Consider the following 226,782-nt stretch of genomic DNA (forward strand, 5'->3'; position numbering starts at 1 on the left):
TTACCGATGTACAGGTCCCAGGGATTGTCCTTCTTCTTGATCTCGTCGAGCTTCGAGTCGTCCGGGATGTTCCGGACGGTGATCTTGAAGCCGGCGCGCTCCAGGTTGCCCTTGAGCTGGGCGGCCATCTGCTGCTCGGTGGTGTTGTCGGCGACACCGAGGACCAGCTCCGGCGTCTGGCCGCCGAGCAGCTCCTTGGCCTTCTCGAGGTCGCCGTTGGCGCCGGCCGGGTACGCGTCGTACGCCTTGTGGCCGATCGTCGACGACGGCATGAGGGTGGTCATCGGGGCGGCGACGGTCTGCCCGCCGAGCGCCTTGACCAGGCCCTCCCGGTCGATGGCGTAGTTCAGCGCCTGCCGGATCTTCAGGTCCGTGACCCGCTGGTTGTTGATGACCAGCTGGTTGGCGCTCGGCGTCGGGGACAGGATGGTCCGGGACTTGAGCGCCTGGTCGCCGGCGACCCGCGCGACCAGCGAGGCGGGCACGAAGTTCCAGGCCACCGCGCTCTGGTCGGCGCCGTTGTCGGCGATCACCCGGTTGTTGGCGGCGTCGGCGGTCGGGCCGAAGCTCCACACGAACTTGTCCGGGTACTGGTGCCGGACCGGGTCGGTGTTCGCGTCCCAGTGCTCGTTGCGCTCCAGGACGATCTCGGTGCCGACGGTGTGCTTGGTGATCTTGTACGGACCGGACGAGAACGGCTGGTTGTCGAGGTTGACGCCGGTGTCCTTGTCGGGCGGCAGCGGCGCGGTGGTCGGCAGCGAGACCGCGAACGGCAGGTCACAGCGGGGCTTGGCGAACTCGAAGCGCAGCGTCTTCTCGTCCGGCGTGGTCAGGCCCGGCGGCAGCGCGGCCTGGTTCGCCTTGAAGTCCCACTTGGTGTCGTACTGCGGGGAGTCGGCCAGCCACTCCTGGATGTAGGTGGGACCGCTGGTCAGGTCCGGGTTGAAGGAGCGGGCGATGCCGTAGGCGATCTCCTTGGACGTGATCGGGCGGCCGTCCTCGAACTTGACGCCGTCCTTGATCTTGAATTCCCAGACCTTGCAGTCGTCGTTGACGTTGGTTCCCGGCGTCTCGGCCAGGTCACCGACGAGGACCAGCCCGCCCTTGCCGTCGTCCTTCCACGTGGTCAGGTAGCGGGCGAAGAGCGGCGACGCCATCAGGCCCGCGAACGAGTACGTCCGCTGCGGGTCCAGGTGGGAGATCGGGGTCTCCCGGATGATCGTGAGGGTGCCGCCCTTCTGGGCGCCGGGCACCTCCGCCGCCGGGCCCATCGAGTCCTTCGGGTCGGTGGCGATGACCCCGGTCTGCTGCCGGTCGGTGTCCACCGTGGTGCCCTCGCCCGTGTTCTCCGAGCACGCACCCAGGGCCACCACCAGTGCGATCGCGCCGCCTGCGGCGGCCGCCACGCGTGGTCGCATTCCTACCTCCTCCACCCCGGTCGCGCCGGCGGACCACCGGCGTCCCGAGGATCGTAAAGAAGAAAACCTTCGAGTTGTGTAACAGTTGTCGATAAATTTCGCCGCCGGCCGGCGAGCGGTCGCCGCGGCCCGCGACACCGGCGGGTCACCCCAGGCGTACGCGGGGGTCGATGGCCGCGTACAGGAGGTCCACCAGGACGTTGGCCACCACCACGAACACCGCCGCGATCAGGACGGTGGCCATGATGGTCGGCAGGTCGCCGGCCCGGACCGCGTCCACCGCGGCGCGCCCCAGACCCTGCAGACCGAAGGTGGTCTCGGTGATGACCGTGCCGCCCAGGGCGGCCCCGACGTCGAGACCGGCGATGGTGACCACCGGCGTGATCGCCGCGCGCAGCGCGTGCCGGCCGTACACCTTCGGCTTGGCCAGCCCCTTCGCCCGCGCGGTCCGGACGAAGTCCTCCGACAGTGTCTCCAGCATCTGCGCCCGGGACAGCCGGGCGTAGATGGCCGAGAAGAGGAACGCCAGGGCGAGCCACGCGAGCACCAGCCCGCTCGCCCACTTCGCCGGACTCTCGAAGATCGACGTGTAGCCCGGCACCGGCAGCACCCGCAGGTTGTAGACGAAGATCAGCAGCAGGACCGCACCGACGAAGTAGAGCTGGAGGGAGGCGCCGGTCAGTGAGAAGCCGATCGCCGCCCGGTCCAGCCAGGTGCCCTGGCGCAGGGCGGAGACCATGCCCAGCCCGACGCCCAGCAGCAGCCAGAGGATCGCGGCCGGGATCACGATGCTCAGCGTCACCGGCAGCACCCGGGTGATGGTGTCCAGCACCGCCTCGTTGTTGACGTACGACCAGCCCAGGCAGGGCGCGTCGCACTGGCCGCCCTGCGCGCTGCCCAGGTCCCGGCCGGTGAAGATGCCCTTCATGTAGCCGGTGTACTGGGTGAGCAGCGGGTCGCGGAGGCCCAGCTCCTGGCGGACCCGCTCCAGCCGCTCGGGGTTGCAGTTCTTCGGGCACATGCCGCTGACCGGGTCGCGCGGCAGCGCGAAGAACATGAGGAAGGTCAGCACGCTCACCGCCCAGAGGGTGAGCACCGCGGAGAGGATCCGCTTGATCAGGAAGCGCGCCATCTCAGCACCTACCGGGACGATTTCGGGTCGAGCGCGTCGCGCAGCGCGTCGCCGAAGAGGTTGAACGCGAATACGAGCGCGAAGATCATGATGCCGGGGAAGAAGACGAACGCCGGGTCGGTCTGGAGGTAGTCCAGGCTCTGGTAGATCATCCGACCAAAGCTCGGCGTCTCCTCGGTGAGCCCGACCCCGATGAACGACAGGGCCGCCTCGCTGGTGATGAACTGCGGCACGGCCAGCGAGAACGACACCAGGATCGGCGCCCAGATGTTCGGCAGCAACTGCCGGAAGAGCATGTGCCCAAGCCCGGCGCCGCTGGCCCGCGCCGCCTCCACGAACTCCCGCTCGCGCAGCGCGATCACCTGGCCGCGGACCAGCCGGGCGGTGCTGGTCCAGCCGAAGACGGCGAAGATGGCGATCAGCACCCCGACGCCGAAGGCCGGCGGCACCGCGTCCCGCGCGCCGTAGAAGCGCAGGGTCAGGGTGGGGGTCAGCGCCAGCGCGATGATCAGGAACGGCATCGCGAGGGTCAGGTCGGTGATCCAGTTGATCACCGCGTCCAGCCAGCCGCCCAGGTAACCGGCGAGCGCGCCGAGCACGATGCCGAGCACCGTGGTGATCACGGCCGCCGCGAACGCGATGAACAGCGAGGTACGCAGCCCGTAGACCAGCCGGATGAAGATGTCCCGGCCGAGGCCCGGCTCCAGCCCGAAGAAGTGGTCGCCGGAGACGCCGCCGGCGTAGCCGAGGGGCATGCCGAAGCCGTCCAGCTTGTTCTGGAACTGGTCGCGCGGCCCGACCCCGTACAGCGCCTCGATCAGCGGCGCGGCGAGCGCCACCAGCACGAACACGACCAGCAGCGCACCGCTGACCACCGCCGTACGGTCGCGGCGCAGCCGCAGCCAGGCGAGCTGGCCGGGCGAGCGGCCGACGAATCCCTTCTCCCGTGGCGCCTCGCCGTCCCCGCCGGATTCGATCTCGGCGAGCGCCGCGCCGTCCACCGACGACAGGCTCATCGCGACACCTCCCCGGCGGGTTCGCCGTTGGCGGTGAGGGGTCCGGTTTCGGGGAAGTGGCAGGCGGTGGCCTGCCGGCCGCCGTCGCGGGAGGTCAGGGCGGGTTCCTGGGTGGCGCAGATGTCCTGGGCCTTCCAGCAGCGGGTCCGGAACCGGCAGCCCGCGGGCGGGTCCAGCGGGGTCGGCACGTCCCCGGACAGCCGGATCCGCCCGGCCGGACCCAGCCGGGTCACGTCCGGGATCGCCGACAACAACGCCCGCGTGTACGGATGCTGCGGCCGGGTGTAGATATCGGCCCGGTCCCCGATCTCCACCACCCGACCCAGATACATCACCGCCACCCGGTGACAGAAGTGCCGCACCACCGCCAGATCGTGGGCGATGAACACGAACGCCAACCCCAGATCCCGCTGCAACCGCCGCAACAGGTTGACCACCTGCGCCTGAATCGACACATCCAGCGCCGACACCGGCTCATCGGCCACGATCAACCTCGGCTGCAACGCCAGGGCCCGCGCGATCCCGATCCGCTGCCGCTGCCCACCGGAGAACTCGTGCGGATACCGGTTGTAATGCTCCGGATTCAACCCCACCAGCTCCAGCAGCTCCTGCACCCGCGCCTTCACCCCACCCGCCGGCCGGATCCCGTTGACCTGCAACGGCATCGCCACGATCCGCCCCACCGTGTGCCGCGGATTCAACGACGCGTACGGATCCTGAAAAATGATCTGCAGATCCTGCCGCAACGGCCGCAACCCCCGCCGCCGCACATGCGTGATGTCCCGCCCCGCGAACTCGATACTGCCCGCCGTCGGCTCCAACAACCGCACCAACATCCGCCCGGTCGTGGTCTTCCCACACCCGGACTCCCCCACCAACCCCAGCGTCTCCCCCGCCCGCACCTCGAAATCCACCCCGTCGACCGCCCGCACCACACCCCGGGCACGCAACCCCGTACCCACCGGAAAATGCTTCGTCAACCCCCGCACCCGCAACAACGGCTCAGCGGCGGGCCGCCCGTCCGGGGCGGCCTCGGCCGGGCCCCCGGGGGTGGGTCCACCCGGCAGGGCGACGGTTTCGGTGCTCATCGGGCCACCCCCACGTGTGCGATGTCCTCGGCGTACAGGCGGGTGCGGTCGTCGGCGGAGAGGTGGCAGGCCACCAGGTGGCCGGGCGCGCCGGCCGGGCGCAGCTCGGGCACCTCGGTGCGGGAGCGGTTGCCGTTGTGGTCGGCGTAGCGGCACCGCGGGTGGAACGCGCACCCCGACGGCAGGTTGATCAACGACGGCGGGTTGCCCGGGATCGGCACCAGCTCCGCGTCCGCGTCACCGTGCAACGACGGCACGCTCGACAACAACCCCCAGGTGTACGGATGCTGCGGCCGCCGCAGCACCTGCTCCACACTCCCGTGCTCCACCGCCCGGCCGCCGTACATCACCAACACCTCGTCGGCGACCTGACTGATCACACCGAGGTCATGCGTGATCATGATGATCGCCGAGTGGAACTCGGCCTGCAGATCGGCGAGCAGATCCAGGATCTGCGCCTGCACGGTGACGTCCAGCGCGGTGGTCGGCTCGTCCGCGATCAGCAGACCCGGGTCGTTGACCAACGCCATCGCGATCATCGCCCGCTGCCGCATCCCACCCGAGAACTCGTGCGGATACTGCTCGAACCGCCGCCCCGGCTGCGGAATCCCCACCCGGCCCAACATGTCCACCGCCCGCTGCCGCGCCTCCCGCGCACCCGCGTCCGGATGGTGCACCCGGTACGCCTCGGCGATCTGCCGCCCCACCGTGTAGTACGGATGCAACGCCGACAACGGATCCTGGAAGATCATCGCCAGATCCCGACCCCGCAGCCGCCGTACCTCCTCCTCCGGCAGCCCGACGAGCTGCCGGCCGCCGACGGTGATCTCGCCGGAGATGCTGCTGCGCTTCGGGTCGTGCAGGCCGAGGATCGCCAGGGACGTCACGCTCTTGCCGGAGCCGGACTCGCCGACGATGCCGAGGGTGCGGCCGCGCTCCACCGCGAAGGACACCCCGTCGACCGCGCGGACCACGCCGTCGGTCGTGTCGAACCGCACCCGCAGGTCACTCACGCGCAGGTACGGTCCGTCGCCGGACCGCGGCTCCGGCACGCCGGGACGGCCCCCGGCCTGCGCCGACTCCGGACTGCCCACGACCGCCTCCCTCGGTTTGATGTAGGGAACCTACAGCAGAACTCAGAGGGTGAAAATAAGCTACAAAGCCCGGACTGTCAGCCGGCCCCAGCGTAACGACTGGACAACGTCCCGGGACAGCCCCACGTCCCCGGAGCCGCGTGGCCGACCCGGGATGCGGCAGCTCGGGACCGCGTCCGACGGTGACACCCCGAGATGCCGCATGTCGTAGCAGAGGAAGCGCGGATGTCGGCCGGCTCGCCTAGGGTCGGCCCATGACCGAGTTCGACGCGGCGTCCGCCGCCGTCCAGGCCGCTCTCGACGCGGGCGCCCGGTACGCCGACGCCCGGGTGATGCACCGGCGCTACGAGTCGATGTCGGCCCGCAACGGCGACATCGAGGAGCTGACCCAGGACGAGAGCGTCGGGCTGGGAGTCCGGGCGCTGGTCGGGTCGAGCTGGGGCTTCCACGCCGTACCGGAGCTGGCCGACGCCGCCGCCCGCGACGCCGGCCGACGCGCCGCGGCGATCGCCAGCGCGAGCGCCCGGGTCCCCGGCCCGCCGATCGACCTGGTGTCCGGCGACCCCGTGACGGCGAGCTGGGTTTCGGCCTGCGAGGTGGATCCGCTCGGCGTGCCGCTGTCCAGCAAGGGCGACCTGCTGGTCGAGGCCACCAAGCTGATGGCCGACCACGGCGCCGACGTCGCCGAGGGGCTCTACCAGATCTGGGACACGGCCAAATGGTTCGTCTCCAGTGAGGGTCACCGGATCGACCAGCGCATCCGCGAGTGCGGCGGCGGCATCTCGGCGACCTCGATCGGCGACGGGGAGACCCAGCGCCGGTCGTACCCGAGCTACCGGGGCCAGTACGGCACGACCGGCTGGGAACTGGTCGACTCGCTCGACCTGACCGCGCACGCGGCCCGGATGGCCGAGGAGTCGCGGGCGCTGCTCACCGCGCCGCTCTGCCCGGCCGGCGAGACCGACCTGATCCTCGGCGGCGAGCAGCTCGCCCTGCAGATCCACGAGTCGGTCGGGCACGCCATCGAGCTGGACCGGATCCTCGGCTGGGAGGCCGCCTTCGCCGGCACGTCCTGGCTGGACCTGGCCCAGCTCGGTTCGCTGCGGTACGGCTCGGACCTGATGACGATCACCATCGACCCGACGATCCCCGGCGCGCTCGGCAGTTTCGGGTACGACGACGAGGGCTCGCCCGCCGTCAAGCGCGACGCGGTCCGCGAGGGGCGCTGGGTGGGCGTGCTCGCGGGACGCGACTCGGCGGCCGTGGCGGGCCTCGACCACGGCGGCAGCGTCCGCGCCGACGGTTGGGCGCGACTGCCGATGGTGCGGATGACCAACGTGGGGCTGGAGCCCGGGCCGCACACCCTGGAGGAGATCGTCGCGGCCACCGACGAGGGGGTGCTGATGGACGTCAACCGCTCCTGGTCGATCGACGACAAGCGGCTCAACTTCCAGTTCGGCTGCGAGATCGGCTGGGAGATCAGGAACGGGAAGCGGGGGCGGATGCTGCGCAACCCCACGTACACCGGCATCGGCCCGCTCTTCTGGCGCTCGATGGACATGCTGTCCAGCGAGACCGTCGCCTGGGGCACGCCCAACTGCGGCAAGGGGCAGCCGGGCCAGATCGGGCACACCGGCCACCCGGCCGCGCCGGCCCGCTTCCGCAACGTCCGGGTGGGGGTACGCGCATGACCGAGCTGGATCTCGCCGGCCAGGTGATCGAGCTGGTCCGCCGCCTCGGCGGACCGGCCGCCGAGGCCGAGGCGGTGGTGACGCGGGCCGATCTGGCGCTGACCCGGTTCGCCAACTCCTTCATCCACCAGAACGTCGCCGAGTCCGGCGTCGGGGTGCGGCTGCGACTGCACGTCGACGGGCGGACCGCCGCCGGTAGTGGCAGCGTCGTCACGCCCGACGGGCTGCGCGCGCTCGTCGAGCGCACGCTGGCGGCCGCGCGGCTCTGCCCGCCCGATCCGGGGTGGCCGGGCCTGGCCCCGCCCGCGCCGGTCCCGGCCGGCCCGCCGCTCGACGAGGCGACGGCGTACGCGGAGCCGGCCGAGCGGGCCGAACGGGTCCGTGCGTTCGTGGCGGCGGCCGGCGGGCTGGAGACGGCGGGCTACTGCCGCACCGCCCACCGCTCGTCGGCGTTCGCCAACTCGGCCGGCCACTCGGCGCGCGGGCGCACGGCCGAGGCGGCGATGGACGGCATCGCCCGCACCGGCGCCTCGGACGGGGTGGCCCGGCTGGCCGCCGACCGCCTGGCCGATCTCGACGGCTCGGTCCTCGGCGCCCGGGCCGCCGCCAAGGCCCGCGCGGCGGCCGACCCGGTCGAGCTGCCGCCGGGCCGGTACGAGGTGGTGCTGGAACCGGCCGCGGTCGGCGACCTGCTCCAGAACCTCTCCTTCTACGGCTTCAACGGCAAGCGGTACGCCGAACGGCAGTCCTTCGCCGAGCCGGGGGCCGCCCAGTTCGATGCCGCGGTGACCCTGGTGGACGACCCGCTCGGCGGTTCCGGCCTACCGTTCGACGTGGAGGGCACGCGCCGCGAGACGCTGGTCCTGGTCGACGCGGGCGTCACCCGTGCCGTCGCCCACGACCGGCGCACGGCGGCGGAGGTCGGCGCGACCTCGACCGGGCACGCCGTCGCCGGCGCCGCCACCTGGGGCCCGATGCCCCGCAACCTGCGCCTGGTCACCGCCCCCGTCGGGCCGCCCCACGGCCGGGCCGACGACGCGGCGGGGCGGTCGGAGTGGGCGGGCGACGGTGACCTCTCCGGCGCGGTGGTCGACCCGGACACCGCCGGGCTGGTCGCCGGCGTCCGCCGCGGCCTGCTGGTGAGCGACCTCTGGTACACCCGGGTCCTCGACCCGAAGAGCCTGGTCGTCACGGGCCTGACCCGCAACGGCGTGTGGCTCGTGGAGGACGGCGCGGTCACCCGGGCGGTCCGCGACTTCCGCTTCACCGAGGCGTACGTCCGCGCGCTCGGCCCGGGCGCGGTGCTCGGCTCCGGCCCACGGCCGGTTCGCCAACCGGACCGGGTGGACGGGGTCTGGTGGGAGGCGCCCGCGCTGCGGCTGGCCTCGTGGAACTTCACCGGCGGTGCTTCTGGCTGAAATTCGTCGATCTTCGGTGAAGTTCCTAACATCCGGACATCGATCTTCAGTTGAGGGGTTTCCTGGGACGGGGACACACGGGACACTGCCTTGCGCGGACGGCCCGCGAAGATCGGCGTAACGTGTGTCACTTAGCTGCGCCGCATCGCCGGCGTGGCCGTTGGTGTGCGCATGACGTTGGCAAACGGGTGCCGCTCAGCCGGTCCGGTTGCCCGGAACTTTGATCCGCCGCCCGTGAGGGGCCCGTCAGGGAGAGAAGAATGACAACTACGGCAACGAGGCCGGGAGGGCCGGGGGCGCGGCCCCGCGCCGCCATCTCGGCGCGGACGTTGCGTACGGACCGCTGGTGGGTGCAGCCCGCGATCATCGCCGCGATCCTGCTCTTCTTCATCGTCTACTCGACGATCCGCATCTTCATGGCGAAGTGGTACTACGTCGAGGACTACCACTACCTCACGCCGCTGTACTCGCCCTGCGTGTCGACCGAGTGCGTGCCGGGCTCGTCGCACTTCGGCACCCCGTTCGGCGACTTCCCGTTCTTCCTCCCGCTGGGCATCATCGCCTTCCCGATCGTGGCCGGGTTCCGGGTGACCTGCTACTACTACCGCAAGGCGGGCTACCGCTCACTGTGGGCGTCGCCGCCGGCCTGCGCGGTCACCGAGCCGCACAAGAAGTACACCGGCGAGACGCGGTTGCCGCTGTTCGCCATGAACTGGCACCGGTACTTCTTCTACTTCGCGTTCCTGATCCTGCTGGTCAACATCTACGACGCGATCCTGGCGTTCCGCGGCCCGGACGGCGGCTTCGGCATCGGCCTGGGCACGCTGATCATCCTGGTCAACATCGTCGCCCTGGCCGGCTACACGCTCTCCTGCCACGCCTGCCGGCACGTCATGGGCGGGCGGCTCAAGCACTTCTCCAAGCACCCGGTGCGGTACCAGTTCTGGACGTTCGTGTCCAAGCTGAACGTCCGCCACGGCACGTTCGCCATGGTGTCGCTGTTCACGGTGATCTTCACCGACCTCTACATCATGGCCGTCTCCGCCGGCTGGTTCACCGACCTGCGGTTCATCAACTGAGGGCCCCTGACATGACCACTACCACGCGAATCGAACGACACCACTACGACGTCGTCGTCATCGGGGCCGGCGGCGCCGGCCTGCGGGCGGCGATCGAGGCCCGCCTGGCCGGCAAGAAGACCGCCATCATCTCGAAGTCGCTCTTCGGCAAGGCGCACACGGTGATGGCCGAGGGCGGCGCCGCCGCCGCGATGGGCAACGTGAACAGCCGGGACAGCTGGCAGGTGCACTTCCGCGACACCATGCGCGGCGGCAAGTTCCTCAACAACTTCCGGATGGCCGAGCTGCACGCGAAGGAGTCGCCGCAGCGGATCTGGGAGCTGGAGACGTACGGCGCGCTCTTCGACCGCACCAAGGACGGGAAGATCTCGCAGCGCAACTTCGGCGGCCACGAGTACCCGCGCCTGGCGCACGTTGGCGACCGGACCGGCCTGGAGCTGATCCGCACCCTCCAGCAGAAGATCGTCTCCCTGCAGCAGGAGGACAAGCGCGAGCACGGCTCGTACGACGCCCGGATCCGGGTCTTCGCCGAGACCACCATCACCGAGCTGCTGCTCGACGGCGACCGGGTCGCCGGGGCGTTCGGCTACTACCGGGAGTCCGGCGAGTTCGTCCTCTTCGAGGCGCCGGCCGTGGTGCTGGCGACCGGTGGTGTCGGCCGGTCGTACAAGGTCACCTCGAACTCGTGGGAGTACACCGGGGACGGCCACGCGCTGGCGCTGCGCGCCGGGGCGAACCTGATCAACATGGAGTTCCTCCAGTTCCACCCGACCGGCATGGTCTGGCCGCCGTCGGTGAAGGGCATCCTGGTCACCGAGTCGGTCCGTGGCGACGGCGGTGTCCTGAAGAACTCCGAGGGCAAGCGGTTCATGTTCGACTACGTGCCGGACGTGTTCCGCAAGCAGTACGCGGACAACGAGGCCGAGGCGGACCGCTGGTACGACGACCCGGACAACAACCGGCGCCCGCCGGAGCTGCTGCCCCGCGACGAGGTCGCCCGGGCGATCAACAGCGAGGTCAAGGCCGGCCGGGGTACGCCCGCCGGGGGCGTCTACCTGGACATCGCCACCCGGCTGCCGGCCGAGGAGGTCCGCCGCCGCCTGCCGTCGATGTACCACCAGTTCAAGGAGCTGGCCGACGTCGACATCACCAAGGAGGCGATGGAGGTCGGCCCGACCTGCCACTACGTCATGGGTGGCGTGGAGGTCGACCCGGACTCGGGCGCGGCGATCGGGCACGTGCGCGGCCTGTTCGCCGCCGGTGAGGTCTCCGGCGGGATGCACGGGTCGAACCGGCTCGGCGGCAACTCGCTCTCCGACCTGCTGGTCTTCGGCAAGCGGGCGGGCGGGCACGCGGCCTCGTACGCCGACGGCCTGGCCTCGCGGCCCCGGGTGCCGGTGACGGCCGTGGAGGCCGCGGTGGAGACGGCCCTCGCGCCGCTGCAGCGGGACACCGGCGAGAACCCGTACACCCTCCAGCAGGATCTCCAGGCGGTGATGGGCGACCTGGTCGGCATCATCCGCCGGGAGGGCGAGCTGGTCGACGCGCTGAGCCGGCTGGCTGAGCTGCGCGAGCGGGTGGCCAAGGTGAGCGCCGCCGGCGGTCGCCACTACAACCCGGGCTGGCACCTGGCGCTGGACCTGCGCAACATGCTGGTCGTCTCGGAGTGCACCGCGAAGGCGGCGCTGGAGCGGCGGGAGTCGCGGGGCGGGCACACCCGGGAGGACCACCCGGCGATGGACCCGGCGTGGCGCCAGGTCAACCTGGTCTGCTCGCTGGAGGGCGACACCGTACGCCTGGACCGCAAGCCGCTGCCGAAGATGCGCCCGGAGCTGGTCGCGCTCTTCGACCGCGCGGAGCTGGCCAAGTACCTGACCGACGAGGAGCTGGCGGAGTTCGACGCCCTCGCTGAGGAGGCGGGCAAGTAGATGGGCACCAAGAGGCAATTCCGCATCTGGCGGGGCGACGAGAACGGCGGCGACCTGGAGGACTACACGGTCGAGGTGAACGAGGGCGAGGTCGTCCTCGACGTCATCCACCGGCTCCAGGCCACCGACGCGCCGGACCTCGCCTGCCGCTGGAACTGCAAGGCCGGCAAGTGCGGCTCCTGCTCGATGGAGATCAACGGCAAGCCGAAGCTGGCCTGCATGACCCGGATGTCGACGTTCACCGAGGACGAGACGATCTCGGTCACGCCGCTGCGGACCTTTCCGGTCATCCGGGACCTGGTCACCGACGTCTCGTTCAACTACGAGAAGGCCCGGGAGACGCCGGCCTTCGCCCCGCCGCCGGGCGTGGCGCCCGGCGACTACCGGATGCAGCAGGTCGACGTCGAGCGCTCGCAGGAGTTCCGCAAGTGCATCGAGTGCTTCCTGTGCCAGACGGTCTGCCACGTCATCCGGGACCACGAGGAGAACAAGCCCGCCTTCTCCGGGCCGCGGTACTTCATCCGGGCGGCCGAGCTGGACATGCACCCGCTGGACGCCCGCACCGACCGCAAGGAGTACGCGCAGGCCGAACAGGGGCTGGGCTACTGCAACATCACCAAGTGCTGCACCGAGGTCTGCCCGGAGCACATCAAGATCACTGACAACGGGATCATCCCCATGAAGGAGCGGGTCGTCGACCGCAGGTACGATCCACTCGTGTGGCTTGGTAGCAAGATCTTCCGGAGGGGCCAGGTGCCTCAGACCAGCGTGACCAGTGAGTACTCCCCGGGCGCGGTGCACGCGCACGCGACGGGCCCGGCCGGGTTCCACTCGCACGCGGGCGGCTCGCACGACCCGCGCTCGGAGGTGCAGGCGCAGCAGGGTGTCAACTGGCACCGCGAGGTGCCGAAGCCGACCGCCCCGGCGGTCGACGCGTCCGGCAAGCTGCCGCTGACCGAGCTCACCTTCGACCGCGCGGCCGCGCCGTCCCCGTTCGGCGACGACGTGACGTTCCCGCTGCCTCCGGAGCACCTGAACTTCGCCCACCCGGAGCAGGACAAGCACTGAGAGCACCGACGATGACGGGGGCCACGGCACACGCCGGCGGCCCCCGTCCGCTTTCCGACCGGGTCTCCGCTTCGGGGGCGGGTCAGTGGGCGGTCAGGAGGGGGCGGAGTGCGGCGACGATCGGCGCGTCGGCGGGCAGCCAGGTGACGCTGTCCAACTCGGCTGCGGACAGCCAGCGCAGCGCCGAGTGTTCCAGGGCCTGCGGCTGGTCGCCGTGCAGCAGGCGGGCCGCGTACACCTTGAGCACGGACCGGCCGTGTGCCATCCGGACGTTGCGACCGACGCGGTCGCCGATCTCCACCCGGACGGCCAGCTCCTCGGCGCACTCGCGGGCCAGCGCGGCGGTCTCGCTCTCCCCCGGCTCGACCTTGCCGCCCGGGAACTCCCACATGCCGGCCACCTCGGGCGGCGCGGAGCGGGCACAGGCCAGCACCCGCCCGTTCTGGATGATCGCCGCGCCGACGATCACCTTCAGCTCCCGTCGCTCGACCCGCCCACCGTCGTTAGCCCGTTCGGTCCGCACGGGCGTCCAGCGTGCCAGATCAATCGGCGGTTTGGGTACCGTGGCCGACCGTCAGGCCAGGAAGACACGGAAGTGTGGCCGTGGACACACTCACCGTACGGCGAAAGACTAGGGCCACCGGCAAGACACGGGATGGCGACGGTTTGGCCACAAGCCGGCAACGGCGCCTGGGAGGTGTGGTGATGCGCGTGCTGTTCGGGCGGGGGAAGCACGACTATCTCAGCGACGCGTTGACCCTGCTTCCGGGGTGGACGCGGGAGGGCGAGCAGATCCGGCGCACTCTCGTGATCGACGACTCGCAGCACGCGGCCCTCACCGAGCGGGTCAAGGTGGTCGCCGACGCGCTGCACCTGCGACCGGAGATCAACCGCCGCGCCGACCACACGCAGATCCGGGTCGGGCACGGCAACGCGCCGCTGACCGAGGGCGAGGTCCTGCTGGCCGCCCGCATCGAGGACGCGTACCGCGCCGTCACCGAGTCCTGAGCACCCGCCGCCGACCGCCCCGCCCGGTCAGGCCCGCACGTCCTGCGGGTACCACCGCAGCTCGACGGAGTTGCCGTCCGGGTCCCGCACGTACACCGAGGTGGCGCTTCCCCGGGCGCCGAAGCGGCCGACCGGCCCCGCCAGGACGGTGAAGGCGCCGGAGGCGACGACCTCCGCCCAGTCCAACGGCTCGACCACGAGGCAGAAGTGGTCGACGTTCGTCCCGCCCCGCTCCCCCTGGACCAGGTCGATGATCGTCTCGGGGCTCACCCGGACCGACGGAAACGGGACCCGCCCGGCCCGCCACTCGGCCACCCGGACCGGCGCCAGACCGAGCCGGTCGCAGTAGAAGCCGAGTGCGCGCTCGACGTCGGCGACGGTGAGCACCAGATGGTCGAAGCCGGTCACCCGCACGGCACTCACCGCGTCTCCAGCTCGTACGCCCGGCGCAGCCACCCCGTGAAGAGCGCCGCGTCGACGTCATCGGCCGCCCGGAGCTTGACCGAGGCCATCCGCCGCGCGCCGGGGACCAGCCGGCCGGACGGGTCGGCCACGTCCTGCCCCCGCCACAGCCCGAAGGTGACGTGCGAGGCGTACGGCTTGAGCAGGCAGATCGGCTGCGCGCCGGGCCGGCCTCCGAGACCCCAGACCGGGTGCCCGTGCCAGACCGCGCCGGTCGCCTCGGGCAGCGCCGCCTCGATGACGCCGCGGAGCCGGTCGGCGGTCTCCCACAACGGGCCGTCGAGGGCGGCGAGGTGATCGGTGATCGTCATGATGTTCCCTTCCGGATCGGTGCCTGCCCTCACCCTCCGCCGGTGGCGCGCCGCGACCAAGACGAGATCGCACCACTATCGTTGAGCAGGACTCAACGATGGGATGTGACGTGCTGGAACGCCACGAGCTGGAGACCTTCCTGGCCCTCGCCGAGGAGCTGCACTTCGGCCGGACCGCCGAGCGCCTTCGGATCAGCACCGGCCGGGTCAGCCAGGTGATCCGCACCCTCGAACGCCGCGTCGGCGCCCCGCTGTTCGCCCGGACCAGCCGGGTCGTCCAGCTCACCCCGATCGGCCGGCAGCTCGCCGACGACCTGGCGCCGCTGGTCGCCGGGATCGACGAGGCGGTCCGTCGGGCCACCGAGGCGGGACGTGGCGTGACCGGGCGGCTGCGCGTCGCCTTCCTCGGCGAGTGGACCGCGCCGGTGCTGCTCAAGGCCGTCGCGCTGTTCACCGAGCGGCACCCGGAGTGCCAGGTGGAGGTACGCGAGGTCCAGCTCTTCAACTCTCGGCGCAGCCTGGAGGACGGGTCCATCGACCTGCTCCTGGCCGCGTACCCCTTCGACGGCATGGCCTGCGGCCCGGCGCTGTTGGAGGAGGCCCGGGTCCTCGCGGTGCCGGCCGGCCACCCGCTGGCCCGGCGGGCGTCGGTTTCGCTGGAGGTGCTCGGCGACCACCCGGTGGTGCAGTACCCGGCGGCCACCTCGGCCGGGTTCAAACGCGACCGCACGCCCGAGCACACCCCGTCCGGCCGCCCGGTGCCGGCGGGGCCGGTGGGCGAGACCTTCTCCGAGATGCTCACGCTGGTCGCCCTGGGCCGGGGTGTGCTGCCCGTCGGGGAGCACACCCGCCGCTACTACCCGCGCCCGGACGTGGCGTACGTACCGATCAACGACGCGCCACCGATCCGGCGCGGCCTGGTGTGGCGGGAGAGCGGCACGACGGCGCGGATCCGCGCGTTCGTACGTGCGGCGAGCGACGCCTACCCGCCGCCGACCACTTGATCTTGAAGGTGGCCCGGCCGGCCTACCCTGGGGGTCATGGCGAACGCGACGTACGACCGCAAGGAGCAGTTCCAGCAGATCCAGAGCGGCCTGCTGGAGGGCGAGCAGATCATCGCCGTCTACGACGCCGTCGGCACCGGCACCGGTTTCATCGGCCTCACCGACCGGCGCGTGATCATCCAGGACCGCTCGTTCATCGGCAAGCGGTACGCGATCACCAGCATCCCGTACTCGAAGATCACCAGCGTGAGCGTGGTCAGCAACAAGTCGTGGGGCGGCTCGTTCTTCTCCACCGGCGCGATCGCGATCCACGTCGGTACGCACACCTACGAGGTCGAGTTCCGCGGCGCCCAGAAGAGCCACCACGTCCACAACGTGATCCTGCACTACATCAGCTGATCCGTGGCGAGCCGAGGCCACCTGTCCCGGCATCGGTACGGCGGATCGACACCGCGGCGGCGGGAAGGAAGGTCGCCGGTACGCGGGGGGTGCGGTTGGTCAGACCAGGCCGGCGTCGTGTGCCAGCAGTGCGACCTGGGTGCGGTTGGCCAGGTCGAGCTTGGTCAGGACGTGGGAGACGTGGGCCTTGACCGTCGTGAGGCTCATCGTCAGCTCGGTGGCGATCTCGGCGTTCGAGCGCCCTTGGGCGATGGCGACGACGACATCGCGTTCGCGCGGCGTGAGAGCGGCCAGCGTCGCCCGGGCCCGCTCGTAGGCGGCGGCGCCGGAGGCGACGTGTCGCATCAGCCGCCGCGTCACCGCCGGGGACAGGGATCGGTCGTCGTGTTTCAGCGGACCACGCGGTACCAGTGCGCGCCCTCGCCGGGGATCGGCGCCAGCCGCACGGTGGTCCCGCCCGCGTGTTCGAACATGCGGACCCCGTCGCCGAGCAGCACCGGAGCGAAGAACATCAGGACCTCGTCGAGCAGGCCGGCCTCGATGCACTGCCGGGCAACGTCCGCGCCGAGGATGTTCACGTACCTGTCGCCGGCGGCCTCCTTGGCCTGCGCGACCGCGCTGTGCAGGTCGCCGACGAACGTGACGCCCGCGGGTGGGTCGGCCGACGGCCGGTGCGTGAGGACGAACACCGGTCCGTGGTACTGGCCGCCGAACGCCCCCTCCTGGTCGGTGCCCCGGTTCGGGTCGTCGCCCCCGAAGGTGCGGTTGCCGACCAGGAGCGCGCCGACGTTGGCGAGCAGGCGCTCCGCCGTCGGGTTCTCGCCGGCGAGGTGTTCGGTCAGCCAGGACATGTCACCGCCCGGCCCCGCGATGTAGCCGTCGAGCGAGGCCGTCGCCGAGTACAGCACCTTGGCCATGGTTCTCCTTCCGCCGATGAGGTCAGTCATACCGACGGCCGACCGCGGGCGAAATCATCGGCACGACTTGCTGGATGTCGGGGCGTCACCGGCGCCGGGACACGTCGAGGTAGCCGGTGTCGGGGTCGATCATCGCGAGGAAGGCACGGATGTGCGCCTCCATTTCGGCCAGCGTCATCGGCGGGTCGGCGGGCCCGGAGATGCCGAACCCGTAGTCGTGCGGCCCGCTGAGCCAGTCGAAGTCGTACGAGCCGGGGTGATCGGCCCGTACCCGGACGCGGAAGTCCTGCCCGTCCACCGTCAGCAGGACCGGCTCGCCCTGGTGGCGGGGCGACAGGTGCGCGGGCGCCAGGCCCGGTTCCGGCTCGCTCGACATGCCAGCTCCTCCCCCCGCCAGCGTAGGGGTCGAGCCCGCCGGCCCGAACAGCCCTGGGCAGGGCCTGCTGACCAGGCCGGATTCAGACGTTGAAGCGGAACTCCACGACGTCGCCGTCCTGCATGACGTACTCCTTGCCCTCGATGCGGACCTTGCCCGCCGCCTTGGCCGCCGCCATGCTGCCGGCCGCGACCAGGTCGTCGAACGAGACGACCTCGGCCTTGATGAAGCCGCGCTGGAAGTCCGAGTGGATGACGCCCGCGGCCTCCGGCGCGGTCGCGCCGACCGGGACGGTCCAGGCCCGCGCCTCCTTGGGGCCGGCGGTGAGGTACGTCTGGAGCCCGAGCGTGCGGAAGCCGACGCGGACCAGTTGGTCGAGCCCCGGCTCGGACTGCCCGATCGACTCCAGCAGCTCGCGGGCCTCCTCCTCGGGCAGGTCCACCAGCTCGGACTCGATCTTGGCGTCCATGAAGACGGCCTCGGCGGGCGCGACCAGGGCGCGCAGTTCGTCGAGGAACTCGGCGTTCGCCAGCTCGGCCTCGTCGACGTTGAAGACGTACAGGAACGGCTTGGTGGTGAGCAGGTGCAGCTCACGCAGGTGTTCCAGCTCGACGCCGGCGGCGGCCGCCCCCGCGTACAGGGTGGTGCCGCCGTCGAGGACGTCGACCGCCGCCTTCGCGGCGGCCAGCGCGGCGGCCCGGTCCTTGCGGAGCTTGGCCTCCTTCTCCAGCCGCGGCACGGCGCGGTCCAGGGTCTGGAGGTCGGCGAGGATCAGCTCGGTGTTGATCGTCTCGATGTCGTCGGCCGGGGAGACCTTGCCGTCGACGTGCACCACGTTCGGGTCGGAGAAGGCACGGACCACCTGGCAGATCGCGGAGGCGTCGCGGATGTTCGCGAGGAAGGCGTTGCCCCGCCCCTGGCCCTTGGAGGCGCCGCGCACCAGCCCGGCGATGTCGACGAACGACACCGGCGCGGGGATCACCTTCTGCGAGCCGAAGATCTCGGCCAGCTTGTGCAGCCGCTCGTCCGGCAGGCCGACGACCCCGACGTTGGGCTCGATCGTGGCGAAGGGGTAGTTCGCGGCGAGCACGTCGTTCTTGGTCAGGGCGTTGAACAGCGTGCTCTTGCCGACGTTGGGCAGGCCGACGATGCCGATGGTGAGACTCACGACGGGCCAGCTTACGCCGCCGCCCGGCAGCCACCCGCACCTGCCTCGGGTTCCCGTCGACGCCCCGCCGGGCCGAGCGCTCAGTCGAGCAGGCGCGGCCCGATCGGCGTCTCCCGGACGCTGCCGTCCGGGCCGCGGCTGACCTCGTACGCCGACACCCCCGGCCGGTCCGCGACCGCCTCGACCAGCCGCTCGCCGCGGTAGAGCAGGCCGGTGCCGTCGTCGGTGCAGTGCGACGTCGGCAGCGTCCCCTCGCCCACCAGCCGGTGCATGAGCGGCCGGCGCTGCTCCTCGCTGTCGTAGTGCACGCCGTTGCCGTACGGCAGCCAGCCCAGCCCGTCGGTGAAGCCGCGCAGGGTGCGCCCGAAGCTGTCGGTGGCGCCGCCGGCGTGCCAACAGATCGAGCCGGCGGAGACCCCACCCAGCACGACACCGGCCTCCCAGCACTCGCGCAGGATGTCGCCGAGGCCGTGCACCCGCCAGACGGCGACCAGGTTCGCGACGCTGCCGCCGCCGACCCAGAGGATGTCCTGCGCCCGCAGGTGCGCCCGGACGTCCTCGACGTTCGGCATGGGGAACAGCGCCAGGTGGCTCATCCGGAACCGGGTGCCGGCGAACGCCTCGTACACCCGGGTCAGCGTGCTCGGCTGGTCCCCCTCGGCCTGGTTGAGGAAGCAGATCCTCGGCTCGGGCCCGGCCCCGGCCAGGTCGGCGGCCAGGTCGAAGACGGGATTGATCCGCCGGGCCGCGCCGTCCCCGCGCGGCGCGTAGATGCCCATGCTGGTGGCGAGGATGGTCGGGTCGCTGGCGGCCACGCTGGTCCTTCCGTCGGGTGCGTCGCCCATCCTGCCGCACGTCCGCGGGCCGCCGGATCGGGGCCGGCGCCGCCGCGCCGGTCACCGTTCGCGGTCGGTCACCGCGTCGAGGAGGGTACGCAGCAGGTCACCCAAGCGCTGCTGGTCCTCGGGGGGCAGCGCATCGAGCAGGCGGCGCTGGACGGCCAGCCCGGCCTCCGCCGCCTCCTCGACCAGGGCGCGGCCCGCCTCGGTCAGCGTGACCTGGAGGCCCCGGCGGTCGGCGGGATCGGGCGACCGGCGTACCAGGCCGGCCCGTTCCAGCCGGTCGAGCCGCCCGGTCATCCCGCCGGAGGTGAGCATCAGCGACGCGGCGAGCGCCTTCGGCGCCAGGGTGTACGGCGAGCCGGACCGGCGCAGCGCGGCGAGCACGTCGAACTCGCCCCGGCCGATCGACCACCGGGCGTACGTACGCTCCTGCTCGTCGCCGACGAGCCGGGCGATCCGGTAGATCCGGCCGAAGACGGCCATCGGCTCCGGTCGCATTCCCGGCCGTTCCCGCCGCCACTGCTCGACGATGCCGTCGACGTCGTCCTGCTGCGCCACACGTGGATTGTGCCGCACCTCGCACCTCCCATTTTAGCTTGCCTGTAACTAGCTTAGCGCTAAGCTGCTTATCCGGAAGCTTTAGGAGGAGCGATGGACCGCCGCCACCTCGACCCCCTGATCACGGCCGTCACGCCGGTCACCTGGGGGACGACGTACCTCGTCACCAGCGAGTTGCTGCCCCCGGACCGGCCGCTCTGGTCCGGCGTGATCCGGGCCCTCCCCGCCGGCCTGCTGCTGCTCGCCGCCACCCGGCACCGGCCGCGCGGATCCTGGTGGTGGCGGTCGGCCGTGCTCGGCGCGCTGAACATCGGTGCGTTCTTCCCGCTGCTCTTCCTCGCCGCCTACCGACTGCCCGGCGGGACGGCCGCCGTCCTCGGCGCCACCCAGCCGCTGCTGGTCGCCGGCCTGACCATGCTGTTGCTGCGCGAGCGACCGCACCCGCGAGCGCTCGCCGCCGCCCTCGCCGCGCTGGCCGGTGTCACCCTGGTCGTGCTCCGGCCGGGCGCCGGGCTGGACGCCCTCGGCGTGGCCGCCGGCCTCGCCGGCACCGCGGCGATGGGCACCGGTCTGGTGCTCACCCGGCGCTGGGGACGCCCGCCCGGGGTGGGCACGCTGACCGCGACCGGTTGGCAGCTCACCGCGGGCGGCCTGTTGATCGTGCCCGCCGCCCTACTGGTCGAGGGGACGCCACCGGTGCCCGGCCCGCCGGCGCTGGCCGGGTACGCCTGGCTGGCCCTGGTCGGCACGGCGCTCGGGTACGCCCTCTGGTTCCGCGGCGCGGCACGGCTGCCGGTCACCCAGGTCTCCCTGCTCGGCGCGCTGAGCCCGCTGACCGCGGCCGCGCTCGGCTGGGCGGTGCTGGGCCAGGCGATGACCGGACCGCAGCTGGCCGGGTTCGCGTTGGCGGTCGGTGCCACCGTGGCCGGCCAGGTGCCCCCGCGTCGCGCGCCCGGTGAACCCCCGCGCCGACCGGCGGGGCCCGCTGAGCCGCCGCGCCGGCCGACCGGGGCCGGTGAACCGCCGAGCCGGACGGCGGCGCCCGGCGCGCCCCGCCGGGCCGCGGCCTCCGGTCAATCGCGCGGGCCCGGCTGGCCGGCGATGACCGGCTCGATCGGCACTGCCCCCGGGGCCAGCTCGGCCGCCGCCGCGAACGGCAGCGTGAAGCGCGCCTCGGCGGCCGGGCCGGCCGGATATGACTCGCGGAGCATCCAGCGGACCTCGTCGGCCGTCCAGCCCAGCCCCGGCCGGGCGGCGATCTCGCGGAGCAGGCGCAACGCGGCCCGGGTGTCGTCGTCGTAGAAGCGCACGCACCAGTGGTGCACCCACATGCCGAGGGCGCGCAGCCCGTCGGCGTCGAGGGAGCGCACGAGCCGGCCGCAGGCGGTGTCACCGAACGCCTGCGCCGGATCAGCGGCGCGATCGCGGTCGAGGGCGCCGACCGCCGCCGGAGCCACCGCGCGCATGCGGGCGTAGAAGCCCTGCGTGACCGCCCGGTCCGGCGGAGGGTGCCCGCCCCCTGTCGACGCCGCCTGCCGACCCGCCCCGCTCGCCATCGCCGCACCCTTCTCTTGAGTTGGTGGCGGGACGGTACCGACCACAACCGACACTTTCCGCTCGGCCCCGCCCTCCGCCGCGGGCGTCGACCCGGGCCCGCCACACCCAGGTCCGATTCCCGCCAGCCGTTCCCTCCCGCGCGGGGGCATCATCGGTGCGTGGACCTGGACTTCGAACGGTGCTACCGAGCCGTCGACAGCCGCGACCAGCGGTTCGACGGCTGGTTCTACACCGGTGTGACCTCGACCGGCATCTACTGCCGGCCGTCCTGCCCCGCGATCACGCCGAAACGGCAGAACGTCCGGTTCTTCCCGTCCGCCGCCGCGGCGCAGGGGGCCGGCCTGCGCGCCTGCCGCCGGTGCCGGCCGGACGCCGCCCCCGGCTCCCCGCAGTGGGACGTCCGGGCCGACGTGGTGGGCCGCGCCATGCGGCTGATCGCCGACGGCGTGGTCGACCGGGCCGGCGTGCCCGGGCTGGCGGCGCGGCTCGGCTACACGGAGCGGCACCTGCACCGGATGCTCCGCGCCGAGCTGGGCGCCGGTCCGCTCGCGCTGGCCCGGGCGCAGCGCGCGCAGACCGCCCGCACGCTGGTCGAGACCACCGACCTCGGGATGGCGGACATCGCGTTCGCCGCCGGGTTCGGCAGCGTCCGGCAGTTCAACGACACCGTCCGCGAGGTGTACGGCGGGTCGCCGTCCGAGCTGCGGAACATCCGGGGCCGGCGGACGGCGCCGGGCGGCGCGGGCACGATCACGCTGCGGCTGGCGTACCGGCCGCCGCTGCACGCCCGTTCCCTGCTGGGCTTCCTGGCGCTGCGGGCGCTGCCCGGGGTCGACGCGGTACGCGACGGCGCGTACCACCGGGGCCTGGGGCTGCCGCACGGCACCGGCGAGGCGGCGCTGACCCCGGCGGACGGGCACGTGCTGGCGACGCTGCGGCTGACCGACATGCGCGACCTGGCACCGGCGGTGGCGCGCTGCCGCCGGCTGCTCGACCTGGACGCCGACCCGACCGCGGTGGACCAGACCCTCGCCGCCGACCCCGCCCTCGCCCCGACGGTCGTGGCGGAGCCCGGCGTCCGCGTACCCCGCGCGGTCGACGGCTTCGAGATGGCCGTCCGCGCGATCATCGGCCAACAGGTCTCGGTCACCTCCGCCCGGACCACCCTGACCCGCCTCCTCGCCCACCTCTCCACCCCGACCACTCCCGTTGATCATGAAGTTGTCGGCGGCCCGGACGGCGTGTCGCGACTACAACCTCTTGATCAACACGAGCTGCGGGGGTTTCCCTCGGCCGAGGAGGTGTTGCGGGTGCCGGATGGCGGGTTCCGGATGCCCGCGGCGCGGCGGGAGACCGTCCGGACGCTGGCCCGGGCCGTCGCCGACGGGTCGCTCGACCTGGAACCGGGCGGGGACCGGGAGGAGACCCGGCGGCAACTGCTGGCACTGCCCGGGATCGGGGCGTGGACGGCGGACTACGTCGCGCTGCGCGCGCTCGGCGACCCCGACGTCCTCCTCGCCACCGACCTCGCCGTCCGCCGGGGCGCCGCCGCCCTCGGCCTTCCCGACGACCCGAAGACCCTGAACAGCTACGCCGACCGCTGGCGCCCCTGGCGCTCGTACGCGGTGATCCGACTCTGGAGAGCAGCATGAACACCATCGACAGCACCGTCATCGACACCCCGGCCGGCCCGCTCAGCGTTCTCGCCGGCCCCGACGGGGCGGTCCGGGCCGCCGGCTTCACCGCCGATCCGCAGGTCCTCCTCCCCCTCGTCCACCCCAGCCTGCGGGCACCCGTACGGGCCCGGCCCGACCTCGGCCCGGTCACCGCGGCCGTCGCGTCCTACCTGGCGGGCGACCTGACCGCGATCGACGCGGTGCCGGTCGAGCAGCGCACCGGCGGGGCCTTCCTGGCGCACGCCTGGACCGTGCTGCGGGACGTCAAGCCGGGCGAGCCGGTCACCTACACCGGCTTCGCCGAGCTGGCCGGACGCCCGGCGGCGGTACGGGCCGCCGCGGCGGCCTGCGCCCGCAACGCCGCCGCGCTCTTCGTCCCCTGCCACCGGGTGCTGCGCACCGACGGGATGCTCGGCGGCTACCGCTGGGGGCTGGACGTGAAGAAGTGGCTTCTCGGTCATGAGCGGCGGTTGACGGCAAGCTGACAGCGGCACCCCTCCCATTTGCCGCTACCGTCGGGTAGTGCCTGCGGAGAGCGACGGCGACCCGGCCCCCACCACGGGCCGACATCCGCTGCGGAGCCTCTGGCGCCTACGGCACTACCTGCGCCCGTACGCCGGGGAGTTCGCCTGGCTGCTCCTCGCCGGGCTGGCGGCCACCGCGGCCGGGATCGCCGTACCGCTGGTCGCCCAGCGCGTGGTGGACGGTCCGGTCGCCCGGCAGGATCCGGCCGGGCTGGTCCGCCTCGCGGCCCTGGCGCTGCTCTTCGGCCTCGCCGAGGCCCTGCTGATCTTCATCCGGCGCTGGGTGCAGTCGTCCTCCTCGGTGGGGATGGAGGCGGCCATCCGGGCCGACGTCTACGCCCACCTGCAACGGTTGCCGCCCAGCTTCCACGACCGGTGGCAGTCCGGCCAGCTCCTCTCCCGGCTCACCACCGACCTGTCGGTGATCCGCCGGTTCCTCTCCTTCGGCCTGTTCTTCCTGATCCTCAACGTCGTCACGTACGTCGTCGTGGTGGCGCTGCTGATCCGGCTGCACACCGTGCTGGGCCTGGTGGTGGCGGCCAGCGCCGTTCCGCTGTTCCACATCACCCGGCGGTTCGCGCACGCCTACCACGCCGCCTCCCGCCGGATGCAGGACCAGCAGGGCGACCTCGCGACCCTGGTCGAGGAGACGGCTCAGGGCCTGCGCACGATGAAGGCGTACGGACGGGCGCCGGAGCTCGCCGCCCGGTTCGCCGCCGGCGCCCGCGCGCTGCACGACACCGGGGTCGGCAAGGGACGCCTGCTCGCCACCACCTCCGCCCGGCTGGACCTGGTGCCGAACCTGACCCTGGGCGTCGTGCTGGTCGCCGGCGCGGCCGCCACCGCGAACGGCGCCCTCACCATCGGGGAGCTGGTGGCGTTCGTCAGCCTCCAGCTCATGCTGATCTGGCCGGTGCAGGGGCTGGGCTGGATCATCGCCGGCGGGCAGGAGGCGGCGACGGCGGCCGACCGGGTCCGGGAGGTGCTGGACACCCCGCCCGCCATCGTGGACGCCCCCGACGCGGTCGTCCTGAAGCGGGCCGAGGTACGCGGGCGGCTGGCGTTCGAGGGGGTCTCGTTCCGCTACCCGGGCAGCGGGCGGCCGGTGCTCCGGGAGGTCGACCTGACCGTCGAACCGGGCGAGACGCTGGCGCTCGTGGGCGCGACCGGCTCCGGCAAGAGCACCCTGCTGTCGCTGGTGCCCCGGCTGCGCGAGGCGAGCGGCGGACGGGTGACGCTGGACGGGCGGGACGTACGCGACCTGCGACTGGCCTCGCTGCGCCGGCTGGTCGGGGTGGCCTTCGAGGAACCCACGCTGTTCTCGATGTCGGTGTGGGAGAACCTGACGCTGGGCCGGCCGGACGCCGGCGAGGGCGAGGTACGCGCGGCGCTCGCCCTGGCCCAGGCCGACTTCGCGTACGACCTGCCGTGGGGGTTGGCCACCCGGGTGGGCGAGCAGGGCCTGTCACTCTCCGGCGGCCAACGGCAGCGGCTGGCGCTGGCCCGCGCCGTGCTGGGCCGGCCGGCGCTGCTCGTGCTCGACGATCCGCTGTCCGCGCTCGACGTGCACACCGAGGCGCTGGTCGAGGCGGCCCTGCGCCGGGTGCTGCGGGACACGACGGCGTTGGTCGTCGCGCACCGGCCGTCCACGATCGCGCTCGCCGACCGGGTCGCCCTGCTGGAGGACGGGCGGATCACGGCGGTGGGCCGCCACTCCGAGCTGCTCGCCGCCGTACCCGCGTACCGGGCCCTGCTCTCGGCCGACCCACCACCGCGCCCGCCGGCGGGTGACCCGACGCCCGGCGGGCGGGGCCTGGTGCGGTCGTGACGGAGGGCGACGACGACACCGTTGTGCCGCCGTCGCCGGTGCCGTCGCCCCGGCGACCGTCCGAGCTGGAGAGCTGGCGCGGCATCGCCACCGACCCGGACGCCGACCGGAGCCACGCCGAGGACACCGATCCGGCGGCGGTGGCCCGGTTGCGCGCCCGCAGCCGGGTGCTGCTGCGGGACCTGCTGCGCCCGCACCGGGGCCGGCTCGCGGTGGCGGTCGCGCTGCTGCTCAGCCAGAACGCCGCCGGCATGGCCGGGCCGTACCTGGTGATGCTCGGCATCGATCGGGCCATCGCGCCGCTGCGGGCCGGTGACGCCGGACCGCTGGTCGGCATCGCCGCCGCGTTCGCGGTGGCCGCCGCCGTGGAGTACGCGGCGCGCCGCGGCTTCCTCGCCCTGTCCGCGCGGATCGGCCAGGCCGTCCTGCTCGACCTCCGGCAGCGGGTGTACGGCCAGTTCCTGCGCCTGTCGGTGGCGTTCCACGAGCGGTACACCTCCGGCCGGATGGTCTCCCGGCTCACCAGCGACCTCGACTCGATCGGCGAACTGGTCGGCGGCGGCATCGACAGCCTGGTGCTCGCCGCCCTGTCCATCCTGTCGGTGGCCGCGATCCTGCTCTGGCTGGACCTGCCGCTGGCCGCCGTGACCCTGCTGGCCTTCCCGTTCCTGTACCTGCTGTCGCGCTGGTTCGCCCGGGCCTCGGCCGTCGCGTACCGGCGGACCCGGGAGACGATCGCCCTGGTCATCGTGCACGTCGTCGAGTCGCTGCGGGGCATCCGGGCGGTGCAGGCGTTCCGCCGCGAGCCGCGCAACCAGCGGATCTTCGCGGCGGTCAGCGACGACTACCGGCGGGCCAGCCGGTACGCGTTCCGGCTGATCGCCACGTACTCGCCGGGGATCAAGCTGATCGGCAACGTCACCATCGCGGTGGTCCTCTGCTACGGGGGATGGCGGGTGCTGGGCGGTCACACCGAGATCGGGGTGCTCGCCGCCTTCCTGCTCTACCTGCGGCGGTTCTTCGAGCCGATGCAGGAGTTGAGCCAGTTCTACAACTCCCTGCAGTCGGCCACGGCGGCGCTGGAGAAGCTCGCCGGGGTGCTCGACGAACGGCCGGCGGTGCCCGAGCCGGCCTCACCGGTGCCGCTGCCGGCCGGACCCGGCCGCGGCGCGGTGACCTTCCGGTCGGTCACGTTCGGGTACCGCCCCGACGCACCGATCCTCACCGGGCTGGACCTGGCCATCCCGGCCGGGCAGACGGTCGCGCTGATCGGGCCGACCGGCGCCGGCAAGTCGACGGTCGCGAAGCTGCTCGCCCGCTTCCACGACCCGCTCGACGGCGCGGTGCTGCTGGACGGCGTGGACCTGCGGGACGTCGCGGACGCCGACCTGCGCCGTGCCGTCGTGCTGGTCACCCAGGAGACCCACCTCTTCGGGGGCACGGTCGCCGAGAACATCCGGTTCGGCCGTCCCGACGCCGACGACGCCGCCGTCGAGGCCGCCGCACGGGCGATCGGCGCGCACGACTTCATCGCCGCGCTCTCCGAGGGGTACGCGACGCAGGTGCACCGCCGCGGCAGCCGGCTCTCGGCCGGCCAGCGCCAGCTCGTCGCGTTCGCGCGCGCGTTCCTGGCCGACCCGGCGGTGCTGATCCTCGACGAGGCGACGTCGTCCCTCGACGTGCCCACCGAACGGACCGTCCAGCACGCCCTCGGCACCATCCTGCGGGAGCGCACCGCGCTCGTCATCGCGCACCGGCTCTCCACCGTGGAGATCGCCGACCGGGTGCTGGTGCTGGAGGCCGGCCGGATCGTCGAGGACGGACCGCCGGCCGAACTGCTCGCCGCGCGCGGCCGGTACGCGGCCCTGCACCAGCGGTGGCGTGACTCGCTGGTGTAGGCACGCCCGCTACGACCTGGTCGCCGGCTCCTCGGCCGGCCGGTCCCGGCCGAACCCCTCGACCGCCCGCACGAAAGCGAAGAGGAGCACCAGCAGCACGGCCCCGGCCGCGACGTAGAGCGACGCGGTGAAGGACCGGTCCACCTCCCGCAGGGCGCCGAGCCGGAAGCGCAGCACCACCGGTGCGAGGGCCGTCGCGCAGAGCATCGCCGTGGCCATCCCGAGGGCCAGTACGCCGGAGCGGCCGGCGTCCCGGGCCGGGCCGGTCACCAGCACGATGCCGGATCCCACGGCGAAGCCCAGGCCGACGGCGAGCAGCAGCGCCCCGAGCCGGTCGGCCGACCTGGCTCCCTCGGTGGGCCAGGTGAACGCCATCGCGGCGGCGACGACGAGCAGCCCGAACGCGTCCCAGGGCAGCAGCCGTGCCGCGTACCGGGCCGCGAGTGCGCCGCCGGCCACCGCCAGCAGGCCGAGCAGCAGGATCGACACCGTCCGGGACGCCGGGGGAAAGCCGGAGTTCGGGAAGCCGATCGCCAGGACCGGCCCCGCCGCGCCGCCGAGCAACACCCAGCGGACGGCACCCACCCCGCCGACCCGATAGGCGTAGTGGGCCAGCACGAGCACCAGCACGACGGCGAGCACGACGGAGGACAGCAGGGCGAACGACGCGTCGCCCCGCTGGCCGCGGACCGCGCCGAACACGTGGAAACTCGCGGCGGGATCGAGGCGGAACTCCCGAAGGGCCCACATCCTGGCGGCGAGACCGGCCAGGAGCAGCGCGGCACCACCGAGCACCGCCACCGGCACGCCGGGACGGAGTCGCGTGGGGTCGTCCGGGTCGTCGCGCCGCCGCCGGAAGCGGACGACGACGGCCGCGGCCACGACCAGCGCCAGGGCGAGCCAGAGCTGCACGTCGCTGGCGCGCGCCCAGCTGCCCGCCGCGACGGACGCCGACGCCGGCTGCCCGGTGCCACCGGCCAGCACCGCGCGGATCAGCTCGACGCTCGGCTCGTGCAGCACCAACCCGCCGGCCAGGCCGGCCGCCAGCAGCCACGAGACGGACGGCGACGCCTGCGCGAGCGCGAGCAGCACCCCGCCGAGGGCGAGCCCGAGGCCGACGACGCCGGCGAGCGCGACGGCGACCTGCTGCGTGCTGCCGGCGCCGACCGGAAGCAGCACCGCCGCGAGGTCGGGGACCAACAGGTCGCCCACCAGAAAGGCCGCCAGACCGGCGACGGCGACCGGCCACCCCGGCAGGCGGGGAAGCAGCGCCGGTACGGCGATCGCCACGGCCAGCAGTGCCGCCGCGTACACGCCCGACCCCACGGACCCGGACACGAGCACGTCGGTGAAGGTGGCGTACAGCGCCAGGGTGAACCCGTTGGCCGCGACGACCGCCCCGACCGACGCGGCCGCCACCACACCGACCAGCTCCGGCCAGACCACCTGCGGCCGCGTCCCGTCGTCCAAGGTGGCCTCCCCGTTGACCGAGCCGACGCGGAGATGCTGTCACAGCGGCTCGCGCCGCACCGTCCCCTGAACGGGCGGGGGACGCGCCCGCGCCGTCGCACCGCCGCCACCCCGCCGGTTTCCCCTCCCTGTGATGGGGCGGCCGGTGTGACCCGGCGCTCCGGCCGGGCCGGTCATGGCTAAGATCACGGGACGCCGATCGGCCCGTGGCGACCGATACCCACCGCCGATCGGGCACCGCCGGACACACGGGGAGGTTACGGCGTGCGGATCAGGACACGTGTCGTCGTCGCGGGACTGGCCGCGGCGGGTGTGATCGCGGCGGCCGGCGTCGTGCTGGCGGCCGGCGACCAGGTCGGCCCGGAACCGGCGGTCGCGACCGGCGCCCGCGAGGCGCTCGGCACCGCCGACAGCCCGGCGGACCCGACGCCCGGCGCGGGGACCACCACGGGTGCGCCGCCGCCGTCCGGGTCGGCCGGCACGACCGCCGTGACCGCGGCCGGCCGGCCGGCCGCGGAGCTCGGCCGGGCGGCGCCCGCGTCGGTCGCCTACCTGCGGGACCGCTACCGCGTCTCGGCGGCCGAGGCCGCCCGGCGGCTCGCCCTGCAGGACCGGTCCGCCGCCCTCGCCGGGCAACTGGCCGACCGGTTCCCCGCCGAGTACGGCGGCATGTGGCTGGACCAGGCCGGCGGCGGGGTGCTGACGATCGGGGCGACGGAGACCGGGCCGCTGCGGGCGGCGATCGCCGGCCTGCCGGACCGGGAGCACGTCCGCGTGGTGCCGGTCCGGGCGTCGCTGGCGCGACTCACCGCCGCCGCGACCCGGCTCGCCACCGCGCTCGACGCGACCGCCGGCACGGACGTGGTGGTGGACCAGCCGGCCAACGAGGTCGTGGTGCTGACCGGCGACCGGGTGGCGGCCGACCACCCACGGCTCGCCGGCGCCCTCGACGCCGCCGGCGTGCCCGCCCGCGCCCAGGTCCGGGTGGCCGCGACGAGCGTGCCGAAGGCCTGCGACCCGCGGTACTGCCACGAACGGCCGATGCGCGGCGGTATCCGGCTGGACGTGCCGCGTGACGACGGCACGGTCGGTGGCTGCACGACCGGTTTCAACATCGTCGACCGGAGCGGCAAGCCGTACGTGCTGACCGCCGGCCACTGCGTCGTGGGTGGCCGGCACCAGCACGTGGACCGGACGTGGCACCAGTTCCTCGGCCCGAAGGTGCCGGTCGGCGTCGAGTCGACCGCGCCGGTGCTCGCCGAGAACGCCTTCCCCTACGACTACGCGATCATGCCGTACGCCTCGAACACGGCCGAGCTGTGGTCGTACCCGCCCCGCAAGACCGGTGCCCAGCCCAGCCTCATCAACTACTGGTGCGTGCCGGACAATCCGCGCTGCACGCGCAGCAGGGACGTCCCGGTCACCGGGCTGGTGCCGGTGAGCGGCGTCCAGGTCGGCTGGGTGGTCTGCGCGACCGGCTCGGCCTACACGCCGAAGGCCGGTGAGCCGTACGTCGACTCCGGTGCCGGTACGGGCTACCTGCCGGGCACCCGCTGCGGCGAGATCACCGGCAAGACGAACGGCGGCATCCAGGCACGGATCTGCGCCCGGCCGGGCGACAGCGGCGGCCCGCTGTTCACCGAGGCCGACGGCCGGGCACTGGGGATCCTCTCCTACGGCGACCCGGGCAGCGGCCGGTGCACCAACGCCAACGAGCAGAACGTCTACGCGCCGGTCTCCACGATCCTGGACCGGGCCAACGCGCGCACCGGGCTCGGCCTCCAGCTGGCCACCCGTGGCCCGCTGTTCGTCCGGCACCCGTCGGTCCCCCAGTCCTCGTCCGACCCGGACGTGCTGCCGCGGTAGGGGCCTGGGTCCGAGTCGTCGTCCGGGCCCCGCCGCAGGCCGGCCAGGGCCTCGACACCGGCCCCGAATCCGGTGCCGGGGCGGACGGGCGCTGTCTACGATCGACGGATGACTGATACGGCGAGGACGGCCCGCGCCGGCGTCCCCGAACGTCCGACCCTGGACGGGCTCGAGGAGACCTGGGCGCGCCGCTGGCAGGAGGAGGGCACGTACGCGTTCGACCGCTCGAAGCAGCGGGCGGACGTATACGCGATCGACACGCCTCCGCCGACCGTATCCGGCGAACTGCACATGGGGCACGTCTTCTCGTACACGCACACCGACCTGGTCGCCCGGTTCCAGCGGATGCGCGGGCGGACCGTGTTCTACCCGATGGGCTGGGACGACAACGGGCTGCCGACCGAGCGCCGGGTGCAGAACGTGTACGGGGTGCGCTGCGACCCGGAGCTGCCGTACGACCCGACCTGGGTGCCGCCGGCGGCGCCGGTGGACGACGCCGCGCGGAAGAACCCGACGCCGATCTCGCGGCGCAACTTCATCGAACTGTGCGAGCGGCTGACCGTCGCCGACGAGCAGGTGTTCGAGGCGCTGTGGCGGCGGCTCGGGCTGTCCGTCGACTGGTCGCTGACGTACACCACGATCGGGCGGGTCGCGCGGGCGACCAGCCAGCGGGCGTTCCTGCGGAACCTGGCAAGGGGCGAGGCGTACCAGGCGGAGGCGCCGACGCTGTGGGACGTGGGTTTCGCCACCGCCGTCGCCCAGGCCGAGCTGGAGGACCGGGAGCGGCCCGGCGCGTACCACCGGCTGCGCTTCCACGTGCCCGGCGGGCGGGAGGTGCTGATCGACACCACCCGGCCCGAGCTGCTGCCGGCCTGCGTGGCGCTGGTCTGCCACCCCGACGACGAACGGTACGCGGACCTGGTCGGCACGGCCGTGCGTACCCCGGTCTTCGGGGTCGAGGTGCGGGTGCGCGCGCACCCGCTGGCGGACCCGGCCAAGGGCACTGGCATCGCGATGGTCTGCACCTTCGGTGACCTGGCCGACGTGACCTGGTGGCGCGAACTCCAGTTGGCCACCCGCGTGGTGATCGGCCGGGACGGCCGGCTGCTGCCCGAGCCGCCGGCCGGCGTGCCGGCGGAGCCGTACGCCGCGCTGGCCGGGCAGACCGTCAACGGCGCCCGGCGAACGGTGGTGGAGCTGCTGGCCGACGCGGGCGACCTGGTCGGCGAGCCGCGGCCGATCACCCACCCGGTGAAGTTCTACGAGCGGGGCGACCGGCCGCTGGAGATCGTCTCGACCCGGCAGTGGTACCTGCGCAACGGCGGCCGGGACGCCGGCCTGCGCGAGGAGCTGCTGGCCCGGGGCCGGGAGCTGCGCTGGGTGCCGGAGCACATGCGGCACCGCTACGAGCACTGGGTGGGCGGCCTGACCGGTGACTGGCTGGTCAGCCGGCAGCGCTTCTTCGGCGTGCCGGTGCCGGTGTGGTACCGGCTCGACGGCGCCGGCGAGCCGGACTGGGCCCACCCGCTCACACCGGAGGAATCCGCGTTGCCGGTGGACCCGTCCACCGACGCGCCGCCCGGGTACGACGAGTCCCGGCGCGGCGTTCCCGGTGGCTTCGTCGGCGACCCGGACGTGCTCGACACGTGGGCCACCTCGTCGCTGACCCCGCAGATCGTCGGCGGGTGGGAGACCGACCCGGACCTGTTCCGGCGGGTGTTCCCGATGGACCTGCGCCCGCAGGGGCAGGAGATCATCCGGACCTGGCTGTTCGCCACGGTGGTCCGGTCCCACCTGGAGCACGGGATGCTGCCCTGGCGGGACGCGGAGCTGTCCGGGTGGATCCTCGACCCGGACCGCAAGAAGATGTCCAAGTCCAAGGGGAACGTGGTCACCCCGATGGCGCTGCTCGAGCAGCACGGCTCGGACGCGGTGCGGTACTGGGCGGCGAACGGCCGGCCGGGCACCGACCTCGCCTTCGATCCGGCCCAGATCAAGGTGGGCCGGCGGCTCGCCACCAAGCTGCTGAACGCCTCGAAGTTCGCGCTGGGGCTGGGCGCCGCCGATGCCCTGCGCACCCCGGCCAGCGAGCCGCTGGACCGGTCGATGCTCGCCGAACTGTCCGGCGTGGTGGCGGCGGCGACGGCGGCGTTCGAGGCGTACGACCACACCGCCGCGTTGCAGGCCGCCGAGGCGTTCTTCTGGCGGTTCTGCGACGACTACATCGAGCTGGTGAAGGAGCGCGCCTACGGCACCGGGCCGGGGGCGGACTCGGCCCGGGCGGCGCTGGCCACGGCGCTCTCGGTGCAGCTGCGGCTGTTCGCCCCGGTGCTGCCGTACGCGACCGAGGAGGTGTGGTCCTGGTGGCGGTACGGCTCGGTGCACCGGGCGCCCTGGCCGACCACGTACGAGGTGGGGCGCGCGATCGTCGGGGAGGGTGACCCGGAGCTGCTGCGGCTCGCCGGGGACGCGCTCGGCCAGGTGCGCCGCGCCAAGTCGGAGCGGAAGCTGTCGATGAAGGCGGAGGTGCCGCTGGCCGAGGCGCTCGGCCCGGCCGCGTTGCTCGACCGGCTCGCGCTGGTCGCCGACGACCTGAAGGCGGCGGGCCGGATCGGCAAGCTCGACCTGCTCCCCGACCGCACCCCGGAGCTGGTCATCGCCTGCGCCTTCTGAAGTGCGAGGAAGGGCCCCCTGTCAACACGTGCCGTCGGCGCGGCTGGTACGCGTGTCGACAAGGGGCCCTTCCGCTACCGGAAGTTGAAAGATGCCCTTCCGTTCACCTCAGCTGGTTTCGCCGGCCACCGAGAACGAACGGAGGCGGTCGATCGCCAGGACCGTGAAGCCGACCGCGATCAGCGCCGTCATCACCGTCGCCACCGGCACCGACACGTCGGCGGCGAGCAGCTCCGTCGGGGCGAACCGGTCGGCGAGCGCGATCACGTACTGCTGGATGGAGAGCACCTTCGTGCCACTCACGAAGTTGGCGAGCAGCCCCTCCCAGATGAGCACGTACACCAGCCCGAGCAGCACCGGACGCCGGGTCACCAGGCTGAGCGCGAGGAACAGCGCGCAGTACGCGAGCGCCCCGATCGAGGCGGCGGCGGCGAGCGCCAGGCCGAGGCGGACCGAGTCGGCCAGCACGCCCGCCACGTAGAGCGGCACGGCGACGGTGACCGCGGTGACGCCGGCGGCCACCCCCAGCTTCGGCAGGATGATCTGCCAGCGCGGCAGCGGCTTGGTGAGGATGTGCACCACCGTGCCGTCGTCGATCTCGGCGCCGAGCACCCCGGTGCCGACGATCAGGGCGATCACCGGCAGCACCACGGCCAGCCCCAGGCCGACCAGCACCGCCGGGGCCCACTCGCCCGGGTCGACGCCGAGGGAGCGGGACAGCACGGCGAGCAGCACCAGCAGCGCCGGCAGCGGGAACAGCAGCAGGAAGCGGCGCCGTCCGAACAGCCCCCGCGCGGTGATCCAGGAAACGGTCGACATGCTCAGGCCTCCACCAGGTAGGAGAACACGCTCTCCAGGGACTCGTCCTCGGGCACGAGCTGCCGGACCCGGATGCCCCGGGCCAGGGCGACCTTGGGCAGCACCCGGGTGAAGGCGCCGTAGTCGCCGGCCCGCACGGTCAGCCCGGTGCGGCCCAGCTCCACGCCGGTCACCGAGGGTTCGGCCATCAGCGCCACGGCGAGAGCCCGGTCGTCGGTGGACCGGATGGCGAAGACGTGCGGCCGGTTGGTCATCAAGCGGCGGATCGTCCGGAAGTCGCCCGAGGCGGCGAGCCGGCCGGCCACCATCACCTGCACCGTCCCGGAGACCTGCTCGACCTCCTCGAGGATGTGCGAGCTGAACAGGATGGTCCGGCCGGCGGCGCCGAGGCGGTGCAGCAGCTCCATCATGTGCAGCCGCTGCCGCGGGTCCATCCCGTTGAACGGCTCGTCGAGCAGCAGCACCTGCGGGTCGTGGACCAGCGCGGCGGCCACCCGTGCGCGCTGCCGCATGCCCTTGGAGTACGTGCCGATCCGGCGCGACTGCGCGCTCTCCATCTCGACCAGGGCGATCGCCCGCCGGGTCGCCTCCTCCGGGTCCGGCAACCGGTGCATCTTGGCGCTGGCCAGCACGAACTCGTACGCGCTGAGGAACGTGTGCACCGCCTCCCGCTCGCTGACCAGACCCAGCCGGCGGTAGACCTCCGGGTTGCGCCAGGTCGGCGAGCCGTCCAGGGTGACCGTGCCCCGGGACGGCGCCAGGAAGCCGGCCATCATGTGCAGCAGCGTGGTCTTGCCGGCGCCGTTGGGCCCGAGCAGCCCGGTGACGCCCGGCCCGAGGTCCATGCTGACGTCGTTGACGGCGACCACGTTGCCGTACCAGCGGGAGACTCCCGCCAGGCTCAGCGTGCTCGTCGTGCGGGTGGCGGCCGGCCTCGGCTCGGCACTGATCGCGGTCATCGGGTGGCCACCTTCCGGTACCGGGCCAGCAGCAGGGTCACGCAGGCGGCGACGAGCAGCACGGCGGCGAGGGCGTAGACCGGGCCGAAGTCGCCGATCAGGGAACCGAACGGGGCCGCGTCCTCGGTGACCAGCAGGTCGCCGAGGGACCAGACCCCGACCCCCTGCACCAGGGTGGACGGCGAGGCGAGGTAGGCCAGCTCGTTGACCGTACGCGAGGGCAGGATGGAGAAGATGCCGACGATCGGCGTGGTCATCAGGAAGACCGCCACGATTCCACCGGCCGCGAACGCCCGCTTGCCGGTGAGTGACGCGATCAGCAGGCCGATCGAGGCGAAGACCACCGCCCAGAGACCGGCGTAGAGCAGGCCCGGCAGCAGGTCGAGCAGCTCGTTCCAGACGCCCCGCATCCCGTCCTGGGTGGTGAAGGCGGCGCCGAGGAACATCACCAGTTGCGGCCCGCCGAGCAGCAGCCAGAGCGCGGTCACCAGGGCGAGCAGCTTGGCCAGCGGGTAGTCGGACCGGGGCAGCGGCCGGGAGAAGTACAGCGGCAGCACGCCGCTGCGCAGGTCCCGGCTGACCAGCTCGGGAGCGGCCACCGCGACGAAGAAGATGACCAGCCAGCTCATGTTGTCGGCGAACTGCGCGTACGTCATCACGACCTCGCCGATCTGGCTGCGTACGGCCGTGGCCCCCGCCGCGACCAGGGTCACGATGCCCACGACCAGCCAGGGGAAGATCTTCGCCTTGGCGCTGCGGCCGAAGCCGAAGACGGTGCGCACGCCGTGCAGGTACAGGGCGCCGAACACGGCACCGCGGCCCAGCCGGGGACCGGTGTAGCGCTGGTATCCGATGTCGTGGATGACACCGGTCGGCTCAGACATGGCTGGGCTCCCTCGTGGCGAACAGCTCGGCCACCCGGTGCCGGCGCTGGTCCAGCCGGTGCAACGGCAGGTCCAGCTCGGCGACCGCGCCGAGGATCAGGTCGTAGGTGGCGTCGTCGGCGAGCTCGACGAGCAGCAGGCGCCCGTCGCGGCGGATCGGCAGCCGCAGCTCGGCCAGTCGTCCGGCCAACTCCTCGGTGCCCTCGCTGACCTCGACGGCGAGCACGTCGGTCGCCGAGGTCATCGCGTCGATGCGGTCCGCGCGCAGGAGCCGCCCGCCGTCGATGGCGACCAGCGTGTCGCAGATGCGCTCGACCTCGCCGAGCAGGTGCGAGCAGACCAGCACCGAGATGCCGAACTCGGTGCCGATCCGGTGGATGAGGGCGAGCATGGCGTCCCGCCCGGCCGGGTCGAGGCCGTTGGTGGGCTCGTCGAGCAGCAGCAGGTCGGGGTCGTGCACCAGCGCCTGGGCGAGCTTGACCCGCTGCTTCATGCCGGTCGAGTAGCCGCCCACCGGGCGGTAGCGCTCCTCGTAGAGGCCGACGTGCCGGAGCGCCTCGCTGGCCCGCTCGCGGGCCACCGTGCGTGGCAGGCCGCTCATCCGGCCGAGGTGGGTGACCAGCTCGGCGGCGGAGAGGTCGGGCGGGAGGGCGTCGTGCTCGGGCATGTAGCCGACCCGGGCGCGCACCTGGTCGGACTGGGTGGTCGGGTCCAGCTCGAGAACCCGGACCCGCCCGCTGGTGGGCGGCAGCAGGCCGAGCAGGATCTTGATCAACGTGGATTTGCCGGCGCCGTTCGCGCCGACGAGGCCGATGATGCCGGGCTCGACCGCGACGGTCAGGTCGGCCAGCGCGGTGACCCCACCCCCGTACGTCTTGGTCAGCGACTCGGTCGCGATGAGTGTCACGTCGCACAGCCTAGGCAGGTCGGGCACCTCCGCGGCATCCGGCGCGCCCCTGATCCCACCACTAGGGGCCGCCGCGCGTCTTCCGCCGGGAGTGGCACTCGACCGATCCCGGGGTGGGCTGCGAAACTGTGTGCCGGTCAGTGGGTTGGGGGGTCGATGAGCAACGGCTGGGTACTGCCCGACGAGGTGCTGCGTGACGCACCGGCGTACACACCGCGCCCTGGCGAGCTGGCCGACCTGGAGCTGCTGCTGACCGGGGCGTACACGCCGTTGACCGGCTTCCTGACCCGTGCCGACCTGGTGTCGGTGAGCCGGCGTGGCCGCCTCGCCGACGGGGCGCCCTGGCCGGTGCCGGTGACCCTCCAGGTGCCCGCGGCGCTCGCCCAGGGGCTCGACGTACGGGACCCGGCACGCCGCACGCTGGTGCTGACCGACGGCGAGGGCGCCCCCGTGGCGGCGCTCGAGGTGACCGACACCTGGCCGGTGCGGGACGGGGTGGCGGGTGTCGGCGGGCCGGTGCGCCGGCTCGGCGACGGGGGCCACGGGCCGTTCCAGCGGTTGCGCCGCACCCCTGAGGAGGTGCGCGCGCTGCTGCCGCCGGGCCGGGTGCTCGGGGTGATCGCCGACCGCCCGCTGCACCGGCCGCAGCTCGCGCAGATCGCGCACGCCGCCCGTACCCTCGGCGCCCACCTGCTGGTCCTGATCCCGGTCGGTGAGGACAGCGGCAGCGGGCTGCCGCCGGAGGCGCTGGTCCGCAGCATTTTCGCCGCCCGCGACCGGATGCCCCCGGCGACCCTGGTCGCCGTTCCGCTGTCCCGCCGGCCTGAGGAGATCAGCGACGCGCTGCTGCGGGCGCGGGTGTCGGCGGCGTACGGGGTGACCCACCTGCTCTCCACCGGCGAGATGCTCTCCGGGGCGGGGCTGCGGGTGCTGGTCCCCCGCGAGCTGGCCTACGACAACCGGGACGGGCAGTGGCGCTGGCGGGAGGACATCCCGCCGCGCAACCGGCGGCTGGCGCTGACCCAGGCCGAGATCGACGACCTGCTGGACCGGGGCTTCCCGCTGCCGGAGTGGCACACGCCGCCGGCGGTGGCGAAGGAACTGGTCCGGGCCCGCCCGCCGCGGCGCTACCGGGGGTTGGTGATCTTCCTGACCGGCCTGTCCGGCTCCGGCAAGTCCACCATCGCCCGCGGCCTGGCTGATGTCCTGCGCGAGCAGGGCGAGCGGACGATCACGCTGCTCGACGGGGACGTGGTCCGGCGCGAACTGTCGGCGGGGCTGGGCTTCAGCAAGGCCGACCGGGACGCGAACGTCCGCCGGATCGGCTGGGTGGCCGCCGAGATCGCGCGGCACCGGGGCGTGGCGATCTGCTGCCCGATCGCCCCGTACGCGCAGGCCCGGGCCACCGCCCGGGAGATGGCGCTGTCCGCCGGCGCGGGCTTCCTGCTGATCCACGTCGCCACCCCGCTGGAGACCTGCGAACAGCGGGACCGCAAGGGCCTGTACGCGCGTGCCCGCGCCGGCCTGCTCACCGGGATGACCGGCATCGACGACCCGTACGAGGAGCCGACCGACGCCGACCTGGTGATCGACACGACCGACCTGCCCATCGACGAGGCGGTGCAGGCGGTGCTGCACCATCTGACCGAGACCGGCTGGGTCGAGCCGCGTCACCCGGCGGTGTAGACCGCCCCCTCCCTTTCCGGGTTGACGCTCGCGCGCTAGTGTTCATTATTGTTGGAACACGTTCGACCGCGTGGGAGTGCGCGGTTACCTGCTCGGAGGTGCGGCGCATGCTGGCGCAGCAGCGGCAGGCGGCCATCCTCGAACGGGTCCGGGCGGCCGGCGGGGTACGGGTCACCGAGCTGGCGGCGGAGTTCGGCGTGTCGGACATGACCATCCGGCGCGACCTGGACCTGCTGCACGAGCGCGGACTGCTCGCCAAGGTGCACGGCGGCGCCACGGTCGCCGGGCCCGGCTCGACCGACGAGCCGGGCTTCCGGGCCAAGTCCGTCCGGCAACTGCCGGAGAAGGCCGCCATCGCGGTGCGGGCCGCGGAGCTGGTCCGGCCGGGGGCGGCGGTCGCCCTCTCCGCGGGCACCACCACCGCCGAGCTGGCCCGCCGGCTGACCGACGTCCCCGGCCTCACCGTGGTGACCAACTCCCTGCCGGTGACCGAGATCCTGCACGCCGGCGGGCGGCCGGACCAGACCGTGGTGCTCACCGGCGGTGTCCGTACGCCCTCGGACGCGCTGGTCGGGCCGCTCGCCGTCAACGCGATCCGCTCGCTGCACCTGGACCTGCTGTTCCTCGGCGTGCACGGGATCAGCGAACGGGCCGGCTTCACCACGCCCAACCTGATGGAGGCGGAGACCGACCGGGCCCTGGTGGCCGCCTCCGACCGCCTGGTGGTGCTCGCCGACCACAGCAAGTGGGGCACGGTCGGGCTCTCCTCGATCGTGGAGCTCTCGGCCGCCGACGTCCTGGTCACCGACGACCGGTTGCCCGCCGACGCCCGACGGGTACTCGACGAGAAGGTGGGCGAGCTGGTGGTGGTCAGCGCCGCGGGCCGGGCCACGCCGGCGGGTGGAGGGTTGGCGGAGTGAAGCGCAGCGCCATGGAACTGGCCGACGGCCGTGAGCTGATCTACTTCGACGAGCGCGACGACGCCGTCCGCGACCAGCCGGACCGCCGGGAGTTGCCGCCGCCCCCGCCGGCGTCCCAGCTGCGGTACGACCCGCTGACCGACGAGTGGGTGGCGGTGGCCGTGCACCGGCAGACCCGTACCTTCCTCCCCCCGCCCGACCAGTGCCCGCTCTGTCCGTCCACTGCCGGCCGGCTCAGCGAGATCCCCGCACCCGACTACGACGTGGTGGTCTTCGAGAACCGCTTCCCTTCGCTGAGCGGCCGGATCGCCGAGGAGCCGGCGGAGATCACCCCGTTCACCCCGGTCAAGCCGGGCCGGGGCCGGTGCGAGGTGGTCTGCTTCACCGACGACCACAACGCCTCGTTCACGAGCCTCTCCCCCCGGCGGGTGCGAACCGTGCTGGACGCGCTCGCCGACCGGACCACCGCTCTCGCCGAACTGCCCGGCGTGGAGCAGGTGTTCCCGTTCGAGAACCGGGGCGTGGAGATCGGCGTGACACTGCACCACCCGCACGGCCAGATCTACGCGTACCCCTTCGTGACCCCGCGGACCCGGGCGCTGCTGGCCGCCGCCCGCCGGCACGCCGAACGCACCGGCGGCCGCAACCTGTACGCGGACGTGCTCGCCGCCGAGCGCGCCGCCGGTGACCGGGTGGTCGCCGGCAACGAGCACTGGACGGCGTACGTCCCGGCGGCGGCCCGCTGGCCGTTCGAGGTACACGTGGCACCGCACCGGGCGGTGCCCGACATCCCGGCGCTCAGCGACGCCGAGCGGGCGGCGTTCGGGCCGCTCTACCTGGACCTGCTGCGCCGCTTCGACGGTCTGTTCGACCTGCCGATGCCGTACATCGCGGCCTGGCACCAGGCCCCGGTACGCGTCGACCGGGAGTTGGGCCACCTGCACCTTCAGCTGTTCAGCATCCGGCGGGCGAAGGACAAGCTGAAGTACCTGGCCGGGTCGGAGTCCGGGATGGGCGTGTTCATCAACGACATCGCCCCCGAGCGGGCCGCCGAACTGCTCCGCGCCGGGTGAACCGGTCAGTCGGACCGCTGCCGGGGTACCGGATCCACGGTCAGCTCCCCGGCCGGGCGCGGCGTCCACGCGGCCAGCGCCGGACTCCAGTCCGTCAGCCGGCCCGCGTCGCCAGCCCGGTAGGTGACCAGGAACGCGAGGTGGGACAGGGAGTGGTCGAGGACGTCGACGGGCCGGACCGAGGTGGCCCTCCGCCGCCGGCCGGCGGCCCGGACGACCGGCCAGTCGTCGGGCCGGTCGACGGTGCCGACCAGGGCGACGTAGGTGAGCAGCACCGCCCGCCCGGCCAATCGCCACGAGGTCGAGTGGACGTACCAGGGCGGGTGGCCGAGGGTCTCGGCGACGGCCACGGCGACGACCTCATCGGGCAGTTCTCCGGCGGCGAGCGGGCGACGCACCGGCCCGTCCCGCCAGCGGCGCGGCGCGTCGTCACCCGCCGTCAGCGGCCAGATCTCCAGGACCACCGGTGGGCTGGCCGGCGCGGCGTCGGCATCGGCGCTGGTGTCGACGCCAACGCTGGTGTCGGCTCCGCTGCTGGTGTCGGTGTAGCCGTCAGTGCCGGTGTTGGCATCGGCCGCCAGCGGGACTCGGCGAACTCGGACCAACCCGGCCGGCCGTCGACGTCGAAGAGCCGCGCCTCCACCCGGTGGTCGGGTCGGGGCGCGGCCGATCCGTCGGCCGGACGCGACCCGGCCAGCGCGATGACCGTGATCAGCCGAGCGGTCACCTGTTCCCCGGCGTCCATCCCACCCCTCCCTGCCGCGACCTCGGCCCGCCCGGACGGTACCGCGCCCGGGCCAGCGCCGGGGGGTACGGACAGGGCGCGGGGGGCCCGGGACAGGGCCCCCCGCAGGGAAGGGACGGCTGGCTGCGCACGACAGCCGGGAAGGCTGGCTGATCGGCACGCATGTCGCGGGGCGACCGCGGTCAACCTTCCTGGACTCGACTGGCATCTCGTCCACCCAGGTCAACGAGGCGCGCCGGACAAAGTGATGCAATCCGGCGTGTCACCTGCCCGACACGCCGGCCGCTCAACACCGCGGTGTCGAGAAGGGTCCCTTCTACGACGCGAGGCGTTGCGAAGGGACCCCTCCTTGCATCAGGGTCAGGCGAGCTTGCGGGCCAGGTTCTCGTCCAGGGCGTTCATGAACTCGTCGGTGGTCAGCCACGGGGCGTCCCGCGAGATAAGCAGCGCGAGGTCCTTGGTCATCTGACCGCCCTCGACGGTCTCGACGATGACCTGCTCCAGCGTGTTGGCGAACTCGGTGACCGCCGGGGTGTTGTCCAGCTTGCCCCGGTGGGCCAGGCCCCGGGTCCAGGCGTAGATCGAGGCGATCGGGTTGGTCGAGGTCTTCTCGCCCTTCTGCCACTGCCGGTAGTGCCGGGTGACGGTGCCGTGCGCGGCCTCGGCCTCGACGGTCCGGCCGTCCGGGGTCATCAGCACGGAGGTCATCAGGCCGAGCGAGCCGAAGCCCTGCGCGACCGTGTCCGACTGGACGTCGCCGTCGTAGTTCTTGCAGGCCCAGACGAAGCCACCCTCCCACTTCAGGGCGGCGGCGACCATGTCGTCGATCAGCCGGTGCTCGTACGTGATGCCGGCAGCCTCGAACTCGGACCGGAACTCGTTCTCGAAGACCTCGGCGAAGATGTCCTTGAACCGGCCGTCGTACGCCTTGAGGATCGTGTTCTTGGTGGAGAGGTAGACCGGGTAGCCACGGTCCAGGCCGTAGCGGAGCGAGGCCCGGGCGAAGTCCCGGATCGAGTCGTCGAAGTTGTACATGCCCATGGCGACGCCGCCGCCGGGGAACTTGGCGACCTCCATCTCCATCGGGGCACCACCGTCGGCCGGGGTGTAGGTGATGGTCACCGTGCCCGGGCCGGGAACGACGAAGTCGGTGGCCTTGTACTGGTCGCCGTGCGCGTGCCGGCCGATGATGATCGGCTTCGTCCAGCCCGGCACCAGCCGCGGCACGTTGGACATGATGATCGGCTCACGGAAGACGACGCCGCCGAGAATGTTGCGGATGGTGCCGTTCGGCGACCGCCACATCTTCTTCAGGCCGAACTCCTCGACCCGAGCCTCGTCCGGGGTGATCGTGGCGCACTTGACGCCGACGCCGTGCTCCTTGATGGCGTTGGCGGCGTCCACGGTGACCTGGTCGTCGGTCTCGTCACGGTGCTGGATCGACAGGTCGTAGTAGTGCAGGTCGACGTCGAGGTAGGGCAGGATCAGCTGCTCCCGGATCTGCTTCCAGATGATCCGGGTCATCTCGTCGCCGTCGAGCTCTACGACCGGGTTGTTTACCTTGATCTTCGCCATCGGCCGGCGCTCCTCTCGGGGGACACGTGCTCAAGCAGTACGAGCGTACTGGAAAGTGACCCGGGCTCCCCAGCCGGCCTCACCCCGGGTGCGGGATCGCTCGCGAACCGGCCGCGGTGGCATCCTTCCCGGATGCCACCGACTCACACGCTCGGGTCTGTCACGGCCACCGCCCTCGCGGGCCGGCCTCCGCCGGCCCGCCCTCCGGCGGAGTCCCAGGGTCACATGTTGGCCACGTCGGCCTGCTTGGCGCGGACGGCCTCGGCGGCCTCCTTCAGGGCGGCCAGCTCGTCGGCGTCCAGGTCGGTCTCGACGACCCGCTTCACACCCTCGGCGCCGATCTCGGCCTCGACACCCAGGTAGACACCGGAGATGCCGTACTGGCCGTCGACCCAGGCGCAGACCGGCATGACGTCGCCGGAGTCCTCGGCCACCGCCTTCGCCATCCGGGCGGCGGCGGCCGACGGGGCGTAGTACGCGGAGCCGGTCTTCAGCAGCGCGACCACCTCGGCGCCGCCGTTGCGGGTCTTGACGACCAGCTCCTCGATCTGCTCGGCGGGCATGACGTCGCGCAGCGGCTTGCCGTTCACGGTGCTCTTCGACGGCACGGGGACCATGGTGTCGCCGTGCGAGCCCAGGGTCAGGGTCCGGACCGACTTCACCGGCACGCTCAGCGCCTCGGCGACGAAGTTGGAGAACCGGGCCGTGTCCAGCATGCCGGCCTGGCCGAGCACCCGGTTCTTGGGGAACTGCGTGGCGATCTGGGCCAGCGCGGTCATCTCGTCGAGTGGGTTGGAGACGACGATGACGACGGCGTTCGGGGCGTACTTGGCGACGTTCTCGGCGACCTGACGGACGATCTTGGCGTTCGTCTCCAGCAGGTCCATCCGGCTCATGCCCGGCTTGCGGGGCAGGCCGGCGGTGATGACGACGACGTCGGAGCCCTCGATGGCCTCGTACCCCTCGCCGTTCGGGCCGGTGGTGACGCCGACGAGCTTGGTCTCGAAGCCCTCGATGGCGCGCGACTGGTTCAGGTCCAGCGCGAGACCCGCCGGCTTGCCCTCCACGATGTCGGTGATCACGACGGTGTCGAAGATGTCGTACTCGGCCAGGCGCTGCGCGGTGGTGGAGCCGTAGAAGCCGGCTCCGACGACAGTGACCTTCTTACCCATGGTCGTCCCACTCCCTGATACCAGTCGGTTTTCCGGACCGTATCAGCCATCCTGGCACCGATCCGGCCAGGGGCGGACGGTTATGACCCCGATGGGTGGCCGGCGTCAGTCGCGCTCGGCGCGCTCCACGACGTTCGTCAGCAGCATCGCCCGGGTCATCGGGCCGACCCCGCCGGGCATCGGCACCAGGGCTCCGGCCACCTCGGTGACCTCCGGGTCCACGTCGCCGGTGTAGCGGCCCTTGCCGTCCGGACCGATGACCCGGGTGATGCCGACGTCGACCACGACGGCGCCGGGCGTGACCATGTCGGCGGTGAGCAGCCCGGGTACGCCGGCCGCGACGATGACGATGTCGGCGGCGCGGGTGTGCGAGGCGAGGTCGAGGGTGCCGGTGTGGCAGAGGGTCACCGTCGCGTTCTCGCTGCGCCGGGTGAGCAGCAGGCCGAGCGGGCGGCCGACCGTGTTGCCCCGACCGACCACCGCCACCTTCGCGCCGCGGAGCGCCACGTCGTACCGGCGGAGCAGCTCGACGATGCCACGCGGGGTGCAGGGCAGCGGACCCGGGTAGCCGAGGACCAGTCGGCCCAGGTTGACCGGGTGCAGGCCGTCGGCGTCCTTGTCCGGGTCGATCAGCTCGAGGACCCGCTGCGTGTCGAGGTGGCCGGGCAGCGGCAGCTGGACGATGTAGCCGTGGCACGCCGGGTCGGCGTTCAGCTCGGCCAGTACGGCCTCGACCTGCTCCTGCGTGGCATCGGCCGGCAGCTCACGCCGGATCGAGGCGATGCCGACCTCGGCGCAGTCGCGGTGCTTGCCGTTGACGTACGCCTGGGAGCCGGGATCGGTGCCCACCAGGACGGTGCCGAGGCCGGGCGTGACGCCCCGCTCCGCCAGTGCCTTCACCCGGGTCCGAAGCTCGTCCTTGATCTCGGCCGCGGTCGCCTTGCCGTCCAGAAGCGTCGCCGTCACGCTCAGATCGTCTCACGGCCGGGACCCTGCGGGACCGACGACCCGCGCAGGGACCCGCCGGCGTCCACCCCGCACCCACCCTCGCGTCCAACGAACACGGTGAGTGAGGTGTCCTTAGTCACTGTGAGTAGCTCTCCATCGATGTGAATGAGGCGGAACCGGACGGGTCGACCGACTCCGGGCGAGACCGCCCAGGGATGCAGTCGGCGCGCGACGGCGGCATCTCGGCTCGCCCGGTCGAGGAGTTACTCGACCCCGATCCGCTGGTGGAACCGTCGAACCCGATGCCGCCTCTACCAGGGAGTCCGACCGGACGCAACCCCCGACCTCACGCTCCGTTATCGCATCGCAACGCGAACGTTGCCGATCACGAATCCGCGACCTACCGTTGCCCGTCGTTGCGCAGCGTAACCCAACGTCGGGCCCGACTGCGCAGCGTGAGGAGATGAGGAGGCTTCATGCGCGTTCGTAGGCTCGCCGCCTGGACCGCCCTCCCGCTCGCGGTGACGTTGGGCCTCGTGGCCTGCGGCTCGGGCGGCGACGGCGGATCCGGCGGAAGCAACCCCGACGCGGCCGTGCGGATCGAAATCGCCGAGCCGCAGCACCTGGTGCCGGTCAACACCACCGAGACGAGCGGCTCGCAGGTGCTCGCCGCCCTGTTCAGCCCGCTGGTCGACTACGACGAGGCCAACAAGCCGTACGAGGTCGCGGCCGAGTCGGTGACGTCCGAGGACCACAAGACCTGGACGATCAAGCTCAAGGACGGCTACACCTTCCACAACGGCGAGAAGGTCACCGCCGAGAACTACATCGACGCCTGGAACTACGGCGCGTACGCGCCGAACGGCCAGAACGCCAGCTACTTCTTCGAGAAGATCGCCGGGTACGAGGACCTGCAGGGGGAGGCCCCGAAGGCCACGACGATGTCCGGCCTGAAGAAGGTCGACGACCTGACCTTCACGGTGACGCTGTCGCAGCCGTACACCGAGTTCAAGGCCATGCTCGGCTACACCGCCTTCTACCCGATGCCGAAGGCCGCCTTCTCCGCACCCGGCGTGCTGGCCGAGGACTACGAGCAGGCCCCGGTCGGCCAGGGCCCGTTCAAGATGAAGGGCACCTGGCAGCACGACGCCAAGGTCGAGGTCGAGCGCTACGACGCCTTCCCCGGCGAGAAGCCGAAGGTGCCCGGCGTCGAGTTCCGGATCTACCAGCAGCAGACCGCCGCGTACGCGGACGTGCTGTCGGACAACCTCGACGTGATCAAGACGATCCCGACCGAGAACCTGTCGACCGCCTCGACCGACCTCGGCGACCGGTTCAAGACCAGCCCCGCGTCGACGTTCCAGTTCCTGGCCTTCCCGACCTTCGAGAAGGAATACAGCAACCCGGACGTCCGCAAGGCGATCTCGATGGCGATCGACCGGGACGAGATCACCAAGTCGATCTTCAAGGACTCGCAGACGCCGGCCCGTTCGTTCGTCTCTCCGGTCGTGGCGGGCTACCGCGACAACACCATCGGCGCGGCGGGCACCTTCGACCCGGCCAAGGCCAAGGCGCTGTACCAGGCCGCGGGTGGCCCGAGCAAGATCGAGCTGTCGTACAACGGCGACGGTGGCCACAAGGACTGGATCGACGCCACCTGCAACCAGCTCAAGGCGAACCTGGGCGTGGACTGCGTCGGCACCGCCGAGCCGAAGTTCGCGGACCTGCTGACCAAGGTCAAGGCGAAGGAGCCGGTCGGCCTGTTCCGGATGGGCTGGGTCATGGACTTCCCGTCCATGGAGAACTACCTCGGCCCGCTGTACAGCAGCACCGGCTCGTCGAACTACTACGGCTACCGCAACCCGGAGTTCGACAAGCTGGTCGCCGAGGGCTCGGCGGCCGCCACCGAGGAAGCGGCGATCAAGAAGTACCAGCAGGCCGAGGACCTTCTGGCCAAGGACATGCCGGTGATCCCGCTCCGGTTCGGCCAGAACAACTTCGGGCACTCGACCAAGGTCACGAACGTCGAGGTGGACCTCTTCGACCGGGTCGACCTGGTGAAGATCGAGCTCGTCCAGTAACACCCGGCACGACGGGTCGGGTCACCGGAGGACGGTGACCCGACCCGCCTTCCTCTTCGCCCTTTTTCAGAGAGACTCCCTAGTATGTTCCGGTTCATCCTGCGGCGACTGCTCCAGATGGTCCTCGCGTTCTTCGGGACCACGCTGATCGTCTACGCGCTGATGTTCGCCGGGCAGGGCGACCCGATCCAGGCGCTCGCCGGCGAGCGCCCGGTCACCGCCGCGCAGCGGGCCTACCTGACGGAGAAGTTCCACCTGGACAAGACCGGAATCGACGGCTTCTTCTACCGCTACTTCGACTACGTCACGAATCTCCTCCAGGGCGACCTGGGCCAGTCCCTCACCGGACGGCAGATCGGCGACATCCTGGCCGCCGCATGGCCGGTCACGATCAAGCTGGCACTGATCGCCATGGCGGTCGCCGTGCTCTTCGGGGTGACCGCCGGCGTCCTCGCCGGCATCCGGCGGGCCAGCGTCTTCGACAACTCGACACTGCTGCTGACCCTGCTGGTGCTCGGCATCCCGACGATCGTGCTGGCGCCGCTCGCGCAGTACTTCCTCGGCGTGAAGTGGCAGCTCTTCCCGCCCACCGCCGGCGCCGACCCGGACCTGTACGCGCTGCTGCTGCCCGGCATCGTGCTCGGCTCGCTCTCCCTGGCCACCGCGCTGCGGCTGACCCGGACGTCGGTGGCGGAGAACCTGCGCGCCGACTACGTCCGGACCGCCCGGTCGAAGGGCCTGGTCAAGCGGCGGATCGTCGGGATCCACGTGCTGCGCAACTCGCTCATCCCGGTGGTCACCTTCCTCGGCGTCGAACTCGGCAACCTGATGAGCGGCGCGATCATCACCGAGGGCGTGTTCAACATCCCCGGCGTCGGCTTCAACCTCTTCCGTGGCATCCGCACCGAGGACGGCCCGCTGGTGGTGGGCATCGTCAGCGTGCTCGTCGTGGTCTACCTCGTCTCCAACCTGGTGGTGGACGTCCTGTACGCCGTACTCGACCCGAGGATCCGCTATGAGTGATTTCGAGACCGTGGCGGCGTCGGAGGACCACAGTGCCCGGCGGGGACCCTCGGGCGAGCCCGGCGCGCCCAACCAGGTCGGCGGCACCTCCGCGGCCCCGGGCCGGCCGCGCAGCCTCGCCGGCGACGCGTGGCGCGACCTGCGCCGCAAGCCGATCTTCTGGATCAGCCTCACGCTGGTCCTGCTGGTCACCGCGATGGCCGCCGTGCCGGCCCTGTTCACCAGCAACGACCCCACCGACTGCGTGCTCGCCCGGCAGCACGCCGCGCCGTCCGGCGGGGCCCTCTTCGGGTACGACTTCCAGGGCTGCGACACGTACGCCCGGGCGGTGTACGGCGCCCGCGCCTCACTCCTGGTCGGCGCGCTCTCGGCGCTGCTCACCGGGCTGATCGCGCTCACCGTCGGGATGCTCGCCGGCTACTTCGGCCGGTGGGTCGACGCGATCCTCTCCCGGGTGATCGACATCGTGCTCGGCATCCCGCTGCTGCTCGCCGCGATCGTGCTGCTCAAGCGGGTGGCCAGTGACAGCGCGACGATCCGGATCGCCGCGGTGATCTCCGTCCTGGCGGTGCTCGGCTGGACCACGGCCGCCCGGGTCGTCCGCTCGTCGGTGATCACCGCGAAGGAGCAGGACTACGTCGCCGCCGCCCGGATGCTCGGCGCCAGCAACGGCCGCATCATGTGGCGGCACATCCTGCCCAACGCCCTCGCCCCGGCCATCGTGGTGCTGACCATCGCGCTCGGGTCGTTCATCGCCGCCGAGGCGACGCTGTCCTTCCTCGGCATCGGCCTGCGGGAACCGACGATCTCGTGGGGCATCGACATCAACAACGGCCGGGTGCACATGCGGGAGTCGGCGACCCCGCTGGTCGTCCCGTCGACCTTCCTCGCGCTGACCGTGCTCGCGTTCATCATGCTCGGCGACGCGATCCGTGACGCCTTCGACCCGAAGCTCCGGTGATGTTCATGACCCAGCCCGCGGTCCATCCCACCCCCGCCTCCCCCACGCCCGAGGGCGGCCACCTGCTGGAGGTGCGGGACCTGCACGTCGAGTTCCGCACCAGCGAGGGCGTGGCGAAGGTGATCAACGGCGTCTCGTACCACCTGGACGCCGGTGAGACCCTCGCCGTGCTCGGCGAGTCCGGCTCGGGCAAGTCGGTCACCGCCCAGGCGATCATGGGCATCCTCGACACGCCGCCCGCCGTGATCCGCTCCGGCCAGATCCTCTACCAGGGGCGGGACCTGCTCAGGCAGTCGGAGGAGCAGCGCCGGCAGGTACGCGGCAAGGAGATCGCGATGATCTTCCAGGACGCGCTCTCCGCACTGAACCCGACGTTCCCGGTGGGTTGGCAGATCGGCGAGACGCTGCGCCAGCGCGCGGGGATGTCCCGGGCGGACGCCCGCCGCCGCGCCGTCGAGCTGATGGACCTGGTGAAGATCCCGGCCGCGGCCGACCGGCTCGGCGACTACCCGCACCAGTTCTCCGGCGGCATGCGGCAGCGCGTCATGATCGCCATGGCGCTGGCCATGAACCCGAAGGTGCTCATCGCCGACGAGCCCACCACGGCGCTGGACGTCACCGTGCAGGCCCAGATCATGGACCTGCTGGACGACCTGCGCCGCGAGCTCGACATGGCGATGATCCTGATCACCCACGACCTCGGCGTGGTCGCCGGTGTCGCGGACCGGATCGCCGTCATGTACGCCGGCCGGATCGTCGAGCACGCCGACGTCCGGTCGCTGTACCGGGCGCCCGCGCACCCGTACACGAAGGGTTTGCTGGAGTCGATCCCGCGGCTGGACGTCCGCGGCCAGCAACTGTCGACGATCCGGGGTCTGCCGCCGAACCTGATGCGGATCCCCGCCGGCTGCCCCTTCCACCCCCGGTGCCCGTACGTCCAGCAGGTCTGCCTGGACGTCGTGCCGCACGACCTGGTCCTCGGCGACGGCCGGACCAGCGCGTGCCACTTCGCCCAGGAGGTCCGCGATGACAGCGCCCGCTAGCCCGACCAAGGTCCGGGGCGAGACCGTCCTCTCGGTCGAGAACCTGGTCAAGCACTTCCCGATCACCCGGGGCGTCGTCTTCCAGAAGCGGATCGGCGCGGTCAAGGCCGTCGACGGGGTCAGCTTCGAGCTGCGCCGCGGCGAGACGCTCGGCATCGTCGGCGAGTCCGGCTGCGGCAAGTCCACCCTGGCCCGCCTGCTGATGCGGCTGGAGACCCCGACCTCCGGGCGGGCCACGCTGGAGGGCCGCGACCTGTTCGCCGCCTCCGGGGCGGAGCTGCGTCGGCTCCGCCGCAACATGCAGATGGTCCTCCAGGACCCGTACACCTCGCTGAACCCCCGGATGACCGTCGGCGACATCATCGGCGAGCCGTTCGAGATCCACCCGGAGGCGGCCCCGAAGGGCAGCCGCCAGCGGCGGGTGCAGGAACTGCTGGACGTGGTCGGGCTCAACCCCGAGCACATCAACCGGTACCCGCACCAGTTCTCCGGCGGCCAGCGGCAGCGCATCGGCATCGCCCGCGCGCTCGCCCTGCGGCCCGAGATCATCGTCTGCGACGAGCCGGTGTCCGCTCTGGACGTGTCCATCCAGGCGCAGGTGATCAACCTGCTGGAGCAGCTCCAGGACGAGTTCGGGCTCTCGTACATCTTCATCGCCCACGACCTGTCGGTGGTGCGGCACATCTCGGACCGGGTCGCGGTCATGTACCTGGGCCGGATCGTGGAGATCGGCACCGAGGACGAGATCTACGAGCGTGCGACCCACCCGTACACCCAGGCTCTGCTGTCGGCGGTGCCGGTGCCGGACCCGGAGCAGCGGGCCAGGCGGAACATGATCCGCCTGGCCGGCGACGTGCCGAGCCCGGCCAACCCGCCGAGCGGCTGCCGGTTCCGCACCCGCTGCTGGAAGGCGCAGGACGTCTGCGCCGTCGAGGACCCGCCGGCCGTGCCCCGCGCCGCCGATCCGCACCCGTCGGCCTGCCACTTCGCCGAGATCCGCGGGTGAGGAAGGGCCCCTTCGCAACGCCTCGCGTTGAAGCAGGGGCCGTTCCTACCGGTGCGCCGCGCGCTAGGGATCAGTGGAAGAAGTGGCGGGTGCCGGTCAGGTACATGGTCACCCCGGCCTCCTTGCAGGCCGCGACGACCTCCTCGTCCCGGATCGAGCCGCCGGGCTGGACGATCGCCCGCACCCCCGCCTCGATGAGGATCCTCGGGCCGTCCGCGAACGGGAAGAAGGCGTCGGAGGCGCACACCGCCCCGCGCGCCCGTTCCGCGCCCGCCCGGTCCACCGCCAGGCGCGCCGAGTCGACCCGGTTGACCTGGCCCATGCCGACGCCGACGGTCGCGCCGTCCCGGGCGAGCAGGATCGCGTTGCTCTTCACCGCCCGGACCGCCCGCCAGGCGAAGGCCAGGTCGCGGAGGGTGGCCTCGTCGGCCGCCTGGCCGGTGGCCAGCCGCCAGGTCGCCGGGTCGTCGCCCGCCGCGTCCACCCGGTCCCGCATCTGCACCAGCACACCGCCGGTGACCGGCCGCCACTCGGCCGGCAGCGGGGCGTACGCCGGGGCGCGCAGCAACCGGATGTTCTTCTTGCCCTGGAGGACCTCGACGGCGCCGGGCTCGAAGTCGGGCGCGACGACCACCTCGGTGAAGATCTCCGCCACCTGCCGGGCCAGCTCCACCGGGACCGGACGGTTCACGGCGATCACGCCGCCGAACGCGGATACCGGGTCGCAGGCGTGCGCCTTCCGGTGCGCCTCGGCCACGTCCGCGCCGACCGCGATGCCGCACGGGTTGGCGTGCTTGATGATCGCCACCGCCGGCTGGTCGGTGAAGTCGTTCGCGGCCCGCCACGCGGCGTCGGCGTCGAGGTAGTTGTTGTACGACATCTCCTTGCCGTGCAGCTGCTCGGCCTGGGCGAGGCCGGCCGGGCTGGACGGGTCGGTGTAGAGGGCGGCCTGCTGGTGCGGGTTCTCCCCGTAACGCAGCACCGCCTGGCGGCGCAGCGCCAGCCCGGCGAACTCCGGCCAGTCGGCGTCGGCGACCAGTTCCCGGTCGCACCACTCGGCGACCGCCACGTCGTAGTCGGCGATCATCGCGAAGGCGCGAGCCGCGAGCGCCTTGCGCTGCGTCAGCGTGAATCCGCCGGCCCGCAGGGCGTCCAGCACCACCGGGTACGCCGACGGGTCGGTCACCACCGCGACCGACGCGTGGTTCTTGGCGGCGGCCCGGACCATCGCCGGCCCGCCGATGTCGATCTGCTCGACGCACTCGTCCTGGCTCGCGCCGGAGGCGACCGTCGCCTGGAACGGGTACAGGTTGGACACCAGCAGGTCGATCCCGGCGATCCCGTGCTCGGCGAGCTGCGCCGCGTGCGACTCCTTGCGCAGGTCGGCGAGGAGACCACCGTGGATCTTCGGGTGCAGCGTCTTGACCCGGCCGTCGAGGATCTCCGGGAATCCGGTCACCGACTCCACCGCGGTCACCGGCACTCCGACGCCGGCGATGGCCGCCGCGGTGCTCCCGGTCGAGACGATCTCCACGTCGGCGCCGTGCAGCGCCCGGGCCAGCTCGACCAGGCCGGTCTTGTCGTAGACGCTGACCAGCGCCCGCCGGACCGGGCGGCGCTCGTCCTGACTGGAACTCACGGGACCGTGACCTTTCTTCCGGTGATCGTCCAACCTTGGCGGACCAGGCGACCCACCTGCTCGACGAGCTGGCGCCGCTCGGCCTCCTTGATGCGCTCGGTGAGCGTCTCCTCGTCGTCGTCGTCGAGCACCGGCACCGCGACCTGCGCGACGATCGGGCCGGTGTCCGTGCCGGCGTCGACGAAGAAGAGGGTGGCCCCGGTGATCTTCACGCCGTAGGCGAGAGCGTCGCGCGGCCCGTGGATGCCGGGGAACGCCGGCAGCAGCGTGTTGTGCGTGTTGAGGTAGCGGCCGCCGAAGGCGGCGAGGAAGCGCGGACCGACCAGCTTGAGGAAACCGGCGGAGATGACCAGGTCCGGCTCGTGCTCGGCGACCCGGGCGGTCAGCGCGGCGTCCCACTCCTGCCGGGTCGGGTGGTCCTTGACCCGCTCGACGAACGTGGGCACCCCGGCGGCCCTGGCCCGGTCCAGCCCGGCGATGCCGTCCCGGTCCGCGCCGACCGCGACCACCCGCGCCCGGTACGACTCGTCGGCGCACGCGTCGAGCAGTGCCTGGAGGTTGCTGCCGGAGCCGGAGACGAGGACGACGATGCGGGCGACGGACGCGGGCTCGGTCACCGGACAACCCTATCGAGGCGCACGTGCGGCCCATCCGTTGGGCGGCGCGCCGGTCATGGGCGCCCGGACTGGCACGAACCGGGTACGCTGCCGCTCCGGCCGGCGAGTGCCCGGCCGCACCCGTCAAACGACCGACGCACCGGCGTCGCCCCCCTTCGAGGAGCAGCGAGAGATGCAGCCCGGATACCCGCCCCAGCAGCCCGCCCCCGTCGACAACAACATGACGATGTCCATCGTGGCCATCTTCCTGTTCTGGCCGCTCGCCATCCCGGCGATCATCAACGCCAGCAAGGTCAACACCCTGCTCCAGCAGGGTGACTACGCGGGGGCCCAGGCGGCGTCCGCCGAATCCAAGAAGTGGTCCAAGTGGGCGCTCATCACCGGCCTCGTCATCTGGGGCATCGCCATCCTGTGCTGCGTCGCCTCGCTCGTGCTGAGCGCCGCCAGCTCCACGAACAGCCTCTGATCCGGAGCGCCCGTGCAGCCCGGCCCGGATCCGTACGGCCAGCAGCCGCCGGACCCGACGGCACCGCCGCCCGACCCGTACGCACCGCCGTACGGGTCGGGGCCCGGCCAGCCGTCCGACCCGTACGCACCGCAGCCCGACCCGTACGCCGGCCAGCCCTACGGCGCGCTGCCCGGGCAGCCGTACAGCGCGCCCGGGCAGCCCTACGGCGAACCGCCGGGACAGCCGTACCCGACGTCGTACCAGGACCCGTACGGCGGGACACCGATGTACCCGCACGCCGGTTACCCCTTCCCGCAGGGCCAGCAGAACACGCTCGGACTCGTCGCCATGATCCTCGGCATCGCGTCCGTCCCCCTGGTCTGCTGCCACCTCGGCCTGCCGCTGGGCATCGCCGCGGTCGTGACCGGCTGGCTCGGTAAGCAGAAGGCCGACCAGGGGCTCGCGAGCAACGGCGGCCAGGCGGTCGCCGGCCTCGTCTGCGGCGCGATCGGTGCGGTGCTGGGCCTGGGCGGGGCCGCCCTCGCGCTGGTCGATCTCGCCTCCGGCGGCTGAGGTCGTCGTTCTCGCCTCCGGCGGCTGAGGTCGTCGTTCTCGCCTCCGGCAGCTGACCGGAGCAGCACCTCCGCTGGGGCACCCGGATCGGTCCGGGTGCCCCCGCCGGGTCGGCGCCGACCCGAGGACCGGTCAGGCGCGCGACACCATCCGGGCCGCGGCGGCGCCGATCAGCACGCCCACCCCGGTCACCGCGGTCGCCACCGCCGCCACCTGCCAGGGCACCGGCCCCACCTCGGCCAGCCGGCCACCGCCCAGCGGCCCACCGGAGGCCGCCGCGACGATCCCCAGCAGCAGACCCGCGACCGGGCCGGCGAGCGCCGCCGGGCGCAGCAACGGCGCCCAGCCCGGGGGCGCCTTGTCGTCGGCGACCCGGAGCACCCGACGGGCCAGCAGCCAGCCCGCCACCATCCCGACGAGGACCGGCACCGCGAGCAGCGCGGCACCGACCCCGTCCACCGGCCCGCCGGGCAGGCCGGCCACCAGCGGTACGGCCGGCAGCGCACCCGCCGACACCTCACTGGTCCGCACCGCGGTGTCGGTGCCGACGGCGAACCCGGGACCCAGCAGGTAACTGGCCGACCAGACGGCGACGTTCGGGGCGTACGCCAGGCTGACCAGGGTGATACCGGCCTGCCCGGCCACCCCGGTGCGGTACGCGCCGATCAGGTCGGCGGCGTCCCCGCCCCCGGTCGCCACCGCGAGCCCGGCCGCGCCGGCCCCCGCCGCCAGCAGCAGCAGACCCGCGACCAGGCCGGCCCGGACGCCGTCCCGCACCGGCAGCGGCGCCCGCTCGACGAGGAGATCGGTGACCCCGGTGGTACGCGCCGCGCCCACCAGGGCGGCGAGCGCGCCGACCACCGCGAGGGTCAGGCCGGCCCGCACCGGAGACACGCCGGCGGCGGCCAGCAGCGCGGCGAGCACCCCGAGGATCGCGTACGCGACGCCGACCGCCCCGGCGACGACGAGCGCGCGCCGCGGCGAGCGGCTGCCACGCGCCCCGACGGCCCGGGTGGCGTGCACACCGGCCCGGGTCAGCCGCCAGACGACGAGCAGGGTCAGCGCCAGCGGGACCAGCCCGAGCGGGCCCGCGTCGGTCGTCAGCGGGACGCCGTGCCCGAGCAGCCAGCCCGCGAGCCCGGCGCGGAGGGCGCCGACCACCGTCGCCGCGTCCTCGCTGAGCTGGAAGAGCCAGAGCACCATCGCCACCGGCAGCCACGAGGTGAACGCGGCCCCGACGGCGGCGACCGCCGCGGCGACGGCAAGCGGCGGACGGCGGCGCGCCGGCTCGCCCGTGCGCGGTGCGGGGACCCGTCGGGCCGCCCCGGGGCGCCCGGGCGGGCGTGGGCCCACGGCCGCGGGACGGCTGGGCTGGTCAGGGGTGACGAACGACATCGCGTCTACTCTGGCACGCCGCACCCGTAACGGCAGGCCGATAAGGCTCCCGGGCGGCGGCGAGTTCCGTGATCCACCGTCTCCCACCTCCGATCCCGTCTAGCCTCGGCCACAGGACGCGACCGCGGCCGGCTGACGTTGAGAAGGGACCTTCCGCAACCGGGGAGGCATGCACCGGGCCCTTCCTTACCTGTGGAGGCACCGTGAACGCTCCCTATCCACCGCCCCCGCCGCCCCCGGGAGCGGCCGGGGCCGGCCGGGACCGGACCACGCTGTGGGGCGTGCTCGGCATCGTCACCGGCCTGCTCTGCTGCGGCATCCTGGGCGTCATCTTCGGCTACCTGTCGATCCGCGACGCCAAGCGGTACGGCCAGTCGCCGCTGCTGGGCTGGCTGGCCATCGCGTTCGGCGTGCTGAACATCGTCGGCAGCGCGATCCTGCGGGCGAGCGGCAACTACCCGTTCTGGACCGACTGACGACGAGGGGGCCGACCGCAGCGGTCGACCCCCTCGGCACGGCACGGAGCGGTTCAGCTCGCGGACATGATCTCCCGCATCAGCTTGGCGGTCTCGGTCGGGGTCTTGCCGACCTTGACGCCCACCGCCTCGAGCGCCGACTTCTTCGCCTCGGCGGTTCCGGCGGAGCCGGAGATGATCGCACCGGCGTGACCCATCGTCTTGCCGGGCGGCGCGGTGAAGCCGGCGATGTAGCCGACCACCGGCTTGGTGACGTTCGCCTTGATGAACTCGGCGGCCCGTTCCTCGGCGTCGCCGCCGATCTCACCGATCATGACGATCGCGTCGGTGTCCGGGTCGGCCTCGAAGGCGGCGAGCGCGTCGATGTGGGTGGTGCCGATGATCGGGTCACCACCGATGCCGACGCAGGTGGAGAACCCGATGTCACGCAGCTCGTACATCATCTGGTAGGTCAGCGTGCCGCTCTTGCTGACCAGGCCGATCCGGCCGCTGCCGGTGATGTCGGCCGGGATGATGCCGGCGTTCGACGCGCCCGGCGAGGCGATGCCGGGGCAGTTCGGGCCGATGATGCGGGTGCGCTCGCCCTGGGCCACGTTGTACGCCCAGAACGCGGCGGTGTCGTGCACCGGCACGCCCTCGGTGATCACCACGGCCAGGTCGATGCCGGCGTCGATCGCCTCGACGACCGCCGCCTTGGTGAACTGCGGCGGCACGAAGATGACGGTGACGTCCGCCCCGGTCTCCTTCATGGCGTCCGCCACGGTCGCGAAGACCGGCAGCTCGGTGCCGTCGAAGTCGACGGTGGTGCCCGCCTTGCGCGGGTTCACGCCACCGACGACGTTGGTGCCCGCGGCCAGCATCCGCCGGGTGTGCTTGGAACCCTCGGAGCCGGTCATCCCCTGCACGATGACCTTGGAGTCCTTGGTCAGCCAGATTGCCATGATCAGACCCCCGTAGCGGCCAGCTCGGCGGCCCGCTCGGCCGCGCCATCCATGGTGTCGACCCGCTCGATCAGCGGGTTGTTCGCGCCGTCGAGGATCGCCCGACCGGCCTCGGCGTTGTTGCCGTCGAGCCGGACGACGAGCGGCTTGGTGACCTGCTCGCCCCGCTGCTCGAGCAGCTCGAGGGCCTGCACGATGCCGTTGGCGACCGCGTCGCAGGCGGTGATGCCGCCGAAGACGTTGACGAACACGCTCTTGACCGAGGGGTCGGAGAGCACGATCTCCAGGCCGTTCGCCATCACCGCGGCGCTCGCGCCGCCGCCGATGTCGAGGAAGTTGGCCGGCTTGACGCCGCCGTGCCGCTCACCGGCGTACGCGACCACGTCGAGGGTCGACATGACCAGACCCGCGCCGTTGCCGATGATGCCGACCTCGCCGTCGAGCTTGACGTAGTTGAGGTCCTTCTCCTTGGCGGCCTGCTCCAGCGGGTCCACCGCGGCCTGGTCGACCAGCGCCTCGTGGTCCGGGTGCCGGAAGCCGGCGTTCTCGTCGAGGCTGACCTTGGCGTCGAGCAGCAGCAGCTTGCCCTCGCCGGTCTTGGCCAGCGGGTTCACCTCGACCAGCGTGGCGTCCTCGGCGACGAAGGCCTTCCACAGGCCGACGGCGACCTCGACGACCTGGTCGGCCACCTCGGCCGGGAAGCCGGCGGCGCTGACGATCTCGCGCGCCTTGGCCTCGTCCACGCCGGTGTTCGCGTCGATCGGGGCCTTGACGACCTTCTCCGGGGTCTCGGCGGCCACCTGCTCGATGTCCATGCCGCCGGCCACGCTGGCGATGCAGAGGAAGGTGCGGTTCGCCCGGTCCAGCAGGTAGGAGAAGTAGTACTCCTCGGCCACGTCGGCGGTCACGGTGATCATGACCTTGTGGACCGTGTGCCCCTTGATGTCCATGCCGAGGATGTCGGTGGCGCGGGCCACCGTCTCCTCCGCGCCCTCGGCGAGCTTCACACCGCCGGCCTTGCCCCGGCCGCCGACCTTCACCTGCGCCTTGACGACCACCCGACCGCCGAGGCGTTCGGCGATCGCGCGGGCCTCCTCCGGGGTCGTGGCGACGCCGCCGGCGAGCACGGGCAGCCCGTGCCGCTCGAACAGGTCCCGCCCCTGGTACTCGTACAGGTCCACGTTTGCGCGTCCCGTCCCGTCTCCGCGGCGCGCCGTCGCGCCGCCACCAGCGTTATGGAAAACAGTTTGACGCCTGTCATCAGTTGAAGCAGGCCATTGGGCGCAGCCTAGCGAGGTGGGCACGGCCGGCAACCGAGCGGGTGCGCGGTGTGCGGTAATCCACAACCGGCACGCCCCGACCCGGCACGTCAGCCTTCCGGGCGATGTTTCCGGGGCCGCGTAACCCCCGGGAAGAGGCGTCGTTGAGTCAGGTGTCGGCGCACTGGTTCGGTGCGACGGCGGGAGACGGCCGATGCCCTGTCGGTCGAGGGGTGGCGGCGGGGCATCGTGCATAGAGGGGCCGGACGTGTGAGGGGTGCGTCCGGCCCCTCCCCCTGTCCAGCCACGCCCGCCAACGGGCGACGGGGGTCAGCCGACGGTCTGCGCCACGTTCTGCCGGACCCACTCCACGATCGACTGCGTGGTGGCGCCCGGCGTGAAGATCTTCGCGACGCCGATCTGCTCCAGCTCCGGGATGTCGGCGTCCGGGATGATGCCGCCGCCGAACACGACGATGTCCCGCGCGTCCCGCTCGGCGAGCAGTTCGAGGACCCGGCGGAAGAGCGTCATGTGCGCCCCGGAGAGTACGGAGAGCCCGACCGCGTCGGCGTCCTCCTGGATCGCGGTCTCCACGATCTGCTCCGGGGTCTGGTGCAGACCGGTGTAGATGACCTCCATGCCGGCGTCCCGGAGGGCACGCGCGACCACCTTGGCGCCACGGTCGTGGCCGTCCAGGCCCGGCTTGGCGACGACGACCCGAACACGAGAGCTCATCTGCGCATCCCTTTCACCGGCTCCGCGGCTTACCTGAACGAACGGTAACCCGACCGGCCCGGGCCCGGAAATCCGGGCCGCGTCACAGTCCACCAGCGGCGGACGCCGGTGCGTGGTGGGGCGGTGACGGAGAAGGTGTCGGCCGTCAAGTCGGACGACTCCGCCGTTCGGTCACGGTCCGCGACGAACGGGCGGTATCGGGGGCACCTTCACCGGGGTGCGAGGCATGACAATCAGGGACGCAATCGGACAGAACGCAACACCAATTCGGCGATGCGGCTTGTGACGAGCGTGGCAGAGGGCTAACGTGTCCACGGTTGTCATCAGGTCCATGGACGGGTGGCGACGCGGCCAACGGGCGTTCAGCACAGCGTCATCGACGCCCGGAAGCCGCTTCGATACCCCGACAACGGAGGGTGTGCGTGCGCCAGCGCCTGTCGTCTGAGCCCGATAGATATCGTGGCCGCCGCCGCGTACCCACCCCGCCGCGGAGCCGCTACGCCGCCGTCGTCACCACCGCGTTCGTCGGCGCCGGTGGGGTCGCACTCCTGGCCGGCGCCCTGCCGGACGCCAAGAGCGTCAATCCGTCGGTCATCGACGAGCTCAAGGCCGCGTCCACGCTGAGCCAGGACGCCGATCGCGCGAACGCCGCCGATCGCGCGTCGCGTGGCGGCGAGCGCGGCACCGAGGCCGAGCCCGAGGTCTGGCTGCTCCCCCTCCAGGGCTACGACTTCAACTCCCCGTACGGCGTCCGCTGGGGCAAGCTGCACACCGGCATCGACCTGGTCGCCCCGGAGGGCACCCCCTACGTCGCCATCCACGACGGCACGGTCACCAAGGCCGGCTGGTTCGGCGGCTACGGCTACACGGTGATCGTCCGCCACGCCGACGGCAGCGAGGCCATCTACGGCCACTCCTCCGCGCTGACCGTCAAGGAGGGCCAGCAGGTCAAGGCCGGCGACCAGCTCGGCCTGGTCGGCAACACCGGCCACTCCTACGGCTCCCACCTGCACCTGGAGATCCATGTCAAGGGCGAGCCGCTCGACCCGGTGCCCTGGCTCGACGAGCGCGGAGTGAACATCAAGCTCCAAACCGAAGAAATCTACAGCGAAGCAGCTGCTTCCTGACACTGCGTAACGCCCGATGACCGCCCGGATCCAACGATCCGGGCGGTTTTTCGTCTCCGGCCGCCCGGCAAAGTAACCCGGGCCACACCGACGAGTGTGAGCGAGCCCACGGCCGACCATGATCACTTATGCGCCCATTTGTGGCGAGAACCGGATAGAACACCCAGGACCACTTCGGACCGCCGCCGCCAGCCCGGTCCCCCATACCCGGCTCAACCGGCGCAGACACCAGTATTTCGAGGTCACGTGCCCCTCGATCAGTGAAGGTCCGCAGTGCAGGACGACAGCTTCATCCCGAACGAGAACATCGCACCCGTCCGGCACCGGAGGCGGGCCGCCTCCCGTACCCGGGTGCTGGTGACCGCGGCGGTCGCGGTCGCCGCGCTCGGCCTCGGCGGCGTCGCGGTGGCCGCGGCCGGGACCGACGACGACGCCGGCGTACCGGCCGTCGCCGCGATCGACGCCGCGGAACGCGCCGAGGCCGCCGCCCGGGCCGACCGCTCCGCCCGCGAGCCGGCCAGCCCCAGCCCGGCCAGCCCGACGCCCGGCGCCTCGACGAGCCCCACGGCGAAGCCGACCGCCAGCGCCAAGCCGAAGGCGACGGCCAAGCCGAAGCCGAAGAAGACCACCAAGCCGAAGCCGACGTGGGTCATCCCCATGAAGGGCGCGGCGATCACGTCCTGCTTCGGCCCGCGCTGGGGCGTGCTGCACGCCGGCATCGACTTCGCCCTGCCCGCCGGCACCCCGGTCCGCGCCGCCTTCGGCGGCACCGTCGAGAAGGCCGGCGACGTCGGCGACGGGTACGGCATCTCGGTCGTAATCAACCACGGCAACGGCTACCTGACCCACTACGCCCACCTCAGCACCGCCAAGGTGGGCGTGGGCGACAAGGTCGCCGCCGGCGAGACCATCGGCCTGGAGGGCTCCACCGGTGACTCCACCGGCCCGCACCTGCACTTCGAGGTGCACCAGGGCCAGATGTGGAACCAGATCGACCCGGCGCCGTTCCTGCGCGCCCGGGGCATCGACGTGGCCTGCTGACGTCAAGCTGTCCGCGAGTCAACGCGCCGGGGCGGCCCGGCGGCGGTAGGCGCGCGGCGACCGGCCGGTGGTGCGTTTGAACGCCACGCTCAGGGCACTCTCCGAGCCGTATCCGACGGCCCGGGCGATGCTGGACAGGGTGTCGTCGCTGCGGCGGATCCGGTCGGCGGCGAGTTCGATCCGCCAGCGGGTGAGGTACTCCACCGGGCCCTGACCGACGACCTCCCGGAACCGGGCGGCCAGCGTGGACCGGGAGACCGCGGCGACCCGGGCCAGCTCGGCCACGGTCCAGGGGTGGGCCGGGCGGGCGTGCATCGCCCGCAACGCGGGGGCGAGCACCGGATCGACCAGGCCGGCCAGCCAGCCGGCGCCGCCGCCCCGGGCAAGGTGCAGGCGCAGGATCCGGATCAGCATGACCAGGGCGAGATGCTCGGCGACCAGCGTCCCGCCCAGCGGCGCCGCTCGCAGTTCGCTGTCGATCTCGCTGACGGCCCAGTGCACGGTCGCGGCCTCCGGTGTCGCGGCGGGCACGTGGATGACGGGCGGCAGGGCGTCCAGCAGCAGAGCGCGCGCCCGCTCGGTGAAGGCGAACGCGCCGCCGATGAGAAACACGTCGTCGCCCGTGCCGGCTCGGGCCACGGCGTCGACGGCCCCGGCGAAGATGGGCGCGGCCGGTTCGGGCGGCGTGTCCGGGTCGCTGGCCAGGGTGAAGCCCAGGGGCCGGGTCAGCAGGAAGCAGTCGCCCTCGGCCAACTCGACCGGCTCGGACCCCCCGTCGACGCGCAGCAGACAGCTGCCGTGTCGAACCGCGTTGAACTTGACGCCGGCTGGCGGGTCGAAGCGGAGTGCCCAGCGGCCGCCGGCCGCCATGGCCGTGGACAGGCGGCTGGTCACGCCAACCAACGCGAGCACGTCCTCCAACGGATCCACTGCTCTCCCCTTGGACGGCTACTCAAGAATGCTGGACTCCAGATTACGGAAAGTCCACGGCACCTGTTCTAGCGTGGAGGCCATGACAGACCGCAACCGCGTCAGCACTCCGTTCACCGCCCGCGCGACCGCCGCCGAGATCCTCGACGGCGTCGACCTCGCCGGCCGCCGGATGATCGTCACCGGCGGCGCCTCCGGCATCGGCGCGGCGACCGTTCGGGCCCTGGCCGGGGCCGGAGCGGAGGTCACCGTGGCCACCCGCGACCCGGCCAGCGCCGATGCCCTGGTGGCGGAGTTCGCCGCAGCCGAGCGCGGCGCCGTACGGGCCGCCGCGCTCGACCTGGCCGACCTGGCCTCGGTCGACGCCTTCGTCGCCGCCTGGACGGGGCCGCTACACGCGCTGGTCGCCAACGCCGGGGTCATGGCGATCCCGACCCGGCAGCTCACCGCTCAGGGCTGGGAACTTCAGCTCGGCACCAACTACCTCGGCCACTTCGCGCTCGCCGGCGGCCTGCACCCCAACCTGCGGGCGGCCGGATCCGCCCGGGTGGTGACCGTCAGTTCCGGAGCGCACCTGCGGGAGGCGTTCGACTTCGAGGACCCGCAGTTCGAGCGGCAGCCGTACGACCCGTGGTCGGCGTACGGCCGGTCGAAGACCGCGGACGTCCTGCTCGCCGTGGGCATCGCCCGGCGCTGGGCCGCCGACGGCGTCACCGCCAACGCGCTCAACCCCGGCTACATCAACACCAACCTGCAGCGCCACCTGGACGACGACACCTTGCGGGCGTTCGGAGTCCTGGACGAGGCGGGCAACCGCATCGACCTGCCGTACTACAAGACGCCCGCCCAGGGTGCCGCGACCACCGTGCTGCTGGCGGCGTCACCGCTGGTGGAAGGGGTCACCGGCCGGTACTTCGACGACAACCAGGAGGTCGAGGTGGTGGCCGGCGGCCCGGACGCCACCGGCGGGGTCGCCGCGCACGCCATCGACCCGGTCGCCGCCGATCGCCTCTGGGCGTATGCGGCGCAGGCCCTGGCAGCCCGCGGCCGAGGATGACGCTCAGAGCTTGTCGATCGGGGCGTGCCGCAGGACCAGCCACATCGTCTGGTCGCCGAAGTCGATCTGGGCCCGGGCGCCCGGCCCGTGCCCCTCGACGGCGAGCACCCGGCCCAGCCCGTACCGCTGGTGGTTGACCCGGTCCCCGGCCGCGACCTTCGGTGCCTGCGGCAGCTCGCTGGCGGTGGCCAGCCGGCTGCCGTCGACACCGAGCCGCCGGGCGAGCTGCGCGGCCTTCGGCGTACCGCCGGTGAAGCCGCCGCGCCCGCGGTCCGCACGGTCCGCGCGGCCGCCGACGCCCCCGCCACCGCCGGCCCATGAGGTGTACGAGCCCTCGGTGCGCTCCCAACGCACCAGCTCGACCGGCAGCTCCTCCAGGAAGCGGGACGGCGGGTTGTAGGCCGGCTGCCCCCACGCCGAGCGGGTCACCGCCCGGGACAGGTAGAGCCGCTGCCGGGCCCGGGTGATCCCCACGTACGCCAGGCGCCGCTCCTCCTCCAGCTCGTGGTTGTCGCCGAACGTGCGGGCGTGCGGGAAGACGCCGTCCTCCATGCCGGTCAGGAACACCACCGGGAACTCCAGGCCCTTCGCGGTGTGCAGGGTCATCAGCGTGACCACACCCTGGTGCTCGGGATCGTCGGTCGGCACCTGGTCGGCGTCGGCCACCAGCGCGACCTGCTCCAGGAAGCCGGCGAGGGTGGCCCGCTCCCCCTCGGCGCCCAACGCCTCGACGCGCTCCGTGTACTCCCGGGCGACGCTGACCAGCTCCTGGAGGTTGTCGACCCGGCCGGCGTCCTGCGGATCCAGGCTCTCCTCCAGCTCGGTCAGGTAGCCCGAGCGGGTCAGCAGCGCCTCCAGGACCTCCTCGGGGGTGCCGGCCTCGGCCAGTTCCCGGGCTCCGTCGAGCAGCGTGACGAACTCGGCGATGCCGTTGGCGGCCCGGGTGGAGATGCCCGGCGCGTCCTTGGCGCGGCGCAGGGCCGCCCCGAACGAGATCCGGTCCCGGCTGGCGAGCGCCTCGACGCACGCCTCGGCCCGTTCACCGATGCCACGGCGGGGCGTGTTCAGGATCCGGCGGAGGCTGACCGTGTCGTCGTCGTTGACCACCGCGCGCAGGTACGCGAGGGCGTCGCGGACCTCCTTGCGCTCGTAGAAGCGCACCCCGCCGACGACCTTGTACGGCAGGCCGACCCGGATGAACACCTCCTCGAAGACCCGGGACTGGGCGTTGGTGCGGTAGAAGACGGCCACGTCCCCGGGGCGGGTGTCGCCCGCGTCGACCAGCCGGTCGATCTCCCGGGCCACCCAGTCCGCCTCGGCGTGCTCGGTGTCGGCGACGTATCCGACGATCGGGTCGCCGGAACCGGCCTCGCTCCACAGCCGCTTCGGCTTGCGGGACGTGTTGCGGTCGATCACGGCGTTGGCCGCGTTGAGGATGGTCTGGGTGGAGCGGTAGTTCTGCTCCAGCAGGATCGTCCGGGCGTCGGTGAAGTCCCGCTCGAACTCCAGGATGTTGCGGATGGTCGCGCCGCGGAACGCGTAGATCGACTGGTCGGCGTCGCCCACCACGCACAGCTCGGCCGGCTCCAGCCCCTCGGTGCCGGACACCAGCTCCTTGATCAGCACGTACTGCGCGTGGTTGGTGTCCTGGTACTCGTCGACCAGCACGTGCCGGAACCGGCGCCGGTAGGTCTCCGCGACGTGCGGGTGCGACTGGAGCAGGTGCACCGTCGTCATGATCAGGTCATCGAAGTCCAGGGCGTGGGCCTCGCGGAGCCGCCGCTGGTACAGCGCGTACGCCTCGGCGAGCGCCCGCTCGTTCGGCCCCTTGGCCCGGGCGGCGAACGCCTCCGGGTCGACCAGCTCGTTCTTCAGGTTGGACACCTGTGCGGCCAACCCGCGCGCCGGGTAGCGCTTGGGGTCGAGATCCAGCTCGCGGGCGACCATCTGCATGAGCCGGCGGGAGTCGTCCGCGTCGTAGATGGAGAAGGTCGACTTGAGGCCGGCGTGCTCGTGCTCGGCCCGCAGGATGCGGACGCAGGCGGAGTGGAACGTCGACACCCACATCAGCCGGGCGCGCGGCCCGACCAGCTGGGCGACCCGGTCCTTCATCTCACCGGCGGCCTTGTTGGTGAAGGTGATCGCGATGATCTCGCCGGGGTGCACGTCGCGCGCCGCGAGCAGGTACGCGATCCGGTGGGTGAGCACCCGGGTCTTGCCCGACCCGGCGCCGGCCACGATGAGCAGTGGCGACCCGGCGTGGGTGACCGCGTCCCGCTGGGGGCCGTTCAGCCCGTCGAGCAACGCCTGCGGATCGAGGCGTGCGGCGGCGGGCCGGCGCGGCGGGGCGGGCTCGGGCGCGGGCGGGGACACGGGGACGTCGAAGAGAGGATGCATCGCATGGCGAGTCTATGCCGCCGTCCCGACCAAACCCGCCACGCACGCCCCGGGTGCAAGGAAGGGCCCCTCCTTGACACCTCCGGTCGTAAAGAGGTCCCTTGTTAACCGCTTTTCTTGCGCCGGTAACGGCGGCCACGGCATACTCGACGGCGTGTTCGGTCAGCGCTTCTACTTTTACTACGGCTCCGGGAGTCCGGCAGCCGCAGGTCGCGCCTGATCAACCAGACCTACGCAAGCCCCGGGCTCGGAGAGCCCGGGGCTTCGTCGTCCCGGGATCCGGGCACCGGGCCCGACACCCGAGGGGTACGGCGATGATGACAGACGTGGCGGAGCAGAACGGGAGCTCGGAAGGGGCGGACGGCGCGGCCGGTGCCGTCGACCCGCGCACCGGCACCCAGGAGCGGATGGCGGCGGCCCGGATCGCGGAGATCCGGCAGCGGATCGACGAGATCGACCGGTCGCTGATCGAGCTCTGGCAGGAGCGGGCCCGGCTCTCCCAGCAGGTCGGCGCGACCCGGATGGCGTCCGGAGGCACCCGGCTGGTGCTCTCCCGGGAGCAGGAGATCCTGGAGCGGTTCCGGGCCGCGCTCGGCGCGGACGGCACCCAGTTCGCTTTGCTGCTGCTTCGCGCCGGTCGCGGCCCGCTCTGAGCCGCCGGGCACCCCGGCGGGCAGGAACAGGACCGGGGCGCCGGCCGTGGTTGCGGCCGGCGCCCCGGATCACTGAGGAGGCACTACCTTCACCGCCGGCCGGTCAGGGTGGTCGGGCGACGGCGTCTGTACGGCTACTCGACCGCGTGCACCACGTCGCGGACCTCGGCGAAGTGGCAGGCACTCGGGTGCGCCGACTTCTCGCGCACGGCCAGGGCCGGCTCCTGCTGGGCGCAGATGTCCTGCGCCTTCCAGCAGCGGGTGCGGAACCGGCAGCCGGACGGCGGGTTGGCCGGCGACGGGACGTCACCGGTCAGGACGATCTGGTCCCGCAGGCCGCGCAGCTTCGGGTCCGGCACCGGCACCGCGGACAGCAGTGCCTGCGTGTACGGGTGTGTCGGGTTGTCGTAGATCTGGTCCTCGGTGCCGATCTCGACGATCTTGCCGAGGTACATGACCGCGACCCGGTCGGCGATGTGCCGGACCACCGACAGGTCGTGGGCGATGAAGATGTACGACAGGCCCAGCTCGTCCTGGAGCTTCTCCAGCAGGTTGATCACCTGCGCCTGGATCGACACGTCCAGGGCGGAGACCGGCTCGTCACACAGGATGATCTCCGGGTTGAGCGCGAGCGCCCGGGCGATGCCGATGCGCTGGCGCTGGCCGCCGGAGAACTGGTGCGGGTACCGGTTGATGTGCTCGGGGTTCAGACCGACCAGCTCCAGCAGCTCCTGGACCCGGGCCCGCCGCTTCGACTTCGCCAGCACCTCGGGGTGCACCTCGAAGGGCTCCCCGACGATGTCGCCGACCGTCATCCGCGGGTTGAGCGAGGTGTACGGGTCCTGCATGACCAGCTGGATGTTGCGCCGGCCACGGCGCCGCTCGGCGGCACCCACCTTGGACATGTTCCGGCCCTGGACGAACAGGTCACCAGAGGTCGGCGTCTCCAGGCCCACCAGCATCCGGGCCAGGGTGGACTTGCCGCAGCCGGACTCGCCGACGACGCCGAGCGTCTCGCCCCGGCGCAGCTGAAGGTTGATCCCGTCGACAGCGCGGACCGCGCCGACCTGCTTCTTGAAGAGGATCCCCTGGGTCAGCGGGAAGTGCTTCACCAGATCGCGGGTCTCCAGCACGATGTCAGACATCGGCCTTGACCTCCTTCCAGAAGTGGCAGGCGGCGGTCCGGTAGGGCGACACCTGGTACAGCGGCGGCGGCGGGTCCTGACGGCAGACGTCCTGCGCGTACCGGCACCGCGGGTTGAACGCGCAACCCTTCGGGATGTTCGTCAGGGTCGGCGGCAGCCCCTTGATGGCGGAGAGTTCCTGGCCCTTGAGGTCGAGCCGAGGGATGGACTCCAGCAGGCCCTTGGTGTACGGGTGGGCGGGGCTCTCGTAGATGTCCCCGACCAGGGCCTCCTCGATGACCCGGCCGGCGTACATCACCGAGATCCGGTCCGCCACGTCGGCGACCACACCCATGTCGTGTGTGATCAGCAGCAGGCTCATGTTCCGCTCATGTTGCAGCTCGGCGAGCAGGTTCATGATCTGGGCCTGCACCGTGACGTCCAGCGCGGTGGTCGGCTCGTCGGCGATCAGCACCTCCGGGTCGAGCGCGAGGGCCATCGCGATCATGACCCGCTGCCGCATACCGCCGGAGAACTGGTGCGGGTAGTCGTTCACCCGCTGCTTCGCCGCCGGGATCTTGACCAGGTCCAGCAGCTCTACCGCGCGCTTCTTACCCTCCGCCCGGGACATGCCCCGGTGCTTGCGGAACAGCTCACCGAGCTGGAAGCCCACCGTGAAGACCGGGTTCAGCGCGGAGAGGGCGTCCTGGAAGATCATCGCGATCCGGTTGGCCCTGACCCTGCGCCGCTGCGCCTCCGTGAGCTTCAGCAGGTCGACACCCCGGTAGAGGACCTGGCCGCCGGTGACGAACCCGGGTGGGCTGTCCAGGATGCCCATGATCGCCTGGGCGGTGACGCTCTTGCCGGAGCCGGACTCGCCGAGGATCGCCCGGGTCTCGCCCGGCCGCAGGTCGAAGCTCACCCCGTTGACCGCGCGGGCGATGCCGTTGCGGGTGCGGAACTCGACGTGAAGATCCTTGACCTGCAGCGGCATGGCGTTCGGATCGAGGCCGGGCAGGGCGTCCAGCTTGACGTTCACATCAGTGGTCATGGCGCTCACCGGAACTTCGGGTCGAGGGCGTCACGCAGGGCGTCACCCATGAGGATGAAGGACAGCACCGTGCCGACCAGCAGCCCGCAGGGGAAGAGCAGCAGCCACGGGTCCTCCAGGAAGTAGACCTGGTGAGCCGAGATCATGATGCCCCAGGACTGCGCGGGGGGCTGGAGCCCGACACCGAGGAAGGTCAGCGTGGCCTCGGCGGTGACGAACGCGCCGAGCACGATGGTGGCGTACACCAGCATCGGCGCGATCGCGTTCGGCAGGATGTGCCGGAACATCAACCGACCGTTGGTGGCGCCGACCGCCTTCGCCGCGTGCACGTAGTCCAGGTCCTTCGAGGAGATGACGCTACCGCGCATGATCCGGGCGATCGTCGGCCAGCTCAGCAGGAAGAGCACCATGGCGATGGTCCAGATGTTCTGCCGCTTGATGACCGTGAGGAACACGATCGCGCCGAGCAGGAACGGCAGCGAGAAGAAGATGTCCATCAACCGGGAGATGATCCCGTCGACCCAGCCGCCGTAGTAGCCGGCGACCATGCCGAGCAAACCGCCGACGATCACCATGGCGCCGGTGGCCATGATCGCGATCGTCATCGAGGGACGGGCGCCGTAGATGGCGTGCGAGTAGTAGTCGCAGCCGAGTTGGTCGAAGCCGAACGGATGGTCCCAGCTCGGGGGGATCCGGGAGCGGTCGGTGGTGCAGTCCCGCGGGTCCTGGCTGGTCCACAGCTTCGGGAAGAGCGCCATCGAGCCGACCACGAGGACGTACAGGAAGGCGATCACGAAGACCGGGTCACGCACCAACTGCCGGCGGGCGTCCGCCCACAGGCTCGCGCTGCGCTCCTTGCCGCCGACCGTGGCCTCCGTGCCCGGACCGCTGCCGCCTACCGGCGCACCGCCGACGGCGGTGCCGGCACTCGTCAGGTCGCTCATGTCCACACCTCGTTTCGCATCGCCCTGCCACGGGCCGCCGCGGTCGCCGGCGGCCGGTTCCTGACCACAGTGCCGTCACTCATAGCGGATCCTCGGGTCGAGGACGGCGTACAGGAGGTCGACGAGCAGGTTGGCGATCAGGACGACCAGCACCAGCATGGTCACCACGCCGATGACCACGGACGACTCACCGGTCCGGGCCGAGAGCACCACCAGCCGGCCGATGCCGGGCACGTTGAAGATCGTCTCGGTGACCACCGCGCCGGCCATGGCCGAGCCGATGTCGACACCGAGGAAGGTGATCACCGGGATCAGCGAGTTGCGCAGCGTGTGCACGCCGATGACCCGCTTGTTCGCCAGGCCCTTGGCCCGCGCGGTCCGGACGTAGTCGGCCCGGATGTTCTCCATGATGCTGGTCCGGGTCAGGCGGGCCGTGGTGGCGAGCGAGACCGCGCCGAGCACCATGCCCGGGATGATGAGGCTGGCGAAGGGGTAGTCGGGCTTGAAGCCCGGACTGAAGACGCCGTTGGCGAGGACCTCGGGGATCCAGGCCTGGTCACGAAGGACGTTGCCGAACTTGACCCCGACGAACTCCCGGACCACCACGCCGAGCACGAAGATCGGCACCGAGATGATGAAGACAGTGCTGATCTTGACCAGGTTGTCGGCGAAGCTTCCACCGCGCAGGCCCGCCCACACGCCGGCGGCGATACCGACGACCGCCTCGAAGACGATCGCGATCAGCAGCAGCTTCAGGGTGTGCGGGATGGCGTCGGCCACCAGGTCGGTGACCTCGCGCTGACGCAGGTTGATGCCGAAGTCGAAGTGGAAGAAGACGTTGGTCACCCGGTCGGCGAACAACCCCAGGCAGGGGTTGAACTTCTGGTCAAGGCAGGGGTCGGCGTACCCCAGCCGCTCGGTGACCGCCTGGAGCAGGGCCGGCGGCGGGGTCCGGTCGCCGAACAGCGCCCGGACCGGGTTCCCGCTGAACTGGATCGCCAGCGAGGTCATGTAGTGGAGCAGGAACATGGTGCCCAGCACGGTCGGGATGAACTGGAGCAACCGTCGAATGACGTAGCGCCCCATGTCGGGGTCTCCTCTCGGCGCTGACGTGGCGGCAACGATCACCCTGGTGGGGAGACCGTTGCCGCCACGTCCTGTTACGGCTGGATCAGAAGACTGAAGCTCAGTTCTGCTTCAGCGAGGTCGCGCCGTAGTCGGCGTCCGAGACGGCGTTCCAGACGAACTTGTCCACGTTCTCACCGTAGACCGCACCGACCTTGTTGAACCACATCGGGATGACCGGGAGCTCCTCGACCAGGATGTCCTCCGCCTTCTGGTAGAAGGGGATGCCCTCCTCGACGGTGTTGGCCGAGTCGCCCTGCTGCAGCAGGCTGTCGAACTCCGGGTTGCTGAAGGTGGAGTTGTTGCTGTCGGCACCCGTGCTGTACAGCGGAGCCAGGTAGGTCTCCAGGTACGGGTAGTCCGGGCCCCAGCCGAGGCGGAACGGACCGGTGAACTTCTTGCTGTCCGCGGTCTCCAGGTACTCGGCGAACTGCAGGTTGACCTTCAGCTCGTAGTCGATGCCCAGAGCGGCCTTGATCTGGTCGCCGACCGCCTGCAGCCAGGCGTCGTGACCGGCACCGGCGTTCGCCCAGAGCTGCAGCTTCTTGCCCGCCGGCCAGCCGCCGGCCTCGGCCAGGAGCTTCTTGGCCTGCTCGACGTCCTTCTTGCAGTACTGGCAGACGTTGTCGCGGGCGCCCTGGAAGGTCGGCGCGACGTAGCCGGTGGCCGGGGTGAACCGGCCGTCGTAGACGGCGTCGATGATGGACTGCCGGTCGATCGACAGCGAGAGCGCCTGGCGGATCCGCTTGTCCTTGAACTCCGGCTGGTACATCGGCATGCCGACGTAGGTGAAGCTGTCACCCGGCTGCTCGTAGAGGCGGTCGCCGTAGGTGGCCTTGGCCTCCTTGTACCGCGCCGGCGGCAGGGTGTAGAGCACGTCCAGCTCGCCCGCCTGGAAGGCGGCGTAGCCGGCGTCGATGTCCGCGAAGATCCGGTAGGTGATCTTGTCGGGCTTGCCCGGCTCACCCTTCCAGGTGTCGCTGCGGACCAGGTTGATGGCGACGTTGTGCTGCCAGCTGCCCTCGATCTTGTAAGGGCCGTTGCCGATCGGGGTCTCGTTGCACTTGTCCGCGTCGTCGACGCACGCCTGCGCCATCGGGAAGAAGCCCGAGTAGCCGATCGTGGTCGGGAAGCCGGAGAAGGGCTCGGTCAGCTCGACGGTGAAGGTCAGGTCGTCGACCTTCTTCAGGCCGGAGAGCTCCTTGGCCTTGGGCTCCGGGGCCTTCTTCGGGCCGTCGCCGTCCGGGTCCTCCGACGAGACGTCCTTGATGCCGGCGATCCGCTTCATGAAGTAGCCGTTGTTCTGGGCGTTCGGCCCGTAAGCGGCGTAGTTCCACGACCGGATGAAGGCGTCGGCGTTGACCGGCTCACCGTTGTCGAAGGTGTAGCCGCTCTTGATCTTGATCGTCCAGAGCTTCTGGTCGTCCGACGTGATCGACTCGGCCAGGTCGTTCTCCGGCGCAGCGGTCTCCGCGTTGTACTTGACCAGACCGCGGTACAGCTGGCGGATCACGTAGATCGACGGCTCGTCGTCACCGGCGGACGGCAGCAGGAACGCCGGCTCCGCGTTGTAGACCCGGAGCTCACCGCCGGCCTGGCCGGCAGCGTCGTCCGAGTTGTCGCCGCCGCCGCTGCAGGCGGTGGCCAACATGGCGGTGGCGGTCGCCGCGACCGCCACCTTCAGGAATTTCCCGCGCATGGGAGTGCCTCCTCAGGGCGCTCGGCTCACGAGGGGGTTGTGAGGTGCCTGCAACTGTGACACCCGATGCGCGCTGGCGGGAAGGCGTGTTATCAAGCCGATACGCGGCCGGGACGGTGCGTACACCCAGCCGGAGGCGGCTTTACCGCGCCCAGGTAGGCATGGTAAGAGCTGCGGGAACGCCTCCCCCGGGCCGGTTCACGGCCGGTAGGCTCGATCCACGATGACCTTTCCGTCCTCCGCCGCGCCGCTGGCCGATGTCCGCCGGGCCCTCGCCATTTTCGCCCATCCGGATGATGTCGACTTCGGCTGTGCGGGCACCGTGGCGCTCTGGACGGACACCGGGATCGAGGTCGCGTACCTCCTGATCACGCTGGGTGATGCCGGCGGCTGCGCCGGCATCCCCCGGTCGGAGTTGGTCGGGCAGCGGGCGGAGGAGCAGCGCGCGGCGGCCGCCGCCGTCGGCGTCCGGCAGGTCGACATGCTGACCGGGTACGCCGACGGCACGCTCGCGCCGACGCCGCGGTTGCGCCGGGATCTCACCGCCGCGATCCGCCGGTTCCGTCCGGACCGGGTCCTGACCAGCTCCCCGCTGCGCCGTTGGGAGCACATCGCCGGCCCGGGCCACCCCGACCACCAGGCGGTCGGCGAGGCGGTCACCTGTGCGGTGTACCCGGACGCCCGCACCGCGTCCGCCCACCCGGACCTGCTCGCGGCCGGGCTGGAGCCGTGGGTGGTGCGGGAGATCTGGTACGCGGGCGGCCCCTCGCCGGACCACGCCGTCGACATCACGGAGAGTTACGAACGCAAGGTCGAAGCGCTGGCGGCCCACCGGTCGCAGACCGCTCACCTGGACGTGCCGGCGTTCGTACGCGACGAGCTGGCCGTCACCGCGGCGGGCGCCGGCCTGCCCCCGGGCCGGCTCGCCGAGGCGTTCACCGTCCTCCGGACGGAGTGAGCGCCGACCGGGCGCCCCGGCCACGGGCGGGAGCGCCGGCGGGGCGCGTCGGCGACCGGAGCGGCGGTCAGCGCCGGCTCAGACGAGCCGGCGGTCGGCCGCCCAGCGGGAGAGCTCGTAGCGGTTGGACATCTGGAGCTTGCGGAGCACGTTCGACACGTGCGTCTCGACCGTCTTTATCGAGATGTACAGCTCCTTGGCGATCTCCTTGTACGCGTACCCCCGGGCGAGCAGGCGCAGCACCTCCCGCTCCCGGTTGGTGAGCTGGTCCAGCTCGGGATCGGAGACCGGCGCGTCCGGGCGGGCGGCGAAGGCGTCCAGCACGAACCCGGCCAGCCGGGGGCTGAACACGGCGTCCCCGTCGGCGACCCGCCGGATCGCCGCCGCCAGCTCGTCCGGCGAGATCGTCTTGGTGACGTAGCCCCGCGCACCGGCCCGGATCAGCCCGATCACGTCCTCGGCGGCGTCCGAGACGCTGAGCGCCAGGAACCGCACGTTCGGGTGCGTACGCCGCATCGCCTCGAGCACCGCCCGCCCGCCGCCGTCGGGCATGTGCACGTCGAGGAGCACCACGTCGGGTTCGAGGGCGGCGATCCGGCTGACCGCCTCGGCCACCGTGCTCGCCTCGCCCACCACCTCCACGTGCGCGCCCAGTTCGGCGCGGACGCCGGCCCGGAACATCGCGTGGTCGTCGACGAGGAACACGCGCAGCCGCTCCGGGGCCGCACACGCTTCCTCGACCGGTCCCGTCGTCTGGTCCGCCATCATCTGTCCCTTTCCGCCGTGGACGAGTCGCGGGAGATCGGCAGGATCAACCGGACCTCGGTCCCCTCCCCCGGCTCGGAGCGGATCTCCGCCCGGCCGCCGTGCCGCTTCATCCGCCCGATGATCGAGCCCCGGACGCCGTGCCGGTGATCCTCCACCGTATCCGGGTCGAAGCCCTTCCCCCGGTCCCGGACGAAGACACTGACCTGCTCCGGCTCGACCTCGGCGTAGAGCGAGACGGTCTGCACCCCGGCGTGCCGGGCCGCGTTGACCAGGGCCTCCCGGGCGGCGGCCACCAGCGCGCCGACCCGCTCGTCGGTGTCCCGGTCGCCGACCACCACCGTCTCCACGTTGATCGCGAAGGTGTCCTCCACCTCGGCCGCCGCCTGTTCCAGCGCGGCGGCGAAGCGCTCGGCCGGCGAGGCGGTCGGCTTGTAGAGCCAGTTGCGCAGCGAGCGCTCCTGGCCCCGGGCCAGCCGCGTCACGGTCTTCACGTCCCCGGCGTTGCGCTGGATCAACGCGAGGGTGTGCAGCACCTGGTCGTGCACCATCGCGGCCAGTTCCGCCCGCTCCTGCTCCCGGATGCGCCCCTCGCGCTCCGACCGGAGCTGGTTCCACGTCCGCCACAGCACCGGCGCGGCGACCACGCCCACGCCGGCCAGGCCGACCAACGCGAAGATCACACCGTTGAGCACCGCGTCGAAGTTCTGCGCCGGGGAGTAGACCGCCGCGACGCCGATTATGCCCACCGCGACCAGCACCCCGCCGCCGACGAACCGGAGCACGAACGCCCGCCGGTCGCTCTCCTCGACCACCGCGCTCAGCCAGGGCACCGGGATCGCCTCGCCCCACTGCCACCGCCGCTCGGGCGCGGACTGGTGCCAGATCAGACCGGCGCCGACCGCGATGATCGCGACCAGCCAACCGGCGGTGCCGGCGGCGCCCACCGAATTGAAGAGGGCCATCTGGAGCATCAACACGACGAGGCCGATCGCCACGAACGGCAGCAGCTGGGCCACGTCGCGGCGCGGCGGGACCGTCGTGTCGCCCGGACGCAGCGGCACCACCGCCCAGAAGGCGGCGTAGAGCAGCAGGCCGAGGCCGCTGAGGCCGAGCAGCACCATGAAGGCGACCCGGACCCGGAGCACCGAGATGCCGAGGTGCTCGGCGATGCCCGCGGCCACCCCGGCGGCCATCCGGTGCTCGGGGGCGCGGTAGAGGCGAGGGGGCTGGGTCACGGCACTGATCGGTGGCTCCCTGGTCACGAAGGGTACGGTGTGGGCGACGGTCCGCTGCCGGCGCCGGTTCGATCGTCACACGGCACACCGCCGCCCGGCCACGGGGACGCCCCGGACATCCGCGGTCCCGGTATCTCAGGGTGGGGTCAGGGTCTCCTCCTGAGGTCGTCGGTGCCCTGCGGGGAGCAGGATCGAGGACATGACCGAGGAAGCCGCCCAGCGCCCGACACCCGGGCCGACGCCGCCACCGGCGTCCGAGTCGGCCGGCGGGCCGAACCCATCGTGGGACCAGACCGGAGGGCCGCCCAACGCGACGGCCGCCGCCCCGCCCCCGCCGGGCGGTGGCGCCAGCTTCACCTCCCGCTACGGGCTGGTCCGCCCGCACGACGGCCGCTACCTGGCCGGCGTCTGCGCGGCGATCGGCCGGGCGACCAACACCGACCCGGTGCTCTGGCGGGTGCTGCTCGCGGTGCTCGGCTTCTTCGGCGGCATCGGCATTCTGGTGTACGTCTCCGCCTGGCTGATCATCCCCGGCGAGGGCGACAGCGCCTCACCGGTCGAGTCGATGCTGGGCCGGGGCCGGTCCAGCATGTCCCCGGTGACCGTGATCGTGCTCAGCATCCTGGTGGCGGTGAGCTTCGCCTTCATCGTCACCGACGCGTTCCGGGCCGTGCTGCTCGGTGCGGCGATCCTGATCTGCGGGGCGCTGCTGCTCAACCGCGAGCGCCCGGGCGGGCCGCCGGCCGGCGCCGCGCCCGGTCCGGTGGCCACGCCGCCGGGGCCCCCGCCCGGGCCGACCGCCACGCCGGCCGCCCCGCCGCCCGGGCCGGTGCCGCCGGTGAGCTACCCCGCCCCCACCGTGCCCGCGGCGACCGGGCCCGCCGAGGCCCCGCCCTTCGGCACGACGCCGGCCGCTGAGCCCACCCTCGAGATGCCGACCGCCCCGGTCACCGGAGCACCGGCCGAGCCGACCGCCCAGCTGCCCCGGACCGGTCCCGACGTGACGCCCGGCGTGCCGGCGCCGCCCGCCTGGCCGGCCGCACCGGCCTGGACGCCGGCGCCGAGCACCCCGGCGGCGCCGGGGGTGACCTCGGCCGCGCCGCTGCCGGGCGGTTACCGGCCCCCGTTCGCCCCGCACGGCCCGTACGCCGGATCGCCCGTGCCCCCGCCGGTCCCGCCGAGGCCGCCGCGCGCGCCGAAGCGGCCGCGCGAACGGTCCGCGCTCGGCGCCGTGACCTTCTCGCTGATCTTCCTCGCCCTCGGCCTGGTGGCCGTCCTCGACCTGGTGGGCGTGTTCCCGGTCGGCGCGTCGGCCTACTTCGCCGCGGCGCTGGCCACCATCGGGCTCGGCCTGCTGGTCGGCACCTGGTTCGGCCGGGCTCGGTGGCTCATCGCGCTCGGTCTGGTCACCGCCGCCGCGCTGGCGGTGGCGACCGTCGCCGAGTCGTACGACCACATCCGCGGTGTGGACGGCGCGGTGACCTGGGCACCGGCCAGCCACGCGGAGCTCGCCACCCGGTACGAGAACAGCTTCGGCGACTCGGTGCTCGACCTGCGTGCGGTCGACTTCACGGGGCAGGACACCGAGATCACCGTCGCGGTCAACTTCGGCCAGGCCACGGTGGTGGTGCCCCCGGACGTCGACGTGTCCGTAATGGCCGATGTCAACGCCGGTGACGCGGTCGTCTTCGGCCGCCGGTCCGGCGGGCTGGACGAGCGCGCCGGCGGCATCGACGGGCCCCTGCGCGAGACCACGGACCTGGGGGCGGACGGCCCCGGCGGCGGCAAGCTGCGCCTGTTCATCCATGTCAACGCCGGCAAGCTGGAGGTGACCCGGTGAGGGCGCACCGCACCGATCTCGTGTCCCTGGCGTTCGGGCTGCTCTTCGTCGGCCTCGCCGGCTGGTGGCTGGTCGCCCGGCTGCTCGGGTTCGTCCTGCCGCCGGTCGGCTGGTTCCTGGCCGGTGCGCTGCTGCTGATCGGCGTACTCGGGCTGGTGGGCGCGCTCCGGGCGGCCCGCTCCGCCGGCCCGGAGGCGACGGTGCCGGCCGCGGGAGCTCCGCCGGCCGTCGTCCCGGACGCGGGGGGCACCACGGTCGCCGCAACCACCCCCCGCCAGCCGGCGGAGGCCGGGTTCGGGGCGTTCGACCGGACCGGCGGCGGGGACCGCTGGCCAGCCGGCCGGGAGTGGGACGTGCCCGCCCCGCTGGCGGGAGCCGCCGGCACCGGGGGCGCCGGCGCGCCGGGCACCGACGAGTGGCCGGGTGCTCCCGCTGCCGGCAGCCGGGAAGAGACCGACGAGTGGCCCACCGACGCGGTCACCGACCGCCGCGACGAGGCCGTCGAGGACCGGCCGGCGGACGTACCGGGGGAGGTTCCGCCGGCGCCGCCGGCGGGTAACGGCCCTCGCTGAGCACGGCGGTGCGTCGCCGGTCCGGCGGCGCATATGCTGGCCGGTGGAGCCCGTCCCGGCCGGCCGCCCCCGGATCCGTCGGCCCGTCCTCGGCCCGCGCCGGCCGTGTCGGATTCCGCACCCGCCGTCCCGACCCTGTCAGGAGTCCGCCCGACATGACCCAGTCCCCCGCCGTGCGCCCCTCCGGCCGGTCCGGTCCGGTCCGCGTCGGCGAGCGCGCCGCCCGTACCCTCGTCGCCGAGTTCGCCCGGATCAACGACCCGAAGGCCGCCCTGCTGGTCGGCGCCAGCCCGGAGTCCCCGGTGCTCGCTGCCGCGATCGAGGCCCTGCTGCCCGGCGACACGCTCACGGTCGTGCCGGCCGCGTCGTCGAGCGCCGCACCACTGCGCGAGCACGTCGCCGCGCAGGGCCGCTGGGTCGCCGACCGGGTCCGGGTCGTCGACGCGCTGGCCGAAGCCGAGGTCGCGGCGGTGGCGATCGTCGGCGAGCCGTTCACCGGGACCGTCGAGGAGACCCGCGCCACGATCGACGGGCTCGGGAAGTACCTCGCCGACGGTGCGGTGCTGACCGTCGCCGCGCCCGCCACGCCGGGACGTACCGCCGGGGCCGCCGACGAGCTGGACCGCCAGGGTGCGCTGCACGGTGTCGGCAGTGATCTGGTGCTGCGCAACAACCCGCCGCTGCGGGTGCACCGGCTGCGCTTCACGCCGGCCGACGCCGCCGCGGCGACCGGGCTGGCCCCGGCGTACCGGCCCTCCAGCGTGCCGCTGACCCGCGGCATGCACATCGATTCCAACGGGGTGGCCGCCGCGGGCATCACGCTCGGCCTGGCGGCGTTGGCCCGGCTGACCCGCCCGACGTCGAAGCTGTGGTTGCTGCCCGCACTGGCCGCCGCGCCGGTCGCCGCCTTCTTCCGGGATCCGGAGCGGGACGTGCCGGAGGACCCGTCCGTCGTGGTCGCGGCCGCCGACGGCCAGGTGCTCTCCGTGCAGCGGCTGCACGACGAGCGCTTCGGCGACGGCGAGTGGCTGCGGGTCGCGGTCTTCCTGTCGGTGCTGGACGTCCACGTCAACCGCTCCCCGGTCGCCGGCAAGGTGGTCGACTACTTCGTGGCCGACGGCGGTTTCGCCAACGCGATGAAGCCCGAGGCGGAGCACAACGTCGCCGCTTACACCGTGCTGGACACGACGCACGGCACGGTGGTCGTGGCGCAGCGCACCGGGCTGATCGCCCGGCGGATCGTGCAGCGGGCACCGATCGGGGCGTTGCTCGCGAAGGGCGAGCGGTTCGGGCTGATCCGGTTCGGGTCCCGCACCGACGTCTACCTCCCCGCCGAGGCGGCGGACCCGCTGGTCGGGCCCGGCGACAAGGTGGTCGGCGGGTCGAGCGTCATCGCCCGCTGGCGCTGACCCGGAGGGTCTCCGTCGAGACACGGAACGGGGCGCCGCGGATGTCCGCGGCGCCCCGTTCGCTCGTACCGGGTCAGACCGTGCCGCGCTGCCGCAGCCAGAGCACCGGCCCGCTGAGCAGGTAGCCCACCACGATCAGGGCGAACGTGAGCCGGATGTCGATCAGCGCGCCGAGCACCGGAGCCAGCCACACCCACGGCGGCAGCTTCACCAGCCGGGCGAGCTTGGCGTACGGGAAGCTGGAGACCATCGCGAAGGCGAGCAGCGCCACCCCGCCGAGCAGCACCTTGCCGGACACCGGCAGCTCGATCGCGACCGTCAGGGCGAGCACGGCGGCGGCCATGGTGGTCGGCACGCCGCAGAAGAACCGTCCGTCCTTCGGCGAGACGTTGAACCGGGCGAGCCGGATCGCGGCGCAGGCCGCGACGAGGGCGCAGGCCACCGCGGCGGCGGCCGGCGGCACCGTGCCGGCCAGCGAGGCGTAGACCACGACCGGCGCGGCGAGCCCGAAGGAGCACATGTCGGCCAGCGAGTCCATCTGTGCGCCGAACGGGCTGGCCACGCCGAGCTTGCGGGCGAGGGCACCGTCGAGACCGTCGAAGGCGACGCAGGCGATCAGGCAGAGGGCCGCGATCCGTACCTCGCCCTGCATGGCGAGGAAGATCGCCAGCATGCCGAGCATGAGGCTGGCGAGGGTGCACGCGTTGACCAGCGCGAACTTCATCCGCCGGACCGTCGTCCGCTCGCCGGGGAGCAGCGGGATCGACATCGCCGCCGGCTCGTCGACCGGCCCCGCCGGGGCGAGGGCGGGGCTCACCGGGACGATCGCCTCGATCTCGGCGTCGTACCGGCCGTAGCGGCGGTCCGCGTACGGGTGCTCGACGAGTGACACGTCGGTGCCGGTGCGGAGGTCGCCGTCACGGCGGCCCACCCGGACCAGCAGCACCTGGCGGGCGAAGGTGCCGCTGCGGCGCAGCCGGCCCGCCCATCGACGCCCTGCGGGGCGCGGACTGTCTGTCGTACGACGCCGGCGCCATGGGGCTCTCGGCACGTTTCCTCCATCACCGGAACGACTCACCGCCTCGGCGGCGGGTGTCCGGCTGTCTCGTGCCGGACCTCGCTGGCCCGGCAGCCGTTTTGCGGAGTACACCATCGCATAGGGGAATGGGACTTGGCGATAGTTGCCGGCGGTACTTATATCTCCCTTAAAGCGAGCGAACCATCCGCTTATTCCCATCACGGGCCGCATCGCCCGTTTCACCGCCAACCCCCATACTCGAATGTACCGGACCCTGCCCATACCGGCGCGGCGAGCGATCCGCCCTCAGATACGGCCCGGCGGGGCCGAGGGTTCAGCGGATCAATCCCTTGATCGCGCGGCATGCGACGTCGCTGAGCCGGAGGCCGGACAACTCCCCCGCGCTGAACCAGCCCGCCCGCGCCGTCGACCCGCCCGCCAACTCGGTCACCCGCGGCTCGGTGGGTTCGTCGACCGCCACCCGGTAGATCACCCGGACGGTGTGCCAGTCCAGCGGGCGCCCCTCCGGACCGAGCGCCGCCGGGTTGTGCCGGCTGTCCACGCCGATCAGCTCGACGACTCGCCCCAACTGGCCGGATTCCTCCACCAGCTCGCGGAGCAGCGCCGGTTCGGGCGCCTCGCCGTGGTCGGTGCCGCCGCCGGGCAGGTGCCAGCTCCCGGCGCCCGGGTAGCCGCCCGCGATCTGCGTCAGCAGCACCCGCCCGGCCGGGTCGCTCGCCAGCCCGTACGCCCCGAAGCGCTGCCGCCGGTCGGGCGGGGGCGGGGCGGCCTGGGCGGCGGGCAGGGCGGTGGGCAGGCCCGGCGGCAGGGGGACGACGGACAGCCCGAGCAACTCGGCGGTGAAGGGCATCAGTGGCACGGTCGACGCCTCCGCGAGTGTGAACCACCCGAGCTCGTCGCTGCCACCCGCCGGCTCCGGTCGGAGCGCCCCGCCCTGTGCCGTCACGTCGAAGACCAGGCGGTCGGTGTGCACGGCGATCCCGGCGTCGGCGAACGCGGCGACGTCGGCCACGGCGGCCCGGGTCCCGGTCACGGCCACGACCAGCCCGGTCTCCTCGGCGAATTCACGGACGACGGCGGTGGCGGGGTGCTCGGCGTGCTCCAGGCCACCGCCCGGCAGCTGCCAGACCCCCGGGTACGGGCAGGTGGCCGACCCCCGGGCGAGCAGCACCCGCCCGTCGGCGTCCCGCAGGACCCCGTACGCCGCCACGCGCCGCCGCTGCTCCACCGGCCAACTCCCCCGCCCACACTCCGTCGATCATGAAGTTATCGCCGTCGACAGCGGCGTGTCCCGACAATAACTTCATGATCACCGGGCCGGTGGGGTGGACCTGGGGGGGATTGGGGGGGGTGGGGGTGGGGCAAGGGGGTCAGGTCAGGTGGGCGGCTTGGACGGCTTCGGCGGTCACCTCGGTCAGGCGGTCGGTCGGGAGCGCGCCCAGCTCCTCCCTGGCGAACCAGCGGGCCTCGCAGGTGGAGCCGCCGACGTCGGCGACCGTGGGCGGGGCGGGCTGGTCGACCACGACCCGGTAGAAGGCGCGGACGCCGTGCCAGTCGATCGGGTAGCCCTCCGGGCCGAGCGAGGCCGCGTCGCGGTGGCTCGCCACCCCGAGCAGCTCGACCAGCCGGCCGGTCTGCCCGGTCTCCTCGACCAGCTCCCGGATGAGCGCCGCGCCCGGCTGCTCGCCGTAGTCGGTGCCGCCGCCGGGCAGGTGCCAGCAGCCGGCGCCCGGGTAGCCGTCGGATACCCGGGTGAGCAGCACCCGGCCGGCCGGGTCGGTGACGACCGCGTACGCGGCGAAGCGCTGCGCCCGGTGCAGGCCGTCCGGCCCGGGGACGGCGTAGAACGACGGGAACTCGGGCGGCTCGTCCGGCACGATGTCGGCCGAGGAGGCCGGCAGGCCGAGGGCCCGGGCGGTGAACGAGCGCAGGGGCAGCTCGCGGGCCTCCGCGAGGGTGAACCAGCGGGCCAGATCGGTGGGCCGGTCGACCCGGTCGGTGAGCGTCCCGCCGCGGACCGACACCTGGTAGATCAGGCGGTCGGTGTGGATCGTGATGCCCCGCTCGGGCAGGGCCCGCATGTCGGCGAGCACGTCCTTCAGGCTGGCGACGCTGACCGAGAGCCCGGTCTCGGCCGCGGTCTCCCGGACGACGGTGTGCTGCGGATCCTCGCCGTGGTCGACCGCGCCTCCGGGCAGCGACCACGTGCCGGGCGTGCCGGAGCGCTCCGATGCGCGGACCAGCAAGACCCGACCGACTGAATCAGTAGAGACGGCGTACGCCGCGATCCTGCGGAGCGGCTCCAGCATGGTGGTCACGGAGCCAAATTCTCCCCGCAACCGGTTACCGGCATCGAAAAGAGTCGGATTCCTGACTCTAGGCTCCCGCATCAGGGGTGGGTCAGGGTATGGATCCGGGCGGTCACCGAGGTCGATCGGTCGCCGGGCGCGGACCGTGGAGACATGACACCCACCGGTACTTTCCAAGCCCCGTACAAGCAGCTCCGCCGCCCCGTCACCGACCGGATGATCGCCGGGGTGGCCAGTGGCGTCGGCCGCTACTTCAACGTCGACCCCACCCTGGTCCGGGTGCTCTTCGCGGTCGCCGGACTGCTCACCGGCGGACTCGCGCTGCTCGCGTACCCGATCATGTGGTTCCTGATGCCCGAGGAGCCGGCGAACGCCCCGGCCTGGCCGCACGCGACGGCGCCCGCGGCACCGCAGCCCACCGCCGCCGCCCCGGCCACGCCGCCGGCTCCGGCCCCGGCGAACCGGCCGGCGCCGCAGGCACCGGAGACCCCGGCCGAGTGAGCCCGGCTCACTCCCACTCGATGGTGCCCGGCGGCTTGCTGGTCACGTCCAGCACCACCCGGTTCACCTCGGCGACCTCGTTGGTGATCCGGGTGGAGACCCGGGCGATCAGCTCGTACGGCAGCCGGGACCAGTCGGCGGTCATCGCGTCCTCGCTGGAGACCGGGCGCAGCACCACGGGGTGCCCGTAGCTGCGCCCGTCTCCCTGCACGCCCACACTGCGCACGTCCGCCAGGAGCACCACCGGGAACTGCCACACCCCCCGGTCCAGGCCGGCGGCGCTCAGCTCCTGCCGGGCGATGAAGTCGGCCCGGCGGAGCACGTCGAGCCGCTCCCGGTCGACCGCGCCGATGATCCGGATGGCGAGGCCCGGGCCCGGGAACGGGTGCCGCCAGACCATCGCCTCCGGCAGGCCGAGCTGGAGGCCGAGCGTGCGGACCTCGTCCTTGAAGAGCGTGCGCAGCGGCTCGACCAGGGAGAACTTCAGGTCCTCCGGGAGACCGCCGACGTTGTGGTGGCTCTTGATGTTGGCCGTGCCGGTGCCCCCGCCGGACTCCACCACGTCCGGGTAGAGGGTGCCCTGAACCAGGAACTCCACGTCGCCGTGGGCGGCGACCTCGCGGGCGGCGCCCTCGAAGACCCGGATGAACTCCCGGCCGATGATCTTGCGCTTCTGCTCCGGGTCGGTCACGCCGGCCAGCGCGTCGAGGAACCGGTCGGCGGCGTCGACCACCTTCAGCTTGATGCCGGTCGCGGCGACGTAGTCCTTCTCGACCTGCTCGGCCTCACCGGCCCGCAGCAGGCCGTGGTCGACGAAGACACAGGTCAACTGGTCACCGACGGCCCGGTGCACCAGCGCCGCGGCGACCGCGGAGTCGACGCCGCCGGAGAGGCCGCAGATGACCTCCTTGTCGCCGACCTGCTCGCGGATGCGGGCCACCTGCTCGTCGATGATGTTCTCCGGCGTCCAGGTGGGCTCGATGCCGGCGATGTCGTACAGGAAGCGGGTCAGCATCTCCTGGCCGTGCGCCGTGTGCCCCACCTCGGGGTGGAACTGCACACCGGCACGGCGGCCGGCGACGTCCTCGAAGGCGGCGACCGGCGCGCCCGCCGACTCGGCGGTCACCGTGAAACCGGCCGGGGCCTCGGTCACGCAGTCGCCGTGGCTCATCCAGACCGGCAGGTCGCCGGGGAGGTCGCGGAGCAGCACGCCGGGGTCCGTACGGGGGTGCAACGGAGTGCCGCCGTACTCCCGGTTGCCGGTCTTCGCGACCGTGCCGCCCAGCGCCTGAGCCATCGCCTGGAAGCCGTAGCAGATGCCGAACACCGGCACCCCGGCGGAGAACATGCCCGCGTCGATCCGCGGGGCGTCCGGGGCGTAGACGCTGGACGGGCCGCCGGACAGGATGATCGCGGCCGGGTCCTTCGCCAGCATCTCGGCGACCGGCATCGTGTGCGGGACGATCTCCGAGTAGACCTTCGCCTCGCGCACCCGGCGCGCGATGAGCTGGGCGTACTGGGCTCCGAAGTCCACCACCAGGACGGGGCGAGGCGTGCTCATGTGCAGAAAGCCTACCGACCGCGACGCCAGAGCCGCCCCGCGACCCGCGGCCCGCCCCCGATCTCCGCGATCTTGCACTTGCGGCCCGCGTTCCGGCCGTCGGGCCCGACCGGCCGGGGCGGACGGTGCAAGATCGCGGGGCGGTCAGGGGCGGAGGGCGGCGGGGGCGGCGGCGGGGACCGCGGGATTGCGCGGGGGGACCGGGGACAGCCGGGTGTACGGGGAGCCCAGCGGCGGGCGGGGATCCTGGTCGCCCTTGTTGGGCCAGAAGGACATGGCCCGTTCGGCCTGCGCGGTGATCGTCAGGCTCGGGTTCACGCCGAGGTTCGCGGAGATCGCGGCACCGTCGACGACGTGCAGCCCCGGGTGGCCGTACACGCGGTGCCAGGGGTCGACCACCCCCTCGTCGGGGGTCGCGCCGATCACCGCGCCGCCCAGGATGTGCGCGGTCACCGGCATGTTGAACGGCTCCGTGACCGAGCCGCCGGGCACCCCGCCGATCTCCTCGGCCAGCAGCCGCACCGCCTGGTTGCCGGCCGGGATCCAGGTCGGGTTCGGCGCGCCGTGGCCGGGCCCGGAGACCAGCCGCCGCCCGAACAGCCCGCGTCGTACGCGGGTGCTCAGCGAGTTGTCCACCGACTGCATGACCAGGGCGATCACCGTACGCTCCGACCAGTTGCGGACCGACAGCATCCGCGCCGCCACCCCCGGCTGCCGGGCGATGGCGGCCAGCCAGCGGCGCACCCGCCGCGGCCCGCCGTCGACGAGCAGGGACTGGAGCAGTCCCATGGCGTTCGAGCCGCGCCCGTAACGGACCGGCTCGATGTGCGTCTGCGGGTCGGGGTGGAAGGAGCTGGTGATCGCCACCCCCTCGGTGAAGTCGAGCCGCTCCGCGCGGGCGCGCCGGCCGGCCACCGACGCGCCGAGGATGGCCTCCGAGTTGGTCCGGGTCAGCTCGCCGAGGCGGGACGAGAGCCGGGGCAGCGCCCCGGTGGCCTTCATCCCGTGCAGCAGCCGCTGGGTGCCCAGCGCGCCGGCCGCGAAGACCACCTGGTCGGCGTGGATCAGCTGGCGCCGCTTGCGCAGCCAGGCGCCGGTGCGGACGGTGTGCACGGCGTACCCGCCGCCGTCGACCGGGCGGACGGCGGTGACCGTGGTCAGCGGGTGCACCTCCGCGCCGAGCTTCTCGGCCAGCCACAGGTAGTTCTTGACCAGGGTGTTCTTCGCCCCGTGCCGGCAACCCGTCATGCAGGCGCCGCAGTGGGTGCAACCGGTGCGCTCCGGGCCGGCCCCGCCGAAGTACGGGTCCGCCGCCCGCTCCCCGGGCCGGCCGATGTACACCCCGACCGGGGTGGCGTGGAACGTGTGCCCGACCCCCATCCGGTCGGCCACCGCCCGCATCGCCCGGTCCGCGCCGGTGGTGATCGGGTACGTGGTGACGCCGAGCATCCGCTTCGCCTGGTCGTAGTGGCGGGCGAGTTCGTCGCGCCAGTCGGTGATGTCCCGCCACTGCGGGTCGGCGTAGAAGCCGTCCAGCGGCTCGTAGAGGGTGTTCGCGTAGACCAGCGAACCACCGCCCACCCCGGCGCCGGAGAGCACCATGACACCGCCGCCGGCCTTCCGGTCGGCCGCCCGCAGCAGGTCGATCCGCTGGAGGCCGTAGCAGCCCAGCGCGGGTGCCCAGAGGAACCGGCGCAGCCGCCACGACGTCTCCGGGAACTCGTCGTCGGCGAAGCGCCGGCCCGCCTCCAGGACACCGACCCGGTAGCCCTTCTCGGCGAGTCGTAGCGCGGTGACGCTGCCGCCGAAGCCGGACCCGATCACGAGCACGTCGTACCGCATGAAGGCATCATTACCGGCCGGTAGCCATCGCGCCAGAGCCAGTTTTCCGGCGATCATGGACACCCGTCGACGGGCCGCGGCGACCGGGCGCAACCCGAAGCCCCCGTCAGCGCGTCGAGTCAGGGGTACGGGGAAGGGGTGGCCGGATGGTGGTCGGCTCGGGCGGGCGACGCCCATGGCGGCTGGCGTTGATCGTGTTCACCGCCGCCGTCCTGCTGACCGCGGGTGCCGCGACGGTGGTCCGCACGCTCACCGAGGGCGGGCCGGCGCGGACGGTGACCGGGGCGGGCGGCACCGCCACGCCCACCCCCACGCCCAGCCCGTCGCCGAGCCCGAGCCCGCCACCGGGGGCGGACCTCACCGGGCCGCTGAACCTCCTGCTGGTCGGGGTGGACACCCGGGTCAGCGTGCCCGGCTGGATGCCGCACGCGGACGCGGTCCTCGTCCTGCACGTGCCGCGGGGGCTGGACCGGGCGTACCTCTTCGCGCTCCCCCGCGACCTGGTCGTCGACATCCCGGCGTTCCCGCCGGCCGGCTACCGCGGCGGGCGCACCAAGCTGACGCACGCGATGAGCCACGGCAGCCGCGTGCCGGACGCGCCGAAGCGGCCCGACACCGCCCAGGGGTACGAGCTGCTGCGCGGCACGGTCAGCGGCTACACCGGCCTGCGGATCGACGCCGGCGCGGTGATCACCTTCGGCGGGTTCGACCGGCTGGTGGACACCCTCGGCGGCGTCGACCTGCGGATCGACCAGCGGGTCGTGTCGCAGCACCGCCGGCCGGACGGGCGGCACCGCGACCCGCGGCCGGGCGGCGGCGGGTACGTCGGCCCGCAGATGGTGTACGAGCCGGGCGTCCGGCATCTCACCGGGTGGCAGGCGCTGGACTACGCCCGCCAGCGCTACCTGAGCGGCGGGGCCTACGCCCGCCAGCGCCACCAGCAGCAGCTCCTCAAGGCGCTCGCCACGAAGATCCTCGACGAGGGGCTGGCCCGCGACCCGGACCGCGTCGAGCAGGTGGTGGCGGCCCTCGGGGACACCCTGATCCACGTCGGCGGGCCGCGCATCGTGGACGTCGCGTACGCCCTCGGCGGGCTGGACCCGCAGCGGCTCGTGCTGGTCGGCCTCCCCGGCGCCTCGGTCGGCCGGGGCAGCGGCTACCGGGGCGAGCAGCTCACCAAGGTCGGCCGCACCTTCCTCACCGAGCTGCGGGCCGGGCGGGTCGAGGCGTACCTCGCCGCCCACCCCGAGCTGCGGCTGAAGGACTGACCCGGAGCGGGCGGGCGGCTCAGAGCGGCTCGGGAACCGCCGGCTTCTCGGTGCCGTACAGCCACGCGTCGAACAGCTTGTCGAGCTGCCGGCCGGAGACCCGCTCGGCCAGCTCCACGAACTCCGTCGTGGTGCCCGTGCCGTTCCGCTGCTCCTGCGCCCAGGTCTTCAGGATCTGGAAGAACGCCTTGTCGCCGACCGACACCCGGAGCGCGTGCACGGTCATCGCGCCGCGGTCGTAGACCGACGCGCTGAACAGGTTCGCCACGCCGGGGCGGCCCGGCGGCGTCCGCCACACCGACGCCGGCGCGCTCGCCATCGCCCGGGAGAACGCCGCCGCCGCGGTGCGGTCGCCGCGGTGGTCGGCCCACAGCCACTCGGCGTACGAGGACAGCCCCTCGTTGAGCCAGATGTCCTCCCACTTCTCCAGCGCGACGCTGTTGCCGAACCACTGGTGCGCCAGCTCGTGCGCGACCACGCCGGTGTTCTCGCCCTGCCGGAAGAAGCCCGCCGAGTAGACCGGCCGGCTCTGCGTCTCCAACGCGTACCGGATCCGGCTGTCCGAGACCACCACACCGCCGTACGCCTCCACCGGGTACGGGCCGAACACGCTCTCCAGGTAGTCCGCCACCTCGACGGTACGGGCGATCGACGCGTCCGCCGCGCCCTCGGACACCTTCGTGGTCACCGCGTGGAACACCGGACGGCCCTTGTGCTCGCCCCGGGTCAACCGGAACTTCCCGATCGCAACGGTGCTCAGGTAGCTGGCCATCGGCGTGTTCTCGGCCCACTTCCAGGTGGTCCAGCCGCCGGCGCTGGTCTTCCCGCCCGGCACCCCGTTGCTGACCGCGGTCAGGCCGTCCGGCACGGTGATCTCGAACTGGTAGGTGGCCTTGTCCGACGGATGGTCGTTGACCGGGAACCAGGTGCTCGCCGACTCGGGCTGCCCCAGCGCGATCGCACCGTCGCTGGTGTGCAGCCACCCGCCCTCACCGAGCACCTCGTTCTTCAGCGGCTTCGGCACGCCCGCGTAGGTGATCTCGGCGACGAACCCGTTGCCGGACACCAGGCCGGCGGCCGGGGTCACGACCAGCTCGTCCTTCTCCCGCCGGTGCTTGGCGGCGACGCCGTCGACGGTCACCGCGCTGACCGTCAGCCCGGCCAGGTCCAGGTTGAACGACGACAGGTCGGTCGTGGCCGTGGCCCGCACCGTCGTGACGCCGCTGAGCCGGTCCTTCGCCGGGTCGTAGCGGACCTTCACGGTGTACGCCGTCACGTCGTACCCGCCGTTGCCGTAGCTGGGGAAGTACTCGTCGCCGACCCCCGCCGCCCCGGGCTTGAAGCTCCGCGCCGGGGTCGCCGCGGGAGCCGGCGCGCCGGTCGCCGCCGCCTCCGGAGTGGACGAATCACAGGCGACCAACCCCAGCGAGCCCACCATCAGCAGGCCGAGGGCCATTCCCGTACCTGGACGCACGCCTACCATCCCTTGTCCTCTCCCCCGTGCTGGACCGGCGGGCCCGACACCCGGCGCCGGGACCGGCCGCAGCGGGAGCCTACCGATCGGTCGTCACGGTCCCGTCACGGCTGCGCGGGGGCGCTGGTGCCGGTCAGCCAGGCGTCGAAGAGGGCGCGCAACCGCTTCCCGGAGACCCGCTCGGCGAGCGCCACGAGGTCGTCCGTGGTGGCGTTCCCGCCGCGCCGCTCGGCCGTCCAGGTACGCAGGATGGTGAAGAAGGCGTCGTCGCCGACCGTACGCCGCAGCGCGTGCACGGCCAGCGCGCCTCGCGTGTAGACGGCGTCACCGAACATCCGGTCGCGCCCCGGGTCCAGGCTGGGCCGCGACCAGTCCGTCGACGCGTACTGGAGCTCGAAGTTCCGCTGCACGGGCCGGCCGCCGTCGTGCTCCTCCCACAGCCACTCGGCGTACGTGGCGAAGCCCTCGTTGAGCCAGATGTCCCGCCAGCGGTGCACCGCCACGGTGTTGCCGAACCACTGGTGCGCCAGCTCGTGCACGACCACCGCGAGGTTGGGCTGCCCGCCCCGGAAGAAGCCGGGCCCGTACACCGGGCGGGACTGCGTCTCCAGCGCGTACCCCACCCGCTGGTCGGTGACCACGACCCCGCCGTAGGACTCGAAGGGGTACGGCCCGAAGCGGCTCGCCAGGAAGTCGGCGATCTCGCCGGTACGGGCCAGCGAAACCACCTCCGGCCCGCTGGGCGCCAGCCGCTCCGGCACCGCGGTGACGACGGGCTTCCCCGCGTGGCTGCCGGTCTGCACGCGGTAGCGGCCGATCACGAGCATGCTCAGGTAGCTGGCCATCGGCGCCCGCTCGGCCCAGCGCCACGTGGTCCGGCCATCCGCGCTGGTCCGCTCGCCCGGCACGCCGTTGCTGAGCGCGGCGAGCCCCTCCGGAACGGTGACCTCGATGTCGTACGTGGCCTTGTCGCTGGGGTGGTCGTTGACCGGGAACCAGGTGGCGGCCGAGTACGGCTGGCCGAGCGCGATCGCCCCGTCCTCGGTGTGCAGGAAACCGCCGCTGCCCAGTTGGCCGTCCGGGCGGGCGGACGGGACGCCCGCGTACGCCACGGTGACGGTGAACCGGCTGCCCCGGGCGAGCCCGTGTGCCGGGGTCACCACCAGTTCGTCCCCGTCGCGGCGGTGCCGGGCGCGGTCGCCGTCGACGGTCACCGCGCTCACGTCCAGGCCGGTCAGGTCCAGGTTGAAGCGGGACAGCCGCTGGGTGGCGGTGGCGGTGACCACCGCCCGTCCGGAGAGCCGGTCGGCGGCCGGGTCGTAGTCCACGGCGAGCCGGTAGTTGTCCACGTCGTACCCACCGTTGCCCGCCCCCGGCACGTACGGGTCACCGGCGTCCGCCGCGCCGGGACGGAACCCCCCGGCGTCCCCACCGGTGCACCCGCCGGCGACCGCCAGCGCAACAAGCACCACCGCGCAGGCCCACCAGCGCCCCCACGCACCCCACCGCACCCGCCGAGCCTAGTCCGCCCAGCCCCGCGAGGTCAGCGATCCAGGACCAGGCCGACCTTCTGGAACTCCTTGAGGTCGCGGTAGCCGCACTTGGCCATCGCGCGGCGCAGGCCGCCGAACAGGTTGAGCTGGCCGTCCGGCTCGTCCGCCGGGCCGAACAGCAGCTGCTCCATCGAGCCGAGCGGCTCGCCGGCCACCTCGAAGGCGCCCCGCGGCAGCGACGGGTGGCTGGCCGCCGAGTGCCACCAGGCGCCCCCGGCGGGCGCCTCGGTGCAGAGCGAGAGCGGCTCGCCCAGCATCACCGCGTCCGCGCCGCAGCCGAGCGCCTTGGCGATGTCGCCGGAGGTCTTGATGTCGCCGTCGGCGATCAGGTGCACGTACCGGCCGCCGGTCTCGTCCAGGTAGTCCCGCCGGGCGGCCGCCGCGTCGGCGATCGCGGTGGCCATCGGCACCCGGATGCCGAGCACGGACTCGGTGGTCGACCAGTCGTCCCCGCCGATGCCGACGATCACCCCGGCCGCGCCGGTGCGCATCAGGTGCAGGGCCGTCTTGTAGTCGGTGCAGCCGCCGACGATGACCGGCAGGTCGAGGTCGGCGATGAACTCCTTGAGGTTCAGCGGCTCGTCGGTGGTGGAGACGTGCTCGGCGGAGACGATCGTGCCCTGGATAACCAGGATGTCGACGCCGGCGTCGAGGATGACCGGGGCGAGTGCCAGGGTGTGCTGCGGGGAGACCCGCACCGCGACCGTGCCGCCGCCGGCCCGCAGCTCGCGGACCCGCTCGGCGATCAGGTCGGGGCGGATCGGCTCCGCGTACACCTCCTGGAGCCGCTTGGTGTGGCGCGCGTCCTCGTCGAGGCCGGCCAGCTCCTCCAGCACCTTGGTCGGGTTCTCGTAGCGGGTCCACAGACCCTCCACGTTGAGCACGCCGAGGCCGCCGAGCTGGCCGAGCCGCACCGCCGAGGACGGGCTCATGGTGGCGTCGGAGGGGTGCCCGACGCAGGGGATGCCGAACTGGTACGCGTCGAGCTGCCAGGCGGTGGAGACGTCGTCGACGTCCCGGGTGCGGCGGCTCGGCACGATCGCGATGTCGTCCAGGTGGTAACCGCGCTGCGCGGTCTTGCCCAGCCCGATCTCGACCACGTCACGCATGGGGACTCCAGGTGGTTGGGGGTGGTGGGTCAGCGGGTGTGGTAGTTGGGCGCCTCGACGGTCATCTGGATGTCGTGCGGGTGGCTCTCCTTGAGCCCGGCCGCGGTGATCCGGATGAGCTGGCCACGCTGGTGGAGCTCAAGGATGCTCTCCGCGCCGGCGTACCCCATGGCCAACCGCAGCCCACCGACGAGCTGGTGGGCGACGCGGGCGAGCGGGCCCCGGTACGGCACCTGGCCCTCGACGCCCTCCGGGACCAGCTTCTCGTCGCTGGTCACGTCCTGCTGGAAGTAGCGGTCCTTGGAGTATGACTTGGCCTGGCCCCGGGACTGCATGGCGCCCAGCGAGCCCATCCCCCGGTACGCCTTGAACTGCTTGCCGTTCACGAAGATCAGCTCGCCCGGGCTCTCCTCGCAGCCGGCCAGCAGGCTGCCCAGCATGACGGTGTCGGCGCCGGCGACGAGCGCCTTGGCGATGTCGCCGGAGTACTGGATGCCGCCGTCGCCGATCACCGGGACGCCGGCCGGCCGCGCCGCCCGCGCGGCCTCCATGATCGCGGTGATCTGCGGTACGCCGACCCCGGCCACGATGCGCGTCGTGCAGATCGCACCCGGGCCCACGCCGACCTTGACGCCGTCCGCGCCGGCGTCGACCAGCGCCTTCGCCCCGGCGTACGTGGCGATGTTGCCACCGACGATGTCGATGGTCGTGTCCTTCTTGAGCCGGGCGACCATCTCCAGCACGGCCCGCTGGTGGCCGTGCGCGGTGTCCACGATCAGCACGTCGACGCCGGCGTCCACCAGGGTGCGGGCCCGCTTGTACGAGTCCTCCCCGACGCCGATCGCGGCGGCCACGCGGAGCCGGCCGGCCGGGTCCTTGGTGGCGTCCGGGTACTGCTCGCTCTTGGTGAAGTCCTTGACGGTGATCAGCCCGCGCAGCTTGCCGGAGCCGTCGACGATCGGCAGCTTCTCGACCTTGTGCTGGCGCAGCAGGCTCAGCGCCTCCTCCTTGCTGACCCCGACCGGCGCGGTGACCAGCGGGGTCCGCGTCATGATCTCGCGCACCGGGGTGGCCGGGTCGGAGACGAAGCGCATGTCGCGGTTGGTGACGATGCCGACCAGCTGGCCGCCGCCGTCCACCACCGGCACGCCGGAGATGCGGTACCGCCCGCAGAGCGCGTCGACGTCCCGCAGGGTGTCGTCCGGGCTCGCGGTGACCGGGTTGGTGATCATCCCGGACTCGGAGCGCTTCACCAGGTCGACCTGGAGCGCCTGGTCCTCGGCGGAGAGGTTGCGGTGCAGTACGCCGATGCCGCCCTGGCGGGCCATGGCGATCGCCATCCGGGCCTCGGTCACCGTGTCCATGGCGCTGGACAGCAGCGGGATGCTCAACTCGATCGAGCGGGTCAGCCTGGTGCGGGTGTTCACCCGGCTCGGCACCACGTCCGACTCGCCCGGCTGGAGCAGCACGTCGTCGAAGGTGAGCCCGAGCGGCACCATCCGCGCCGAGCCCGCGGGCAGCTCCGGCAGGTGACCGCCCAGCTCGCCGTGGTCGGCGCCGGTTGGCTGAGCGGTGCTGGGCGAAATTTCCACGATTGCTCCCCTGAGCTGCTCGGACGGGCTTCAGCGAGGTGGCGCGGCGGGCACCGGCGCGCGCCGGGTGCCGGCGCGGTCGTCCCATCGTACCCAGTGACCTGCCCCGCCCCCGCTGTTGGCGGGGCAGGTCACGCACCGCCCGGGGGGCGGGCATCGGCGGTGTGTTGGGTCTACGGTGAGGGGGTGCACGACGAGCCCATCGACCCCTTCAACGGCGACCCGGCCGATCCGGCAGCGGGCCTGCACGATTCCGGCGACGGGTCGCTCGATCCGCTGACCGACGTCGAGCGGCAGGACGTGCTGGAGGACCTCGCCGACCTGGAGATCTACCAGGCGCTGCTGGCGCCGATCGGGGTGCGCGGGCTGGTGATCGAGTGTGAGGACTGCCGGGAGCCGCACTACTTCGACTGGGACCTGCTCCGGGGCAACCTGCGCCACCTGCTCAGCTCGGGTCGTCCCCGGGTGCACGAGCCGGCGTACGACCCCGACCCGGACCACTACGTCACCTGGGACTACGCGCGGGGTTACGCCGACGGCGTGCACGACACGCTGAGCGAGGGCTCGGACGAGGAGCCGAGCGCCGAACGCTGATCCGTGCCACCGGCGGGCGCCTCGGCCCGCGGGGCCGCCGATGCGGCGTGGCCGCTGTGCCGCGTCCCCGGGTCAGGCGACCAGCCCGGCACGGAAGCCGGCGGCGACGGCGTGGGCGCGGTCCCGGGCGCCGAGCTTGCGGAACAGCCGTCGGGCGTGGGTCTTGACGGTGTCTTCGGAGACGAACAGCTCCCGCCCGATCTCGGCGTTGCTCTTGCCCTCGGCCATGCCCAGCAGCACCTGCAGCTCACGCTCGGTCAGCCCGACGGCCGGCCGGCCGTCCCGCCCGGTCGCGGCCCCGCGCTGGCCGTTGGCCACCGCCTCCGGCTCACCGGCCGGCTCGGCCGGGTCGTCGCCGCGCTGCACCGGCACCATCGCCGGGTGCCCGGCACCGTCGGCGCCCTCCGCGTCCCCGGCCGGCCAGGCCGGTGCCGGGTCGGCGGGAGCCCGGCCGCCCGGCGTGGAGCGGACCGGTCCGCCCACGGAGGCGGCGTCCCGGGCCGGATCGGTGACCCGGTGCCGGTTGGCCCGGCCGGGGGCGGAGAGCAGCAGCAGGGCCTTCGCCACCGCGCTGGTGAGGTCGTGGTCGGTGCCCTGGATCAGGCCACGGGCACCGGCGCTGATCGTCGCCGCCGCGGCCTCGGACTCCTCGGCACCGAGCAGCACCACCGCGGCCTGCGGAGCCCGGGCGAGCACCCGGCGGACGAACCCGGCGCTGTCCGGCCGGGTGAGCGCCGTGTCGGCGAGCACCACGTCGGCGGGACGCTCCGCGAGCCGCAACATCACCTCGGGATCGGAGACGGCGGTGCGCACCGCCCCGGACAGTCCCAGCCGCGCTGCCGCGGAGGTCAGGTGCTGCGCCGCCAAGGGCGTCCGAACGCACACGAGAACCGTACGCACTGTGGTCTCCTCTCCGCCAACGAGCAGACCACGACGGGGTCCCGTCGGGAGGAGGTTCCGCCCAATCCTTCGAACTTTTCCGACAGTTGGGGCATATGCCGCGAGTTGTCTGAGGTTTTCGATCACAGACGTGTGAGTCGCGCCGACCCCGGGTACCGGGGACGGCGAGCCGGACACGGCGCGCCAGCGCGGACGCCGGTAACACAGGAAAACTCCGCGGTGCCGCGCGGAAGGAGGGGTGCTGATGTCGAACGTACGTAGACTTCCCGGACCCATCGTCGACCTCTGGGACTGGCAGCGCCTCGGTGCCTGCCGAGGCCGGGACAGCGCCCAGTTCTTCCACCCGGACGGCGAGCGGGGTTCGTCCCGGCTGCGCCGGGAGACGGGCGCCAAGGCGGTCTGCCGGACCTGCCCGGTCCGGGCCGAGTGCGCGGCGCACGCGCTCTCCGTCCGCGAGCCCTACGGCGTGTGGGGCGGCTTCAGCGAGTCGGAGCGGCTGCGCCTGCTGGCCATGGGCTGGGAGGATCTGGCCGACCGCCGGAAGACCCGGGTGGACATCGCCCGGCTGGAGGCCCGCCTGGGTCGCCCGCACAAGTCCGCCGTCCCCGAGCAGCGCAAGATCGCCTGACCTCGGCCCCACGACCACGTCGGGACGGCCGCGCCCCGCACCGGGGCGCGGCGTCCCGCGTCGGGGGTTGCCGGACCCCGCCCTCCGGCCGCCACCCGGGCCGCTCGCCGCCCCCAGGACCTCAGTTACCGCCTTTGCTCTGCTTCAACGGACGCACAGGAAACGCGCCGAAATCGTTGCGTGGATTGAAGCAGTGCAAAGGCGGTGACGCGGTGCCGCAGGGTGGCGGGGTCGCGAGGCGAGGCAGCCTCCGGTCAGCGGACGGTCACCCGGACGGTGTGCCAGCCCGTCGCACCGTCCGGGGCGACCGCCGTCCGCCGGGCCGTCTGGGTCTCGCCGGTCGCGTCGGTGGCCCGGACCTGGAGCGTGTGCTCCCCCGGCGTCGCGTCCCAGCGCCACGACCACTGCACCCAGGTGTCCACCGAGACGGCCGGGGCGAGGACCGCCTCCCGCCAGGGTCCCTCGTCGACGCGGACCTCCACGCGGCGGAGGCCGCGGTGCTGCGCCCAGGCCACCCCGGCGACCACCACCGAACCGGGGCTCAGCCGGTTGCGCGGGCGCGGCGTGTCGATCCGCGACTGGGTCTTCACCGGGCCCTGCGCCGACCACCCGCGCGGCACCCAGTAGGCGTCGAAGTCCGCGAAACTCGTCAGCTCCAGCTCGGTCACCCACTTGCAGGCCGACACGTAGCCGTACAGCCCCGGCACCACCATCCGGGCCGGGAAGCCGTGCTCGACCGGCAGCGGCTCGCCGTTCATGCCGACCGCCAGCAGCGCGTCCCGCCCGTCGCGCAGCACCGCCGTGGGGGTGCCGCAGGTCCACCCGTCGACCGACCGCCCGACGACCTGGTCCGCGCCGTCCTCCGGATCCGCCTCGTCCAGCAGTTCCTTGAGCGGCACGCCGAGCCAGCGCGCGTTGCCGATCAGGTCACCGCCGACCTCGTTCGACACGCAGGCCAGGGTCACGTACCGCTCGACCAGCCGCCGGGCCAGCAGGTCGTCGAAGCTGAGCGTGACCGGGTTACGGACCCGACCGTGGATCCGCAGCCGCCAGGTGGCGGGGTCCACCTGCGGCACCACCAGGGCGGTGTCGATCCGGTAGAAGCCGGCGTTCGGGGTGACGTAGGGAGCGAGGCGGGGCAGATTCAGGTCGGCGCCGGCCGGGACGGCGGGTGCCGGCGACACCGGGGGCGGCAGGGTGACCGCGTCGCGGGCCGCGGAGACGCCGCGCCGGCCGGCCAGCCACCGGCCGCCGAGTCCGGCCACGCCGGCCGCCCCGAGCAGCAGACCGCTGGTGGCCAGGAACCGTCGCCTCGACTCCGGGCCCGGCGCGGTCTCCTCCGCGCCGCCCTCCGGCTCCGGGCCGGGCGTGGGCGACCGCCAGGGCCAGGGGTCCAACTCCCACGGGCCGGCGACGAACGCCCACAGCACCAGCGCGCCGAGCCCACCGCCGACCAGCGCCGGCAGGGTGTCGCCGGCGTCCGCGCCGGCCCGGGTCAGGGCCGCCGCGATCCCCAGGGCCGTGAACACCGCGACGCCGGCCAGGCCGTACGCCAGCCGGCGCCGGGACAGCACGCCGAGCAGCGCGGCGAACGCGGCCAGCACCAGCGCCGTGCCCACCAGCAGGGCGATCTTGTCGTACGTGCCGAAGAGCGCGATGCCGACCTGCTTCAGCGGCTCGGGCACGGTGTCGACCACCAACCCGCCGACGGCGACCAGGGGCGCGGACCGCGGGCCGGTCAGCACCGCCACCAGCTCGGCCGAGCCGATCGCCACGGCGGCGGCGGTCACCCCGGCCAGGGCTGCGTGGCGGCGCGTCGTGGTGGTCACGGGGACCAGTCTTTCCGATCGGGGCGGGAGCCGGTAGGCACGTCAGCGTTCCGTAAGCACCGGGGAACGCGTCGGGGCGCACCGCCGCGTACGGCGGTGCGCCCCGGACGGGCCTGTGGCGCGGGTCAGAAGCCCGGGCCGTGCTGGTGGCTGTGGCCGTGGCCGTGCGAGTGGCCGTGGCCGCCCGCGGCCGGCTCCGGCTCCGCCGGCTTCTCCACCACGAGGCTCTCCGTGGTGAGCAGCAGGCCGGCGATCGACGCGGCGTTGGCGACCGCGTTGCGGGTCACCTTCACCGGGTCGAGGATGCCGGACTTCGCCAGGTCCACATACTCGCCGGTGGCCGCGTCGAGGCCGTGGCCCCACTGGCTGCCGACGACCTTCTGGACCACGACGTAGCCGTCGTGGCCGGCGTTCTGCGCGATCCAGCGCAGCGGCTCGACCAGCGCCTTGCGCACGATCGAGACGCCCACCTTCTCGTCACCGGTGAAGCCCAGGTCGTCGTCGAGCGCCGGAAGGATCTGGGCCAGGGCGGCGCCGCCGCCGGGGACCGTACCCTCCTCGACCGCGGCCTTGGTCGCGGCGATGGCGTCCTCGATGCGGTGCTTGCGCTCCTTCATCTCGACCTCGGTCGCCGCGCCCACCTTGATGACGGCGATGCCGCCGGAGAGCTTGGCCAGCCGCTCGGAGAGCTTCTCCCGGTCCCACTCGGAGTCCGAGGCCTCGATCTCCTTGCGGATCTGGGCGACCCGGTCGGCGACGTCGGAGGCCTGGCCGCCGCCGTCGACGATCGTGGTGTTCTCCTTGTCGACCACGACGCGCCGGGCGGTGCCGAGCACCTCGAGGCCGACCTGGTCGAGCTTGTAGCCCAGCTCGGGCGCGATCAGCTCGGCACCGGTGAGGATCGCCATGTCCTGCAGCATCGCCTTGCGGCGATCACCGAAGCCCGGGGCCTTCACCGCGCAGACCTTGATGGTCTTGCGCAGCGAGTTGACCACCAGGGTGGACAGGGCCTGGCCCTCGACGTCCTCGGCGATGATGAGCAGCGGCTTGCTGTTCTGCAGGACCTTCTCCAGCAGCGGCAGCAGCTCCTCGATCGCCGAGACCTTCTGCGTGGTGATCAGGATGTACGGGTCCTCCAGGACCGCCTCCTGCGCCTCCACGTCGGTGACGAAGTTCGGCGAGATGAAGCCCTTGTCGAACTGGAGACCCTCGGTCACCTCCAGCTCGGTGGCGAGGGTGGAGCCCTCCTCGACGGTGATGACGCCGTCGCGGCCGACCTTCTCCATCGCCTCGGCGATCAGCTCGCCGATCGTCGCGTCCTGCGCGGAGACGGTCGCCACGTGGGCGACCGCCGCCTTGTCGGACACCTCGACGGCCTTGCCGAGCAGCGACTCGGAGACCTTGGCGGCCGCCGCGTCGATGCCCCGCTTGAGGCCGGTCGGGTTGGCGCCGGCCGCGACGTTGCGCAGGCCCTCGCGGACCATCGCCTGGGCCAGCACGGTCGCGGTGGTGGTCCCGTCGCCGGCGACGTCGTTGGTCTTGGTCGCCACCTCCTTGACCAGCTGCGCGCCGAGGTTCTCGTACGGGTTGGTGAGCTCGATCTCCTTGGCGATCGTGACGCCGTCGTTGGTGATCGTGGGCGCACCAAACTTCTTGTCCAGGACGACGTTGCGCCCGCGGGGGCCGAGGGTGACCTTGACCGCGTCCGCGAGGGCGTTGACACCGTGCTCGAGCAGGTGCCGCGCGTCGTCCGAGAAGCTCAGGATCTTCGCCATGAATGTCCCTTCAGAGCAACGTCGCCCCGGCCCGGCGAGCCGGACCGGGGCAACGACACTGCTCGGTTGCTTACTTCTCGATGACCGCGAGGACGTCGCGGGCGGAGAGCACCAGGTACTCCTCGCCGGCGTACTTGACCTCGGTGCCGCCGTACTTCGAGTAGAGGACGGTGTCGCCGACCTTGACGTCGATCGGCACGCGGTTGCCCTTGTCGTCGATCCGGCCCGGGCCGACAGCGAGGACGGTGCCCTCCTGCGGCTTCTCCTTGGCGGTGTCGGGGATCACGATGCCCGACGCCGTGGTGGTCTCAGCCTCGTTCGCCTGGACCACGATCCGGTCCTCGAGCGGCTTGATCGCAACCTTGGTCGCGGTAGTCACGGGCATACCCTCCTGGGGTACTGGTTTCGTTACCGGTCGGACATGCCGACCAGTGTCAATCTGCCACATGCCACCGGGCGGGGCCGTCGTCGCGGGTGCCGGTCCGCCTGGCGTCAACCCCCGGACGCAGCGCCCGGAGATTGGCACCCTCAGGGTGAGAGTGCTAATCGCAGGTTATTCCTCGGCTAGCACTCCGTCAAGGAGAGTGCCAGCGAGACACCCGGCGCGTCGCCACTGTCCCGCCACTCTTCACCGCAACACGCCGGCATTCGCTTCCATCGTGCGTGATCAGGCGCCTACGTTCCGGCATCGACCGGAACACGGGGGGCGACGCATGACCGGGGTACCGACACTGGGCTTCCTGCGCGACCAGTTGCGCCGGGCCCGCCAGGCGCGCGGGTTCAGCCAGGAGGAGCTGGGCAAGCTGATCAACTACTCCTCGTCCGCGATCAGCGCGGTCGAGGTCGGCCAGAAGCCGCTCAGCCCGGACTACCTGGCCCGGGTCGACACGGTGCTGGAGACCGGCGGTCTTCGTCGGCCTGCTGGAGCTGATCCGGCTGCACGCCGCACCGGACTGGTTCCGCCCGTGGGAGGAGGTCGAGCGGGACGCCGTCTCGCTGCGCTGGTACGACCCGGCGGTGATCCCCGGCCTGCTCCAGACCGAGGCGTACGCGCGGGCGATACTCCGGGCCGGTCCGTCGCTGACCGACGACGAGATCGAGGAGCGGGTCCTGAGCCGGCTGGCCCGGCAGAGCGTACTCACCCGCGACGCGCCGCCGCTGCTCGTCGCGGTGCTCGACGAGGCGGCGCTGCGCCGGCAGGTCGGTGATCGGGTGACCATGCGCGAGCAGCTCGCCCACCTGCTGACCGTTGGCGCCCAGCCGCACGTCCAGGTGCGGATCGTCCCGGCCGAAACCCCGTGGCACGTCGGGCTCAACGGGCCTTTCATCCTGGCCCGGCTCACCGAGGGCACCGAGCTGGCGCACCTCGACAACCAGCTCCGGGGCCACACCGTGGACGGCCCGAACGACCTTGCCAGCCTGGGACGGCGTTGGGAGACTGTGGCCGGTGAGGCGCTGCCGCGCCGGCAGTCCGCCCGCCTGATCGAGGAAGTGGCGACGTCATGGACCTGACCCGCGCCGCCTGGCGCACGTCCACCCGCAGCAACAGCAACGGCGGCGCCTGCGTCGAGGTCGCCGACAACCTGCCCGGCGTGGTCGCCGTGCGGGACAGCAAGGACCGGGCCGGCCCGGTGCTCGCCTTCACCCCGGAGAGCTGGCGGGCCTTCGTCGCCGCCTGCCCGACACCTCGCTGACATCACACTCGTCGGGGGCCATGCTGCGCCGGCCCCGGGCCGTCCCGTCCGGGACCGGCCGGAAGAATGGCCGGGTGGACCTGGAACAGCTGACGGAGCTGCGTACCCCCGAGGGGTTGGCCGCGCTCGCGGCGGCGGCCGAGGTGGCCGGCGGCGACCCGCTGGCCGCGGCGGCGGCGCTCCGCTCGGCCGGGGTGCCGGCCCGGCTGGCCGCGGCGGCCCTCACCCAGGCCGAGCTGCGCCGGCGGGCGGTGGGCAAGTTCGGCGCCGCGGCCGCCGGCATGTTCTTCACGAGGGCCGGCCTCGAGCAGGCCACCCGGAGGGTGGTCGCCGGACGCCGCGCCGAGCGGCTCCGCGCCGCCGGGGTGACCACCCTGGCCGACCTCGGCTGCGGGCTCGGCGCGGACGGGATCGCCGCCGCCCGCGCCGGCATCCGGGTGTACGGCGTGGAGGCCGACCCGGTGACCGCCGCGCTGGCCGCCGCGAACGCCGGGGCGACCGGGCTGGCCGACCGGTTCACCGTGGCGACCGGGGACGCGACCGGCTTCGACGTGTCCCGGCTCGACGCGGTCTTCTGCGACCCCGCCCGCCGGAAGTCGGGCCGGCGGGTCTTCGACCCGAACGCCTACTCGCCACCGTGGGGCTTCGTGGTCGGGCTCGCCGAGCGGGTGCCGCGCACGGTGGTGAAGGTGGCGCCCGGCCTGGACCACGCGCTGATCCCGGCAGGCGCGGAGGCGGAGTGGGTCAGCGTCGACGGCGACCTGGTGGAGGCCACGCTCTGGTGCGGGGCGCTGGCCCGGGTCCCCCGCCGCGCGACCGTGTTGGAGGAAGGGCCCCTCGTTGACGCCGCCGGTACAGCAGGGCACCCCTCGCACACCCCGACCGCGCACGAGCTGACCGGTTCCGGGGCGGTCGAGGCCCCGGTCGGGCCGGTACGGCGGTACGTGTACGACCCGGACCCGGCCGTGGTCCGCGCCCACCTCGTCGCCGAACTGGCCGGCGAACTCGACGCCAACCTGGCCGACCCGACCATCGCCTACCTGTACGCCGACACCCCGGCGCCGACACCGTTCGCCCGCTGCCTGGAGATCACCGATGTGCTGCCGTTCTCCCTGAAACGGCTGCGCGCCCTGCTGCGCGAGCGCCGGGTCGGCCGGGTGGAGATCCTGAAGCGCGGCTCGGCCCTCGACCCGGAGAAGCTGCGCCGTGACCTGAAACTCGCCGGCGACCAGCCCGCCAGCCTGATCCTGACCCGCGTGACCAACACCCCGACGGTCCTCCTAGCCCGACCCACGTCCCACTAGTTGATCATGAAGTTATTGCCACGACACGCCCCGGTGCCCACGTCGATAACTTCATGATCGACGCGGAGACAGGCGGAGACAGGCGGAGACACGCGGAGGCGGGCGGGAGGCGGTGGCGCTAGGTTGGCGGGCGTGGCGGGACAGGGGACGCCGGCGACCGCGTTGCTGGCGAAGCGGAGGGTTGCCCACCGTACGCATCCGTACGACGTCTCCGCGGCCGCCCCGAACTACGGGGCGCTGGTCGCGGCGGCCCTCGACGTGCCGGCGGAACGGGTGTTCAAGTCGCTGGTGACCGAGGTGGACGGCGTGCTGACCGTCGCCGTGGTCCCGGTGACCGGCGAACTGGACCTCAAGGCCCTGGCCGCCGCGGCGGGCGGCAAGCGGGCCGCACTGGCCGACCGGACGGTGGCCGAGCGCGCCACCGGGTACGTCCGGGGCGGCATCAGCCCGCTCGGCCAGCGGAAGCGCCTGCCGACGGTGCTCGACGAGAGCGCGCTGCGCCACGACACCGTGTACGTCTCGGCCGGCCGGCGGGGGCTGCAACTGGAACTGGCCCCGCAGGATCTGGTCATCCTCACCGACGCCTCGACCGCACGGATCGCCTCCTCCTGACCACCCGTGCGCGCGCCGCGGCCCAATCGTGCCGAGGGTCCGCCCGGCCGGGCGACCAGCGCTTATCCGGTTCGCCTGGAGTGCCCGTCGAGAGAGCGCTCGCCGCCACGTGACGCCTGAACTTCAGCGGCGTTGCCGAATTGTTACTGCCCACAACAAACTCGCGACCTCGACGGTCTTGTGCCGGCCGTGGAGCGCGGAATACGTTGCCGGGCACAACAAAACAACCACCATCCCCCACCTTCGAAAGGACCCTGCACATGCGCAAGGGCTTCCTCGCCGCTGCCGCCGCGGGCCTGTTGGCCACCGGCAGCATGGCGGCCTGCGGTGACAACTCCGGCGGCGACCAGGCCGGTGGTAGTGACAAGAAGCCGAAGATCGGCGTGATCCTGCCGGACAGCAAGTCCTCCGCCCGCTGGGAGGGCGCGGACCGCAAGTTCCTGGAGGAGGCTTTCAAGGCCGCCGACGTCGACTACGACATCCAGAACGCCCAGGGCGACAAGTCCCAGTTCTCGACGATCGCCGACCAGATGATCACCAACGGCGCGACCGCCCTGATGATCGTCAACCTGGACTCGGGCACCGGCAAGGCCGTCCTCGACAAGGCCAAGTCGCAGGGCGTCGCCACCATCGACTACGACCGCCTCACCCTCGGCGGCTCCGCCGAGTACTACGTCAGCTTCGACAACGAGGCCGTCGGCAAGCTCCAGGGCGAGGGCCTGGCCAAGTGCCTGACCGACAAGGGCGTCCAGAAGCCGGTCGTGGCATACCTGAACGGCTCCCCCACCGACAACAACGCCACCCTGTTCAAGAACGGGTACGACTCGATCCTCAAGCCGAAGTTCGACGCGGGTGAGTTCGCCAAGGGCCCGGACCAGGCGGTTCCGGACTGGGACAACGCCCAGGCGGGCGTGATCTTCGAGCAGATGCTGACCCAGACCGGCGGCAAGATCGACGGCGTGCTGGCAGCGAACGACGGCCTCGGCAACGCGGCGATCTCGGTGCTGAAGAAGAACAAGCTCAACGGCAAGGTTCCGGTGACCGGCCAGGACGCGACCCCGCAGGGCCTGCAGAACATCCTCGCCGGTGACCAGTGCATGACCGTCTACAAGGCGATCAAGGAGGAGGCCAAGGCGGCCGCCGACCTGGCCATCGCGCTGGCGAAGGGCGAGAAGAAGGAGACCGGGCAGACCGTCAAGGACCCGGAGAGCGGGCGCGACGTCGCCTCCGTCCTGCTCACCCCGAAGCTGATCTACAAGGAGAACGTCAAGGACGTCATCGCCGACGGCTTCGTGACCAAGGACGAGGTCTGCACCAGCGACTTCGCCAAGCTCTGCGCGGACGCCGGCATCAGCTGAACCCCGCCGAGGTGACGCCGCCCGGCACGGGCCACCCCCGTGCCGGGCGGCGTGCCGCCACCATCGACGGGCTGGTGAGACCTCCCGTTCCTGCCTAAGGAGAACCCCGTGTCCGCGACCCCTCTGCTGGAGCTACGCGGGATCGACAAGAGCTTCGGTCCCGTCCAGGTCCTGCGCGACGTCGCCTTCTCCGCTGACCCCGGCGAGGTGACCGCGCTGGTCGGCGACAACGGCGCCGGCAAGTCCACCCTGGTCAAGTGCATCAGCGGCATTTACCCGACCGACGCCGGGGAGTTCCTCTTCGACGGCCGGCCGGTGACCATCCACAGCCCGCGCGACGCCGCCGCGCTCGGCATCGAGGTCGTGTATCAGGACCTCGCGCTCTGCGACAACCTGGACATCGTCCAGAACATGTTCCTCGGCCGGGAGAAGCGCAGCGGCATCGTGCTCGACGAGCCGACCATGGAGCAGATGGCCGCCGAGACGCTCGCCGGGCTCTCCGTCCGCACCGTGAAGTCCCTGCGCCAGCACGTCTCCAGCCTCTCCGGCGGCCAGCGCCAGACCGTCGCCATCGCCAAGGCCGTGCTCTGGAACAGCAAGGTGGTCATCCTCGACGAGCCCACCGCCGCGCTCGGCGTGGCGCAGACCGCCCAGGTGCTCGAACTGGTCCGCCGGCTGGCCGACAACGGCCTGGCCGTGGTGCTCATCTCGCACAACATGAACGACGTCTTCGCCGTGTCGGACCGGATCGCGGCGCTCTACCTCGGCCAGATGGTCGCCCAGGTGAAGACCACCGACATCACCCACGCCCAGGTGGTCGAGCTGATCACCGCCGGCCGGTCCGGCGCGCTCGGCCTCGGCAACGGGCAGCACGACAACGGCGGAGCGCCCGCCACCACCCCGGGAGCCGTCCGATGACCACCACCGCAGTACGCGAGGAGGGACCGGCGGCCGTCACCCCGCCGCCCACCGTCGCCAGCCACGTCCGCAACTACCTGGCCCGGGTCCGCGGTGGCGACCTCGGCTCGCTGCCGGCCGTCATCGGCCTGGTGGTGCTCTGCGTCGTCTTCGCGATCGTGCGGCCGGTCTTCCTGTCGGCCGGCAACTTCGCCAACCTGTTCACCCAGGGCGCCGCGGTCACCGCGATCGCCATGGGCCTGATCTTCGTCCTGCTGCTCGGCGAGATCGACCTCTCCGCCGGCTTCGCCAGCGGCGTCTGCGCGGCCATCCTCGCCAACGTGGTGAGCGTGCTGGGCTACCCCTGGTACGTCGCGGTCCTCGCCGCGCTCGCCACCGGCCTGGTCATCGGCCTGACCCTCGGGTTCCTGGTGGCGAAGGTCGGCATTCCCTCCTTCGTGGTCACCCTCGCCGGCTTCCTGGCCTTCCAGGGCGTGGTCCTGCTGCTGATGAAGGAGGGCACCAACATCTCGATCGGCGACGAGGTCATCATCGCGATCGAGAACCGGTGGGTGCCGCCGCTGATCGGCTGGGTGCTCTTCGCGGTCGCGGTCTCCGGATACGCCGCCGCTCAGCTGCTGGGCTACCGCAACCGCACCGCCCGGGGCCTGGTCACCGAGCCGATCATCGTGGTCTTCGGCCGGATCGCCGCGCTGGCCGTCATCGTTGGCTTCGCCGTCCACGTGCTCAACCAGGAGCGCAGCATCAACCCGCTGATCAGCTCCAACAAGGGCATGCCCATCGTGGTGCCGATCCTCGCCGTCCTCCTGGTCGGCTGGACGTTCGTGCTCAACCGCACCGCGTACGGGAGGCACCTGTACGCGGTCGGCGGCAACCGGGAGGCGGCCCGCCGGGCCGGCATCAACGTCGACCGGATCCGGATCTCCGCGTTCGTCATCTGCTCCACCATGGCGGCGGTCGGCGGCATCATCGCGGCCAGCCGGGACCGGTCGGTCGACCCCAACACCGGTGGCAGCAACGTGCTCCTCTACGCGGTCGGCGCGGCGGTGATCGGCGGCACGAGCCTTTTCGGCGGCAAGGGCCGGATGATCAACGCCGTGCTCGGCGGCGCCGTGGTGGCCGTCATCATCAACGGCATGGGCCTGCTCAACCTCAGCTCCGGGCTGAAGTACGTCTTCACCGGTGCGGTACTGCTGCTCGCGGCCGGTGTGGACGCGCTGTCCCGGCGCCGGGCCGCCACCACCGGGTCACGCTGACGCGGCGGCACGGGGAGTAGCACACCGTCATGCGCGTAGGACCCAGCCAGGACGAGATCCGCCGGCAGAACCTCGGGGCACTGCTGCGGTACGTCCACGTTCGCGGCGCCACGTCGCGCGCGGAGCTGACCAACGTGCTCGGGTTGAACCGCAGCACCATCGGCGCACTCACCACCGACCTCGCCGCGGCCGGACTGGTGAGCGAGGGGGCGCCGAAGGAAACCGGCCGGGCCGGGCGACCCTCGCTGGTCGTCCGGCCCGAGTCGGCCCGCATCTACGCGTACGCGTACAGCATCGAGGTGGACCGGCTGCGGGCCGCACGGGTCGGTCTCGGCGGCGAGGTGCTCGACCGCCGGGAGCTGGAGCGGCCCCGGGGCCTCACCGCGGCGGAGGCGGCGCCGCTGCTGGCCGGCGTCGCCAAGCGGATGCACGAGGCGGTTCCGGTCGACGCGACGTGCGTCGGCGCGGGCGTCGCCGTCTGCGGGATGGTGCGCCGCGACGACGGGCTGGTGCGGCTCGGCCCGACGATGGGCTGGGTGGACGAGCCGATCGGCGCCGCGCTCCGCGCCGAACTGGGCACCGACGCGCGGATCACCGTCGGCAACGTCGCCGACGTGGCCGCCTTCGCCGAGCACGCGCGCGGCGCGGCCGCCGGCTGCGACAACGTGATCTACCTGTACGGGGACGTCGGCGTCGGCGCCGGCATCATCGCCGGCGGCCGGCGGCTCACCGGGCACGGCGGCTACAGCGGCGAGGTCGGGCACATGGTGGTGGTCCCGGACGGTGCCCGCTGCGAGTGCGGGTCGCGGGGCTGCTGGGAGACCGAGATCGGCGAGCACGGCCTGCTGCGCGCCGCCGGCCGCTCCGACGCCCGCGGCCGCGAGGCGCTGCTGGCCGTCTTCGACGCCGCGGACCGCGGCGACGCCCGGGCGCAGACGGCGGTACGGAAGGCCGGCGAGTGGCTCGGCTTCGGCGTGGCCAACCTGGTCAACATCTTCAACCCGGAGATGGTCATCTTCGGCGGCACCATGCGCGACCTCTACCTGGCGGCGGCCGCCCAGGTGCGCAGCCGGCTCAATTCCATCGCGCTGCCGGCCTGCGTCGAGCACGTCCGGCTGCGGACGCCGAAGCTCGGCGACGACGCCCCGCTGATCGGCGCCGCCGAGCTGGCCTTCGAACGTCTCCTGGCCGACCCGCTCGACGTCGGCTGATTCGCCTCCCGGTGAACTGATCCGGCGCTCAATCCGTACCTGTGGACGAACGGGCGGCCGGCGGGGTGCGGCCGCCCGGCACAGACGTACCGGCTCCGACTCCAGGAGGCACCGCAGACATGGCACCGCGCAGATCCGCCCGTCGCCGGCAGGGCAACCCGACCCGTCGCCTGGCGGTCCTGCTCATCGCGATCGCAGCCGGGCTCGGGGTACTGCCCGGCGCCGCCCTCGCCGCCCCGGCCGGCCAGCAGCTCAACGCCGCCGACGCCGCGCTGCTCAACGGCGTACGGCTGGCCGGTCTCTGGGAGATGCCCGCCGGCCAGATGGCCGCCGAGAAGGGACAGTCACCGAAGGTACGGGAGATCGGCGCGGAGATCGCCAAGCAGCACGAGGAGCTGGACCGGCTGACGGTCGAGGCGGCGAACAAGCTCGGCGCGACCATCCCCACCGATCCGACCGCGGAGCAGAAGGGGTGGCTGACGGAGATGAAGAACGCGCGCGGTGCGCGGTTCGACCAGATCTTCGTCACCCGGCTGCGGGTCGCCCACGGCGCCATCTTCCCGGTGATCGGCGCGGTCCGCGCCAGCACCCGCGACCCGATCATCCGGGAACTCGCCGAGGCGGCCAACACGTTCGTCAACGACCACATGGCCATGCTGGAGAGCACCGGGCTGGTCCGCTGGGCGGAGCTGCCGCCGGCCGCGCTGCCCGCGCCGGGCGACGACGGCCTGCTCGCCGCCGCCTCGGCCAACACCGCGCCGGGCTTCGGGGTCAGCAGCGCGCTGGTCTGGCTGGTGTTCCTCGGCGCGCTCGCCACCGGCGGCATCGCCACCTGGCGGATGGTCCGCCGCACCTGACCGGACCGACCGCACCCACCATGCGGACGACGATCTCCGCCGGACCGCGACCGCCGCACGGACGTACCCGTGCGGCGGTCCTGTTCGGGATGTTCCTGGGGGCCCTGTTCGCGATCGTGGCCCCGGCGAGCCCGGCGGCCGCGCACGCCGTCGTGGTCGCCACGACCCCGCAGCGCGACGGGGTCGTCGGCTACGCGCCCCGCGAGGTGGTGATCACCTTCAGCGAGCCGGTGGCGCCGGTCCCCGGCCGGGTCCAGGTGCTCGCCCCGGACGGACGGCGGGTCACCGCCGGGGAGCCGGAGGTGCGGGGAACGACGATGCGCATCCCGGTGCGCGTACCCGACCGGCCCCTCGGCACGTACCTGGTCAGCTACCGGGTCATCTCCGCCGACAGCCACCCGGTCGCCGGCAGCTTCACCTACTCCGCGGGAGCGCCGTCGGCCGCCCCGCCGCAGCCCGCCTCCGATGACGCGTCGCCCGGCGGGCCACTGGTGCCGGCGGCGAAGTACGCCGGCTACCTGGGACTGGTCGCCGCGGTCGGCCCACCGCTGCTCGCGGCCGCCATGTGGCCCCGCCGGCGCTCCCGTCGGGGTGCCCGCGTCGTGGCGTGGGCCGGTCTCGGCCTGGTCGCCGCCGCCACGGTCGTGACCTGGCTCGGGCAGGCCGCCGAGGCGGTCGGCGTACCGGTCGGTGAGCTGACCCTCGCGGACCTGACCGCGGCGGGCGGTGTCGGCACGGTGTTCGCCGTGCGGCTGGCGCTGGTGGGTGCCGCCGCGGCGCTGCTGCCCGCCGTCCTCCGCCCCGCTCCCGGCCGCCGGCCCACCGCGGCGCTGGCGGTGGTGGCGGTAGCCGGGCTGACCACCTGGCCGCTCGCCGGACACCCGGTCGCCTCGCCCCTGCCGCCGGTGAGCATCGCCCTGGGCACCATCCACGTCGCCGCGGTGACCGTCTGGCTCGGCGGGCTGCTCGCCCTCACGGCGTTCCTCCTCCGCCGGACCCACGCCCGGGTCCTCGCCCGGATCCTGCCCGCCTGGTCGCGGGTCGCCACGCTCGCCGTGTGCTGGCTCGTCGTCGCCGGACTGGGCCAGGCCGCGATCGAACTCGGCCGGCCGTCGGCGCTGCTGGGCAGCCCGTACGGGCGGCTGCTGTGCGCGAAGGCCGCGCTGCTCGCCCTGGTCCTCGCGGTGGCCGCAGGTCAGCGGCACCTCGTGCGGACCCGGCTCGCCGCGGCCCGACCCCGCTGGGTCTCCCGCGCGGCCGGTGCCGAACTGGCGGTGACCGCGGTCGTGCTGGCCCTCACCGCGGTGCTCGTGCAGACCCCGCCCGGCCGAACCGCCGGGACGGAGGCCGCGGCGGCGACCCGGGAGGGCGTCGCCCGCTCCGTCGACACCGAGCTGCTGACCGTGCAGTTCGACGTCTACCCCGCCCGGCCCGGCGAGTTGAACAGCCTGCACGCCTACGTGTACACGCCGGCCGGCAAGCCGCTGCCGGTGGTCGAGTGGACGGTCACCGCCGCCCTGCCGTCCGCCGGTGTCGAACCGATCACCGTCCCGGTGGAGACGCCGGAGCCGCACCACGGCAGCGCGGCGCTGCGCTTCCCGGTCCCCGGCGACTGGACGCTGCGGATCACCGTACGGATCTCCGACATCGACCAGTCCACCGTCACCGCCACGGTGCCCGTCCGCTGAACCGCGGCCGGGGCCGACGTGGATGGCGCGGGCGGCCGGACGCGGTCACCTTCCAGGTTCGCACGCTCAGCGGTCGACCTGGGTGAAGTCCCAGGAGTGCGGGGGGCGGGCGACCAGGGTCACCGGCGGGTCGGGCAGGGACCGGGGGTTGCCCCGCCACTTGGAGATCACCACGACCCGGTGGTCGGTCGAGGAGAAGACCTCGCTGGACAGGTGCAGCGGGTCGTGGTCGAACTCGGGCAGGGCGGTCTCGCAGACCCAGGTGATCAGGTCGGCCACCCCGTACGGCTCGGCCCGTACCTCCCACATCCGCACGATCACGCCGGCCCCTCCCCCGACACGCTGACCGTGGTGAGCGGCATCGCCGAGTCGGCGGGCAGGTCCAGCCGGCTCGGCGCGACACCCGAGGCGACCAGGTGCGAGCCCAGCGCGGCGACCATCGCCCCGTTGTCGGTGCACAGCTTCGGCCGCGGCATCCGCACCCGGACGCCCCGCTTCGCCGCCCGCTGCTCCGCCATCGCCCGCAGCCGCGAGTTGGCCGCCACTCCCCCACCGATCACCAGGGTCTCCACGCCGTTGGTGCGGCAGGCGTCCAGTGCCTTCGCGACCAGCACGTCGCACACCGCCTCCTGGAAGGACGCGGCGACGTCCGCCACCGGGACCGGCTCGCCGGCCCGCTGCCGCGCCTCCACCCAGCGGGCCACCGCCGTCTTGAGACCCGAGAAGGAGAAGTCGTAACGGTGCGCCACCAGGTCCTTCGCGGCGGTCAGCCCGCGCGGGAAGCCGATCGCCGCCGGGTCGCCGGCCCGGGCCTCCCGGTCGATGTACGGGCCACCGGGGAAGGGCAGGCCGAGCAGCCGCGCCACCTTGTCGAACGCCTCGCCGGCCGCGTCGTCGATCGTGGCGCCGAGCGGGGTGACGCCCCGGGCCAGGTCGTCGACGAGCAGCAGCGACGAGTGGCCGCCGGACACCAGCAAAGCGACCGCCGGTTCGGGCAGCGGCCCGTGTTCCAGGGTGTCCACGGCGACGTGCGCGGCGAGGTGGTTGACGCCGTACACCGGCTTCTCGGCGGCGAGCGCGTACCCCTTGGCGGCGGCGACACCGACCAGCAGCGCGCCCGCCAGCCCGGGACCGGAGGTGACCGCGATGGCGTCCACGTCGGCGAGCGTCACGCCCGCCTCCTGCAGGGCACGGTCCATCGTCGGCACGATCGCCTCCAGGTGGGCCCGGCTGGCCACCTCGGGCACCACGCCGCCGAACCGGGCGTGCTGCTCCACGCTGCTGGCGAGCGCGTCGGCGAGCAGCGTGTGACCGCGGACGATGCCGACCCCGGTCTCGTCGCAGGAGGTCTCGATCCCGAGGACCAGTGGTTCGTCAGCCATCGCCCAACTCCTCGTGCCGCTGCATGACCAGTGCGTCGGTGTTGCTCGGCTGGTAGTAGCCGCGCCGCACGCCGATCACCTCGAAGCCGTACGCCGCGTAGAGCTTCTGCGCCGGCGCGTTGTCCGCGGCCACCTCCAGGAGCGTGCTGCGGACCCGGAGCCGCGCCACCTCGGCCAGCAGCGCCTCCAGCAGCAGCCGCCCGACGCCCCGCCGCTGCGCGTCCCGGCGGACGGCGATGTTCTGCACCCACGCCTCGTCGGGAGGCGCGGCCAGAAGCCCCGCGTAGCCGAGCAGGCTCCCGTCGTCGTCGGTCGCCACCAGGTAGTAGCGCCCGTTGGCCAGTTCGTTCCAGAACATCGCGGCGGACCACCGCTCGGCACCGAACAGGTCCGCCTCGATCGGCAGCACCTCGTCGATGTGCCACCAGCGGAACCGCTCCAGCCTCACGGGAGGACCGGCTTGCGGGCCGTTGCCGCGACGGCGTCCGGTCGCCGCAGGTAGAGCGGGGTCAGTGGCTCGCTCGCGGCTCCGGCGCGGATCCGCTCCGCCGCCAGCGTCGCCAGCGCCACCGCCTCCGGATAACGGGGCTCGTTTCGGACCGGCAGGGCCAGCGTCTCCGCGTACCGGTGGGCGCCGTCACCGACCGCGACCGTGACCGCGAGGTCGCGGGCGCGCTCGGCGGCGACCGCCGGGGCGGACACCTCGGGACCGACGATCCGCTGGCCGGCGCCGTCGTAGACCGCCCAGTAGATTTCCCGGCGCCGCGCGTCGCTCGCGGCCAGCACCGGTTCGCCGGCGGCCGCCGGGTGGCCGATCCCGTCCAGCGAGCAGACACCGTACGTGGGAACGGCGAGCACCTGCCCCATCGTGGCGGCGGTGACCAGCCCCACCCGCAGCCCGGTGAACGGGCCGGGGCCGAGACCCGCGACGATCGCCGCGAGGTCGGCCGGGCGGGCGCCGGCGTCGGCGAGGACCGCGTCCACCTGCGGCGCGAGCAGCTCCCCGTGGGCGCGGGCGTCGACGGTACGGCGGTGCGCCCGGGCCTCGACGCCGGCCGCCGAGACCTCCACCAGCGCGGCGGTCACCGCGGGCGTGGAGCTGTCCACCACGAGTACGAGCACGGTGAACCAGCCTAGCCGTCCACCCGCCACCGCCGGTCGCGCCCCGACCCCACCCACACCCCGTCACCGCACCAGCCGGGCGACCCCCGGGCGGACGCCCCGCCCGACCCACTGCCGCCGGCCCGCGCAGGCCCTCACGGCCCTTGTCGGCTCGCGGCGAGCGCGTCCCGGCCCGGCGTGTCGCGCCGGGGAGACACACTCGGTGGAGAGCACTATTCCTGACAGGCATGAATATGACTGAGCGGCATATCGCTCTTCGCCGAGTTGCCATCCTCGGCCGGTGACAGAGAGTCGCCTCGCCCAGCAGATCGCCGCGATCCTCCGCCGGGAACGTGCCACCCGGCTCCTGACCCAGAGCGCCCTCGCCGAGCTGGCCGGCATCAGTCAGGGCGCCGTCGCCCGCATCGAGCGCGGGGACCGGGTGCCGAGCATCCCGCTCGTCGAACGGGTGCTCGCCGCGCTGGACCTCCAGCTCCGGGTCTCGGTGGAACAGCTCGACGCTCACCTGGACGCCCGCCTCGACGACCTCGCCGCGCGACCGCTGGCCGACCGGATCCTCGACCTGCCGCTCAACCGGGTCCAGGAACGCCTCGGCGACCTGCCGCACCTGCTGACCGGCAGCACCGCGGCACTGCTCCAGGGGGCTCCGGTGCCGGTGGACGCCATCGAGATCGCCGTCCGCTGGCGCGACTCGACGCGGTTCACCGACTGGCTCGAGGCCGCGTACGGGCAGCGGTGGAACGAGCGCTGGGGCGACTACGGCGGGCTGCGGCTGGAGCCGGAGGAACCCGGCGAACACCGCTGGCGCACGCGGTACGGCGAAATCCGGGCGCACTTGTGCGAGGAACTGCCGGAAGCCGTCGAGGTGCGGCACGGCGACCGGAGCTACGCGGTGGTGCCCCTGGCGCAGGTGGAGCTGACCGATCCGAGGACCGCCGCGCTGCTGGCCCGGTGGCGCACCCGGGCCCGCGCCGCGCACGGCGGTTGAGCCCCGCACGGCGGCCGCCCACCCGGCCACCGCCCCGACCCGGTCAGCCGGCCGTGCGCTCCCAGTCGATCGTCGGCAGGCCGGCGTCGGCGAGAGCCTTGTTGGCCGCACTGAACGGGCGGCTACCGAGGAACCCGCGCGGGTTCATCGGGCTGGGGTGGCCGGCCTCCAGCACCACGTGCCGCGGGTTGCCGACCAGGGCGGCCTTCTTGCGGGCGTACCCGCCCCAGAGCAGGAAGACCACGCGGCTCTCCAGCGCGTCCAGCGCACGGATGGTGGCGTCGGTGAACTCCTCCCAGCCGGAGTTGGCGTGCGAGCCCGGGCTGGCCTGGCGGACCGTCAGCACCGCGTTGAGCAGCAGCACACCCTGCGCGGCCCAGCCGCTGAGGTTGCCGCCGGCCGGCTTCGGCACGCCGAGATCCTCACCCAGCTCCTTGAAGACGTTGCGCAGCGACGGCGGCACCGCCACTGCGTCGCGGACGCTGAAGCTCAGCCCGTGCGCCTGACCCAACCGGTGGTATGGGTCCTGCCCGAGGATCAGCACCCGGCAGTCGGCCGGAGCGCAGAGCCGGTAGGCCGTGAAGAGGTCGTCGAGGGGCGGGAAGACGGTCTGCGTGGCGTACTCCCGGGCGACGAAACGGGCGAGCGCGGCGGTGCGGGCCGGGTCGAGGTGTGGGGTGAGCACGGTCCGCCACTCCTCCGGCAGCAGGGCCAGCAGGTCGAGGGCGGGAGCGTCGTCGGGCATCGGGCGCCTTTCCGGTCAGGTCCGTCCCGCGCACTCTAGGCCCCCGGTCCGACACGATCCCGCCACGGGCCGCTCGGCCGCCCGCCTCAGTTCAGTGCGGCCAGCCGGGTCACCCAGTCACCGCCGACCGGCTCCAGGTCGACCACCCGGGTGTCGTCGTCCCGGCGGTCGATCCGGATCCGCAGGTGCGCGTCGACGAGTTGCTCGACCAGCCCCTCGCCCCACTCCACCACGGTCACCGCCTCGTCCACCGACGCGTCCAGGTCCAGGTCGTCGATCTCGGCGCGCGGGTCGACCGCGTCGCCGAGGCGGTACGCGTCGGCGTGCACGAGCGCGACGCGGCCCCCCAGGATCCGGTCCGGCTTGTGGACGCGGGCGATGACGAACGTGGGCGAGGTGACGTCCCCAGTGACCCCGAGCCCGGCGCCGATGCCCTGGGTGAGCGCCGTCTTGCCGGCACCGAGCGGGCCGGTCAGCAGCAGCAGGTCCCCGGCCCGCAGCACGCCGGCCAGCCGGCGGCCGAAGGCGTGCGTGTCCGCGACGGTCGGCAGGGTGACCCTCACAGCTCCTCCAGGAAGCGGACCAGCGCCGCGTTGACCTCGTCGGCGTGTTCCAGCATCACCACGTGGCCACTGTCGGGGATCTTGACGAACTCGGCGTGCGGCAGCCGGCGGACGATCTCCTCCGAGTGGATCACCGGGGTGATCATGTCCTTGTCGCCGACGATCACCAGCACCGGCGTGCCGCTGAGCGCGGCCAGCGCCGGGAAGCGCGAGTGGGTGGCGAGCGTCCGCAGGTAGCGGGTGACCGTGTCGGCCGACGTGCGCGAGTTCATCTCCTCGACGTACGACACCAGCGCCGGGCTGGGGTGGCGGGTGCCGAAGCCGTACTTGCGGGTGAGCAGCCAGGCGACGTTGCTCGTGGACTTCCGCGCCCGGTCGATCACCGTGCCGCCGTAACGGGCGGCGTTGCTCATCATGTAGAGCACCGGCGTGCCCACCCGGCCGAGCAGGGCCGGCGCGACGAGCTTGGTCTCCGCCAGCAGGCCGCCCGAGGTCGCCATCAGCACGGTGCCGACCACCCGGTCGCCGAACAGCTCCGGGAAGAGCTCCGCGAACGCCATGATGGTCATGCCACCCATCGAGTGGCCGACCAGCACCAGCGGGCCCTCCGGTGCGGTGCGGTCGATCACCGCGCGCAACGTGCGGCCGAGCGCGGTCAGGTCGTACTCGCCGGTCTCCAGCCGGCCGGAGCGGCCGTGCCCCGGCTGGTCGTACGCCACGATCCGGTGCTCGCCCCGCTCGGCGAGCAGCTCGCGCTGGAAGTGGAAGGTCCCCATGTCCAGGCAGAACCCGTGCACCAGCACGACGGTCGGGTTCCCGGCGACCGGCCGGGTCGGCTCGACCACCTCGACGTGGATGTCGGTGCCGTCCGGCATCTCCAGACTCAGCGCCTCGTCGTACCGCTGTTCGCCGAAGACCGCGCCCGCGTACCGGTCCGTGGGGTCGGCCTTGAGCCGGCGGACCAGCGCGCGTTCGGTCGCGATGCCCGCGGCGACACCGGCGGCGGCGACCCCGACCGCGGCCAGCGCGCCGACGGCGGCCCGGGCGTGGCCGGAGCGGGGCACCGGGATCCGGGGGCGGGACGACGTCACGGGCGCTCGCCGTCGTAGACGCGGGGCACCCGGGTGCTGCCGAACCGGGTGACGATCTCGTAGTTGATCGTGCCGACCGCCTCGGCCCAGTCGTCCGCGGTGGGCTCCCCGTTCAGGCCGCTGCCGAAGAGGGTGGCCACGTCGCCGGCCGCGACCGGGTCGTCGCCGCAGTCGAGGACGAACTGGTCCATGCAGACCCGGCCGGAGATCGTCCGCCGGACGCCGCCGAGCTGCACGGGGCCGCTGTTGGAGGCGTGCCGGGGAACCCCGTCGGCGTAGCCGAGCGGGATCACCGCGAGGTTGCTCTCCCGCTCCGTCGTGTACGTGTGGCCGTACGAAACGCCGGCGCCCGCCGCGACGCGCTTGGCGAGCATGACGCGTGCGCGGGCGGTCATCGCCGGACGCAGCCCGTAGCTCTCGCCGGCCACCGGGGAGAGGCCGTAGACGGCCAGCCCGGGGCGGACCAGGTCGAAGTGGGCGTCCGGCCGGGTCAACGTGGCCGCCGAGTTGGCCAGGTGCCGGTAGCGCGGCCGCAGGCCCGCCTGCTCCGCCATGCCCAGCCCCTCGTGGAAGACGGCGAGCTGCCGGTCGATGGTCGGGTGGCCGGGCGAGTCGGCGTACGCGAAGTGGCTCCACATCCCGACCACCTCGACCAGACCGTCGGCCTGCGCCTTGGCGGCGGCGTCGAGCAGGGCCGGCCAGTCGGCGACGGTCGCGCCGCCCCGGGACAGGCCCGTGTCGATCTTCAGGTGCAGCCGGGCCGGCCGCCCGGCCGCCCGGCCCGCCTCGATCATCTCGTCGAGCTGCGGAAGGCTGGCCGCGCCGAGGTCGACCCCGGCCGTCACGCCCTCGTGCAGCGGCAGGCCCGGCGCGAGCAGCCAGGCCAGCACCGGCACGGTGATCCCCGCCCGGCGCAGGGTGAGCGCCTCGTCGAGGGTGCAGACGCCGAGCCAGTCGGCGCCCCCGTCCAGCGCGGCGCCGGCGGCCGGCACCATGCCGTGGCCGTACCCGTCGCCCTTGACCACCGCCATCAGCTCGGCGCTGGTGCCGGACCTCAGCCGGCTCACGTTCTCGCGGATCGCGTCAAGGTCGACGCGCACCTCGGCCTGCCACATACCTCCAGCCTACTTAGCTGATCACCGGCCCCGGCGGCGCACCGCTCAGGGAAGGCGGGACAGCACCGGACGCAGCGCGGTCGCGACGTCGGAAGCGGTCACCGGGCCGCCCCGGGCCGCCTCCCGGCCGGCCAGTCCGTGCAGGTACGCGGCCGCCGCGGCGGCGCGTTCCGGGGCCAGGCCCGCGGCGAGCAGCGAGCCGAGCAGCCCGGCCAGCACGTCCCCCGTCCCCCCGGTGGCCAGCGCCGGGGTGCCGGTCGGGTTGACGTACGCCCGGCCGTCCGGCGTGCCGATCACCGTACGGTCGCCCTTGAGCAGCACCACCGCGTTCATCCAGGCCGCGAGGCGCAGCGCGGCGGCCACCCGGTCGGTGCCCGGTGTCTCGCCGCAGAGCCGGGTGAACTCCCGGTCGTGCGGGGTGACCACGATCGGGGCGTCCCGCCGCCGGAGCAGCTCGGCGAGCGAACCGTCCACGAGCAGGGTCAGCGCGTCCGCGTCGAGCACCACCGGCACCGGCGCCGCGAGCACCGCCCGCAGCTCGGCGACCGCGTCGTCGCCGGTGCCGAGGCCGGAACCGCACACCCACGCCTGCACCCGGCCCGTGTCGGCGACCCGGTCGGTGGCGATCACCGACGGATGGTGGTGCAGCACCTCGGCTCGCGCGCCCCCGGCGTACCGGACCATGCCGGTCGGTCCGGTCAGCGCACCGCCGACCGAGAGCACCGCGGCCCCCGGGTAGACGGCCGAGCCGGTGGCGACCCCGACGACACCCCGGCTGTACTTCTCCGCTGCCGCGCCGAGCCGGGGCCACCAGTCGGCCACGTCGGACCACTCGGTCACCCGCAGCGCCGGGGTGCCGCGCAGCCACGGCTCCAGCCCGATGTCGACCAGCTCGACCTGACCGGCGAGCGGGGCGGCCGGACCCACCACCAGCGCCGGCTTGAGCGCGCCGAAGGTCACCGTGACGTCGGCGCGGACCGCGGTCGGTCGGCCGGAGGCGGAGAGCGGCACGTGCCCGGTGTCCACCGCGACCCCGCTGGGCACGTCCACCGCGACCACCGTCGCCCGCTCGCCGTCCCGGCCGCTGTGCCCCACCAGGCTCGCCGCGAGCTGGTCGGCCGTCTCGCGGAGCCCGCCGCTGCCGCCGATCCCGACGATGCCGTCGAGCACGAGGTCGACCTGCGCGGGCGGACGCTCGACCAACCGACCACCGGCGGCCCGGAGCGCGGCCAGCCCCTCGGGGTGCGCCCGGCCCGGGTTCAGCAGCAGCGCCGACACGGCCGCCCCCCGCCGGGCCAGCCGGGCACCGGCGAAGAGCGCGTCGCCGCCGTTGTCCCCCGACCCGACCAGCAGCAGGACCCGGGCGCCGTACACACCGCCGCGGTCATCGAGCAGGAGCGCGCAGCGGCGGGCGAGGCCGGCCGCCGCGCGACGCATCAGCGTTCCGGGCGGAAGCGTCGCCATCAGGCCCGCCTCCGCGGCGCGTACGTCCGCCGACCGCCATACCGCTCTCATGCCACTCCCGTCCCGTGCCCCGGCGCGCCCGGCCGGGCACCGATCAGCGTTCCGCGACCACCATGGCCGACGCGATCCCGCCGTCGTGCGACAGCGAGAGGTGCCAGCGACTGACCCCCCGCTCGGCCGCGGCCGCGGCGACCGTGCCGGACACCGTCAGCCAGGGCCGGCCGTCCGGATCCGGCACGATCTCGCAGTCGTGCCAGCTCAACCCGGCCGGCGCGCCGAGCGCCTTGGCGACGGCCTCCTTCGCCGCGAAGCGGGCGGCGAGCGACTCGGGCGAGCGGGGGTTGCCGGAGCGGGTGTACCGCTCGGCCTCGGTGAAGAGCCGGTCGGCGAGCAGCGGCGTCCGGGTCAGCGCCCGGGCGAACCGTTCCACCAGGACCACGTCGATGCCGACCGCGACGATCACGGGCTCACCCTACCGGCGCGGGCGACCGCACATTAGCCGTCGCGGCGGGCCGTGGCAACGGCTGTGGACAACCCGGCGGTACGACGGCGGCCGGTCGTCCACAGGGCACCCTGGGCGGTCCCGGTTCCGCCTAGCGTTCCGTTCCGTCGAGGTACGCGGTGCCACGGGGGTGGGGATGACCGACGAGATGTTCAGCGTCCGGCCGGACGCGTTGCGCCGGAGCGCGTCCGCGCTCGCCGACGACGCAGCCCGGTTGGCGCACGGGCTGGCCGGCACGTCCAATTTGGTGGTGGCGGCTCCGGAGTGGGCGGCCGGGCCGGCCCTGGCCGACCTGGAGCGGGCGGTGCACACCTGGTTCGGCGAGCTGGGCGCGCGGGTGGCGGTGACCGGTGCGGCGGTCCGTGCGGCGGCGGACGCCTACGACGCCGCCGACGACCGGGCGGCCGACCGGCTCACCGGCGCGCCGCGGTGACGGTTCCCACCCGGCCGCCCGCCGGGCCCGGCCGGCCGGGTGTGGGCGGGCCGGCCGGCCGTGGGTCGCGCCGGCCGCCGGCCGGCTCGCGGGTCGGGTACCGGGAGCTGTGGGCGGCCGACCCGGGCGCCTGGCGGGCGGCCGGTGCGGCCTGGTCCGGGGCATCGGCGCTGGTCGACCGGCGGGCCGGGGAGCTGGCGGCGGGAGCCGCCGTTCTGCGGGACGCCTGGTCGGGCCGGGCCGCCGGCGCGGCCGGAGCCCGCGTCGGCGGCCTGCGTTCGGAGCTGATCGCCGGCCGGCCCGGGCTGATCGAGGCGGACCAGGTGCTCGCCGAGTTCGGTGGGCGGCTGGCCGCCGCCAAGGCGCGGCTCGGCGCGGCGGTCGCGCTGGCCGACCGGTCGGGCGTGCGGGTGGACCGGCGGGGCCAGGTCGATGCCGACCCGGCCCGCCCGGCCACGGCCGGCACCGGGCGGGCGGTCGCCGAGGTGGCGGCCGCGGTCGGTGCGGCACTCGACGCAGCGCGGACCGCCGACCGGGAGGCGGCCGGCCGGCTCGCCGAGCTGTCCGGCGCGGCCCGGTCGGGCTGGGTCGCCCCGCCGCCGCCCGGGCGGCCCGGTCCGGACGCCGCTCCGGCGGCGGTCCGGGCCTGGTGGGCCGGGCTGACCGCGGCACAGCGCCGGTGGCTGGTGGCGCACGAGCCGGAGCGGACCGGCCGCCTCGACGGGGTACCGGTGGCCGCGCGGGACCAGGCCAACCGGCTGCTGCTCGGGCGGCGCCGGGAGGAGCTGGCGGGGGCCCGCCGCCGGTTGCTCGAGCGGGTGCCGCCCGGGCCGCTCGAGCTGGTCGGGCTGCGCCGGGTCGACGCGGCGCTCGCCGGGCTGGACACGGTGGCCGCCCGCCTCGCGGCACCGGAGGGCCCGCGGGCGTACCTGCTGGGCCTGGCCACGCAGGGCGAGGGCCGGGCGGTGGTGGCGCTCGGCAACCCGGACCGCAGCGGGCACGTGCTGACGTATGTGCCGGGCATGACCGCCGGCCTGGACGACGTCTCCGGGGAGCTGGACCGGGCGGCCCGGGTGCTGGCCCGGTGCGCCGCTCTCGCACCGGAGGCCGAGGCCGCGGCGGTGCTCTGGCTGGACTACGACGCCCCGGATTTCCTGCACGAGGCGGCGTGGCCGGGGCAGGCGGACGACGCGGGGCCGGCGCTGCACCGGTTCCAGGAGGGGCTGGGCGCCACCCACGAGGGTCCGGACGCGCGGCGGACCGTGCTCGGCCACAGCTACGGCTCACTGGTCGTGGGCACCGCCGCCCGCGACCACGGGCTGGCGGCCGACGCGCTGGTCTTCCTCGGCTCGCCGGGGGTCGGGGTGGACCACGCGCGCGAGCTGGGGCTGCCGCCGGGCGGGGTGTGGGCGAGCACGGCTCCGGACGACGTGATCCGGCTGGCCCGGTCCCCGGAGGAGCTGCTCCGGCGACCCCTGCTGGCCGCGTCACCGCTCGGCGCGGCGGTGGCGCTGCTGGACGGGCCGGACCGGCAGCTGTGGTTCGGGCGGGACCCGTCCGACCCGGGGTTCGGCGGCCGCACGTTCGCCAGCGGCCGGTACGGCCACACCGGCTACTGGCATCCGGACAACCCGGCGGTGGACGGCATGGCGCGGGTCGTCCTCGGGCGCTGACGGCGGTGCCCGCCGGACCAGGGGCGGTCCGGCGGGCACCGGCGCGGATCACTCGACCGTGACGGACTTCGCGAGGTTGCGGGGCTGGTCGACGTCGTGGCCCCGGGCGGCGGCGATCTCCGCCGCGAGGATCTGCAGCGGCACCGTGGTGACCAGCGGCGCGAGCAGAGTCGGCGTACGCGGGACGTAGATGAGGTGGTCGGCGTACCGGACGACCGCCTCGTCCCCCTCCTCCGCGATGACGATGGTCCGGGCGCCACGCGCGCGGACCTCCTGGATGTTGGAGACGACCTTGTCGTGCAGCATGCCCCGGCCCACGGGCGAGGGCACGATGCAGATCACCGGCGTGCCCTGGTCGATCAGCGCGATCGGGCCGTGCTTCAGCTCGCCGGCCGCGAAGCCCTCGGCGTGCATGTACGCCAGCTCCTTGAGCTTCAGCGCGCCCTCCAGCGCCACCGGGTACCCGACGTGCCGGCCGATGAAGAGCACCGTCGGCTCGGACTTCAGCTCGCGGGCCAGCTCGCGCACCGGCTCGATCCGGTCCAGCAGCTCCCGCAGCTTGCTCGGCACTTGGTGGAGCTGCTCGACCACGGCGGCCACCTCGTCGGCGAACTTGATGCCCCGCACCTGGGCGAGGTGCAGGCCGATCAGGTAGCAGGCGACGAGCTGGGTGAGGAAGGCCTTGGTGGAGGCGACGGCGATCTCGGGCCCGCCGTGGGTGTAGAGGACGGCGTCCGACTCGCGGGGAATGGTGGAGCCGTTGGTGTTGCAGATGGCCAGCACCCGGGCCTTCTGCTCCTTGGCGTGCCGCAGCGCCATCAGGGTGTCCATCGTCTCGCCGGACTGGGAGATCACCACGATGAGCGTCGACCGGTCGAGCACCGGGTCGCGGTAGCGGAACTCGCTGGCCAGCTCCACCTCGCAGGGGATCCGGGTCCAGTGCTCGATGGCGTACTTGGCGACCAGACCGGAGTGGTACGCGGTGCCGCAGGCGACGATGAAGATCTTGTCGACGTCGCGCAGGTCCTGGTCGGAGAGGCGGACCTCGTCGAGCATGATCTCGCCCGACTCGGCGAGCCGGCCGAGCAGCGTGTCGGCGACGGCCTGCGGCTGCTCCTCGATCTCCTTGAGCATGAACCAGTCGTAGCCGCCCTTCTCGGCGGCGGAGGAGTCCCAGTCGATGTGGAAGTCCTTGCCGCTGGCGGGCTGCCCGGCGAAGTCGGTGATCTCGATCGTGTCGCCGGTGATCAGGACGATCTGGTCCTGGCCCAGCTCCACCGCCTCGCGGGTGTGCTCGATGAACGCGGCGACGTCGCTGGCGAGGTAGTTCTCCCCGTCACCCCGACCGACGACCAGCGGCGAGTTGCGCCGGGCGCCGACGACCGCGCCGGGGATGCCGGCGTCGACGGCGAGCAGGGTGAACGCGCCCTCCAGTTGCTGGCAGACGACGCGCATGCCGGCGGCGAGCAGCTGCGGGCCGTCCGGGTGGCCGGCGGCGCGCAGGTCGGCCAGGGCGGCGGCGAGCAGGTGCGCGGCGCACTCGGTGTCGGTGTCGCTGGTGAACTGGACGCCGTCGGCCTCCAGCTCGGCGCGCAGCTTCGCGAAGTTCTCGATGATGCCGTTGTGGATCACGGCGACCCGCCCGTCGGGCGAGAGGTGGGGGTGGGCGTTGCGGTCGGTGGGACCGCCGTGGGTGGCCCACCGGGTGTGGCCGATGCCGGTGGTGCCGTCGCCGATGCCGATCGGGCTCGCGGCGCAGGACTCCGGGTCCTCGGCGGCGCGCTCGGAGAGCACCTTCTCCAGGTTCGCCAGCTTGCCGGCCTTCTTCTCGGTCAGCAGCTCGTCGTCGCAGACGATGGCGACACCGGCCGAGTCGTAGCCGCGGTACTCCAGCCGCCGTAGCCCGTCGAGAACGATGCCGAGCGCCGGGCGCGTGCCGGCGTAACCCACGATTCCACACATGGGTGGCAGCCTAACCCAGTTCCGCTCATTGCGCGTGCTCGGAAGCCCGGTAAACGATCAGCAACTTTGCGCGAAGGGAACGGGCGGTGACGGTGAGTGACGAACCGCCGTCGGATCCCGTGCCCGGTTGAACCGGCACGGACAGTCCGTACGCTGGCGGACGTGACGACCGCCCACGTCGATCCCCTGGTGGCCCGGATGCGCCCGTTCGGGACGACGATCTTCGCCGAGATGTCCGCCCTCGCCGTCCGCACCGGGGCCGTCAACCTGGGTCAGGGCTTCCCGGACACCGACGGCCCGCCGGAGATGCTGGCCGCCGCGGCCGAGGCGCTGCGCGGCGGGCAGAACCAGTACCCGCCGGGCCCGGGCATCCCCGCGCTACGCGCCGCCGTCGCGGCACACCAGCGCCGGTTCTGGGGCCTGGAGTACGACCCGGACGGCGAGATCGTGGTGACCGCCGGCGCCACCGAGGCGATCGCGGCGGCGATCCTCGGCCTCTGCGAGCCGGGCGACGAGGTGGTCTGCTTCGAGCCGTACTACGACTCGTACGCCGCCTCGATCACGCTGGCCGGCGCGGTCCGCCGGCCGGTCACGCTGCGACCCGACGCCGACGGCCGGTACGCGTTCGATCCGGACGCGCTGCGCGCGGCGTTCGGACCACGTACCCGGCTGGTGCTGCTGAACTCCCCGCACAACCCGACCGGCAAGGTGTTCACCCCGGACGAGCTGGCCCTGGTCGCCGAGCTCTGCCAGGAGCACGACGCGTACGCGGTCACCGACGAGGTGTACGAGCACCTGGTGTTCACCGACGCCGCGGCCGGGCACGTACCGCTCGCGACGCTGGCCGGGTTGCGGGACCGGACGCTCCGGATCTCCTCCGCCGGCAAGACGTTCTCCTGCACCGGCTGGAAGGTCGGCTGGGTGAGCGGGCCGGCGCCACTCGTCTCCGCGGTGCTGCGGGTCAAGCAGTTCCTGACGTTCGTCAACGCCGCGCCGCTGCAACCGGCGGTCGCGGTCGCCCTGGGTCTGCCGGACGGATACTTCACCGGGTTCCGGGACGGGCTGCAGGCCCGCCGCGACCAGCTCGTCGCCGGCCTCGCCGACGCCGGGTTCGAGGTGCTCGCGCCGGAGGGCACGTACTTCGTCACCGCCGACGTCACCCCGCTCGGCGGCCGGGACGGGGTGGAGTTCTGCCGGTCGCTGCCGGGACGCTGCGGGGTGGTGGCGGTGCCGACCCAGGTCTTCTACGACGACCCGGAGGCCGGGCGCCGGCTGGTCCGGTTCGCCTTCTGCAAGCGCCCGGAGGTGCTGACCGAGGCGGTAACCCGGCTGCGCGCCCTGGGAGCGGTGCGGTGACCGGGACAACCGACGACCGGGCCCGCCGGCTCTCCGCCATGCGGGCCTGCGACGTGGTCCTGTCCGGCACGCGCCCCCCGACGATGGGTGAGCGGCTGGCGGCGATGCGGGGCGCGCTGCCCGGCGACGGGCTGCCCGACGTGTACGGCGAGGGCGGTGTGACCGAGATCGTCGAGCACCGGGTCGGCGACCTGCTCGGCTGCGAGGCCGCCGTCCTGTTCCCCACCGGCACCATGGCCCAGCAGGTCGCCCTCCGCTACGGCGCGGAGCTGACCGGCCGTGACGTGGTCGCCCTGCACCCGCTCAGCCACCCGCTCGTCCACGAGCGGGACGCGTACGCCGTGCTCACCGGCCTGCGCGCCACCCGCACCCCGGACGGCACCCGGTGCCCCACCGCCGCAGAGGTCACCGACCTCGCCGAGCCGTTCGGCACGCTGCTGCTGGAGCTGCCGCTGCGCGACGCCGGGTTCGTCCTGCCCACCTGGGCGGAGCTGACGGCGGTCGTCGCCGCCGCGCGGGATCGGGGCGCCCGGGTGCACGTCGACGGGGCCCGCCTGTGGGAGTCGACGGCGCACCTGGGTCGGCCCGCCCCGGCGGTCACCGGCCTGGTCGACAGCGTCTACGTCTCGCTCTACAAGTCCCTCGGCGGCACCTCGGGGGCGGTGCTGGCCGGCGACGCGGAGCTGGCCCGGTACGCCCGCGCCTGGCGGCACCGCTACGGCGGCAACCTGTTCCAGCACTGGCCGGCGGCGCTGGCCGCGCTGCACGGCCTCGACCACGAACTGCCGCGCCTGCCGGGCTACGTCGCCCACGCGCGGCTGGTCGCCGAGACGCTGGCCGCCCTGCCCGGCGCCCGGGTCTTTCCCGCCCCGCCGCACACCCACGAGTTCCGGCTCTGGCTGCCCTACCCGGCCGCGGCACTCAACGACGCCGCACTGGCCCTGGCCGAGGAGGAGAAGGCCTGGTTCGTAAGCAACTGGCGGGACACGGAGACCCCCGGGCTGGCGCTGGCGGAGGTGACGGTCGCCGGCCCGGCGCTGGAGCTGGACACCGACCAGATCATCGACCTGGCCGACCGCTTCCTGCGCCGCCTCCGGGCAGGGTGACAGACGTTCCGGGGGTGACAGATCAGGCGACCGGGCTGGCGGTGCGTACCTGCTCGGCGATCCGCTCGGCCACCGACCGGGCGGTCGGCTCCGTGGCGGCCTCGACCATGACCCGCACCAGCGGCTCGGTGCCCGAGGGGCGCAGCAGCACCCGGCCGGTCTCGCCCAGCTCGGCCTCGGCCCGCTCGACCTCCGCCCGCACCGCGGGTGCCGCGGCGCCGACCGTACGGTCGCCGACCGGCACGTTGATCAGGACCTGGGGCAGCCGGGTGACCACGCCGGCCAGCTCGGCCAGGGGCTTCCCGGTCGCCGCCATCCGGGACATCAGGTGCAGGCCGGTCAGCACGCCGTCGCCGGTGGTCGCGTACGCGGGCATCACGATGTGCCCGCTCTGCTCGCCGCCGAGCGCCAGGCCGGAGGCGCGCAGCTCCTCCAGCACGTACCGGTCGCCGACCTTGGTCTCGACCAGCCGGATGCCCTCCCGGGACATGGCCAGGCGCAGGCCGAGGTTGCTCATCACCGTGGCGACCAGGGTGTCGCCGGTGAGGGTGCCGGCCTCCCGCATGGCCAGCGCGAGGATCGCCATCACCTGGTCGCCGTCGACCTCGTCACCGGCGGCGGTGACCGCCACGCACCGGTCGGCGTCCCCGTCGTGGGCGATCCCGAGGTGCGCACCGTGCTCGACGACCGCCTGGCGCAGCGCCTCGATGTGGTTCGAGCCGCACTCGTCGTTTATGTTGAGCCCGTCCGGCTCGGCGTGGATCGCGATCACCTCGGCGCCGGCCTCCCGGTACGCCGCTGGCGCCACCTCGGCGGCCGCACCGTTGGCGCAGTCGACCACGACCTTGATCCCGTCGAGCCGGTGCGGGACCGTGCCGACCAGGTGCTGCACGTAGTGGTCCGCCCCGTCGAGCAGGTCGTGGACCCGGCCCACGCCCGCGCCGACCGGGCGTTTCCAGGCGCTTGTGGCGTTCGCCTCGACGGCCGCCTCGATCTTCATCTCGATCTCGTCCGGCAGCTTGTGCCCGCCGGCGGCGAAGAGCTTGATGCCGTTGTCCGGCATCGGGTTGTGCGACGCGGAGAGCATCACGCCCAGGTCGGCCTTCGCCTCCGCGGTGAGGAACGCCACCGCCGGGGTCGGCAGCACGCCGACCCGGACCACGTTCGCCCCGGCGCTGGTGAGCCCGGCCACCACGGCGGCCTCCAGCATCTCGCCGCTGGCCCGGGTGTCCCGGCCGACGACGGCGAGCGGGGGATGGCTCCGGTCCGACTCGGCGAGGGTGTGCGCGGCGGCGACCGCCACCGCGAGCGCCAACTCGGGGGTGAGATCCGCGTTCGCCCGCCCGCGTACGCCGTCCGTGCCGAACAACCGGCCCATACCCGCCAACCTCCGATGGAACTGCCGATGGTGAAGAGCGGAACGGCCGGACCTCCTCCCGTCGTGGGGAGGCGGTCCGGCCGTCCGTCAGATGTACAACGTGCAGCTGAGGGTCAGCGCTTCGAGTACTGGGGAGCCTTGCGGGCCTTCTTGAGGCCGTACTTCTTGCTCTCCTTGACCCGCGCGTCGCGGGTGAGGAAGCCGGCCTTCTTCAGCGCCGGGCGGTCGTCCGGCTCGCTGACGATGAGCGCACGGGCGATGGCGAGCCGGAGCGCGCCGGCCTGCCCGGTGGTGCCGCCGCCGCGCAGGTTCGCGATGACGTCGAAGGCCTCCGGCTTCTCGGCGGTGACCAGCGGGTCCTTGATGAGCTGCTGGTGCACCTTGCTCGGGAAGTAGGCCTCGAGGTCCCGGCCGTTGCAGGTGATCTTGCCGGAGCCCGGGACGATGCGGACCCGGACGATGGCCTCCTTGCGGCGGCCCACGGTCTGGATCGGCCGGTCACCACGGGGCGCGCGGGCGACGGGCGCCGGCGCCTCGGTGGCCTCGGGGGCGACCTCGGTGGCGGTGATGTCGGTCATGCTGATTCCTTCGCCCGCGCTCACTGCGCGATCTGCTTGATCTCGAACGGCACCGGCTGCTGCGCGCCGTGCGGGTGCTCGGCACCGGCGTAGACCTTCAGCTTCTTGATGAGCTTACGGCCGAGCTTGTTGTGCGGGAGCATTCCCTTGACGGCCAGCTCGACGGCCCGCTCGGGACGCTTGGTCAGCAGCTCGTCGTACCCGACCTGCTTCAGACCACCCGGGTAGCCGGAGTGGCGGTAGGCGATCTTCTGCTGCCGCTTGTTGCCGGTCAGCGCGACCTTGCCCGCGTTCACGATGACGACGAAGTCGCCCGTGTCGACGTGCGGCGCGAAAGTCGGCTTGTGCTTGCCGCGCAGCAGCGTGGCGGCGTGGGTGGCCAGGCGGCCCAGCACGACATCAGAGGCGTCGATGACGTGCCACTGACGCTCGATCTCACCCGGCTTCGGGCTGTACGTACGCACAGGTCTACCTTGTCTCGTCGTCGGTCTGGGGTCGCGCGCCGGACGACCATGACTTCCAGGCCGAACCAACGCGCACGAACGACCAAGCGTACCTCAGGCGGCACGCCTCTAGATGTCGCACAACAGCAGGTAACGATACCCAACGCGGCGGCGGCCGGTCAAAACGGGGTCCGGTCAGCGCGCCGGACCCCGCGGGGTGACCCGGCTCACACCCGGGCCCGGGCCATCCGCGCTCCCGATCGCAGGTACGCGGCCCAGGTCACCACGATCATCACCAGGAAGAACCCGACGTAGAACCGCAGGGCGGGCTGGATGCCGCCGTAGGTCGACTTCGCCCAGGCATAGCAGATCGGGACCAGGAAGCCGCCGAGCGCGCCGACCGCGGAGATGATGCCCAGCGCTCCGGCCGCCTGCCGGCGCATCGCCAGCATGATCTCCGGTGAGCCACCGAGGTCCTCCCCCTTCACCTGGAAGATCCGGGAGATCATCCGGTAGGTCGAGCCGTTGCCGATGCCGGTCGCGACGAACAGCAGCATGAACGCCAGGAAGAAGACACCGAGGCGGCGCTCCTGCACCGACCACAGGGCCAGGTACGCCCCGCCGGCCATCAGCACGAAGCTGGCCGCCGTGACCCGGGCTCCACCGATCGCGTCGGCGAGGCGGCCGCCGAACGGCCGGCAGACCGAGCCGACCGCGGCGCCCAGGAACGCCCAGGACAGCGCGATGTCGGGCCGGCCGAACACCCCGCCCAGCAGCGTCGGGAAGGCCGCCGAGTAGCCGATGAACGAACCGAAGGTGCCGATGTACAGGAACGACATGACCCAGGTGTCCGGGTGCCGCAACGCGGACCAGACCGGCCGTACGTCGGCCTTCGCCTCGACCAGGTTGTCCATGAACAGGTAGGCGCAGACCGCCGCGATCACGGCGAGCGGGATGTACATCAGGCCGGCGCGGGCCAGCGCGAGGCCGCCCCCGAGCACGATCACCTGCGGCACCAGGAACTGCACCACGGCGACGCCGATGTTGCCGCCGGCCGCGTTCAGGCCCAGCGCCCAGCCCTTCTCCCGCTCCGGGTAGAAGAACGAGATGTTGGCCATGCTGGAGGCGAAGTTGCCGCCACCGACGCCGGCCGTGGCGGCGATCAGCAGCAGCGGCCCGAACCCGAGCTCGGGGTGCTGCACCGCCCAGGCCAGCCCCGCGCACGGGACGATCAGCAGCAGGGCGGAGACGACCGTCCAGTTCCGCCCGCCGAAGAGCGGGACGGCGAAGGTGTACGGCAGCCGCAGCAGCGCGCCGACGCCGCTGGGCACGGCGGTCAACCACAGCGCCTGACTGGTGGTCAACTGCCAACCCACGTCGTCCAGCCGGACGACGACGATGCTCCAGAGCAGCCACACCGAGAAGCCGATGTGCTCGGCGAAGATCGACCAGATCAGGTTGCGCCGGGCGATCCGGCGGCCGACGGCCCGCCAGAAGTCGGTGTCCTCCGGGGCCCAGTGCCCGATCCACCGGCCGGGCCGGCGTTGCAGGTCGATGCCGTCCGTGGTGCTTGGCGGCGCGGTCGTCGTGGTCATCGGGCGCTCCTTCGGCCGGGCGATGTCGTGGTCGCACGACCCACCGGCCCGGCCGGCTTCGCGCGATCCCGGCCGAAAGCTAGGCAGCCGCCGTTACCGGAGCGTTCGCCGCCGAATTCGGGCCGGCAACGGTGACCGCACCGGGCCGGCGACCGGCCGGTGAGGACCGGCCGCTCAGAGTTGCTGAAGGATCCGGAGCGCCCGGCTCACCCGCTGCATGGTCTCCGTGTCGGCGACGTCCACGCACTCGGTGAACCACTTCTTCATCGGGGAGGAGAGCCGGTCGGGCATCACCACCCGCTCGCCCATCGGCACCGCGAGGGGCGAGTCGCGCAGCAGCGCCGCCTCGACCACCTCCGCGACGATCACGATGGGCACCGCGGTGGAGTTGTAGACGTCGGAGCTGATGACCAGCCCCAACCGCTCGCGGGCGCCGGAGATGCGCCAGACCTCGCCCCTACGCAGCACGCGGGCGACCGCCGAAGAGCAGGTCGTCGACCATGCCCACCTCGCGGGCGTCGGCGAGGGCGGCGGACTCCAGGTCGAGGCCGGCCCGGCGGACTGCGTCGGCGTGCGCGGAGAAGACCTCGCGCAGGGCCTTCTCCCGGGCGGCCTGGTCCATCCAGGCGGACAGGGAGAGCCCCTCGCGCTTGGCGAACCGCCGGGCCTCCTCGATCGTCTCGTCGGAGAACGACAGGGTCACCTTGGCAGTCATGCCGGCCAGATTACCCGTTGGTATGACCGTTAGTCATCCCTCGTGGCGCCGGCCGGCAAACCGGTCAGACCGGACCGCTCGGCCGGATGCCGCATCCCGCGGTATCGCGGCGTGACGACACCGCGGGACGCCGCGTCCCGCGAAGCAGCAGCCGGCAGCGCGACTCGTCGTACCGCACCGGTGCGCTGCGCCGGTGCGGTGTGAGTCGCTCTTGACAGGGCCGAAACAAACGGGACCCGGACCGGAAACCGCCTGGCGGCACGCTTCTCGGACATGACAGACGGTGCGCGACCCGCCACGGCACCGGGGCCGCCGCCCCGGGAAGCGGCGACGCACTGCCCGTACTGCGCGCTGCAGTGCGGGATGACGCTGCGCGAGGAGGACGGCCGGGTGGCCGTGCACCCGCGACAGTTCCCCACCAACCGCGGCGGCCTGTGCCAGAAGGGCTGGACCGCCGCCGAGTTGCTCGACCACCCCGAGCGGCTCACTACTCCCCTGCTGCGCGACACGGTCAGCGGCGAGCTGCGCCCGGCCGGCTGGGATGCCGCGCTGGAGCTTGTCGTCGAGCGGATCCGCGCCGTCCAGTCCGGATCCGGCCGGGACGCGGTCGCCGTCTTCGGCGGTGGGGGCCTCACCAACGAGAAGGCGTACGCGCTGGGCAAGTTCGCCCGGGCGGTGCTGCGGACCCGGCACATCGACTACAACGGACGGTTCTGCATGTCGTCCGCCGCGGCGGCCGGGATCCGCGCCTTCGGCGTCGACCGGGGTCTGCCCTTCCCCCTGGCCGACCTGGCCGACGCGGACACCCTGCTGCTGGTCGGGGCGAACCCGGCCGAGACGATGCCCCCGCTGGTGCGCTGGCTCACCGAGCAGCGCCGGCGGGGCGGCAAGCTGATCGTGGTCGACCCCCGGGTCACCGCCACCGCCCGCCAGGCCGACCTGCACCTGCAACCGCTGCCGGGCACGGATCTGGCGGTGGCGAACGCGCTGCTGCACATCGCGCTGACCGAGGGCCTCGTCGACCGGGCCTACGTCGCCGCCCGCACCACCGGCTTCGAGGACGTCCGCCGGGCCGTGGCCGCCTGGTGGCCGGCCCGCGCCGAGGCGCTCTCCGGAGTGCCGGTGGCCGACCTGGAGGCGACGGCCCGGGCGCTGGGCACCGCCGGGCGGGCGGTCATCCTCACCGCTCGCGGCGCCGAGCAGCACGCCAAGGGCGTGGACACGGTCACCGCGTACGTGAACCTGGCGCTCGCCCTCGGCCTGCCCGGTCGCCCCGGTTCCGGGTACGGCTGCCTGACCGGCCAGGGCAACGGGCAGGGCGGGCGGGAGCACGGGCAGAAGGCCGACCAGCTCCCCGGTTACCGGCGGATCGACGATCCCGCCGCCCGGGCGCACGTGGCCGGGGTGTGGGGGGTGCCGGTCCGGGACCTGCCCGGGCCCGGGGTTCCCGCGTACCGGCTGCTCGACTCGCTCGGCACCCCGGACGGGCCGCGCGCGCTGCTGGTCTTCGGCTCCAACCCGGTGGTGTCCGCGCCCCGGGCGGCCCGGGTCGAGGGCCGGCTGCGCGACCTCGACCTGCTGGTGGTCGCCGACTTCCTGCTCTCCGAGACGGCCGCGCTCGCCGACGTGGTGCTGCCGACCGCGCAGTGGGCCGAGGAGGACGGGACGATGACGAATCTGGAGGGCCGGGTGCTGCGCCGCCGCGCGCTGCGCGAGCCGCCACCCGGCGTCCGCACCGATTTGGCGATCCTCGCCGACCTGACGGCCCGCCTGTCCCCGGTGTCAGGAAGGGACCCGGCACGGTCACCCGGCGTTGAGAAGGGCCCCTTCCTCTCATCCGAGCCGCGGCTGGTGTTCGAGGAGCTGCGGCGCGCGTCGGCCGGCGGGACCGCCGACTACGCCGGGATCACCTGGGAGCGGATCGACGCGTACGACGGCGCGTACTGGCCCTGCCCGGATCCCGACGGGCCGGACACGCCCCGCCTGTTCGCCGAGCGCTTCCCCACGCCGGACGGGCGGGCCCGGTTCCACGCCGTCGAGCACCGGCCCGCCGCCGAGGAGGTGTGCGCCGCGTACCCGCTGCACTTCACCACCGGCCGGGTGCTCGCCCAGTACCAGTCCGGTACCCAGACCCGGCGGGTGCCGGCGCTGCGCCGGGCCGCCCCGGAGGCCTTCGTCGAGCTGCACCCCGACCTGGCCCGGCGGCTCGGGGTGGCCGACGGCGAGCCGGTCCGGGTGGTCTCCCGCCGGGGCGAGCTGGTCGCGCCGGCCCGGCTCAGCCCGGCCATCCGCCCGGACACCGTCTTCGCGCCGTTCCACTGGGGCGGCGCCGCCCGCGCCAACTCGGTCACCAACGACGCCGTCGACCCGGTCTCGGGAATGCCGGAATTCAAGATCTGCGCGGTACGCGTGGAGAAGGTGGGGCGGCCGTGACCGAGCGGATCGTGATCGTCGGCAACGGGATGGCCGGCGCCCGGCTCGCCAGTGAGCTGCACGCGCGGGGCGGGGACCGGAAGGTCACCGTGCTCGGGGCCGAGCCGCACCGGGCGTACAACCGGATCATGCTCTCCGCCCTGCTGGCCGGGAAGGTCGGCGAGCCGGACGTGGAGCTCGCCGAGGTCGCCGGCCAGGGCGTCGACCTGCGGACCGGGGTGGCCGCGACGGCGATCGACCGGGCCGAGCGCGTGGTCCGCACCGACGACGGCGACCGAATCCGGTACGACCACCTGGTGCTCGCCACCGGCAGCCGCGCCGTCGTGCCGCCGCTGCCCGGGCTGGACGGCACCGAGCTGCCGGAGCGGGTGGTGCCGTTCCGAACCCTGGACGACTGCCGCCGGATCCTCACCGTCGCCGAGCGGGCCCGCCGCGTCCTCGTGCTCGGCGGTGGGCTACTCGGCCTGGAGGCCGCCCGGGGGCTCGCCGCCCGGGGACTCGACGTGGCCGTGGTGCACCCGGTGCCGTACCTGATGGAACGTCAGCTCGACGCGCCGGGCGCCGCCGTGCTCGCGCGGACGCTCGCCGGCCTCGGCGTGACCACCCACCTGGCGGTCTCCGCCACCGGGGTGGCCGTCGACGCGCACGGCGTCCGCCTCGACCTGGCCGACGGCCGGTCGCTCGACGCCGACCTGCTCGTGCTCTCCTGCGGCGTGCGCCCCGAGACCACGCTCGCGGCGGCCGCCGGCCTGGCGGTCGAGCGCGGCGTCCTCGTCGACGACCGGCTGCGGACCGGCGACCGACGGGTTTCGGCGATCGGCGACTGCGCCCAGCACGACGGCACGCTGACCGGCCTGGTCGCCCCGGCCTGGGCCCAGGCGCGGGTGCTGGCCCAGGTGCTCAGCGGCGAGGACCCGCTGACCCGGTACCGGCCGAGACCGGTGGTGACCCGGCTCAAGGCCGCCGGCATCGACCTGGCCGCGATGGGCGACCCCGGCGGCGACGGGCCCGGCGAGGAGCTGGTCTTCACCGACGCGGCCCGGGGCACGTACGCCCGGCTGCGCATCCGGGACGAGCGGCTGACCGCGGCGATCCTGCTCGGCGACAACCCGGCCGTCGGGACGGTCATCCAGCTGTTCGACCGGGGGCAGCCGGTCCCCGCGGACCGGCGGTCGCTGCTGCTCGGCCGCGCGTTCGGCGCGGCACCGGCCGAACCGGTCGCGACGCCGGCGCTGATGCCGGACGCGGCGACCGTCTGCCAGTGCAACAACGTCAGCAAGGGGGCGCTGGTGGGCTGCTGGCGCGCCGGCGCCCGGACGGTCGACGCGGTGGTGGCGGCGACCCGGGCCGGTACGGGCTGCGGCGGCTGCCGGGACGCGGTCGCCGGGATCGTCGAGTGGCTGTCCGGTGTGGACTCGGTGGAGGTGGGGCGATGAACGGCGGGCGGCTGGTGGTCGTCGGCAACGGCATGGTCGGGCAGCGGTTCGTGGACGCGCTGCGCGCCCGGGACCCGGACGGCCGCTGGCGGGTGACCGTGCTCGGCGAGGAGACCCGGCCGGCGTACGACCGGGTGCGGCTCTCCGCCTTCCTCGCCGGCGCGACCGAGGACGAACTCAACCTGCACACCCCCGACGACGGCGTCGAGCTGCGCCTCGGCGAGCCGGTCGCCGCGATCGACCGGGCAAGGCGCGTGGTGTCGACCGCGGCCGGCGAGTACGCGTACGACGCCCTGGTGCTGGCCACCGGCTCGTCCGCCTTCGTCCCGCCGGTCGAGGGCACGGACCTGCCCGGGGTCTTCGTCTACCGCACCCTCGACGACCTGGCGGCGATCCGCGAGCACGCGCGGGGCCGGCGTACCGGGGCGGTGATCGGCGGTGGCCTGCTCGGGTTGGAGGCGGCGAACGCGCTGCGGCTGCTCGGGCTCGCCACCAGCGTGGTGGAGTTCGCGCCACGGCTGATGCCGGTGCAGGTGGACACGGCCGGCGGCGCGTTGCTCCGCCGGTACGTCGAGGACCTGGGCGTGACCTGCCACCTCGGTGCGGCCACCAGCGCCGTGCGGCCCGGCCCGGACGGCTCGGTGGCCGCGCTGGACCTGACCGACGGCAGCCGGGTGGCGGCCGAGCTCGTCGTCGTCGCGGCCGGCATCCGGTCCCGCGACGAGCTGGCCCGGGCCGCCGGCCTGCCGCTCGGCCCGCGCGGCGGGGTGCTGGTCGACGGCACCTGCCGGAGCGCCGACGAGCGGATCTGGGCGGTCGGCGAGTGCGCGGCGGTCGACGGCACCTGCCACGGCCTGGTCGCACCCGGGTACGCGATGGCCGAGGTGGTGGCCGACCGGCTGGTCGGCGGCGCGGCGACCTTCCCGGGGGCGGACACCGCGACGAAGCTGAAGCTGCTCGGCGTCGACGTGGCCTCGTTCGGCGACGCGCACGGCGCCACCGAGGGCTGCCTCGACGTGACGTTCACCGACCCGGCCACCCGGGTGTACGCGAAGCTGGTCCTCTCCGACGACGCGCGCACGCTGCTCGGCGGCGTGCTGGTCGGCGACGCGAGCGCGTACCCGACCCTGCGCGCCAGCGTCGGCGGGCCGCTGCCCGCCCCGCCGCTGGCGCTGCTCGCCCCGGCCGGGCCGGGCGGCGGGGCGGCCACGCTGCCCGGCGGCGCCCAGGTCTGCTCGTGCAACGCGGTCACCCGCGACGACATCGACGCCGCGATCGGGGGCGGCGCCTGCGACGTGCCGGCGCTCAAGGCGTGCACCCGGGCCGGCACCAGCTGCGGTTCCTGCGTGCCGATGCTCAAGCAACTGCTCGACGCGGCCGGGGTGCGGCAGTCCAGGGCGCTCTGCGAGCACTTCGACGCGAGCCGCCAGGAGTTGTTCGACATCGTCCGGGTGCACGGCATCCGTACCTTCTCCCGGTTGATCAACGAGCACGGCCGGGGGCGGGGCTGCGACATCTGCAAGCCCGCGGTGGCCTCGATCCTGGCCTCCCTCGGCACCGGGCACATCCTCGACGGCGAGCAGGCGTCGCTGCAGGACACCAACGACCACTTCCTGGCCAACCTGCAACGCGACGGGAGCTATTCGGTGGTGCCCCGGATACCGGGCGGCGAGATCACCCCGGAGAAGCTGATCGTGATCGGCGAGGTGGCCCGGGACTTCCGGCTCTACACCAAGATCACCGGTGGGCAGCGGATCGACCTGTTCGGCGCGCGGGTCGAGCAGCTACCGCAGATCTGGCGCCGGCTGGTCGACGCCGGCTTCGAGTCCGGCCACGCGTACGGCAAGGCGCTGCGCACGGTGAAGTCGTGCGTCGGATCGACCTGGTGCCGGTACGGCGTGCAGGACTCGGTCGGGCTGGCCGTCGCGCTGGAACTGCGCTACCGGGGGCTCCGCGCCCCACACAAGATCAAGTCGGCGGTGTCCGGCTGTGCCCGGGAGTGCGCCGAGGCCCGCGGCAAGGACTTCGGCGTCATCGCCACCGAGACCGGCTGGAACCTCTACGTCGGCGGCAACGGCGGCTTCCGGCCCCGGCACGCCGACCTGTTCGCCGCCGACCTGCCCACCGAGGAACTGATCCGGCTGATCGACCGGTTCCTCATGTACTACATCCGCACCGCGGACCGGCTGCAACGCACCGCCGCCTGGATCGAGGCGCTGGACGGCGGCCTGGACCACCTCCGTGCGGTCATCGTCGACGACTCGCTCGGGCTCTGCGCGGAGCTGGACGAGGCGATGGCCCGGCACGTGGCGTCGTACTCGGACGAGTGGCGCGACGTGCTCGACGACCCGGTCCGGCTGCGCCGGTTCGCCTCGTTCGTCAACGCGCCCGACGTGCCCGACCCGTCCATCCGGTTCACGTCGGAGCGCGGCCAGCCGGTCCCCGCACGCCCGGCCGACGGACGGCAGCCGGTGGCGCTGGGGATGCCGGAGGTACGCCGATGAGCACCGCGACCACGGGGGTCGGACGGGCGGGCACCGCGACCCGGCCGGGCTGGACCGTCATCTGTCCGCTGGACCGCCTGGACCCGGACCGGGGCGTGGCGGCGCTGGTCGACGGCGTGCAGGTCGCGCTGTTCCGCACCGCCGGGAGGCTGTTCGTCATCGACAACCGGGACCCGGTCACCGGGGCGTACGTGCTCTCGCGCGGGATCGTCGGCAGCCGCGGCGGGGTGCCGACGGTCGCCTCGCCGCTGCACAAGCAGGTGTACGACCTGCGTACCGGGCACTGCCTGGACCTGCCGGGGGTCGCCGTCCGGCGGCACCAGGCGCGCTGCCGGGGCGGTCTGGTCGAGGTGCGGCTCAGCGGCGGCCGGGAGAGGAGAGGTGGATGCGCGACGAACTGGCCGGCTTCACCATCGGGGTGACCGCCGACCGGCGCCGGGACGAGCTCGCGGCGCTGCTCCAGCGGCGGGGCGCCCGGGTGGTGCTCGCTCCCGCCCTGCGGATCGTCCCGCTCGCCGACGACACCGAGCTGCGCGAGGCGACCCGGGCCTGCCTGGACCGGCCGCCGGACATCCTGATGGCCAACACCGGCATCGGGATGCGCGGCTGGCTGGAGGCCGCCGAGGGCTGGGGGCTGGCCGAGCCGCTGCGCTCGGTGCTGACCGAGGCGTACGTGGTGGCGCGCGGCCCGAAGGCGCGCGGCGCGATCCGCGCCGCCGGCCTGCACGACCAGTGGTCCCCCGCCTCCGAGAGCTGCGACGAGGTGGTCGAGCACCTGCGTCGGCGCGGGGTCGCCGGGCAGGTCATCGCCATGCAGCTGCACGGCGAGCGGCAGCCCGAGTGCACGATGGCGCTGGAGGCCGCCGGGGCGACCGTGATCGAGGTGCCGGTGTACCGGTGGGCCCCGCCGACCGACCCGGCGCCCCTGCACCGGCTGATCGACCTGGTCGCCGGTCGGCTGGTCGACGCGGTGACGTTCACCTCCGCGCCGGCCGCCGAGGCGCTGCTGCGGGCCGCCGGGGACCGCACCGACGCGGTGCTCGACGCCTTCCGCGGCGACGTGCTGGCGAGTTGCGTGGGCGCGGTGACCGCGGAGCCCCTGCTGCGGCGGGGGGTGCCGGTCAGCGCGCCGAACCGGGCGCGGTTGGGTGCCCTGGTCCGCACGATCGTGGACGAGCTGCCCCGCCGTACGGTCACCCTGAAGGTCGCCGGCCACCTGCTCACCCTGCGCGGGCACGCGGCCGTGATCGACGGCGAGCTGCGCCCGCTGGCCCCCGCCCCGATGGCGGTGCTGCGGGCGCTGGCGGCCGCGCCGGGCCGCGTGCTGTCCCGCACGGCCCTGTTGCGGACGTTGCCGCGCGGCGCGGACGAGCACGCGGTGGAGATGGCCGTGGCGCGGCTGCGCGCCGGCCTGAAGGCCCCCCGGGTGGTGCAGACCGTGGTGAAGCGCGGCTACCGCCTGCGCATCGACTGAGGTGTGGGGAAGGGCCCCCGCCCCACGTCTCCGGTAGCGGAAGCGCCCTTCCCAACGCCTGCTGAGCCGCGCGCCCTCAGCCCCCGACCGGCGCCGGGAAGCCCCGGTCGTGCTCGGCCTGCAGGCGCGCCATGGCGTGCTCGACGACCGTCACGAGCACCTGCTTGACCGCGTCCCGCCGGCGCGCGTCGGTGAGTACGAGGGGCACGTGCGCCGGGATGGCGAGCGCCTCGCGTACCTCCTCCAGCTCGTAGTCCGGGGCACCGTCGAACTTGTTGAGCGCCACCACGTACGGCAGCTGGCGGTTCTCGAAGTAGTCCAGCGGCGCGAACGCGTCGGTGATCCGGCGGGTGTCCACCAGGACGGCCGCACCCACCGCACCGCGGATGATCTCGTCCCACATGAACCAGAACCGGGTCTGCCCGGGGGTGCCGAACAGGTACAGGATCAGGTCCTGCGCCATCGTGATCCGGCCGAAGTCCATGGCGACCGTCGTGGTCTCCTTGCCGGGCACCTTGGACGGGTCGTCGATCCCCACGCCGGCCGCGGTCATGACCGCCTCCGTGGTCAGCGGAGTGATCTCGGAGATCGAGCCGACCAGGGTCGTCTTGCCCACGCCGAAGCCGCCCGCGATCACGATCTTCGCGGAGATGATCTCCCGGCTGCGGTTCGCCCCGGCGGGGTCATAGTTCGCGAAGTCCACTTAGCACCCTTCCAAGCAGGTTCATCCGCTCCGCGAAACCCGTAGCGGGAGCGGCGGTGTGTAGCGTCAGCAGGCCCTCGGCCACCATGTCGGCGACCAGCACCCGGGTGACGCCCAGCGGCATCCGGGTGTACGCGGCGATCTCGGCCAGCGATTGCGCCCGGCCCTCGCAGACCGTCGCGATGCGGTGCTTGTCGTGCCCCGCGAAGCGCGACTCGGCCACCGCGGTGGCGCTCGCCGACAGCACCGCCTCCAGGGCGATGTCCTGTCGCGGTTCGGTCCGGCCCCGGGTGACCGCGTACGGGCGCACCAGCTCCCCACGCGGGTCCGCACGCCGTTGTTCCATCCGCAGTCACCTCCCCTCTCCCGAACCGGTGCCGTCGGCCCCGGATCACCTGTACCTGGTCGGCGCCGGCCTGAGCGCCGCACCGGGTTACGAGCGCACCGCGTCCCGGGGCAGCGGCACCAGCGCCGCGCCGACCCGTTCCACCAGGAGTGCCATCTCGTAACCCACCTGACCGACGTCGCAGCTGCGGGCCGCGAGCACGGCCATCGACGACCCGTCGCTGATCGACATCAGGAACAGGTAGCCGCTGTCCATCTCGATGACGGTCTGGAGCACGCCGCCGGCGCTGAACATGCGTGCCGCGCCCTCGGTCAGGCTCACCACACCCGAGGTGATCGCCGCCAGCTGGTCCGCCCGGTCCGCCGGCAGGTCCCGGGAGGAGGCGAGCAACAGCCCGTCGGCGGACACCGCCACGACGTGGGCGATGCCCGCGACGCTGTCGGCGAAGTTGGTGAGCAGCCAACCCATGTCCTGCATGGCCGCTGGCCTGTTCATCGGCTCGTCTCCTTGCTCGAGGTGCTGTTCAGGTCCGTACCGGCCGCCCGCCCGCGCTGCACGCCACGGTGGTAGGCCGACAACAGACCACGGACGTCGTCCGGCGTCCGACGGGTGCGTTCCCGAACGCCCCGGGGCTCGATGCCACCGGGGACCAGCTGCGCCTGCGGAACCCGCTTGGGCAGACCGGAACGGGTGGTGCCGCCGGTGGCCGGCTCCGCGGCCCGGCTGGCCCGGTTCCAGCCCTCGTCGGCGGCGGTACGCCACGAGTCAGCGTCCGCGGCGGTCGCCTCCTGGGGCGCCGCCGGAGGCGTGCTGGAGGTCGCGGCCGGCGCCTCGCGGACAGCTGCCACGGGCGCGCTCGGGGCCGCGGCCGGTGCGGCGTCCGGCGTCGGCGGCGGACTGTACGACGGCGGCGGCTGGGCGGGCGGTGGGGCCGCCGATGTGCCGGGAACCCGGGTGGGCAGCTTGGGCCGGGCCGGAGCGTCCGCCGCCGCGGGACGCTCCGGCGTCGGCTCGCCGAAGTCCGGCCGGGCGAAGATGGCGGTGGCGTCGTTCCCGTGCGACCGGAACCAGACCGCCTCCATCTCCCGGAAGATCGGTGCCTCCGCCGGCAGGTCGACCGGCGGGGTGATCGGTGGGGTGGGCGCGAGCGACGCGGTGGCGGCCAGGTTCGCTCCGAGCCCTCCGGTGTAGCCGCCGCCCGCCGGCGGCACACCGCCGGTCGCGGCGGGCACGGTGCCGCTCGCCGCGGAGGCGTCCGCGGCGGAGGCACGCCGGGGCAGCGGATTCACCGACGGGTACGCCGCGGTGGGCGTCCCGGCGGGACGCCCGTCACCACCGGAGGTCGGCTGCGTCGGCGCCATCCCGGTCAACCCGCCGGCCGGCATCGGCGCGTCCCACCCCTGCACCGTCTCCCGCGCCTGCACCGTCGCGGCGGTGTCCCGGGCCTGCTCCGGCGCCTGCCACGGGACCGGCGGGGCCTGGTCGGTCCGCCACGGGTCGGGCAGGGTGGCGGTCCGCGTCGCACCGGCCAGCGGTTCACCGACGCCGACCGGGGTCTGCTCCACCGCGAGCGGCTGGCGCGGCCGGGTGACCGGCGCCTGCCCGCGGTTGGCGGGCAGCACGACCGTGGCCGTCGGCAGGGTCACCTGGGCGACGGTCCCGCCCTCGACGTTGCGGCGCAGCTCGACCCGGATGCCGTAGCGGGCGGCGAGCCGGCTCACCACGGCGAGGCCCATCAGCCGGAACGCCGCGACGTCGACGCTCGGCGGCTCGGCGAGCCGGCGGTTGAGCGAGTCGAGCTGATCGTCGGAGAGGCCGAGACCGCGGTCCTCGACCTGGATCAGCACGTAGTCGCGGATCCGCCGGCCGTCGGCGACGACGGTGGTGTTCGGCGGCGAGAACCGGGTGGCGTTGTCGAGCAGCTCGGCGACCAGGCGGACCACGTCGTTGACGGCGTGGGCGGCCACCGACACGTCGGTGTCGACCGTCCCGAACTCGATCCGGTTGTACAGCTCCACCTCGGACTGCGCCGCGCGCAGCACGTCCACCAGCAGGGCGTCCTCGCGCCGGGGCACGGCCGAGTCGGCGCCCGCGAGGACCAGCAGGTTCTCGTCGTTGCGCCGCATCCGGGTGGCCAGGTGGTCCAGCTCGAACAGCCGGGCCAGCCGCTTCGGGTCCTCCTCGCCGCGCTCGATCGCGTCCAGTTCGCCGATCATGCGGTCGACCAGCGTCTGACTGCGCCGGGCCAGGTTGAGGAACATCGCCGAGACGCTGGTACGCAGGGCCGCCTGCTCGGCGGCCACCCGGACCGCCTCCCGGTGGACCACGTTGAAGGCGAGGGCGACCTGGCCGACCTCGTCCCGGTTGGCGAGCTTGATCGGGTCCCGTACCTGCCGGACGATCTCGTCGACCCCGCCCTCGCCGACGGTCTCCATGCTCTGCAGCCGGCGCACCGCCTCCGGCAGGTCGTGGTTGGCGACCGCGAGGGCACCCTCGCGCAGCCGGTGCAGCGAGTGGTTCAGCGAGCGGGCCAGCACCACGGCGAGGGTGACCGCGATGACGAGGGTGAGGAGCACCAGCAGCGACTCGATGAGGGCCTGTCGCAGGACGTCCGAGCGGGCCTGCTCGGTCTGCGCGAGCAGCTCGTCCTGCAGGCGGATCTCGGCCCACCGCATCAGGTCGTTCACCGCGCCGATGGCGGTGCTGGCGTCCTTGGCGTTCACGAGCGGCCGCTGCCCGACCGAGCGGGTGATGTCGGCGGCGACCCGGTCGGCCAGCGTGACCGCGTCGCCGGAGACGGTGCTGTCGACCAGCGCGCGCTGCGTCGGGTCGGCCGCGAGCGAGAAGGCGAGCAGCGCCTCCTGCTGGCTGGTCAGGGTCGCCACGAACGAGGAGAACTGCTCCTCGTCGAGCCGGCCGGCGCTGAGCGCCGTGTACGCGACCGCCTCCTCCTCGGCCACCGCCGCCTTGGCCCGGGCGAACGCGGCGACCGCGCGCCGGGCGTCGGCCAGCTGCTCCTCGCCGGGCAGTTGGGCGAGGCCCTCGCCGTAGGCCACCAGGTCGGTCAGGATGACGCCGTAGCGCAGCACCGCCTCGGCGACCGCCATCTGCTTGCGGTCCAGCACCTGCTGCCGGGTCGCGTCGAGCGTCTGGAGGTGGTCGTCGATGGCCGCCAGCCGGTCCCGGACGGCGGTGGGCACGTCGCCGACCCGGTCGCGCTCCTCGATGTACGCCCGCACCCGCTCGTCGGTGCTGCGCACCCGGAGGTTGTACGCGTCGGCGCCCTGCTGCGGCGCCGACAGGTAGCCGGCCGCCGCCATCCGTTCGGCGTGCACGTCCTGGACGAGCGCGGAGACGTCGATGGAGAGCTCGGTGAGCGCCTTGGCCCGCGTCGCGTCGTACGCGCCCTGACCGACCGCCACCAGGCGGACCGAGGCCAGGGCGATGACCGCGGCGACCGGCACGACCAGGATCAGCGCGAGCTTCGAGCGGATCCGGGCGTCCCGGAGCCGGGGCAGCTGCCGGCGCTTCGGGCGGTCAATGTCGCCGCCTGCGGGCAGGGTCGTCGGTCCGGTGCTCACGACATCGCCTCCGTCGTTTCATCCACGCCTGAACCGCCGACCCGTGCCTGGTGCAGCGGAGAACCACGCGCGGCACGGCCGCGATTTCATCAGACGGGATCACGTTTGGGAAGCCGCAGTGGGGTAGGAAACGGTCGGACGGCACGGAACCGATGCGCCGCTCTTTCAATGCCACCAATTACCCAACGCTCTGAACAGGCAATGTAGACAGTCAGTGGCCGGATGAACCCCATCCGTGACCGTTTGCAAACTTTGTGTTACCCCACCATGTGGGATTCGCATCCCGAAACGCCTCTGCACTGCCCGCTTGACCGCAGCGCCCGACATTGGCAAGGTTTTGCAGGCTTTCGCGCACACCGTACGGCAAAGTGTTCGTGCTCCATTCGGGACGAACGGTCCGACGGTTCCCGTGCCGCACCTGGAGGACAAGTTGAGCCCCATCCGCTCCGCAACCGTCGCGGCGCTCGCCTCGGCAGTCCTGGCCACCACTCTCACCGCCTGCCAGTTCGGCGCCGACGAGCAGGACTCCGGCCCCATCGTCATCGCCGCGGACCTCGAACTGTCCGGAGCCGCCGCGGCGGTCGGCCGGGCGTACCAGCGTGCCCTCGAACTCAAGGTCGACCAGCTGAACTCCTCCGGTTCGCTGAACGGCCGGCGCGTCGAACTCAAGGTCAAGGACAACCGCTCCGACGCCAGCGAGTCCCTGCGGAACATCAACGACTTCAGCGGGGATCCGCGGGTCAGCGCGATCATCATGGGTGGCTGCAACGAGTGCGCGGTGGGCGCGGTGAGCACCATCGACGAGCGGCGGGTGCCGACCGTGGCGCTGGCCTCCGCCAGCGCCATCACCAGCCCGGTAGCGCAGCGCCGGTACGTGTTCAAGCTGGCCCCGAACGCGCCCGACAACGCCGCCGCCCTCACCGTCGAACTGCGCCGCGGCGGTGTCCGCGACATCGGCGTGCTGCACAGCGACGACGACTACGGCCGGGAGGGGCTCGCCGCCCTCAAGAGCGCGTTGAGCAAGGTGGACATCGACGTGCAGGCCGTGGAGACGGTCCGGGCCACCGACACCGACGTCACCCGCCAGGTCGCGGCACTGGCCGACGAGAAGCCCGATGCCCTCGTGCTCTGGACGCCGGCGGAGCAGGCGAGCCTCGCCGCCGTGGCCGCGCAGGAGGCCCGCTTCCGGGGCTCGCTCTACCTCGACGCCTCGGCCGCCGGGGACCTCTTCCTCGGCGGTGCGGCGAAGGCCAGCGAGCGCGCCACGCTGGTCTTCACGCAGACCATGGTGATCGACGACATCATCGCCACCACCCCGGCGAAGGCCGCCCGGCGGCAGTGGTTCCAGGACTACACCGCCCGCTTCGGGGGGTACCACGGCTCGTCCTCGTTCGCCGCGGACGCCGTCCAGCTCATCGCCGACGCCGCCCTGCAATCGGGTGGCGAGCCCGGCAAGGCCAACCGGGACGGCATCCGCGACGTGCTGGAAACCTCCCAGATGGACGGTCTCTCCGGCCCGATCCGGATGACCCCGGACAACCACTCGGGTCTCATGCCGCAGGCGCTGACCACCCTGGTCGCCCGCAACGGCCGCTGGCGCCTCGCCAGCTGACCGACCCCGGCCGGCGTCGCCCGGGCCGGGCGACGTCCGGCCGGCCCGGGTCGAGGGCCGGCCGACGTGGCTCAGGTCAGCGAGCCGACGTGGTCGCGCGGACCCAGGGCAGCGCGAGTCGTTCGACAAGGGAGAGCGCCGAGTAGAGCGCGATGCTCATCGCGGCGATCAACACGATCGCCGCCCACGCGGTGGCGGTGTCGCCGACCCCGTTGTACTGCAGGATCTGGAAGCCCAGCCCCGGCTTGTCCGAGTAGAACTCGCCGATCACGGCGCCGATGGCGGCCAGCGGCATCGCCACCTTGAGCCCCACGAAGACCTGCGGCAGCGCGGCCGGGAGGCGCACCTTCCGGAACGACTGCCACCACGAGGCGTTCAGCGACCGGGCCATCTCGGCCAGGTCCCCGGGCGTCGTGGTGAGGCCGGTCGCCGTGGAGAGCACGATCGGGAAGAAGCAGAGCAGGAAAACCATGGTCAGGATCGGCTTCTCGCCCCAGCCGACGGCGACCACGAGCAGCGGGCCGAACGCGATCTTCGGCACCGCGTTGACCGCCACCAGCAGCGGGGCGAACATCCGCTCGACGCGCCGGGACGCGGCCAGCGCCATCCCGATCAGCACCCCGGCAACCGTCGAGATCAGGAATCCGAGCACCGTCATCAGCGTCGTGACGCCCAGGGCTGGTAGCAGCACGTCGCTCGACGCCGTCAGGGAATCCCAGACGGCCTGCGGCGGTGGCAGCGCGGACGGGTGCACGAGACTGAGCCCCGAGGAGACCAGCCACCACAGGGCCAGCGCGATCACCACCCCGAGCAGCGGCAGGCCGACGCTCGCCAGCACCGCCCCGTGCCACCGCCGGGTGGGCGGCGGGCCGGGGACCGTCGTCGCGGCGGGTTCGCCCGCCGCTGCCGGGGGCCGCTGCCCGGCCCGCGTACCGGTCGCCTCGGTCACGGGATTCTCCTCTCCTGCCGGCTGACGGCCGGCACGCGACGGGGGTGCGGCCCGGAGCGTCCCACGGGCCGCACCCCCGACCGGTGGACGATCAGGCCTTCGGCGCGAGGCTGAAGTCGATGATCTGGTCGGGCGTGATGTTCTGCTTGAGCGCGCCGGCGCCCTGCAGGATCGCGATGCTCTTGGCCACCCGGCCGCTGTCCAGCGTGCCGATCTGAGCGCCGCTGTTGTTGGACCGGACGTACCCGGCCATCAGCTCCAGCTCCGCCTTGGCCGCCGCGACGTTCGCCGCATCCACGTTCTTCTTCAGCAGCTCGGCCGCCTCCTGCGGGTTGGTCAGCGAGTACTCCAGGCCCTTCAGCAGGGCGCCGGTGAACCGCTTGACCATGTCCGGGTTCTCCTTGGCGAGCTTCGTGGAGGTGATCAGTACGTTGCCGTAGAGGTCCTGCATGTACTCGCTGTACGGCAGCAGGACCGCCTTCTTCTTGGTCACCGTCTCGATGGTCGGCTGACCCACCACGAACTGCCCGATGCCGTCGACCGCGCCGGAGGCGAGGGTGCCCATCAGCGTCTGCGCCTCACCGTTGACCCAGGTCACCTTGCTCTCGTCGACGCCCGCCAGCTTCGCGTACGTCGGGAAGAGGTTGCGGACCACGGAGCCGGGGGTGTCGGCGAGCTTCTTCCCCTCGAGGTCCTTCGGCGAGGCGATGTTCTTGCCCTCGACCGTGGCAATCGCCGCCATCGTGCGCTGCTGGATCGCGGCCACCGCGACGAAGTCCTTGACCTGGCCGCCGCCGAGCTGGAGCAGACCACCGGTGAGGTCGATCGGGCCGAACTGCGCCTGCCCGCCCACGATGGTCTGGATGACGGCGTTGGTGCCTTGGCCCGGCTTGATCTCGACGTCGAAGCCGGCGTCGCGGAAGAAGCCCTTCTCCTTCGCCACCCAGGCGTAGGAGTCACGGCCGAAGTTGCCGAACGATGTGAGGTAGGTCACCTTCTCCAGTGCCGCACCCTCACCGCCCTTGGCGTCGTCCTCGGCGTCCGAGCCGCTGCTGCAGGCTCCGACCAGGGCCAGGGCGGCGGCCATCGTGGCCGCGGCGACCGTACGGGTCAGCCTTCTCATCAGTGCACCTTGTCCTTTCCGTCCGGGGCCGCCGGGCCTCCGGAGGGGGTTGTCGGGCGGTGTCGGCGGGAGGGGGTGTAGCCGGCACCACCGTCGTGAGGGGACTCTTCGCGGGCACAGCGTACGAGAAACCCACCTTTGCGACGCCAGGCGTATCGGGTTGCGGAACGGAAACAACCGACCTCCACCCCGGACGGTGCGATTGAGACACGATCCGGATACCCTGTCCCGCGGATTGCTGACCGCAGACTCAGGGAGGCCCACGGGATGATCCGTCTGTCCGGGGTGTCCCGTACCTTCGACGGCCGGTCCGGCCGGGTGGAGGCGCTGCGCGGCATCGACCTCGACGTCGCCGAGGGTGAGTTCGTGGCGGTCGTCGGCCGCTCCGGCTGCGGCAAGTCGACGCTGCTGCGGCTCGTCGCGGGGCTGCTGCCGGTGACCGCCGGAGCGATCACGGTCGCCGGGACCCCGGTCGCCCGGCCCCGGCAGGACGTCGCGATGCTCTTCCAGCGGCCGGCGCTGCTGCCCTGGCGCACGGTGCTGGACAACGTCCTGCTGCCGGTCGAGATCTTCGGGTGGAAGCGGGCGAAGCACCGCGACCGGGCCCGGCAGCTGCTGGAGATGGCCGGCCTGGGCGGCTTCGAGAAGCGGCTGCCGCACGAACTGTCCGGCGGCATGCAGCAGCGGGTCTCGCTGTGCCGCTCCCTGATCGGCGAGCCCCGCGTGATGTTGATGGACGAGCCGTTCTCGGCGCTCGACGCGCTCACCCGGGAGGAGCTCTCCGGCGAGCTGCAGCGGGTGCACATGGAGACCTCGGCGACGGTCGTCTTCGTCACGCACTCGATCGACGAGGCCGTCCTGCTCGCCGACCGTGTGGTGGTGCTCAGCCCCCGCCCCGGCCGGATCCGCCGCATCGTCGACGTGACCATCCCCCGGCCCCGCACGCTCGGCCGCAACGCGCACCTGGCGGAGGTCGCCCGGGTCAGCGCCGAACTGCACGAGCTGCTGATGGAGAAGGAACCGCCGGTGCCGGCGGAGAGGCGCTGACCATGCGCGTGTCGGTGTTCACCGAGCCGCACCGCGGGGCCAGCTACGACGACCAGCTCCGGTTCGCGCGTCTCGCCGAGAGCTGCGGTTACGGGGCCTTCCTCCGCGCCGACCACTACCGGGCCATGGGCGACGACCCGGTGCCGCCCGGCCCCACCGACGCCTGGCTGACGCTGGCCGCGCTGGCCCGCGAGACCAGCCGAATCCGGCTCGGCACGCTGGTCACCTCGGCCACCTTCCGGCTGCCCGGCCCACTGGCCCTGATGGTGGCCCAGGTCGACCAGATGAGCGGCGGCCGCGTCGAGCTGGGCATCGGCGCCGGCTGGTACGAGCGCGAGCACACCGCGTACGGCATCCCCTTCCCGGGCGTCGCCGAACGCTTCGACCGGCTGGCCGAGCAGCTGGAGATCGTCACCGGGCTGTGGCGCACGCCCGCCGATCGGACCTTCAGCTACTCCGGCCAGCACTACCGCCTGCTCGACGCCCCGGCGCTGCCGAAGCCGGTGCAGGTGCCCGGCCCGCCGGTGATCGTGGGCGGCCGCGGCCCGAAGCGCACGCCCGAACTCGCCGCCCGGTACGCCGACGAGTTCAACCTGCCGTTCACGTCGGTCGCCCAGACCGCCGCCGCGTACGAACGGGTCCGGGAGGCGTGCGACCGGGCCGGCCGGTCGGCGTCCGGCCGGCCGCCGCTGGTGCTGTCGGCGGGGATCGTCGTGGCGATCGGCCGCACGGACGCCGAGGCCCGCCGGCGCGCCGCCCCGCTGCACGTGCCCAGCGCCCTTCCGCCGGAGGACCCGGTCGTCGGCTCGCCCGCACGACTCGTCGAACGCATCGGCGAGTTCGCCGCCATCGGGGCGACCCGCGTCCACCTGCGCCTGATCGACCTCGCCGACCTCGACCACCTGGAGCTCATCGCCGCCGAGGTGCTCCCCCAACTGGACGGAATCCGATGACCGACACCGACCTCGAACTCGGCCCGGTGGGCCAGGAGATCGTGTACGAGAACGACCGGGTACGCGTCTGGCACATCAAGCTGGAGCCCGGTGAGCGGCAACCGCTGCACCGGCACGACCACCCGTACCTGGTGGTGGCGATCCAGGGCGCGAAGAACGTCGTGCAGACCGTCGACGGCACCCGGATCGACGCCGACGAGCCCACCGGCGGCGTCGTCTACCGGGATCCGGGGGCGGTGCACATGCTGACCAACGTGGGCGACACGACGTACCTGGCCCGGCTGGTCGAACTCAAGTAGACCTGCCGCCGGCAGGGCTGACCCGCCCCACGGCGTGCCGGTGGCGATCGGGCGCAACGGACCGTAACGTGCCCGACATGGCCTTTCGGACCTGGGGCAGACCGCTGCTCACGGCGCTCGGGCTGAGCCTGCTGGCCGGCGCGGGCCAGCTCGGCATCGCGTTCGGCTTCGGCGTCGTCCGGCTCACCGGCTCCTTCACCGGTGGCACCGTCAACCAGTGGCCCGCCCAGCTCGCCTGGGTCGGGTGGTTCGCGGCGAACGCCGCCGTCGTCGGCGCCGTCCTCGCCGAGCGCCTGACCCGCCGGGACGGACCGCTGACCGGCACCGGCCGGCAGCTCGCCGTCGCGGCCGCCGCCGCGCTGGGCGCCACGATCGTCGCGCCGCTCTGCATGCAGCCGGCCCGGGCCGCCGACCTGATCTCGGTGGACCCGGTCTGGGCCGTCGCCATCTGCGCCGTTCTCGGCGCGGCGGTCGGCGCGGGAGCCGCGCTGGCCGTCCTGGTCCGGCCGCCGCTGGGCTGGAACGTGGCGCTCTTCACCGGCACCGTCTGGCTGCTCGCCCTGGTGTCGGTGACCCCGTCGCTGGCGGCCACCGGGCCGCTGATCACCGTGCGTCTCGGGGTGCTGGAACCGTCGTGGCTGGACGCCGCCGCGGCGCAGCGCCTCTCCCTGCTGGTCCCGCCCCTGGTGGCGCTGCTGGCCGGCGCGGTTACCGGGTCCCTCGCCCGCTGGCGTGGCCACCCACCGCTGATCTGCGGCCTGACCGGGATGACCGGCCCGGTGCTGCTGGCGTTCGCCTACCTGACCGCCGGCCCGGGTGACGGCGTCGACCGGTACCAGGCCACGCCGTACTACGGCGCCCTGCTGGCCGTGGCCGCCGGCGCGCTCGGTTCGACCGCCGCCGCGCTGCTGCGCTGGCCGCTCGTCGAGCGCCCGGCCGCTCCCGTGGCCGGCGCCGCCGACGGGCCCGGCCCCGCTGCGATCGAGCCGACCGACATCCTGCGCCCGCTGCCCACCGGTCCCGCCCTGTCGCCGGCGGAAAGGCCCGCAGCGCCCACCAGCCACCGCGATCCGGCCGGGTCGCCCGGTACCGCCCTCGACCCCACCGCGGGCGAGGCGACCGCCTCGGCCGCCGGGGATGGGGCACGCACCTCGGCCGCGGTCGGGGACCCGGCCGGCGGCGTGCCGGCCGCATCGACGGACGGACCGTTCCGAGGCGTCGTCCCGCCGGCCCACTGGGACTGGCCGGCCTCGGGCGGTACGCGGGCATCCGCCCGCGTGCCGGCGCCCGACCCCGGGCCGACAACCGACCCCGGGCCGACGGCCGCCCGCGTGCCGGTGCCCGATCCCGGGCTGACGGCCGACCCCCGTCCGGCACCCGATCCGGGTACGGCCCGATCCGCGCCCTCGGACCGCACCGATGCGGCCGAGCCGGCCCGCTTCCCCGGATCGTCCGGCTCGGACGGAGCGGAAACGCCCGTCGTGCCGGGGAACGCGACCGCGAAGCACGGCGGCACCGGGAGCACCACCGGACCAGGCGACGTCGGGGTGACCACGCCTCCGGTCGGCGCCAGGACCAGCACGACGCTGGACCACGCCCGCCCCACCACCGGGTCGGACCGCGCCCGCTCCACCGCGACGCCGAGCGACGCGCGGACCACATCCCCGGACAATCGGCGTACCGCCACGACCCGGGACAGTGCCGCCGCCGGCACAACGCCGGACGCCGCGCGGACCGCCTCCGGACCGGGCCGTGCCCGGACCACCGCCTCCCGCCCCGCCGAACCGAGCAAGGCCGTGGACGACGCCGGGACCACCACGGCTCCGGCCGACACCCGCGCCTCGGCCTCGGACGGTTCGACCACCACCGTGGGTGCTGCCCGGGCCCCCGAGGAACCGGGGGGACCCGGGCCGGGCGCGGAGCCGGTTGACGGGTCGGCGGCCGGTGGACCGACGCCACGACCCCGCCGGGCTCGGCGGACCAAGACCACGCCGACCAAAGCGTCCCGCGCAACAGCCGCCGCAGCGGAGCGGGCGAACGGCGCCGCCCCCGGCCAACCTGGGGAAGCGCCGGCCGAGCGGGCTGCCGCCGCTCCGGCTCGGGACAACACCGACGCCGCAGCGGGCGACCCGGCCGGACGTCCGGACCGGCCGGGATCCGGTCGCGCCTCGGGCAAGCCGGAACCGGAGACCGCCGAGAAACGCACCCGGCGCGGCACGGCTCCGGTCACGGATGCCGCGACCGCCGAGCAGCGCGGCCGGCACGACACCGCTCCGGTCACGGATGCCCCGGCCGCCGAGCAGCGCGGCCGGCACGACACCGCTCCGGTCGCCGATGCGCCCACTCTCTCCACGCCGTCCCGGGTGACGCCCACTCCGGCCACTCCGGCCCGTCCGGCGCCGACGCCGGTCGGACCCGGTGTGTCCGCGGTCGCCGACCCGGTACCGGTCACACCGCCGCGCCCGACCCCCACCCCGCTCGGGCCCGAGCCGTTCCAGGTGCTCCCGCCGGCACCCACACCATTCACACCGGCTCCGCCGGAGCCGCGTCGCGCCGGGTCCGACCCGTACGCCGCACCTGCGCGCCCCTCCGCCGAGGACTCGGCCCGCGACGGCGCGCCCCGACCCCGGCACCGGGCGCCGCTGCCCGACCTGAACAGCGCGGGGACCTGGAACGCCTTCGGCACTGTCCACCGCACCGGCCCCACCGACGCCAGGCCCACCGACGCCAGGCCCACCGACGCCAGGCCCGCCGACCTGCGGTTCAGCGGCTCCGGGGCGAGCGCCGGCGGCGGTACGACGCCACCGTCGCCACCGTCGCCGCCCGCCGCCGATCCGGCCGTGCTCGGGCACCCCGACGACCGGGGCGAGCCGGTCAGTGACGTCGCTACCGCCCGGGCCGCGACGGGCGATACTGCCCCGCCGACCGGGCCCACGTCCGGTGCGACGCCTGCCGCGCCGGCACCCCGCCGCCGGGGCCTGTTCCGGCGCAACCGGTCGCGCACGGGAGAGGCCGACGGCACCGCGGAGACGGAGCAGTTGCCGGCTCAGGACGAGGAGTTCGTCCACTGGGTCGCCGGGCTGGCCAAGCCGCTGTCCGACAACGAACCCGAGCAGGAGAGCGGCCGCCGCTCCCTCCGCTTTACCGGCCGCCACCACGCCGAATGACCACCCACCCAGGACTTCACCCAGCCACCTGCGTTGATCATGAAGTCAGCGGCGCGACACGCCGAGGACACCGCGAATAACTTCATGATCAACGGGCCCGTCCGGCCTCGGCGGCACGCTGTCCGGCCGGGCGGTCAGGTCAGGGGGAGGTAGACGCGGCTGCCGGACGCCAGGAACTCCTCCGACTTGTCCCGCATGCCGCGGGCGGCGTACTCCTTGAGCTCCTGGGTGATCTTCATGGAGCAGAACTTCGGCCCGCACATCGAGCAGAAGTGCGCGGTCTTCGCCGGCTCGGCGGGCAGCGTCGCGTCGTGGTACGACCGTGCGGTCTCCGGGTCCAGCGAGAGGTTGAACTGGTCCTCCCACCGGAACTCGAACCGCGCCCTGGAGAGCGCGTCGTCCCACGCCTGCGCGCCCGGGTGCCCCTTGGCCAGGTCGGCGGCGTGCGCCGCGATCTTGTACGCGATCACGCCGGCCTTGACGTCGTCCCGGTCCGGCAGCCCGAGGTGCTCCTTCGGCGTGACGTAGCAGAGCATCGCGGTGCCGAACATGCCGATCATCGCCGCGCCGATGGCCGAGGTGATGTGGTCGTACGCGGGCGCGATGTCCGTCGTCAAGGGACCGAGCGTGTAGAACGGGGCCTCGTGGCACCACTCCTGCTGGCAGTCCACATTCTCCTTGATCTTGTGCATCGGCACGTGGCCGGGGCCCTCGATCATCACCTGGACGTCGTGTTCCCAGGCGACCTTCGTCAGCTCGCCGAGCGTCCGGAGCTCGGCGAACTGCGCCTCGTCGTTGGCGTCCGCGATCGAGCCCGGCCGCAGCCCGTCGCCGAGCGAGAACGTCACGTCGTACCGGGCGAGGATCGCGCACAGCTCTTCGAAGTTCGTGTAGAGGAAGTTCTCCTCGTGGTGGGCCAGGCACCACGCGGCCATGATCGAGCCGCCCCGGGAGACGATCCCGGTCACCCGGTCGACGGCGAGCGGCACGTACGGCAGCAGCACCCCGGCGTGCACGGTCATGTAGTCGACGCCCTGCTCGGCCTGCTCGACGACGGTCTCCCGGAACACCTCCCAGCTCAGCTTCACCGGGTCGCCGCCGACCTTCTCCAGCGCCTGGTAGATCGGCACCGTGCCGATCGGCACCGGCGAGTTCCGCACGATCGCCTCGCGGGTCTCGTGGATCCGCTTGCCGGTCGACAGGTCCATCACGGTGTCCGCGCCCCAGCGGGTCGCCCAGGTCAGCTTCTCCACCTCCTCGGCGACCGACGAGGTGACCGCCGACGTGCCGATGTTGGCGTTGACCTTCACCAGGAACGCCTTGCCGATGATCGCCGGCTCGCACTCCGGGTGGTTGACGTTCAGCGGCAGCACCGCCCGCCCGGCCGCGATCTCGTCGCGTACGAACTCGGGTGCCATGCCCTCCCGGATCGCCACGAACTCCATCTCCGGCGTGACCACGCCGGCCCGCGCGTACGCGAGTTGCGTCGGCCGCTTTTCGTCCACGCCCGCCAACGGGGTGCCGGCGCCGCGGACGGGCGCCACGTCGCCCCGGGAAGCGATCCACGGTCCACGCAGCGGCGGCAGCCCCACCTCCGGGTCGGACCCGGGACCGGACGTGTCGTAGAGCCGCACCGGCGGGTTGTCGCCGGTGAGGTCGACCTCGGCGAACGGCACCCGGATGTCCGGCCGCGATCCCTCGACGTAGACCTTGCGACGTGCCTGCATGACAGCCTCCCTGTCGATCAAGCGGACCAGCCGAAGTGGTCGAGCGGCCCCCGGCCCGCGCCCAACTTCCAGTCCCGCGCGCCGGTCAGCGCCCGGGTGACGTACTCCTTGGCGGTGGCGACGGCCGCCGGCACCGGGTCGCCCAGCGCGAGCCGGACGGCGACGGCCGCCGAGAAGGAACATCCGGTGCCGTGGTTGTGCCGGGTCGGCACCCGGGGCGCGCGGAGCAGGGTGGTGACGCCGCCGCCGTGCAGCACGTCGACCGCCTCGCCCGCCACGTCCACGTCGCCGCCGGTGACGACCACGTGCTCCGGGCCGCCCGCCACGAGGGCCTCCGCCGCGGCGATCATCTCCTCGACCGTGCTCACCCGGGCTCCGGTGATGGCCGCGGCCTCCGCGCAGTTCGGCGTCGCCACCTTCGCGTACGGCAGCAGCCGCTCCACCGCCGCGACCACGCCCAGCGCGTGCCCGCTGGTGGCGACCAGCACCGGATCGACGACGAGGTGCGGCAGGCGGCCGTCCTTCGCCGCGTCGGCGACGGCGTCGGCGACCGCCGGGGTGCCGAGCATGCCGGTCTTCACCGCCCGGACGGCGAAGTCGGCCAGGACGCTGTCCAACTGGTCGGTGACCGTACGCGGGGGCAGCGGCAGGACGGTGTCGACGCCACGGGTGTTCTGGGCGGTGACGGCCGTGATGACGCTGGTGCCGTACGCCCCGAGCGCGGCGAAGACCTTCAGGTCGGCCTGGATGCCGGCTCCCGCGCCGGAGTCGGATCCGGCGATGGTGAGGACTGTTGTCGGGGTCAATTGGCGTCCCTCTTGGTTGCTGTCGGGGGCTGGCGGTGGTCCGCTCGTGACTCGCGGATGATGGGTGGCTTCAGGTGTGCTGCCGCGCATCGGGTGGCACGGTCGAAGGCTCTGCCCAACGTCGTGGTCGCCTCGGTCGGGTCGGCTGACCGCATGATCGCGCCGAGCACTGCCACGCCGGATGCTCCTGCCTCGACGCAGGCAGCTACCTGGGCTGGGGTTTCGATGCCGCCGAGGGCCAGGACCGGGACCGGGCTCCGCTGGAGCAGGTTCGCCAGGCCGTCGGTGCCCAGGGGTGGGCCGTAGCCGGGTTTGGTCGGGGTGGGGTGGACGGGCGAGAGGGTCGCGTAGTCCTCGGTGGTGAGGCGGGCCAGCTCGGCCTCGTCATGGCAGGAGCGGCCGACCAGGTCGAGCCGCGGCGGCGGGTACGGGCCGGCGGCGGGCAGGTGCACGGCGGCACCGCCCAGCGGGTCGGGGCCGGCGACGATCAGGGTGCCGCCGCTGTCGGCGAGGATCGCGCGCAGGTCGGCGGCGAGCGCGGCGCGTTCGGCGCGGGGCAGGTCCTTCTCCCGCAGCACCACCCACCGCACTCCCCCGGCCACCGATGCGGCGACGACCTCGACCAGAGGACGCCGCGCCACCCGCCGGTCGGTCAGCACGACGACGCCGGTGGGTACCTTGGCGATCCGCGGCCCCACCGGCGGCCACCCGGTTTGACGATCCGCCACGAGGAAGGCCGATCCTGGCCCGGTCACAGGTCCGGCCGACCGTCGTCCGGAGTGGACGCGAGGGCGTGGAAGCGGCGCGGGATCCGGCCGGCCCCGTACGCGAGCCGGCCCGCCTCGACCGCGTACCGCATCGCCGTGGCCATCGCCACCGGGTCGGCGGCCCGGGTCACCGCGCTGGCCAGCAGCACGGCGTCGCAGCCCAGCTCCATGGCGAGCGCCGCGTCGGAGGCGGTGCCGATACCGGCGTCCAGGATCACCGGCACGTCCACGCTCTGCCGGATGAGCCGGATGTGGTGCGGGTTGGAGATCCCCAGCCCGGACCCGATCGGCGCGCCCGCCGGCATCACGGCCGCGCAGCCGACGTCCGCGAGCCGCCGCGCCAGGACCGGGTCGTCCGACGTGTACGGCAGCACGGTGAACCCGTCGGCGACCAGCTCCTCGGCGGCTCGCAGCAGCTCGACCCCGTCGGGCAGCAGGGTCCGCTCGTCGCCGATCACCTCCAGCTTCACCCAGTCGGTGTCGAACGCCTCCCGCGCGAGGTGGGCCACCTTCACCGCCTCGCTCGCGGTGTAGCAGCCGGCGGTGTTGGGCAGCAGCCGCACGCCACAGCGGTCGAGCAGGTCGAGCAGGCCACCCGAGCCGCCCGGGGTGGTGTCGACGCGGCGCAGGGCGAGCGTGACCAGCCCGGTGCCGGACGCGCGGATCGCCTGCTCCAGGACGTGCAGGTTGGCGGCCCCGCCGGTGCCGAGGACCAGCCGCGAGGGGAACGCCACGCCAGCCAGCTCGAAGGTCACCCGGCTCACCCGCCCTGTGCGGCGCTGAGCACCTCGACCCGGTCGCCGTCGCTCAGCACGGTCGCCGACCAGCCGCCGCGCGGCACCACCTCGCCGTTGACCGCGACCGCCAGGCCACGTTCCTGCCCGGTGACCGCGCGGACCAGGTCGGCGACGGTCGAGCCGCTGGCCAGGCTGCGCCCGGCACCGTTAACGGTCAGTTCCATGGCTGTCCTCCTCGAGTGCGAACCGGTCCGGTGCGAAGGGAGCGAGCAGCGGGTCCGGCGTCCCGGTGACGATCAGGTCCGCGATCAGGTCGGCGGTGACCGGGGTGAGCACGATCCCGTGCCGGTGGTGCCCGGTCGCGGCGAGCACGTCCGGGCGGCCGGGCAGCGGACCGAGGATCGGCGCGTTGTCGGGGGTGCCCGGGCGCCGGCCGGCGAGCGTCTCCGCCAGGTCGTACTCGGCCAGCTCGGGCACCAGGTCGACGGCGGCCCGCAGCAACCGCAGCACGGCGCCGGCGGACACCGCGGTGTCGGCGCGCTCCTCGACGGTCGCCCCGACGACGACCTCCCCGCTGTCCCGGGGGACGAGGTAGACGTGTTCGCCGTCCGCGTACCCCCGGATGACGTGCCGGAAGCCCGGCGCGACGGCGCCGGGCGCGCGGAGCCGGAGCACCTGGCCCTTCACCGGGCGGACCGGTAGCCCGGTCAGCGCGGCGGCACCGCAGCCGGCGGCGACCACGGTGACGCGCGCGTCCACGTCGGACAGCCGGTCGACCGGCGCGGCCACCAGTGTGGCCCCGGCTCCCTCGGCGGCGGCCCGCAGCGCGGGCACCAGCAGCCGCGGATCCACCTGGTGGTCGGTAGCCGCGAGCGCGCCGCCACGCACGCGCGGCGCCAGCGCCGGTTCGCGGTCGCGTAGCTCGGAGGGGCGCAGCGGCGTCACCGGCAGGCCCAGCCCCTGTTGGTACGCCCACAGCCGGCGCGCCTCGGCCAGGTCGTCGGCGGTGAGCCCGACCACGAGGGTGCCCTCGGTCCGGTACCCGAGGTCGGCGCCGGACGCCTGGGCCAGCTCCGCGGCGAACGCGGGCCAGCGGGCGGCCGACTCGGTGAGCAGGCGGGTCAGCTGGTGCTCGCCGAAGTACGCCTCGGCGACCGGCGCGAGCATCCCGGCGGCGACGTGCGACGCGCCCGACCCGGGAGCCGGATCGTGGACGACGACGCGCAGCCCGCGTGCCGCGCACCGCCACGCGATGGCCAACCCGATCGGCCCCGCCCCCACCACCGCCACGTCGGGACGGGTGGCGCCACCGGCCGGACCGCCGGCGCTCAGCACGTCAGCGCCCCGAGCAGCTCAGCGGTGGCGCGGGCGGGGTCGGCGACCCCGGAGAGCGCGCCGACCACCGCCACCCCGTACGCGCCGGCGGCCCGCAGGGCGGGCACGTCCTGCGCCGTCACGCCCCCGATGGCGATCACCGGGACGTCCACCGCCCGGGCCACCGCCCGGACGCCGTCGGCGCCGATCGCCGCCGGCAGCCCGTCCTTCGTCGAGGTGGGCCGGTACGGCCCCACCCCCAGGTAGCTGGCCCCCGCGGCAACCGCCTCGGCGGCGGTGCCCGGATCGCGCGCGGTGGCGCCCAGCACCGCCACGGAACCGAGGACCGCGCGGGCCGCCCCGACCGGCAGGTCGTCGGCGCCGACGTGCCCGCCGGCGGCACCCACCGCCAGGGCCACGTGCAACCGGTCGTTCACCAGGCAGGTCGCCTCGTACCGGGCGCAGAGCGCGACCATCCGCCGGGCCAGGTCGTACGCCTCCCGGTCGGTCGCGTCGTCGGTCACCCGGACCTGGACGACCAGCTCGGCGCGGGCCACCGGCAGGGCGGCCCGAGCCACGGCGAGCGGTTCCCGCCCGGGACGGGTGTCGGTGATGAGATGCAGTCGCCCGAGAGACGGCACGGCAACACTCCTCCCTGCGCCGGCATTACCCGGATCAGGTTCGACGGTCGGGGGCTCACAGCCCCCCTCTCAGCCCGGTCCACCGGGCTCCCGTGGGTCACTTGCGCGTGTCACCGTACGACGGATTGCCGGATCCGCCAAGGGGGGCCCTCGTTTTCCCCGTCACTGTCCGATGACGACGGCCGGGGCAGCGCGTCACCGTCCCGTCACGCCATGCTGTCTGGATGCCCTCCGCGCCCCGCGTACCGCGCCGGCTCTCGTTCGTCCCGTTCCGCGGCAGCACCGCCATCGCGGACGGGCTACTCACCCGGGCGATGCTGCGCGGTCCGACCTGGCGACGCCTGCTCCCCGACGGGTACGTGCACCGGGACGCCCTGCGTACGCCCGATCACCGGCTCTGGTGCGACGCCGTCGCTCTCAACCCGCTCGAGACATCCCTGGCGTTCCACCCGTCGGGCGGCCTACGCCGGAGGCGGCCGGCGCAGGGGGCGGCGGGCGGCGGGCGGGTGTCGGCGTCGGGCGGCGGTGTGGCCTACCGGTCGAGGACGGCGCGCAGGGCTGCCTGGTCCTCGTCGGTCGGCTGCCAGGTGCCCGCCTCGGCGTTGGCGCGTACCTGCTCGGGCGTGGTGGCGCCGGCGATCACCGAGGTCACCGCCGGCTGGGCGGCGAGCCCGCCGATGGCCACCTGGAGCATCGTGAGCCCCCGCTCGGCCGCGTACGCCTCGATCGCCTCGATCGTGTCCCAGTCGGCGGCGGCGAATCGTGCCGCGTACCGGCCGCCACCGGCGAGACGGCTCCCGGCCGGGGGTGCCTCGCCGCGCCGGTACTTTCCGGTGAGCAGCCCGTTGGCCAGCGGGAAGAACGGCAGCATGCCGAGCCCGTACCGCTCGCACGCCGGGATCACCTCGGCCTCGACGCCGCGCTCCAGCAGCGAGTAGTGGTTCTGCGCGGAGATGAACCGGGGCCGCCCCTGGGACACGGCGGTCCAGTCGGCGTCGGCGATCTGCCAGCCGGCGAAGTTGGAGTTGCCCAGGTAGCGCACCTTGCCCGAGGTCACGAGGCTGTCCAGCGCAGCGAGCGTCTCGTCGATCGGGGTGCCCGGGTCCGGCTCGTGCATCTGATACAGGTCGATGTGGTCGGTGCCGAGCCGGCGCAGCGACGCCTCCACCGCCCGCATGATGTACCGGCGGGCGCCCCGTGCGCCGTGGTCCGGCCCGTTCAGCCCGTGCATGTCCATGCCGAACTTGGTGGCGACCACCACGTCGTCCCGGCGGCCCTGCAACGCCTGACCGAGCAGTTCCTCGGAGCTGCCCTGCGGTTCGCCGTAGATGTCGGCGGTGTCGAAGAAGTTGATGCCGGCGTCGAGCGCGGCGTCGACCACCGCCCGGGTGCCGTCGAGGTCGAGCTTGCGGCCGAAGTTGTTGCAGCCGACTCCGACCACGGACACCACGAGGCCGGAGTCGCCCAACCGGCGGTACGTCATCTCAGTCACGTGATCCACCCTATGCCGGCCGGGATCACCCGACGTCCCAGACCGGCTCGGGCACCTCCACCACCTCGTTGTCGCCACGGAACAGCAGGAACCGGTCGAACGAGCGGGTGAACCAGCGGTCGTGGGTCACCGCGACCACCGTCCCCTCGAACGCGGCCAGCCCCGCCTCCAGCGCCTCGGCCGAGGCCAGGTCGAGGTTGTCGGTCGGCTCGTCGAGCAGCAGCAGGGTCGCCCCGGACAGCTCCAGCAGCAGTACCAGGAAGCGGGCCTGCTGCCCGCCGGAGAGCGTGCCGAAGCGCTGGTCGCCCTGGCCGGCCAGCTCGTACCGGGACAGCGCCGCCATGGCCGCGTGCCGGTCCATGCCGGCCCGGTGTTCGTCACCGCGCCAGAGGATGTCGACCAGGGTCCGCTCCATCAGCTCCGGCCGGTCGTGGGTCTGCGAGAAGTGGCCGGGCCGGACCCGGGCGCCGAGCCGGGCCACCCCGTCGTGCGCGACCGGTGCCAGGGCTCCCGCGCCGTCCACCGGCCCGTTCGCCGGGTCGGGGTCGGTGCCGCCACGGGCGAGCAGGCGCAGGAAATGCGACTTGCCGGTCCCGTTGGCGCCGAGCACCGCCACCCGGTCGCCGTACCAGATCTCCAGGTCGAAGGGGTAGGTCAGGCCGTCGAGCTCCAGCTGTTCGCAGATCACCGCGCGCTTCCCGGTCCGCCCGCCGGTCAGGCGCATCCGGATGTCCTGGTCCTTCGGGGGTACGGGCGGCGGCCCGGCCTCCTCGAACTTGCGCAACCGGGTCTGCGCGGCCTGGTAGCGCGAGGCCATGCCGTCGTTGTACGCCGCCTTCTGCTTGTACATCAGCATCAGTTCGCGCAGCTTCTGGTGTTCCTCGTCCCACCGCTTGCGCAGCTCGTCGAGGCGGGCGTGCCGCGCGATCCGTGCCTCGTGCCAGCTCGCGAAGCCGCCCGGGTGCACCCAGGCGCTGCCGCCCTCGACGGCGACCACCCGGTCGGCGGTGTGTGCCAGCAGCTCCCGGTCGTGCGAGACGTAGAGGACCGACTTGCCGGATTCCCGCAGCCGGGTCTCCAGCCAGCGCTTGCCCGGCACGTCGAGGAAGTTGTCCGGTTCGTCGAGCAGCAGCACCTCGTCCGGGCCGCGGAGCAGCAGCTCGAGGGCGAACCGCTTCTGCTGCCCGCCGGAGAGCGTGCGGACCGGACGGTCGCGGGCGGCGTCCCACGGCAGGTCGAGCACGATCGTGGTGACGGTGTCGAAGAGCACCTCGGCCTCGTACCCGCCGACCTCGCCCCAGGCGGCGAGCGCGTCCGCGTACGCGAGCTGGGCCTTGCCGGCGGCGGTGCTGTACTTGCCGCGCACCTCGGCCTCCCGCATGGCCGTCTCGGTGGCGGCGAGCCGGCGGCCGGCGTCGCGCAGTGCCGGCGGCGCGAGCGCGAGGGCCAGGTCGGCGAGGGTCGACTCGTCGCCGATCATCCCGATGAACTGGCGCATCACACCCAACCCGCCGGTACGCGCGATCGCTCCGCGCTGGACCGGCAGGTCACCGGCGACCATGCGCAGCAGCGTCGTCTTGCCCGCACCGTTCGGCCCGACGAGAGCGACCTTGGCGCCCTCGCCGACGCGGAACGACACGTCGGCGAAGAGCTCCCGGCCGTCGGGCAGGATGTGCCCGACCGCCGCCACGTCCACGTATCCCACGCCGGCATCCTGCCGGCCGCGGCCGGTGGGAGCCAACTGATTACCGGGTGACCCGCAGCACCCGGTAGCCCTTCTGGCTGGCGTGCCGCTCGACCCGCCAGCCCCGCTCGACCAGCCAGCGGTGCAGCGAGTCGCCACCGAGGTGCCGGGCGACGACCAGCCAGGCCACCCCGCCCGGGGCGAGCCGGGGCAGCCAGCGCAGCAGCAGCTGGTGCAGTTCGTCCTTGCCGATCCGGATCGGCGGGTTCGACCAGATCTGCGTGAAGGTCACGTCGGCCGGCACGCCGTCCGGCGCGGCGACGCGCACCCGCTCCGCCGCGCCGACCCGGGCGGCGTTGGCGGCCGTGAGGTCGCGGGCGCGCTCGTTGACGTCGACCGCCCAGACGGTGGCGGACGGTGCGGAGGTGGCCAGCACGCAGGCGATCGGCCCGAAGCCGCAGCCCAGATCGAGCAGGTCACCGGCGAGGTCGGGCCCCGGCAGATCGGCCTTGCGCAGCAGCACCGCGGTGCCCGGGTCGAGACGCGCGGCGGAGAAGACCCCGCCGGAGGAGGCCAGGGTGTAGTCGCGTCCGGCGACGGAGAACTCGATTTCGCGCGGCTGGACGGCGGTCGCGGGTTCAGCGGTGAAGTAGTGGTCGCCGGTCACGCGGCTGATTGTCCCACCGGCATGTGGTGGGCACCGCGACACCCCGTGTCACTACAATTTCCCTTTATTACCCCCTAAAGGGGCAATGCATCCTACTCTGGGCGGCATGGTCTATCGGTACGAGTCCGATAAGGACGCAAACATGGAGTACCCGGAGCCCGGGTCCGACCTGTCGGTGCTCGGCCCCGGTTCGCCGCCTCCCGCGGGGCCCTCCCCGTCCCGCTTCCCCACCCCGTCCCTGCCCCGGACCACCCGGCGGCCGCCGCCCCCCGAGCCGGCTCCCGCACCCGCTCCCGCGCCGGCGCCCCCACCCGGGTACGAGCCGGCGCCCCCACCCGCGTACGAGCCGGTCCCCCCTCCGGCGACAGTGGCCGTTCCGGAAACGCCGGCCGCCCCGGCCGCTCCAGCCCCGCCGGCGGTCCCGGCCGCTCCGGCCGCTGCCGCCGCCCCACCGCCCCCGCGGGCCGGTGGTCGCATGTGGCAGGTGCTGGTCGGGGGGGCCGCGGTGCTCGTCCTGCTCGCCCTCTGCGGGCTCGGCGCGGCCGCCCTGCTCAGCGAGCGCGACCTCACGCCGACGATCACGCCGACCGAGCAGCCGGCGGCCGATGACCCGGGCGGCGCGAGCGGCCCCGAGCCGAGCGACCTCGACTCACGGGACACCGACCAGGCGCCGCTGACCGCCAAGGAGGTCTTCCCCGGCCAGCAGGTCGTGGTCAGCGACGGGGAACCCGCCTACCGGATCCTGAAGACGCAGTCCAGTGGCAGCTGCGCCGTGGCCGCCACCGGCGAGGTCGCCGAGCTTCTGGTCCGGCTCGGCTGCAGCCAGGTGGTCCGGGCGACGCTGCGCACGGCGGACGGCGATCACCTGGTCACCGCCGGCCTGTTCAACCTGACCGACCGGGCGAGCGCCGAACGTGCCCGCGACCGCATCCGGCAGATGCTCGACGAGCGGCAGGGCCGGTTCCGCGGCATGGCGGCCGGCGAGCAGGCCGAAGCGATCACCACCGCCCCGGCCCGCGTCGGCTGGCAGGTGCGCGGCCACTACCTGGCGTACGCCCTGGTGGCGCGTGCCGACGGCACGTCGATCCGGTCCGGCGACACGGTCGTCCGCGAGATCCTCTTCGACATGATCGAACTGCACCTCAACCAGGGCGTGCTGGAGCGCCGGGCCGACGGCGGAATGGCCGCCCAACCCACCACCGAAGCGGGCCCGGAAACCGAGGCCACCCAGAACTGACGCCACCCCGGTTGATCATGAAGTTGGCGGGTGACCGACCAGCTCGTCCGCCAACTTCGTGATCGACGGGGTCAAGCGTCGGGGGTCACCCGCAGCCGGCGGGTCAGGGTGGCGCGGGCGGCGTATTCAGCCGGGTCCACGGGGTAGCCGACGGCGACCAGGGTCAGGCCGTGCGCCGGAGCCACGGTGACCTCGCTGGCCCGCTCGCGACGGGTGAGCAGGCCGGCCGGCCAGTCGGCCGGACGCCGACCGTCACCGACGACCAGCATGGCGCCGACCAGGCTGCGGACCATCGCCTGGCAGAAGGCGTCCGCCTGCACGGTGGCGACGAGGATCCCGTCCGGGTCGCGCCGCCAGTCCAGCCGGGTGACCGCACGCAACGTCGTGGCGTTCTCCTTGCGCCGGCAGTACGCGGCGAAGTCGTGTTCCCCCACCAGTCCCGCCGCGGCCGCGTTCAGCGCCGCCAGGTCGAGCCGCTTCGGCCAGGCCAGGGTGTCGTGCCGGCGCAGCGGCTCGGCGCCCCACGGTGCGTCGGTGACCCGGTACCCGTACCGCCGGAAGGTCGCCGAGAAGCGGGCGTCGAAGTCGGCCGGCACCTCGGTCATCGCCCGTACCCGCACGTCGGTGGGGAGCAGCCGGGCCAGCCGTCGCAGCAGCGTGCCCTCGTGCTGTCGCCAGACGTCGGTCGGCAGGTCGAGATGGCACACCTGGCCGGTGGCGTGCACGCCGGCGTCGGTCCGACCGGCCACGGTCAGGCCGGTCGCGGTCCCGGCGCCGAGCACGAGGTCGAGGGCCTGCACGAGGACCCCGGCGACCGTACGCCGGTCCGGCTGCGCGGCCCAGCCGGAGAAGTCGGTGCCGTCGTACGAGACGTCCAGCCGCAGCCGGGTCCGTTCCACCATCCCGTACCTCCTTCCACACGCAGCGGGCCCGACACCCCATGCGGGATGCCGGGCCCGGCAAAGCCTCGTCGATCAGGCCTTGTTCTGCTCGTTGTTCTCCTCGACCGCGAGGTCGCTGTCCTCGCGGGCCTGGCCGGTGTCGCCGGACCGCGACACGGGCGCGTCGGCGTCCTGGTCGTTGCCGGTCGAGGCCGGGGCCTCCTCGGCCGGGGCGAGCGCCTCGACCTTGTCCTGCTGGGCGGCCTTGCGGGCGGCCGTCTTCTTGTTGGCCTTCGGCTGCGCGGCCTCAAGCTCCTCGACCAGCTCGATGATCGCCATCGGCGCGGCGTCACCCTTGCGCGGACCGGTCTTCACGATCCGGGTGTAGCCACCGTTGCGGTTGGCGTACCGGGGCGCGATCTGGTCGAACAGGGTGTAGACCACGTCCTTGTCCTTGACGACCGCGAGCACCCGACGCCGGGAGGCCAGGTCACCGCGCTTGGCCTTGGTGATCAGCTGCTCCGCGAACGGGCGCAGCCGCCGGGCCTTGGTCTCGGTGGTCTGGATCTTGCCGTGCTGGAACAGCGACATGGCCAGGTTGGCCAGCATCAGCCGCTCGTGCGCCGGGCTGCCGCCGAGGCGGGGACCCTTGGTGGGCGTGGGCATTCTCGGTGCTCCTCGTTAATCCTCAGCCGCGCTTACAGCTGCTCAGTCTCGCGGTAGTCGTCGCTGTCGTAGTCGGCCTCGCCGAAGGCGTCCACGACGTGCGCCGGGTCGAAGTTCGGGGCCGAGTCCTTCAGCCCCAGACCCATCCCGGCGAGCTTCATCTTGACCTCGTCGATCGACTTCTGGCCGAAGTTACGGATGTCGAGGAGGTCGGCCTCGGTACGCCCGATGAGTTCACCAACGGTGTTGATGCCCTCGCGCTTGAGGCAGTTGTAGGAGCGGACGGTCAGGTCCAGCTCCTCGATCGGCAGCGCCAGGTCCGCCGCCAGCTGGGCGTCCTGCGGGGACGGCCCGATGTCGATGCCCTCGGCGGTCTCGTCCAGCTCCCGGGCCAGGCCGAAGAGCTCGACCAGCGTCGAGCCGGCGGAGGCCAGCGCGGTGCGCGGGCCCATCGACGGCTTGGTCTCGACGTCGATGATCAGCCGGTCGAAGTCGGTCCGCTGCTCGACACGGGTCGCCTCGACGCGGTACGTGACCTTCAGCACCGGCGAGTAGATCGAGTCGACCGGGATCCGGCCGATCTCGGCACCCGCCTGCTTGTTCTGCGCCGCCGTCACGTAGCCGCGACCCCGCTCGACGGTCAGCTCCATGTCGAGCCGGCCCTTGCCGTTCAGGGTGGCGAGCTTCAGCTCCGGGTTGTGCACCGAGACGCCGGCCGGGGGCTGGATGTCGCCCGCGGTCACGTCGCCGGGACCCTGCTTCCGCAGGTACATGCTGACCGGCTCGTCGTGCTCGGAGCTGACGCACAGCTCCTTGACGTTCATGACGAGCTCGACAACGTCCTCCTTGACCCCGGGGATCGTGGTGAACTCGTGCAGCACACCGTCGATCTTGATCGAGGTCACCGCCGCGCCGGGGATGGACGACAGCAGCGTCCGGCGCAGCGAGTTGCCCAGGGTGTAGCCGAAGCCCGGCTCCAGCGGCTCGATGGTGAACCGGGACCGGGTCTCGTTGATCGACTCCTCGGAGAGGGTCGGTCGCTGGGAGATGAGCATGTCTTCTCTTCTCTTCCGGGGCGCCCGCCATATGACGCCCACGACACAAACTGTTCCGGTGGTCCGCCCCGCAGGGCGGACCACCGCAACGAGCTCTTACTTGGAGTAGAGCTCGACGATCAGCTGCTCCTGGACCTGGGTGTCGATCACCTGTCGGGCCGGGAGCGAGTGCACCAGGATCTTCATCTGGCTCGGGATGGCCTCCAGCCACGCCGGAACGCTCTTGGAGCCCGACTCGGCCTGCGCCACGATGAACGGGGTGAGCTCCTTGCTCTTGCCCCGGACCTCGACGATGTCGTGCTCCTTGATCCGGTACGACGGGATGTCGACCTTCTTGCCGTTCACCGTGAAGTGACCGTGCTTGACCAGCTGACGGGCCATGTCCCGGGACTTGGCGTAGCCGGCCCGGTAGACCACGTTGTCCAGCCGCGACTCGAGGATCTGCAGGAGGACCTCACCGGTCTTGCCCGGCTTGGCGTTCGCCTCCTCGTAGTAACCGCGGAACTGCTTCTCCAGCACGCCGTACACGCGGCGGGCCTTCTGCTTCTCACGGAGCTGGAGCAGGTACTCCGTCTCCTTGGTGCGGCCACGGCCGTGCTGCCCGGGCGGGAACGGCCGGGACTCGAACGGGCACTTCGGGCCATCGCACTTGCTGCCCTTGAGGAACAGCTTCATCTTCTCCCGCCGGCAACGGCGGCAGTCAGCACCGGTGTAACGAGCCATCTCTCTCTAACCTCTCAGACCCGGCGACGCTTCGGCGGACGGCACCCGTTGTGCGGCTGCGGGGTCACGTCGGAGATCTGACCGACCTCCAGGCCGACGGCCTGCAGCGAACGGATGGCGGTCTCCCGGCCGGAGCCGGGGCCCTTGACGAACACGTCGACCTTGCGCATGCCGTGCTCCATCGCCCGGCGCGCGGCGGCCTCGGCGGCCAGCTGCGCGGCGAACGGGGTCGACTTGCGCGAGCCCTTGAAGCCCACCTGGCCGGCGGAGGCCCAGGAGATGACCGCACCGGTCGGGTCCGTGATGGACACGATGGTGTTGTTGAAGGTGCTCTTGATGTGCGCCTGGCCGTGGGCGACGTTCTTGCGTTCCTTGCGCCGGACCTTCTTGACGGCGGCTCCGGCACGAGCCTTCGGTGGCATAAGTCTTCTGCGCTCCTATTACTTCTTGCCGGGCTTCTTCTTGCCGGCGACGGTCCGCTTCGGGCCCTTGCGGGTGCGGGCGTTGGTCCGCGTCCGCTGACCGCGCACAGGCAGGCCCCGGCGGTGCCGGATGCCCGCGTAGCAGCCGATCTCGACCTTGCGGCGGATGTCCGCGGCGACCTCGCGGCGCAGGTCGCCTTCAACCTTGTAGTTGGCCTCGATGTGGTCGCGGAGCTGCACGAGCTCCTCGTCCGTGAGGTCCCGGGCGCGCTTGTCCGGCGAGATGCCGGTGGCGGCGAGCGTCTCCAGGGCGCGGGTGCGACCCACGCCGAAGATGTAGGTGAGCGCGATCTCCAACCGCTTGTCGCGGGGGAGATCCACGCCGGCTAGACGTGCCATGTGCGGGCGTACTCCTCGTGGTGTTCTGGCGGAGGTCTGGACCCGTCCCACCCCGCTACCGACCGGCCCCTGTCCTTCCGGCGCCGTCAGCGCCGGCGACCGGGATCGGTCGCTGCCCGAGCGGGCCCCGGCCTCCGACCGGGGGTCAACCACGATGAGGTACGCGCTGCGCACTCCCGCGGCTGGGACGAGCTCTGTGATGTGTTGTGTCAGGATCTGCGGCCCGGACCGGTCGTCGACCGGCCGCGTTGTCGCGACCGGCCGGAACGGTTCAGCCCTGGCGCTGCTTGTGGCGCGGGTCGGCGCAGATGACGATGACCCGGCCGTGCCGGCGGATCACCTGGCACTTGTTGCAGATCCGCTTGACGCTCGGCTTGACCTTCACGGTTGCCTTACTTCCCATCTGGCCCGGCGACGCGGCGAGCGCGACTCCGGGCGACGAAGACGGACAGGGACTCCCCCGGCCGCCGTCAGGCTTGGCTTACTTGTAGCGGTAGACGATGCGCCCTCGGGTCAGGTCGTACGGCGACAGTTCGACGACGACCCGGTCCTCCGGCAGGATGCGGATGTAGTGCTGCCGCATCTTGCCGCTGATGTGAGCCAGCACCTTGTGACCGTTCGCGAGCTCCACGCGGAACATGGCGTTCGGCAGGGGCTCGATGACCCGGCCCTCGATCTCGATGGCTCCGTCTTTTTTCGGCATGTCCTCCGCTGTCCTGACGTCGGTTACTCCGGACGGCCCACAACGTCTTACACGGGGTGACTGATCGAGATCAGCTGGCCCGCGCCAGCCGCGGCTCCGACTCCCACCGAAGCGCAGGGTGGGCATGCCGGAGTGGACGCTGTGCGCCGATCAGAAAGTGTACGCCCGCCTGCGTGCCGCCGCCAAACCGACCGCCGATTACCGGCGCGGTGGCGCACGGCGGACGGGACGTTCAGCCCAATTCGCCAGGAAGCTCCCGGCCCTCCCGCTGGGCGGCCCGCCGCTCCCGCTTGCGGGCCCGCTTCTCCCGCTTCCGTTGCCGCCGGCGCTCCCGCTCGGCCGCCCACCGTGCCGGCTTCCCCGACGTGATCCCGGACACCGTACGCACCAGCAGCACCGCGCCCCACGGGCCGGCGACCCAGCCGGGCCAGAAGTAGAGGAGGTCCTGCGAGAGGAGCGACGTGACGGCCCAGATCGTCACCACGATCGACACGACCTTCAGCCACGGTTCCCACACCTCGGCGAGCCACCGGGCGGTGGCCGGGCGGCCGCCGACAGCCGGCACCCCGCCCGTCCCGCCCGGCACGGCGGGAACGGTCGCGTCCGGGACGGCCAGCCCCGAGGCGGCCGGCGCGGCAGGCGCGGGCAGGTCGGTGAGCAACGAATCGAGTTCGCCGTACGTCTTGGCGGTGTACGCCCGCTGCAGGCGCTCGTCGTACTCGTGCAGATCCAGGCGCCCCTCGTCGACGGCCACCCGCAACCGTTCGGCAACCGCCTGCCGGTCGGCGTCGGCCGCCCGCATCCCGTCGCGCCCCTGCATGCGTACCAGGATGCCACCGATCCGCCAGCCGCCGCGAACCCGGACCGGCCGAGGCCGGGCCGGTCAGGCCGCGGGGGCCGGCTGGCGCGCGGTGACCAGGTCGCCGAGGCGCTCCCGGCCCCCGTCCGGAGCGGTCAGCACCCAGACCCCGTCGGGCAGCAGCGCCATGGTGTGCTCCACGTGCACCGCCATCGACCCGTCCCGGGTAACCACCGTCCACCCGTCGGCCAACTCGACCGTACGGGGCGAGCCCAGCGTGATCATCGGCTCGATGGCGAGCGCCATGCCCGGCACCAGTCGCGGCCCCTTGCCCGGGCGCCCGTGGTTGAGCACGTGCGGATCCTGGTGCATCTCGGTGCCGATGCCGTGCCCGCCGTACCCGTCGACGATGCCGTACCGCCCGCCCTTGCGCACCGCCGTCTCGACGGCGTGGGAGATGTCGGTGAGGCGGCCCTTGCCGCTGGCCCCACCCCGGGCGGCGGCGGCGATTCCCGCCCACATGGCGTCCTCGGCGACGGCCGCCATCCGGAGCAGCGCCGGGTCGACGTCGCCCACGCCGACGGTGATCGCCGCGTCGCCGTGCCAGCCGTTCAGCACCGCACCGCAGTCGATGGAGATGAGGTCGCCGTCGCGGAGCACCTGGGACGGCGCCGGGATGGCGTGCACCACCTGCTCGTTGACCGAGGAGCAGATCGAGGCGGGGAAGCCGTGGTAGCCCTTGAAGGACGGGACCGCCCCGGCCTCGCGGATGGTCGACTCGGCGATCGCGTCCAGGTCCGCGGTGCTGACACCGGGAGCCACCGCCTCCCGCATCCGGCGCAGCGCCTCAGCGACGACCAGCCCCGCGGCCCGCATCTTCTCGATCTGGTCAGGGGTCTTCAGCTGGATGTCCAGCTGGGGACGACGCATCGGGTGGCTACCTTTCTCGCCGAAGAGCGGGGCACGTCATCGCGTACCCCGCTCCTCGCACTCTATCCGCCGTGCCGGGAAGCTCAGCCGCCGTACGAACGCAGGGCGTCGATGGCCCGGACGGTGACGTCCTCCACCGGGCCCGTGGCGTCGATACCCACCAGCTTGCCCTGGGCGCCGTAGTAGTCGACCAGCGGCGCGGTCTTGTCCGCGTACTCCCGCAGGCGGGTGGCGATGGTCTCCGGCTTGTCGTCGTCGCGCTGGAACAGCTCGGCGCCGCAGCGGTCGCAGATGCCTTCGCGGGTGGTCGGGTCGAACTCGACGTGCCAGATCTTGCCGCAGCCCCGGCAGGTACGCCGGCCGGAGAGCCGCCGGATCACCTCGTCGTCGTCGACGACCAGCTCCAGCACCAGGTCGAGCGCGGTGCCGAGGTCGGCGAGGAGCTTGTCCAGCGCGGCGGCCTGCGGGGTCGTGCGCGGGAAGCCGTCGAGGAGGAAGCCCTCGCTGGCGTCCGGCTCGGCGAGCCGCTCCCGGACCATGTTGATGGTCACCTCGTCCGGCACCAGCTCGCCGGCGTCCATGTACCGCTTCGCCTCGACCCCGAGCGGCGTGCCCTGCGACACGTTCGAGCGGAAGATGTCCCCGGTCGAGATCTTCGGCACCGAGAGGTGCGCGGCGATGAACTCGGCCTGCGTGCCTTTGCCCGCGCCCGGTGGGCCAACCAGAACGAGTCTCATCTACCGCAGGAACCCTTCGTAGTTCCGCTGCATCAGCTGGCTCTCGATCTGCTTGGTGGTCTCCAGACCGACGCCGACCATGATCAGCACAGCGACACCGCCGAACGGGAAGTTCAGGTACTGCTGCCGGTCGAGCCAGATGAAGAAGAAGTTCGGCATGATCGAGATGGCGGCCAGGTAGAGCGAGCCCGGCAGGGTGATCCGGCTGAGGATGAAGTCCAGGTAGTCGGCGGTCGGCTTGCCGGGGCGGATGCCCGGCACGAAGCCGCCGTACTTCTTCATGTTGTCCGCGACCTCGGTCGGGTTGAACGTGATCGAGACGTAGAAGTACGTGAAGAAGATGATCAGCAGGAAGTAGACCGAGATGTAGATCGGGCTGGTCGGGTCGACCAGGTTGTTCTGGATCCACGCCTGGGTCTTGCCCGGGTTGTTCGGGTCGAAGAACTGCAGGGCCAGCTGCGGCAGGTAGAGCAGCGACGAGCCGAAGATGACCGGGATGACGCCGGCCTGGTTGACCTTCAGCGGGATGTAGGTCGAGGTGCCGCCGTACATCCGCCGGCCGATCATCCGCTTGGCGTACTGCACCGGGATCCGGCGCTGCGCCTGCTCGATGAAGGTGACCGCGGTGATGATGAGCAGGACCAGCGCGATGACCAGGAGGAACTTGCCCCAGCCCTGAGTCTGCTTGATCTGCCAGCCCTCGCTGGGGAGGCGGGCCGCGATCGAGGTGAAGATCAGCACGGACATGCCGTTGCCGACGCCGCGGTCGGTGATCAGCTCACCGAGCCACATCACCACGCCCGTGCCGGCGGTCATCGTCATCACCAGCAGCGACAGGGTCAGCCAGTCCGGGATGCCGGTCCCCTCGGGGATGATCGGGAACTGGTCGCACTGGTTCTGGAAGAGCTGCCCCGAGCGGGCCAGCGCGACGAACGCCGAGGCCTGGAGGACACCCAGCCCCAGGGTCAGGTAGCGGGTGTACTGGGTGATCTTCGCCTGACCGGCCTGACCCTCTTTGCGGAGCTGCTCCAGCCGCGGGATCACCACGGTCAGCAGCTGCAGGATGATCGACGCGGTGATGTAGGGCATGATGCCCAGCGCGAAGACGGACAGCTGCAGCAGCGCCCCGCCCGAGAAGAGGTTGAGCAGGTTCAGTACGCCCGTGGAGCCGTTCTCCAGGGTGTCCAGACACTTCTGCACGTTGGCGTAGGACACACCGGGGCTCGGCAGCGTGGCGCCGAGCCGGTAGATCGCGATGATGCCTACTGTGAAGAGAATCTTCTTGCGCAGGTCAGGCGTACGGAACGCACTGAGAAAGGCGGACAGCAACTTCTTCCTCCTGCGCGAGGCGGGCCGCCGGTGGTCCCTGGCGGGGCGGGGTGGCCGGGCGGGCGCCCGGTATCCATGGCTGGGAACGGACTCTAACAGCCCGGTCCCGGTCCGGGCAGGTGTGCCCGGCTACATAAACCGATTCCGATATTACCGGGACCACACGTCCCAGGTGGACCATGGCGCCCGCCAGTTGGCGGACAACTGGGCGGGCGCCATGGCGGACAGCCTTACAGCTCGGTGACCGAGCCACCGGCGGCGGTGATCTTCTCCTTGGCCGACGCGCTGAACGCGTGCGCCGACACCTGGAGCGCCACCCCACCGAGGTCGCCCGTCCCGAGCACCTTGACCGGCTGGCCCTTGCGGACCGCACCGGCCTCGACCAGCTCGACCGGGCCGACCTGGCCGCCGTTCGGGAACAGCTCGGCGAGCCGGTCCAGGTTGACGACCTGGAAGGTCACCTTGAACTTGTTCTTGAAGCCCTTCAGCTTCGGCAGGCGCATGTGGATGGGCATCTGCCCACCCTCGAACGCCGCCGAGATGTTCTTCCGGGCCTTCGAGCCCTTGGTACCGCGACCGGCGGTCTTGCCCTTGGAGCCCTCACCGCGACCCACCCGGGTCTTGGCGGTCTTGGCACCGGGCGCCGGGCGCAGGTGGTGAACCTTGATCGTCATTACTCGACCTCCTCGACCTTCACGAGGTGGTTGACCGTGAAGATCATGCCGCGGATCTCCGGACGGTCCTCCTTGACCACCACGTCGTTGATCCGCTTGAGGCCGAGCGAACGCAGCGAGTCACGCTGGTTGCGCTTGGCCCCGATGTCGGACCGGACCTGGGTGACCTTCAGGCGAGCCATCAGGACGCCACCTCCGCCCGGGACGCCAGCATGGCGGCCGGCGCGACGTCCTCGACCGGCAGACCACGACGGGTCGCGACGGCCTCGGGCGACTCCAGCGCCTTCAGGGCCGTCACCGTGGCGTGCACGATGTTGATCGGGTTGGACGAGCCGAGGCTCTTGGAGAGCACGTCGTGGATGCCCGCGCACTCCAGCACGGCACGCACCGGACCACCGGCGATGACACCCGTACCGGCCGAGGCCGGCTTGAGCAGCACCACGCCGGCCGCCTCCTCGCCCTGCACCGGGTGCGGGATCGAGGTGCCGATCATCGGCACCTTGAAGAAGTGCTTCTTGGCCTCCTCGACACCCTTGGCGATCGCCGCGGGCACCTCCTTGGCCTTTCCGTAGCCCACGCCGACGGTGCCGGCGCCGTCGCCCACGACCACGAGGGCGGTGAAGCTGAAGCGACGACCACCCTTCACGACCTTGGCGACGCGGTTGATCGCGACGACCCGCTCGAGGTGCGGGGTCTTCTCGACGGGCGCGTTTCCGCGGCCGCCCTCACGGCGGTTGTCGCGGCGACCACCCTCGTTGCCACCGGACCCGCCGCCACGGCGCTGTTGACCTGGCATCAGCAGCCTTCCTTTTCTCTCGTGACGGGGTTTGTCAGAACTCGAGCCCGGCTTCGCGGGCGGCGTCGGCAAGCGCGGCGACCCGCCCCGCGTACCGGTTGCCACCGCGGTCGAAGACGACCTTGGAGATGCCAGCGGCCTTGGCCCGCTCGGCGATCAGAGCGCCGACCTTGCCGGCCAGGGCGCTCTTGTCGCCTTCGGCACCCCGCAGCGACGCGTCCAGGGTCGAGGCCGACACCAGGGTGTGACCCTTGGTGTCGTCCACGATCTGGGCGACGATGTGCCGCAGGGAGCGGGTGACCACCAGGCGGGGACGCTCGGGCGTACCACTGATGTTCTTGCGGACCCGGAAGTGCCGGCGCGCACGCCCGACGGCGCGCTTGGCGGCGACGCCGCGGCGGCGCTTGAGCAGCGTGGCGCTCACTTCTTACCTGCCTTTCCAGCCTTGCGGCGGATGACCTCGCCCTGGTACTTCACGCCCTTGCCCTTGTAGGGCTCCGGCGGGCGGATCTTCCGGATGTTCGCGGCGACCTCGCCGACCAGCTGCTTGTCGATGCCGGCCACGTGGAACAGCGTCGGCCTCTCCACCGTGAAGGTGATGCCCTCCGGCGCCTGCACCAGAACCGGGTGCGAGAACCCGAGCGCGAACTCCAGATCCTTGCCCTTGGCGGTGACCCGGTAGCCGGTGCCCGCGATCTCCAGGCTCTTACGGTAGCCCTCGGTGACGCCGACGATCATGTTGGCGACCAGGGTACGGCTCAGGCCGTGCAGCTCCTTGGCCTTGCGCTCGTCGTTCGGGCGGGCGACGTTCAGCTGCCCGTCCTCGGCCTTCTCGATGGTGATCGGCTCGGCCAGGGTGTGCGAGAGCTCGCCCTTGGGGCCCTTGACCTTGACGGTCCGGCCGTCGATCGTGACGTCGACGCCGGATGGCACCGGGATCGACTTACGTCCAATACGCGACATTTCTACCTGTCTCCCGTTACCAGACGAAGGCGAGGACTTCCCCGCCAACGCTCCGCTTGCGGGCCTGCCGGTCGGTGAGCAGCCCCTGGGACGTCGAAATGATCGCCACGCCCAGCCCGCCGAGCACCCGCGGGAGCTCGCCCGACTTGGCGTACACCCGGAGGCCGGGCTTGGACACGCGCTTGATGCCGGCCAGGCTCCGCTCGCGGTTCTGGCCGTACTTCAGCTCGACGACCAGTCGCTTGCCGACGGCGCCCTCCTCGGGCTCCTCGACCGACCAGGTGGCGATGTACCCCTCGGACTTGAGGACCTCGGCGATGTTCGCCTTGATCTTCGAGTAGGGCATCGTCACCCGGTCGTGGTACGCCTGGTTGGCGTTACGCAGACGCGTGAGCATGTCTGCGATCGGGTCGGTCATCGTCATTAAACTCGTCAACCTTTCTCGCCGGGGTTCCCGGGGCTACCCCGGGCCTACGGCGAAGAGACAGTGCAGCTGACGCGCGGAGCGCGCCGGGCTATTACCAGGAAGCCTTGGACACGCCGGGCAGCTCACCGCGGTGGGCCATCTCCCGGATGCAGACCCGGCAGAGACCGAACTTGCGGTAGACCGCCTTCGGACGCCCGCACCGCTGGCAGCGGGTGTACGCGCGAACCGAGAACTTCGGCTTCGCGGCCGCCTTGAGGATCAGCGCCTTCTTGGCCATCTCAGTTCTCCTTGAACGGGAAGCCCAGGAGCTTGAGCAGCGCCCGGCCCTCGTCGTCGGTCGTGGCGGTGGTGACCACCGTGATGTCCATGCCCCGCTGGCGATCGATCTTGTCCTGGTCGATCTCGTGGAACACCGACTGCTCGGTCAGACCGAACGTGTAGTTGCCGTGCCCGTCGAGCTTGCGCCCGTCGAGGCCGCGGAAGTCGCGGATACGCGGCAGCGCGATCGACAGCAGCCGGTCCAGGAACTCCCACATCCGGTCGCCGCGCAGGGTGACCTTCGCGCCGATCGGCATGCCCTCCCGCAGCTTGAACTGCGCGATGGACTTGGACGCCCGCCGCACCTGCGGCTTCTGGCCGGTGATGGTCGCCAGATCGCGGACGGCGCCCTCGATCAGCTTGGCGTCCCGGGCGGCCTCGCCGACACCCATGTTGACGACGATCTTGACCAGCCGCGGCACCTGCATCGGGTTGCCGTAGTTGTACTGCTCGCGCAGCTGGGCCACGATCTCGTTGCGGTACCGCTCCTTGAGGCGCGGCATGGTCTTGGTTTCGGTAGCCGTGGTCATCACAGGTCCTTACCGGTGCTACGCGCGATGCGGACCTTCTGGCCGTTCTCGTCGATCCGGTAGCCGACGCGGGTCGGCTTCCCGTCGGAGTCCAGGACCATCACGTTCGAGACGTGGATCGGGGCCTCCTGGGTGACGATGCCACCGGTCTTGGCGCCACGCTGGGTGGTGCTGATGCGGGTGTGCTTCTTGACCCGGTTCACGCCCTCGACCAGGACCTTGTCCTGCCGCGGGTAGGCCGCGATGACCTTGCCCTTGGCACCCTTGTCCTTGCCGGCGATGACGACGACCGTGTCGCCCTTCTTGACCTTCACGGTCACAACACCTCCGGCGCGAGAGAAATGATCTTCATGAACCGCTTGTCCCGCAGCTCGCGGCCCACCGGGCCGAAGATACGGGTGCCACGCGGGTCCCCGCCGTCCTTGATGATGACGGCGGCGTTCTCGTCGAAGCGGATGTACGAGCCGTCCGGCCGCCGCTTCTCCTTGGCGGTGCGAACGACGACAGCCTTGACGACGTCGCCCTTCTTGACACCGGCACCCGGGATCGCGTCCTTGACGGTGGCCACGATGACGTCGCCGATGCCTGCGTAGCGCCGACCGGAGCCACCGAGCACCCGGATGCACAGGATCTCCCGGGCACCCGTGTTGTCGGCGACGCGCAGTCGCGACTCCTGCTGAATCACGTCTATCTCCTATGTCTGCCGGTTCTCCGGCCGCACGCGGCGGCCGGAGCCTGGCGGAACCTGCGCCCCCCGGCCAACGCCGGGTGGGCTTGAGCCTTCGCTACTTGGCCTTCTCGAGGATCTCCACGAGCCGCCACCGCTTGGTGGCCGAGAGCGGCCGGGTCTCCATGATCAGGACCCGGTCGCCGATGCCGGCGGAGTTCTGCTCGTCGTGGACCTTCAGCTTGCTGGTACGGCGCATGATCTTGCCGTACAGCGCGTGCTTGACCCGGTCCTCGACCTCGACGACGACGGTCTTTTCCATCTTGTCGCTGACCACGAGACCCTCACGCACCTTGCGACGGGCCCGCGCGCTGGCGGTGGTGTTCTCGCTCATCCTGCAGTCACCTCAGTCGGCGCGGCCGAGAGCCCCAGCTCGCGCTCACGCATGATCGTGTAGATCCGGGCGATCTCCCGACGGATGACCTGCAGCCGCCGGTTGTTGTCCAGCTGCCCGGTTGCGGCCTGCACGCGGAGGTTGAACAGCTCCGCCTTGGCCTCGCGCAGCTTCGTGACCAGCTCCTCCTCGGAGAGCTCACGCAGCTCGGCGGCCTTAACGCCCGCTGCCATCAGGATTCACCCACTTCGCGCGTAACAATCCGGCACTTCATCGGGAGCTTGTGGATCGCGCGGCGCATGGCCTCACGCGCGATCTGCTCGTTGGGGAAGGACATCTCGAAGAGGACCCGCCCCGGCTTCACGTTCGCGACCCACCACTCGGGCGAACCCTTACCGGAACCCATCCGGGTCTCGGCCGGCTTCTTGGTGAGGGCCTGGTCCGGGAAGATCGTGATCCAGACCTTGCCGCCACGCTTGATGTGGCGGGTCATCGCGATACGCGCCGACTCGATCTGACGGTTGGTCACGTACGCCGGCTCGAGAGCCTGGATCCCGAACTCGCCGAACACCACCCGGTTACCACCCTTGGACGCGCCGCTGCGGTCCGGGTGGTGCGGCTTGCGGAAGCCCTTCGGGGGCTTGCGCGGCATCAGCATCTGTCAGCCCTCCTGCTGCGGTTCTGCCGCGGCGGCGACGGCGGACGCATCCACCGGCTCGCCGCTCGGCGTCTCGGCCTGCTGCGCGATGGTGGTCGCGGCGGCCCGGCCGGCCTCGGTGCCACCGGGGGTCGTGCCGGACGAGCCGGACCGACCACGGCGCGGCCGCTCGGGGCGGTCGCCGCGCTCACGGCGCGGGCGCGACGGAGCCTCGGCCGGAGTCTCCCGACCCGGCACCGCGTCGCCCTTGTAGATCCAGACCTTCACGCCGATCCGGCCGAAGGTGGTACGGGCCTCGAAGAAGCCGTACTCGATGTTGGCCCGCAGCGTGTGCAGCGGGACCCGGCCCTCGCGGTAGAACTCGGTCCGGCTCATCTCGGCGCCGCCGAGACGGCCCGAGACCTGGACCCGGATGCCCTTGCAGACCGGGTTCTTCATCGCGGACTGCATGGCCTTGCGCATCGCCCGGCGGAAGCTGACCCGGCTGGACAGCTGCTCCGCGACGCCCTGCGCCACGAGCTGCGCGTCCGACTCGGGGCTCTTCACCTCGATGATGTTGAGCTGGACCTGCTTGCCGGTCAGCTTCTCGAGCTCGCCGCGGATCCGGTCGGCCTCCGCACCCTTACGGCCGATGACGATGCCCGGCCGGGCGGTGTGGATGTCGACGCGGACCCGGTCCCGGGTGCGCTCGATGTCGACCTTGGAGATCCCGGCGCGCTCGAGGCCCTTGGACATCATCCGGCGGATCTTGACGTCCTCGCCGATGTAGTCCTTGTAGAGCTTGTCCGCGAACCAGCGCGACTTCCAGTCGGTCGAGATGCCGAGCCGGAACCCGTGCGGGTGAACCTTCTGACCCATTACTCGGCACCCTCCGTCTTGCTCTCGGTCTCCGCCGGCGCGGCCTGCGCCTCCGGGGCCGCCTTCGTCGCCGCCGCCTTCTTCCCGGCCGCCTTCCTCGGCGCGGCCGGAGCCACCGCCTCAACCGCGACGGTGATGTGGCAGGTGCGCTTCCGGATCCGGTACGCCCGGCCCTGCGCCCGCGGCTGGAACCGCTTCATGGTCGGGCCCTCGTCCACGTACGCCTCGCTGACGAGCAGCGCGTCGGGGTCCAGCCGCTCGTTGTTCTCCGCGTTGGCGATCGCGCTCGCGAGCACCTTGTACACCTGCTCGCTCGCGGCCTGCGGCGCGAACTGCAGCACCGTGAGCGCCTCCTTCGCGGGCAGGCCGCGGACGAGGTTGACCACCCGGCGCGCCTTCATCGGCGAGATGCGCACGTACCGCGCAACCGCCCGCGCGCCCGGAAGCACCGGAGCGTCGCCCTTTCCTGGCATCGCTGTAACCCCTTGTTCCTCTATCCGTATGCCCGCGGCGTCAGCGCCGGCGGCTCTTCCGGTCGTCCTTCTCGTGACCCTTGAACGTGCGGGTCAGCGCGAACTCGCCGAGCTTGTGCCCGACCATCGCCTCGGTCACGAACACCGGGACGTGCTTGCGTCCGTCGTGCACCGCGATCGTGTGGCCCAGCATCTCGGGGATGATCGTCGAGCGCCGCGACCAGGTCTTGATGACGTTCTTCGTGCCCTTGTCGTTCTGCGTCTCCACCTTCTTGATCAGGTGGTCGTCGACGAACGGGCCCTTCTTCAGGCTGCGAGGCATGTCTTATCTCCCTCAGCCGCGCTTACGCGTGGCGTAGCGGCGGCGGACGATCAGCCGGTCACTCGGCTGGCCCTTACGACGGGTGCGGCCCTCGGGCTTACCCTGCGGGTTGACCGGGTGGCGACCACCGGAGGTCTTGCCCTCACCACCACCGTGCGGGTGGTCGACCGGGTTCATCGCGACACCACGGACGGTGGGTCGCTTGCCCTTCCACCGCATCCGGCCGGCCTTACCCCAGTTGATGTTCGACTGGTCGGCGTTGCCGATCTCGCCGATGCTGGCGCGGCAGCGCACGTCCACGCGCCGGATCTCACCGGACGGCATGCGCAGGGTCGCGTACGCGCCCTCGCGGCCGAGCAGCTGGATGCCGACGCCGGCCGAACGGGCCAGCTTGGCGCCGCCGCCCGGGCGCAGCTCCACGCTGTGGATCGTGGTGCCGACCGGGATGTTGCGCAGCGGCAGGTTGTTGCCCGGCTTGATGTCGGCGCTCGGTCCGGACTCGACGACGTCGCCCTGCTTCAGGTCCTTCGGCGCGATGATGTACCGCTTCTCGCCGTCCAGGTAGTGCAGCAGCGCGATCCGCGCGGTGCGGTTCGGGTCGTACTCGATGTGCGCGACCTTCGCCGGCACGCCGTCCTTGTCGACCCGCTTGAAGTCGATGATCCGGTACTGCCGCTTGTGGCCGCCACCGTGGTGCCGGGTGGTGATCCGGCCGTGGGCGTTGCGACCGCCCTTCTTGGGCAGCGGAGCCAGCAGCGACTTCTCGGGCGTCGACCGGGTGATCTCGGCGAAGTCGGCGACGCTCGAGCCACGCCGGCCCGGCGTCGTCGGCTTGTACTTACGGATAGCCATTGTCTACACCCCTCAGCTGACCGGGCCGCCGAAGGCCTCGATGCGGTCACCGTCAGCCAGCTTCACCATCGCCCGCTTGGTGTCCTTGCGCTTGCCGAACCCGGTGCGGGTCCGCTTGCGCTTGCCCTCGCGGTTGAGCGTGTTGACCGTCAGGACGCGGACGTTGAAGATCTGCTCGATGGCGATCTTGATCGCGGTCTTGTTCGCGTCCGGGTGCACCAGGAAGGTGTACCAGTTGCGGTTCAGCTCGCTGTAGCTCTTCTCCGAGACGACCGGCGCCACGATGATGTCGCGCGGGTCGGCGATCGTGCTCACTTGCCACCCTCCTCGGTGGTCTCGGCGGGAACGCCCAGGAACTCGTCCAGGGCCTCCTTGGTGAAGACCACGTCGTCGGCCACCAGCACGTCGTACGTGTTGAGCTGGCCGGCCTCGATCAGGTGCACCCGCGGCTCGTTGCGCAGCGACACCCAGTTCAGCTCGTCGGTGCTGCTCAGCACGACCAGCACCCGGCGGGCGTCGGTCAGCTTCGCCAGCGTGGCCAGCGCGGCCTTGGTCGACGGCTTCTCGCCCGAGACGAACGCCTCGACGACGTGCACCTTGCCGGCGCGGGCCCGGTCGGAGAGAGCGCCACGCAGGGCGGCGGCCTTCATCTTCTTCGGGGTCCGCTGGCTGTAGTCGCGCGGCACGGGACCGTGCACCACGCCACCGCCGGCGAACTGCGGCGCGCGGATCGAGCCCTGCCGGGCCCGGCCGGTGCCCTTCTGCTTGTACGGCTTCTTGCCGCCGCCGGCGACCTCGCCGCGGGTCTTGGTCTTGTGCGTGCCCTGCCGGGCCGCCGCGAGCTGGGCCACCACGACCTGGTGCATCAGCGCGACGTTGGCCTGCGCGTCGAAGATGTCGGCGGGCAGCTCGACGGCGCCGGCCTTGGTGCCTTCGACGGTGAGGACGTCAACGGTGGTCACTTGCCCGCACCACCCTTCTTCGCCTTGGCCTTGGCCGCGGTGCGGACCAGGACCAGCGCGCCCTTGGGGCCGGGGATGGCGCCGCGGACGAGCAGGAGGTTGTTCTCGGTGTCGACCGCCTGGACGGTCAGGTTCTGGACGGTGTAGCGCACGCCACCCATCCGGCCGGCCATCCGGGTGCCCTTGAAGACACGGCCCGGGGTGGCGCAGGCGCCGATGGAGCCCGGCGAGCGGTGCTTGCGCTCGACACCGTGGCTGGCGCGCAGGCCGTGGAAGCCGTGCCGCTTCATCGGGCCGGCGTAGCCCTTGCCCTTGGTCTTGCCGGTCACGTCGACCGAGACGCCGGCCGGGAACTGCTCGACCGTGACCTCCTGGCCGAGCGCGTACTCGGCGGCGTCGCTCGTGCGCAGCTCGACGATGTGGCGCCGGGGCGCGACGTCGGCCTTCGCGTAGTGACCGCTGATCGGCTTCTTGACCTTGCGCGGGTCGATGGCGCCGTACGCCAGCTGGACCGCCGCGTAGCCATCCTTCTCGGGGCTACGAACCTGGCTGACGACGCACGGGCCGGCCTGAACCACGGTCACCGGGACAACGCGGTTGTTGTCCCAGACCTGGGTCATGCCGAGCTTCGCGCCCAGGATCCCCTTGACTTGCCTGTCCATTTGTCCGATCCCTACAGCTTGATCTCGATGTCGACGCCAGCCGGCAGGTCGAGGCGCATGAGCGAGTCGACCGTCTTCGGGGTCGGGTCGATGATGTCGATCAGCCGCTTGTGCGTACGCATCTCGAAGTGCTCGCGCGAGTCCTTGTACTTGTGCGGCGAGCGGATGACGCAGAAACGGTTGATCTCCGTGGGCAGCGGCACCGGGCCCGCGACCTGCGCCCCGGTACGCGTCACCGTCTCGACGATCTTCCGAGCCGAGGAGTCGACGACCTCGTGGTCATAGGCCTTGAGCCGGATGCGGATCTTCTGTCCCGCCATGGTGGCTTCTGTTCCTTCTCTCGATGCCGCTGTGTTGCGGGCGCCTGTGCCGGCTGGCACAGGCCCACTTCGCCGACCCCCGCGGTCGGGCGTGTCGCGCCCTTGGGCCAGGCTCCGCCCCGGGACTCCGGAGCGATCCTGACCACGCGGTGGGTCCTGGCGTCGATCGCATTACCGCGACCTGGACGCCGTGCGAGGGTGGTTGACGGACTGGCCGCCAACCACCCTACGCCCGACTGGCCCACCCACCTGGAGGTTCGGCGAACCGAACGCAGGCGGAACGAACCGTCGTTACGCAACCTGACTAGTATGCCGCACGACCGGCGGCGGGTCTAATCGGGGTTACCCAGCTCACTTGATGATCTTGGTGACGCGACCCGCGCCAACCGTGCGACCACCCTCACGGATCGCGAACTTGAGGTTCTCCTCCATCGCGATCGGCTGAATGAGCTTCACGCTCATCGAGGTGTTGTCGCCCGGCATGACCATCTCGGTGCCCTCGGGGAGGGTGACGACACCGGTGACGTCCGTGGTCCGGAAGTAGAACTGCGGACGGTAGTTCTGGAAGAACGGGGTGTGCCGGCCGCCCTCCTCCTTGGAGAGGATGTAGACCGTCGCCTCGAACTCCGTGTGCGGGGTCGTGGTGCCCGGCTTGATGACGACCATGCCGCGCTCGACGTCCTCGCGCTTGATGCCACGCAGCAGCAGACCGACGTTCTCACCCGCGCGGGCCTCGTCGAGCAGCTTGCGGAACATCTCGATGCCGGTGCAGACCGTCTTCTGCGACTTCTCGCGGATACCGACGATCTCCACCTCCTCGTTCGGCTTGAGGACGCCGCGCTCCGCGCGACCGGTGACGACGGTGCCACGGCCGGTGATCGTGAAGACGTCCTCGATCGGCATCAGGAACGGCTTCTCGATTTCGCGCTCCGGCTGCGGGATCGCGGTGTCGACCGCGGTCATCAGGTCCAGCAGGCGCTGGGTCCACTCGGGGTCGCCCTCGAGGGCCTTCAGCGCGGACACCCGGACGACCGGCAGGTCGTCACCCGGGTACTCCTGCGAGGAGAGCAGCTCGCGGACCTCGAGCTCGACGAGCTCCAGGAGCTCCTCGTCGTCGACCATGTCGCTCTTGTTGAGCGCCACGACGATGTACGGCACGCCAACCTGGCGGGCCAGCAGCACGTGCTCGCGGGTCTGCGGCATCGGGCCGTCGGTCGCCGCGACCACCAGGATCGCGCCGTCCATCTGGGCGGCACCGGTGATCATGTTCTTGATGTAGTCGGCGTGACCGGGGCAGTCGACGTGCGCGTAGTGCCGCGCCTCGGTCTGGTACTCGACGTGCGAGATCGAGATCGTGATACCCCGCGCCTTCTCCTCCGGCGCGTTGTCGATCTGGTCGAACGGCGTGTACGGGTTCAGTTCCGGGTACTGGTCGTGCAGGACCTTGGTGATGGCCGCCGTCAGCGTCGTCTTACCGTGGTCGATGTGACCAATGGTGCCGATGTTGACGTGCGGCTTAGTCCGCTCGAACTTCGCCTTCGCCACTGGTGTCCTCCTGTGGACTTTCTTGGTTCGTTCGCCCCGGCGCGCCGGTCGGCGCTTAGGACTCTGTCGACAGCCTTTCCGACCTGACGGTCGGAGAGCCTTTGGTGGGTTCTGCGGCGATGAAGCCTACAGGCCCGGATTCACACACTCCGACCGAGGTGGTCGCGGGCGGGAGAACCTCCCGCGACCACACCCGGCTCATCGGGTCAGCTCAGGTGAGCGTCACTCACCGGTCGCCTTGGCGATGATCTCCTTGGCCACCGAGGCGGGAACCTCGGCGTAGGAGTCGAACTGCATGCTGTAGCTAGCCCGGCCCTGGGTCTTCGACCGCAGGTCGCCGACGTAGCCGAACATCTCCGACAACGGCACCAAGGCGCGGACGACGCGGGCACCGCCGCGCTCCTCCATCGCCTGGATGATGCCACGGCGGGAGTTGAGGTCGCCGATGACGTCACCCATGTTCTCCTCAGGAGTGGTGACCTCAACGGCCATCATCGGCTCGAGCAGCGCCGGGTCGGCCTTGCGGGCCGCCTCCTTCAGCGCCATCGAACCGGCGATCTTGAACGCCATTTCGGACGAGTCGACCTCGTGGTACTGACCGTCCACCAGCGTCAGCTTCACACCGACCAGCGGGAAGCCGGCGAGGATGCCGTACTGCATGGCGTCCTGCGCACCCGCGTCCACCGAGGGGATGAACTCCCGAGGGATGCGGCCACCGGTGACGGCGTTCGCGAACTCGTAGGTCGGGGCCTCGTTGTCCAGCGGCAGCGGCTCCAGGCTGATGATGACCCGGGCGTACTGGCCGGAACCACCGGTCTGCTTCTTGTGGGTGTACTCGACCTTCTCCACCGGACGGCGGATGGTCTCGCGGTACGCCACCTGCGGCTTGCCGATGTTGGCCTCGACGTTGAACTCGCGACGCATCCGGTCCACCAGGATGTCCAGGTGCAGCTCGCCCATGCCCGAGATGACCGTCTGGCCGGTCTCGTCGTCCAGCTTGACGCGGAAGGTCGGGTCCTCCTCGGCCAGCCGCTGGATGGCGGTGCTGAGCTTCTCCTGGTCGGCCTTGGTCTTCGGCTCGATGGCCACCTCGATGACCGGCTCCGGGAAGGTCATCGACTCGAGGATGACCGGGTTCGCCGGGTCGCACAGCGTGTCACCGGTGGTGGTCTGCTTCAGACCCTGGACCGCGATGATGTCGCCAGCCTTGGCGGAGCTGCGCTCCTCCCGCTTGTTGGCGTGCATCTGGTAGATCTTGCCGATCCGCTCCTTGCGGTCCTTGGTGGAGTTGACCACCTGCGACCCGGACTCGACCACGCCGGAGTAGACCCGGACATAGGTGAGCTTGCCGAGGTGCCGGTCGGTCTGGATCTTGAAGGCGAGACCGGAGAACGGCTCCGACGTGGACGGCTTGCGCTGCATCGGCGTCTCGCCGTCGGTCGCGGTGCCCTCGATCGCCGGGATGTCCAGCGGCGACGGCAGGTAGGCGACCACCGCGTCGAGCATGGGCTGGATGCCCTTGTTCTTGAACGCGGTGCCGCACAGCACCGGGTTGGCCTTGCCGGCGATGGTGGCGCGGCGGATGGCGGCCTGGATGTCGTCGGCAGAGATCTCGTCGCCCTCGAGGTACTTCTCCATCACCGAGTCGTCGACGTCGGCCAGGGTCTCCAGCAGCTTCTCGCGCCACTCGGCGGCGGTGTCCGCCAGGTCGGCCGGGATCTCCTCGACCGCGTAGTCCTCACCCTTCTGGGTCTCCCCGCGCCAGGTGAGGGCACGCATGCCGACGAGGTCCACCACACCGATGAAGTCGGATTCGGCGCCGATCGGCACCTGCAGGACCAGCGGCGTGGCGTTGAGCCGGTCGATCATCATCTGCACGCAGCGGAAGAAGTCGGCACCGGTCCGGTCCAGCTTGTTGACGAAGCACATCCGCGGGACGTTGTACTTGTCGGCCTGGCGCCAGACGTTCTCCGTCTGCGGCTCCACGCCGGCGACACCGTCGTAGACCGCGACCGCACCGTCCAGAACCCGCAGCGACCGCTCGACCTCGACCGTGAAGTCGACGTGGCCGGGCGTGTCGATGATCTGGATCGTGTGGCCCTTCCACTCGCACTTCGTGGCGGCGGAAGTGATGGTGATACCGCGCTCCTGCTCCTGCTCCATCCAGTCCATGACGGCAGCGCCCTCGTGGACTTCACCGATCTTGTACGTGATACCGGTGTAGAACAGGATCCGCTCGGTGGTAGTGGTCTTACCGGCATCGATGTGCGCCATGATGCCGATGTTGCGTACGTTGGCGAGCGCGTCTGCGGCGGCCACTTCAGTCCCTAACTTTTGTCGTCTCGACAACAACTGGTTGTGGTTCCGGCGCCGGATGGCGCCGGAACCGGGGTGTTACCAGCGGTAGTGCGCGAAGGCCTTGTTGGACTCGGCCATCTTGTGGGTGTCCTCGCGCCGCTTGACGGCGGCACCGAGACCGTTGCTCGCATCCAGCAGCTCGTTCATCAGCCGCTCGACCATGGTCTTCTCGCGCCGGGCGCGGGCGTAGGTGACCAGCCAGCGCAGACCGAGGGTGGTCGCCCGGGCGGGGCGGACCTCGACCGGCACCTGGTAGGTGGCGCCACCGACACGGCGGCTGCGCACCTCGAGGGTCGGCTTGACGTTGTCCATCGCCCGCTTCAGGGTGACGACCGGGTCGGTGCCGGACTTCTCGCGGCACCCCTCAAGGGCCTCGTACACGATGCGCTCGGCGAGCTGCCGCTTGCCGCGCAGCAGGATCTTGTTGACGAGCTGGGTGACCAGCGGCGAGTTGTACACCGGGTCAGCGACCAGCGGCCGCCGCGGAGCGGGTCCCTTACGCGGCATGTCAGCTCTTCTCCTTCTTCGCGCCGTAGCGGCTGCGCGCCTGCTTGCGGTTGCGGACACCCTGGGTGTCCAGCGAGCCGCGAACGATCTTGTACCGCACGCCGGGGAGATCCTTCACACGGCCGCCGCGCACGAGCACGATCGAGTGCTCCTGCAGGTTGTGGCCGACGCCCGGGATGTAGGCGGTCACCTCGATCTGGCTGCTGAGCTTGACACGAGCGACCTTGCGCAGCGCCGAGTTCGGCTTCTTCGGGGTGGTGGTGTACACGCGGGTGCACACGCCGCGCCGCTGGGGAGACCCCTTCAGCGCCGGGGTCTTCGTCTTGGTCGTCTTGGCCTGCCGGCCCTTGCGGACCAGCTGTTGAATGGTGGGCACCGGGTTTCTCCGCTCCCTTCGGCCGCCGCTCAGCGACCGCGCCGTCTGCTCTAGCCGGCCTGATGGACGGCTCTCCTACATTCCAACCAGGGCCACCTGACGGGGTCCCAGCACCCGCGGTCGGGCGTGTCGCCCGGCTCACGGTCCCCGGGCCGTCGCTCACGCGCACCCGGGGTGTGTCACCGGCACGCGGCAGGCCGTGCACCGGATCCTCTGGCATGTCATCGTGCTGCGGCGGGAGCACCGGCACGACCGGATCCTGCGCACGCACGAACCGCCCGGGCTTGCCCGGGCACAAGGGGAAAGAGTACCTACCACAACCGCGCTGGTCAAAACGGGGCGGCCACCCGGGCGTCTCACCGCCCGCCGATCGGAACCGTCCGGCCCGCGCACCCGTGATGGGCACCTAGGGAAACAAGTGTACCGGCTGCGGCGGCATCCGGCCCGTCGGCCCCGGTGGTTGCCGCCGGCTCCCGGGTCGCCCCGGCAGCACGGGTCACGCCAACGACACCAGGAACGCCAGCCCCAGCCCGAGCAGGCTGATCAGCAGCCCCGTCGCACCGCAGCTGACCCCCGCGACGGCCAGACCCCGCCCGGTGAACCGGACCGCCGGCGGGGCCACGGGCCGACGGATCTGCCGCAGCCCCAGCAGGCCGGCGCCGACGGCGCCGGCCCCGGTCAGGACCGCCAGCACGGTGAAGGCGCCAGCGGCCCAGACACCGTCCCAGTCCGGCCCGGCCACCCCGAAACAGATCACCAGCAGCGAGACCAGGATCGAGACGATCCCGGTCGCCAGCGAACCCACGGCCAGGCCGGAGGCGACCGGTGGCACGTCGAGGTGCACCACGCCGAAGGGCGTGCCGGGCACCGGATCGACCCGCTTCGGCGCCCGCACCGCGTCCCGCGGCGGCGGTGGTGGCACCGCGGGCAGCGGAGCCCAGCCGGGGGTCGCGATCGGCGGGGTACCGCCCGACGGAGCGCCCCAACCTCCGGCGCCGGGCGTGACCGCACCCGCCGGCGGGCCCGGCGGAGTGGTGGCCGGGCGCGCCCACGGGTCGTGTACCGGCACGCCCGACGGCGTCGCAGCCGGCCCGGAGGGCACAGCCGGCCCGTCGGGCGCAGGCGTCGCCGGCGACCCGGAGGGCGCCGGCGTCGGAGGCGGCCCGGAGGGTGCCGGCGTCGGAGGCGGCCCGGACGGATGGCGGGACCAGGGATCGGGTGACGACGCCGGGCTACCGGAAGCGCCCCGCTCCCACCGCCCACCCGCCGTCGAGGTGTCCGGCCAGCCGGGCGCCGTCGGGTCGGTGCCCTGCGGGCGCGCCGGGTCGGTCACGGGTCCTCCTGTCGGCAGTCGGCGTCCACGCGCCGGGGCGACGGGACACCGGCCAGGCTACCGCCGGCAGGCGAGCCACCGACGCCCGGCGCGGACCGTTTCCCCCGGGTCGGTCAGTCCACGTTCGGTGCGAAGTCCTGCCCGTACGGCGCCTCGGCGAGCCGGACCACCCCGATCACCACCGCCGCGACCACGGCCACCGCGACCAGCACCAGGCCCGTCCAGGCCAGGCTCTCGCCGCGCCGCAGCCAGGCCGACCCGGTGAGGAAACCCCCCGAGGCGTACGCGTCGCGGCGCGCCTGCCGCGCCAGCACGAGCGCCACGGTCGCCGGTACCACTCCCCCGACGAACAGGCCGGTCAACGCGCCGAACAGGCCCAGCGCGAAGACCGCCCGGGCCTTCGTGGCCCGCGCCGGATCCGGGTCGAGCGGATGTCGGGGCGGCCCCGGCGGAGCGACCGGCATCGGCCCGGGAGCGGTGGTCATGCCCTCCATCATGCCCGGCCCCGCCCCTGGCGGCCGGCGGCGCCACCCACCTGACGCGGCCGGCGCCGGAAACACGGGAGGCCCCCGACGCGTGCCGGGGGCCTCGTGTGTAGCGCTCCTTAGCGGTACGACCCGAAGTCGAAGTCGTCCAGCGGGACCGCCTGGCCGCTGGCCGGCCCGAAGCCGTAGTCGGTCTCCGGGTAACCGGTCATCGAGTAGACCTTGGCCTTCGCCTCCTCGGTCGGCTCGACCCGGACGTTGCGGTACTTGCTGATGCCCGTACCGGCCGGGATGAGCTTTCCGATGATCACGTTCTCCTTCAGGCCGATCAGCGAGTCGCTGCGGGCGTGGATCGCCGCGTCCGTCAGCACCCGGGTGGTCTCCTGGAAGGAGGCCGCCGACAGCCAGGAGTCCGTGGCCAGCGAGGCCTTGGTGATACCCATCAGCACCGGACGACCGGCCGCGGGCTCGCCACCCTCGGACACGAGCCGGCGGTTCTCCGACTCGAACAGCGCCCGGTCGACGAGCACGCCCGGCAGGAACTCGGTCGAGCCGGAGTCGATGACCGTCACCCGCTTGAGCATCTGGCGGATGATGATCTCGATGTGCTTGTCGTGGATGAGCACACCCTGCGAGCGGTAGACCTCCTGGACCTCCTGGGTCAGGTGGACCTGGACCGCGCGCGGGCCGAGGATGCGCAGCAGCTCGTGCGGGTCGACCGTACCGACCGTGAGCTTCTCGCCGACATCGACGTGATCACCGTCGTTGACCAGGAGCCGGACCCGCTTCGAGATCTTGTCGTAGGCGATCTCGTCGCTGCCGTCGTCCGGCACGACGATGATCTTCCGCGACCGCTCGCCGTCCTCGATCCGCACCCGGCCCGGGGTGTCGGCGATGGGCGCCTTGCCCTTCGGGATACGGGCCTCGAAGATCTCCTGGACCCGCGGCAGACCCTGGGTGATGTCCTCACCGGCGACACCACCGGTGTGGAAGGTACGCATCGTCAGCTGCGTACCGGGCTCACCGATCGACTGGGCGGCGATGATGCCGACCGCCTCGCCGACGTCCACCGTCTTGCCGGTCGGCAGCGAGCGGCCGTAGCACGCACCGCAGACGCCCAGCTTCGACTCGCAGGTCAGCACGCTGCGCACCCGGACGGTCTCCACCCCGGCGGCGACGATCTTGTCGACCAGAATCGAGTTGATGTCCGCGCCCCGCTCGGCAACGACGGTGCCGTCCGGCCCCTTGATGTCGTCGGCCAGCGTACGGGCGTGCACGCTGGTCTCGGCGTGCTCGTGCACGACCAGCTGGCCGTCCCGCCGCTGCCCGACCTGCATCGGGATGGCCCGGTCGGTGCCGCAGTCCTCCTCGCGGATGATCACGTCCTGCGAGACGTCCACCAGACGACGGGTCAGGTAACCCGAGTCGGCGGTACGCAGCGCCGTGTCCGCGAGACCCTTCCGGGCACCGTGCGTGGAGATGAAGTACTCCAGCACGGACAGACCCTCCCGGTACGACGCCTTGATCGGACGCGGGATGATCTCGCCCTTCGGGTTGGCCACCAGACCACGGATCGCCGCGATCTGCCGGAGCTGGAGCAGGTTACCGCGAGCACCCGAGTTGATCATCTTCCACAGCGGGTTCTCCTGCGGCAGCGCGGTGTCCATCTCCTTGGCGACCTCGTTGGTCGCCTTGGTCCAGATCTCGATGAGCTCGCCGCGGCGCTCCTCGGCGGTCATCAGACCACGCTGGTACTGCTTGTCGATCCGGTCGGCCTCGGTCTCGTACCGCGCCAGGATCTCCGCCTTGCGCGGCGGAGCGATGACGTCCTCCATGCCGATCGTCACGCCGGACCAGGTGGCCCAGTGGAAACCGGCCTCCTTGAGCCCGTCGAGGGTGGCCGCGAGGGCCACCTTCGGGAAGCGCTCGGCGAGGTCGTTGACGATCGCGGAGAGCTGGCCCTTGCGGATCTCGTAGTTCACGAAGCGGTAGCCCTGCGGCAGCGTCTCGTTGAACAGGACCCGGCCGAGCGTGGTCTCCACCGTGACCGGGTCACCCTCGACCCAGCCCTCGGGGGCGGTCCAGGGCTCCGCGCCCGGGCCGTTGTCGACGCCGGCCAGGCCCCGCAGCCGGATCCGCACCGGAGCCTGCAGGTGCAGCTCGCCGTTGTCGTACGCCATCCGCGCCTCGGCGTCCGAGCTGAACGCCCGGCCCTCGCCGCGCTCACCGGTGGTGAGGTGGGTGAGGTGGTAGAGACCGATGATCATGTCCTGCGTGGGCATGGTCACCGGCTTGCCGTCGGCCGGCTTGAGGATGTTGTTCGACGAGAGCATCAGGATCCGCGCCTCGGCCTGGGCCTCGGCGGACAGCGGCACGTGGACCGCCATCTGGTCACCGTCGAAGTCGGCGTTGAACGCGGTACAGACCAGCGGGTGGATCTGGATGGCCTTGCCCTCGACCAGCTGCGGCTCGAAGGCCTGGATGCCCAGCCGGTGCAGGGTCGGCGCCCGGTTGAGCAGCACCGGGTGCTCGCCGATGACCTCCTCCAGCACGTCCCACACGACCGGCCGCTGCCGCTCGACCATCCGCTTGGCGGACTTGATGTTCTGCGCGTGGTTGAGGTCGACCAGCCGCTTCATCACGAACGGCTTGAACAGCTCCAGGGCCATCTGCTTGGGCAGGCCGCACTGGTGCAGCTTGAGCTTCGGGCCGACCACGATGACCGAACGGCCGGAGTAGTCGACGCGCTTGCCCAGCAGGTTCTGGCGGAACCGGCCCTGCTTGCCCTTGAGCATGTCGGACAGCGACTTCAGCGGACGGTTGCCCGGACCGGTGACCGGCCGGCCGCGACGGCCGTTGTCGAACAGCGCGTCGACGGCCTCCTGGAGCATCCGCTTCTCGTTGTTGACGATGATCTCGGGCGCGCCGAGGTCGATCAGCCGCTTGAGGCGGTTGTTCCGGTTGATCACGCGGCGGTACAGGTCGTTCAGGTCGGAGGTCGCGAAGCGGCCACCGTCGAGCTGCACCATCGGACGCAGGTCCGGCGGGATCACCGGCACGCAGTCGAGCACCATGCCGAGCGGCGAGTTGCGGGTGTTCAGGAACGCCGCGACCACCTTCAGCCGCTTGAGCGCCCGGATCTTCCGCTGCCCCTTGCCGGTGCGGATGGTCTCCCGCAGGCTCTCCGCCTCGGCGTCGAGGTCCATGTTCTGGACCAGCGCCTTGATCGCCTCGGCGCCCATGCCGCCGGTGAAGTACTCGCCGAACCGGTCGCGCAGCTCCCGGTAGAGCAGCTCGTCGGTGACCAGCTGCTTCGGCTCCAGCTTGCGGAAGGTGTCCAGCACCTCGTCCAGGCGGTCGATCTCGCGCTGGGCCCGGTCGCGGATCTGGCGCATCTCGCGCTCTCCGCCTTCCTTGACCTTGCGCCGGACGTCCGCCTTGGCACCCTCGGCCTCCAGCTCGGCCAGGTCGGCCTCGAGCTTGGCGGCCCGCTTCTCGATCTCCGAGTCGCGGCTGTTCTCGGCCTGCCGCTTCTCGGCCAGGATCTCGTTCTCGATCGTCGAGAGGTCGCGGTGACGCGCCTCGGCGTCCACGCTCGTCACGACGTACGAGGCGAAGTAGATGATCTTCTCGAGGTCCTTCGGGGCGAGATCCAGCAGGTAGCCCAACCGGCTCGGCACGCCCTTGAAGTACCAGATGTGGGTCACCGGAGCAGCGAGCTCGATGTGCCCCATCCGCTCACGGCGGACCTTCGAGCGGGTCACCTCGACGCCGCAGCGCTCGCAGATGATGCCCTTGAAGCGAACCCGCTTGTACTTGCCGCAGTAGCACTCCCAGTCCCGCTGAGGACCGAAGATCTTCTCGCAGAAGAGCCCGTCCTTCTCCGGCTTCAGGGTGCGGTAGTTGATCGTCTCAGGCTTCTTGACCTCGCCGTGGGACCACTGACGGATGTCGTCGGCGGTGGCGAGGCCGATGCGCAGCTCGTCGAAGAAGTTGACGTCGAGCACTATGTCCCCTATGTCGTCGTCTGTACTGCTTAGCTAGTGGGTGGCGCCGGGAGCCGGCGGCGAGCCGGCTCCCGACCGCTCACCTCAGACCTCTTCGACCGAGCTCGGCTCGCGCCGGGACAGGTCGATGCCCAGCTCCTCCGCAGCCCGGAAAACCTCGTCGTCGGTCTCGCGCATCTCCAGGGCCACGCCGTCGCTGGAGAGCACCTCGACGTTGAGGCACAGCGACTGCAGCTCCTTGAGCAGCACCTTGAACGACTCCGGGATGCCCGGCTCGGGGATGTTCTCGCCCTTGACGATCGCCTCGTAGACCTTCACCCGGCCGAGGACGTCGTCGGACTTGATCGTCAGCAGCTCCTGCAGGGCGTACGCGGCGCCGTACGCCTGCATCGCCCAGCACTCCATCTCGCCGAAGCGCTGCCCACCGAACTGCGCCTTTCCACCCAGCGGCTGCTGCGTGATCATCGAGTACGGGCCGGTCGACCGGGCGTGGATCTTGTCGTCGACCAGGTGGTTGAGCTTCAGGATGTAGATGTAGCCGACCGCGATCGGGTCGGGCAGCGGCTCGCCGGAGCGACCGTCGAACAGCTGCGCCTTGCCGGACGAGCCGATCAGCTGCTTGCCGTCCCGGTTGGGCAGGGTCGACGACAGCAGACCGGAGATCTCCTCCTCGCGGGCACCGTCGAAGACCGGGGTGGCCACGTTGGTGTCCGGCTCGGACTCGTCCGCCCCGATCGCCTTGAGCTGGCGCTGCCACTCGTCCTGGTCTCCGTCGACCTTCCACCCGGTCTTGGCCACCCAGCCGAGGTGCGTCTCCAGCACCTGGCCGATGTTCATCCGGGAGGGAACACCGAGCGGGTTCAGCACGATGTCGACCGGCGTGCCGTCCTCGAGGAACGGCATGTCCTCGATGGGCAGGATCTTGGAGATGACGCCCTTGTTGCCGTGGCGACCGGCGAGCTTGTCACCGTCCTGGATCTTCCGCTTCTGGGCGACGTAGACCCGGACCAGCTCGTTGACGCCCGGCGGCAGCTCGTCGCCGTCCTCCCGGGAGAAGGTGCGGACGCCGATGACCGTGCCGGTCTCGCCGTGCGGCACCTTCAGCGAGGTGTCCCGGACCTCACGCGCCTTCTCGCCGAAGATCGCGCGGAGCAGCCGCTCCTCCGGGGTCAGCTCGGTCTCGCCCTTCGGCGTGACCTTGCCGACCAGGATGTCGCCGGGGACGACCTCGGCGCCGATCCGGATGATGCCGCGCTCGTCGAGGTCGGCGAGCATCTCCTCGCTGACGTTCGGGATGTCCCGGGTGATCTCCTCCGGGCCGAGCTTGGTGTCCCGGGCGTCGACCTCGTGCTCCTCGATGTGGATCGAGGTGAGCACGTCCTGCTGCACGAGGCGCTGCGACAGGATGATCGCGTCCTCGTAGTTGTGCCCCTCCCAGGTCATGAACGCCACGAGCAGGTTGCGCCCGAGCGCCATCTCGCCGTCGTCGGTGCACGGACCGTCGGCGATGACCTGGCCGGCCTCGACGCGGTCGCCCTCGAAGACCACCGGCTTCTGGTTGACGCAGGAGCCGGCGTTGGAGCGGCGGAACTTGTGCAGGAGGTACGTCCGGCGGTGGCCGTCGTCCTGGTGGACGGTGATGTAGTCGGCGCACAGGTCCTCGACCACGCCGCCGACCTCGGCGACGACCACGTCACCGGCGTCGACCGCGGCGCGGTACTCCATGCCGGTGCCGACCAGCGGCGACTCGGCCTTGACCAGCGGCACGGCCTGGCGCTGCATGTTGGCGCCCATGAGGGCGCGGTTGGCGTCGTCGTGCTCGAGGAACGGGATCATCGCGGTCGCGACCGAGGTCATCTGCCGCGGCGAGACGTCCATGTAGTCCACGGCCGCCGGCGGGACGTCCTCGGTCTCGCCGCCCTTACGACGGACGAGCACCCGGTCCTCGGCGAACGAGCCGTCCGCCCGCAGCGGCGCGTTGGCCTGCGCCTTGACGAAGCGGTCCTCCTCGTCCGCGGTCAGGTAGTCGATCTGGTCGGTGACCCGACCGTCGACGACCTTCCGGTACGGCGTCTCGATGAAGCCGAACGGGTTGACGCGGGCGAACGTGGACAGCGCCCCGATCAGGCCGATGTTCGGGCCCTCCGGCGTCTCGATCGGGCACATCCGGCCGTAGTGCGACGGGTGCACGTCGCGCACCTCGAAGCCGGCCCGCTCCCGGGAGAGACCACCCGGGCCGAGCGCGCTCAGCCGGCGCCGGTGGGTGAGGCCCGCCAGCGGGTTGGTCTGGTCCATGAACTGGGACAGCTGCGACGTACCGAAGAACTCCTTGATCGCCGCCACCACCGGGCGGATGTTGATCAGGGTCTGCGGCGTGATCGCCTCGACGTCCTGCGTGGTCATCCGCTCGCGGACGACCCGCTCCATCCGGGACAGGCCGACCCGGACCTGGTTCTGGATCAGCTCCCCGACGGTACGCAGGCGACGGTTGCCGAAGTGGTCGATGTCGTCGGCCTCGTAGCCCTCCTCACCGGCGTGCAGCCGGCAGAGGTACTCGACGGTGGCGACGATGTCGTCCTCGGTGAGCACGCCCGTGGTGATCGGAACGTCCAGGTTGAGCTTCTTGTTGAACTTGTACCGACCGACCTTGGCGACGTCGTACCGCTTCGGGTTGAAGAAGAGGTTGTCGAGCAGGGTCTGGGCGTTCTCGCGCGTCGGCGGCTCGCCCGGACGCAGCTTGCGGTAGATGTCGAGAAGCGCCTCGTCCTGGCCGGCGATGTGGTCCTTCTCGAGCGTGGTCATCATCAGCTCGGACCAGCCGAACCGCTCGCGGATCTGCTCGGCCGACCAACCGATGGCCTTGAGCAGGACGGTGACGGCCTGCCGGCGCTTGCGGTCGATGCGGACGCCGACCGTGTCGCGCTTGTCGATGTCGAACTCCAGCCAGGCACCCCGGCTCGGGATGACCTTGACGCTGGAGAGGTCGCGGTCGGAGGTCTTGTCCGGCTGCTTGTCGAAGTAGACGCCCGGAGACCGGACGAGCTGGCTGACGACGACACGCTCGGTGCCGTTGATGATGAAGGTGCCCTTCGGTGTCATCATCGGGAAGTCACCCATGAACACCGTCTGGCTCTTGATCTCGCCGGTGGTGTTGTTGGTGAACTCCGCGGTCACGAAGAGCGGGGCGCAGTAGGTGAGGTCCTTCTCCTTGCACTCCTCGATCGAGGCCTTGACCTCGTCGAAGCGCGGCGCCGAGAAGGAGAGCGACATGGTGCCGGAGAAGTCCTCAATGGGACTGATCTCGTCGAGGATCTCCGCGAGACCCGAGCGTGCGTGCGGGTCGTCGGCCGACCGGCCCTGCCATGCCTCGTTGCCGACCAGCCAGTCGAAGGACTCGGTCTGGATGGCGAGGAGGTTGGGGACCTCGAGGTGTTCGGTGATCCGGCCGAAGGAAACTCGGCGGGGAGCGAAAGCGCTCGACGTACGACTGGTCTTCGCAGGGCGGGAAGCTGCCAAGATGCGTCCTTCCGAGGACCGGTGCTGCAGAACGGCTGGTACGCGTGCACTCCAATGACCCCACCGGAAATATCCACAAACGGACATTTCCGAGCAGGGGTCAACTCAGAAGGCAGCGCAAACTAGCAGTGTAGCCGAGAGGCTAACCGCTGTCCAGCCCACCCCGCAGGTCGTCGCGGAACGTGCCTCGGGACCTCGACCGGGTCGCACCGGGCCGCTCGGAACGCGACGCTCCCACCGGGCCGCTCGGGTGTCGGGGGCGATGGTGTCGCCGGTCCCATTACCCAAGTGGTGGCCGTTGCAAGCGCGGAAGGTCTTGCTGATGCCAGCGTGCCTGTCCGGGACGGGCCGCGTCAAGGGCCGGTCGCCGGCTCGCCGCGCCTTTCCCACCGCCGGGCTACCGCCGGGCATCAGTACGCAGTCGCCGACCGGGCGCCGACCGTCCTGCTCAGCTGCGCCGCCGCCGGTGCCACCAACGCGGCGGGCGGCGATCCGCATCCCGGATCGCCGCCCACCGTGACGTGGTGTGCCCCGGCTCACGTGAGCCGGACGCGCGCCAGTCAGCGCAGGGTCACTTGAGGGTGACCTTGGCGCCCTCGCCCTCGAGCTTGGCCTTGGCCTTCTCGGCGGTCTCCTTGTTGGCCTTCTCCAGGACCGGCTTCGGCGCGGCCTCGACCAGGTCCTTGGCCTCCTTCAGGCCCAGGCCGGTCAGCTCACGCACGACCTTGATGACCTGGATCTTCTTGCCGCCGTCGGCCTCGAGGATGACGTCGAACTCGTCCTTCTCCTCCTCGGCCGGAGCGGCGGCGCCGCCGGCGGCCGGGGCACCCGCGGCCACGGCGACCGGGGCGGCGGCGGTGACCTCGAAGGTCTCCTCGAACTGCTTCACGAACTCGGAGAGCTCGATCAGCGTCATCTCCTTGAACGCGTCGAGCAGCTCGTCGGTGCTGAGCTTCGCCATGTCTGGCGTCCTTTCCTGAATGATTTAACTAAGAACGTGGGTGCGCCGGGAGGCCTCAGGCCGCCTCGGCGCCCTCCTTCTCGCGCTTGTCCTGCAGGGCGGCCGCCAGACGCGCGGTCTTGGCGAGCGGAGCCTGGAACAGGGCCGCGGCCTTGCTCAGGTTGCCCTTCATGGCGCCGGCCAGCTTGGCCAGCAGCACCTCGCGGGACTCCAGGTCGGCGAGCTTCGTGACCTCGGCCGCGGAAATGGCCTTGCCCTCGAAGACACCGCCCTTGATGACGAGCTTCGGGTTGGCCTTCGCGAAGTCGCGAAGCCCCTTCGCCGCCTCGACGACGTCGCCCGAAACGAAAGTCAGCGCGGTAGGACCGGTGAACAGCTCGTCGAGGCCGGAGATGCCCGCGTCGGCCGCGGCACGCTTGGCCAGCGTGTTCTTCGCGACCGTGTAGCTGGTCTCCTTGCCGAGCGAGCGCCGCAGCTGGGTGAGCTGCGAGACCGTGAGCCCGCGGTACTCGGTCAGCACGGTCGCCCCCGCGTTGCGGAAGCTCTCGGTCAGCTCGGCGACGGCCGTGGCCTTGTCGGCCCGGATCGGCTTGTCCGCCATGTCCCTCCTCTCTCGTTGCTCGGAGCTGGTACGCCGGCGACGAGCGGGCGCTCGCGACGGCGGCGGAGGCATCACGACAACGAGAAAAGCCCCGGCGCAGGGCGCACGGGGCGAGGGCCGGCCCGGTCACCGCGGTCGGCGGACCACGGAACGAAGCCGATTTTCGCTTGCCGCCCTGCGCGGGTCGCCCGTCATCGCGGGACCTTCGACCGTGCCGGGGCACGGTGACCAGCGGTCTCTGGGTGGAACTCCGCGCCAAGGTTACGCGACACCCACCGGGACCGCCAAATCGCCCCCGACGTGCGCCCACTCACCCGCCGCGGGGGCCTCAGGCACCCCGGCGGCGCGCGTGGGCGTAGCCGGCCAGGGCCACCGCCGCCCAGGCCAGTGCCCAGCCGGTCAGCAGCGCCGCCGTCGGCCCCGGTAGCGACCCGGCCAGCGCCCGGGCCGTGGGCATCAGCGGCGGCACCAACCACGACACCGACGAGCCGGAGAGGCCGAGCACCAGCGTGAGAACCGCGCCGACGGTGAGCACGGCCACGCCGTACCCGGCGCCGCGGGTCACCGCCCGGCTGGCCAGGGCGCCGAGCGCCACGGCCGGGGGCAGGGCGAGCAGGTGCGCCCAGAGACCCAGCGCCAGTCCCGCCGGGATCGACCGGTCGCCCGGCGCGACGGGGCCGGTCACCCCGCCGAGCAGCCACGGGAGGAGCAGCGCGACCCCGACCAGGGCGAGGCCGGCGGCCGCCGCGGCGAGCAGCCCGGCCGCCCGCTCCCGGGCCGGACCGATCGTGACCAGCGCCAGCCGGCGCTGCACGTCCGGCTCGACGTCCAGCAGGATCTTGGTCTGCCAGGCCAGCACCGGGAAGAGCACCACCGCGGAGACGCCGTACGCCTCCGCCGGCTGCGCCCGGCCGCCGCCGTAGAGGACGCCGAGGGCGAGCAGGCCGGCCAGGACCGGTGCCAGCGCCCGCCCGGTACGCAGGAAACCCGCCAGCCGGAACCGGACGAGGGCGATCATCGGGCCGCCCCGGCCGGCCCGGCACCCGGCCCGGTGACCTCCGGTGGGCCGGCGTCGGCGCGTACCCGGAGGACCTGGTGGCCGTCGGCGCGCAGGCGGGCGACGGTGTCGGCGACCCGGGCGGCGGGGACCGCCAGCTCGACCACCGCGACCTCCCGGCTCCCCGGCGAGGCCCGCTCGACCACCGCCCCCTCGGCGACCGTCCAGTGCCGCGCGTGCGGCAACCGGACCGTCTCGCCCCGGTGGTCGCTCACCAGCACCGCGCCGCCGCCGGCCAGCACCTCGTCGACCAGCTCCGGCACCAGGTCGCGGGCGCCGGCGTCCAGGCCCTCCCAGGGCTCGTCGAGAACCAGCAGGCCCGGCGGTCGCAGCAGGGCCTGCGCCAGGCCGACCTTCTGGGCGGTGCCCTTCGACAGCCGCGGCAACCGGACGTCGTGGAACGGGCCGAGGCCGAGCCGGTCGACCCAGCGGCCGACCGCCCGGGCGGCCCCGGCGCCGGAGAGGCCGGCCACGCGGCCCATCGCGGTGAGGTAACCCGCCACCGTGAACGGCTGATCGGCGGGGAACCGCTCCGGAACCCAGCCGACCACGGGCGGCCGGTCCACCACCCGGCCCCGGGTCGGCCGGAGGACACCGGCGGCGAGCTGGAGCAGAGTGGACTTGCCGGCGCCGTTGCGGCCCAGCACGACCGCCACCTCACCCGGACCGATCCGTACCGTCGTCTGCCGCAGCACCCACCGGCCGCGCCGGTGGTACCGCAGCCAGACGTCCTCCAGCCGCATGCGCCGAGCCTGCCACAGCGGAAACCGGGACGGGGCCCCGCCACGTCGTGGCGAGGCCCCTTCGGAGCAGTCGTGCTCAGTTCTCGGCCGAGCCCTCACGCAGGTTCTTCACCACGTTGGGGTCGACCGGGACGCCCGGGCCCATGGTGGTGGTGAGGGTGATCTTCTTCAGGTACTTGCCCTTGGCGGCGGACGGCTTGGCCCGCAGGATCTCCTCGAGGACCGCCGCGTAGTTGTCGACCAGCTGGGCCTCGGAGAACGAGGCCTTGCCGATGATCAGGTGCAGGTTGGAGTGCTTGTCCACCCGGAAGGTGATCTTGCCGCCCTTGATGTCCGCGACGGCCTTGGCGACGTCCATGGTCACCGTGCCGGTCTTCGGGTTCGGCATGAGACCGCGCGGGCCCAGGATCCGCGCGATCCGGCCGATCTTGGCCATCTGGTCCGGCGTGGCGATCGCCGCGTCGAAGTCCAGCCAACCGCCCTGGATCCGGGCGACCAGCTCGTCGGTGCCCACCTCGTCCGCACCCGCGTCGGCGGCCTCCTCGGCCTTCGCGCCGGCGGCGAACACGATCACGCGGGCGGTCTTACCGGTGCCGTGCGGCAGGTTGACCGTGCCACGGACCATCTGGTCCGCCTTGCGGGGGTCGACGCCGAGGCGCATCGCGACCTCGACCGTGGCGTCGAACTTGACGGAGGTGGTCTCCTTGGCCAGCTTCACGGCCTCGGCCGGGGTGTAGAGCTTCGACCGGTCGATGACATCGGCGGCCTTGCGGTAGTTCTTGCTGCGCTGCATCTGTGATTGCTCCTGTGGTCTATGGCGGGCCCGCGGCGTGCGCGTGCCCTCCCACGAACGGGATCGGCTGGTCGGCCGGAGGTCAGTCGACGACGTCCAGGCCCATCGACCGGGCGGTGCCGGCGATGATCTTCTCGGCCTGGTCGAGGTCGTTGGCGTTGAGGTCGGCCATCTTCTTCTCGGCGATCTCCCGCACCTGGGCGCGGGTGACCTGGCCGACCTTCTCCTTGTGCGGGACGCCCGAGCCCTTCTGCACGCCGGCGGCCTTGACCAGCAGCCGGGCGGCGGGCGGAGTCTTCAGCACGAAGGTGAAGGTGCGGTCCTCGTACACGCTGATCTCGGCGGGGACGATGTCGCCCCGCTGCGACTCGGTCTGCGCGTTGTAGGACTTGCAGAACTCCATGATGTTGACGCCGTGCTGGCCGAGCGCGGGGCCGACCGGCGGCGCCGGGGTGGCCTGGCCCGCCGGCAGCTGAAGCGTGAACGTCTTGACGAGCTTCTTCTTCGGAGGCATGTCTCTTCCTGGGACTTGGAACGGGGATTCGCACCGGGCTGCGGGCACGCACGGTCAGCGCGCCGCGACGACGGCGACGTTCTAGGGTAGCGCAGCGTCCCGCGGCCCGGTCCGCCGAGGTCCGGCGGTCAGCTCCAGGACGGAGAACGCGTACGCCAGCGGTGGGTCGACACCCGCCGCCGGCGTACCGGGGTCAGATCTTGGCGACCTGGTTGAAGTTGAGCTCCACCGGGGTCTCCCGGCCGAAGATCGACACCAGCACCTTGAGCTTCTGCTGATCGGCGTTGATCTCGCTGATCGTCGCCGGCAGGGACGCGAAGGCGCCGTCGGTGACGGTGACCGAGTCGCCGACCTCGAAGTCAAGGACCTTGACCTCGGGCTTGGCCTTCTTCTGCTCGGTCTCGACGGCCGGCGCCAGCCACTTGAGCACCTCGTCGAGGCTCAGCGGCGCCGGGCGGTCGGCCCGGTCGGTGGCACCCACGAAGCCGGTCACCCCGGGGGTGTTGCGGACGCAGGAGTACGACTCGGCGGTCAGCTCCATGCGCACCAGGATGTAGCCGGGGAAGACCTTGGCCTGGACCTGGGACCGCTTGCCGTTCTTGACCTCGACCTCTTCCCGGGTCGGGACCTCGACCTGGTAGATGTAGTCCTCCATGTCGAGGGACGTGATCCGGGTCTCGAGGTTGGTCTTGACCTTGTTCTCGTAGCCGGCGTACGAGTGCACCACGTACCAGTCGCCCGGCGCGTAGCGCAGCTTCTGCCGCAGCTCGGCGACCGGGTCGAACTCCTCGTCCTCGGCGGCCCCGCTGGCGGGGAACTCCGGCTCGCTGGCGGCCTCGACCGACTCGTCACCAGCCGCCGTCGCGACCGTGGACTGCTCGTCCGCGGGTCCGGCGGTCTCGTCGTACTCAGGCACGCTCGCTCACTTCCGTCACTATCGGCACGGTCAGCCGGTCAGCTGGGGTTGCCGAAAACCCACAGCACGCCCTTCGCGAAGGCGAAGTCCAGGCCGGCCACGATCGCCAGCATCACTGCGACGAACGTGATCACCACGGCGGTGTAGGTCAGCAGCTCCTTGCGGGTCGGCCAGATGACCTTACGCAGCTCGGCCACGACCTCGCGGATGAATCGGGCGATGCGCCCGAACACACCTACCCGGTCGGTCTCCGCGCGGGTCTTCGGCCGGCTGTCCGCCGACTCGGCGCGGGCCCGCGACCGGGTCGCGGTGCCGCCCCGGGAGACCGGCTCCTCCGCATCGGCGTCGTCGTCGCCGGCGGCGTCGAACTCGTCGTTCAGACGCTCGTCGTCGGCGTCCTCGCCGCGCCGCTTGTTGTCGGCCACTTCGCCCTCCGTCGCGGATGTCGGTTCGCACGCCGTCGCGGCGTGCGCGGCGTCTGGTCACGCCGGCCGGCCCGACCGTCCCGCGACGGGCCGCGGCCGGCGGATCGAACCGGAGGGCCCGAGTGCCTCGGAGCCACCCCGCCGATACCACCACCACGGGCCGGACGCCGCCGGACGGCAGCGCGACCCACGGGAACGGTCAGGCCTGAGGCGCAGGGGTGACAGGACTTGAACCTGCAGCCTGCGGTTTTGGAGACCGCTGCTCTGCCAATTGAGCTACACCCCTGTGCGGCGAACGGTCACCCCACCCCGCCACGCATGGCCGGGCAGGGGTCACGTGCCCCACGGCGGACCAGTGTACGGGTAGTGCCACGACTTTCCCAACCGGTCCACCCCTCGCGCGTCGCGAGATCGTTCAGCGCGGCGTCCGGATGGTCGCCTTCGCCTGCGAGAGCACCTTCTCCCCCAGGCAGGTGGCGGTGATGTCGAGCCTGGTCAGGCCGTCGTCGGTAGCCTCGCGGACCACTGCCGTCACCTCGATCTCGGTGCCCTGGTCGTCGTCGGGGACCACCACCGGCCGGGTGAACCGGACGCCGTAGTCGACCACCGCGTCGGGGGCGCCCGCCCACTCGGCGACGGCCCGACCGACCAGCGCCATCGTGAACATGCCGTGGGCGATAACGCCGGGCAGCCCGACCTTCGTGGCGACCCGGTCGCTCCAGTGGATGGGGTTGAAATCGCCCGACGCGCCCGCGTAGCGGACCAGGTCCGCGCGGGTCACCCGGTACGTCTTGGCCGGCAGCTCCATGTCAGCCCTCCCCGCGTACGACGATCTTCGACCAGACGGTGACCACCGGCTCGCCGGCGGCCGTGGTGACCTCGGTCCGGGTGGTCAGGAAGCCGTGCCCACCGCGGCTGCTGACGTCCTCGATGATGTTGGCGCAGACCAGCTCGTCGCCCGCCACGACCGGACGGGTGTACGCGAAGCGCTGGTCGCCGTGGACGACCCGGCTGTAGTCGACGCCGAGGGCCGGGTCCTCGATGATCTGGCGACTGGCGGCCATGGTGACCACCACCGGGAAGGTCGGCGGCGCGACCACGTCCGGGTGGCCGAGCGCCCGGGCGGCCGCCGGGTCGTGGTGAGCCGGATCGGTGGCACCGATCGCCGTGGCGAACTCGCGGATCTTCTCTCGGCCCACCTGGTAGGGGGCGGTCGGCGGGTACGTCCGGCCGACGAAGGACGGGTCCTGGGACATGCCGCCGAACCTACACGCAGAACACGATCGCCGACCCACCCGGCCGGCGGCGGCTCGGGGAGCCACGCCGGGTCGGCGGATCGGCGATCGGGGTGCTGGGAGAACCGGGCCGGCAGCGCCGGCCGCAGGTCAGCGGGTCTCGCGGTGGAGCGTGTGCCGCCCGTCGCGAGGGCAGAACTTCTTCAGCTCGATGCGGTCCGGGTCGTTACGACGGTTCTTGCGCGTGATGTAGTTGCGCTCCTTGCACTCCACACACGCCAAAGTGATCTTCGGCCGGACATCGGTCGCCTTCGCCACGGCGGAGTGCCTTCCTCGCTAAGGGTGACAACTACGGCGCATCAGCCTACGCGCTGACCACGCGGACATGCAAAGTGGGCGCCTGTGGCGCCCATCCCATCATCCGCCGGGAGGTAGCCCGGTGGATGAGAGTAGCGGTGGCCGGACTTGAACCGGCGACACAGCGATTATGAGCCGCTTGCTCTGCCATCTGAGCTACACCGCCGTGGCGGGTCCAGCCGGACCCTCTGAGCCCCCTTACGGAATCGAACCGTAGACCTTCTCCTTACCATGGAGACGCTCTGCCGACTGAGCTAAGGGGGCCTGCGCGATCACTCGGTGGTCGCGCAGAGGTAAGAGTACACGGCCGGATCGCGCAGGTGAAATCGGATCCCCTGGCCGCATGTCCCCCCAGCTCAGGGCACCGCCCGAAGGCGCGGCAGCTCCCCCGCGGGCACCGCCTCCGGGTCCACCTGCGCGCCGAACCACGCCTCCAGCCGCTCGTACGGCAGCGGCCGGCTGAACAGGAAGCCCTGCCCGATCTCGCAGCCGATGTCCTGAAGCAGCTCCAGGGTCAACTCGCTCTCCACGCCCTCGGCCACCACGGCGAGACCGAACTGCTGGGAGAGCGTGACCACGGCGTTCACGATCGCCAGGTCGCCCGGGTCGGTCGCCATGCCCTGCACGAACGAGCGGTCGACCTTCACCTCGTGCACCGGCAGCCGACGCAGGTGGGCCAGCGAGGAGTGTCCGGTGCCGAAGTCGTCCACCGAGAGGCGGACGCCCAGGTCGCGCAGGCGGCGCAGGGTCGGGATCGGCCGGTCGGTGCCGTCCAGCACCCCGGCTTCCTTGATCTCCAGCGTGAGCCGCTGCGGCGGTACGCCGTACTCCTCGAGCAGTTCCTGCACGCGGGCCGGGAAGTGCTGGTCGGTGAGCGTACGCGGCGAGAGGTTGACCGCGACGGACAGCGGGTGGCCCCCGTGCGCCCAGTCCCGGCTGCGCCGCAGGCCCTCCCGCAGCACGAACTCCGTCAGCCGGCCCAGTTGGCCGGTGTGCTCGGCGACGGCGACGAAGTCGTCCGGGGCGACCGAGCCGTGCGCCGGGTCGTCCCAGCGGGCCAGGCACTCGACGCCGACCAGCCGCCGGTCCCGCAGGGTGACCTTGGGCTGGAAGTAGACCTCGAGCTCCCCGTCGTCCAGGGCTCGCCGCAGGTCGCCGGCGAGGCCGAGGCGGCGCAGCGACCGGGACTCCAGCGCCGGGTTGAACAGCTGGACGCTGCCCGGCACGCCCTTGGCCGCGGTCGCCGCGAGATCGACCCGTTGCAGCAGCGCCGCGGGGTCACTGCCGTGCTCCGGGTGGGTGACCACGCCCACCGCGGTGTCGACGTCCACGGTGAGCCCGTCGTCGAAGACCATCTCGGCACGGATCTGCTCCCGCATCCGGGCGGCCATCTCCAGCGCCGCCTCGGCGCTCTCCAGCCGCAGCGTGACGAGGAACTCGTCACCACCGACCCGGCCGACCAGCGCCGAGGACGGGGCCCGGGAGCGGAGCCGTCCGGCGACCTCCACCAGGACCTTGTCGCCCGCGGCGTGACCCAGCGACTCATTGACCTCGCGCAGCCGGTCGACGTCGAACAGCAGCAGCGCCACCACCTCGCCCGGCGCCCGGATCTTGACCGCCTCCTCCAGTGCCGCGGTGACCCGGCGGCGGTTGGGCAGCTTGGTGAGCGAGTCGTGGTACGCGTCGTGCCGCAGCCGGTCGACGAGCCGGGAATTCTCCAGGGCGACCGCCGCGTGGGCGGCGACCGTCTCGAACAGCGGGATGTCCTGCCGGACGAAGTTGTTGCTGTCGCCCAGCCGGTTGGCCACCTCGAGCGTCCCGATCACCGCCTGGCCGGACCGCAGCGGTACGACGATCACGTCCTTCACGTCCTGTGCGGTGACAGCGCTGCGCAGGTCGGGGTCGGTCGCCATGGCACGGCCGATGGCGACGGTGCGGCCCTCCGCCGAGGCCCGTTCCCGCAATGCGACCGGGGTCCGGGCGAGATCGAGCAGCCCCTGGTCGTCGTTCCGGGCGGTGAGCAGCACCTCCGGATGCCGGCCCTGCGCGGGGAGCCAGAGAGTGGCGTACTCGGCCTGCATCAGCGCCCGCACCCGGCCGAGCAGCGCGTCGGGCAGCGTCCCGTCCTGTCCGCTCTCCACGACGGCACGGCTCAGGTCGTACATGTGGGTGAGGGTGCGATGCTGCCGGAAGAACTGGGCGTACGCCCGGTACACCAGGGACAGCGCGAGGGCGAGCCCGGCCAGCAGCAGCAGCGACCACCAGGTGGTGGCGATCAGGATCAGGACCACGATGCCGCTGGCGATGTTGATGGCCACCGCGAGGAACGCCGGCGGGGACTTCCGCAGCGCCTCCCGGCCGGCCTGCCAGCCCTGCAGGAGCGTGTGCACTCCCGCCACCGAGGTGATGCTCACCAGGGTGACCATGCTGGCCGCGGCGAGGAGGATCAGCCAGGTACCGGGGCCGACTCCCCGCACCGGCGGAAGAGCCTGTAGGACGAGGACGGCGAGGGACGACCCAGCGGCCGCCCGGGCGACGTTGAACCAGAACTTGGTCGCGCCGAACCGGTGCCGAAGGTGCGTGATGATCGCCGCAAGCGTGTGGATCGTGACCACCGCGAGCGGCCCCACGAGGAAGAACGCGAGAACCAGCGGGATGTCGGTGAGGCTTACTCCGATGGACTGCCGACGGACGGAGAAGTTCAGCACCGGGAGGCCGGCAGCCACCATCGCGACCAGCAGGACCGCCGCAAGCGGCAGCCCCTTGAAGGGCTCGGGCGCGACCAGACCGACGACTGTCGAGCAGACGACGGCGAGAATCGCCATCGGCCCGGTGATCAACCAGGCGTACTCGGTAGGGCGCGGACCAGTGCGGCCTCGACCCGCCATGTCACGCCCTCCTCACCGACGCCGCTGGTTCGGACGGACCGCGGGTCAGCGGGGCGCCGGCATGTTCCAGATGATCTCCATCGTCCGCGCTTCCCCAAGGTCCGTGAGTTCGCCGACGAAGCTACCGCCGAGGAACGCCGCAACTAGGAGAAGCGAGCCAAGCAGCCGGCCCACGTTTCGACCAGACATGAGTGCTCCTGTCGAGTAAGCGTCACGGGAGTAGCGGGGTTCCACGATCGTGCCACAAGGCAGGCGTACAGAAAAAGCCGGTGGAGCGCCGGCTCGGTCGCGCGTCGGCAAGGTCGCGCCGTTCGGACCAGGTGGGAGCCGGGTCAGCCCAGATCAGCGCGGGTACGACGGCCGGGGTCGCTTCACCTGGTGCCGATTCCGACCTTCCGGTGGAAATTGCAGCATGGGCCTTGCCGGTGCCGTCACGAGGCACTCCGACACAGCCCAGGTGGCGCAGAAACATCGACCACCATACCGGTCCCGATGGCCGACGGGAACTACCGGCGCAGAGCGGCGAGGGACAGCATCGAGCCCCGTCCGGACGCCGCGAAGGCGTACCGCGACCCGGCCCCGCGCACGGGCGATGCCCACTTGACAACAGGCTGCGGGCGTCCTCCTTCGAGCGGCCTCGGCGGTTGCGGGAAGGCACCGGCCCACGTTTCTCCGGGTCGAACAGTTCCCGTTGTCCGTGGGCCCACCATCCGCCGTCGCAGTAGCGGCGGCGCAGTTCCCTCCAGGTGCTCTGGCGGTGTTTCGCCGGAGCCATCGCCAGACCGTCTGCCACAGGTGGTGGCAAAGGTAGGCGAAGGTCGCCGACGAAACGCCGGGCCGGAGGCCGGCGCACCCGCCCCGTACCGCTTTGGTTGAGCCTGCGGATCAGGTCGTCCAGCGGCTGGTTCACCTCGACCTGCCGGCACCGGGTCTTCACCTTGGCCATCACCGCTTTGAGCGACTTCTTGGCCGGACAGGTGTAGCTGAAATGCCGTTGGTCCCCCCTTTGCGATGACGCTGGATGCGCCAGCGTCGGGTAGGGCCGCCGCATTGCTGCGGCGGTCCCCCCTCAGCCTCGATCCACCGATCAATGCTGGGATGACGGGACCCCGGAGATAGAAAGTGCCCTCTGAACTGGAAGGATAGGAGTTGCGACGCTTCTATTCCGCCGGTCCGAGAGGGCACCTCGCAGGTGAGATTACGCCATGATGCGCCGGTGGTGCGCGCGACGTTCGATGATCGAATCTGGTGTCTTGTGCCGGTCTGGTCCCGGTGATGCGCCTGGCTCAGCAGGCCGGTCTGCACGACGCGGTCGCCGACCGGGTGCGGCTGCCGACGGACAAGGGCGCGAACCCGGCGGGCAAGGTCGCCACGGTCGTGGCGGGCATGCTGGCCGGCGCGGACAGCATCGACGACCTGGGCATCGCCCGGCACGGTGGCATGCGGTCGCTGTTCACCGGCGTGTACGCGCCCTCGACGCTGGGCTCGTTCCTGCGCACGTTCACCCACGGGCACGTGCGGCAGTTGCAGGGCGCCGCCCGCGACACCCTGATCGGCCTGGCCGGGCGCACACCGTTGCTGGCCGGCGCCGACGTGCTGACCTTTGTGGATATCGACTCGATGCTGCGGCGCGTCTACGGCAAGCAGAAGCAGGGCACCGGGTTCGGCCATGCCAAGGTCGGCGGCTACAACGTCTGGCTACGCGGTTACAACCCGCTGATCACAACGCTGTCCACTCCGCTGTCCGCGCCGGTGATCGCCGCCACCCGGCTGCGCAGCGGTAACGCCGGCTCCGCGCGCGGTGCCGCGAGCATGCTCGCCGAAGCGATCACCACCGCCCGATCGTGCGGCGCCACCGGGGAGATCGTGGTCCGGGCCGACTCGGCGTTCTACGCCAAGACCGTGATTTCCACGTGCCGCCGCCGGAAGGTGCGGTTCTCGGTCACCTGCCGGATCGATGCGAAGATCCGTGCCGCGTGCGCGAGCATCAACGAGGACCAGTGGATCGACATCCGGTATCCGCAAGCCGTCTGGGACGACGACGCCCAGCGGTGGATCTCCGACGCGCAGATCGCCGAAACCGTCTACACCGCGTTCGTCGGCACCCGGCACGCTGTGACCGCCCGGCTGATCGTGCGCAGGGTTCGCCGCGACAACCCGGCACAGATCCCCGGCCAGGAAGAACTGCTGCCCGCCTACCGGTATCACGCGGTGTTCACCGACAGCCCGTTCACCCTGGTGCAGGCCGAAGCCCAGCACCGCCAACATGCTGTCATCGAGCAAGTCAACGCGGATCTGATCGCCGGGCCCCTGGCGCACCTGCCGTCCGGCCGGTTCGCCGCGAACGACGCCTGGCTGACCTGCGCCGCCATCAGTCACAACCTCAACCGCGCCGCCGGACACCTCGCCGCCGGCCGCTACGCCACCGCTCGGACCGCCACCATCCGCACCCGGATCATCAATGTCACCGCCCGCCTCGCGCACCGGGCCCGCGCCATCCACCTGCACCTACCCGAGCACTGGCCCTGGCAGGCAGGATTCGACAACCTGTTCACCGCCGTCCACCCAGCGCCCGGCTGACCACGCCATAACGACTGAAACCAGGCGGCCCGACCACAGGCCACAACCCCGGTCCCACCCCGAACAAACACGCCCGGAGCAAGCCGATCACGTGATCAGCGGCTTCCCCATACCCGCCGAATCACCCAATACCGAGATGATCAACTGATGTTCGGTGGAAACCGCGTCGGTGGATCGAGGCTCAGCGGCTAGGGGCAGGCTTTCCATGCGCGCGCTGAGCCTTTTGCCTACTCGCCGACCTTTGGCTGGTCACGACCAATCACATTCCGGTAAGTTTCCGCGTCCGACAAGTGGCGGGCCAAATACTTAACCCACGCCTCAGTGTAGACGTAGCGCTTGAACGCCCGATTGTATGTACAGAACTGGCTCTTGGTCCGCTCTGGATGAGGGTCGCCCTCTGGGGGGCGCACTTGGTAGAACTTCCAAGCTAAGCTGTGATCATTCACGCTGAATCGAAAACCCAGCAGCTTTGTGATCTGTTTGGCGACTTGTCCCGGAAGGAGGGCTCCAAGATCTGACACTGGCACCTCCTTATCCCGAATAATTGTCTGCACCTTGTCCATCAGGGCAAGTTGCTCCGCGTCCAGGTCCTCCATTCGGACGAAGCTCATTGCGGCATCTGCGGTGGTCTTACCGCCGGTTTTAGGCACCAGGTACACACGGAAGTCATAGCTTGGGTGGCCGCTAAGCTCTGGTTCCAGCGAGGCGTCGAAGTCCTGTATGTACTCTGCAACGCCCCGTGGCACTCTCCTGCGAACCGCCTTCAGCGCCTCGACAGCATCTTGCGTGATGGACGAAATGAATAAGGGAAAGCGCAGAAACTCTCCCAACGACTCCTCGTGGCCAAACTCAGATACAAGGGTTTGCTCAAAATTCAACATGAATGCTTGAGTCCGGCCGGCCACAAGCGTCGCGATGTCTCGCTCGTGTCGGTGTTCAATCTTGTTGCGAAGGCCGACAAAGAATTCCAGATTTATTCGTCTGGGATCGCGTTCTTTGAATTGCTCGGTCATCATTTGGTGCAGCGGCTTTGTGACCCAGTCACCGTCTCGGGTGCGCTGTCGATGGCCTTTCGAGTTGCGCACATAGAAGTCTAGCTTGTCCCGGTCGTACTTGGCTTGAAGCATCTTCAGCCACGCCATCGACATGTGCACGATAAACGCTTCGAGTTGCCGATCGCGGCCAGACCGGTTATAGAGATCGACCGCAAGGATAGCTTCCTGCCGCGCAGCCTGCAGTTGGTGCCACCACCGTGGACGAGGAGCCATCAGCACATGTTACTGCGCGGCCTGGATGCCACGAAGTTATTCGATCAGGCGTTCTAGGACCACCGACGATCCCGGAGCGAAATGCTTGATGTGTCGGACTTGGGGAGCCGAGGTCGCTTGTCAACCTTCCGGTTAGGACGCACACATGGTTAGCTGTCACTCCTAACCCATGAGGCGGTGACACTGAGCAATCGGCGAGGTGGCGCAAGTGACTCAAATGTCCTTCTTCGGCCCGAAAGAAGCCGGCCCCGATCCCAAGCCGGCGTCCGATGCGTTCGTGCGACTAAAGCTGATCATCGCGGTCAAGGCCGCACCTAATCCCTCAGAGCGGTACGGCGAAACGGTGTGCGTGGCCGGCCTAAGTACCGACTACCAGCGGCGAGGCTGGCTTCGCCTCTATCCGATCAACTTTCGGGAGCTGGAGAGCGAAGGGAAGTTCAAGAAGTACGACGTGATCAGTGTAGACGCGAAACCCGCCAGGGAAGATCAGCGCAGGGAAAGCTGGAAGCCCATAATGGCGACCATAAGCAACGAGGGCCACCTCAAGCCTTGGGAGCCGCGCCGATCCTGGCTGGACCCCTACATCGAGGACTCGATGTGTCGCCTGAATCGGAATGCACGCGACAGCGCTAACGCTCAGTCCCTCGCACTGGTCCGGCCGCAAGATATCAGCAAGCTTGAAGTCGAGGACCATCCCGGCTGGAGCCCTGAGGAGCAACACAAGATAGACATGTACGTACAACAGCTCGACTTGCTGAGCACCCAGGAGCGGACTCCACTAGAGCCACCCCGATTCAAGGGGTTCTACCGATACCGCTGCAGCGACCGTCGATGCGGGGGACACAGACAGGGCATGCTTGACTGGGAATTCGTGGCTTTTCAACGAAACAGGCTAGCCTCCATGTCCAAAGAATCAGCGCGACAGTCATTGATAGACAAATTCCTTGGGCAGGTTTGTGCTCCCGACCGAGATGTTGCGTTCTATGTGGGCAACCAGGCGAAGCGAGCTCATGTGTTTAGCGTTCTCGGAGTGTATTGGCCTAAAAGGTAGGAAGCCGCTTTTGCACCTCGCCTAGCACGATGTCTCGATGGCATCGGTCCTGATCTGCCTCGTAACACAACAAGGCAATCAATTGAGTACGACCGGCTAAAGCTATGTCGTGAAGCGCTTTGTCCGCTTCGGGGCAGCTCAGCAACTGTCGACGAAATGTCGAGCGCGCGGCGGCGAGGTCATCTGGAGGGCCGGCGAAGCCAGCGCGGTTACTCTTTGGGTTGCCAAGCTCGCGCCGATGCTGGTAGTCGATCCCGGCTTTGGCCAGGGCACGACCGAGTGAAGCCTTGCTTAACCCCGGCTTCCGCGAGACTGGGTTTAGGCGGACATCAACGAGGCACGAAACCCCCATAGCTACGAGGTCCCTCACAAGTTCGTCCGCCGTCAGGCCCTGGTAGCCGACACCGACCAGTCCCGCTTCCGTGGTTTGAGGCACTGTCGTCACAGCCACAGCCTTCCACAATTCAGCCGGTAGCGCGTGCATAGACATTCAATAGTGATGTAAGGGGCGCAAAGGATGCAATGGGCATTCGCTGACAGAACGCCTATGTTTGGAGCGCAGGTCGCAGGCCGGTGGCTGCTTGGGAAGAAGGCGGGTAAGGAACCCGTGCGATCCCGCCGGGAGGCAGCCGGCGGCCACGAGGCGAGGTCACCACGCGGTCAACCGTGACACGGCGAGCAGCGCCCACCTGCTACATCGAGCGCACTGCCGAATCGTGCTCTTAGAGGATCAAGGCGGCCCGCAAAGCGGGCCGCGCCGGCCCGGCCCCGGCCTGCTGGCGACCTCCGGCCGGCATCGGCCGGGCCGGCCGGCCACGCTGGCGGGACGACCAGGACCACGAAGACCTCGGGGCTCCGCCCCGAACCCCGACCCTCCTCAGAGATCAGCCGGAGGCGGATCACCTCGACGAGCACCACAAGGGCTACCAGCCTCCCCGGACGGGGCCAAGGTCGTTCGTCCAGTAGGGCGCTCCACCTTGTCCCCGTCCGGGGAGGCTGGAAGGTCCGGCGACTGCCCGACGAGGAGATCCTCAGGCCTCAGCCTCCACTACCTCCGCCCCATCCTCCGCTGGCGTTGCTTGATCGGGCCACGGCGAAGTTGAAAGCTCCCGCACGTCAACAAATCGCCCCGCGCGGCCGAGCTTGGGGAACCGAACGCCGACGTGTGGAGGCTGGGTGGGATCAGCGAGCAGCATCTCGGCTACTCCCTGGCCGAACTTGGGGTGGTAGACAGTTCCGCCATTGATGACGAGCGTCCCATCGCCGAGGGCTGCTGCGAACACCCGTTGGTGCCTCTTTGGACCCAGCCCGATCTTGTCGGTCATGGAGCGCTGTAGCTCTCTCACCCGCTCCAACACCTCGCTGAGCAAGTCGTCAGGGGAGCGCCGAGCCTCTGCTTGGGCGGAGGCCGAGCTGGGCGGGATCGCTTGCACCTTCTCGAGGTAGTCGTCCCACAAGCGGTCAAAGGCTCGCTGTAGCCGGTCTGGCTCCAGCGAGGTGCCGCATGCTTCGTTCAGTGACGCCACCAGGCGAAACATGTCGTCTTTGTCCGTCGCCAACGTGGATTGGAACTGGGCCAAGGGCCCCGTCACATCGGTCGGCTTGAGGTCCAGTAGAAGGGGCCGTACTCGGGAATCCTCCAGAGATTTGGCCAACGCGCCCGCCTCGAAGTTCAGCCAGGGCTCCCGCTGGTTCTCGGCGGTGATGCATAGGATCCCCTGCCCAAGCTCCCCCAACTGGGCACCAACTTGCGCCGCCCAGCGTTGCCCCTTGCCGATGTCTTCGCTCGACATCCAAGGCTTGACCTCTTGGATCACGTCGGGAAGCCAGTCGCGAAGGATGGAGGCGAACTGCTTGCTCGTGGGCTTGGACCAGCTGATGAAGACTTTCACGCGCTCCTCCGGGGTTGCAGTGAACAGCCGCAGCCGTGCCCGTTGCGTGCCCGATCCGTCGGGCAAGTAGGGGCAACCAAGGTCAACAACAACCGGAGACGACGAAGGCCCCTAACCAACGTTTCCGCAGGTCAGAGGCCTTGCCGTTCCCTGGTGGCGGGTAGAGGATTCGAACCTCTGTAGCTTTCGCGACGGATTTACAGTCCGCTCCCATTGGCCGCTCGGGCAACCCGCCAGGGCACCACCGCGTCGTGACGCGGCAGTGGAAGCAAGGATAGCGGCTGTCCCCGGCTCCGGTGCAAGCGGGTACCGTCAGGGGGTCGTACCGCCGGTCAGCGGTATACAGAACAGGACAGACCGCCCGGACAACAGGAGCATCAGCATGGCAGCCAATCCGTCGTTCGACATCGTGAGCAAGGTCGACCGCCAGGAGGTGGACAACGCGCTCCGGCAGGCGGAGAAGGAGCTCGCGACGCGGTTCGACTTCCGGGGCACGGGCGCCGAGATCTCGTGGTCCGGCGAGGAGGCGATCAGCCTGCAGGCGGAGACCGAGGAGCGGGTCCGAGCCGCGCTGGAGGTCTTCAAGGAGAAGCTGGTCAAGCGGAACATCTCGCTGAAGTCGCTGGACGCGGGCGACCCGCGGGCGTCGGGCAAAGTCTTCAAGATCGACTGCAAGGTCATCCAGGGCATCGACTCGGACAAGGCCAAGGCGATCAGCAAGAAGATCCGCGACGAGGGCCCCAAGGGCGTCCAGGCCCAGATCCAGGGCGACCAGCTGCGCGTCACCGGCAAGAAGAAGGACGACCTGCAGGCCGTCATCGCCATGCTGAAGGGTGAGGACTTCGGCGTGGCCCTCCAGTTCACCAACTACAGGTAACGCGGAACGGCCGCCGCCGCCCACGGGTCACGCCGGCCGCCGCCCGCGGTCACGACCGTGGTCGGCCGGCGCGTTCCCACTCCTCGTGCGCCACCTGAATGCGGCGCCACACCGCCCGCAGCCGGTCGGCCGGGACATCGTCGAGCGCGAGGCCGAATGTGTCGGTCAGCACCGCACGCCACTCGTCGTAGCGCAGGACGTCCCGCGCCGTCGCGGGCCCGGAGACAGGTCTCTCGGTCAGCACGCGGCCGCGCAGCGCCCGGACGCCGGCCGGAGTGCGGTGCTGGACGGTGACCACGCGGACGAACCCGGAGGCCGGCGACGTGGACAACTCGACGTGGCGGTCCACGAGGTCGGCGGGAGCGGCCGGGGCGAGAGAGAAGTCCATGCCGTCGAAGGTGCCGCCCGGTTCGTGGTCGAACCGCCAGCCACCGGGTACGACGGCCGACGGTCTTAGGCGGAAGCCCCCGTCCCGCCCGAAGGCCGCAGCCTCGAGCGGCGCCGGTTCCAGCGGCCCGTCGCCCAGGCCGACGTCCAGCCACCACGTGCGCCCGTCGAGGACCGTGGTCAGCGCGAGGTGGTTGCCGTCGGCACCCGGCGGCATCGCCGACCCCCGACCCTGCACCCCACCGCGGTGCCAGGTCACGTGATAGCCGAGGGACGCCAGCAGCGCCGAGAACGCGCCGTTGAGGTGGTAGCAGTATCCGCCCCGGCCCCGGGCGACCTCCCGGGCCGACTCGACCGGGTGGATGCCCCGCGACCCGTCGAGCGCGATCCACATCGTCTCGTACGGCACCCGTGCCACGTGCGCGGCGTGCAGGCGCCGCAGCTGTGCCGGTGAGGGCGGTTGCGACCGCTCTTCGGCCGGATCGAGGCCCAGGCGCCGCAGGTACGCCGGGAGTAGCGCGCCGTCGAGCAGGGGCGGGTGCCACTGACCGGGCTTACCGGCGGCGGTGGTGGCGGCGGAGGAGTCGGGCATCGGCTCAGGCTATTGCCGGGCTGTGACAGCCGGGCCGGTCGGCGGACCAGCCGGAAACAGGGCCGTCGGGAACAGCCAAGCGTGCCGCGCGGAGTTCAGTGCGAGCAGCGGCACTGATACCTCTCCCGACGACGAGCCCGCCCACGCCGCTGACATGAACGGCGGAGGGACGGGAAGACCGGCCTCCTCAGCATCGGAAAGGAGGAACCCGGATCGGGGGAACGGGGACGGACGGCGGCGCCCTGTCGCAGCGGGCCGTGGGGCGTCGACTGGTCGTGCTGGCCGCGGCGACCGGCTGCCTCGACGTCTTCTGCGTGACCCGGCTGGGCAGCTTCTTCGCCAGCGTCATCACCGGCAACCTGGTGCAGTTCGGCCACGCGCTCGTCGCCGCCGAGGCCCGGTTGATGCTGGGCGGGGCGGTCGCGGTCGGCGGCTACGCGCTGGGCGTGGCCGCCGGCACGCTGTCGTTGCGGCGGGTCGAGGCGGGCTGGCAGGGGCGGACGGGCCTGGTGCTGGCGGCCGAGGCGCTGCTGCTGGCGGGCGTCGCGACGGGCTGGTGGGCGACGAACGGCCGGCCCGGGTACGGGGTGACGCTGGCGCTGCTCGCCGGCGCCGCCATCGCCAGCGGGATACAGAGCGTGGTGACGATCAGCTCCGGGATCCGGGGCGCCGCGACGACGTACCTGACCGGCTCGCTGACCAAGCTGGTGCGGAACCTGGTGCTGGACCCGCACCGGTTCGCGGACGGCGCGGGCGGTGCCGCCCGGTTGTCGGGCCTGCTGGCCGGCGCGGTGCTCGGCGCGGCGGTGCTGCGGCTGGCACCCCTGTGGGCGCCCGCCCTGGCGGCGGTCCTGGTGGTCCTGGTGGTCGCCGCCGGCACCCGTCCCCGAGGGCGGGCGGGCCGATAGCCGGCACGCCGGGAGGACGCGGCGAGCCGGTCAGTCGCCCGCCGGGTGGCTCAGCCAGACGTACGCCACCGGCTGTCCCTCGTTCCACTGGGCGGCCTGCTCCGCGGGGACCGGCACGAACCCGGCTCCGGCGTAGCAGCGCAGCGCGGGGGTGTTGGCCGGATGCACCCGCATGAACACCGCCGGGTGATGGCCGAGCGCCGCCGCGGTCAGTCGGGTCACCAGTGCCCGGCCGAGCCCTCGGCCGCGGTGCGCGGGCGCGACGATCAGGCGGGCCAGCTCGACCTCCGCCTCCTCGTCGTCCACCCAGAGTTCCCCGTACGCCACGGGCTCGCCGTCCTCGACCGCGACGTACGCGACCACGTCTGAGGCGGCGGCCCACCCGGCGACCACGTCGGGCGTGACCTCGTCGCGGGAGCACCAGCGTCGGGACTCCTCCGCTGACGAGGACCAGCCGGCGATCACCGCCGCGTGTGCCGCCTCGAACGCCGTCAACTCCATCGCGCACCCGCCTCCGCCGCCCTACCGGGCGCAGATGCTACCGCGCCTCACCAGGCGAAGATGAGCAGCAGGATGACCGTGACGATCGCGCTGATCAGCAGGGAGCCCAGACAGCCGACCCGGTTGGAGAAGAAGACGAACACGGGGTGGTGGTACCCCGGACGGGCCGGATCAGACCACCACCGGCTGTTCGGTGCGTGCCGCTTCGGCCTCCGCGCGGGCGATCGGCCCGGCCGGCAGGCCGGCGACCACGGCCCCGACGGCGACCGCCGCCCCGGCGAAGAGGAAGGCCCACGGCACGCCGCCGGCGTGGTCGATGATGAGCCCGGCGACCGCGCCGCCGGCCGCGCTCGCGCCGACCGACATGGTCACCACCCAGGTGTACGCCTCGTTTAGCATGCTGGTCGGCGAGATCCGCCCGACCAGGGTGTTCTCCAGGGTGAGCGCCGGGGCGATGGTGGCGCCGCCGATCACCAGGGCGGTGCCCAGCGCGGTCGGGGTGCGCATCAGGGCGAACACCGCGAAGCTGGCCGCGACGGCGGCGAGGAGCAGCGCGAACTGCCGGCTCATGTTGCTCGCCGGCCGGCGGGTGCCGTACCACAGGCCGCCGGCCGCGCTGCCGATGCCCCAGACGGCCAACAGCACTCCGGCGAGGCTGTCCGGGTCGTCGAGGGTGTAGCCGGTGGCGAAGGCGGGCACGATGACGCCCGCCGCGCCGAAGGCGATGCCGAGACTGGCCACGCAGAGCAGCAGGGCCGGGAAGCCGGCGAGGCGCAGCGGCCCGAGGCCCCGGGTGCGGTGCTCGCGCGAGTGGGGTCGCCAGCCGCGCATGACCCGGCCCAGCGCGACGGTCGTCGTCCCAGCGAACGTGACCACGGCCGAGCCGACCAGGGCGGCACCCGCGTCGGCGAGCAGCACGAACCCGGCGACGAGCAGCGGGCCGAGCACGAACACCAGCTCGAAGAGCGTGGTCTCGGCGGCCAGCGCGGTGTTGCGCAGGTGCCAGCGGCCGGTGGCGGGCGCGGTGAGGTCGTTCCAGGCGCCGCGGATGGCGGCGGTGAGCGGCGGGTACGTGGCACCGGCCACTCCGGCGGCGACGAAGACGTACGCCAGGCTGACCGCCTCGGTGCGGGCCGCCCAGAGCAGCCCGAGCAGGGCGAGCGGGTGGGCGACGGCGGTGCCGAGCAGCACCCGGCTCGGCCCGATCCGGTCGGCGATTCGGCCGGCGACCGGGCTGAGCGCCGCGCCGGACAGCGCGTAGCTGCCGCCGGCCACGGCGGCGAGGGAGTACCGTCCGGTGACCTGCTCGACGACGAGCAGCAGCGCCAACGGCGTCATGCCGATACCGAGCCGGCCGAGGATGCCGGTGACCAGCAGCATCGGCGCGCCGGGGATCCGCCAGACGCCCGCGTACCGGCGCAGAGCGGCCACGGCCGACCTCCAGAGGGTGTAATGAGTGGGAGCCGCTCCGACCCTAACGCCGGCCGGGACCGCGGAAAACGTGTTATCGCCTGCTCCCGGACCGGCCGCACCCCACGCCGCGGGCGGCGCGGGGTGCGGCCGGTCGCTGGGGTCAGCGGCGGTACTGGATCGGGCCGGTGCTGCCTGCCATCTGCTCCAGTCGGGCGACCCGCTCCTCCATCCGGGGATGGGTGGCGAAGAGCGCGGCCACCCCGCCGCCCTTGAACGGGTTGTCGATCATCAGGTGGGCGGTGCTGGTGAGCTGCCCCTGCGGTGCCAGCGGGCGCGCCTGCGTACCCAGGTGGATCTTCCGAAGGGCGCTGGCCAGCGCCAGCGGGTCCCGGGTGAGCTGGGCGCCGGAGGCGTCCGCCTGGAACTCCCGGCTGCGGCTGATCGCGAGCTGGATCAGGGTGGCCGCGATCGGGCCGAGGATGATCGTCAGCAACAGCACGGCCGGGTTCGGGCCGTCCTCGTCGTCGCCACCGAGCGGGATGAAGAACGCCAGGTTGGCCAGCGCGGTGATGATGCCGGCCAGTCCGGCCGCCACGCTGGAGATGAGGATGTCCCGGTTGTAGACGTGCGAAAGCTCGTGCCCGATCACCCCACGCAGCTCGCGGTAGTCGAGGATCTCCACGATCCCCTGCGTGACGCAGACGGCCGCGTTCTGCGGGTTACGACCGGTCGCGAACGCGTTGGGCTGCGAGGTCGGGCTCACGTAGAGGCGCGGCATCGGCTGCCGGGCCTCGGCGGCCAGCTCCCGCACCATCCGGTAGAGCTCGGGGAACTGTGCCTCGCTGACCGGTTGCGCCCGCATCGCGCGCAGTGCGAGCTTGTCGGAGTAGAAGTAGCTGACGCCGTTCATCACCAGCGAGACGACGACGGCGATCACCAGTCCGCCGCTGCCGCCCAACCAGTAGCCCACCGCCAGGATCAACGAGGTGAGCAGGCCGAGCAGCAGGGCTGTCTTCAGACGGTTGTGGTGCACGGTCACTCCTTCGGTGCGCGGACCGCGAGGATCCGCTGACCGGTTCAACAACACCGGTACCCGTCAACCATCCGTCGTATGGCTGTGAAATGCCTGGGAGCGCGGCCAACGTGATCCACTCGGAGTGCGGCGGGGCGCGGTGTCCGGGCACGCGGACAGCGCGGGATGCCGCATCGGGAGTCGATCTCGGGCGGCGTGGTGGGTGGTCGCGGCGGTCAGCGCGCGGCGAGGCCGAGTACGAGCTGCGGTGCCACACCGATCACCAGGGCCGCCACCGTGGCCGCCGCCAGGACCGCCGCGACCGGCCAGGCGCGGACCCCCGGCGCCGGCCCGGCCGACCCGGAACCGACCGGCAGGTGGTCGGCCGGCGCCGGGGCGCCCTCCGCCGGGGTGGGCCCCGCCGCGGGTGCCGCCCAGAGCAGGGCGGCGACCCGCAGGTAGTAGGCCAGACCGACCACCGCGTTGACGGCGACCACGAGGGCGAGCCAGGCGGCGCCGCCGTCGAGCAGCGACCGGACCACGGTGACCTTCGCGAAGAGCCCGGCCAGGCCCGGCGGCAGGCCGGCGAGACCGACCAGGGCCAGCGCGAGCGCCACCGCCGCCACCGGCCGCCGGCGGGCCGCGCCGCGCAGGTCGTCGAGCGTGCCGCCGTCGGCGCCGGCGGGCCGCAGCGCGACGACGGCCGCGAAGGCGCCCAGCTCCAGGACCACGAAGAAGACGGTGTACGCGACGGCGGCCGCGTACGCGGCGGCCCGGGCGTCGCCGGCGCGTCCGGCGGCCAGCGCCAGCGCACCGAGTGGGGCGAGGATGTAGCCGGCCTGGGCGACGGAGGACCAGGCGAGCAGCCGGACCATCCGCCGCTGGCGCAGCGCCACCAGGTTGCCGACGGTCATGGTGAGCACCGCGAGCAGGGCGAGCACCGGGCCGGTCACCTCGGCCGGCAGGGCGTGCTGCACCACGGCCAGCAGGGCCACCACCCCGCCGAGCTTCGAGGCGGTCGACAGGTACGCGGCCACCGGCAGCGGCGCCCCGTCGTACGTGGCGGGCGCCCAGGCGTGGAACGGCACCGCGGCCACCTTGAAGGCCAGCCCGAGCACGATCAGCGCGACGGCGGCGGTGGCCAGCGGCAGGTCGAGCAGCTCCGGTCGCTCGGCGAAGAGCGCGCCGAGCCGGCCCAGGTGCAGCGCGCCGGTGGCCGCGTAGAGCAGGGCGGCACCGAGCAGCGTCACCGTGGTGGCGACCACGCTGACCACGAAGAAGGTGATCGCCGCCGCGACACCGGCCAGGCTGCCCCGACGCAGGCCGACCAGCACGTACAGCGGCAGGGTCAGGGTCTCCAGGGCGACGATCAGGGTGATCAGGTCGCCGGCCGCGCCGAGCACCACACCGCCGGTCATCGAGGCGGCGAGCAGGAAGGAGTACTCCCCCGCCGGCGACGTGCCGGCCCGCAGCAACGGCCAGGACAGCCCCAACACGCCCAGCGTGAGCAGGGCGACGACCACGGCGACGAGGACGGCTCGGCCGCCGAAGACGTACGAGCAGTCGGCCCCGACGCAGAACGTGCGCCGCTCCCCCCCGGCGCCCACGAGGACGGACCCCACCACGGTGGCGACCGCCCCGACGGCGGCGGCCGCCACGGTGACCCGGGCCCGGGCGACCAGAAGGTCGGCGAGCAGCACCAGCACGGCCGTGCCGGCGGCCAGGTACGCCGGGAGCAGCGCCACGTTGTCGACGCTCTGCACGACGCTCATCGCAGCACCTCCACCAGCGCTCCGGACCTCACCGCAGCACCTCCACCAGGGCGCCCACCGGTGCCTCCGCGACACCGAGCACCAGGGTCGGTACGAGCCCGACGGCGAGCGCGAGCAGCACCAGCGGGGCCCAGGCGGCGAGTTCGGCCCGCGCCACACCGGGGGCGAGCGGCTCCACCGCCAGGCTGGGCCGCCCGTGGGTCACCTGGCGCAGCAGGCGCAGGAAGTACGCGGCGGTGAGCGCCCCGCCGATCGCCGCGAGCGCGGCAAGGGTCAGCCAGAGCGGGCCGCCGACGCGTACCGCGGCGACCACGGCGAACGCCTCGCCCCAGAAGCCGGCCAGGCCGGGCAGGCCGAGCGAGGCGACGGCGGCGAAGCCGAGCAGCCCGGCCAGCCGGGGGGCCGTCTCACGCAGCCCGGACAGGTCGGCCAGTTCCCCGGTGTGCGCCCGGTCCTTGACCGCACCGGCGAGGAAGAACAGCAGGCCGGTGATGATCCCGTGTGCGACGTTGCCGATCAGGGCCGCCTGCAGGCCGGTGGCGGTGAGCGTGGCGACACCGAGCAGCACGAAGCCCATGTGCCCCACGCTGGAGTACGCGATCAGCCGCTTCAGCTCGGTCTGCGCCAGGCAGACCAGGGAGCCGACCAGGATCGCGGCGACCGCCAGCACGCCCAGCACCGGCGCGGCCCAGCGGGCGCCCTCGGGAGCGACGCCGACCGCGATCCGGATCAGCCCGTACGTGCCCATCTTGAGCAGCACCCCGGCGAGGATCACGCTGCCCACGGTGGGGGCCTGGGTGTGCGCGTCCGGCAGCCAGGAGTGCAGCGGCCACAGCGGACTCTTCACCGCGAAGGCGACCGCCAGCAGGGCGAACGCCGCGAGCTGGGTGCCCCGGGACAGCCCGGTACCGCCGGTGAGCGCGACGACGTCGGCGGTGCCGGCCGCGGCGACCACGACGAAGACGCCCACCAGCAGGAGCACCGAGCCGAACAGCGTGTAGAGCGCGAATTTGCGGGCCGCCCGCCGCCGGTCCGGCCCGCCCCAGCCGGCGATGACCGCGTACATCGGCAGGAGGACGACCTCGAAGAAGACGAAGAACAGCACCAGGTCGAGGGCGAGGAAGGTGCCGAGGATGCCCACCTCGACCGCCAGCAGCAACGCCACCAGGGCCCGGCCGCTACCGCCGTCCGGGACCTTCCACAGCGTGTATCCGCAGCAGAGCAGCGTGAGCAGCGCGGTCAGCACGACCAGGGGCCACGAGATGCCGTCGACGCCCAGGTGGAAGCGCAGGTCCAGGCCGGGAACCCAGGGCAGGTCCACCCGGTGCCACGGACGGACCGCCGGGGGCGTGGGGCCGTCGGACGTCCAGCCACCGTCCCGGCCGGCGGCCAGCGGCAGCGTGGCGAGCAGGGTCAGCGCGGCGGCGCCGACGCCGACCACCCGGGCCGCCCGGTCGTGCCGGGTCGCGGTGACCGCGAGCGCGCCGAGCGCCGGCAGCGCCAGGACCGCCACCAGCAGGAACTCGCCGAGGTTCACGACGCCACCTCGCTCGGATCGGCGGTGGCGTCCGACGCCACGCCCGTCAGGAGCCGCCGCCCGGTCACGCGACGCCCCCGATCAGCACGGCCGCCAGCCCGATCAGCAGCGCGCCGGCCAGCACGCCGGCCGCGGCCCGGGGCAGCGCGGCCCGGTGCAGCGCCGCCAGCGCCCCGCCGAGGCCGGACGCGGCCCGGCCACTGCCGGTGACGGCGCCGTCCACCACCACCTCGTCGGCGGTACGCGTGACCGCGGCGATCCCGGTCACCGGGCGTACGACCAGGGCGTGCTGGACATCGTCGAGCCGGAACGCGCGAGCGAACAGCGGCCGCAGCGGACCCAGCGCGGCGGCCGGGTCGGCGGCCGGGTCCCGCCGCCAGCGGCCCCAGGCGAGCCCGGCCCCGAGCGCCAGCAGGGCGAGCGGCAGCAGGACCGTCGGACCGACGTGCACCAGCGGCTCCGGCGGCAGCAGGTCCGACGGCCGCTCGGGGGTGGCCGGGACGAACGGCTCCAGCCGCCCGGCGAAGCCGCCGGAGAACCCGGCGAGGCCGAGCAGGGCGGCCGGAACGGCGAGCAGCAGCACCGGCCACCGCAGCACCGCGGGCGGATCGTGCGGCTGCACCAGCGGTGTGCGGGACTCGCCGAGGAACGTGCGGAGCAGGAGCCGGGTGGCGTACCAGGCGGTGACCGCGACGCCGATCAGGCCGGCCAGCCAGACCAGCCAGCCCACCCAGGCCGGCGCGGGGCCGCCGTGCAGCGCGGCGTTCTCCGCGGCGTACAGGACGTTGTCCTTGCTGAAGAAGCCGGAGAACGGCGGCAACCCGGCCAGCGCGCCGAGCCCGACCACCGTGCACCAGAAGGTCACCGGCATCGTGCGGCGCAGGCCACCCATCCGGGACATCAGCGTGGTGCCCACGGCGTGGATCACCGCACCGGCGGCGAGGAAGAGCAGCGCCTTGAAGGCGGCGTGGGTGAGCAGGTGGAACAGCGCCGCGTCGGGCGCCCCGACGGCCAGGGCGCCGGTCATGTAGCCGATCTGGGAGACCGTCGACCAGGCGAGCACGCGTTTGATGTCGTCCTGCGCGGTGGCGGCGAACGCGCCGAGCAGCAGGGTCACCGAGGCCATGACGCCGAGCACGGCCAGCGCGACCGGCACCTGCTCGAAGAGCGGGAACAGCCGGGCGACCACGTACACGCCGGCGGCGACCATCGTGGCCGCGTGGATCAGCGCGGAGATCGGCGTCGGGCCGGCCATCGCGTCCGGCAGCCAGGTGTGCAGCGGGAACTGGGCGCTCTTGCCGGCCACCCCGGCCAGCAGGAGCAGGCCGGCTGCGGTGAGCGTGCCGGTGGCGTGGTCGTGGGCGAGCACGTCGGCGATCCGGAAGCTGCCCGCCGAGACGCCGAGCAACGCGATGCCGAGCAGGAAACCGACGTCACCCACCCGGGTGACCAGGAACGCCTTCACCGCGGCGGCGGGCGCCTCCGGCAGCCGGCGGTCGTGGGCGATCAGCAGGTACGAGCAGATGCCCATCACCTCCCAGCCGACCAGCAGCAGGATCAGGTCGCCGGAGACCACCACCAGCAGCATCGCCGCGGTGAAGAGGCTGACCTGCGCGGCGTACGGCGGGTAGCGGTGGTCGACGTCCACGTCGTCGTGCGGGCCGCGCTTGAGGTAGCCGACCGAGTACACCTGCACCGCGAGGGCCACCGCGGTGACCGCGACGGCCACCAGCGCCACCGTGCCGTCCAGCCGGACGCCGAGGGTGACCGCCAGCCCACCGAGATCGATCCAGGTGCGCGACGCCTCGGCCGGTGCGTCCAGCGTGGCGAGCAACGCCAGCGCGAGCGCCAGGGACACCGCCGCGCCGGTCACGCCCAGCGCGATCGCCGCCCGCCGGGCCGGGCCCTCGCCGGTGGTCGAGCCCCGGGGCGAGGGCGGCAGGAGCAGCCCGACCAAACCGGCCACCAGAGGTACGGCGGGCAGCAGCGCGCCGAGCAGGGCTGGTGTGCTCACCGGGTCTCCTCCGTCGACGCGCCGCCGGCAACGGCCGGGACGGTCGCGGCCGGCGGCTCGCTCAATGGCACCTCGTCCACCGCGACGCTGGCCCGGAGCCGGTAGAGCTGGAGGACGATGGCCAGCCCGACGCCCACCTCGGCGGCGGCCAGCACGATCACGAACAGCGCGAAGACCTGGCCGCCGTGCGGCAGCTGGGACCGGACCGTGGTGTCGGCGGTGACCAGGATCAGGTTCACCGCGTTGAGCATCAACTCCAGCGCCATCAGCACCAGTACGGCGTTGCGGCGGCGCAGCACGCCGTACCCGCCGAGGCCGAACAGCAGCGCGGCCGTGACGTACGGGATGACCGGCCTCACCGGGACCGCCCGATGTCCGGCCGGGACAGGATGATCGCCCCCACCAGGGCGGCGAGCAGCAGCACCGACAGCACCTCGAACGGCAGCACCCAGCTGCGGAAGACCTGCTCGCCGATGCGGTCCGCGGTGCCCGCCGCCGGCAGCTCCACCGCCGACCACCGGTACGCGTCGACCAGCAGCGCGGCCAGCCCGAGCCCGCTGCCGCCGCCGATCAGGGCGGCCGGCCAGCCCGGCCGGTCCAGGTCGTCCGAGGCCCCGATCGGGGCGCGGGTGAGCATCACCGCGAAGAGCAGCAGCACCACCACCGCGCCCACGTAGATCAGCACCTGCACCCAGGCCACCAGCTCGGCGGTGAGCACCAGGTACATCCCGGCCACCGCCCCGAGGCAGACCACCAGGTAGAGGCCGGCCCGGACCAGGTGCTTCGTGGCCACCACCAGGGCGCCGGAGCCGACGGCCAGCGCGCCCAGGGCGAGCAGCAGCGCGTCCGCGGCGGTCACGGGGTGGCGCCTTCCCCGTCCCCGGTGGCGCCGCCGGCGGGACGGCGCTCGGGGCGTACCGGTGGGGCGGCCGGACGGGCGGCGGGGCCGGCCGGGACCGCGGCCTTGCGCGCGGCGGCGGTCTCCTCCTTGGCCGGCTCGCCGTTCGGGTCGTGGGCGGGCGGCGGCGGGACGGTGCCCATCCACTCCCCCAGGTGCTCCTTGTCGTGGAGCAGGTCCTTGATGTCGTACTCGGCGTACTCGAACTCGGGGGTCCAGTAGAGCGCGTCGAACGGGCAGACCTCGACACAGATGCCGCAGTACATGCAGAGCGAGAAGTCGATGTCGAACCGGTCGAGCACGTTGCGCTGCCGGGGGCGGGCCGCGCCGGGAACGGCCACCTCCTCCTTGTGCGAGTCGATGTAGATGCACCAGTCCGGACACTCCCGCGCGCAGAGCATGCAGACCGTGCAGTTCTCCTCGAGCAGCGCGATCACGCCGCGCGAGCGCGGCGGCAGCGCGGGGGCGACATCCGGGTACTGCTGGGTGGTCGAGCGCCGGGTCATCGTCCTCAGCGTGACCGCGAGCCCCTTGACCAGGCCCGCGCCGGGCAGGCCGCGCTCGCCGGCGTCCGGGCCGTCGCGCTCGCTGGGGTCGGTCATGCCGACCATCCTGCCCTGTGCCCTCGGCGCGCGCGACCACCACCCGGCCATCCCGGCCGGATCACGCCCCGGTCCCGCTGGCGCCTCCCGGAGCGGGCGGCAGCATCTCGACCCCGAGCTGCTGAAGGAGTTGGAACAACTCGTTGCAGCTCCAGACGTCCACGATCCGGCCGGCGGCGTCGAAGCGCAGGAACGTCGCCCCCGAGTAGCTGACCACCTGGCCGGTCGGCGGCACCGGTCCGAACCGGCCGGCCTGGGTGCCGGCCGCGCGCCAGTGCACGGCCACCCGGTCGCCGCCCGCCACCAGGTCCACGATCTTGTAGCGCAGGTCCGGGAAGGCCGACCGGCGGTCCCGGTGCCAGGCCAGCGTGGCCGCCGGGCCGGTGCCGCCGCCGAGGCCGGGGCACTCCGGCGCGACCAGCTCGTACGCCGACTCCTCGCGCCCGGCGTTCCACACGTCGGCGACGAACCGCCGCGCCGCCGCCTCCACATCGGTCACCGCGGCAGCGTAGCCCCGTTCGGCGGTCGGCGGGCCGGTCGGGTGCGCAGCGGCCATGATGGGAGGCCAGGCACCGCGAACGGAGGGGACGGCGTGACCGAGGACCGGACAGCGACCAGCAACGACGAGGTGCTCCTGCGCACCGGCGGGAAGTACGTGGAGCCGGGCGGCGAGTTCACCCGAGACCAGCGCTACATCGCCACCCGGATCACCGCCGACGCGCGGAACGGCTGGCCGGTGGAGCCGGGGCGGTACCGGCTGGCGGTGAGCCGGGCCTGCCCCTGGGCGAACCGGCTGATCATCGTCCGGCGGCTGCTCGGGCTGGAGGAGGCCATCTCGATGGCGGTGGCCGGCCCGACCCACGACAAGCGGAGCTGGACCTTCGATCTGGATCCGGACGGCCGGGACCCGGTGCTCGGCATCGAACGGCTGGCGGAGGCGTACTTCAAGCGCTTCCCCGGCTACGACCGGGGCATCACCGTGCCCGCGATCGTCGATGTGCCGAGCGGGCAGGTGGTGACCAACGACTACGCGCAGATGAGCCTCGACCTGTCGACGGAGTGGACGGCCCACCATCGCGACGGCGCGCCGGACCTCTACCCGGAGCGGCTGCGCGACGAGATCGACGAGGTCAACGCGCTCGCCTTCGCCGACGTCAACAACGGCGTCTACCGCTGCGGGTTCGCCGGCAGCCAGGAGGCGTACGAGCGGGCGTTCCGCCGGCTGTTCGACCGGCTGGACTGGTTGAGCGAGCGGCTGGCCGGCCAGCGGTACCT

General features: G+C 72.3%; 218 protein-coding genes, 4 tRNA genes, 5 pseudogenes and 1 riboswitch (2 of these 228 only partly in view). Of the genes and pseudogenes, 70 read left to right on the forward strand and 157 right to left on the reverse strand.

The features are described from left to right. The 5 genes from EV376_RS01010 to EV376_RS01030 all read right to left on the reverse strand — a co-directional run. On the reverse strand, positions 1–1,418 hold the 5' portion of the coding sequence (locus tag EV376_RS01010) for an ABC transporter substrate-binding protein (RefSeq protein WP_130320286.1). Its footprint begins 325 nt before the window's first position; only the first 1,418 of its 1,743 coding nucleotides appear in the window; the start codon lies at positions 1,416–1,418; the stop codon falls past the left edge of the window. Between the two features lie 145 nt (positions 1,419–1,563). Continuing rightward, positions 1,564–2,550, reverse strand: a complete 987-nt coding sequence (locus EV376_RS01015; protein ID WP_130320287.1) for an ABC transporter permease — start codon at positions 2,548–2,550, stop codon at positions 1,564–1,566. Positions 2,551–2,558: 8 nt separating this feature from the next. Next, positions 2,559–3,566, reverse strand: a complete 1,008-nt coding sequence (locus tag EV376_RS01020; RefSeq protein WP_130320288.1) for an ABC transporter permease — start codon at positions 3,564–3,566, stop codon at positions 2,559–2,561. Next, positions 3,563–4,654: a dipeptide ABC transporter ATP-binding protein gene (locus EV376_RS01025; RefSeq protein WP_130320289.1), complete on the reverse strand. Its 1,092-nt coding sequence runs from the start codon at positions 4,652–4,654 to the stop codon at positions 3,563–3,565. Before EV376_RS01025 ends, EV376_RS01020 begins: the two co-directional genes overlap by 4 nt. Continuing rightward, complete coding sequence (locus EV376_RS01030; protein WP_486482848.1) at positions 4,651–5,706, reverse strand: ABC transporter ATP-binding protein; 1,056 nt, start codon at positions 5,704–5,706, stop codon at positions 4,651–4,653. Before EV376_RS01030 ends, EV376_RS01025 begins: the two co-directional genes overlap by 4 nt. A 296-nt stretch (positions 5,707–6,002) precedes the next feature. Here EV376_RS01030 and EV376_RS01035 point away from each other — a divergent pair, with 296 nt between their 5' ends. The 5 genes from EV376_RS01035 to EV376_RS01055 all read left to right on the forward strand — a co-directional run bounded on the left by EV376_RS01035 (position 6,003) and on the right by EV376_RS01055 (position 12,932). After that, a complete protein-coding gene (locus tag EV376_RS01035; protein ID WP_130320291.1) occupies positions 6,003–7,439 on the forward strand; it encodes a TldD/PmbA family protein in 1,437 nt (478 codons plus the stop codon). Next, positions 7,436–8,857 carry a metallopeptidase TldD-related protein gene (locus EV376_RS01040; protein ID WP_130320292.1) on the forward strand — a complete coding sequence of 474 codons (1,422 nt, stop codon included), beginning with the start codon at positions 7,436–7,438 and terminating at the stop codon, positions 8,855–8,857. Before EV376_RS01035 ends, EV376_RS01040 begins: the two co-directional genes overlap by 4 nt. A gap of 260 nt (positions 8,858–9,117) precedes the next feature. Further along, positions 9,118–9,936, forward strand: a complete 819-nt coding sequence (locus tag EV376_RS01045; RefSeq protein WP_130320293.1) for a hypothetical protein — start codon at positions 9,118–9,120, stop codon at positions 9,934–9,936. 11 nt (positions 9,937–9,947) lie between these two features. Next, on the forward strand, positions 9,948–11,864 hold the full coding sequence (locus EV376_RS01050; protein ID WP_130320294.1) for a fumarate reductase/succinate dehydrogenase flavoprotein subunit: 1,917 nt from the start codon (positions 9,948–9,950) through the stop codon (positions 11,862–11,864). Further along, positions 11,865–12,932 (forward strand): succinate dehydrogenase/fumarate reductase iron-sulfur subunit, encoded by a 1,068-nt coding sequence (locus EV376_RS01055; protein WP_130320295.1) that lies wholly within the window; start codon positions 11,865–11,867, stop codon positions 12,930–12,932. 82 nt (positions 12,933–13,014) lie between these two features. Here EV376_RS01055 and EV376_RS01060 read toward each other — a convergent pair whose 3' ends face one another. Next, a complete protein-coding gene (locus EV376_RS01060) occupies positions 13,015–13,455 on the reverse strand; it encodes a (deoxy)nucleoside triphosphate pyrophosphohydrolase (RefSeq protein ID WP_130320296.1) in 441 nt (146 codons plus the stop codon). Positions 13,456–13,637: 182 nt separating this feature from the next. On the opposite strand from EV376_RS01060, the gene EV376_RS01065 reads away from it, so the two are divergent. Continuing rightward, entirely contained in the window at positions 13,638–13,940 is a 303-nt protein-coding gene (locus EV376_RS01065; RefSeq protein WP_130320297.1) for a 4a-hydroxytetrahydrobiopterin dehydratase, read from the forward strand. 27 nt (positions 13,941–13,967) lie between these two features. Here EV376_RS01065 and EV376_RS01070 read toward each other — a convergent pair whose 3' ends face one another. Beyond that, the gene (locus EV376_RS01070) at positions 13,968–14,363 is read right to left on the reverse strand and encodes a VOC family protein (protein WP_130320298.1); all 396 of its coding nucleotides are present in this window, start codon (positions 14,361–14,363) and stop codon (positions 13,968–13,970) included. Next, entirely contained in the window at positions 14,360–14,713 is a 354-nt protein-coding gene (locus tag EV376_RS01075; protein ID WP_207227990.1) for a DUF1801 domain-containing protein, read from the reverse strand. The genes EV376_RS01070 and EV376_RS01075 overlap by 4 nt, the downstream gene beginning before the upstream one ends. Before the next feature lie 110 nt (positions 14,714–14,823). On the opposite strand from EV376_RS01075, the gene EV376_RS01080 reads away from it, so the two are divergent. Both EV376_RS01080 and EV376_RS01085 read left to right on the forward strand, forming a co-directional pair. Next, on the forward strand, positions 14,824–15,717 hold the full coding sequence (locus EV376_RS01080) for a LysR family transcriptional regulator (RefSeq protein ID WP_130328477.1): 894 nt from the start codon (positions 14,824–14,826) through the stop codon (positions 15,715–15,717). Between the two features lie 36 nt (positions 15,718–15,753). Further along, positions 15,754–16,116 carry a PH domain-containing protein gene (locus tag EV376_RS01085; protein ID WP_130320299.1) on the forward strand — a complete coding sequence of 121 codons (363 nt, stop codon included), beginning with the start codon at positions 15,754–15,756 and terminating at the stop codon, positions 16,114–16,116. A gap of 99 nt (positions 16,117–16,215) precedes the next feature. Here EV376_RS01085 and EV376_RS01090 read toward each other — a convergent pair. The 6 genes and pseudogenes from EV376_RS01090 to EV376_RS01115 form a co-directional block, all read right to left on the reverse strand. Further along, positions 16,216–16,488: pseudogene (locus EV376_RS01090) on the reverse strand (response regulator transcription factor); the annotation flags it as partial. 17 nt (positions 16,489–16,505) lie between these two features. Beyond that, complete coding sequence (locus EV376_RS01095; protein ID WP_130320300.1) at positions 16,506–17,033, reverse strand: dihydrofolate reductase family protein; 528 nt, start codon at positions 17,031–17,033, stop codon at positions 16,506–16,508. Between the two features lie 85 nt (positions 17,034–17,118). Then, a complete protein-coding gene (locus tag EV376_RS01100; RefSeq protein WP_130320301.1) occupies positions 17,119–17,409 on the reverse strand; it encodes a hypothetical protein in 291 nt (96 codons plus the stop codon). Between the two features lie 82 nt (positions 17,410–17,491). Next, a complete protein-coding gene (gene ychF, locus EV376_RS01105; RefSeq protein WP_130320302.1) occupies positions 17,492–18,577 on the reverse strand; it encodes a redox-regulated ATPase YchF in 1,086 nt (361 codons plus the stop codon). Between the two features lie 80 nt (positions 18,578–18,657). Next, on the reverse strand, positions 18,658–19,422 hold the full coding sequence (locus EV376_RS01110) for a peptidase E (RefSeq protein ID WP_207227994.1): 765 nt from the start codon (positions 19,420–19,422) through the stop codon (positions 18,658–18,660). A gap of 51 nt (positions 19,423–19,473) precedes the next feature. Next, positions 19,474–19,977 (reverse strand): MarR family winged helix-turn-helix transcriptional regulator, encoded by a 504-nt coding sequence (locus EV376_RS01115; protein WP_486482486.1) that lies wholly within the window; start codon positions 19,975–19,977, stop codon positions 19,474–19,476. 93 nt (positions 19,978–20,070) lie between these two features. Here EV376_RS01115 and EV376_RS30630 point away from each other — a divergent pair. Continuing rightward, positions 20,071–20,838: pseudogene (locus tag EV376_RS30630) on the forward strand (EamA family transporter); the annotation flags it as partial. A 212-nt stretch (positions 20,839–21,050) separates the two neighbouring features. Here EV376_RS30630 and EV376_RS30635 read toward each other — a convergent pair. After that, the gene (locus EV376_RS30635) at positions 21,051–21,533 is read right to left on the reverse strand and encodes a hypothetical protein (protein ID WP_486482849.1); all 483 of its coding nucleotides are present in this window, start codon (positions 21,531–21,533) and stop codon (positions 21,051–21,053) included. A gap of 159 nt (positions 21,534–21,692) precedes the next feature. On the opposite strand from EV376_RS30635, the gene EV376_RS01125 reads away from it, so the two are divergent. The 4 genes from EV376_RS01125 to EV376_RS01140 are packed head-to-tail and all read left to right on the forward strand — an operon-like array spanning position 21,693 to position 27,460. Continuing rightward, positions 21,693–23,186 carry an AlkA N-terminal domain-containing protein gene (locus EV376_RS01125; protein ID WP_130320304.1) on the forward strand — a complete coding sequence of 498 codons (1,494 nt, stop codon included), beginning with the start codon at positions 21,693–21,695 and terminating at the stop codon, positions 23,184–23,186. Continuing rightward, positions 23,183–23,695 carry a methylated-DNA--[protein]-cysteine S-methyltransferase gene (locus tag EV376_RS01130; RefSeq protein WP_130320305.1) on the forward strand — a complete coding sequence of 171 codons (513 nt, stop codon included), beginning with the start codon at positions 23,183–23,185 and terminating at the stop codon, positions 23,693–23,695. Before EV376_RS01125 ends, EV376_RS01130 begins: the two co-directional genes overlap by 4 nt. 37 nt (positions 23,696–23,732) lie before the next feature. After that, positions 23,733–25,562: an ABC transporter ATP-binding protein gene (locus tag EV376_RS01135; RefSeq protein WP_130320306.1), complete on the forward strand. Its 1,830-nt coding sequence runs from the start codon at positions 23,733–23,735 to the stop codon at positions 25,560–25,562. After that, positions 25,559–27,460 (forward strand): ABC transporter ATP-binding protein, encoded by a 1,902-nt coding sequence (locus EV376_RS01140; protein ID WP_130320307.1) that lies wholly within the window; start codon positions 25,559–25,561, stop codon positions 27,458–27,460. The genes EV376_RS01135 and EV376_RS01140 overlap by 4 nt, the downstream gene beginning before the upstream one ends. Before the next feature lie 9 nt (positions 27,461–27,469). Here the strand turns inward: EV376_RS01140 and EV376_RS01145 are convergent, their stop codons facing one another. Continuing rightward, positions 27,470–28,930, reverse strand: a complete 1,461-nt coding sequence (locus tag EV376_RS01145) for a hypothetical protein (protein WP_130320308.1) — start codon at positions 28,928–28,930, stop codon at positions 27,470–27,472. Positions 28,931–29,194: 264 nt separating this feature from the next. On the opposite strand from EV376_RS01145, the gene EV376_RS01150 reads away from it, so the two are divergent. Next, complete coding sequence (locus tag EV376_RS01150) at positions 29,195–30,796, forward strand: trypsin-like serine protease (RefSeq protein WP_130320309.1); 1,602 nt, start codon at positions 29,195–29,197, stop codon at positions 30,794–30,796. Between the two features lie 108 nt (positions 30,797–30,904). After that, entirely contained in the window at positions 30,905–33,469 is a 2,565-nt protein-coding gene (gene valS / locus EV376_RS01155; RefSeq protein WP_130320310.1) for a valine--tRNA ligase, read from the forward strand. A gap of 108 nt (positions 33,470–33,577) precedes the next feature. Here the strand turns inward: valS and EV376_RS01160 are convergent, their stop codons facing one another. From EV376_RS01160 to EV376_RS01175, 4 genes are read right to left on the reverse strand one after another with little or no spacing between them, the layout of a single operon-like run. After that, positions 33,578–34,288: an ABC transporter permease gene (locus EV376_RS01160; protein ID WP_130320311.1), complete on the reverse strand. Its 711-nt coding sequence runs from the start codon at positions 34,286–34,288 to the stop codon at positions 33,578–33,580. 2 nt (positions 34,289–34,290) lie between these two features. Then, positions 34,291–35,247 (reverse strand): ABC transporter ATP-binding protein, encoded by a 957-nt coding sequence (locus EV376_RS01165; RefSeq protein WP_130320312.1) that lies wholly within the window; start codon positions 35,245–35,247, stop codon positions 34,291–34,293. Then, positions 35,244–36,131: an ABC-2 transporter permease gene (locus tag EV376_RS01170; protein ID WP_130320313.1), complete on the reverse strand. Its 888-nt coding sequence runs from the start codon at positions 36,129–36,131 to the stop codon at positions 35,244–35,246. The genes EV376_RS01165 and EV376_RS01170 overlap by 4 nt, the downstream gene beginning before the upstream one ends. Continuing rightward, complete coding sequence (locus tag EV376_RS01175) at positions 36,124–37,038, reverse strand: ABC transporter ATP-binding protein (protein ID WP_130320314.1); 915 nt, start codon at positions 37,036–37,038, stop codon at positions 36,124–36,126. The genes EV376_RS01170 and EV376_RS01175 overlap by 8 nt, the downstream gene beginning before the upstream one ends. A 156-nt stretch (positions 37,039–37,194) precedes the next feature. Between EV376_RS01175 and cysC the strand changes: the two genes are divergently transcribed. From cysC to galT, 3 genes are all read left to right on the forward strand, one after another. Beyond that, positions 37,195–38,724, forward strand: a complete 1,530-nt coding sequence (gene cysC / locus EV376_RS01180; RefSeq protein WP_130320315.1) for an adenylyl-sulfate kinase — start codon at positions 37,195–37,197, stop codon at positions 38,722–38,724. A gap of 107 nt (positions 38,725–38,831) precedes the next feature. Next, on the forward strand, positions 38,832–39,644 hold the full coding sequence (locus EV376_RS01185) for a DeoR/GlpR family DNA-binding transcription regulator (RefSeq protein WP_130320316.1): 813 nt from the start codon (positions 38,832–38,834) through the stop codon (positions 39,642–39,644). A gap of 11 nt (positions 39,645–39,655) precedes the next feature. Continuing rightward, positions 39,656–40,717, forward strand: a complete 1,062-nt coding sequence (gene galT, locus EV376_RS01190; RefSeq protein ID WP_486482850.1) for a galactose-1-phosphate uridylyltransferase — start codon at positions 39,656–39,658, stop codon at positions 40,715–40,717. Positions 40,718–40,722: 5 nt separating this feature from the next. Here galT and EV376_RS01195 read toward each other — a convergent pair whose 3' ends face one another. From EV376_RS01195 to EV376_RS01215, 4 genes are all read right to left on the reverse strand, one after another. Further along, positions 40,723–41,322, reverse strand: coding sequence for a hypothetical protein (locus EV376_RS01195; protein WP_165437932.1), 600 nt, complete (start codon positions 41,320–41,322; stop codon positions 40,723–40,725). Between the two features lie 500 nt (positions 41,323–41,822). Continuing rightward, complete coding sequence (locus EV376_RS01205) at positions 41,823–43,037, reverse strand: NADP-dependent isocitrate dehydrogenase (RefSeq protein WP_130320320.1); 1,215 nt, start codon at positions 43,035–43,037, stop codon at positions 41,823–41,825. 221 nt (positions 43,038–43,258) lie between these two features. Then, entirely contained in the window at positions 43,259–44,209 is a 951-nt protein-coding gene (mdh, locus tag EV376_RS01210) for a malate dehydrogenase (RefSeq protein ID WP_130320321.1), read from the reverse strand. A 105-nt stretch (positions 44,210–44,314) separates the two neighbouring features. Then, positions 44,315–45,175 (reverse strand): bifunctional methylenetetrahydrofolate dehydrogenase/methenyltetrahydrofolate cyclohydrolase, encoded by an 861-nt coding sequence (locus tag EV376_RS01215; protein WP_130320322.1) that lies wholly within the window; start codon positions 45,173–45,175, stop codon positions 44,315–44,317. A 458-nt stretch (positions 45,176–45,633) separates the two neighbouring features. Between EV376_RS01215 and EV376_RS01220 the strand changes: the two genes are divergently transcribed. From EV376_RS01220 to EV376_RS01240, 5 genes are all read left to right on the forward strand, one after another. Further along, positions 45,634–47,238, forward strand: coding sequence for an ABC transporter substrate-binding protein (locus tag EV376_RS01220; RefSeq protein ID WP_130320323.1), 1,605 nt, complete (start codon positions 45,634–45,636; stop codon positions 47,236–47,238). A gap of 84 nt (positions 47,239–47,322) precedes the next feature. Then, entirely contained in the window at positions 47,323–48,261 is a 939-nt protein-coding gene (locus tag EV376_RS01225; RefSeq protein ID WP_130320324.1) for an ABC transporter permease, read from the forward strand. Continuing rightward, positions 48,254–49,222: an ABC transporter permease gene (locus tag EV376_RS01230; RefSeq protein WP_130320325.1), complete on the forward strand. Its 969-nt coding sequence runs from the start codon at positions 48,254–48,256 to the stop codon at positions 49,220–49,222. Before EV376_RS01225 ends, EV376_RS01230 begins: the two co-directional genes overlap by 8 nt. A gap of 5 nt (positions 49,223–49,227) precedes the next feature. Beyond that, positions 49,228–50,265, forward strand: a complete 1,038-nt coding sequence (locus EV376_RS01235; RefSeq protein WP_130320326.1) for an ABC transporter ATP-binding protein — start codon at positions 49,228–49,230, stop codon at positions 50,263–50,265. Further along, on the forward strand, positions 50,249–51,271 hold the full coding sequence (locus tag EV376_RS01240) for a dipeptide ABC transporter ATP-binding protein (RefSeq protein WP_130320327.1): 1,023 nt from the start codon (positions 50,249–50,251) through the stop codon (positions 51,269–51,271). Before EV376_RS01235 ends, EV376_RS01240 begins: the two co-directional genes overlap by 17 nt. A 70-nt stretch (positions 51,272–51,341) precedes the next feature. Here the strand turns inward: EV376_RS01240 and purH are convergent, their stop codons facing one another. After that, a complete protein-coding gene (gene purH / locus EV376_RS01245) occupies positions 51,342–52,910 on the reverse strand; it encodes a bifunctional phosphoribosylaminoimidazolecarboxamide formyltransferase/IMP cyclohydrolase (RefSeq protein ID WP_130320328.1) in 1,569 nt (522 codons plus the stop codon). Continuing rightward, positions 52,907–53,527: a phosphoribosylglycinamide formyltransferase gene (gene purN / locus EV376_RS01250; protein ID WP_130320329.1), complete on the reverse strand. Its 621-nt coding sequence runs from the start codon at positions 53,525–53,527 to the stop codon at positions 52,907–52,909. The genes purH and purN overlap by 4 nt, the downstream gene beginning before the upstream one ends. A 172-nt stretch (positions 53,528–53,699) precedes the next feature. Here purN and EV376_RS01255 point away from each other — a divergent pair, with 172 nt between their 5' ends. Beyond that, positions 53,700–53,993 (forward strand): CD225/dispanin family protein, encoded by a 294-nt coding sequence (locus tag EV376_RS01255; RefSeq protein ID WP_130320330.1) that lies wholly within the window; start codon positions 53,700–53,702, stop codon positions 53,991–53,993. Positions 53,994–54,005: 12 nt separating this feature from the next. Beyond that, the gene (locus tag EV376_RS01260) at positions 54,006–54,548 is read left to right on the forward strand and encodes a DUF4190 domain-containing protein (RefSeq protein ID WP_130320331.1); all 543 of its coding nucleotides are present in this window, start codon (positions 54,006–54,008) and stop codon (positions 54,546–54,548) included. Between the two features lie 132 nt (positions 54,549–54,680). Here the strand turns inward: EV376_RS01260 and EV376_RS01265 are convergent, their stop codons facing one another. After that, on the reverse strand, positions 54,681–55,943 hold the full coding sequence (locus EV376_RS01265) for a cell division protein PerM (protein WP_130320332.1): 1,263 nt from the start codon (positions 55,941–55,943) through the stop codon (positions 54,681–54,683). A 203-nt stretch (positions 55,944–56,146) separates the two neighbouring features. Here EV376_RS01265 and EV376_RS01270 point away from each other — a divergent pair, with 203 nt between their 5' ends. After that, positions 56,147–56,419 (forward strand): DUF4190 domain-containing protein, encoded by a 273-nt coding sequence (locus EV376_RS01270; protein WP_130320333.1) that lies wholly within the window; start codon positions 56,147–56,149, stop codon positions 56,417–56,419. Between the two features lie 53 nt (positions 56,420–56,472). Here EV376_RS01270 and sucD read toward each other — a convergent pair whose 3' ends face one another. The 3 genes from sucD to icmB all read right to left on the reverse strand — a co-directional run bounded on the left by sucD (position 56,473) and on the right by icmB (position 59,354). Next, positions 56,473–57,360, reverse strand: a complete 888-nt coding sequence (gene sucD, locus EV376_RS01275; protein WP_130320334.1) for a succinate--CoA ligase subunit alpha — start codon at positions 57,358–57,360, stop codon at positions 56,473–56,475. A 2-nt stretch (positions 57,361–57,362) separates the two neighbouring features. Continuing rightward, positions 57,363–58,541 (reverse strand): ADP-forming succinate--CoA ligase subunit beta, encoded by a 1,179-nt coding sequence (gene sucC, locus EV376_RS01280; protein WP_130320335.1) that lies wholly within the window; start codon positions 58,539–58,541, stop codon positions 57,363–57,365. Positions 58,542–58,949: 408 nt separating this feature from the next. Then, positions 58,950–59,354 carry a coenzyme B12-dependent isobutyryl CoA mutase small subunit gene (gene icmB, locus EV376_RS01285; RefSeq protein ID WP_130320336.1) on the reverse strand — a complete coding sequence of 135 codons (405 nt, stop codon included), beginning with the start codon at positions 59,352–59,354 and terminating at the stop codon, positions 58,950–58,952. A gap of 422 nt (positions 59,355–59,776) precedes the next feature. Between icmB and EV376_RS01290 the strand changes: the two genes are divergently transcribed. Then, positions 59,777–60,481 carry a M23 family metallopeptidase gene (locus EV376_RS01290; protein WP_130320337.1) on the forward strand — a complete coding sequence of 235 codons (705 nt, stop codon included), beginning with the start codon at positions 59,777–59,779 and terminating at the stop codon, positions 60,479–60,481. A 273-nt stretch (positions 60,482–60,754) separates the two neighbouring features. Further along, the gene (locus EV376_RS01295; RefSeq protein ID WP_130320338.1) at positions 60,755–61,522 is read left to right on the forward strand and encodes a M23 family metallopeptidase; all 768 of its coding nucleotides are present in this window, start codon (positions 60,755–60,757) and stop codon (positions 61,520–61,522) included. Positions 61,523–61,540: 18 nt separating this feature from the next. Here the strand turns inward: EV376_RS01295 and EV376_RS01300 are convergent, their stop codons facing one another. Further along, a complete protein-coding gene (locus tag EV376_RS01300; protein ID WP_130320339.1) occupies positions 61,541–62,452 on the reverse strand; it encodes an AraC family transcriptional regulator in 912 nt (303 codons plus the stop codon). An 82-nt stretch (positions 62,453–62,534) separates the two neighbouring features. On the opposite strand from EV376_RS01300, the gene EV376_RS01305 reads away from it, so the two are divergent. Next, the gene (locus EV376_RS01305) at positions 62,535–63,509 is read left to right on the forward strand and encodes an SDR family NAD(P)-dependent oxidoreductase (protein WP_130320340.1); all 975 of its coding nucleotides are present in this window, start codon (positions 62,535–62,537) and stop codon (positions 63,507–63,509) included. A gap of 3 nt (positions 63,510–63,512) precedes the next feature. Here the strand turns inward: EV376_RS01305 and pcrA are convergent, their stop codons facing one another. Continuing rightward, positions 63,513–65,906 (reverse strand): DNA helicase PcrA, encoded by a 2,394-nt coding sequence (pcrA, locus tag EV376_RS01310; RefSeq protein ID WP_130320341.1) that lies wholly within the window; start codon positions 65,904–65,906, stop codon positions 63,513–63,515. Between the two features lie 314 nt (positions 65,907–66,220). Here pcrA and EV376_RS01315 point away from each other — a divergent pair, with 314 nt between their 5' ends. Beyond that, positions 66,221–66,559 carry a chorismate mutase gene (locus EV376_RS01315; protein ID WP_130320342.1) on the forward strand — a complete coding sequence of 113 codons (339 nt, stop codon included), beginning with the start codon at positions 66,221–66,223 and terminating at the stop codon, positions 66,557–66,559. A 134-nt stretch (positions 66,560–66,693) separates the two neighbouring features. On the opposite strand, the gene EV376_RS01320 is transcribed toward EV376_RS01315, so the two are convergent. The 5 genes from EV376_RS01320 to EV376_RS01340 all read right to left on the reverse strand — a co-directional run bounded on the left by EV376_RS01320 (position 66,694) and on the right by EV376_RS01340 (position 72,502). Then, positions 66,694–67,704, reverse strand: a complete 1,011-nt coding sequence (locus EV376_RS01320; protein ID WP_130320343.1) for a dipeptide ABC transporter ATP-binding protein — start codon at positions 67,702–67,704, stop codon at positions 66,694–66,696. Continuing rightward, positions 67,697–68,734, reverse strand: a complete 1,038-nt coding sequence (locus EV376_RS01325) for an ABC transporter ATP-binding protein (protein WP_130320344.1) — start codon at positions 68,732–68,734, stop codon at positions 67,697–67,699. Before EV376_RS01325 ends, EV376_RS01320 begins: the two co-directional genes overlap by 8 nt. Before the next feature lie 5 nt (positions 68,735–68,739). Then, entirely contained in the window at positions 68,740–69,678 is a 939-nt protein-coding gene (locus EV376_RS01330; protein ID WP_130320345.1) for an ABC transporter permease, read from the reverse strand. A 75-nt stretch (positions 69,679–69,753) separates the two neighbouring features. Next, the gene (locus EV376_RS01335; RefSeq protein WP_130320346.1) at positions 69,754–70,764 is read right to left on the reverse strand and encodes an ABC transporter permease; all 1,011 of its coding nucleotides are present in this window, start codon (positions 70,762–70,764) and stop codon (positions 69,754–69,756) included. A gap of 100 nt (positions 70,765–70,864) precedes the next feature. Then, complete coding sequence (locus EV376_RS01340; protein WP_130320347.1) at positions 70,865–72,502, reverse strand: ABC transporter substrate-binding protein; 1,638 nt, start codon at positions 72,500–72,502, stop codon at positions 70,865–70,867. A gap of 223 nt (positions 72,503–72,725) precedes the next feature. Here EV376_RS01340 and EV376_RS01345 point away from each other — a divergent pair, with 223 nt between their 5' ends. Next, a complete protein-coding gene (locus EV376_RS01345) occupies positions 72,726–73,460 on the forward strand; it encodes a PIG-L deacetylase family protein (protein ID WP_130320348.1) in 735 nt (244 codons plus the stop codon). Positions 73,461–73,538: 78 nt separating this feature from the next. Here the strand turns inward: EV376_RS01345 and EV376_RS01350 are convergent, their stop codons facing one another. Together EV376_RS01350 and EV376_RS01355 are read right to left on the reverse strand one after the other, a co-directional pair. Further along, entirely contained in the window at positions 73,539–74,228 is a 690-nt protein-coding gene (locus EV376_RS01350; RefSeq protein WP_207227996.1) for a response regulator transcription factor, read from the reverse strand. Next, entirely contained in the window at positions 74,225–75,490 is a 1,266-nt protein-coding gene (locus EV376_RS01355) for an ATP-binding protein (RefSeq protein ID WP_130320350.1), read from the reverse strand. The genes EV376_RS01350 and EV376_RS01355 overlap by 4 nt, the downstream gene beginning before the upstream one ends. 172 nt (positions 75,491–75,662) lie before the next feature. Between EV376_RS01355 and EV376_RS01360 the strand changes: the two genes are divergently transcribed. The 3 genes and pseudogenes from EV376_RS01360 (at position 75,663) to EV376_RS01370 (ending at position 79,284) form a co-directional block, all read left to right on the forward strand. Next, positions 75,663–77,303, forward strand: coding sequence for a PspC domain-containing protein (locus tag EV376_RS01360; protein WP_130320351.1), 1,641 nt, complete (start codon positions 75,663–75,665; stop codon positions 77,301–77,303). Continuing rightward, positions 77,300–77,548, forward strand: a pseudogene (locus EV376_RS01365) (hypothetical protein); the annotation flags it as partial. The gene EV376_RS01360 and the pseudogene EV376_RS01365, both read left to right, overlap by 4 nt. A gap of 482 nt (positions 77,549–78,030) precedes the next feature. After that, positions 78,031–79,284, forward strand: coding sequence for a phosphatidylserine decarboxylase (locus EV376_RS01370; RefSeq protein ID WP_130320352.1), 1,254 nt, complete (start codon positions 78,031–78,033; stop codon positions 79,282–79,284). 73 nt (positions 79,285–79,357) lie between these two features. On the opposite strand, the gene EV376_RS01375 is transcribed toward EV376_RS01370, so the two are convergent. From EV376_RS01375 to EV376_RS01385, 3 genes are all read right to left on the reverse strand, one after another. Further along, complete coding sequence (locus EV376_RS01375) at positions 79,358–80,260, reverse strand: CDP-alcohol phosphatidyltransferase family protein (RefSeq protein ID WP_130328480.1); 903 nt, start codon at positions 80,258–80,260, stop codon at positions 79,358–79,360. A gap of 376 nt (positions 80,261–80,636) precedes the next feature. Beyond that, entirely contained in the window at positions 80,637–81,551 is a 915-nt protein-coding gene (locus EV376_RS01380) for an NUDIX domain-containing protein (RefSeq protein ID WP_130320353.1), read from the reverse strand. A gap of 142 nt (positions 81,552–81,693) precedes the next feature. Further along, complete coding sequence (locus tag EV376_RS01385; protein WP_130320354.1) at positions 81,694–82,641, reverse strand: NUDIX hydrolase; 948 nt, start codon at positions 82,639–82,641, stop codon at positions 81,694–81,696. A gap of 144 nt (positions 82,642–82,785) precedes the next feature. Between EV376_RS01385 and EV376_RS01390 the strand changes: the two genes are divergently transcribed. Then, on the forward strand, positions 82,786–83,133 hold the full coding sequence (locus tag EV376_RS01390) for a PspC domain-containing protein (protein WP_130320355.1): 348 nt from the start codon (positions 82,786–82,788) through the stop codon (positions 83,131–83,133). A gap of 7 nt (positions 83,134–83,140) precedes the next feature. Here the strand turns inward: EV376_RS01390 and guaA are convergent, their stop codons facing one another. After that, a complete protein-coding gene (guaA, locus tag EV376_RS01395; protein ID WP_130320356.1) occupies positions 83,141–84,694 on the reverse strand; it encodes a glutamine-hydrolyzing GMP synthase in 1,554 nt (517 codons plus the stop codon). Between the two features lie 144 nt (positions 84,695–84,838). Beyond that, complete coding sequence (locus EV376_RS01400) at positions 84,839–86,536, reverse strand: GMC family oxidoreductase (RefSeq protein WP_130320357.1); 1,698 nt, start codon at positions 86,534–86,536, stop codon at positions 84,839–84,841. Positions 86,537–86,682: 146 nt separating this feature from the next. Between EV376_RS01400 and EV376_RS01405 the strand changes: the two genes are divergently transcribed. Beyond that, the gene (locus tag EV376_RS01405; protein ID WP_130320358.1) at positions 86,683–87,804 is read left to right on the forward strand and encodes an LCP family glycopolymer transferase; all 1,122 of its coding nucleotides are present in this window, start codon (positions 86,683–86,685) and stop codon (positions 87,802–87,804) included. Between the two features lie 19 nt (positions 87,805–87,823). On the opposite strand, the gene EV376_RS01410 is transcribed toward EV376_RS01405, so the two are convergent. The 4 genes from EV376_RS01410 to guaB form a co-directional block, all read right to left on the reverse strand. Beyond that, a complete protein-coding gene (locus EV376_RS01410; protein ID WP_165438147.1) occupies positions 87,824–89,242 on the reverse strand; it encodes a M1 family metallopeptidase in 1,419 nt (472 codons plus the stop codon). Between the two features lie 140 nt (positions 89,243–89,382). Then, on the reverse strand, positions 89,383–90,750 hold the full coding sequence (locus EV376_RS01415) for a M1 family metallopeptidase (protein ID WP_486482851.1): 1,368 nt from the start codon (positions 90,748–90,750) through the stop codon (positions 89,383–89,385). Between the two features lie 71 nt (positions 90,751–90,821). Continuing rightward, positions 90,822–91,940: a GuaB3 family IMP dehydrogenase-related protein gene (locus EV376_RS01420; protein WP_130320360.1), complete on the reverse strand. Its 1,119-nt coding sequence runs from the start codon at positions 91,938–91,940 to the stop codon at positions 90,822–90,824. Positions 91,941–91,969: 29 nt separating this feature from the next. Then, on the reverse strand, positions 91,970–93,532 hold the full coding sequence (gene guaB, locus EV376_RS01425; protein ID WP_130320361.1) for an IMP dehydrogenase: 1,563 nt from the start codon (positions 93,530–93,532) through the stop codon (positions 91,970–91,972). 186 nt (positions 93,533–93,718) lie between these two features. Here guaB and EV376_RS01430 point away from each other — a divergent pair, with 186 nt between their 5' ends. Next, positions 93,719–94,126 carry a DUF5319 domain-containing protein gene (locus tag EV376_RS01430; protein ID WP_130320362.1) on the forward strand — a complete coding sequence of 136 codons (408 nt, stop codon included), beginning with the start codon at positions 93,719–93,721 and terminating at the stop codon, positions 94,124–94,126. Positions 94,127–94,198: 72 nt separating this feature from the next. Here the strand turns inward: EV376_RS01430 and EV376_RS01435 are convergent, their stop codons facing one another. Next, the gene (locus tag EV376_RS01435) at positions 94,199–95,026 is read right to left on the reverse strand and encodes a helix-turn-helix domain-containing protein (protein ID WP_130320363.1); all 828 of its coding nucleotides are present in this window, start codon (positions 95,024–95,026) and stop codon (positions 94,199–94,201) included. Between the two features lie 244 nt (positions 95,027–95,270). Between EV376_RS01435 and EV376_RS01440 the strand changes: the two genes are divergently transcribed. After that, positions 95,271–95,654 (forward strand): WhiB family transcriptional regulator, encoded by a 384-nt coding sequence (locus EV376_RS01440; RefSeq protein WP_130320364.1) that lies wholly within the window; start codon positions 95,271–95,273, stop codon positions 95,652–95,654. Between the two features lie 254 nt (positions 95,655–95,908). On the opposite strand, the gene EV376_RS01445 is transcribed toward EV376_RS01440, so the two are convergent. The 3 genes from EV376_RS01445 to groES form a co-directional block, all read right to left on the reverse strand. After that, entirely contained in the window at positions 95,909–97,483 is a 1,575-nt protein-coding gene (locus EV376_RS01445) for a molybdopterin-dependent oxidoreductase (protein ID WP_130320365.1), read from the reverse strand. Between the two features lie 125 nt (positions 97,484–97,608). Continuing rightward, positions 97,609–99,258 (reverse strand): chaperonin GroEL, encoded by a 1,650-nt coding sequence (groL, locus tag EV376_RS01450; protein WP_130320366.1) that lies wholly within the window; start codon positions 99,256–99,258, stop codon positions 97,609–97,611. A gap of 70 nt (positions 99,259–99,328) precedes the next feature. After that, positions 99,329–99,643: a co-chaperone GroES gene (gene groES, locus EV376_RS01455; protein ID WP_018222648.1), complete on the reverse strand. Its 315-nt coding sequence runs from the start codon at positions 99,641–99,643 to the stop codon at positions 99,329–99,331. A gap of 328 nt (positions 99,644–99,971) precedes the next feature. Here groES and EV376_RS30640 point away from each other — a divergent pair. The 11 genes and pseudogenes from EV376_RS30640 to EV376_RS01510 all read left to right on the forward strand — a co-directional run. Then, a pseudogene (locus tag EV376_RS30640) lies at positions 99,972–100,112 on the forward strand (helix-turn-helix domain-containing protein); the annotation flags it as partial. 163 nt (positions 100,113–100,275) lie between these two features. Further along, complete coding sequence (locus tag EV376_RS30645) at positions 100,276–100,770, forward strand: DUF5753 domain-containing protein (RefSeq protein WP_486482487.1); 495 nt, start codon at positions 100,276–100,278, stop codon at positions 100,768–100,770. After that, positions 100,761–100,952 carry a DUF397 domain-containing protein gene (locus EV376_RS01465; RefSeq protein ID WP_130320367.1) on the forward strand — a complete coding sequence of 64 codons (192 nt, stop codon included), beginning with the start codon at positions 100,761–100,763 and terminating at the stop codon, positions 100,950–100,952. Before EV376_RS30645 ends, EV376_RS01465 begins: the two co-directional genes overlap by 10 nt. Positions 100,953–101,026: 74 nt before the next feature. Next, positions 101,027–102,256 carry a class I SAM-dependent methyltransferase gene (locus tag EV376_RS01470; protein ID WP_130320368.1) on the forward strand — a complete coding sequence of 410 codons (1,230 nt, stop codon included), beginning with the start codon at positions 101,027–101,029 and terminating at the stop codon, positions 102,254–102,256. Between the two features lie 132 nt (positions 102,257–102,388). Next, positions 102,389–102,868 carry a Cys-tRNA(Pro) deacylase gene (gene ybaK, locus EV376_RS01475; RefSeq protein WP_130320369.1) on the forward strand — a complete coding sequence of 160 codons (480 nt, stop codon included), beginning with the start codon at positions 102,389–102,391 and terminating at the stop codon, positions 102,866–102,868. 260 nt (positions 102,869–103,128) lie between these two features. Beyond that, on the forward strand, positions 103,129–104,226 hold the full coding sequence (locus EV376_RS01485; protein ID WP_130320371.1) for a substrate-binding domain-containing protein: 1,098 nt from the start codon (positions 103,129–103,131) through the stop codon (positions 104,224–104,226). Positions 104,227–104,334: 108 nt separating this feature from the next. Next, entirely contained in the window at positions 104,335–105,144 is an 810-nt protein-coding gene (locus EV376_RS01490) for an ATP-binding cassette domain-containing protein (protein WP_130320372.1), read from the forward strand. Then, positions 105,141–106,400 carry an ABC transporter permease subunit gene (locus EV376_RS01495; protein ID WP_130320373.1) on the forward strand — a complete coding sequence of 420 codons (1,260 nt, stop codon included), beginning with the start codon at positions 105,141–105,143 and terminating at the stop codon, positions 106,398–106,400. Before EV376_RS01490 ends, EV376_RS01495 begins: the two co-directional genes overlap by 4 nt. 29 nt (positions 106,401–106,429) lie before the next feature. After that, positions 106,430–107,611: an ROK family protein gene (locus EV376_RS01500; RefSeq protein WP_130320374.1), complete on the forward strand. Its 1,182-nt coding sequence runs from the start codon at positions 106,430–106,432 to the stop codon at positions 107,609–107,611. Positions 107,612–107,730: 119 nt separating this feature from the next. After that, positions 107,731–108,468 carry a DUF4142 domain-containing protein gene (locus tag EV376_RS01505; RefSeq protein ID WP_130320375.1) on the forward strand — a complete coding sequence of 246 codons (738 nt, stop codon included), beginning with the start codon at positions 107,731–107,733 and terminating at the stop codon, positions 108,466–108,468. A 20-nt stretch (positions 108,469–108,488) separates the two neighbouring features. Further along, positions 108,489–110,156: a copper resistance CopC/CopD family protein gene (locus tag EV376_RS01510; RefSeq protein ID WP_130320376.1), complete on the forward strand. Its 1,668-nt coding sequence runs from the start codon at positions 108,489–108,491 to the stop codon at positions 110,154–110,156. A 66-nt stretch (positions 110,157–110,222) separates the two neighbouring features. Here the strand turns inward: EV376_RS01510 and EV376_RS01515 are convergent, their stop codons facing one another. The 4 genes from EV376_RS01515 to tsaB are packed head-to-tail and all read right to left on the reverse strand — an operon-like array spanning position 110,223 to position 112,660. Then, the gene (locus tag EV376_RS01515; RefSeq protein WP_130320377.1) at positions 110,223–110,477 is read right to left on the reverse strand and encodes a hypothetical protein; all 255 of its coding nucleotides are present in this window, start codon (positions 110,475–110,477) and stop codon (positions 110,223–110,225) included. Further along, entirely contained in the window at positions 110,474–111,538 is a 1,065-nt protein-coding gene (gene tsaD, locus EV376_RS01520; RefSeq protein WP_130320378.1) for a tRNA (adenosine(37)-N6)-threonylcarbamoyltransferase complex transferase subunit TsaD, read from the reverse strand. Before tsaD ends, EV376_RS01515 begins: the two co-directional genes overlap by 4 nt. Continuing rightward, positions 111,531–111,986 (reverse strand): ribosomal protein S18-alanine N-acetyltransferase, encoded by a 456-nt coding sequence (gene rimI, locus EV376_RS01525; RefSeq protein WP_130320379.1) that lies wholly within the window; start codon positions 111,984–111,986, stop codon positions 111,531–111,533. Before rimI ends, tsaD begins: the two co-directional genes overlap by 8 nt. Further along, entirely contained in the window at positions 111,983–112,660 is a 678-nt protein-coding gene (tsaB, locus tag EV376_RS01530) for a tRNA (adenosine(37)-N6)-threonylcarbamoyltransferase complex dimerization subunit type 1 TsaB (RefSeq protein ID WP_130320380.1), read from the reverse strand. Before tsaB ends, rimI begins: the two co-directional genes overlap by 4 nt. A 280-nt stretch (positions 112,661–112,940) precedes the next feature. Between tsaB and EV376_RS01535 the strand changes: the two genes are divergently transcribed. Beyond that, positions 112,941–113,648 carry a helix-turn-helix domain-containing protein gene (locus EV376_RS01535; RefSeq protein WP_130320381.1) on the forward strand — a complete coding sequence of 236 codons (708 nt, stop codon included), beginning with the start codon at positions 112,941–112,943 and terminating at the stop codon, positions 113,646–113,648. A gap of 43 nt (positions 113,649–113,691) precedes the next feature. Here the strand turns inward: EV376_RS01535 and ung are convergent, their stop codons facing one another. The 6 genes from ung to EV376_RS01565 all read right to left on the reverse strand — a co-directional run bounded on the left by ung (position 113,692) and on the right by EV376_RS01565 (position 119,089). Continuing rightward, a complete protein-coding gene (gene ung, locus EV376_RS01540) occupies positions 113,692–114,393 on the reverse strand; it encodes a uracil-DNA glycosylase (protein WP_130320382.1) in 702 nt (233 codons plus the stop codon). Between the two features lie 86 nt (positions 114,394–114,479). Further along, positions 114,480–114,956 carry a tRNA (adenosine(37)-N6)-threonylcarbamoyltransferase complex ATPase subunit type 1 TsaE gene (gene tsaE, locus EV376_RS01545; protein ID WP_130320383.1) on the reverse strand — a complete coding sequence of 159 codons (477 nt, stop codon included), beginning with the start codon at positions 114,954–114,956 and terminating at the stop codon, positions 114,480–114,482. Next, on the reverse strand, positions 114,953–116,047 hold the full coding sequence (locus EV376_RS01550) for an alpha/beta fold hydrolase (protein WP_130320384.1): 1,095 nt from the start codon (positions 116,045–116,047) through the stop codon (positions 114,953–114,955). The genes tsaE and EV376_RS01550 overlap by 4 nt, the downstream gene beginning before the upstream one ends. Beyond that, a complete protein-coding gene (gene alr / locus EV376_RS01555) occupies positions 116,044–117,162 on the reverse strand; it encodes an alanine racemase (RefSeq protein ID WP_130320385.1) in 1,119 nt (372 codons plus the stop codon). Before alr ends, EV376_RS01550 begins: the two co-directional genes overlap by 4 nt. Before the next feature lie 45 nt (positions 117,163–117,207). Next, complete coding sequence (locus tag EV376_RS01560; RefSeq protein ID WP_130320386.1) at positions 117,208–118,677, reverse strand: NAD(P)H-hydrate dehydratase; 1,470 nt, start codon at positions 118,675–118,677, stop codon at positions 117,208–117,210. 43 nt (positions 118,678–118,720) lie between these two features. Next, positions 118,721–119,089, reverse strand: a complete 369-nt coding sequence (locus tag EV376_RS01565; protein ID WP_130320387.1) for a holo-ACP synthase — start codon at positions 119,087–119,089, stop codon at positions 118,721–118,723. Positions 119,090–119,264: 175 nt separating this feature from the next. Between EV376_RS01565 and EV376_RS01570 the strand changes: the two genes are divergently transcribed. Together EV376_RS01570 and EV376_RS01575 are read left to right on the forward strand one after the other, a co-directional pair. After that, complete coding sequence (locus EV376_RS01570) at positions 119,265–119,561, forward strand: hypothetical protein (RefSeq protein ID WP_130320388.1); 297 nt, start codon at positions 119,265–119,267, stop codon at positions 119,559–119,561. Continuing rightward, entirely contained in the window at positions 119,558–121,234 is a 1,677-nt protein-coding gene (locus EV376_RS01575) for an alpha/beta hydrolase family protein (RefSeq protein WP_486482488.1), read from the forward strand. The genes EV376_RS01570 and EV376_RS01575 overlap by 4 nt, the downstream gene beginning before the upstream one ends. A gap of 48 nt (positions 121,235–121,282) precedes the next feature. Here EV376_RS01575 and glmS read toward each other — a convergent pair whose 3' ends face one another. Continuing rightward, complete coding sequence (glmS, locus tag EV376_RS01580) at positions 121,283–123,196, reverse strand: glutamine--fructose-6-phosphate transaminase (isomerizing) (protein ID WP_130320389.1); 1,914 nt, start codon at positions 123,194–123,196, stop codon at positions 121,283–121,285. A gap of 162 nt (positions 123,197–123,358) precedes the next feature. Here glmS and EV376_RS01585 point away from each other — a divergent pair, with 162 nt between their 5' ends. Then, positions 123,359–124,552 (forward strand): pyridoxal phosphate-dependent aminotransferase, encoded by a 1,194-nt coding sequence (locus EV376_RS01585; protein WP_130320390.1) that lies wholly within the window; start codon positions 123,359–123,361, stop codon positions 124,550–124,552. Further along, positions 124,549–125,658: a threonine aldolase family protein gene (locus tag EV376_RS01590; protein WP_486482489.1), complete on the forward strand. Its 1,110-nt coding sequence runs from the start codon at positions 124,549–124,551 to the stop codon at positions 125,656–125,658. Before EV376_RS01585 ends, EV376_RS01590 begins: the two co-directional genes overlap by 4 nt. A 22-nt stretch (positions 125,659–125,680) precedes the next feature. Here EV376_RS01590 and glmM read toward each other — a convergent pair whose 3' ends face one another. From glmM to EV376_RS01620, 6 genes are all read right to left on the reverse strand, one after another. Continuing rightward, on the reverse strand, positions 125,681–127,036 hold the full coding sequence (gene glmM / locus EV376_RS01595; RefSeq protein WP_130320391.1) for a phosphoglucosamine mutase: 1,356 nt from the start codon (positions 127,034–127,036) through the stop codon (positions 125,681–125,683). Positions 127,037–127,149: 113 nt separating this feature from the next. Beyond that, complete coding sequence (gene rpsI, locus EV376_RS01600) at positions 127,150–127,614, reverse strand: 30S ribosomal protein S9 (protein ID WP_088991922.1); 465 nt, start codon at positions 127,612–127,614, stop codon at positions 127,150–127,152. Positions 127,615–127,634: 20 nt separating this feature from the next. Next, positions 127,635–128,078 (reverse strand): 50S ribosomal protein L13, encoded by a 444-nt coding sequence (rplM, locus tag EV376_RS01605; protein WP_018217015.1) that lies wholly within the window; start codon positions 128,076–128,078, stop codon positions 127,635–127,637. Between the two features lie 206 nt (positions 128,079–128,284). After that, positions 128,285–129,652: an MFS transporter gene (locus tag EV376_RS01610; RefSeq protein WP_130320392.1), complete on the reverse strand. Its 1,368-nt coding sequence runs from the start codon at positions 129,650–129,652 to the stop codon at positions 128,285–128,287. Positions 129,653–129,826: 174 nt separating this feature from the next. Beyond that, entirely contained in the window at positions 129,827–130,120 is a 294-nt protein-coding gene (locus EV376_RS01615) for a type II toxin-antitoxin system PemK/MazF family toxin (RefSeq protein WP_130320393.1), read from the reverse strand. Further along, the gene (locus EV376_RS01620) at positions 130,110–130,367 is read right to left on the reverse strand and encodes a DUF6364 family protein (protein WP_130320394.1); all 258 of its coding nucleotides are present in this window, start codon (positions 130,365–130,367) and stop codon (positions 130,110–130,112) included. The genes EV376_RS01615 and EV376_RS01620 overlap by 11 nt, the downstream gene beginning before the upstream one ends. 363 nt (positions 130,368–130,730) lie before the next feature. Between EV376_RS01620 and EV376_RS01625 the strand changes: the two genes are divergently transcribed. From EV376_RS01625 to EV376_RS01645, 5 genes are read left to right on the forward strand one after another with little or no spacing between them, the layout of a single operon-like run. Then, positions 130,731–132,800: a molybdopterin oxidoreductase family protein gene (locus EV376_RS01625; RefSeq protein WP_486482852.1), complete on the forward strand. Its 2,070-nt coding sequence runs from the start codon at positions 130,731–130,733 to the stop codon at positions 132,798–132,800. Beyond that, positions 132,797–134,236: an FAD-dependent oxidoreductase gene (locus EV376_RS01630; protein ID WP_130320396.1), complete on the forward strand. Its 1,440-nt coding sequence runs from the start codon at positions 132,797–132,799 to the stop codon at positions 134,234–134,236. The genes EV376_RS01625 and EV376_RS01630 overlap by 4 nt, the downstream gene beginning before the upstream one ends. Beyond that, the gene (gene nirB / locus EV376_RS01635; RefSeq protein ID WP_130320397.1) at positions 134,233–136,740 is read left to right on the forward strand and encodes a nitrite reductase large subunit NirB; all 2,508 of its coding nucleotides are present in this window, start codon (positions 134,233–134,235) and stop codon (positions 136,738–136,740) included. Before EV376_RS01630 ends, nirB begins: the two co-directional genes overlap by 4 nt. After that, positions 136,737–137,162 carry a nitrite reductase small subunit NirD gene (gene nirD, locus EV376_RS01640; RefSeq protein ID WP_130320398.1) on the forward strand — a complete coding sequence of 142 codons (426 nt, stop codon included), beginning with the start codon at positions 136,737–136,739 and terminating at the stop codon, positions 137,160–137,162. The genes nirB and nirD overlap by 4 nt, the downstream gene beginning before the upstream one ends. Next, complete coding sequence (locus tag EV376_RS01645; RefSeq protein WP_130320399.1) at positions 137,126–138,214, forward strand: uroporphyrinogen-III synthase; 1,089 nt, start codon at positions 137,126–137,128, stop codon at positions 138,212–138,214. The genes nirD and EV376_RS01645 overlap by 37 nt, the downstream gene beginning before the upstream one ends. A 76-nt stretch (positions 138,215–138,290) precedes the next feature. On the opposite strand, the gene EV376_RS01650 is transcribed toward EV376_RS01645, so the two are convergent. From EV376_RS01650 to EV376_RS01665, 4 genes are all read right to left on the reverse strand, one after another. Beyond that, positions 138,291–138,917 carry an ATP/GTP-binding protein gene (locus tag EV376_RS01650; RefSeq protein WP_130320400.1) on the reverse strand — a complete coding sequence of 209 codons (627 nt, stop codon included), beginning with the start codon at positions 138,915–138,917 and terminating at the stop codon, positions 138,291–138,293. Further along, positions 138,898–139,263, reverse strand: a complete 366-nt coding sequence (locus tag EV376_RS01655) for a DUF742 domain-containing protein (protein WP_130320401.1) — start codon at positions 139,261–139,263, stop codon at positions 138,898–138,900. Before EV376_RS01655 ends, EV376_RS01650 begins: the two co-directional genes overlap by 20 nt. Before the next feature lie 87 nt (positions 139,264–139,350). Beyond that, the gene (locus EV376_RS01660) at positions 139,351–139,758 is read right to left on the reverse strand and encodes a roadblock/LC7 domain-containing protein (RefSeq protein ID WP_030329975.1); all 408 of its coding nucleotides are present in this window, start codon (positions 139,756–139,758) and stop codon (positions 139,351–139,353) included. Further along, positions 139,755–142,844 (reverse strand): sensor histidine kinase, encoded by a 3,090-nt coding sequence (locus EV376_RS01665; RefSeq protein WP_130320402.1) that lies wholly within the window; start codon positions 142,842–142,844, stop codon positions 139,755–139,757. The genes EV376_RS01660 and EV376_RS01665 overlap by 4 nt, the downstream gene beginning before the upstream one ends. Positions 142,845–143,274: 430 nt before the next feature. On the opposite strand from EV376_RS01665, the gene EV376_RS01670 reads away from it, so the two are divergent. Beyond that, positions 143,275–144,456, forward strand: coding sequence for an ABC transporter substrate-binding protein (locus EV376_RS01670; RefSeq protein WP_130320403.1), 1,182 nt, complete (start codon positions 143,275–143,277; stop codon positions 144,454–144,456). A gap of 76 nt (positions 144,457–144,532) precedes the next feature. Here EV376_RS01670 and EV376_RS01675 read toward each other — a convergent pair whose 3' ends face one another. After that, positions 144,533–145,405: an ABC transporter permease gene (locus tag EV376_RS01675; protein ID WP_130320404.1), complete on the reverse strand. Its 873-nt coding sequence runs from the start codon at positions 145,403–145,405 to the stop codon at positions 144,533–144,535. 91 nt (positions 145,406–145,496) lie between these two features. Further along, entirely contained in the window at positions 145,497–146,528 is a 1,032-nt protein-coding gene (locus tag EV376_RS01680; protein WP_130320405.1) for an ABC transporter substrate-binding protein, read from the reverse strand. Positions 146,529–146,795: 267 nt separating this feature from the next. Here EV376_RS01680 and EV376_RS01685 point away from each other — a divergent pair, with 267 nt between their 5' ends. The 4 genes from EV376_RS01685 to EV376_RS30425 all read left to right on the forward strand — a co-directional run bounded on the left by EV376_RS01685 (position 146,796) and on the right by EV376_RS30425 (position 151,994). Next, positions 146,796–147,575 carry an ABC transporter ATP-binding protein gene (locus EV376_RS01685; RefSeq protein WP_130320406.1) on the forward strand — a complete coding sequence of 260 codons (780 nt, stop codon included), beginning with the start codon at positions 146,796–146,798 and terminating at the stop codon, positions 147,573–147,575. Positions 147,576–147,577: 2 nt separating this feature from the next. Continuing rightward, positions 147,578–148,528, forward strand: a complete 951-nt coding sequence (locus tag EV376_RS01690) for an LLM class F420-dependent oxidoreductase (RefSeq protein WP_130320407.1) — start codon at positions 147,578–147,580, stop codon at positions 148,526–148,528. After that, positions 148,525–148,827: a cupin domain-containing protein gene (locus EV376_RS01695; RefSeq protein ID WP_130320408.1), complete on the forward strand. Its 303-nt coding sequence runs from the start codon at positions 148,525–148,527 to the stop codon at positions 148,825–148,827. The genes EV376_RS01690 and EV376_RS01695 overlap by 4 nt, the downstream gene beginning before the upstream one ends. A gap of 77 nt (positions 148,828–148,904) precedes the next feature. Beyond that, entirely contained in the window at positions 148,905–151,994 is a 3,090-nt protein-coding gene (locus EV376_RS30425; RefSeq protein ID WP_207227999.1) for a hypothetical protein, read from the forward strand. A 134-nt stretch (positions 151,995–152,128) separates the two neighbouring features. On the opposite strand, the gene thiC is transcribed toward EV376_RS30425, so the two are convergent. The 10 genes from thiC to EV376_RS01755 all read right to left on the reverse strand — a co-directional run bounded on the left by thiC (position 152,129) and on the right by EV376_RS01755 (position 161,829). Beyond that, positions 152,129–153,721, reverse strand: coding sequence for a phosphomethylpyrimidine synthase ThiC (gene thiC, locus EV376_RS01705; RefSeq protein WP_130320409.1), 1,593 nt, complete (start codon positions 153,719–153,721; stop codon positions 152,129–152,131). 17 nt (positions 153,722–153,738) lie between these two features. Continuing rightward, complete coding sequence (gene thiD, locus EV376_RS01710) at positions 153,739–154,527, reverse strand: bifunctional hydroxymethylpyrimidine kinase/phosphomethylpyrimidine kinase (protein ID WP_130320410.1); 789 nt, start codon at positions 154,525–154,527, stop codon at positions 153,739–153,741. Then, positions 154,524–155,225 carry a thiamine phosphate synthase gene (locus EV376_RS01715; protein ID WP_486482490.1) on the reverse strand — a complete coding sequence of 234 codons (702 nt, stop codon included), beginning with the start codon at positions 155,223–155,225 and terminating at the stop codon, positions 154,524–154,526. The genes thiD and EV376_RS01715 overlap by 4 nt, the downstream gene beginning before the upstream one ends. Before the next feature lie 53 nt (positions 155,226–155,278). Next, positions 155,279–156,058 (reverse strand): thiazole synthase, encoded by a 780-nt coding sequence (locus EV376_RS01720; RefSeq protein ID WP_130320411.1) that lies wholly within the window; start codon positions 156,056–156,058, stop codon positions 155,279–155,281. Beyond that, complete coding sequence (gene thiS, locus EV376_RS01725; protein ID WP_130320412.1) at positions 156,055–156,255, reverse strand: sulfur carrier protein ThiS; 201 nt, start codon at positions 156,253–156,255, stop codon at positions 156,055–156,057. Before thiS ends, EV376_RS01720 begins: the two co-directional genes overlap by 4 nt. Further along, complete coding sequence (gene thiO, locus EV376_RS01730; protein ID WP_130320413.1) at positions 156,239–157,366, reverse strand: glycine oxidase ThiO; 1,128 nt, start codon at positions 157,364–157,366, stop codon at positions 156,239–156,241. The genes thiS and thiO overlap by 17 nt, the downstream gene beginning before the upstream one ends. Then, on the reverse strand, positions 157,360–157,986 hold the full coding sequence (locus EV376_RS01735; RefSeq protein ID WP_130320414.1) for a thiamine phosphate synthase: 627 nt from the start codon (positions 157,984–157,986) through the stop codon (positions 157,360–157,362). The genes thiO and EV376_RS01735 overlap by 7 nt, the downstream gene beginning before the upstream one ends. Further along, a riboswitch (TPP riboswitch) is annotated at positions 157,981–158,089 on the reverse strand. Its footprint overlaps the gene before it by 6 nt. 429 nt (positions 158,090–158,518) lie before the next feature. Next, a complete protein-coding gene (locus EV376_RS01745; RefSeq protein ID WP_207228001.1) occupies positions 158,519–159,487 on the reverse strand; it encodes an aldo/keto reductase in 969 nt (322 codons plus the stop codon). A gap of 16 nt (positions 159,488–159,503) precedes the next feature. Then, entirely contained in the window at positions 159,504–161,183 is a 1,680-nt protein-coding gene (locus EV376_RS01750; protein WP_130320415.1) for an ATP-binding cassette domain-containing protein, read from the reverse strand. A 40-nt stretch (positions 161,184–161,223) separates the two neighbouring features. Next, positions 161,224–161,829 (reverse strand): methyltransferase, encoded by a 606-nt coding sequence (locus EV376_RS01755; RefSeq protein ID WP_130320416.1) that lies wholly within the window; start codon positions 161,827–161,829, stop codon positions 161,224–161,226. 475 nt (positions 161,830–162,304) lie between these two features. Here EV376_RS01755 and EV376_RS01760 point away from each other — a divergent pair, with 475 nt between their 5' ends. Next, complete coding sequence (locus tag EV376_RS01760; RefSeq protein WP_486482491.1) at positions 162,305–163,066, forward strand: hypothetical protein; 762 nt, start codon at positions 162,305–162,307, stop codon at positions 163,064–163,066. 71 nt (positions 163,067–163,137) lie between these two features. On the opposite strand, the gene truA is transcribed toward EV376_RS01760, so the two are convergent. The 57 genes from truA to EV376_RS30030 all read right to left on the reverse strand — a co-directional run bounded on the left by truA (position 163,138) and on the right by EV376_RS30030 (position 206,392). After that, positions 163,138–163,968, reverse strand: coding sequence for a tRNA pseudouridine(38-40) synthase TruA (gene truA, locus EV376_RS01765; protein WP_130320417.1), 831 nt, complete (start codon positions 163,966–163,968; stop codon positions 163,138–163,140). 72 nt (positions 163,969–164,040) lie between these two features. Beyond that, on the reverse strand, positions 164,041–164,613 hold the full coding sequence (gene rplQ / locus EV376_RS01770; RefSeq protein ID WP_130320418.1) for a 50S ribosomal protein L17: 573 nt from the start codon (positions 164,611–164,613) through the stop codon (positions 164,041–164,043). A gap of 32 nt (positions 164,614–164,645) precedes the next feature. After that, a complete protein-coding gene (locus tag EV376_RS01775; protein ID WP_130320419.1) occupies positions 164,646–165,668 on the reverse strand; it encodes a DNA-directed RNA polymerase subunit alpha in 1,023 nt (340 codons plus the stop codon). A 96-nt stretch (positions 165,669–165,764) separates the two neighbouring features. Then, a complete protein-coding gene (gene rpsD / locus EV376_RS01780; RefSeq protein ID WP_130320420.1) occupies positions 165,765–166,391 on the reverse strand; it encodes a 30S ribosomal protein S4 in 627 nt (208 codons plus the stop codon). A 14-nt stretch (positions 166,392–166,405) separates the two neighbouring features. Next, positions 166,406–166,813: a 30S ribosomal protein S11 gene (gene rpsK, locus EV376_RS01785; RefSeq protein WP_007073011.1), complete on the reverse strand. Its 408-nt coding sequence runs from the start codon at positions 166,811–166,813 to the stop codon at positions 166,406–166,408. 18 nt (positions 166,814–166,831) lie between these two features. Then, a complete protein-coding gene (rpsM, locus tag EV376_RS01790) occupies positions 166,832–167,212 on the reverse strand; it encodes a 30S ribosomal protein S13 (RefSeq protein WP_130320421.1) in 381 nt (126 codons plus the stop codon). Positions 167,213–167,483: 271 nt separating this feature from the next. Beyond that, positions 167,484–167,597 (reverse strand): 50S ribosomal protein L36, encoded by a 114-nt coding sequence (gene rpmJ, locus EV376_RS01795; RefSeq protein WP_089005225.1) that lies wholly within the window; start codon positions 167,595–167,597, stop codon positions 167,484–167,486. Between the two features lie 96 nt (positions 167,598–167,693). Next, positions 167,694–167,915 carry a translation initiation factor IF-1 gene (gene infA / locus EV376_RS01800; protein ID WP_007073013.1) on the reverse strand — a complete coding sequence of 74 codons (222 nt, stop codon included), beginning with the start codon at positions 167,913–167,915 and terminating at the stop codon, positions 167,694–167,696. Between the two features lie 232 nt (positions 167,916–168,147). Beyond that, positions 168,148–168,735 (reverse strand): DUF1707 SHOCT-like domain-containing protein, encoded by a 588-nt coding sequence (locus EV376_RS01805; protein ID WP_130320422.1) that lies wholly within the window; start codon positions 168,733–168,735, stop codon positions 168,148–168,150. A 63-nt stretch (positions 168,736–168,798) separates the two neighbouring features. Further along, entirely contained in the window at positions 168,799–169,644 is an 846-nt protein-coding gene (map, locus tag EV376_RS01810) for a type I methionyl aminopeptidase (RefSeq protein WP_130320423.1), read from the reverse strand. 83 nt (positions 169,645–169,727) lie between these two features. Then, positions 169,728–170,381, reverse strand: a complete 654-nt coding sequence (locus EV376_RS01815; RefSeq protein ID WP_130320424.1) for an adenylate kinase — start codon at positions 170,379–170,381, stop codon at positions 169,728–169,730. Further along, the gene (secY, locus tag EV376_RS01820) at positions 170,382–171,710 is read right to left on the reverse strand and encodes a preprotein translocase subunit SecY (protein WP_130320425.1); all 1,329 of its coding nucleotides are present in this window, start codon (positions 171,708–171,710) and stop codon (positions 170,382–170,384) included. It abuts the gene before it with no gap. Positions 171,711–171,940: 230 nt separating this feature from the next. Then, positions 171,941–172,384, reverse strand: coding sequence for a 50S ribosomal protein L15 (gene rplO, locus EV376_RS01825; RefSeq protein WP_130320426.1), 444 nt, complete (start codon positions 172,382–172,384; stop codon positions 171,941–171,943). Further along, positions 172,384–172,566 (reverse strand): 50S ribosomal protein L30, encoded by a 183-nt coding sequence (rpmD, locus tag EV376_RS01830; RefSeq protein ID WP_130320427.1) that lies wholly within the window; start codon positions 172,564–172,566, stop codon positions 172,384–172,386. The genes rplO and rpmD overlap by 1 nt, the downstream gene beginning before the upstream one ends. Then, on the reverse strand, positions 172,566–173,180 hold the full coding sequence (gene rpsE, locus EV376_RS01835; RefSeq protein ID WP_130320428.1) for a 30S ribosomal protein S5: 615 nt from the start codon (positions 173,178–173,180) through the stop codon (positions 172,566–172,568). The genes rpmD and rpsE overlap by 1 nt, the downstream gene beginning before the upstream one ends. A 34-nt stretch (positions 173,181–173,214) precedes the next feature. After that, on the reverse strand, positions 173,215–173,604 hold the full coding sequence (rplR, locus tag EV376_RS01840) for a 50S ribosomal protein L18 (protein ID WP_130320429.1): 390 nt from the start codon (positions 173,602–173,604) through the stop codon (positions 173,215–173,217). Further along, positions 173,601–174,143 (reverse strand): 50S ribosomal protein L6, encoded by a 543-nt coding sequence (gene rplF / locus EV376_RS01845; protein ID WP_130320430.1) that lies wholly within the window; start codon positions 174,141–174,143, stop codon positions 173,601–173,603. Before rplF ends, rplR begins: the two co-directional genes overlap by 4 nt. A 16-nt stretch (positions 174,144–174,159) precedes the next feature. Then, positions 174,160–174,567, reverse strand: a complete 408-nt coding sequence (gene rpsH / locus EV376_RS01850) for a 30S ribosomal protein S8 (protein WP_130320431.1) — start codon at positions 174,565–174,567, stop codon at positions 174,160–174,162. Positions 174,568–174,661: 94 nt separating this feature from the next. Further along, positions 174,662–174,847 carry a type Z 30S ribosomal protein S14 gene (locus EV376_RS01855; protein ID WP_007073023.1) on the reverse strand — a complete coding sequence of 62 codons (186 nt, stop codon included), beginning with the start codon at positions 174,845–174,847 and terminating at the stop codon, positions 174,662–174,664. A gap of 1 nt (position 174,848) precedes the next feature. After that, positions 174,849–175,418, reverse strand: coding sequence for a 50S ribosomal protein L5 (gene rplE, locus EV376_RS01860; protein WP_130320432.1), 570 nt, complete (start codon positions 175,416–175,418; stop codon positions 174,849–174,851). Then, entirely contained in the window at positions 175,418–175,738 is a 321-nt protein-coding gene (rplX, locus tag EV376_RS01865) for a 50S ribosomal protein L24 (protein WP_207228005.1), read from the reverse strand. Before rplX ends, rplE begins: the two co-directional genes overlap by 1 nt. Then, positions 175,735–176,103 carry a 50S ribosomal protein L14 gene (gene rplN, locus EV376_RS01870; RefSeq protein WP_089244879.1) on the reverse strand — a complete coding sequence of 123 codons (369 nt, stop codon included), beginning with the start codon at positions 176,101–176,103 and terminating at the stop codon, positions 175,735–175,737. The genes rplX and rplN overlap by 4 nt, the downstream gene beginning before the upstream one ends. A gap of 100 nt (positions 176,104–176,203) precedes the next feature. Then, positions 176,204–176,479, reverse strand: coding sequence for a 30S ribosomal protein S17 (gene rpsQ, locus EV376_RS01875; protein ID WP_091594945.1), 276 nt, complete (start codon positions 176,477–176,479; stop codon positions 176,204–176,206). After that, positions 176,476–176,712 carry a 50S ribosomal protein L29 gene (rpmC, locus tag EV376_RS01880; RefSeq protein ID WP_012015118.1) on the reverse strand — a complete coding sequence of 79 codons (237 nt, stop codon included), beginning with the start codon at positions 176,710–176,712 and terminating at the stop codon, positions 176,476–176,478. Before rpmC ends, rpsQ begins: the two co-directional genes overlap by 4 nt. Continuing rightward, positions 176,712–177,137 carry a 50S ribosomal protein L16 gene (gene rplP, locus EV376_RS01885; protein ID WP_007465292.1) on the reverse strand — a complete coding sequence of 142 codons (426 nt, stop codon included), beginning with the start codon at positions 177,135–177,137 and terminating at the stop codon, positions 176,712–176,714. The genes rpmC and rplP overlap by 1 nt, the downstream gene beginning before the upstream one ends. Positions 177,138–177,140: 3 nt before the next feature. Then, positions 177,141–177,995, reverse strand: coding sequence for a 30S ribosomal protein S3 (gene rpsC, locus EV376_RS01890; RefSeq protein WP_130320434.1), 855 nt, complete (start codon positions 177,993–177,995; stop codon positions 177,141–177,143). Further along, the gene (gene rplV / locus EV376_RS01895; protein WP_130320435.1) at positions 177,995–178,468 is read right to left on the reverse strand and encodes a 50S ribosomal protein L22; all 474 of its coding nucleotides are present in this window, start codon (positions 178,466–178,468) and stop codon (positions 177,995–177,997) included. Before rplV ends, rpsC begins: the two co-directional genes overlap by 1 nt. Positions 178,469–178,508: 40 nt before the next feature. Next, the gene (gene rpsS / locus EV376_RS01900) at positions 178,509–178,790 is read right to left on the reverse strand and encodes a 30S ribosomal protein S19 (RefSeq protein ID WP_091125151.1); all 282 of its coding nucleotides are present in this window, start codon (positions 178,788–178,790) and stop codon (positions 178,509–178,511) included. A 12-nt stretch (positions 178,791–178,802) separates the two neighbouring features. Further along, complete coding sequence (rplB, locus tag EV376_RS01905) at positions 178,803–179,642, reverse strand: 50S ribosomal protein L2 (RefSeq protein ID WP_130320436.1); 840 nt, start codon at positions 179,640–179,642, stop codon at positions 178,803–178,805. Positions 179,643–179,654: 12 nt separating this feature from the next. Then, positions 179,655–179,957 carry a 50S ribosomal protein L23 gene (gene rplW / locus EV376_RS01910; protein ID WP_091125159.1) on the reverse strand — a complete coding sequence of 101 codons (303 nt, stop codon included), beginning with the start codon at positions 179,955–179,957 and terminating at the stop codon, positions 179,655–179,657. Then, positions 179,954–180,604, reverse strand: coding sequence for a 50S ribosomal protein L4 (gene rplD / locus EV376_RS01915; protein ID WP_130320437.1), 651 nt, complete (start codon positions 180,602–180,604; stop codon positions 179,954–179,956). Before rplD ends, rplW begins: the two co-directional genes overlap by 4 nt. After that, positions 180,601–181,266, reverse strand: a complete 666-nt coding sequence (gene rplC / locus EV376_RS01920; protein ID WP_130320438.1) for a 50S ribosomal protein L3 — start codon at positions 181,264–181,266, stop codon at positions 180,601–180,603. The genes rplD and rplC overlap by 4 nt, the downstream gene beginning before the upstream one ends. 11 nt (positions 181,267–181,277) lie before the next feature. Further along, complete coding sequence (gene rpsJ / locus EV376_RS01925) at positions 181,278–181,586, reverse strand: 30S ribosomal protein S10 (protein ID WP_007073037.1); 309 nt, start codon at positions 181,584–181,586, stop codon at positions 181,278–181,280. 351 nt (positions 181,587–181,937) lie between these two features. Then, positions 181,938–183,131: an elongation factor Tu gene (tuf, locus tag EV376_RS01930; protein ID WP_130320439.1), complete on the reverse strand. Its 1,194-nt coding sequence runs from the start codon at positions 183,129–183,131 to the stop codon at positions 181,938–181,940. Positions 183,132–183,353: 222 nt separating this feature from the next. Beyond that, positions 183,354–185,450 (reverse strand): elongation factor G, encoded by a 2,097-nt coding sequence (gene fusA / locus EV376_RS01935; RefSeq protein WP_130320440.1) that lies wholly within the window; start codon positions 185,448–185,450, stop codon positions 183,354–183,356. A 75-nt stretch (positions 185,451–185,525) separates the two neighbouring features. Beyond that, positions 185,526–185,996: a 30S ribosomal protein S7 gene (rpsG, locus tag EV376_RS01940; protein WP_130320441.1), complete on the reverse strand. Its 471-nt coding sequence runs from the start codon at positions 185,994–185,996 to the stop codon at positions 185,526–185,528. 1 nt (position 185,997) lies between these two features. After that, on the reverse strand, positions 185,998–186,372 hold the full coding sequence (rpsL, locus tag EV376_RS01945) for a 30S ribosomal protein S12 (RefSeq protein ID WP_007465318.1): 375 nt from the start codon (positions 186,370–186,372) through the stop codon (positions 185,998–186,000). Positions 186,373–186,868: 496 nt separating this feature from the next. Further along, entirely contained in the window at positions 186,869–187,240 is a 372-nt protein-coding gene (locus tag EV376_RS01950) for a hypothetical protein (RefSeq protein WP_130328487.1), read from the reverse strand. 578 nt (positions 187,241–187,818) lie between these two features. After that, positions 187,819–188,190 (reverse strand): hypothetical protein, encoded by a 372-nt coding sequence (locus EV376_RS01955; protein ID WP_130320442.1) that lies wholly within the window; start codon positions 188,188–188,190, stop codon positions 187,819–187,821. Positions 188,191–188,309: 119 nt separating this feature from the next. Next, the gene (locus EV376_RS01960) at positions 188,310–192,197 is read right to left on the reverse strand and encodes a DNA-directed RNA polymerase subunit beta' (protein ID WP_130320443.1); all 3,888 of its coding nucleotides are present in this window, start codon (positions 192,195–192,197) and stop codon (positions 188,310–188,312) included. Between the two features lie 84 nt (positions 192,198–192,281). Continuing rightward, on the reverse strand, positions 192,282–195,713 hold the full coding sequence (gene rpoB, locus EV376_RS01965) for a DNA-directed RNA polymerase subunit beta (protein WP_130320444.1): 3,432 nt from the start codon (positions 195,711–195,713) through the stop codon (positions 192,282–192,284). A 571-nt stretch (positions 195,714–196,284) separates the two neighbouring features. Then, on the reverse strand, positions 196,285–196,674 hold the full coding sequence (rplL, locus tag EV376_RS01970; protein WP_088997366.1) for a 50S ribosomal protein L7/L12: 390 nt from the start codon (positions 196,672–196,674) through the stop codon (positions 196,285–196,287). A 55-nt stretch (positions 196,675–196,729) separates the two neighbouring features. Beyond that, complete coding sequence (gene rplJ / locus EV376_RS01975) at positions 196,730–197,275, reverse strand: 50S ribosomal protein L10 (protein WP_130320445.1); 546 nt, start codon at positions 197,273–197,275, stop codon at positions 196,730–196,732. 328 nt (positions 197,276–197,603) lie between these two features. After that, a complete protein-coding gene (locus tag EV376_RS01980; protein WP_130320446.1) occupies positions 197,604–198,293 on the reverse strand; it encodes a hypothetical protein in 690 nt (229 codons plus the stop codon). Continuing rightward, the gene (locus tag EV376_RS01985) at positions 198,290–199,075 is read right to left on the reverse strand and encodes an ATP-binding cassette domain-containing protein (protein WP_130320447.1); all 786 of its coding nucleotides are present in this window, start codon (positions 199,073–199,075) and stop codon (positions 198,290–198,292) included. Before EV376_RS01985 ends, EV376_RS01980 begins: the two co-directional genes overlap by 4 nt. Positions 199,076–199,151: 76 nt before the next feature. Beyond that, positions 199,152–199,868, reverse strand: coding sequence for a 50S ribosomal protein L1 (rplA, locus tag EV376_RS01990; protein ID WP_130320448.1), 717 nt, complete (start codon positions 199,866–199,868; stop codon positions 199,152–199,154). A gap of 82 nt (positions 199,869–199,950) precedes the next feature. Then, positions 199,951–200,382 (reverse strand): 50S ribosomal protein L11, encoded by a 432-nt coding sequence (gene rplK / locus EV376_RS01995; RefSeq protein ID WP_130320449.1) that lies wholly within the window; start codon positions 200,380–200,382, stop codon positions 199,951–199,953. Positions 200,383–200,575: 193 nt separating this feature from the next. After that, entirely contained in the window at positions 200,576–201,298 is a 723-nt protein-coding gene (gene nusG / locus EV376_RS02000; RefSeq protein ID WP_130320450.1) for a transcription termination/antitermination protein NusG, read from the reverse strand. Positions 201,299–201,336: 38 nt separating this feature from the next. Continuing rightward, positions 201,337–201,723: a preprotein translocase subunit SecE gene (gene secE / locus EV376_RS02005; protein WP_130320451.1), complete on the reverse strand. Its 387-nt coding sequence runs from the start codon at positions 201,721–201,723 to the stop codon at positions 201,337–201,339. A gap of 213 nt (positions 201,724–201,936) precedes the next feature. Further along, a tRNA-Trp gene (locus EV376_RS02010) sits at positions 201,937–202,009 on the reverse strand. Between the two features lie 129 nt (positions 202,010–202,138). Next, the gene (locus EV376_RS02015) at positions 202,139–202,531 is read right to left on the reverse strand and encodes a MaoC family dehydratase (protein ID WP_130320452.1); all 393 of its coding nucleotides are present in this window, start codon (positions 202,529–202,531) and stop codon (positions 202,139–202,141) included. Between the two features lies 1 nt (position 202,532). After that, on the reverse strand, positions 202,533–202,979 hold the full coding sequence (locus EV376_RS02020; RefSeq protein WP_130320453.1) for a MaoC family dehydratase N-terminal domain-containing protein: 447 nt from the start codon (positions 202,977–202,979) through the stop codon (positions 202,533–202,535). Positions 202,980–203,108: 129 nt separating this feature from the next. After that, positions 203,109–203,276 (reverse strand): 50S ribosomal protein L33, encoded by a 168-nt coding sequence (gene rpmG / locus EV376_RS02025; protein WP_093403583.1) that lies wholly within the window; start codon positions 203,274–203,276, stop codon positions 203,109–203,111. Positions 203,277–203,408: 132 nt separating this feature from the next. Then, positions 203,409–203,481 (reverse strand) — tRNA-Met (locus EV376_RS02030). A gap of 25 nt (positions 203,482–203,506) precedes the next feature. Beyond that, positions 203,507–203,579: transfer RNA gene (locus EV376_RS02035), tRNA-Thr, on the reverse strand. Between the two features lie 92 nt (positions 203,580–203,671). Beyond that, on the reverse strand, positions 203,672–206,203 hold the full coding sequence (locus EV376_RS02040; protein WP_130320454.1) for an EAL domain-containing protein: 2,532 nt from the start codon (positions 206,201–206,203) through the stop codon (positions 203,672–203,674). Between the two features lie 45 nt (positions 206,204–206,248). Further along, on the reverse strand, positions 206,249–206,392 hold the full coding sequence (locus tag EV376_RS30030; RefSeq protein WP_165437934.1) for a hypothetical protein: 144 nt from the start codon (positions 206,390–206,392) through the stop codon (positions 206,249–206,251). Between the two features lie 1,003 nt (positions 206,393–207,395). Between EV376_RS30030 and EV376_RS02050 the strand changes: the two are divergent. Beyond that, a pseudogene (locus tag EV376_RS02050) lies at positions 207,396–208,783 on the forward strand (IS1380 family transposase). A gap of 227 nt (positions 208,784–209,010) precedes the next feature. Here the strand turns inward: EV376_RS02050 and EV376_RS02055 are convergent. After that, a complete protein-coding gene (locus EV376_RS02055; RefSeq protein WP_130320455.1) occupies positions 209,011–210,051 on the reverse strand; it encodes a DUF3644 domain-containing protein in 1,041 nt (346 codons plus the stop codon). Between the two features lie 217 nt (positions 210,052–210,268). Between EV376_RS02055 and EV376_RS02060 the strand changes: the two genes are divergently transcribed. Next, positions 210,269–211,102 (forward strand): hypothetical protein, encoded by an 834-nt coding sequence (locus tag EV376_RS02060; RefSeq protein ID WP_165438149.1) that lies wholly within the window; start codon positions 210,269–210,271, stop codon positions 211,100–211,102. On the opposite strand, the gene EV376_RS02065 is transcribed toward EV376_RS02060, so the two are convergent. The 3 genes from EV376_RS02065 to EV376_RS02075 all read right to left on the reverse strand — a co-directional run bounded on the left by EV376_RS02065 (position 211,092) and on the right by EV376_RS02075 (position 213,229). Next, a complete protein-coding gene (locus EV376_RS02065) occupies positions 211,092–211,592 on the reverse strand; it encodes a DUF488 domain-containing protein (RefSeq protein ID WP_486482492.1) in 501 nt (166 codons plus the stop codon). The genes EV376_RS02060 and EV376_RS02065 overlap by 11 nt on opposite strands. Positions 211,593–212,133: 541 nt before the next feature. Next, entirely contained in the window at positions 212,134–212,994 is an 861-nt protein-coding gene (locus EV376_RS02070; RefSeq protein ID WP_165437935.1) for a TIR domain-containing protein, read from the reverse strand. 151 nt (positions 212,995–213,145) lie between these two features. Further along, positions 213,146–213,229 (reverse strand) — tRNA-Tyr (locus tag EV376_RS02075). A gap of 147 nt (positions 213,230–213,376) precedes the next feature. Here EV376_RS02075 and EV376_RS02080 point away from each other — a divergent pair. Next, positions 213,377–213,871: a YajQ family cyclic di-GMP-binding protein gene (locus EV376_RS02080; protein WP_130320458.1), complete on the forward strand. Its 495-nt coding sequence runs from the start codon at positions 213,377–213,379 to the stop codon at positions 213,869–213,871. Positions 213,872–213,920: 49 nt separating this feature from the next. Here EV376_RS02080 and EV376_RS02085 read toward each other — a convergent pair whose 3' ends face one another. Then, entirely contained in the window at positions 213,921–214,850 is a 930-nt protein-coding gene (locus EV376_RS02085; RefSeq protein ID WP_130320459.1) for an arylamine N-acetyltransferase, read from the reverse strand. A gap of 212 nt (positions 214,851–215,062) precedes the next feature. Here EV376_RS02085 and EV376_RS02090 point away from each other — a divergent pair, with 212 nt between their 5' ends. Further along, entirely contained in the window at positions 215,063–215,758 is a 696-nt protein-coding gene (locus EV376_RS02090; RefSeq protein WP_130320460.1) for a YoaK family protein, read from the forward strand. 30 nt (positions 215,759–215,788) lie between these two features. Here EV376_RS02090 and EV376_RS02095 read toward each other — a convergent pair whose 3' ends face one another. The 10 genes from EV376_RS02095 to EV376_RS02140 all read right to left on the reverse strand — a co-directional run bounded on the left by EV376_RS02095 (position 215,789) and on the right by EV376_RS02140 (position 226,006). Beyond that, positions 215,789–216,259, reverse strand: coding sequence for a GNAT family N-acetyltransferase (locus tag EV376_RS02095; protein WP_130320461.1), 471 nt, complete (start codon positions 216,257–216,259; stop codon positions 215,789–215,791). Between the two features lie 171 nt (positions 216,260–216,430). Then, complete coding sequence (locus EV376_RS02100) at positions 216,431–217,690, reverse strand: MFS transporter (protein ID WP_130320462.1); 1,260 nt, start codon at positions 217,688–217,690, stop codon at positions 216,431–216,433. Between the two features lie 142 nt (positions 217,691–217,832). Beyond that, the gene (htpX, locus tag EV376_RS02105; RefSeq protein WP_130320463.1) at positions 217,833–218,705 is read right to left on the reverse strand and encodes a zinc metalloprotease HtpX; all 873 of its coding nucleotides are present in this window, start codon (positions 218,703–218,705) and stop codon (positions 217,833–217,835) included. 215 nt (positions 218,706–218,920) lie between these two features. Then, the gene (locus EV376_RS02110; protein ID WP_130320464.1) at positions 218,921–220,456 is read right to left on the reverse strand and encodes a proton-conducting transporter transmembrane domain-containing protein; all 1,536 of its coding nucleotides are present in this window, start codon (positions 220,454–220,456) and stop codon (positions 218,921–218,923) included. Between the two features lie 28 nt (positions 220,457–220,484). After that, positions 220,485–221,993, reverse strand: a complete 1,509-nt coding sequence (locus EV376_RS02115) for an NADH-quinone oxidoreductase subunit M (RefSeq protein ID WP_130320465.1) — start codon at positions 221,991–221,993, stop codon at positions 220,485–220,487. Positions 221,994–222,057: 64 nt separating this feature from the next. After that, complete coding sequence (locus tag EV376_RS02120; protein WP_130320466.1) at positions 222,058–224,007, reverse strand: NADH-quinone oxidoreductase subunit L; 1,950 nt, start codon at positions 224,005–224,007, stop codon at positions 222,058–222,060. Beyond that, entirely contained in the window at positions 224,004–224,366 is a 363-nt protein-coding gene (gene nuoK / locus EV376_RS02125; protein WP_130320467.1) for an NADH-quinone oxidoreductase subunit NuoK, read from the reverse strand. The genes EV376_RS02120 and nuoK overlap by 4 nt, the downstream gene beginning before the upstream one ends. Then, positions 224,363–224,866 (reverse strand): NADH-quinone oxidoreductase subunit J, encoded by a 504-nt coding sequence (locus tag EV376_RS02130; protein WP_130320468.1) that lies wholly within the window; start codon positions 224,864–224,866, stop codon positions 224,363–224,365. Before EV376_RS02130 ends, nuoK begins: the two co-directional genes overlap by 4 nt. Beyond that, complete coding sequence (locus tag EV376_RS02135; protein WP_130320469.1) at positions 224,863–225,516, reverse strand: NuoI/complex I 23 kDa subunit family protein; 654 nt, start codon at positions 225,514–225,516, stop codon at positions 224,863–224,865. The genes EV376_RS02130 and EV376_RS02135 overlap by 4 nt, the downstream gene beginning before the upstream one ends. A 52-nt stretch (positions 225,517–225,568) precedes the next feature. Then, complete coding sequence (locus EV376_RS02140; protein ID WP_130320470.1) at positions 225,569–226,006, reverse strand: ester cyclase; 438 nt, start codon at positions 226,004–226,006, stop codon at positions 225,569–225,571. A gap of 93 nt (positions 226,007–226,099) precedes the next feature. Here EV376_RS02140 and EV376_RS02145 point away from each other — a divergent pair, with 93 nt between their 5' ends. Next, positions 226,100–226,782 carry the 5' portion of a glutathione S-transferase C-terminal domain-containing protein gene (locus EV376_RS02145; RefSeq protein WP_130320471.1) on the forward strand. 379 nt of this gene lie beyond the right edge of the window, so 683 of the gene's 1,062 nt are visible here — the first part of the coding sequence; the start codon lies at positions 226,100–226,102; its stop codon lies beyond the right edge, outside the window.

The sequence above is a fragment of the Micromonospora sp. CNZ295 genome (assembly GCF_004217535.1).

Coding starts and splice junctions, on each gene's coding strand:
- EV376_RS01015 (WP_130320287.1), bottom strand. CDS start 2,550: ATGGCGCGCTTCCTGATCAAGCGGATCCTCTCCGCGGTGCTCACCCTC.
- EV376_RS01020 (WP_130320288.1), bottom strand. CDS start 3,566: ATGAGCCTGTCGTCGGTGGACGGCGCGGCGCTCGCCGAGATCGAATCC.
- EV376_RS01025 (WP_130320289.1), bottom strand. CDS start 4,654: ATGAGCACCGAAACCGTCGCCCTGCCGGGTGGACCCACCCCCGGGGGC.
- EV376_RS01035 (WP_130320291.1), top strand. CDS start 6,003: ATGACCGAGTTCGACGCGGCGTCCGCCGCCGTCCAGGCCGCTCTCGAC.
- EV376_RS01040 (WP_130320292.1), top strand. CDS start 7,436: ATGACCGAGCTGGATCTCGCCGGCCAGGTGATCGAGCTGGTCCGCCGC.
- EV376_RS01045 (WP_130320293.1), top strand. CDS start 9,118: ATGACAACTACGGCAACGAGGCCGGGAGGGCCGGGGGCGCGGCCCCGC.
- EV376_RS01050 (WP_130320294.1), top strand. CDS start 9,948: ATGACCACTACCACGCGAATCGAACGACACCACTACGACGTCGTCGTC.
- EV376_RS01055 (WP_130320295.1), top strand. CDS start 11,865: ATGGGCACCAAGAGGCAATTCCGCATCTGGCGGGGCGACGAGAACGGC.
- EV376_RS01065 (WP_130320297.1), top strand. CDS start 13,638: ATGCGCGTGCTGTTCGGGCGGGGGAAGCACGACTATCTCAGCGACGCG.
- EV376_RS01075 (WP_207227990.1), bottom strand. CDS start 14,713: ATGACGATCACCGATCACCTCGCCGCCCTCGACGGCCCGTTGTGGGAG.
- EV376_RS01085 (WP_130320299.1), top strand. CDS start 15,754: ATGGCGAACGCGACGTACGACCGCAAGGAGCAGTTCCAGCAGATCCAG.
- EV376_RS01095 (WP_130320300.1), bottom strand. CDS start 17,033: ATGGCCAAGGTGCTGTACTCGGCGACGGCCTCGCTCGACGGCTACATC.
- EV376_RS01100 (WP_130320301.1), bottom strand. CDS start 17,409: ATGTCGAGCGAGCCGGAACCGGGCCTGGCGCCCGCGCACCTGTCGCCC.
- EV376_RS01110 (WP_207227994.1), bottom strand. CDS start 19,422: ATGGGCGACGCACCCGACGGAAGGACCAGCGTGGCCGCCAGCGACCCG.
- EV376_RS30635 (WP_486482849.1), bottom strand. CDS start 21,533: ATGGCGAGCGGGGCGGGTCGGCAGGCGGCGTCGACAGGGGGCGGGCAC.
- EV376_RS01130 (WP_130320305.1), top strand. CDS start 23,183: ATGAACACCATCGACAGCACCGTCATCGACACCCCGGCCGGCCCGCTC.
- valS (WP_130320310.1), top strand. CDS start 30,905: ATGACTGATACGGCGAGGACGGCCCGCGCCGGCGTCCCCGAACGTCCG.
- EV376_RS01160 (WP_130320311.1), bottom strand. CDS start 34,288: ATGTCGACCGTTTCCTGGATCACCGCGCGGGGGCTGTTCGGACGGCGC.
- EV376_RS01165 (WP_130320312.1), bottom strand. CDS start 35,247: ATGACCGCGATCAGTGCCGAGCCGAGGCCGGCCGCCACCCGCACGACG.
- EV376_RS01170 (WP_130320313.1), bottom strand. CDS start 36,131: ATGTCTGAGCCGACCGGTGTCATCCACGACATCGGATACCAGCGCTAC.
- cysC (WP_130320315.1), top strand. CDS start 37,195: ATGAGCAACGGCTGGGTACTGCCCGACGAGGTGCTGCGTGACGCACCG.
- EV376_RS01185 (WP_130320316.1), top strand. CDS start 38,832: ATGCTGGCGCAGCAGCGGCAGGCGGCCATCCTCGAACGGGTCCGGGCG.
- galT (WP_486482850.1), top strand. CDS start 39,656: ATGGAACTGGCCGACGGCCGTGAGCTGATCTACTTCGACGAGCGCGAC.
- EV376_RS01205 (WP_130320320.1), bottom strand. CDS start 43,037: ATGGCGAAGATCAAGGTAAACAACCCGGTCGTAGAGCTCGACGGCGAC.
- mdh (WP_130320321.1), bottom strand. CDS start 44,209: ATGGGTAAGAAGGTCACTGTCGTCGGAGCCGGCTTCTACGGCTCCACC.
- EV376_RS01220 (WP_130320323.1), top strand. CDS start 45,634: ATGCGCGTTCGTAGGCTCGCCGCCTGGACCGCCCTCCCGCTCGCGGTG.
- EV376_RS01225 (WP_130320324.1), top strand. CDS start 47,323: ATGTTCCGGTTCATCCTGCGGCGACTGCTCCAGATGGTCCTCGCGTTC.
- EV376_RS01230 (WP_130320325.1), top strand. CDS start 48,254: ATGAGTGATTTCGAGACCGTGGCGGCGTCGGAGGACCACAGTGCCCGG.
- EV376_RS01235 (WP_130320326.1), top strand. CDS start 49,228: ATGACCCAGCCCGCGGTCCATCCCACCCCCGCCTCCCCCACGCCCGAG.
- EV376_RS01240 (WP_130320327.1), top strand. CDS start 50,249: ATGACAGCGCCCGCTAGCCCGACCAAGGTCCGGGGCGAGACCGTCCTC.
- EV376_RS01255 (WP_130320330.1), top strand. CDS start 53,700: ATGCAGCCCGGATACCCGCCCCAGCAGCCCGCCCCCGTCGACAACAAC.
- EV376_RS01265 (WP_130320332.1), bottom strand. CDS start 55,943: ATGTCGTTCGTCACCCCTGACCAGCCCAGCCGTCCCGCGGCCGTGGGC.
- sucD (WP_130320334.1), bottom strand. CDS start 57,360: ATGGCAATCTGGCTGACCAAGGACTCCAAGGTCATCGTGCAGGGGATG.
- icmB (WP_130320336.1), bottom strand. CDS start 59,354: ATGAGCTCTCGTGTTCGGGTCGTCGTCGCCAAGCCGGGCCTGGACGGC.
- EV376_RS01305 (WP_130320340.1), top strand. CDS start 62,535: ATGACAGACCGCAACCGCGTCAGCACTCCGTTCACCGCCCGCGCGACC.
- pcrA (WP_130320341.1), bottom strand. CDS start 65,906: ATGCATCCTCTCTTCGACGTCCCCGTGTCCCCGCCCGCGCCCGAGCCC.
- EV376_RS01315 (WP_130320342.1), top strand. CDS start 66,221: ATGATGACAGACGTGGCGGAGCAGAACGGGAGCTCGGAAGGGGCGGAC.
- EV376_RS01320 (WP_130320343.1), bottom strand. CDS start 67,704: ATGTCTGACATCGTGCTGGAGACCCGCGATCTGGTGAAGCACTTCCCG.
- EV376_RS01325 (WP_130320344.1), bottom strand. CDS start 68,734: ATGACCACTGATGTGAACGTCAAGCTGGACGCCCTGCCCGGCCTCGAT.
- EV376_RS01330 (WP_130320345.1), bottom strand. CDS start 69,678: ATGAGCGACCTGACGAGTGCCGGCACCGCCGTCGGCGGTGCGCCGGTA.
- EV376_RS01335 (WP_130320346.1), bottom strand. CDS start 70,764: ATGGGGCGCTACGTCATTCGACGGTTGCTCCAGTTCATCCCGACCGTG.
- EV376_RS01340 (WP_130320347.1), bottom strand. CDS start 72,502: ATGCGCGGGAAATTCCTGAAGGTGGCGGTCGCGGCGACCGCCACCGCC.
- EV376_RS01345 (WP_130320348.1), top strand. CDS start 72,726: ATGACCTTTCCGTCCTCCGCCGCGCCGCTGGCCGATGTCCGCCGGGCC.
- EV376_RS01350 (WP_207227996.1), bottom strand. CDS start 74,228: ATGATGGCGGACCAGACGACGGGACCGGTCGAGGAAGCGTGTGCGGCC.
- EV376_RS01360 (WP_130320351.1), top strand. CDS start 75,663: ATGACCGAGGAAGCCGCCCAGCGCCCGACACCCGGGCCGACGCCGCCA.
- EV376_RS01370 (WP_130320352.1), top strand. CDS start 78,031: ATGACCCAGTCCCCCGCCGTGCGCCCCTCCGGCCGGTCCGGTCCGGTC.
- EV376_RS01390 (WP_130320355.1), top strand. CDS start 82,786: ATGACACCCACCGGTACTTTCCAAGCCCCGTACAAGCAGCTCCGCCGC.
- guaA (WP_130320356.1), bottom strand. CDS start 84,694: ATGAGCACGCCTCGCCCCGTCCTGGTGGTGGACTTCGGAGCCCAGTAC.
- EV376_RS01400 (WP_130320357.1), bottom strand. CDS start 86,536: ATGCGGTACGACGTGCTCGTGATCGGGTCCGGCTTCGGCGGCAGCGTC.
- EV376_RS01405 (WP_130320358.1), top strand. CDS start 86,683: ATGGTGGTCGGCTCGGGCGGGCGACGCCCATGGCGGCTGGCGTTGATC.
- EV376_RS01410 (WP_165438147.1), bottom strand. CDS start 89,242: ATGGTGGGCTCGCTGGGGTTGGTCGCCTGTGATTCGTCCACTCCGGAG.
- EV376_RS01420 (WP_130320360.1), bottom strand. CDS start 91,940: ATGCGTGACGTGGTCGAGATCGGGCTGGGCAAGACCGCGCAGCGCGGT.
- EV376_RS01440 (WP_130320364.1), top strand. CDS start 95,271: ATGTCGAACGTACGTAGACTTCCCGGACCCATCGTCGACCTCTGGGAC.
- groL (WP_130320366.1), bottom strand. CDS start 99,258: ATGGCGAAGATCCTGAGCTTCTCGGACGACGCGCGGCACCTGCTCGAG.
- groES (WP_018222648.1), bottom strand. CDS start 99,643: ATGCCCGTGACTACCGCGACCAAGGTTGCGATCAAGCCGCTCGAGGAC.
- EV376_RS01465 (WP_130320367.1), top strand. CDS start 100,761: ATGGACCTGACCCGCGCCGCCTGGCGCACGTCCACCCGCAGCAACAGC.
- EV376_RS01485 (WP_130320371.1), top strand. CDS start 103,129: ATGCGCAAGGGCTTCCTCGCCGCTGCCGCCGCGGGCCTGTTGGCCACC.
- EV376_RS01495 (WP_130320373.1), top strand. CDS start 105,141: ATGACCACCACCGCAGTACGCGAGGAGGGACCGGCGGCCGTCACCCCG.
- EV376_RS01500 (WP_130320374.1), top strand. CDS start 106,430: ATGCGCGTAGGACCCAGCCAGGACGAGATCCGCCGGCAGAACCTCGGG.
- EV376_RS01505 (WP_130320375.1), top strand. CDS start 107,731: ATGGCACCGCGCAGATCCGCCCGTCGCCGGCAGGGCAACCCGACCCGT.
- EV376_RS01510 (WP_130320376.1), top strand. CDS start 108,489: ATGCGGACGACGATCTCCGCCGGACCGCGACCGCCGCACGGACGTACC.
- tsaD (WP_130320378.1), bottom strand. CDS start 111,538: ATGGCTGACGAACCACTGGTCCTCGGGATCGAGACCTCCTGCGACGAG.
- ung (WP_130320382.1), bottom strand. CDS start 114,393: ATGCCCGACGACGCTCCCGCCCTCGACCTGCTGGCCCTGCTGCCGGAG.
- alr (WP_130320385.1), bottom strand. CDS start 117,162: ATGTGGCAGGCCGAGGTGCGCGTCGACCTTGACGCGATCCGCGAGAAC.
- EV376_RS01560 (WP_130320386.1), bottom strand. CDS start 118,677: ATGAGAGCGGTATGGCGGTCGGCGGACGTACGCGCCGCGGAGGCGGGC.
- EV376_RS01570 (WP_130320388.1), top strand. CDS start 119,265: ATGACCGACGAGATGTTCAGCGTCCGGCCGGACGCGTTGCGCCGGAGC.
- glmS (WP_130320389.1), bottom strand. CDS start 123,196: ATGTGTGGAATCGTGGGTTACGCCGGCACGCGCCCGGCGCTCGGCATC.
- glmM (WP_130320391.1), bottom strand. CDS start 127,036: ATGGGCCGGTTGTTCGGCACGGACGGCGTACGCGGGCGGGCGAACGCG.
- rpsI (WP_088991922.1), bottom strand. CDS start 127,614: ATGACCGACATCACCGCCACCGAGGTCGCCCCCGAGGCCACCGAGGCG.
- EV376_RS01610 (WP_130320392.1), bottom strand. CDS start 129,652: ATGACCACGACGACCGCGCCGCCAAGCACCACGGACGGCATCGACCTG.
- EV376_RS01620 (WP_130320394.1), bottom strand. CDS start 130,367: ATGACTGCCAAGGTGACCCTGTCGTTCTCCGACGAGACGATCGAGGAG.
- EV376_RS01625 (WP_486482852.1), top strand. CDS start 130,731: ATGACGCTGCGCGAGGAGGACGGCCGGGTGGCCGTGCACCCGCGACAG.
- nirB (WP_130320397.1), top strand. CDS start 134,233: ATGAACGGCGGGCGGCTGGTGGTCGTCGGCAACGGCATGGTCGGGCAG.
- nirD (WP_130320398.1), top strand. CDS start 136,737: ATGAGCACCGCGACCACGGGGGTCGGACGGGCGGGCACCGCGACCCGG.
- EV376_RS01645 (WP_130320399.1), top strand. CDS start 137,126: ATGCGCGACGAACTGGCCGGCTTCACCATCGGGGTGACCGCCGACCGG.
- EV376_RS01655 (WP_130320401.1), bottom strand. CDS start 139,263: ATGGAACAACGGCGTGCGGACCCGCGTGGGGAGCTGGTGCGCCCGTAC.
- EV376_RS01660 (WP_030329975.1), bottom strand. CDS start 139,758: ATGAACAGGCCAGCGGCCATGCAGGACATGGGTTGGCTGCTCACCAAC.
- EV376_RS01680 (WP_130320405.1), bottom strand. CDS start 146,528: ATGAGAAGGCTGACCCGTACGGTCGCCGCGGCCACGATGGCCGCCGCC.
- EV376_RS01685 (WP_130320406.1), top strand. CDS start 146,796: ATGATCCGTCTGTCCGGGGTGTCCCGTACCTTCGACGGCCGGTCCGGC.
- EV376_RS01690 (WP_130320407.1), top strand. CDS start 147,578: ATGCGCGTGTCGGTGTTCACCGAGCCGCACCGCGGGGCCAGCTACGAC.
- EV376_RS01695 (WP_130320408.1), top strand. CDS start 148,525: ATGACCGACACCGACCTCGAACTCGGCCCGGTGGGCCAGGAGATCGTG.
- EV376_RS30425 (WP_207227999.1), top strand. CDS start 148,905: ATGGCCTTTCGGACCTGGGGCAGACCGCTGCTCACGGCGCTCGGGCTG.
- thiC (WP_130320409.1), bottom strand. CDS start 153,721: ATGCAGGCACGTCGCAAGGTCTACGTCGAGGGATCGCGGCCGGACATC.
- thiS (WP_130320412.1), bottom strand. CDS start 156,255: ATGGAACTGACCGTTAACGGTGCCGGGCGCAGCCTGGCCAGCGGCTCG.
- EV376_RS01760 (WP_486482491.1), top strand. CDS start 162,305: ATGTGGCAGGTGCTGGTCGGGGGGGCCGCGGTGCTCGTCCTGCTCGCC.
- truA (WP_130320417.1), bottom strand. CDS start 163,968: ATGGTGGAACGGACCCGGCTGCGGCTGGACGTCTCGTACGACGGCACC.
- rplQ (WP_130320418.1), bottom strand. CDS start 164,613: ATGCCCACGCCCACCAAGGGTCCCCGCCTCGGCGGCAGCCCGGCGCAC.
- EV376_RS01775 (WP_130320419.1), bottom strand. CDS start 165,668: ATGCTCATCTCCCAGCGACCGACCCTCTCCGAGGAGTCGATCAACGAG.
- rpsD (WP_130320420.1), bottom strand. CDS start 166,391: ATGGCTCGTTACACCGGTGCTGACTGCCGCCGTTGCCGGCGGGAGAAG.
- rpsK (WP_007073011.1), bottom strand. CDS start 166,813: ATGCCACCGAAGGCTCGTGCCGGAGCCGCCGTCAAGAAGGTCCGGCGC.
- rpsM (WP_130320421.1), bottom strand. CDS start 167,212: ATGGCACGTCTAGCCGGCGTGGATCTCCCCCGCGACAAGCGGTTGGAG.
- infA (WP_007073013.1), bottom strand. CDS start 167,915: ATGCCGAAAAAAGACGGAGCCATCGAGATCGAGGGCCGGGTCATCGAG.
- EV376_RS01805 (WP_130320422.1), bottom strand. CDS start 168,735: ATGCAGGGGCGCGACGGGATGCGGGCGGCCGACGCCGACCGGCAGGCG.
- map (WP_130320423.1), bottom strand. CDS start 169,644: ATGCGTCGTCCCCAGCTGGACATCCAGCTGAAGACCCCTGACCAGATC.
- EV376_RS01815 (WP_130320424.1), bottom strand. CDS start 170,381: ATGAGACTCGTTCTGGTTGGCCCACCGGGCGCGGGCAAAGGCACGCAG.
- rplO (WP_130320426.1), bottom strand. CDS start 172,384: ATGACGATCAAGGTTCACCACCTGCGCCCGGCGCCCGGTGCCAAGACC.
- rpmD (WP_130320427.1), bottom strand. CDS start 172,566: ATGGCTCGCCTGAAGGTCACCCAGGTCCGGTCCGACATCGGGGCCAAG.
- rpsE (WP_130320428.1), bottom strand. CDS start 173,180: ATGCCAGGTCAACAGCGCCGTGGCGGCGGGTCCGGTGGCAACGAGGGT.
- rplF (WP_130320430.1), bottom strand. CDS start 174,143: ATGTCGCGTATTGGACGTAAGTCGATCCCGGTGCCATCCGGCGTCGAC.
- rpsH (WP_130320431.1), bottom strand. CDS start 174,567: ATGACGATGACCGACCCGATCGCAGACATGCTCACGCGTCTGCGTAAC.
- EV376_RS01855 (WP_007073023.1), bottom strand. CDS start 174,847: ATGGCCAAGAAGGCGCTGATCCTCAAGGCGGCCGCGAAGCCGAAGTTC.
- rplE (WP_130320432.1), bottom strand. CDS start 175,418: ATGACCACGGCTACCGAAACCAAGACCATGCCGCGCCTCAAGGAGCGG.
- rpsQ (WP_091594945.1), bottom strand. CDS start 176,479: ATGAGCGAGAACACCACCGCCAGCGCGCGGGCCCGTCGCAAGGTGCGT.
- rpmC (WP_012015118.1), bottom strand. CDS start 176,712: ATGGCAGCGGGCGTTAAGGCCGCCGAGCTGCGTGAGCTCTCCGAGGAG.
- rplP (WP_007465292.1), bottom strand. CDS start 177,137: ATGCTGATGCCGCGCAAGCCCCCGAAGGGCTTCCGCAAGCCGCACCAC.
- rpsC (WP_130320434.1), bottom strand. CDS start 177,995: ATGGGTCAGAAGGTTCACCCGCACGGGTTCCGGCTCGGCATCTCGACC.
- rplV (WP_130320435.1), bottom strand. CDS start 178,468: ATGCCAGGAAAGGGCGACGCTCCGGTGCTTCCGGGCGCGCGGGCGGTT.
- rpsS (WP_091125151.1), bottom strand. CDS start 178,790: ATGCCTCGCAGCCTGAAGAAGGGCCCGTTCGTCGACGACCACCTGATC.
- rplB (WP_130320436.1), bottom strand. CDS start 179,642: ATGGCTATCCGTAAGTACAAGCCGACGACGCCGGGCCGGCGTGGCTCG.
- rplC (WP_130320438.1), bottom strand. CDS start 181,266: ATGGACAGGCAAGTCAAGGGGATCCTGGGCGCGAAGCTCGGCATGACC.
- rpsJ (WP_007073037.1), bottom strand. CDS start 181,586: ATGGCGGGACAGAAGATCCGCATCCGGCTCAAGGCCTATGACCACGAG.
- rpsG (WP_130320441.1), bottom strand. CDS start 185,996: ATGCCGCGTAAGGGACCCGCTCCGCGGCGGCCGCTGGTCGCTGACCCG.
- EV376_RS01955 (WP_130320442.1), bottom strand. CDS start 188,190: ATGACCACCGCTCCCGGGCCGATGCCGGTCGCTCCGCCGGGGCCGCCC.
- rplL (WP_088997366.1), bottom strand. CDS start 196,674: ATGGCGAAGCTCAGCACCGACGAGCTGCTCGACGCGTTCAAGGAGATG.
- rplJ (WP_130320445.1), bottom strand. CDS start 197,275: ATGGCGGACAAGCCGATCCGGGCCGACAAGGCCACGGCCGTCGCCGAG.
- EV376_RS01980 (WP_130320446.1), bottom strand. CDS start 198,293: ATGATCGCCCTCGTCCGGTTCCGGCTGGCGGGTTTCCTGCGTACCGGG.
- EV376_RS01985 (WP_130320447.1), bottom strand. CDS start 199,075: ATGCGGCTGGAGGACGTCTGGCTGCGGTACCACCGGCGCGGCCGGTGG.
- rplA (WP_130320448.1), bottom strand. CDS start 199,868: ATGCAGCGCAGCAAGAACTACCGCAAGGCCGCCGATGTCATCGACCGG.
- rplK (WP_130320449.1), bottom strand. CDS start 200,382: ATGCCTCCGAAGAAGAAGCTCGTCAAGACGTTCACGCTTCAGCTGCCG.
- EV376_RS02015 (WP_130320452.1), bottom strand. CDS start 202,531: ATGGAGCTGCCGGCCAAGACGTACCGGGTGACCCGCGCGGACCTGGTC.
- EV376_RS02020 (WP_130320453.1), bottom strand. CDS start 202,979: ATGTCCCAGGACCCGTCCTTCGTCGGCCGGACGTACCCGCCGACCGCC.
- EV376_RS02040 (WP_130320454.1), bottom strand. CDS start 206,203: ATGGCGGGTCGAGGCCGCACTGGTCCGCGCCCTACCGAGTACGCCTGG.
- EV376_RS30030 (WP_165437934.1), bottom strand. CDS start 206,392: ATGTCTGGTCGAAACGTGGGCCGGCTGCTTGGCTCGCTTCTCCTAGTT.
- EV376_RS02055 (WP_130320455.1), bottom strand. CDS start 210,051: ATGGCTCCTCGTCCACGGTGGTGGCACCAACTGCAGGCTGCGCGGCAG.
- EV376_RS02060 (WP_165438149.1), top strand. CDS start 210,269: ATGTCCTTCTTCGGCCCGAAAGAAGCCGGCCCCGATCCCAAGCCGGCG.
- EV376_RS02065 (WP_486482492.1), bottom strand. CDS start 211,592: ATGTCTATGCACGCGCTACCGGCTGAATTGTGGAAGGCTGTGGCTGTG.
- EV376_RS02080 (WP_130320458.1), top strand. CDS start 213,377: ATGGCAGCCAATCCGTCGTTCGACATCGTGAGCAAGGTCGACCGCCAG.
- EV376_RS02085 (WP_130320459.1), bottom strand. CDS start 214,850: ATGCCCGACTCCTCCGCCGCCACCACCGCCGCCGGTAAGCCCGGTCAG.
- EV376_RS02095 (WP_130320461.1), bottom strand. CDS start 216,259: ATGGAGTTGACGGCGTTCGAGGCGGCACACGCGGCGGTGATCGCCGGC.
- EV376_RS02110 (WP_130320464.1), bottom strand. CDS start 220,456: ATGAGCGTCGTGCAGAGCGTCGACAACGTGGCGCTGCTCCCGGCGTAC.
- EV376_RS02135 (WP_130320469.1), bottom strand. CDS start 225,516: ATGGTCGGCATGACCGACCCCAGCGAGCGCGACGGCCCGGACGCCGGC.